Origin of the sequence: Methanolobus sp. ZRKC4, from assembly GCF_045291305.1 — an archaeon.
GTDB lineage: Archaea > Halobacteriota > Methanosarcinia > Methanosarcinales > Methanosarcinaceae > Methanolobus.
Genome location: NZ_CP146983.1, coordinates 2,304,218 through 2,534,903, shown reverse-complemented (window position 1 = coordinate 2,534,903; position 230,686 = coordinate 2,304,218). Strand labels below are relative to the sequence as shown.

Annotated in this window: 208 protein-coding genes, 5 tRNA genes and 7 pseudogenes (1 of these 220 only partly in view); 117 read left to right on the top strand and 103 right to left on the bottom strand. The window is 40.5% G+C overall.

Translation table 11 applies throughout. From position 1 onward, the window contains the following. The 13 genes from V7O67_RS12430 to V7O67_RS12370 form a co-directional block, all read left to right on the top strand. Positions 1-148 carry the end of a DNA-directed RNA polymerase subunit B'' gene (locus tag V7O67_RS12430; RefSeq protein WP_406671481.1) on the top strand. It extends 1,505 nt beyond the left edge of the window, so 148 of the gene's 1,653 nt are visible here — the last part of the coding sequence; its start codon lies beyond the left edge, outside the window; the stop codon is at positions 146-148. After that, positions 141-1,955: a DNA-directed RNA polymerase subunit B gene (rpoB, locus tag V7O67_RS12425; protein WP_406670119.1), complete on the top strand. Its 1,815-nt coding sequence runs from the start codon at positions 141-143 to the stop codon at positions 1,953-1,955. The genes V7O67_RS12430 and rpoB overlap by 8 nt, the downstream gene beginning before the upstream one ends. 11 nt (positions 1,956-1,966) lie before the next feature. Continuing rightward, positions 1,967-4,609 carry a DNA-directed RNA polymerase subunit A' gene (locus V7O67_RS12420; protein WP_406658012.1) on the top strand — a complete coding sequence of 881 codons (2,643 nt, stop codon included), beginning with the start codon at positions 1,967-1,969 and terminating at the stop codon, positions 4,607-4,609. A 1-nt stretch (position 4,610) separates the two neighbouring features. Then, positions 4,611-5,753, top strand: a complete 1,143-nt coding sequence (rpoA2, locus tag V7O67_RS12415; RefSeq protein WP_406670118.1) for a DNA-directed RNA polymerase subunit A'' — start codon at positions 4,611-4,613, stop codon at positions 5,751-5,753. 99 nt (positions 5,754-5,852) lie between these two features. Continuing rightward, positions 5,853-6,140: a 50S ribosomal protein L30e gene (locus tag V7O67_RS12410; RefSeq protein ID WP_406658013.1), complete on the top strand. Its 288-nt coding sequence runs from the start codon at positions 5,853-5,855 to the stop codon at positions 6,138-6,140. A gap of 14 nt (positions 6,141-6,154) precedes the next feature. Beyond that, positions 6,155-6,580 (top strand): NusA-like transcription termination signal-binding factor, encoded by a 426-nt coding sequence (locus tag V7O67_RS12405; protein WP_406658014.1) that lies wholly within the window; start codon positions 6,155-6,157, stop codon positions 6,578-6,580. A gap of 49 nt (positions 6,581-6,629) precedes the next feature. Next, entirely contained in the window at positions 6,630-7,058 is a 429-nt protein-coding gene (locus V7O67_RS12400) for a 30S ribosomal protein S12 (RefSeq protein WP_406658015.1), read from the top strand. Between the two features lie 5 nt (positions 7,059-7,063). Next, positions 7,064-7,624, top strand: a complete 561-nt coding sequence (locus V7O67_RS12395) for a 30S ribosomal protein S7 (protein ID WP_406658016.1) — start codon at positions 7,064-7,066, stop codon at positions 7,622-7,624. A 50-nt stretch (positions 7,625-7,674) separates the two neighbouring features. Beyond that, positions 7,675-9,876 (top strand): elongation factor EF-2, encoded by a 2,202-nt coding sequence (locus tag V7O67_RS12390; RefSeq protein ID WP_406658017.1) that lies wholly within the window; start codon positions 7,675-7,677, stop codon positions 9,874-9,876. A gap of 118 nt (positions 9,877-9,994) precedes the next feature. Then, entirely contained in the window at positions 9,995-11,263 is a 1,269-nt protein-coding gene (gene tuf, locus V7O67_RS12385; RefSeq protein WP_406658018.1) for a translation elongation factor EF-1 subunit alpha, read from the top strand. A 34-nt stretch (positions 11,264-11,297) separates the two neighbouring features. Further along, a complete protein-coding gene (rpsJ, locus tag V7O67_RS12380; protein ID WP_176964439.1) occupies positions 11,298-11,609 on the top strand; it encodes a 30S ribosomal protein S10 in 312 nt (103 codons plus the stop codon). 243 nt (positions 11,610-11,852) lie between these two features. After that, the gene (locus V7O67_RS12375; RefSeq protein ID WP_406670117.1) at positions 11,853-13,043 is read left to right on the top strand and encodes an NAD(P)/FAD-dependent oxidoreductase; all 1,191 of its coding nucleotides are present in this window, start codon (positions 11,853-11,855) and stop codon (positions 13,041-13,043) included. A gap of 12 nt (positions 13,044-13,055) precedes the next feature. Continuing rightward, complete coding sequence (locus V7O67_RS12370; protein WP_406670116.1) at positions 13,056-13,421, top strand: DUF1641 domain-containing protein; 366 nt, start codon at positions 13,056-13,058, stop codon at positions 13,419-13,421. Between the two features lie 9 nt (positions 13,422-13,430). On the opposite strand, the gene V7O67_RS12365 is transcribed toward V7O67_RS12370, so the two are convergent. The 5 genes from V7O67_RS12365 to V7O67_RS12345 form a co-directional block, all read right to left on the bottom strand. Next, complete coding sequence (locus V7O67_RS12365; RefSeq protein WP_406670115.1) at positions 13,431-14,402, bottom strand: sensor histidine kinase; 972 nt, start codon at positions 14,400-14,402, stop codon at positions 13,431-13,433. A gap of 268 nt (positions 14,403-14,670) precedes the next feature. Then, positions 14,671-15,318, bottom strand: a complete 648-nt coding sequence (locus V7O67_RS12360; protein ID WP_342304554.1) for a DUF1638 domain-containing protein — start codon at positions 15,316-15,318, stop codon at positions 14,671-14,673. Positions 15,319-15,324: 6 nt separating this feature from the next. Then, positions 15,325-16,362 (bottom strand): uroporphyrinogen decarboxylase family protein, encoded by a 1,038-nt coding sequence (locus V7O67_RS12355; RefSeq protein WP_342304555.1) that lies wholly within the window; start codon positions 16,360-16,362, stop codon positions 15,325-15,327. Next, on the bottom strand, positions 16,359-17,000 hold the full coding sequence (locus V7O67_RS12350; RefSeq protein WP_342304556.1) for a cobalamin-dependent protein: 642 nt from the start codon (positions 16,998-17,000) through the stop codon (positions 16,359-16,361). Before V7O67_RS12350 ends, V7O67_RS12355 begins: the two co-directional genes overlap by 4 nt. A 122-nt stretch (positions 17,001-17,122) precedes the next feature. Further along, positions 17,123-17,863 (bottom strand): HesA/MoeB/ThiF family protein, encoded by a 741-nt coding sequence (locus V7O67_RS12345; protein WP_342304557.1) that lies wholly within the window; start codon positions 17,861-17,863, stop codon positions 17,123-17,125. Positions 17,864-18,239: 376 nt separating this feature from the next. Between V7O67_RS12345 and V7O67_RS12340 the strand changes: the two genes are divergently transcribed. Further along, positions 18,240-18,563 carry a helix-turn-helix domain-containing protein gene (locus V7O67_RS12340; RefSeq protein WP_342304558.1) on the top strand — a complete coding sequence of 108 codons (324 nt, stop codon included), beginning with the start codon at positions 18,240-18,242 and terminating at the stop codon, positions 18,561-18,563. A 118-nt stretch (positions 18,564-18,681) separates the two neighbouring features. Here the strand turns inward: V7O67_RS12340 and V7O67_RS12335 are convergent, their stop codons facing one another. Next, a complete protein-coding gene (locus V7O67_RS12335; RefSeq protein ID WP_342304559.1) occupies positions 18,682-18,876 on the bottom strand; it encodes a MoaD/ThiS family protein in 195 nt (64 codons plus the stop codon). Positions 18,877-19,267: 391 nt separating this feature from the next. Between V7O67_RS12335 and tnpC (V7O67_RS12330) the strand changes: the two genes are divergently transcribed. After that, positions 19,268-20,716, top strand: a complete 1,449-nt coding sequence (gene tnpC / locus V7O67_RS12330) for an IS66 family transposase (RefSeq protein WP_406671457.1) — start codon at positions 19,268-19,270, stop codon at positions 20,714-20,716. A gap of 219 nt (positions 20,717-20,935) precedes the next feature. Here the strand turns inward: tnpC (V7O67_RS12330) and V7O67_RS12325 are convergent, their stop codons facing one another. From V7O67_RS12325 to V7O67_RS12315, 3 genes are all read right to left on the bottom strand, one after another. Continuing rightward, the gene (locus V7O67_RS12325) at positions 20,936-22,303 is read right to left on the bottom strand and encodes an MATE family efflux transporter (RefSeq protein WP_406670114.1); all 1,368 of its coding nucleotides are present in this window, start codon (positions 22,301-22,303) and stop codon (positions 20,936-20,938) included. Between the two features lie 216 nt (positions 22,304-22,519). Next, complete coding sequence (locus V7O67_RS12320; RefSeq protein WP_342304561.1) at positions 22,520-23,008, bottom strand: hypothetical protein; 489 nt, start codon at positions 23,006-23,008, stop codon at positions 22,520-22,522. Between the two features lie 53 nt (positions 23,009-23,061). Beyond that, positions 23,062-23,385 (bottom strand): multidrug efflux SMR transporter, encoded by a 324-nt coding sequence (locus V7O67_RS12315; protein WP_342304562.1) that lies wholly within the window; start codon positions 23,383-23,385, stop codon positions 23,062-23,064. A 247-nt stretch (positions 23,386-23,632) separates the two neighbouring features. On the opposite strand from V7O67_RS12315, the gene V7O67_RS12310 reads away from it, so the two are divergent. Then, positions 23,633-23,704 (top strand) — tRNA-Arg (locus tag V7O67_RS12310). Between the two features lie 20 nt (positions 23,705-23,724). Further along, positions 23,725-24,672, top strand: a complete 948-nt coding sequence (locus V7O67_RS12305; RefSeq protein WP_342304563.1) for an acetylxylan esterase — start codon at positions 23,725-23,727, stop codon at positions 24,670-24,672. 75 nt (positions 24,673-24,747) lie between these two features. Here V7O67_RS12305 and V7O67_RS12300 read toward each other — a convergent pair whose 3' ends face one another. Next, entirely contained in the window at positions 24,748-25,917 is a 1,170-nt protein-coding gene (locus V7O67_RS12300; RefSeq protein WP_342304564.1) for a hypothetical protein, read from the bottom strand. Positions 25,918-26,108: 191 nt separating this feature from the next. Between V7O67_RS12300 and V7O67_RS12295 the strand changes: the two genes are divergently transcribed. Continuing rightward, entirely contained in the window at positions 26,109-26,978 is an 870-nt protein-coding gene (locus V7O67_RS12295; RefSeq protein ID WP_342304565.1) for a winged helix-turn-helix domain-containing protein, read from the top strand. 64 nt (positions 26,979-27,042) lie between these two features. Here V7O67_RS12295 and V7O67_RS12290 read toward each other — a convergent pair whose 3' ends face one another. Then, complete coding sequence (locus tag V7O67_RS12290; protein WP_342304566.1) at positions 27,043-27,186, bottom strand: hypothetical protein; 144 nt, start codon at positions 27,184-27,186, stop codon at positions 27,043-27,045. Positions 27,187-27,337: 151 nt separating this feature from the next. Between V7O67_RS12290 and V7O67_RS12285 the strand changes: the two genes are divergently transcribed. Next, positions 27,338-28,051: an HAD family hydrolase gene (locus V7O67_RS12285; RefSeq protein ID WP_342304567.1), complete on the top strand. Its 714-nt coding sequence runs from the start codon at positions 27,338-27,340 to the stop codon at positions 28,049-28,051. A 1-nt stretch (position 28,052) separates the two neighbouring features. Further along, the gene (locus V7O67_RS12280; protein WP_406670112.1) at positions 28,053-29,261 is read left to right on the top strand and encodes an NAD(P)/FAD-dependent oxidoreductase; all 1,209 of its coding nucleotides are present in this window, start codon (positions 28,053-28,055) and stop codon (positions 29,259-29,261) included. A gap of 16 nt (positions 29,262-29,277) precedes the next feature. Here the strand turns inward: V7O67_RS12280 and V7O67_RS12275 are convergent, their stop codons facing one another. Beyond that, positions 29,278-29,781: an amino acid-binding protein gene (locus V7O67_RS12275; protein ID WP_406671479.1), complete on the bottom strand. Its 504-nt coding sequence runs from the start codon at positions 29,779-29,781 to the stop codon at positions 29,278-29,280. Between the two features lie 263 nt (positions 29,782-30,044). Between V7O67_RS12275 and V7O67_RS12270 the strand changes: the two genes are divergently transcribed. Further along, positions 30,045-31,400: an isopropylmalate synthase gene (locus V7O67_RS12270; RefSeq protein WP_406670111.1), complete on the top strand. Its 1,356-nt coding sequence runs from the start codon at positions 30,045-30,047 to the stop codon at positions 31,398-31,400. Between the two features lie 93 nt (positions 31,401-31,493). On the opposite strand, the gene V7O67_RS12265 is transcribed toward V7O67_RS12270, so the two are convergent. After that, positions 31,494-31,688: a YegP family protein gene (locus V7O67_RS12265; RefSeq protein ID WP_342304570.1), complete on the bottom strand. Its 195-nt coding sequence runs from the start codon at positions 31,686-31,688 to the stop codon at positions 31,494-31,496. A 429-nt stretch (positions 31,689-32,117) separates the two neighbouring features. On the opposite strand from V7O67_RS12265, the gene V7O67_RS12260 reads away from it, so the two are divergent. Together V7O67_RS12260 and V7O67_RS12255 are read left to right on the top strand one after the other, a co-directional pair. Continuing rightward, positions 32,118-32,717, top strand: a complete 600-nt coding sequence (locus tag V7O67_RS12260) for an FmdE family protein (protein WP_342304571.1) — start codon at positions 32,118-32,120, stop codon at positions 32,715-32,717. A 153-nt stretch (positions 32,718-32,870) separates the two neighbouring features. Then, positions 32,871-33,629: a sulfite exporter TauE/SafE family protein gene (locus V7O67_RS12255; protein ID WP_342304572.1), complete on the top strand. Its 759-nt coding sequence runs from the start codon at positions 32,871-32,873 to the stop codon at positions 33,627-33,629. 157 nt (positions 33,630-33,786) lie between these two features. Here the strand turns inward: V7O67_RS12255 and V7O67_RS12250 are convergent. Together V7O67_RS12250 and V7O67_RS12245 are read right to left on the bottom strand one after the other, a co-directional pair. Then, a pseudogene (locus tag V7O67_RS12250) lies at positions 33,787-34,041 on the bottom strand (isocitrate/isopropylmalate family dehydrogenase); the annotation flags it as partial. 208 nt (positions 34,042-34,249) lie between these two features. Next, the gene (locus V7O67_RS12245) at positions 34,250-36,475 is read right to left on the bottom strand and encodes an NADP-dependent isocitrate dehydrogenase (protein ID WP_406658034.1); all 2,226 of its coding nucleotides are present in this window, start codon (positions 36,473-36,475) and stop codon (positions 34,250-34,252) included. 830 nt (positions 36,476-37,305) lie between these two features. On the opposite strand from V7O67_RS12245, the gene V7O67_RS12240 reads away from it, so the two are divergent. Continuing rightward, entirely contained in the window at positions 37,306-38,148 is an 843-nt protein-coding gene (locus tag V7O67_RS12240) for a TatD family hydrolase (RefSeq protein ID WP_342304574.1), read from the top strand. Here the strand turns inward: V7O67_RS12240 and V7O67_RS12235 are convergent. The 4 genes from V7O67_RS12235 to V7O67_RS12220 all read right to left on the bottom strand — a co-directional run bounded on the left by V7O67_RS12235 (position 38,145) and on the right by V7O67_RS12220 (position 40,856). Continuing rightward, a complete protein-coding gene (locus tag V7O67_RS12235) occupies positions 38,145-39,470 on the bottom strand; it encodes a glycerate kinase (protein ID WP_342304575.1) in 1,326 nt (441 codons plus the stop codon). The genes V7O67_RS12240 and V7O67_RS12235 overlap by 4 nt on opposite strands. Positions 39,471-39,513: 43 nt before the next feature. Beyond that, positions 39,514-40,179: a YbhB/YbcL family Raf kinase inhibitor-like protein gene (locus tag V7O67_RS12230; protein WP_342304576.1), complete on the bottom strand. Its 666-nt coding sequence runs from the start codon at positions 40,177-40,179 to the stop codon at positions 39,514-39,516. 118 nt (positions 40,180-40,297) lie between these two features. After that, on the bottom strand, positions 40,298-40,480 hold the full coding sequence (locus V7O67_RS12225) for a PspC domain-containing protein (RefSeq protein ID WP_342304577.1): 183 nt from the start codon (positions 40,478-40,480) through the stop codon (positions 40,298-40,300). A gap of 19 nt (positions 40,481-40,499) precedes the next feature. After that, complete coding sequence (locus V7O67_RS12220) at positions 40,500-40,856, bottom strand: winged helix-turn-helix transcriptional regulator (RefSeq protein WP_406670110.1); 357 nt, start codon at positions 40,854-40,856, stop codon at positions 40,500-40,502. A 91-nt stretch (positions 40,857-40,947) separates the two neighbouring features. On the opposite strand from V7O67_RS12220, the gene V7O67_RS12215 reads away from it, so the two are divergent. The 4 genes from V7O67_RS12215 (at position 40,948) to V7O67_RS12200 (ending at position 43,401) form a co-directional block, all read left to right on the top strand. Then, the gene (locus V7O67_RS12215) at positions 40,948-41,607 is read left to right on the top strand and encodes an NAD(P)/FAD-dependent oxidoreductase (protein WP_406658045.1); all 660 of its coding nucleotides are present in this window, start codon (positions 40,948-40,950) and stop codon (positions 41,605-41,607) included. Between the two features lie 77 nt (positions 41,608-41,684). Beyond that, entirely contained in the window at positions 41,685-42,029 is a 345-nt protein-coding gene (locus tag V7O67_RS12210; protein ID WP_406671477.1) for a CGGC domain-containing protein, read from the top strand. Positions 42,030-42,047: 18 nt separating this feature from the next. Further along, positions 42,048-42,416, top strand: a complete 369-nt coding sequence (locus V7O67_RS12205; RefSeq protein WP_406670109.1) for an ATP-binding protein — start codon at positions 42,048-42,050, stop codon at positions 42,414-42,416. Positions 42,417-42,420: 4 nt separating this feature from the next. After that, entirely contained in the window at positions 42,421-43,401 is a 981-nt protein-coding gene (locus tag V7O67_RS12200) for a formylmethanofuran dehydrogenase (RefSeq protein ID WP_342304581.1), read from the top strand. A 2-nt stretch (positions 43,402-43,403) separates the two neighbouring features. Here V7O67_RS12200 and V7O67_RS12195 read toward each other — a convergent pair whose 3' ends face one another. Beyond that, positions 43,404-45,089 (bottom strand): sensor histidine kinase, encoded by a 1,686-nt coding sequence (locus V7O67_RS12195; RefSeq protein ID WP_342304582.1) that lies wholly within the window; start codon positions 45,087-45,089, stop codon positions 43,404-43,406. A 128-nt stretch (positions 45,090-45,217) separates the two neighbouring features. Next, positions 45,218-46,657 (bottom strand): pyruvate kinase, encoded by a 1,440-nt coding sequence (gene pyk, locus V7O67_RS12190; RefSeq protein ID WP_406670108.1) that lies wholly within the window; start codon positions 46,655-46,657, stop codon positions 45,218-45,220. 161 nt (positions 46,658-46,818) lie between these two features. Between pyk and V7O67_RS12185 the strand changes: the two genes are divergently transcribed. The 3 genes from V7O67_RS12185 to V7O67_RS12175 all read left to right on the top strand — a co-directional run bounded on the left by V7O67_RS12185 (position 46,819) and on the right by V7O67_RS12175 (position 51,858). After that, entirely contained in the window at positions 46,819-49,866 is a 3,048-nt protein-coding gene (locus tag V7O67_RS12185; protein ID WP_406670107.1) for an FAD-binding and (Fe-S)-binding domain-containing protein, read from the top strand. Positions 49,867-50,341: 475 nt separating this feature from the next. Continuing rightward, positions 50,342-50,872, top strand: coding sequence for a DUF134 domain-containing protein (locus tag V7O67_RS12180; protein ID WP_342304585.1), 531 nt, complete (start codon positions 50,342-50,344; stop codon positions 50,870-50,872). A gap of 5 nt (positions 50,873-50,877) precedes the next feature. Next, positions 50,878-51,858 (top strand): radical SAM protein, encoded by a 981-nt coding sequence (locus V7O67_RS12175; protein WP_342304586.1) that lies wholly within the window; start codon positions 50,878-50,880, stop codon positions 51,856-51,858. A 1,068-nt stretch (positions 51,859-52,926) separates the two neighbouring features. Here V7O67_RS12175 and V7O67_RS12170 read toward each other — a convergent pair. The 5 genes from V7O67_RS12170 to V7O67_RS12150 all read right to left on the bottom strand — a co-directional run bounded on the left by V7O67_RS12170 (position 52,927) and on the right by V7O67_RS12150 (position 56,607). Further along, positions 52,927-53,055: a hypothetical protein gene (locus V7O67_RS12170; RefSeq protein WP_342304587.1), complete on the bottom strand. Its 129-nt coding sequence runs from the start codon at positions 53,053-53,055 to the stop codon at positions 52,927-52,929. Between the two features lie 581 nt (positions 53,056-53,636). Further along, a complete protein-coding gene (gene tnpC, locus V7O67_RS12165; RefSeq protein ID WP_406671409.1) occupies positions 53,637-55,085 on the bottom strand; it encodes an IS66 family transposase in 1,449 nt (482 codons plus the stop codon). A gap of 53 nt (positions 55,086-55,138) precedes the next feature. Next, positions 55,139-55,486: a type II toxin-antitoxin system RelE/ParE family toxin gene (locus V7O67_RS12160; protein ID WP_342304588.1), complete on the bottom strand. Its 348-nt coding sequence runs from the start codon at positions 55,484-55,486 to the stop codon at positions 55,139-55,141. Continuing rightward, positions 55,483-55,662: a hypothetical protein gene (locus V7O67_RS12155; RefSeq protein WP_342304589.1), complete on the bottom strand. Its 180-nt coding sequence runs from the start codon at positions 55,660-55,662 to the stop codon at positions 55,483-55,485. Before V7O67_RS12155 ends, V7O67_RS12160 begins: the two co-directional genes overlap by 4 nt. 192 nt (positions 55,663-55,854) lie before the next feature. Next, positions 55,855-56,607: a class I SAM-dependent methyltransferase gene (locus V7O67_RS12150; RefSeq protein WP_406670106.1), complete on the bottom strand. Its 753-nt coding sequence runs from the start codon at positions 56,605-56,607 to the stop codon at positions 55,855-55,857. A 161-nt stretch (positions 56,608-56,768) separates the two neighbouring features. Between V7O67_RS12150 and V7O67_RS12145 the strand changes: the two genes are divergently transcribed. Next, positions 56,769-57,506 carry a phospholipase D family protein gene (locus V7O67_RS12145; protein WP_342304591.1) on the top strand — a complete coding sequence of 246 codons (738 nt, stop codon included), beginning with the start codon at positions 56,769-56,771 and terminating at the stop codon, positions 57,504-57,506. A gap of 102 nt (positions 57,507-57,608) precedes the next feature. Here the strand turns inward: V7O67_RS12145 and V7O67_RS12140 are convergent, their stop codons facing one another. Both V7O67_RS12140 and V7O67_RS12135 read right to left on the bottom strand, forming a co-directional pair. Continuing rightward, positions 57,609-57,803 (bottom strand): hypothetical protein, encoded by a 195-nt coding sequence (locus tag V7O67_RS12140; RefSeq protein ID WP_406658054.1) that lies wholly within the window; start codon positions 57,801-57,803, stop codon positions 57,609-57,611. A 40-nt stretch (positions 57,804-57,843) separates the two neighbouring features. Continuing rightward, complete coding sequence (locus tag V7O67_RS12135) at positions 57,844-58,338, bottom strand: flavodoxin family protein (protein WP_406658055.1); 495 nt, start codon at positions 58,336-58,338, stop codon at positions 57,844-57,846. Positions 58,339-58,733: 395 nt separating this feature from the next. Here V7O67_RS12135 and V7O67_RS12130 point away from each other — a divergent pair, with 395 nt between their 5' ends. The 4 genes from V7O67_RS12130 (at position 58,734) to V7O67_RS12115 (ending at position 62,504) form a co-directional block, all read left to right on the top strand. Next, positions 58,734-59,183 (top strand): hypothetical protein, encoded by a 450-nt coding sequence (locus tag V7O67_RS12130; RefSeq protein WP_342304594.1) that lies wholly within the window; start codon positions 58,734-58,736, stop codon positions 59,181-59,183. Positions 59,184-59,269: 86 nt separating this feature from the next. Next, positions 59,270-60,214 (top strand): IS5 family transposase, encoded by a 945-nt coding sequence (locus tag V7O67_RS12125; RefSeq protein WP_342303665.1) that lies wholly within the window; start codon positions 59,270-59,272, stop codon positions 60,212-60,214. Positions 60,215-60,387: 173 nt separating this feature from the next. After that, positions 60,388-61,836, top strand: a complete 1,449-nt coding sequence (tnpC, locus tag V7O67_RS12120; protein ID WP_406671457.1) for an IS66 family transposase — start codon at positions 60,388-60,390, stop codon at positions 61,834-61,836. A gap of 218 nt (positions 61,837-62,054) precedes the next feature. After that, on the top strand, positions 62,055-62,504 hold the full coding sequence (locus tag V7O67_RS12115; RefSeq protein WP_342304595.1) for a hypothetical protein: 450 nt from the start codon (positions 62,055-62,057) through the stop codon (positions 62,502-62,504). A gap of 240 nt (positions 62,505-62,744) precedes the next feature. Here V7O67_RS12115 and V7O67_RS12110 read toward each other — a convergent pair whose 3' ends face one another. Beyond that, positions 62,745-63,593, bottom strand: coding sequence for a cohesin domain-containing protein (locus V7O67_RS12110; RefSeq protein ID WP_406671476.1), 849 nt, complete (start codon positions 63,591-63,593; stop codon positions 62,745-62,747). Between the two features lie 647 nt (positions 63,594-64,240). On the opposite strand from V7O67_RS12110, the gene V7O67_RS12105 reads away from it, so the two are divergent. Continuing rightward, the gene (locus V7O67_RS12105) at positions 64,241-64,729 is read left to right on the top strand and encodes a GyrI-like domain-containing protein (RefSeq protein ID WP_342304596.1); all 489 of its coding nucleotides are present in this window, start codon (positions 64,241-64,243) and stop codon (positions 64,727-64,729) included. 105 nt (positions 64,730-64,834) lie between these two features. Here the strand turns inward: V7O67_RS12105 and V7O67_RS12100 are convergent, their stop codons facing one another. Next, positions 64,835-65,032, bottom strand: coding sequence for a hypothetical protein (locus V7O67_RS12100; protein WP_342304597.1), 198 nt, complete (start codon positions 65,030-65,032; stop codon positions 64,835-64,837). 544 nt (positions 65,033-65,576) lie between these two features. On the opposite strand from V7O67_RS12100, the gene uvrA reads away from it, so the two are divergent. Both uvrA and V7O67_RS12090 read left to right on the top strand, forming a co-directional pair. Further along, positions 65,577-68,402, top strand: a complete 2,826-nt coding sequence (uvrA, locus tag V7O67_RS12095; protein ID WP_406670103.1) for an excinuclease ABC subunit UvrA — start codon at positions 65,577-65,579, stop codon at positions 68,400-68,402. A 209-nt stretch (positions 68,403-68,611) separates the two neighbouring features. Further along, positions 68,612-70,429, top strand: coding sequence for a histidine kinase N-terminal 7TM domain-containing protein (locus V7O67_RS12090; RefSeq protein ID WP_342306482.1), 1,818 nt, complete (start codon positions 68,612-68,614; stop codon positions 70,427-70,429). 198 nt (positions 70,430-70,627) lie between these two features. Here the strand turns inward: V7O67_RS12090 and purB are convergent, their stop codons facing one another. Further along, on the bottom strand, positions 70,628-71,965 hold the full coding sequence (purB, locus tag V7O67_RS12085) for an adenylosuccinate lyase (RefSeq protein WP_406670102.1): 1,338 nt from the start codon (positions 71,963-71,965) through the stop codon (positions 70,628-70,630). A 188-nt stretch (positions 71,966-72,153) separates the two neighbouring features. Next, positions 72,154-72,357, bottom strand: coding sequence for a CDGSH iron-sulfur domain-containing protein (locus tag V7O67_RS12080; protein ID WP_342304600.1), 204 nt, complete (start codon positions 72,355-72,357; stop codon positions 72,154-72,156). 212 nt (positions 72,358-72,569) lie between these two features. Between V7O67_RS12080 and V7O67_RS12075 the strand changes: the two genes are divergently transcribed. Both V7O67_RS12075 and V7O67_RS12070 read left to right on the top strand, forming a co-directional pair. Beyond that, positions 72,570-73,766, top strand: a complete 1,197-nt coding sequence (locus V7O67_RS12075) for an ammonium transporter (protein ID WP_406658066.1) — start codon at positions 72,570-72,572, stop codon at positions 73,764-73,766. Between the two features lie 9 nt (positions 73,767-73,775). Then, positions 73,776-74,111, top strand: coding sequence for a P-II family nitrogen regulator (locus V7O67_RS12070; RefSeq protein WP_406670101.1), 336 nt, complete (start codon positions 73,776-73,778; stop codon positions 74,109-74,111). A 122-nt stretch (positions 74,112-74,233) separates the two neighbouring features. Here V7O67_RS12070 and V7O67_RS12065 read toward each other — a convergent pair whose 3' ends face one another. Next, positions 74,234-74,656, bottom strand: coding sequence for a hypothetical protein (locus V7O67_RS12065; RefSeq protein WP_406670100.1), 423 nt, complete (start codon positions 74,654-74,656; stop codon positions 74,234-74,236). A gap of 99 nt (positions 74,657-74,755) precedes the next feature. After that, positions 74,756-75,466: a type 1 glutamine amidotransferase gene (locus V7O67_RS12060; RefSeq protein WP_342304604.1), complete on the bottom strand. Its 711-nt coding sequence runs from the start codon at positions 75,464-75,466 to the stop codon at positions 74,756-74,758. A gap of 213 nt (positions 75,467-75,679) precedes the next feature. On the opposite strand from V7O67_RS12060, the gene V7O67_RS12055 reads away from it, so the two are divergent. Further along, positions 75,680-77,725 (top strand): methyl-accepting chemotaxis protein, encoded by a 2,046-nt coding sequence (locus V7O67_RS12055; RefSeq protein ID WP_406670099.1) that lies wholly within the window; start codon positions 75,680-75,682, stop codon positions 77,723-77,725. Between the two features lie 36 nt (positions 77,726-77,761). Here V7O67_RS12055 and V7O67_RS12050 read toward each other — a convergent pair whose 3' ends face one another. Then, positions 77,762-78,166: a phosphate-starvation-inducible PsiE family protein gene (locus tag V7O67_RS12050; RefSeq protein WP_342304606.1), complete on the bottom strand. Its 405-nt coding sequence runs from the start codon at positions 78,164-78,166 to the stop codon at positions 77,762-77,764. A 246-nt stretch (positions 78,167-78,412) separates the two neighbouring features. Here V7O67_RS12050 and V7O67_RS12045 point away from each other — a divergent pair, with 246 nt between their 5' ends. Beyond that, a complete protein-coding gene (locus V7O67_RS12045) occupies positions 78,413-78,865 on the top strand; it encodes a hypothetical protein (protein WP_342304607.1) in 453 nt (150 codons plus the stop codon). A gap of 3 nt (positions 78,866-78,868) precedes the next feature. On the opposite strand, the gene V7O67_RS12040 is transcribed toward V7O67_RS12045, so the two are convergent. The 6 genes and pseudogenes from V7O67_RS12040 to tnpC (V7O67_RS12015) all read right to left on the bottom strand — a co-directional run bounded on the left by V7O67_RS12040 (position 78,869) and on the right by tnpC (V7O67_RS12015) (position 85,394). Then, entirely contained in the window at positions 78,869-79,852 is a 984-nt protein-coding gene (locus V7O67_RS12040) for a DMT family transporter (RefSeq protein ID WP_342304608.1), read from the bottom strand. Between the two features lie 348 nt (positions 79,853-80,200). Further along, complete coding sequence (locus V7O67_RS12035; RefSeq protein WP_342304609.1) at positions 80,201-81,055, bottom strand: GNAT family N-acetyltransferase; 855 nt, start codon at positions 81,053-81,055, stop codon at positions 80,201-80,203. A gap of 687 nt (positions 81,056-81,742) precedes the next feature. Next, complete coding sequence (locus V7O67_RS12030) at positions 81,743-81,931, bottom strand: DUF2769 domain-containing protein (protein ID WP_406671475.1); 189 nt, start codon at positions 81,929-81,931, stop codon at positions 81,743-81,745. Positions 81,932-82,044: 113 nt separating this feature from the next. Then, a complete protein-coding gene (gene thrC, locus V7O67_RS12025; RefSeq protein WP_406670098.1) occupies positions 82,045-83,388 on the bottom strand; it encodes a threonine synthase in 1,344 nt (447 codons plus the stop codon). Between the two features lie 124 nt (positions 83,389-83,512). Then, a complete protein-coding gene (locus tag V7O67_RS12020; RefSeq protein ID WP_342304611.1) occupies positions 83,513-83,746 on the bottom strand; it encodes a hypothetical protein in 234 nt (77 codons plus the stop codon). Positions 83,747-83,944: 198 nt separating this feature from the next. Continuing rightward, positions 83,945-85,394: pseudogene (gene tnpC, locus V7O67_RS12015) on the bottom strand (IS66 family transposase). Positions 85,395-85,689: 295 nt separating this feature from the next. Here tnpC (V7O67_RS12015) and V7O67_RS12010 point away from each other — a divergent pair. Next, on the top strand, positions 85,690-86,505 hold the full coding sequence (locus V7O67_RS12010) for a UDP-2,3-diacylglucosamine diphosphatase (RefSeq protein ID WP_342304612.1): 816 nt from the start codon (positions 85,690-85,692) through the stop codon (positions 86,503-86,505). A gap of 274 nt (positions 86,506-86,779) precedes the next feature. Here the strand turns inward: V7O67_RS12010 and V7O67_RS12005 are convergent. From V7O67_RS12005 to V7O67_RS11995, 3 genes are all read right to left on the bottom strand, one after another. After that, a protein-coding gene (locus tag V7O67_RS12005; RefSeq protein ID WP_342303728.1) for an IS1 family transposase occupies positions 86,780-87,462 on the bottom strand; the annotation gives its coding sequence in 2 pieces (ribosomal slippage) (positions 86,780-87,133 and positions 87,136-87,462; 681 coding nt in all). Between the two features lie 35 nt (positions 87,463-87,497). Then, entirely contained in the window at positions 87,498-88,217 is a 720-nt protein-coding gene (locus tag V7O67_RS12000; RefSeq protein WP_342304613.1) for an FAD-dependent oxidoreductase, read from the bottom strand. A gap of 153 nt (positions 88,218-88,370) precedes the next feature. Beyond that, positions 88,371-88,568, bottom strand: a complete 198-nt coding sequence (locus V7O67_RS11995) for an MM0924 family protein (RefSeq protein WP_342304614.1) — start codon at positions 88,566-88,568, stop codon at positions 88,371-88,373. 166 nt (positions 88,569-88,734) lie between these two features. Here V7O67_RS11995 and hsp20 point away from each other — a divergent pair, with 166 nt between their 5' ends. The 5 genes from hsp20 to V7O67_RS11970 all read left to right on the top strand — a co-directional run bounded on the left by hsp20 (position 88,735) and on the right by V7O67_RS11970 (position 94,578). Further along, a complete protein-coding gene (gene hsp20, locus V7O67_RS11990) occupies positions 88,735-89,274 on the top strand; it encodes an archaeal heat shock protein Hsp20 (RefSeq protein ID WP_342304615.1) in 540 nt (179 codons plus the stop codon). Positions 89,275-89,395: 121 nt separating this feature from the next. Continuing rightward, positions 89,396-91,765: a PAS domain S-box protein gene (locus V7O67_RS11985; protein WP_342304616.1), complete on the top strand. Its 2,370-nt coding sequence runs from the start codon at positions 89,396-89,398 to the stop codon at positions 91,763-91,765. A 170-nt stretch (positions 91,766-91,935) separates the two neighbouring features. Next, positions 91,936-93,438, top strand: coding sequence for a homocysteine biosynthesis protein (locus V7O67_RS11980; protein WP_406670096.1), 1,503 nt, complete (start codon positions 91,936-91,938; stop codon positions 93,436-93,438). Between the two features lie 2 nt (positions 93,439-93,440). After that, positions 93,441-93,833: a 4Fe-4S binding protein gene (locus V7O67_RS11975; RefSeq protein ID WP_406670095.1), complete on the top strand. Its 393-nt coding sequence runs from the start codon at positions 93,441-93,443 to the stop codon at positions 93,831-93,833. Between the two features lie 31 nt (positions 93,834-93,864). Next, positions 93,865-94,578 (top strand): UPF0280 family protein, encoded by a 714-nt coding sequence (locus V7O67_RS11970; protein WP_406670094.1) that lies wholly within the window; start codon positions 93,865-93,867, stop codon positions 94,576-94,578. Positions 94,579-94,594: 16 nt separating this feature from the next. Here V7O67_RS11970 and V7O67_RS11965 read toward each other — a convergent pair whose 3' ends face one another. Next, entirely contained in the window at positions 94,595-95,290 is a 696-nt protein-coding gene (locus tag V7O67_RS11965; RefSeq protein ID WP_406671474.1) for an AIM24 family protein, read from the bottom strand. Between the two features lie 170 nt (positions 95,291-95,460). Between V7O67_RS11965 and V7O67_RS11960 the strand changes: the two genes are divergently transcribed. Genes V7O67_RS11960 through V7O67_RS11950 form a run of 3 tightly spaced genes read left to right on the top strand, consistent with a single transcriptional unit; the run spans position 95,461 to position 97,085 of the window. Then, entirely contained in the window at positions 95,461-95,709 is a 249-nt protein-coding gene (locus V7O67_RS11960) for a glutaredoxin family protein (RefSeq protein WP_406670093.1), read from the top strand. Positions 95,710-95,714: 5 nt separating this feature from the next. Next, entirely contained in the window at positions 95,715-96,632 is a 918-nt protein-coding gene (gene trxB / locus V7O67_RS11955; RefSeq protein ID WP_342304621.1) for a thioredoxin-disulfide reductase, read from the top strand. A gap of 36 nt (positions 96,633-96,668) precedes the next feature. Next, positions 96,669-97,085: a DUF2111 domain-containing protein gene (locus tag V7O67_RS11950; RefSeq protein WP_342304622.1), complete on the top strand. Its 417-nt coding sequence runs from the start codon at positions 96,669-96,671 to the stop codon at positions 97,083-97,085. 12 nt (positions 97,086-97,097) lie between these two features. Here V7O67_RS11950 and V7O67_RS11945 read toward each other — a convergent pair whose 3' ends face one another. Beyond that, on the bottom strand, positions 97,098-97,307 hold the full coding sequence (locus V7O67_RS11945; protein ID WP_342304623.1) for a hypothetical protein: 210 nt from the start codon (positions 97,305-97,307) through the stop codon (positions 97,098-97,100). A 181-nt stretch (positions 97,308-97,488) separates the two neighbouring features. Here V7O67_RS11945 and V7O67_RS11940 point away from each other — a divergent pair, with 181 nt between their 5' ends. The 9 genes from V7O67_RS11940 (at position 97,489) to V7O67_RS11900 (ending at position 106,636) form a co-directional block, all read left to right on the top strand. Then, positions 97,489-98,064: a TetR/AcrR family transcriptional regulator gene (locus V7O67_RS11940; RefSeq protein ID WP_342304624.1), complete on the top strand. Its 576-nt coding sequence runs from the start codon at positions 97,489-97,491 to the stop codon at positions 98,062-98,064. A 129-nt stretch (positions 98,065-98,193) separates the two neighbouring features. After that, on the top strand, positions 98,194-99,393 hold the full coding sequence (locus tag V7O67_RS11935) for an aldo/keto reductase (RefSeq protein ID WP_406670091.1): 1,200 nt from the start codon (positions 98,194-98,196) through the stop codon (positions 99,391-99,393). Between the two features lie 137 nt (positions 99,394-99,530). Beyond that, positions 99,531-100,316 carry a nickel pincer cofactor biosynthesis protein LarB gene (gene larB / locus V7O67_RS11930; RefSeq protein WP_406670090.1) on the top strand — a complete coding sequence of 262 codons (786 nt, stop codon included), beginning with the start codon at positions 99,531-99,533 and terminating at the stop codon, positions 100,314-100,316. 57 nt (positions 100,317-100,373) lie between these two features. Further along, a complete protein-coding gene (gene larC / locus V7O67_RS11925; RefSeq protein WP_406670089.1) occupies positions 100,374-101,558 on the top strand; it encodes a nickel pincer cofactor biosynthesis protein LarC in 1,185 nt (394 codons plus the stop codon). A gap of 93 nt (positions 101,559-101,651) precedes the next feature. Continuing rightward, positions 101,652-102,548, top strand: a complete 897-nt coding sequence (locus V7O67_RS11920; RefSeq protein ID WP_406670088.1) for a serine/threonine-protein kinase RIO2 — start codon at positions 101,652-101,654, stop codon at positions 102,546-102,548. Between the two features lie 32 nt (positions 102,549-102,580). Then, positions 102,581-104,560 carry a DUF460 domain-containing protein gene (locus tag V7O67_RS11915; protein WP_342304629.1) on the top strand — a complete coding sequence of 660 codons (1,980 nt, stop codon included), beginning with the start codon at positions 102,581-102,583 and terminating at the stop codon, positions 104,558-104,560. Between the two features lie 40 nt (positions 104,561-104,600). Beyond that, entirely contained in the window at positions 104,601-105,242 is a 642-nt protein-coding gene (locus tag V7O67_RS11910) for a molybdenum cofactor guanylyltransferase (protein ID WP_342304630.1), read from the top strand. Between the two features lie 14 nt (positions 105,243-105,256). Continuing rightward, a complete protein-coding gene (locus V7O67_RS11905; RefSeq protein ID WP_342304631.1) occupies positions 105,257-105,799 on the top strand; it encodes a hypothetical protein in 543 nt (180 codons plus the stop codon). A gap of 195 nt (positions 105,800-105,994) precedes the next feature. After that, positions 105,995-106,636, top strand: coding sequence for a tetratricopeptide repeat protein (locus V7O67_RS11900; protein ID WP_406670085.1), 642 nt, complete (start codon positions 105,995-105,997; stop codon positions 106,634-106,636). A 15-nt stretch (positions 106,637-106,651) separates the two neighbouring features. Here V7O67_RS11900 and V7O67_RS11895 read toward each other — a convergent pair whose 3' ends face one another. Both V7O67_RS11895 and V7O67_RS11890 read right to left on the bottom strand, forming a co-directional pair. Continuing rightward, positions 106,652-107,890, bottom strand: a complete 1,239-nt coding sequence (locus V7O67_RS11895) for an MBL fold metallo-hydrolase (RefSeq protein ID WP_406670083.1) — start codon at positions 107,888-107,890, stop codon at positions 106,652-106,654. A gap of 16 nt (positions 107,891-107,906) precedes the next feature. After that, positions 107,907-110,141 carry a DNA topoisomerase I gene (locus V7O67_RS11890; RefSeq protein ID WP_406670081.1) on the bottom strand — a complete coding sequence of 745 codons (2,235 nt, stop codon included), beginning with the start codon at positions 110,139-110,141 and terminating at the stop codon, positions 107,907-107,909. A 417-nt stretch (positions 110,142-110,558) separates the two neighbouring features. On the opposite strand from V7O67_RS11890, the gene tnpC (V7O67_RS11885) reads away from it, so the two are divergent. Continuing rightward, positions 110,559-112,007, top strand: a complete 1,449-nt coding sequence (gene tnpC, locus V7O67_RS11885) for an IS66 family transposase (protein ID WP_406671410.1) — start codon at positions 110,559-110,561, stop codon at positions 112,005-112,007. A gap of 251 nt (positions 112,008-112,258) precedes the next feature. On the opposite strand, the gene V7O67_RS11880 is transcribed toward tnpC (V7O67_RS11885), so the two are convergent. From V7O67_RS11880 to V7O67_RS11870, 3 genes are read right to left on the bottom strand one after another with little or no spacing between them, the layout of a single operon-like run. Further along, complete coding sequence (locus tag V7O67_RS11880; RefSeq protein WP_406670079.1) at positions 112,259-112,762, bottom strand: ferritin-like domain-containing protein; 504 nt, start codon at positions 112,760-112,762, stop codon at positions 112,259-112,261. A gap of 35 nt (positions 112,763-112,797) precedes the next feature. Further along, positions 112,798-113,451: a peroxiredoxin gene (locus V7O67_RS11875; protein ID WP_406671473.1), complete on the bottom strand. Its 654-nt coding sequence runs from the start codon at positions 113,449-113,451 to the stop codon at positions 112,798-112,800. Between the two features lie 20 nt (positions 113,452-113,471). Continuing rightward, entirely contained in the window at positions 113,472-113,864 is a 393-nt protein-coding gene (locus V7O67_RS11870; RefSeq protein ID WP_406670077.1) for a Fur family transcriptional regulator, read from the bottom strand. A gap of 239 nt (positions 113,865-114,103) precedes the next feature. Here V7O67_RS11870 and xth point away from each other — a divergent pair, with 239 nt between their 5' ends. After that, positions 114,104-114,877 carry an exodeoxyribonuclease III gene (xth, locus tag V7O67_RS11865; protein WP_406670075.1) on the top strand — a complete coding sequence of 258 codons (774 nt, stop codon included), beginning with the start codon at positions 114,104-114,106 and terminating at the stop codon, positions 114,875-114,877. A gap of 46 nt (positions 114,878-114,923) precedes the next feature. On the opposite strand, the gene V7O67_RS11860 is transcribed toward xth, so the two are convergent. Continuing rightward, positions 114,924-115,373: a TIGR00725 family protein gene (locus V7O67_RS11860; RefSeq protein ID WP_406670073.1), complete on the bottom strand. Its 450-nt coding sequence runs from the start codon at positions 115,371-115,373 to the stop codon at positions 114,924-114,926. Between the two features lie 35 nt (positions 115,374-115,408). Next, a complete protein-coding gene (locus V7O67_RS11855) occupies positions 115,409-115,930 on the bottom strand; it encodes a DUF367 family protein (RefSeq protein ID WP_342304640.1) in 522 nt (173 codons plus the stop codon). Between the two features lie 185 nt (positions 115,931-116,115). Here V7O67_RS11855 and minD point away from each other — a divergent pair, with 185 nt between their 5' ends. The 4 genes from minD (at position 116,116) to V7O67_RS11835 (ending at position 121,001) form a co-directional block, all read left to right on the top strand. Further along, positions 116,116-116,910: a cell division ATPase MinD gene (minD, locus tag V7O67_RS11850; protein ID WP_342304641.1), complete on the top strand. Its 795-nt coding sequence runs from the start codon at positions 116,116-116,118 to the stop codon at positions 116,908-116,910. An 87-nt stretch (positions 116,911-116,997) separates the two neighbouring features. Then, positions 116,998-119,094 carry a type II/IV secretion system ATPase subunit gene (locus V7O67_RS11845; RefSeq protein ID WP_406670071.1) on the top strand — a complete coding sequence of 699 codons (2,097 nt, stop codon included), beginning with the start codon at positions 116,998-117,000 and terminating at the stop codon, positions 119,092-119,094. Beyond that, positions 119,087-120,010 (top strand): type II secretion system F family protein, encoded by a 924-nt coding sequence (locus V7O67_RS11840; protein WP_406670070.1) that lies wholly within the window; start codon positions 119,087-119,089, stop codon positions 120,008-120,010. Before V7O67_RS11845 ends, V7O67_RS11840 begins: the two co-directional genes overlap by 8 nt. A 1-nt stretch (position 120,011) precedes the next feature. Further along, positions 120,012-121,001, top strand: coding sequence for a type II secretion system F family protein (locus V7O67_RS11835; RefSeq protein ID WP_406670068.1), 990 nt, complete (start codon positions 120,012-120,014; stop codon positions 120,999-121,001). Between the two features lie 18 nt (positions 121,002-121,019). Here V7O67_RS11835 and V7O67_RS11830 read toward each other — a convergent pair whose 3' ends face one another. The 4 genes from V7O67_RS11830 to V7O67_RS11815 all read right to left on the bottom strand — a co-directional run bounded on the left by V7O67_RS11830 (position 121,020) and on the right by V7O67_RS11815 (position 123,758). Further along, the gene (locus tag V7O67_RS11830; RefSeq protein WP_406670066.1) at positions 121,020-121,595 is read right to left on the bottom strand and encodes a FumA C-terminus/TtdB family hydratase beta subunit; all 576 of its coding nucleotides are present in this window, start codon (positions 121,593-121,595) and stop codon (positions 121,020-121,022) included. Further along, entirely contained in the window at positions 121,595-122,434 is an 840-nt protein-coding gene (locus V7O67_RS11825; RefSeq protein ID WP_406670065.1) for a fumarate hydratase, read from the bottom strand. Before V7O67_RS11825 ends, V7O67_RS11830 begins: the two co-directional genes overlap by 1 nt. Positions 122,435-122,744: 310 nt before the next feature. Continuing rightward, positions 122,745-123,218 carry a hypothetical protein gene (locus V7O67_RS11820; RefSeq protein WP_342304647.1) on the bottom strand — a complete coding sequence of 158 codons (474 nt, stop codon included), beginning with the start codon at positions 123,216-123,218 and terminating at the stop codon, positions 122,745-122,747. 454 nt (positions 123,219-123,672) lie between these two features. Next, positions 123,673-123,758: transfer RNA gene (locus V7O67_RS11815), tRNA-Leu, on the bottom strand. A gap of 313 nt (positions 123,759-124,071) precedes the next feature. On the opposite strand from V7O67_RS11815, the gene V7O67_RS11810 reads away from it, so the two are divergent. Next, on the top strand, positions 124,072-124,305 hold the full coding sequence (locus tag V7O67_RS11810) for a winged helix-turn-helix domain-containing protein (RefSeq protein ID WP_406671472.1): 234 nt from the start codon (positions 124,072-124,074) through the stop codon (positions 124,303-124,305). A gap of 36 nt (positions 124,306-124,341) precedes the next feature. Here the strand turns inward: V7O67_RS11810 and V7O67_RS11805 are convergent, their stop codons facing one another. Continuing rightward, a complete protein-coding gene (locus V7O67_RS11805; protein WP_406670064.1) occupies positions 124,342-124,659 on the bottom strand; it encodes a hypothetical protein in 318 nt (105 codons plus the stop codon). A 288-nt stretch (positions 124,660-124,947) separates the two neighbouring features. Here V7O67_RS11805 and V7O67_RS11800 point away from each other — a divergent pair, with 288 nt between their 5' ends. Next, the gene (locus V7O67_RS11800) at positions 124,948-128,373 is read left to right on the top strand and encodes a DNA polymerase II large subunit (protein WP_406670063.1); all 3,426 of its coding nucleotides are present in this window, start codon (positions 124,948-124,950) and stop codon (positions 128,371-128,373) included. Positions 128,374-128,416: 43 nt separating this feature from the next. On the opposite strand, the gene mmp10 is transcribed toward V7O67_RS11800, so the two are convergent. Further along, positions 128,417-129,652: a methyl coenzyme M reductase-arginine methyltransferase Mmp10 gene (mmp10, locus tag V7O67_RS11795; protein ID WP_406670062.1), complete on the bottom strand. Its 1,236-nt coding sequence runs from the start codon at positions 129,650-129,652 to the stop codon at positions 128,417-128,419. A gap of 371 nt (positions 129,653-130,023) precedes the next feature. Here mmp10 and mcrB point away from each other — a divergent pair, with 371 nt between their 5' ends. From mcrB to V7O67_RS11750, 9 genes and pseudogenes are all read left to right on the top strand, one after another. Beyond that, a complete protein-coding gene (gene mcrB, locus V7O67_RS11790; RefSeq protein WP_406657836.1) occupies positions 130,024-131,328 on the top strand; it encodes a coenzyme-B sulfoethylthiotransferase subunit beta in 1,305 nt (434 codons plus the stop codon). 39 nt (positions 131,329-131,367) lie between these two features. Next, positions 131,368-131,862: a methyl-coenzyme M reductase operon protein D gene (gene mcrD, locus V7O67_RS11785; RefSeq protein WP_406657835.1), complete on the top strand. Its 495-nt coding sequence runs from the start codon at positions 131,368-131,370 to the stop codon at positions 131,860-131,862. Then, positions 131,862-132,473 carry a methyl-coenzyme M reductase I operon protein C gene (gene mcrC / locus V7O67_RS11780; RefSeq protein WP_406658336.1) on the top strand — a complete coding sequence of 204 codons (612 nt, stop codon included), beginning with the start codon at positions 131,862-131,864 and terminating at the stop codon, positions 132,471-132,473. Before mcrD ends, mcrC begins: the two co-directional genes overlap by 1 nt. 6 nt (positions 132,474-132,479) lie before the next feature. Then, entirely contained in the window at positions 132,480-133,229 is a 750-nt protein-coding gene (gene mcrG / locus V7O67_RS11775; RefSeq protein WP_406657834.1) for a coenzyme-B sulfoethylthiotransferase subunit gamma, read from the top strand. Between the two features lie 10 nt (positions 133,230-133,239). Next, positions 133,240-134,958 (top strand): coenzyme-B sulfoethylthiotransferase subunit alpha, encoded by a 1,719-nt coding sequence (gene mcrA, locus V7O67_RS11770; RefSeq protein WP_406657833.1) that lies wholly within the window; start codon positions 133,240-133,242, stop codon positions 134,956-134,958. Between the two features lie 249 nt (positions 134,959-135,207). Next, on the top strand, positions 135,208-135,405 hold the full coding sequence (locus V7O67_RS11765; RefSeq protein ID WP_342304659.1) for a hypothetical protein: 198 nt from the start codon (positions 135,208-135,210) through the stop codon (positions 135,403-135,405). Between the two features lie 37 nt (positions 135,406-135,442). After that, positions 135,443-136,585: a TIGR04083 family peptide-modifying radical SAM enzyme gene (locus V7O67_RS11760; protein ID WP_406670061.1), complete on the top strand. Its 1,143-nt coding sequence runs from the start codon at positions 135,443-135,445 to the stop codon at positions 136,583-136,585. A gap of 8 nt (positions 136,586-136,593) precedes the next feature. After that, a pseudogene (locus tag V7O67_RS11755) lies at positions 136,594-137,081 on the top strand (methyl-coenzyme M reductase subunit alpha); the annotation flags it as partial. Between the two features lie 186 nt (positions 137,082-137,267). Next, a complete protein-coding gene (locus V7O67_RS11750) occupies positions 137,268-139,319 on the top strand; it encodes a hydantoinase/oxoprolinase N-terminal domain-containing protein (RefSeq protein ID WP_406670059.1) in 2,052 nt (683 codons plus the stop codon). A 33-nt stretch (positions 139,320-139,352) separates the two neighbouring features. Here the strand turns inward: V7O67_RS11750 and aroA are convergent, their stop codons facing one another. Beyond that, positions 139,353-140,630: a 3-phosphoshikimate 1-carboxyvinyltransferase gene (aroA, locus tag V7O67_RS11745; protein ID WP_406670058.1), complete on the bottom strand. Its 1,278-nt coding sequence runs from the start codon at positions 140,628-140,630 to the stop codon at positions 139,353-139,355. Between the two features lie 313 nt (positions 140,631-140,943). Here aroA and V7O67_RS11740 point away from each other — a divergent pair, with 313 nt between their 5' ends. Next, positions 140,944-141,384 carry a DUF488 family protein gene (locus tag V7O67_RS11740; RefSeq protein WP_406670057.1) on the top strand — a complete coding sequence of 147 codons (441 nt, stop codon included), beginning with the start codon at positions 140,944-140,946 and terminating at the stop codon, positions 141,382-141,384. Between the two features lie 2 nt (positions 141,385-141,386). On the opposite strand, the gene htpX is transcribed toward V7O67_RS11740, so the two are convergent. Continuing rightward, complete coding sequence (gene htpX, locus V7O67_RS11735) at positions 141,387-142,241, bottom strand: zinc metalloprotease HtpX (RefSeq protein WP_406657828.1); 855 nt, start codon at positions 142,239-142,241, stop codon at positions 141,387-141,389. Between the two features lie 391 nt (positions 142,242-142,632). On the opposite strand from htpX, the gene V7O67_RS11730 reads away from it, so the two are divergent. Beyond that, on the top strand, positions 142,633-144,669 hold the full coding sequence (locus V7O67_RS11730) for a hydantoinase/oxoprolinase family protein (protein WP_342304664.1): 2,037 nt from the start codon (positions 142,633-142,635) through the stop codon (positions 144,667-144,669). Between the two features lie 211 nt (positions 144,670-144,880). On the opposite strand, the gene V7O67_RS11725 is transcribed toward V7O67_RS11730, so the two are convergent. The 3 genes from V7O67_RS11725 to V7O67_RS11715 all read right to left on the bottom strand — a co-directional run bounded on the left by V7O67_RS11725 (position 144,881) and on the right by V7O67_RS11715 (position 147,089). Next, positions 144,881-145,147: a hypothetical protein gene (locus V7O67_RS11725; RefSeq protein WP_342304665.1), complete on the bottom strand. Its 267-nt coding sequence runs from the start codon at positions 145,145-145,147 to the stop codon at positions 144,881-144,883. Positions 145,148-145,188: 41 nt separating this feature from the next. Next, positions 145,189-146,646, bottom strand: coding sequence for a hypothetical protein (locus V7O67_RS11720; protein ID WP_342304666.1), 1,458 nt, complete (start codon positions 146,644-146,646; stop codon positions 145,189-145,191). A 122-nt stretch (positions 146,647-146,768) separates the two neighbouring features. Beyond that, positions 146,769-147,089 carry a hypothetical protein gene (locus V7O67_RS11715; protein ID WP_342304667.1) on the bottom strand — a complete coding sequence of 107 codons (321 nt, stop codon included), beginning with the start codon at positions 147,087-147,089 and terminating at the stop codon, positions 146,769-146,771. 337 nt (positions 147,090-147,426) lie between these two features. Here V7O67_RS11715 and V7O67_RS11710 point away from each other — a divergent pair, with 337 nt between their 5' ends. From V7O67_RS11710 to V7O67_RS11685, 6 genes are all read left to right on the top strand, one after another. Then, a complete protein-coding gene (locus tag V7O67_RS11710; RefSeq protein ID WP_406670056.1) occupies positions 147,427-148,188 on the top strand; it encodes a helix-turn-helix transcriptional regulator in 762 nt (253 codons plus the stop codon). A gap of 65 nt (positions 148,189-148,253) precedes the next feature. Beyond that, positions 148,254-148,766 (top strand): amino acid-binding protein, encoded by a 513-nt coding sequence (locus V7O67_RS11705; RefSeq protein WP_406670055.1) that lies wholly within the window; start codon positions 148,254-148,256, stop codon positions 148,764-148,766. Then, positions 148,766-149,761 (top strand): homoserine dehydrogenase, encoded by a 996-nt coding sequence (locus V7O67_RS11700; RefSeq protein ID WP_342304670.1) that lies wholly within the window; start codon positions 148,766-148,768, stop codon positions 149,759-149,761. The genes V7O67_RS11705 and V7O67_RS11700 overlap by 1 nt, the downstream gene beginning before the upstream one ends. A 31-nt stretch (positions 149,762-149,792) precedes the next feature. Further along, positions 149,793-151,484: an ATP-dependent DNA ligase gene (locus V7O67_RS11695; RefSeq protein WP_342304671.1), complete on the top strand. Its 1,692-nt coding sequence runs from the start codon at positions 149,793-149,795 to the stop codon at positions 151,482-151,484. A gap of 46 nt (positions 151,485-151,530) precedes the next feature. Then, complete coding sequence (locus tag V7O67_RS11690; protein WP_342304672.1) at positions 151,531-151,896, top strand: hypothetical protein; 366 nt, start codon at positions 151,531-151,533, stop codon at positions 151,894-151,896. 176 nt (positions 151,897-152,072) lie between these two features. Continuing rightward, on the top strand, positions 152,073-153,275 hold the full coding sequence (locus V7O67_RS11685) for an MFS transporter (RefSeq protein ID WP_406670054.1): 1,203 nt from the start codon (positions 152,073-152,075) through the stop codon (positions 153,273-153,275). 19 nt (positions 153,276-153,294) lie between these two features. Here the strand turns inward: V7O67_RS11685 and V7O67_RS11680 are convergent, their stop codons facing one another. The 5 genes from V7O67_RS11680 to lonB all read right to left on the bottom strand — a co-directional run bounded on the left by V7O67_RS11680 (position 153,295) and on the right by lonB (position 161,018). After that, positions 153,295-154,101 carry a response regulator gene (locus V7O67_RS11680; RefSeq protein ID WP_342304674.1) on the bottom strand — a complete coding sequence of 269 codons (807 nt, stop codon included), beginning with the start codon at positions 154,099-154,101 and terminating at the stop codon, positions 153,295-153,297. Then, positions 154,101-156,143, bottom strand: a complete 2,043-nt coding sequence (locus V7O67_RS11675; RefSeq protein WP_342304675.1) for a CHASE4 domain-containing protein — start codon at positions 156,141-156,143, stop codon at positions 154,101-154,103. The genes V7O67_RS11680 and V7O67_RS11675 overlap by 1 nt, the downstream gene beginning before the upstream one ends. A 257-nt stretch (positions 156,144-156,400) precedes the next feature. Further along, positions 156,401-157,711, bottom strand: coding sequence for a TldD/PmbA family protein (locus V7O67_RS11670; RefSeq protein ID WP_342304676.1), 1,311 nt, complete (start codon positions 157,709-157,711; stop codon positions 156,401-156,403). A 1-nt stretch (position 157,712) separates the two neighbouring features. After that, the gene (locus V7O67_RS11665; protein ID WP_406671470.1) at positions 157,713-159,044 is read right to left on the bottom strand and encodes a TldD/PmbA family protein; all 1,332 of its coding nucleotides are present in this window, start codon (positions 159,042-159,044) and stop codon (positions 157,713-157,715) included. Between the two features lie 69 nt (positions 159,045-159,113). Continuing rightward, on the bottom strand, positions 159,114-161,018 hold the full coding sequence (lonB, locus tag V7O67_RS11660) for an ATP-dependent protease LonB (protein WP_406670052.1): 1,905 nt from the start codon (positions 161,016-161,018) through the stop codon (positions 159,114-159,116). Positions 161,019-161,195: 177 nt separating this feature from the next. Here lonB and V7O67_RS11655 point away from each other — a divergent pair, with 177 nt between their 5' ends. The 4 genes from V7O67_RS11655 (at position 161,196) to V7O67_RS11640 (ending at position 162,423) form a co-directional block, all read left to right on the top strand. Continuing rightward, complete coding sequence (locus V7O67_RS11655) at positions 161,196-161,642, top strand: hypothetical protein (RefSeq protein ID WP_342304678.1); 447 nt, start codon at positions 161,196-161,198, stop codon at positions 161,640-161,642. 481 nt (positions 161,643-162,123) lie between these two features. Next, positions 162,124-162,200: transfer RNA gene (locus V7O67_RS11650), tRNA-Val, on the top strand. Positions 162,201-162,268: 68 nt separating this feature from the next. Next, a tRNA-Phe gene (locus V7O67_RS11645) sits at positions 162,269-162,341 on the top strand. A gap of 10 nt (positions 162,342-162,351) precedes the next feature. Beyond that, positions 162,352-162,423: transfer RNA gene (locus V7O67_RS11640), tRNA-Gly, on the top strand. A gap of 274 nt (positions 162,424-162,697) precedes the next feature. Here the strand turns inward: V7O67_RS11640 and V7O67_RS11635 are convergent. Next, a complete protein-coding gene (locus V7O67_RS11635; RefSeq protein ID WP_342304679.1) occupies positions 162,698-162,904 on the bottom strand; it encodes an MTH865 family protein in 207 nt (68 codons plus the stop codon). A gap of 190 nt (positions 162,905-163,094) precedes the next feature. On the opposite strand from V7O67_RS11635, the gene V7O67_RS11630 reads away from it, so the two are divergent. After that, positions 163,095-163,847, top strand: coding sequence for a winged helix-turn-helix domain-containing protein (locus V7O67_RS11630; RefSeq protein WP_406670050.1), 753 nt, complete (start codon positions 163,095-163,097; stop codon positions 163,845-163,847). A 162-nt stretch (positions 163,848-164,009) separates the two neighbouring features. Here V7O67_RS11630 and V7O67_RS11625 read toward each other — a convergent pair whose 3' ends face one another. Both V7O67_RS11625 and V7O67_RS11620 read right to left on the bottom strand, forming a co-directional pair. After that, positions 164,010-164,354: an ArsR family transcriptional regulator gene (locus tag V7O67_RS11625; RefSeq protein WP_342304681.1), complete on the bottom strand. Its 345-nt coding sequence runs from the start codon at positions 164,352-164,354 to the stop codon at positions 164,010-164,012. 80 nt (positions 164,355-164,434) lie between these two features. Further along, entirely contained in the window at positions 164,435-164,899 is a 465-nt protein-coding gene (locus V7O67_RS11620) for a flavodoxin family protein (protein WP_406670048.1), read from the bottom strand. Between the two features lie 192 nt (positions 164,900-165,091). Here V7O67_RS11620 and V7O67_RS11615 point away from each other — a divergent pair, with 192 nt between their 5' ends. The 3 genes from V7O67_RS11615 (at position 165,092) to V7O67_RS11605 (ending at position 168,736) form a co-directional block, all read left to right on the top strand. Next, positions 165,092-165,316 carry a DUF2892 domain-containing protein gene (locus V7O67_RS11615; protein ID WP_342304683.1) on the top strand — a complete coding sequence of 75 codons (225 nt, stop codon included), beginning with the start codon at positions 165,092-165,094 and terminating at the stop codon, positions 165,314-165,316. Positions 165,317-165,410: 94 nt separating this feature from the next. Next, complete coding sequence (locus tag V7O67_RS11610; RefSeq protein WP_342304685.1) at positions 165,411-166,826, top strand: sodium/glutamate symporter; 1,416 nt, start codon at positions 165,411-165,413, stop codon at positions 166,824-166,826. A gap of 161 nt (positions 166,827-166,987) precedes the next feature. Beyond that, positions 166,988-168,736: an alpha-amylase family glycosyl hydrolase gene (locus V7O67_RS11605; RefSeq protein ID WP_342304686.1), complete on the top strand. Its 1,749-nt coding sequence runs from the start codon at positions 166,988-166,990 to the stop codon at positions 168,734-168,736. 29 nt (positions 168,737-168,765) lie between these two features. On the opposite strand, the gene V7O67_RS11600 is transcribed toward V7O67_RS11605, so the two are convergent. The 16 genes and pseudogenes from V7O67_RS11600 to V7O67_RS11525 form a co-directional block, all read right to left on the bottom strand. Continuing rightward, complete coding sequence (locus tag V7O67_RS11600; protein ID WP_342303665.1) at positions 168,766-169,710, bottom strand: IS5 family transposase; 945 nt, start codon at positions 169,708-169,710, stop codon at positions 168,766-168,768. A gap of 194 nt (positions 169,711-169,904) precedes the next feature. Then, positions 169,905-170,012 (bottom strand): annotated as a pseudogene (locus V7O67_RS11595) (DUF2149 domain-containing protein); the annotation flags it as partial. A 204-nt stretch (positions 170,013-170,216) separates the two neighbouring features. Continuing rightward, on the bottom strand, positions 170,217-172,823 hold the full coding sequence (locus tag V7O67_RS11590) for an S-layer protein domain-containing protein (protein ID WP_342304687.1): 2,607 nt from the start codon (positions 172,821-172,823) through the stop codon (positions 170,217-170,219). A 186-nt stretch (positions 172,824-173,009) separates the two neighbouring features. Next, positions 173,010-173,213, bottom strand: a complete 204-nt coding sequence (locus tag V7O67_RS11585) for a winged helix-turn-helix domain-containing protein (RefSeq protein ID WP_406671469.1) — start codon at positions 173,211-173,213, stop codon at positions 173,010-173,012. 27 nt (positions 173,214-173,240) lie between these two features. Further along, positions 173,241-173,420 (bottom strand): hypothetical protein, encoded by a 180-nt coding sequence (locus V7O67_RS11580; protein WP_342304689.1) that lies wholly within the window; start codon positions 173,418-173,420, stop codon positions 173,241-173,243. A 66-nt stretch (positions 173,421-173,486) separates the two neighbouring features. Beyond that, a complete protein-coding gene (locus V7O67_RS11575; RefSeq protein WP_342304690.1) occupies positions 173,487-175,439 on the bottom strand; it encodes an amylo-alpha-1,6-glucosidase in 1,953 nt (650 codons plus the stop codon). A gap of 26 nt (positions 175,440-175,465) precedes the next feature. Then, positions 175,466-177,436, bottom strand: coding sequence for a glycoside hydrolase family 15 protein (locus V7O67_RS11570; RefSeq protein WP_406670046.1), 1,971 nt, complete (start codon positions 177,434-177,436; stop codon positions 175,466-175,468). Continuing rightward, positions 177,433-178,242, bottom strand: coding sequence for a V4R domain-containing protein (locus tag V7O67_RS11565; protein ID WP_406670044.1), 810 nt, complete (start codon positions 178,240-178,242; stop codon positions 177,433-177,435). Before V7O67_RS11565 ends, V7O67_RS11570 begins: the two co-directional genes overlap by 4 nt. Positions 178,243-178,289: 47 nt before the next feature. Beyond that, entirely contained in the window at positions 178,290-179,486 is a 1,197-nt protein-coding gene (locus V7O67_RS11560) for a glycoside hydrolase family 57 protein (RefSeq protein ID WP_406670042.1), read from the bottom strand. After that, a complete protein-coding gene (locus V7O67_RS11555) occupies positions 179,483-180,613 on the bottom strand; it encodes an alpha-amylase (protein ID WP_342304695.1) in 1,131 nt (376 codons plus the stop codon). The genes V7O67_RS11560 and V7O67_RS11555 overlap by 4 nt, the downstream gene beginning before the upstream one ends. Next, positions 180,610-181,497: a mechanosensitive ion channel family protein gene (locus tag V7O67_RS11550; protein WP_406670041.1), complete on the bottom strand. Its 888-nt coding sequence runs from the start codon at positions 181,495-181,497 to the stop codon at positions 180,610-180,612. Before V7O67_RS11550 ends, V7O67_RS11555 begins: the two co-directional genes overlap by 4 nt. Next, positions 181,494-182,207 (bottom strand): DUF432 domain-containing protein, encoded by a 714-nt coding sequence (locus tag V7O67_RS11545; protein WP_342304697.1) that lies wholly within the window; start codon positions 182,205-182,207, stop codon positions 181,494-181,496. Before V7O67_RS11545 ends, V7O67_RS11550 begins: the two co-directional genes overlap by 4 nt. A gap of 24 nt (positions 182,208-182,231) precedes the next feature. Then, a complete protein-coding gene (gene corA, locus V7O67_RS11540) occupies positions 182,232-183,296 on the bottom strand; it encodes a magnesium/cobalt transporter CorA (protein ID WP_342304698.1) in 1,065 nt (354 codons plus the stop codon). 65 nt (positions 183,297-183,361) lie between these two features. After that, positions 183,362-184,528, bottom strand: a complete 1,167-nt coding sequence (locus V7O67_RS11535) for a glycosyltransferase family 4 protein (protein WP_342304699.1) — start codon at positions 184,526-184,528, stop codon at positions 183,362-183,364. Between the two features lie 26 nt (positions 184,529-184,554). Next, on the bottom strand, positions 184,555-185,532 hold the full coding sequence (locus V7O67_RS11530) for a DUF4921 family protein (protein WP_406670040.1): 978 nt from the start codon (positions 185,530-185,532) through the stop codon (positions 184,555-184,557). Between the two features lies 1 nt (position 185,533). After that, complete coding sequence (locus V7O67_RS11525) at positions 185,534-187,333, bottom strand: glycosyltransferase (RefSeq protein ID WP_406670038.1); 1,800 nt, start codon at positions 187,331-187,333, stop codon at positions 185,534-185,536. 232 nt (positions 187,334-187,565) lie between these two features. On the opposite strand from V7O67_RS11525, the gene V7O67_RS11520 reads away from it, so the two are divergent. Then, positions 187,566-188,591: a CNNM domain-containing protein gene (locus V7O67_RS11520; RefSeq protein WP_342304701.1), complete on the top strand. Its 1,026-nt coding sequence runs from the start codon at positions 187,566-187,568 to the stop codon at positions 188,589-188,591. 213 nt (positions 188,592-188,804) lie between these two features. Here V7O67_RS11520 and V7O67_RS11515 read toward each other — a convergent pair whose 3' ends face one another. The 3 genes from V7O67_RS11515 to V7O67_RS11505 form a co-directional block, all read right to left on the bottom strand. After that, on the bottom strand, positions 188,805-189,419 hold the full coding sequence (locus V7O67_RS11515) for a MarC family protein (RefSeq protein ID WP_342304702.1): 615 nt from the start codon (positions 189,417-189,419) through the stop codon (positions 188,805-188,807). Between the two features lie 530 nt (positions 189,420-189,949). Continuing rightward, complete coding sequence (locus V7O67_RS11510) at positions 189,950-191,455, bottom strand: PAS domain S-box protein (RefSeq protein WP_342304703.1); 1,506 nt, start codon at positions 191,453-191,455, stop codon at positions 189,950-189,952. A gap of 60 nt (positions 191,456-191,515) precedes the next feature. After that, positions 191,516-193,462, bottom strand: a complete 1,947-nt coding sequence (locus tag V7O67_RS11505; protein WP_342306489.1) for a PAS domain S-box protein — start codon at positions 193,460-193,462, stop codon at positions 191,516-191,518. Between the two features lie 478 nt (positions 193,463-193,940). Here V7O67_RS11505 and V7O67_RS11500 point away from each other — a divergent pair, with 478 nt between their 5' ends. Then, positions 193,941-194,591, top strand: coding sequence for a peroxiredoxin (locus tag V7O67_RS11500; RefSeq protein ID WP_342306490.1), 651 nt, complete (start codon positions 193,941-193,943; stop codon positions 194,589-194,591). Positions 194,592-194,627: 36 nt separating this feature from the next. On the opposite strand, the gene V7O67_RS11495 is transcribed toward V7O67_RS11500, so the two are convergent. Beyond that, a complete protein-coding gene (locus V7O67_RS11495) occupies positions 194,628-195,464 on the bottom strand; it encodes an MBL fold metallo-hydrolase (protein ID WP_342304704.1) in 837 nt (278 codons plus the stop codon). 66 nt (positions 195,465-195,530) lie between these two features. Beyond that, positions 195,531-196,814, bottom strand: coding sequence for a phosphomethylpyrimidine synthase ThiC (gene thiC, locus V7O67_RS11490; protein ID WP_406670036.1), 1,284 nt, complete (start codon positions 196,812-196,814; stop codon positions 195,531-195,533). 161 nt (positions 196,815-196,975) lie between these two features. Here thiC and V7O67_RS11485 point away from each other — a divergent pair. Next, positions 196,976-199,314: pseudogene (locus V7O67_RS11485) on the top strand (DNA topoisomerase). A 213-nt stretch (positions 199,315-199,527) separates the two neighbouring features. On the opposite strand, the gene V7O67_RS11480 reads toward V7O67_RS11485, so the two are convergent. Next, a complete protein-coding gene (locus V7O67_RS11480) occupies positions 199,528-200,043 on the bottom strand; it encodes a nitroreductase family protein (protein ID WP_406670035.1) in 516 nt (171 codons plus the stop codon). A gap of 168 nt (positions 200,044-200,211) precedes the next feature. On the opposite strand from V7O67_RS11480, the gene V7O67_RS11475 reads away from it, so the two are divergent. The 3 genes from V7O67_RS11475 to V7O67_RS11465 all read left to right on the top strand — a co-directional run bounded on the left by V7O67_RS11475 (position 200,212) and on the right by V7O67_RS11465 (position 203,048). Further along, positions 200,212-201,468, top strand: a complete 1,257-nt coding sequence (locus V7O67_RS11475) for a hypothetical protein (protein ID WP_342304708.1) — start codon at positions 200,212-200,214, stop codon at positions 201,466-201,468. Between the two features lie 118 nt (positions 201,469-201,586). After that, positions 201,587-202,705 carry an IS200/IS605 family element RNA-guided endonuclease TnpB gene (tnpB, locus tag V7O67_RS11470; protein ID WP_342306492.1) on the top strand — a complete coding sequence of 373 codons (1,119 nt, stop codon included), beginning with the start codon at positions 201,587-201,589 and terminating at the stop codon, positions 202,703-202,705. Between the two features lie 34 nt (positions 202,706-202,739). Beyond that, positions 202,740-203,048 (top strand): hypothetical protein, encoded by a 309-nt coding sequence (locus V7O67_RS11465; protein WP_342304709.1) that lies wholly within the window; start codon positions 202,740-202,742, stop codon positions 203,046-203,048. Between the two features lie 73 nt (positions 203,049-203,121). On the opposite strand, the gene ilvC is transcribed toward V7O67_RS11465, so the two are convergent. From ilvC to V7O67_RS11425, 8 genes are all read right to left on the bottom strand, one after another. After that, positions 203,122-204,129, bottom strand: a complete 1,008-nt coding sequence (ilvC, locus tag V7O67_RS11460; protein ID WP_406657781.1) for a ketol-acid reductoisomerase — start codon at positions 204,127-204,129, stop codon at positions 203,122-203,124. 44 nt (positions 204,130-204,173) lie between these two features. Further along, positions 204,174-204,659: an acetolactate synthase small subunit gene (gene ilvN, locus V7O67_RS11455; RefSeq protein WP_406670033.1), complete on the bottom strand. Its 486-nt coding sequence runs from the start codon at positions 204,657-204,659 to the stop codon at positions 204,174-204,176. Continuing rightward, positions 204,656-206,353 carry an acetolactate synthase large subunit gene (locus V7O67_RS11450; RefSeq protein ID WP_406657779.1) on the bottom strand — a complete coding sequence of 566 codons (1,698 nt, stop codon included), beginning with the start codon at positions 206,351-206,353 and terminating at the stop codon, positions 204,656-204,658. Before V7O67_RS11450 ends, ilvN begins: the two co-directional genes overlap by 4 nt. An 84-nt stretch (positions 206,354-206,437) precedes the next feature. Then, a complete protein-coding gene (locus V7O67_RS11445; RefSeq protein ID WP_406658332.1) occupies positions 206,438-207,916 on the bottom strand; it encodes a (R)-citramalate synthase in 1,479 nt (492 codons plus the stop codon). A 533-nt stretch (positions 207,917-208,449) separates the two neighbouring features. Beyond that, positions 208,450-209,496, bottom strand: coding sequence for a M42 family metallopeptidase (locus V7O67_RS11440; protein WP_406670032.1), 1,047 nt, complete (start codon positions 209,494-209,496; stop codon positions 208,450-208,452). 123 nt (positions 209,497-209,619) lie between these two features. Further along, the gene (locus tag V7O67_RS11435; protein WP_406670030.1) at positions 209,620-210,132 is read right to left on the bottom strand and encodes a PEF-CTERM sorting domain-containing protein; all 513 of its coding nucleotides are present in this window, start codon (positions 210,130-210,132) and stop codon (positions 209,620-209,622) included. 168 nt (positions 210,133-210,300) lie between these two features. Further along, the gene (locus tag V7O67_RS11430) at positions 210,301-210,813 is read right to left on the bottom strand and encodes a PEF-CTERM sorting domain-containing protein (RefSeq protein WP_342304715.1); all 513 of its coding nucleotides are present in this window, start codon (positions 210,811-210,813) and stop codon (positions 210,301-210,303) included. Between the two features lie 125 nt (positions 210,814-210,938). Next, complete coding sequence (locus V7O67_RS11425) at positions 210,939-213,659, bottom strand: DUF1616 domain-containing protein (RefSeq protein ID WP_342304717.1); 2,721 nt, start codon at positions 213,657-213,659, stop codon at positions 210,939-210,941. A 246-nt stretch (positions 213,660-213,905) separates the two neighbouring features. Here V7O67_RS11425 and V7O67_RS11420 point away from each other — a divergent pair, with 246 nt between their 5' ends. Together V7O67_RS11420 and V7O67_RS11415 are read left to right on the top strand one after the other, a co-directional pair. After that, positions 213,906-214,682, top strand: coding sequence for a M48 family metalloprotease (locus V7O67_RS11420; protein WP_342304718.1), 777 nt, complete (start codon positions 213,906-213,908; stop codon positions 214,680-214,682). 9 nt (positions 214,683-214,691) lie between these two features. Continuing rightward, positions 214,692-214,928, top strand: a complete 237-nt coding sequence (locus V7O67_RS11415) for a hypothetical protein (protein WP_342304719.1) — start codon at positions 214,692-214,694, stop codon at positions 214,926-214,928. An 18-nt stretch (positions 214,929-214,946) separates the two neighbouring features. Here V7O67_RS11415 and artC read toward each other — a convergent pair whose 3' ends face one another. After that, positions 214,947-215,774, bottom strand: coding sequence for an archaeosortase C (gene artC, locus V7O67_RS11410; RefSeq protein ID WP_342304720.1), 828 nt, complete (start codon positions 215,772-215,774; stop codon positions 214,947-214,949). A 696-nt stretch (positions 215,775-216,470) separates the two neighbouring features. On the opposite strand from artC, the pseudogene V7O67_RS11405 reads away from it, so the two are divergent. The 15 genes and pseudogenes from V7O67_RS11405 to V7O67_RS11335 form a co-directional block, all read left to right on the top strand. Next, positions 216,471-217,292, top strand: a pseudogene (locus V7O67_RS11405) (IS5 family transposase); the annotation flags it as partial. A gap of 180 nt (positions 217,293-217,472) precedes the next feature. Beyond that, complete coding sequence (locus tag V7O67_RS11400) at positions 217,473-217,616, top strand: hypothetical protein (RefSeq protein WP_406669888.1); 144 nt, start codon at positions 217,473-217,475, stop codon at positions 217,614-217,616. A gap of 211 nt (positions 217,617-217,827) precedes the next feature. Continuing rightward, on the top strand, positions 217,828-219,360 hold the full coding sequence (gene ltrA / locus V7O67_RS11395; protein WP_342304721.1) for a group II intron reverse transcriptase/maturase: 1,533 nt from the start codon (positions 217,828-217,830) through the stop codon (positions 219,358-219,360). A 99-nt stretch (positions 219,361-219,459) separates the two neighbouring features. After that, positions 219,460-219,564, top strand: a pseudogene (locus V7O67_RS11390) (IS5/IS1182 family transposase); the annotation flags it as partial. After that, the gene (locus V7O67_RS11385; protein ID WP_406671467.1) at positions 219,541-220,473 is read left to right on the top strand and encodes an ISH3 family transposase; all 933 of its coding nucleotides are present in this window, start codon (positions 219,541-219,543) and stop codon (positions 220,471-220,473) included. The pseudogene V7O67_RS11390 and the gene V7O67_RS11385, both read left to right, overlap by 24 nt. A gap of 154 nt (positions 220,474-220,627) precedes the next feature. Further along, complete coding sequence (locus V7O67_RS11380; protein ID WP_342304722.1) at positions 220,628-222,079, top strand: lipopolysaccharide biosynthesis protein; 1,452 nt, start codon at positions 220,628-220,630, stop codon at positions 222,077-222,079. 67 nt (positions 222,080-222,146) lie between these two features. After that, positions 222,147-222,947: a hypothetical protein gene (locus V7O67_RS11375; protein WP_342304723.1), complete on the top strand. Its 801-nt coding sequence runs from the start codon at positions 222,147-222,149 to the stop codon at positions 222,945-222,947. Between the two features lie 21 nt (positions 222,948-222,968). Continuing rightward, positions 222,969-223,673: a PHP domain-containing protein gene (locus V7O67_RS11370; protein WP_342304724.1), complete on the top strand. Its 705-nt coding sequence runs from the start codon at positions 222,969-222,971 to the stop codon at positions 223,671-223,673. Between the two features lie 14 nt (positions 223,674-223,687). After that, entirely contained in the window at positions 223,688-224,836 is a 1,149-nt protein-coding gene (locus V7O67_RS11365) for an ATP-grasp domain-containing protein (protein ID WP_342304725.1), read from the top strand. A gap of 22 nt (positions 224,837-224,858) precedes the next feature. After that, positions 224,859-226,049, top strand: coding sequence for a glycosyltransferase family 4 protein (locus V7O67_RS11360; RefSeq protein WP_342304726.1), 1,191 nt, complete (start codon positions 224,859-224,861; stop codon positions 226,047-226,049). 44 nt (positions 226,050-226,093) lie between these two features. Continuing rightward, the gene (locus V7O67_RS11355) at positions 226,094-227,152 is read left to right on the top strand and encodes a DUF354 domain-containing protein (RefSeq protein ID WP_406670029.1); all 1,059 of its coding nucleotides are present in this window, start codon (positions 226,094-226,096) and stop codon (positions 227,150-227,152) included. A gap of 23 nt (positions 227,153-227,175) precedes the next feature. After that, entirely contained in the window at positions 227,176-227,841 is a 666-nt protein-coding gene (locus V7O67_RS11350) for a WbqC family protein (RefSeq protein ID WP_342304729.1), read from the top strand. Positions 227,842-227,854: 13 nt separating this feature from the next. After that, positions 227,855-228,505: a PIG-L family deacetylase gene (locus V7O67_RS11345; protein ID WP_342304730.1), complete on the top strand. Its 651-nt coding sequence runs from the start codon at positions 227,855-227,857 to the stop codon at positions 228,503-228,505. 42 nt (positions 228,506-228,547) lie between these two features. After that, on the top strand, positions 228,548-229,672 hold the full coding sequence (locus V7O67_RS11340; RefSeq protein WP_342304731.1) for a glycosyltransferase family 4 protein: 1,125 nt from the start codon (positions 228,548-228,550) through the stop codon (positions 229,670-229,672). A 124-nt stretch (positions 229,673-229,796) separates the two neighbouring features. After that, entirely contained in the window at positions 229,797-230,684 is an 888-nt protein-coding gene (locus V7O67_RS11335) for a glycosyltransferase family 2 protein (protein WP_342304732.1), read from the top strand. Positions 230,685-230,686: the final 2 nt, after the last annotated feature.

The window sequence follows — 230,686 nt, the reverse complement described above, 5'->3', positions numbered from 1 at the left end:
CCCGGAATATGATGAAGAACTCGATGATTACCTGGAGGAGCTGGAAGTAAAACCCGTAGTGGAAGAGGAGGCAAAGCCAGAACCTATCGGGTATTCAAACTATTCTGATACACTGGATGACAGCGTAGGAGGTAATATCGATGAATGAGGCAAAAGTTTTCTTGAATGGAGAGCTGATAGGAACACATACAGATCCTGTTGACCTTGTCGAAAATATCAGGAAACAGCGTCGGGAAGGATTAATTTCCAGCCAGATCAATGTGACCCTGTATGAAGACATTCATGAAGTAATTATCAACTCGGACATGGGTCGTGCAAGAAGGCCACTCATTGTTGTGAAAAATGGTGAAGCCCTTGTGACAGAAGAAGAAGAAGGACTTCTGGCAGAAGGCAAGATGTCCTACGACGAAATGAAAAAGGCTGGAAAAATAGAATTCCTTGATTCTGAAGAAGAAGAGAATGCTTTCATTGCACTTTATGGTGAGGACATCACCGAAAATCACACCCACCAGGAAATCAATCCTGGCCTTATGCTTGGAATATGTACTGGAATGGTACCTTATCCAGAGCACAATGCATCACCTCGTAACACCATGGGTGCGGCGATGGTTAAACAGTGTATAGGAGTATCCACATCAAACACAAAACTCAGGCCAGACACACGTGCACATCTTTTGCACTATCCACAGAAGGCAATGGTAAGAACCCAGACCTGTGAAGCTATTCACTTCGATGAAAGGCCTGCAGGGCAAAACTTCGTGGTAGCTGTCATGTCCTACGAAGGACACAATATTGAAGATGCACTGGTCTTCAACAAGGGCTCCATCGAGAGAGGCCTTGGAAGAAGCCACTTCCTCAGGACATTCGAAGGCGAGGAAAGAAGATATCCGGGAGGACAGGAAGATAAGTTTGAGATCCCGGATTCAGAGTACAGAGGTGCCCGTAGTCCCGAAGCATATGCAAACCTGGACGTCGACGGTCTTGTGAACCCGGAAACCATCGTCGGACCAAATGACGTACTTATCGGGAAAACCAGTCCTCCACGTTTCCTTGAAGAACAATCTGATTTCGGAATAACCGTAGAACAACGCAGGGAAAGTGCAATCACCATGCGTTCCAACGAGAAAGGTATAGTTGATACGGTGCTGCTTACAGAATCCATCAATGGTACCAGGCTTGCAAAGGTGAAGATAAGAGACCAGAGGATTCCCGAGATTGGTGACAAATTCGCATCCAGACACGGACAGAAAGGTGTTATCGGACTCATCGTACCATACAACGACATGCCATTTACAGAAAAGGGAATGGTTCCTGACCTTGTGATCAACCCACATGCAATCCCTTCACGTATGACAGTCGGTCACGTGCTTGAAATGATCGGAGGAAAAGTAGGCTCCATGGAAGGAAGACGTATCAACGCTACTGCATTCTCAGGAGAATACGAAGATGACCTGCGTGCAGGACTTAAGGAGCAGGGATTTGCACATACAGGCAAGGAAGTATTCTTTGACGGAGTTACCGGAAAGAAAATCCAGGCAGATGTGTTTGTCGGAGTTATCCTTTACCAGAAGCTGCACCACATGGTTGCTTCAAAGATGCATGCAAGATCCCGCGGTCCTGTACAGGTGCTTACCCGCCAGCCAACCGAAGGACGTGCCCGTGAAGGAGGTCTGCGTTTCGGAGAAATGGAGCGTGATGTGCTTATTGGCCACGGCGCTGCAATGACATTGAAGGAAAGATTACTGGATGAATCAGACAAGGTAGTGGAACTTGTTTGCGGTCACTGCGGAATGATCGCCACTTTCGACAGGAAGAGAAATATCAGGTACTGTGCGAACTGTGGTGCCGAGACTGATATCCATCCGGTGGAAATGAGCTATGCATTCAAATTATTGCTTGATGAGATCAAGTCCCTTGGTGTGGCTCCTAGGCTGCAGCTCGAGGATGCTGTGTGAGGTGATATAATATGAAAGATCTGCCATCAATTCCTAAAAGGATCGGTGCTATCAAATTCGGTTTGTTATCACCACGCGAAGTAAGGAAAATGAGTGTGACCTCAATCATCACTGCAGACACATATGATGATGATGGTTACCCGATTGACATGGGACTTATGGACCTGAGGCTCGGTGTGATAGACCCCGGTCTTAAATGTAAGACATGTGGAAGCCGTGCAGGCGAATGTCCCGGACATTTCGGACATATCGAGCTCGTAGCTCCTGTAATCCATGTAGGATTCAACAAGACCATACGTAAAACCCTTCGTTCAATATGCCACAACTGTAGCAGGTTGCTTCTGGAGGCAGGGAAGAAGGATGAATTCCTTGCACAGCTTACCAGCTCCAAGGAAATGGGACACTTGCCTGATGACATCGTCAACGAAGTCTTCAAGGAAGCCCGCAAGACAAAGGTTTGTCCCTATTGTTCTGCCGAACAGAAGGAGATAAAATTCGAGAAACCTACGGATTATATTGAGGACGGACACAAGCTGACTCCAACCGAGATAAGGGATCGCTTTGAAAGCGTACCCGATGAAGACGTTAAAGTTCTTGGAATGGATCCTGCAAGTGCAAGACCCGAATGGATGGTACTCACCGTACTTCCTGTACCACCGGTAACTGTCAGGCCTTCCATTACCCTTGAATCCGGTCAGCGCAGTGAGGACGACCTCACCCACAAGCTTGTAGATATTATACGTATTAATCAGAGATTCCAGGAGAACCGTGATGCTGGTGCTCCACAGCTAATCATTGAAGATTTATGGGAACTCCTTCAGTACCATGTGACAACTTTCTTTGACAATGAAGTTTCCGGCGTACCACCTGCAAGACACAGGTCAGGAAGGCCCCTGAAAACCCTTACCCAGCGTCTTAAAGGTAAGGAAGGAAGGTTTAGAGGAAGTTTGTCAGGTAAACGTGTGAACTTCTCTGCACGTACTGTTGTATCTCCCGAACCAAACCTGAGCATCAATGAGGTCGGCGTGCCCTTTGAAATCGCAAGACAGATGACAATACCCGAGAGGGTAACCTCCAGGAACCTTGAGCTGCTTCGTGTGTATGTGGAGCGTGGAAGTGAGGTCCATCCCGGTGCTAATTATGTAATCCGTGATGATGGCAGGCGCATCAGGGTATCAGAGATCAATAAGGAAGAACTCGCCGAGAAACTGGAAGTAGGCTGGACAGTTGAAAGACAGCTTATGGACGGAGATATTGTCCTGTTTAACAGGCAGCCATCATTGCACAAGATGAGTATCATGTCACACAGGGTAAAAGTACTACCATTTAAGACATTCAGGCTGAACCCTGCAGTATGTCCACCATATAATGCTGACTTTGACGGTGATGAGATGAACATGCATGTTCTTCAGACCGAAGAGTCAAGGGCTGAGGCCAGCATTCTCATGCAGGTGCAGGAAAACATCCTCTCCCCACGTTTCGGAGGACCCATCATTGGTGGTATACATGACCACATATCAGGACTGTTCTTGCTAACCAGGAATGAGAACAAGATCACAAAGAATGCAGCTCTGGAGCTTCTCAGAAAATCCGATGTTAGAGACCTTCCCGAGCCTGCAAGTTACTCCGAAGACGGAGAGCCTCTCTGGAACGGTAAGCAGATATTCAGCCAGATATTGCCAAAGGGATTGTACCTTGAATTCCCTGCCCAGGTATGTTACAAATGTGACATCTGCAAGAAGAAAGACTGCGAGTACAATGCTTATGTAGTGATTGAGGATGGAGAGATGATCCTGGGAACCATCGATGAACAGTCAATCGGTGCTTTCAAAGGCAAGATCCTTGATAAGATGGTAAAGGAATATGGTTCCGAGGCAGGAGCAAAGTTCGTGGATGATTTCACAAGACTTGCAATACGTGGTGTTATGAAGACCGGACTCAGTTTCGGAATAAGTGATGAAGACATACCACTTACTGCCAAGACCCAGATAGCCAACCTGCTTAATGAAGCTGAAGATAATGTCAAGCGTCTTATCGAAGCCTATGAGGCAAAAGAGCTGGAACCATTGCCAGGACGTACTCTTGAGGAAACCATTGAAATGAAGATCATGCAGGAGCTTGGTAAAGCCAGGGACCAGACCGGTAATATTGCAGGAAGGCAGCTAGGTCTTGAAAATTCAGCTGTGATAATGGCTAAATCCGGTGCAAGAGGTTCAATGCTTAACCTTACCCAGATGGCTGCCTGTGTTGGTCAGCAGGCTGTTCGTGGTGAAAGGATAAGGAGAGGTTACTCAGGAAGGACACTCCCGCACTTTGACAAGGGTGACCTTGGAGCAGATGCGCACGGTTTTGTAAAAGCCAGCTACAAGAGTGGCCTTAATCCGACCGAATATTTCTTCCACGCAATCGGTGGCCGTGAAGGTCTTGTGGACACTGCGGTCCGTACATCACAATCAGGTTACCTCCAGAGGAGACTTGTGAACGCATTGCAGGATCTGGAAGTACAATATGACGGTTCTGTTCGTGAGACTCGTGGCGTCGTAGTACAATTCAAATATGGTGAGGATGGAATCGATTCTACCAAGAGTGATTATAGTAAGCCGGAAGCTGTACACCGAATAGTCAGGATGGTTACCGGGAAAGAGGTGAACTGAAATGAGCATCAGTGAAACTACCATAGATGCGATGATCGAGAATCTCGATCTTCCTTTGAATATAAAGAAGACCCTGAGAGACGATGCGATCAAAGTAGGTGTAACAAAGAAGGAGCTTGAAGAAATCATCGAACGTCTCATGGAAAGTTATGATTATGCCTGTGTGGAGCCCTGTGAAGCTGTAGGTGTTGTATCAGCACAGTCCATAGGAGAACCAGGTACACAGATGACAATGCGTACATTCCACTATGCAGGTGTGGCCGAAATTAACGTTACCCTCGGACTGCCCCGTCTTATTGAGATCGTGGATGCAAGAAAGCAACCAAGCACACCGATGATGACTATCGCACTTGAGGAAGGATATGCAACCGACAGGGACAAGGCCCGTATACTTGCCTGGGAGATAGAGGCAACACATATCGAACACCTTGCAGACATCACAACTGACTTGGCAAACATGCAGCTCATCATCGACCTGCACGAGAAAACATTGATACACAGAGCACTAAATGCAACTGATATTGCAGAAGGTCTTCATGAAGAACTTGGTGTCATGGTCAATGTATCAGACAGTATTGCAAATCAGGTAATAGTAACTCCAAACGCACCTTCGTACAGGGAACTCTTGCAACTTGCCAAGAATATCCATGGCATTACCCTCAAGGGTATTGAAGGTATCAAAAGGGTTGTAATCAGGAAGGATGGCGAAGAATATACCCTTTATACCGAAGGCTCACAGCTTAAAGAAGTTCTGCAAATAGAAGGCGTGGATGTTACAAGGACCTATACCAATAACATCGGAGAAATCTACGATGTATTCGGCATCGAGGCTGCCAGAAATGCAATTATTACTGAAGCAACCAATACTCTTTCCGAGCAGGGTCTTACTGTGGACATCAGGCATATCATGCTTGTATCGGACATCATGTGTTCGGACGGTGAAGTGAAGCAGATCGGAAGACATGGAATCTCCGGTGAGAAAGCCAGTGTCTTTGCACGTGCTGCTTTCGAGGTCACAGTCAACCACCTGCTTGATGCGGGAATGCGTGGTGACAGGGACGAACTCAATGGTGTAACTGAGAACATCATTGTTGGCCAGCCAATTAAGCTTGGTACAGGCGACGTACACCTAGTTTCCAGATAAACAATATGATGTTGCTTAGGAAGAACAACCAGAAACTACATATAAGGAATCATTTATTAGAATACAAATCTCAAATTGATTACAAATGAGTTGATCTAAATGGATATTAACATTGATAAAGCACTTATCAAGGTCATCAGAACCGGGAAAGTCATTATCGGCTCAAACCGGACTATTGATGCTGCTGTAAAGAATGAAGCGAAAATGGTGGTACTCGCTGCAAACTGCCCTCCAGAAATCAGAGAGAAAGTAGAGAGCACAGACGTACCTGTACTTAATTACCCAGGCCCTGGCACCGAACTTGGACCTGCATGCGGTAAGCCTTTCATCATTGCAGCAATGGCTATCCTTGACAGCGGCGAATCTGATATTTTAGCTGCATCTTAAAGGGAGTGCCTTACTTGAGTGAGATCAAGCTGTCTACAGAAGGGATCAGATATATTGCATTATTTGAAAAACTGACGGGAGCAACGGTCAAGGATTGTATAATCGATGACGGACGCATAATATATGTGATCAAGGAAGGCGACATGGGCGCTGCTATAGGAAAGAATGGAGATCACATAAACCGGATGAAAAAAACTGTAGATAAGCATATAGATCTTGTAGAATACTCAGAGGAACCTGTTGCTTTTATCAAGAATGCATTCGGCCCGGTAACTGTCAAATCGGTGAACATCGTTAGCCGAAACAACAAGCGATTAGCTTATGTAGAAGTATCTAATAAGGACAAGGGACTTGCCATAGGACGTAATGGGAAAAATATAGAGAAAGTCAAGCTTGTTGCTAAAAGGCATCATGATATAGATGACGTTATCTTGCAATGATAATTACAAAGTCAACAACTCACAATAATACATAATCGGAGACATAATAATGCCAAATGGAAAATATGCAGCTCACACGGTTCAACGCATGCGAAAGGATGCAAGATGGAAGGACTCTCGCTATAACAGGCGTGAACTTGGTCTTAACGTAAAGGCAGATCCACTCAGTGGCGCACCTCAGGGAAGAGGTATCGTACTTGAAAAGGTGGGCGTTGAAGCAAAACAGCCGAACTCGGCTATCAGGAAATGTGTAAGAATACAACTGATCAAGAATGGTCGTCAGGTATCAGCTTTCTGCCCTGGTGACGGTGCAATCAACTTCATTGATGAGCACGACGAGGTTACAGTAGAAAGAATAGGTGGCCGTATGGGTGGTGCAATGGGTGATATCCCAGGTGTACGTTTCAAGGTCATCGCAGTGAACAATGTATCTCTTAATGAGATGGTCATCGGCCGCAAGGAAAAACCAAGGAGATAATTTACATGATAAAATTATTTGGAAAATGGGATTTCGGAGAGGTAGAGGTCGCTGATCTTGGAATCAAGAGCTATGTGAACCTGGACCCTGTAATAATTCCACACAGTAATGGAAAACATGCAAGGCAGCAGTTCAACAAGTCCGACATATCCATCGTCGAGCGTCTTGTGAACAATGTCATGCGCAACGAGCAGAATACCGGCAAGAAGCAGTCTGCACTCAGGATCGTTGAGGAAGCCTTTGACATAATCAGCACAAAGACACAGAAGAACCCTATGCAGGTACTTGTCGAGGCTATTGCACATGCAGGACCAAGAGAAGAAGTCGTAAGGCTCAAATACGGAGGAATATCCGTACCAAAGGCTGTTGATACATCTTCACAGAGGCGTGTGGACACTGCATTAAGATATATTACAATGGGTGCCAACCAGGCAGCTTTCAAATCAAAGAAAAGTGCAGCCTCCTGCCTTGCATCCGAGATAATCGCTGCGGCAAACCGCGATGCTAAATGCTTCTCCATTAACAGAAAGGATGCAAAGGAAAGGGTTGCGAAGGCAGCACGTTAACGCCATACATATTATAATAATTAGAAAATTCCAGGAAACAGGTAGTAAATATGGCTAAAAGCGACAAAATGGTTGACCGTGTTGCGGGGCTTATGAAGGAGCCAAAGATGATACGCAACATTGGTATCGTTGCGCACATCGATCACGGAAAAACAACATTATCAGACAACCTTCTTGCAGGTGCAGGCATGCTCTCAAAAGAGCTTGCTGGTAACGCATGCTGGACAGATTCTGATGAAGAAGAACAGGAAAGAGGTATTACAATTGATTCCGCAAACGTTTCAATGGTCCACGAGTATGAGGACGAAGAATATCTCATTAACCTTATTGATACCCCGGGTCACGTAGACTTTGGTGGTGACGTAACTCGTGCAATGCGCGCTGTGGACGGTGCAGTTGTGGTTATTGATGCTGTAGAAGGTACAATGCCACAGACTGAGACTGTTCTCAGGCAGGCATTGAAGGAACATGTCAAGCCGGTACTGTTCATTAACAAGGTTGACCGTCTCATCAACGAACTGCAGGTCGACGGACAGGAAATGCAGATCAGACTCGGTAAGCTTATTGATCACGTAAACAAGCTCATCAAAGGTATGAACGAAGAGCGTTACAAAGCAGGTTGGAGAGTCGATGCTGCTAACGGAACAGTAGCATTCGGTTCAGCACTTTACAACTGGGCTATCAGCGTACCGATGATGCAGAAGACCGGAATCAGTTTCCAGCAGATCTATGATTACAACAAAGCTGATGATGAAGATAGCATAAAGGAACTTGCAGAAAAGTGTCCACTTCATGAAGTCCTGAACGATATGGTTATCAGGTATCTCCCCTCCCCTCTTGAAGCACAGGAAGGAAGGATCAATGCAATCTGGCACGGTGACAAGGAATCTGAGATTGCCAAGTCAATGATCAATGCAGATCCGGAAGGAGATCTTGCTTTCATGGTAACAGACATTACAATGGACCCACATGCAGGTGAAGTCGCAACTGGAAGACTGTTCAGTGGTTCACTTTCCCGTGGAATGGAAGTATATGTATCAGGAGCTGCAAAGAAGAACAGAATTCAGCAGGTCGGTGTTTTCATGGGTCCGAAGAGACTGGAAGTGGAGAACATTCCTGCAGGTAACATTGCAGCTGTAACAGGACTAAAAGATGCTATTGTCGGTTCAACTGTAACTACCCTTGATGGCATGGAACCTTTCGAAAGCATTACTCATGCAAGTGAACCTGTAGTTACTGTTGCTGTTGAAGCAAAGCACATGAAGGATCTTCCAAAACTTGTTGATGTACTGAGACAGGTAGCAAAGGAAGACCCAACCCTTAAGATCACACTTGACGAAGAAACCGGCGAGCACTTGATGGCCGGTATGGGTGAACTTCACCTGGAAGTCATTGCTCACAGGATCGAGCGTGACAAGGGTGTAGAGATTACAACAACACCACCTATTGTTGTGTACCGTGAAACAATTCGCGGTAGTGCCGGCCCTGTTGAAGGAAAATCACCAAACAGGCACAACAGATTCTACGTTGAAGTCGAGCCTCTTGAGGAAGAAGTCAGAGACCTTATCAAAGCGGGTGAGATATCAATGCGCATGCCTGAAGTGGAGCGCAGAGAGAAACTCATGGCAGCAGGAATGAGCAAGGATGAGGCAAAAGGTATTGCAAATATCTTTGAAAGCAATGTTTACATCGATGTAACAAAGGGTATCCAGCACCTTAACGAAACTATGGAACTTATCCTTGAAGGATTCCAGGAAGTAATGAAGGCAGGACCTCTTTCAAAAGAACCATGTATGGGTGTAAAGGTCAAACTCGTTGATGCAAAGCTTCATGAGGATGCTGTCCACAGAGGACCTGCACAGGTAATTCCTGCATCAAGACAGGGTATCCAGGCAGCAATGCTCATGGCAGATGACACACTTCTTGAACCATACCAGAAGGTATTCATCCAGGTTCCACAGGACCAGATGGGCGGTGCAACCAAGGAGATTCAGGGACGTCGCGGAGTTATTGCTGACATGGTGGCAGAAGGTGACATGACCATTATCGAGTCAAAAGCACCCGTATCCGAACTCTTTGGATTTGCAGGAGACATAAGGTCCGCAACTGAAGGACGTGCAATGTGGAGTACTGAGTTTGCAGGATTCGACACACTGCCAACAAACCTGAGCAGTGAGATCGTGTGCTCCATCAGAGAAAGAAAGGGGCTGAAGAAGGACCTACCACAGGCATCTGATTTCTTGAGCCAGTGAGAACAGAGGACTGCAGCATTGGCTGCAAATCCCTTTTCTTCAGAAAGGTTTAAACGTGAAAACAACTATTAGGTCAAATCAAATTGATAATTTATAATTAAAAGTAGGAGATATGAAAATGGCAGCTGAGAAACCACACATGAACTTAGCAGTTATCGGTCATGTTGACCACGGCAAATCAACTTTTGTCGGAAGATTGATGTTCGAAACAGGTGCAGTACCTGCTCACCTTATCGAGAAATACAAGGCAGAAGCAAAAGAGAAAGGAAAAGAATCCTTCGCTTTCGCATGGGTAATGGACTCCCTCAAGGAAGAGCGTGAGAGAGGAGTAACCATCGATATCTCCCACAAGAGATTCGATACCGACAAATACTACTTTACAGTAGTAGACTGCCCAGGTCACCGTGACTTCGTAAAGAACATGATCACCGGTGCTTCCCAGGCAGATGCAGCTGTTCTTGTCGTAGCAGCACCTGATGGTGTAATGGCTCAGACAAGAGAGCACGTGTTCCTTTCAAGGACACTCGGTATCAACCAGCTCATCATTGCTGTTAACAAGATGGATGCAGCTGACTACAGCGAAGAAAGATACAACGAAGTCAAGAAAGATGTAAGCCAGCTTCTCGGTATGGTCGGATTCAAGGCAGACGAAATTCCATTTGTCCCAACATCCGCATTCGAAGGTGACAACATCACAAAGTCAAGCGAGAATACACCATGGTACAAAGGCCCATCACTTCTTGAATGCCTTAACGACCTCAAGGAACCAGAAAAGCCAGACAAGCTTCCACTCCGTATCCCAGTACAGGACGCATACACCATTTCAGGTATCGGAACCGTACCAGTAGGTAGGGTAGAGACTGGTATCATGAAGAAAGGTGAAGATGTGACCTTTAATCCAAGTGGCGTTACCGGAGAAGTAAAGTCAATCGAGATGCACCACGAAGAAGTTCCTGAAGCAGTACCTGGTGACAACATCGGTTGGAACGTACGTGGTGTCGGAAAGAACGATGTCAGAAGAGGTGACGTCTGTGGCCCGGCTGCGAACCCACCATCAGTTGCTGATGAGTTCACCGCCCAGATCGTAGTGCTCCAGCACCCATCCGCGATCACAGCAGGATACACACCTGTATTCCACTGCCACACAACCCAGACCGCATGTACAGTTATGGCACTCAACAAGAAGCTTGATCCAAAGTCAGGTCAGGTCAAGGAAGAGAACCCAACCTTCATCAAGGCAGGAGATGCAGCAATCATTACCGTAAAGCCAACAAGGCCAATGGTAATCGAGCCAGTAAAGGAAATCCCACAACTTGGAAGATTCGCTATCCGTGATATGGGTATGACCATTGCAGCTGGCATGTGCATGAGTGTCACACAGAAATAAGACACTCAACTTTTCCTTTTTTTAGGAGACAAACATGTCACAGAAAGCAAGAATAAGATTATCAGGGATCAGTCCGGTAAACCTGGATGGAGTCTGCGAACAGGTGAAAGCCATTGCAGACAGAACAGGTGTAAGTATCTCAGGACCAGTTCCCCTACCAACTAAAAAGATGGTAGTACCTGTCCGTAAGAGTCCAAGTGGTGACGGAACCGCAACATGGGATCACTGGGAAATGCGTGTACACAAGAGGCTCATCGATATTGCAGCCGACGAACGTGCACTCAGGCAGCTCATGCGTATTCAAGTCCCAAAGGACATAAACATTGAGATCGTATTACAGAACTAAAAACGCTATAGTTATTGTTCACAATAACTATACTCCTTAAACGTTACAGAACATTCTGTAACCTTCTACTTCTTATCTTTCAGCGGCACTGAAGAGTGCCTGCTATGAAAGATATTTGGAAAGAACTGCTATATAATATTTTTTTTAGAGGTTCTTCCATTTGGTTAAATACTGCCCAGAGAAATCATCAGTACCGCAAAATATATCTAAACCAGCAACTCATAAAAAATATGGGGTTAAGTTATGAAAGAAAAGGTACTGATATTAGGAGCAGGCTATGCCGGTTCGGTTGTAGCAAATATCCTAGCCAGGGAATTCAGGAATAGAATTGCAAGAGAAGAACTGAAGATAACAATTCTCGACAAAAGTGATACGAGTATTAATCAGGGCGGTTTTACCTTCATCCCTTTTGATCTTTATACACCTGAAGATATCACAAGATCACGGAAGAAACTCATAAGTCCCAGAGTGAAAGCCTTCTATGGAAAGAATGGCGAGGTTACCTCAGTAGATCTCCAAAATAAAGAAGTAACTGTCAGGAGTGGTAAAAAGTACAGTTATGAACACCTCGTCGTTGCAATGGGTTGCAGAGCCGATGTCGATGCTGTTCCGGGGCTTACAGATGACCTTAATACGTTTTATACATCTTTGGAGGATGCTTTCAAGGTACGGGATATCATAAGAAAAATCAATGGAGGAAGAGTTGCAATATCAGTTGCCTCCATGCCTGTTCCCTGCCCCGGTGCACCTATAAAATTCACTTTCATGCTCGATAGTTATCTTCGTAATGTAAAAAAGAACAGGGATGATGTGCAATTGACCCTGTTCTGGCCCATGGAACCCATAGGACCTCCTGAGTTCAATAAAATGGTAAGTGAACAATTTAAAGAAAAGAATGTAGAAGTCATCAGAAACTTCCAGCTGGCTGAAGTTGATGCAACCCGAAAAGAATTAACATCAAAAACTGGAGAAAAGGTAAATTATGATCTGTTGATCACTGTGCCTCCGCACAAAGCGCCAGAGGTACTAATAGATTCCGGTCTTACAGATGAAAAGGGATGGCTGTCAGCAAACGAAACCACACTTCAGTACAGAGGGCCTGCGGGTAACTTTGATAATGTATATGTCCTGGGAGATCTTGGACCGGCCCAAATTCTCAAAACAGGAATCGGAGCACATTACCAGGCACTGGCGGTGAGTCAGAACCTGATCAACGATGTTTATGGAAACGGTATGAAGACACACTATGAAGGTGAAACAGGTTGTCCGATAGTAACTGATATGGAAACCCAAACCACACCAGGGAAAGGCTATATTGCCACATGGAAATACGGAGTACCTCCTGCACCTTTCAAGACCACCGAAATAGGCTGGTATCTGTATCGTATGTATTATCATATACACTGGGATGCCAGTGTTAAAGGATTATTCTGAGGAGGGAGAGGCATGACAGAAGATATTACCACCAGTCAGATATCGGGAATCGAAATTACACCTTCAGATGTTGAAGCTTTACTGGACCTGATAAGAACATCACGAATGCTACAGGACTACATGAACGATCAGACTGCACACGGTATAGCTGAAATTGCATCGGTCTATTTCAAAATGATTAACGCAATGATCAGTACTGATCTTGTCGATGTCATGGAGAGAGGATTGCAGGACCCCCAGCTTGATAAAGCTCTTCTGGACCCACCAAAGATAGGAGTCGGCGGTTTGGTCAGGGAAATACAGGATGAAGATTTCCAGAAAGGTATGGGAGTAATGTTAACGCTGGTTAAAGCTATAGGAAGAGCAACAGAAGATTAAAGTAACTTACTATTCATCTTCTTTTTTATAATCTGACGCAGCATCTAATTCAATTACAAATTTTGCACCTGACAGTTTGTTGTCCTCAACACGTATAGAGCCACCGTACCGTTCAACTGTTTTTTTAGCTATATACAATCCAAATCCGGTATTCCCGGTTTTTCCATACTTGTATCCCTCATCAAAAACTCTGGATTTTACTGCATCAGGAATTCCAATACCATTATCAGCAATTAAAATTTCACAGATGCCATTTTGATTCAATATTTCAATATCGACCTTGCTGGCATTTCCATGAACCAGAGCATTACTGACAATATTATCGAAAACTGAAGCCAGAGCATTATCAGCCATAACCAGACAGTTTCCAGTTACATTGAATTTTGCTGCATGTGCACTTATAGCATTATCCACCAGATTTTTGACATTCAAAAGTTTAAGCTGTTCATCAACAACTGAGACCTGATCAATTTCCTTTACATCTTTTATAAGAGAAGCACTTTTTTGTGAAGCTTTTCTTATCATAGAAATAAATTTTTCATCCCCCTTCTCCTCAAGCAAGTCTAAAGCTCCCATGATGACCTGAAGATCATTAGCAATGTCATGCCTTAGAATACGATTTGTATTACGAAGCATTTCGGTAAGTTTCACCTGCTCTTCCTTTGATCTGAATACTTCATGATAGCGCCTTATATTGGATATCGCAAGTCCTGACGCCTTTGCAAGATCAAAAGCAACACTTAGATACTCATCCAGATTTTCCGGAAAAGCAATGCCATGCACCTCGATAATACCAAAGAGAGTATCTGCCATCAAAACTTTTATCGCGAAACCATCTTCCGTATCAAACACAACATAGCTTTCATCAGAATCTCTCAATTTCATTATGACACCATGTTTGGTTTCAAAGGATTTGCAGTACTGAACTTCTACCTCATCTTCATAAAAAGAATGGTAAACAACATTCTTCGGAGCGAACATTGTACTGAACAATTTACAAATCGATTTGATTTCAACAGATTCATCTGTAATATCAGCAATTGTTTTGATAAAATCAATGTAACTATTCAGCCTGATAAAAACACTATCAATAGCAATCTTGACAAAAAGTTGAGACCTACATTTTATTAGGATCATTAATTTTGATTGTTGTCATTGATTGCTTTTTTGATTCTTAGGTTGTTAGTGAGCAAACATCTCCGTTTTGATTAAATCAGTATCAATAGGCTAATTGTGGTAGGCTGAATAGTTACAAATCAATAGACATAGCATATGAAGCCGCTTTTCTCTGGCATAATTTCAACTGTTTTTGCTTCTTTTCAATACTCCATCGAAGTATAAGGTTATCAAAGACCACACTGAAGTATCCCATCCCAACATTTAATATTTTGAATGGGACATCTACAAATTTGGAAAATTCTTCTGCCTTGAAAACAAAATCGGAATGAATGCCTATGTCCAGAATCAAAATAGATGAATATAATTCAGAAAATGAGGACGCTGAATTATCGTCATACATACCAATAGACCTCAGATTATTCTGCCAGTCTTCCAGCCATCCGGGAGCTACAATAAAAGAACCTGCATCTTCATACTCCTGCAAAGCCTGACTCTCAGTAAACAAGTCATAAATATTTTCAGTCTTATGAATTTTAACAGAGCCAGAATACTCTTCCGGAATGCAAACTTCGGGACATGATGTATCACACAGAAGCAGTATATCATTGTCGCATTTTTGCTCCCTGATGATACCAAGGATTATTTCAGACTTTGGAGTATCCTGAGAAGACTTAAAAAAGGCGCATTTTATCCCTTCATATTGACTTTCAGAATTAAGGATATATTCGATTTCCTGCCGGATATTTACGGGTGCAACAATGTAATGATCATAAAACATAATATTCTACTCCGGGTACTGACCCCATTTTTTTACGGAATCAGAAATATTCATGATAACTTCTGAAGGAACAAGATAAAGTATTTCCCCGTGGTTATCAGAGAGAATATAACCACCGCCATTCGCAGTCTTTTGAATTGCTTCCTTTACATGATATTCAGTATCCTGACGAGTCCAGTGCCGCATCTCAACTCCATTCAGGTTACCCATTACTGACACTTTTCCATTACATTCATTTTTTATTTCTCCAAGGTCTTCCAGTACACTTGTACAAATAATAGAAGTTCCCGTTTCTATAATATCATTTATTATGGGAAGACATCTTCCTGAAGCCATATGAGTTGCAACAGGTGCGTTAATTCTGGGAATTGCACTTTTGGCAACCTTAAATCCTGTTTTCCTGTAAAGTTCAGGCGGAATGATAGTTGAGGACGATACAGGATCAAAGTAACAGATTGCAGTTGCGCCTGACTCTATCTGGGCATTGGCCCACTTGATACAGAATTCTTCATTGATGCGCATAAGTTCTTCAAACTTGTCAGGTTCCTCGTATATCAAATCAAAAAAACGATTAAATCCCATCTGCATAACCGGCAATGCAAAGGGAGACATAACTACTCCAATTATGGGGATATCTTCACCTGCATGTTTCTTGATCAGTTCTGTGGTCTTCAGAACTTTCTGTAATTGTTGCGATTCAAAAACATCAGGCGCTTCCAGCGACCCTATGTTCTCATAATCAGATATTATTGGCTTGCCAGCATTCGGAGGGGCATCAGAGTAGAAAATAGAATTTCTTCCCCATGCTTCAAGCTCAAGTGATGCATAGTAAAAAGAATAGTAGCAATCATGACCATATTTCTGTTGCATTTTTATCTGGCCCTGTGCAACCATTTCAGGCTTTGAGAAATATTTCTCGATAGAAATATTGAATTCTTTTGATCCCTGTGTTGTAAGCAGGTGGAAGAATGGAACTCTATCCGCTTCTTCATAATTAAGGGCTGTCAGGACTCTTTCCATGGGAGTCATTGCTTCACTTTTCATTGCGATAACCCCAGAACATTATATATCTTACTGACAGACTCTGTAGCATCAACTGCCATAGCATCAGCACCAACTTCTTTCCACAGCTGACGGTCAAACAAAAACGGTGCACCCCCCACTATTATTTTTGCTTTGATACCTTCGCGGTCAAAGATATATCTGAGATTTTTGATATTAAGGGCAAGATTAAGCATTAGTGTCGAAACCATCAGAACCTCGATACCATCTTCTTTGACCTTTCTGGCAACTTTTTCAGGCCCCATATCACCATAATCATGCATATTGAATCCATTGGCCTTAAGGAATGAAGAAACGATACGTTTTCCAAGCATATGTTCATCCCCAAGGGTTGTAATACCTATTATTGGCATGTCCTTCCTGTCAGGACTCTCGGCAGGCAGTATAGATTCCATTATTTCCTCACATATCTTGCTTGCCATATACTCCTGCGATAATGCAATTTCGCCACTTGCCCACATAGCTCCGATTTTTTCAAGAGTAGGAGCAATAAGCTCTTGGATAAGCTCAAAAGCATTATCCCCGGTAAATTCTTTTTTTACGATGTTACCTGCTGCAACTCTGTTCAGGGAAAGAAGGGCATTTTCTAGCTCAAAAACGTTATCTCTGTCGACACGCACACCGCCTGGTTCTTTTGTAAAGAATATGCGATTTAATTATATAAAGGTGTTATTAAAAATATGTGAAATTTCGCTGAATTTTGTATCCTGTATAATAGAACATGTATATTTGAATCATGTGATTACGCCTGTGATTTGACGGTTTTACCACATACCTTGCAATCATGTCTTCTGGATACCTTGAGAGTTTCCATCTCCGAATAAAGCCCATTCCAGATGAGAAGCCTGTTTGTCAGAAGTCTACCAGTACCTACCAGATACTTGATAACTTCATTGACCTGTATCATAGCAATTATACCAGGAGTAACACCAACAACTGGAAAGACTTCTGTTGGCGGAGCTGAAGGGAAAACACAGTTGAAACATGCACTTTCCCCGGGAATTATGGTCATAGCCTGCCCGTCAAAACCACTTATAGCTCCATGAATCAGTGGAATACTTTTTTCATAGGCAACTTGATTTAGGAGATAACGGATAGAGTAATTGTCCATGGCATCAACTATGAGATCTGCATCCCCTACAAGCTTCCTGACGTTTGATTCATCTATTGTAAGGTGAAATGTTTCTATATCTATGTGAGGATTTACGGCCTGGAGCTTATCTCCGACAGACGATACCTTTGCTCTGCCGATATCAGCCTCCCAGTGCAGCACCTGTCGGTTAAGATTGCTTAGTTCCACGCAATCGCGATCTGCAATTCTCAGTTGCCCCACACCGGCAACTGCAAGATAAAGTGCAACCGGACATCCAAGTCCTCCTGCACCTGCAATGAAAACCTTTGCATTCTTTAATGCCTTTTGGCCATCTTCACCTAAAAGCATTATTTGCCTGTTGTAACGTTCAAGCTCTTCCTTGCTTAACATGATACACATCCCTCAAATCTGTTAATAATATTCTCTGAAGTAATTCTACATGATAGTTGACCTTTTCCCATGAAAGACTATAGATTACAGGGACTTAGCTTCCGATGGTGTCAACCTTTGAAAGTTCATGTTTTCTGGAGTTCTCAAATAATACTGTACTTCCTTCTATTTCAAGCAACTTATCGATGAGGAAATTAGATATCTTTTCTTCTCATCCAAGTTCTGTGTACATTCCTTCACCGAAGGGAAAAAAGCTATCCTTGCCATTAGGGTTGAGCCTATGAGAGAGAAAAGACTTTAAGACTTAGACGTTATTCACAATTGTGAGTAAGATTCATAAAATATAATCTATTAAAATCAAGAGGAAATCAATATCATGAAATTACCCTGTCAGACAATTGTCTGGGATGTTTTACCTGCCATCAGAGCAGCAATCGCAGAAGAACTTGTTAACTGCGGACTTTCGCAGCAGGAAGTTGCCAAAGAACTGGACATGGCACCTTCAGCTGTTTCACAATACCTCTCCAAGAAAAGAGGTTATCGAATAGTATTTGGAGAAGATATCAAAAAATCCATACGAGTTCTTGCAGAAGATATGAAAGAAAATCGAGTAGATGATCTTGCTGAGAGAATTTGCAGTATTTGCCGGCAATTGCGTGAAGATGGACAGCAGTGCGTCAATGACGAAAACAAAAAATAATATGGTATTCCATATTACATGAAACTCTTCCTGATGAAAAAATATGCTGAAAAAGAAGATTTATCCATCCTTTCAGCTATAACCTATATAGACAGTGCTTCAACCAGTCTTTTCCCGGTCAGCCACCGAAAACAACCTGCATTATACGAATATCATCACCGTTATTGAGTACAGCATCCACAGGAATGATATGACCATCCCTTGACACAAGCACTTCCCCCTGGCTGATCTTCAGCTCACGCAGCAACTCTTCAACAGTAATTGGTCCTAAATTCATTTCTTCGGTTTTACCGGATGGTAATTTTACTTTCATGGTCCTGCCTGAATAGGTGATAGTAAATAAAATTAGGGGTTTTAGACTTTCAGGTTAATACGTTTTTTAGCAGGAGTTATGATAACTCCTGCAACAAAGGTCGAAAAGACCACAATCCAATGCCCGGATTCAAACTGTGATGAATGAGTCCGAAACCTTGGAAAACGTTTTTCTTCACAATTGTGAATACACATAATAGACACCTGTGGTATTTAACACTTTTGTTCGCATGCCGGCAAACAAATATTTTGAGCATATTTTAAAAAAAGGTAACTATTCAGCCTGACTGTTTTAATGATGCAAAAAACAATATACTATGGCTTCATTCTATGTGTTAAAAAATATTCAGTAAAATATCATAAAAAACGTCTATCAATCTGAGGGGATTTGTATAGACCGCGAAGAAATACTTGCAGTTTATGAAGCTGGTCCAGAAGCAGTAGTAGAACTTGTAACTCGATTACTTGGGATAATTGAACATCAATCTCTCCAAATTGCACAACTTGAAGAGCGTGTCAGGCATTTGGAAGAAATGCTTGAAAAGAATAGTCGCAACAGTAGCAAACCACCTTCTACTGATTCTTATGCACGGAATAAACCAACCGTTAAAAGTCAAAGAAAAAAGACCAATAAGCATGTAGGTGGTCAAAACGGTCATCCTGGTACTACATTAAGAATAAATGATGATCCGGATGAAGTTATTGTTCATCCTGTTAATCAATGCGTCAATTGTGGGAGATCGTTAGCTTCTGTTCCCTCTGACTATGAAAGAAGACAGGTCTTTGACATTCCTCCTATAACTATCAATTGCATTGAACATCGTTGCGAGATTAAAACATGTCCCAAATGTTCTCATGTAAACAAAGCTCTTTTTCCAGATGGTGTAACTCAGCCGACTCAATACGGTCATCGAGTTAAGTCATTTGCAGTTTATTTGCACACTTACCAATTACTTCCTTATCAGCGTGTTACCAAGTTGTTCTCTGATATTTTGGGATGCAAGATAAGTCCTGCTACTTTGGTGAACACGGAACGTAGTTGTTTTGAGAAGCTTGGAGCTTTTGAAAATACAGTGAAACATCTCCTGAAAGAATCTCCTGTCATCAATCTGGATGAAACAGGAATGAGAATAAATGCAGTTCGTAATTGGCTTCATGTGGCAGGTACAGACAAACTGACCTATTATTTTGCACATCGCAAAAGGGGCTCAGAAGCAATGGATGCTATGGGCATATTACCAGGTTACACTGGTGTTGCAACACATGATTTTTGGAAACCGTACAACAAATATGAATGTCAACATTCATTATGTAATGCACATTTATTACGAGAGTTAACTGGAGCTTCCGAAAACAGGGATCAACAGTGGCCAAAGATAATGAGTGATCTCTTGATATGCATTAAACATCATGTTGATAATGATCTTTTAGATACTGAGCTAATTCAAAGGTTCAGTGAGGATTATGATCACATAACTTGTTTAGGAGTGAATGAAAATCCTCCTGATCCGGAATCAAATGTGCGGTCTAAAAAACGAGGACGTAAGAAGCAGACCACGGTAAAGAATTTGCTGGATAGGTTTATTGGCCATAAAGAGGATATCTTGCGATTTATGTACGACCAAAACGTTCCGTTTGATAACAATCAGGCTGAAAGAGAGATCAGAATGACGAAAGTACAGCAGAAGATATCAGGTACTTTCCGCAGTGAACAGGGTGCAAAAAATTTCTGCCGTATAAGAGGATACGTGTCTACTGTTAATAAGAATTCTGAATCTGTTATCGATGCAATTAGTGCAATATTTTATGGCAATTCATTTGTTCCAAAGTTGCAGAATTGATCGTGGATGAAGAAATCAGCTTGGTGGAAGTGAGCTAGGCTGAATAGTTACAAAAAAAGAAACTAGACCAAAGTCACAAAACTCATCAACCTGCAATATGGTCTTGTTTGCACGGACACAAATACTACTTCCCACATCACAATTATTACATAGTCTTACAAAAAAAACGTCATCATAAATTGCTTATACACACATTTGAAATGAGACACGCTTTATGCATCAATTGCCTTTATTTTTTGATATACCAAGTTTCCTGACTTCCCTTTTCATCAGGACCACCGCCACGACAAATCCGAGAAAATCGGATATCGGGAATGATAACCATATGCCTGTCAGGTCCATGAATAACGGCAGTATGAATATAAGGGGTGGCAGGAAGAATACCTGTCTTGAAAGTGTGATCGCCAGTGATTCTTTTGATTTTCCCAGAGACTGGAGCAGGGCCATGGCCACTACCTGGGTTCCTATAAATGGCATCATAAGGAAGCTTATCTTTATGGCAGGAACTCCCATTTCTATCAGCTCAGCATCATTGCTGAAAATCCTGAATATCTGCTCCGGGACCAGGAAGACAACTATGACGCTCAGAATGCACATGCCAAGTACGATATAATTCGAAAGGGAGACCGTTTCCCTGACTCGCTCGAAGTTGTTGGCACCGTAGTTGAAGCCGAATATGGGTTGTATCCCATGCTTAATCCCTATTATAGGCATCAAAGTGAGCATGAACACCTTGATAATAATGCCAAATACAGCAATTGCCATGTCTCCTCCGTATGCCAGAAGACTCTGGTTCAGGAGAATAAAGACCAGGCTTTCAACTGAGTTGAAAATAAATTCAGACATTCCGATGCCTGTTATTTCCTGTGAAAGAGCAAGATCGGGCATCATATATCCTAACCTGAATGAGACCATGCTTATGCTGCTTGAATAATAGTAGATGACCATTACAGAGCCGATCACTTGGGATATGACAGTCGCAACTGCAGCTCCCATGATTCCCATGTTGAACTCGAAGATGAAGATCGGATCGAGTATTATGTTCACAACGCTTGAGAACAGCATGATGGCCATTGCGAACTTTGCATGTCCCTCTGCTCTAATGGCATTGCTCAGTGCTGCAGAGAAAGCAAAGAATATGGTCCCCATGAGGATATACTTCGTGTATTCCCTCGCAAAAGGAAGGACGCTCTCGGAAGCCCCGAATATCTTCAGCATGGGATCAATGAATATCAACCCGAGAACTGTAAAGATCACACTCGATACAATGACCAATGTGACCATATTGCCCAGTGTCTTCTCTGCCTTGTCGGGATTATCCTCTCCCAGTGTCCTCGAGATTATGGATGATCCACCGATACCTATTCCAAGAGCAATTGCCATCATGAGCATCTGTATGGGAAATGCCACGGAAATTCCCGCAATTCCAAGCGAACTATCGGCTCCCAGTCCCCTGCCCACAAATATGGTATCCACAAGATTATAGAATGCCTGCACGAGCAATCCCACGATTGCAGGAGTTGACAGCTTGAAGATGAGCTTTTTTATGTTCTCGTTTGCAAGCATATCATATCTTTCGTGCTTCATTCAATAGACCTCCGTATGATTATGGGGTACTAAGAGCAACTTGAATGAGTTTGCCGTATTTAATCATTTGCAAACAATCAGATCATGTCAGTAATTGAATGAAAAACAACGTGTTACGGACATTATAGATGTAATTATTCTTCAATGAACAAAATCACCTGCATATATTGCCTTCTTAAATCTAAAAAGACTGTTTGATAAGAACTCAACAGCAGCTTAAACTTTATTCTCTTTCAAATCAGAGATCTGAGCGTATATGTATTGGATCAATTCTTCAAAGCGGTTTATCTCTGCAAGGTAATTTTCGTATGTATCCAGTTTGGTTTCCTGTTCCTGAGTCGTGGCATTACATCTGTATTCTTCTATAAGAGGAGGTATTTTCGTTTTTGCAATTTCTAATTCAGTTGCAAAACCATTTTTAATCTGGATAGCAAAAGCATCTAACAGATCCTTTTCCATGAGAAGGTATGTCTTACGAGACCCGGGTTTTTGTATTCTTTTTATACCCCAGAAATGTTCAATATTTTTAATCTTAAGACTGATGGAGGCAAGACTATACCCGGTTCTCTTTGCCAGCTCCTCCATACTTACCTCTTCTGACTCAAAGTTAAGTATTGATAGAATCTGTGCAGTGGGATTGTCAACCCCGTAGCCTTTGAAGATCTCATGACCAATGTCAATTATCTTGTTCTCAATGTCACTCATTTTTCTCCTCTATGAATCTGAATGTTCCCTTTTAAATATTGGGTAATGCACGATCATGCAGACACCAATTTTAAGCCACCAATGCCAACAGCTATCAGTCCTATGAAAAATAATCGGGATAAATTAATGGATTCATTGAATAGGACTATTCCCAGTACTGTCGTCCCAATAATCCCAATACCTGTCCATACTGCATAGGCAGTCCCAACCGGTAATGTCCTCAGAGCTTTTTCCAATAGATACATGCTTAAAATCAGAGTCACGATTGTAAACACCACCGGATAAAACCTGGTTAAACCATCACTATATTTCAGTCCAACTGCCCACCCGGTTTCAAATACTCCTGCAATTAATAAGTAAATCCATTCCATTTTCATACCTTTTAGTATTTTTAATAAATATTAAAAGCTAATAAAACAGATTTTGTATTTATAACTATTGGCAAAAAATTCTGCAGAAAAAACATTTCACATTTAACAAGAATAACATTGCAAACATTAAGCAAACACAGGCCATTCCACCTGATACCCTAACCAATATTAGAATTAACCTTTAAATCAACATTCCGTCCAACACTATATTTATCTTCAATGAGAAACATGCAAATCGTTATACTCAAATAATGGACCTGTAGTGTAGTGGATATCACTTTAGCCTCCGGAGCTTAGAACCCGGGTTCGATTCCCGGCAGGTTCGTAAATATTATCGGCGATCATATGAGTCAAAAGCATACTACCAAAGGAAAAAGAAAGACACCTGAAAAGCAGAAAATGAACATCAAAATGCTGCCACTTGTTCTGGGAGTTTTGCTTATGATAGCAGGTGTTATCGGAATAATGGCCAGTTCCGATGATCAGGCTAAGTGGTCTGTTTCGGACGAAGGTATTCTTTCTTACTCGCAAATTGAAGATATGCAATACAGTGTAGGCAATGTCACAACGACAGATAACAATGACTCTGTTAAAGAGGTCACATTCAAAAGCAGGAACTCTGATATTGAAGGACTGATACGGACACCTGAGTCCGGCACAAGTGTACCAGGTATTGTGGTTCTTCCCGGTGCTGGTGTATCCAAAGAACAACAAACCGCTGTTCCTGAATTGCTCTCTGAATTAGGATATGCCTCCATCACTATTGACCAGAGGAATCTTGGTGGAATAGACCCACAGGCAGACTTTGGACTGTTCATAGATGGTGAAGAACCTGTGGAATATATGATGGTACATGATGCATTAATGGCTGCAGATGTCATTGGCGACCAGACGGAAGTCAATGGCGAAAATATTGCAATGTTTGGACTTAGTAATGGTGGAAGGTTTGCCATAATTGCAACTGCAATCAGCCCTGAAATTAAGGGTGTTGTGGCTATCAGCACAAGCGGATATGACACAGACGTTATTGTTGTTGATGAGAACACAGACAAGGACGCATATCTTTTCTACAGGTCTATAGACCCTGACAACTATCTGGATAAAATTGTACAACGCAGGTTTGTCATGTTCCACTCCCTCAACGACAGCATTATACCTTATGAACTGGCACAACGCAGTTTTAGCAAAGCACAGGAACCAAAGGCACTCCATAGCATTAATGGCAGTACCCACGGATACAGCACACTGATGGATCAGGGGATTGAAGCGGAACTTGAACTCATATTCCTATAACTTCAACAAAATTCGAAAATAAAAATGGGAAATTATTTCCCATCTGTCTATTTATTTATTTATTTATTTATTTATTTATTTTACAACTATGATACCTTTTATTGCAGCATTGTTTGCCACACTGAATGTGTAAATACCAGGCTCTTCAAAGGTGTAAGTGAATATCTTACCGTAGTAGATAGTCTGGTCTTCCCACAAACCATCATCACTTACAAGCACGACAGGAAGCTTAGGTCTCTGTAGATTTCTCCAGGTAACAGTTTCTCCTGCATCAACCTCCACGGAGCCGGGAGTTGCTATGCGAATTATAAGAAACTCAGTGCTATGATCCACTATTTGTTCCCTGACCTGCTCACGCTCCTGTTCCATTGAACGAACAGGTTCACCGACCTCTTCTCCCATCATAGCTTCTGGACCTGGTGCCATCATACCACCATTGACAGGAGTATCAACTACCGATGTCATTCCCTTTTCTATAACCACGACAGTTCCTGTTATTGCTGGCTTATCCTGAGCATGGAATGTGTATGTGCCGCTCTCTTCAAAAGTGTAGGAGAATGTCTTACCGTAGTAGATGGTCTGGTCATCCCACAGTCCTTCTTCACTTACAAGCACAATAGGAAACTTAGGTCTCTGCAAATTTTTCCATGTGACGGTCTCTCCTACATAGGCCTCCAACGCCGTTGGTGTTGCTACACGAACAATAAGGAAGTCATTGCCATGAGACATTGCCTGTTCCCTATCCAGTCTCATCGGACTGACTGCCCCGGTCCGGTCCCCCATTACAGCTTCCGGACCAGGTACCATCATACGCTCATCGGCAGAAGTATCGACCACAGATGACATTCTTTTTTCGTTGACCACAACTGTTCCGCTTATTGCAGGATTGTCCATTGCGCTGAATGTGTAAGTACCAGGCTCTTCAAAAGCATAGGAGAATATCTTACCGTAGTAGATGGTCTGGTCATCCCAAAGTCCTTCGTCACTTATAAGCACAATCGGAAATTTGGGTCTCTGCAGATTCCTCCAGGTTACCGTATCGCCCACTGATATCTCGATAGATTGCGGAGTGGCAACTTTGATCATCAAAACCTCATGTTTTTGTGAACTTGTTTCCACAGATTTAACAGATAGGTCCTTGACACTCATATAAGGACCATCAGCAGCCGATGACACTGCTATTAACAAAGTAGATGCTGTTATGAATACAGCTACAACTAATGCCATTGTTCTAATGTATTTCATAAGAAGATTCCTCCCTGAGTTCCCCTCCTTATATATATTTTGTACTCGATTCCATATAGCCAAAACCATAGGGATATGGCAACAGATGAATGGATATTCTAATGCTCTTGGAAAAGTAGAAAGCTACAAGAATACTAAACATATTTCCAATGATTATATATGTGTTTAAAGGCAAAGTAAAATGGGGTTTTATGCAATCTTCTTTACTTGACACGTTGTTCCTTTCTGAAAAAAGAAAGGAATTGTTGCTGTTCCTGAAAGATGGTACGAAGAATTCGGAGGACATAAAGGCAGCTTTTGATTTCCCATGGAAGTCCATGATACCACAGATAAAGAGACTTGTTGAATGGGACCTGATAATCTACAATAAAGGTAGTTGTACCCTTACTACTATGGGAGAGATCGTTGTCGAGAATATGGAACACTTCATGAGGACCCTGAAAATCCATGAAGAGCACAGGAACTATTGGCTGGAACATGACCTTAGTCCTATACCAAAAGAGTTACTCTATAGGATAGGTGAACTTGGGCAGTGTGAAATTAGTGAGCCAACCCTTCCAAATATATTTGAACAACAGGAAGAGATGCTAAAAAGAATGGATGGTTCGCACAGGATCATGGCTTTTGTTTCTGTATATCATCCAGCACAACTAATTATATTTTCTGAATTCATGGAAAGTGGAAAAAAACTTGATCTGATAATGACTGAAGAAGTCTACAAAACCATCAAGGGAGAGATACAACCAAATATCAGCATTCTTCAGAACGGGAATTCAATTTTTATCTCGTTGAAAGAGGAATATGAGAAAGAGATAGAGAATCTTTTCAAAGACCAAAGGTCGAAAATATTTATTTATAAAGGAAGTATGAAACCTCCGACCATCATTGTAACTGACAAGTTCTTATCACTGGCACTTCTTGACAATGAAGGAAGATACGATAATTCAAGTATCATAAGTTCCGAGCTTTCAGCAGTCTTATGGGGTGAGAGGCTTTTCAGCCATTACAGAGACAGGTCAGATAGACTGATAGAACAGGAAGGAGTTTCAATTAAAATTTAAAAATGGATGAACTGGCTGCAGTCATCCAAAAGAACTGGACATGTAATCTTTTAATGTTACTGCTTTACCGTATACGTATGAAAGCCTGCCCACATGATGAATAAAATCCATCCTCTTCTTTTTGAAGAGAGGATGACTCATCAATTATTGACATCTGCAAGTGTATATCAGTATCATCTTTCTGCATCGTTCGTAGTTCTGTAACCATTATTTACCCTCATTGCTCAAAATACCATTAATTAAATAGATAGTATAGTATACTAATAAATAATATATAAACTTTTTTTTAATCAGAGCTCTGGCTAAACGAATATGTGATATATGAATGTTGCATTATTTTAGATAGATAGAGTACCACAATGTTTCAAAGACAGGATGAAGGCATGAAAGACAAAAAGATAAAAGGTGTCATTTTTGATATGGATAATACACTTTTTGATTTTGTGAAAGCTAAAGTAGCTGCCTGTACGGCCATTATAGAGTACATTGGAACAGGCGACCCTCATGAACTATTATCTTATTTTCGAAGAGAAAAACATGGCTTCGAAGACATTGAGAACATCAGCGATTATCTTGTAGAATACAAAGTATACTCTCTGGAGAGGTTTCATGAATGCTGCACTATATACGAGAGAGAGAAGATCAGCAGCATTGAACTTTATCCGGATGTGAAAAAGACAATGATCGACCTGAAAAGCATGGAGCTGAATATAGGTATACTCACAGATGCCGACAACAGAAATGCAAGTAAGAGACTTAAAAAAGTTGGCTTATGCGGATGTTTTGATTCACTTTTTACCTTTGATATGACAGGATGGAAGAAACCGTCACATAAACCTTTCATGTATGCATTAGATTCAATGGGACTTGAGGCTCACGAGACACTTTTTGTAGGAGACAGCCTCATGCGGGACATTGGGCCTTCAAAACAGCTTGGAATGCTGGCAGTCCACGCAATATATGGCGACTGTAATCCTTCAGTCGATAGCCAGCTTGTAGAAGAAATACCAGACCATGTGATCAATAAGTTCAGGGACCTGCCCACTATAATTCAAAATTGGAACAAGTATTAATATGACAGAATATGACGTTGTTGTCGTCGGAGCCGGACCCATTGGCTCTACGGCTGCAAGATATGCCGCAATGAATGGTGCACGAACTCTGATGGTTGAAGACCACCCATTTATAGGAAGCCCCGTTGGATGTACAGGACTCCTAAGTACAAGGGCAGTCAGTGAATGTGACATAAAACCATCGGAGGATTTTGTATTTAATTCCGTAAGAGGTGCCTTTGTGCATCCAATGAACGGATCATGCCTCCCCATAGATGGTAAAAAGACGAAGGCATACGTTGTTTCCAGAAAGATATTCGACCGCCGCTTAGCTGCAATGGCACTTGAAGAAGATGTTGACCTCTGGCTGAACTCAAGGGTCAATGCTGTCGAAAAAGCAGACGGAGAACAAAGGGTGTCAATAGTCAGAAATGGGCAGCTTGAAACCATTAAAACAAAAGTGGTCATCGGCGCAGACGGTGTTCGCAGCAAGGTTGCAAAGATGGCTGGACTTGGAAATGTTACTAAAGTATTGTCAGGGATACAGACAGAAGTGCCTTACTGTTCAGATGATACTGATTTTGTAGAATTATTCGTGGGCTCACAGGCACCTGGTTTCTTTGCATGGGCGGTTCCTGTGGACGAGAATATATCACGCATAGGAATGGCAATTGACCCCAGACACAAAAATGCTACGGTGGCAAAGCAGCTACTAGATAACCTGTTGACAAATAACTCTCACATTGCCTCAAGATATGGCAGAGGGAAACTTGACCTTGTAATCGGAGGAATCCCTCTCGGCCCTCTGGAAAAAACCTATTCAGAAGGTACGCTGATTGTAGGAGATGCTGCAGGACAAGTTAAGCCAACGTCAGGTGGAGGTATATATACCGGTGCTGCATGTGCTAAGATAGCAGGCGAGGTTGCTGCCAGGGCTGCGCTTGAAGAGGACAATTCAGCGCAACGACTTTCCGAGTATGACCGCAGGTGGAGAGCAAAAATTGGAAAGGAACTCACCATGGGTATGAAGATTCATAGCTTTATGGGAGGACTGGGAGATAGCGAGATGGATGAACTCATTGCTTCAATGAACAAGCCACCCATACTTGACACTATTACTACCTATGGAGACATGGACCATCCCTCAATCGTCATAAAGAAAATGCTGCACCCTTCAAGATCGGTGCATATGTTTAAGGTATTCCGTGCATTTGCAAAAGCTGTTCTTTGAATGAAAAGCACTCAGCTTAGTAAATGCTCACACCTCTGACAGATTCAAGTTCAAGGAGTTCTTCAACAATGCTGCCTGGGACTTTTGTGTCAGTGACTATTGTCAGGCGGGGTTCCGTTATAAAGAAGGGATCATCTGAAACTGCCTGCCTGATGCTGATATTATGACATGCTATAACAGCAGATACTTCGGAAATAATCCCTTTATGGACAGCATCATCAGGCGTAATTATGATTACACCGAGACCAAGCAACGGAGCAACATCACGCAAGAAAGGAACTGACTTTACATTCTGGAATATCTTCCTTAACAACTCATCGGAAAGTATCGCCTCTGTTGTTGAATCTACAACCCGTCGGTCAACACCCGCTTCCTTTGCAAGCTGGGTATGAGCAATTTCAATTGCACCTGATATAACCTTTCCTTCATCATTCACCTGGAAACCACGTTCAAAAAGGATCTTTAATACCTTTTGCTGGGCGGGGTATTTTTCGAACTTACTGAGTAATGTGCTCCACATATTAACCATGTAATCATTTAAATTATAAAGATTTACGGTTAAGTTTATGCGGTGCAGACTAATTAAACATACAAAAATTCCTAAAGAAAAGACATTTTAAGTATGAGGTCGTTTATGATAGTCTGCAATTCATCTTTCAATAGAGATAATAATCCGGAGTAAAATCACTTTTTGATGTGATTTTAGAATATTGATATTAGCTCATTTCTACAATTTATCATAAACTCCGGGATCTTTACGATTTACACCAAAGGAGGCATTTAATGAAAACATACAGGGACTACGATGACCTTCCGAAAATCAGATTGCCATATGGGCAGGAAGTGTCTATCAGTGACAGTACTATACGTGATGGCTCTCAAATGCCAGGAATCGTTGTGAGAACCCATCACAAAGTGAAGATATATGAATATCTGCACAGAATAGGCATTGAAAAACTGGAATCATTTGTCTACAATGAAAGGGACAGAAAAGCCATTAAGACCATGCAGGACATGGGATATGAGTTCCCGGAGATCACAGGCTGGGCTCGTGCAAATCCTGCAGATATAGATATGGTTCTGGACATCGACGGAATTGAAGAGACAGGAGTTCTGATGTCCGTATCCGATCCACACATCTTTGATAAGATGGGACTTCCAAGCCGGGAGGCAGCGGAAGAGAAATATCTCAATGCACTACAATATGCTGTAGACCACGGCCTGAGGACAAGAGCACATATCGAGGACATGACCCGTGCTGACAACTATAATTTTGTCTTCCCGCTCATCAAGAAAATAATTGACATCGATCCCGACTGTACAATACGCATATGTGACACTATAGGTTACGGAGTACCTTTCACACGTGTAGATGAGCCATATGGAATACCGACTATTGTAAGGCATCTGAAAGAAGAGCTGAATGTGAAGCACATCGAAACTCATTGCCACGACGATTTTGGTCTTGCGGTTCCCAATTCCCTTGCAGGGTACTGGCATGGAGCCGACTGGTCAAACGTAACTTTCCTGGGGATCGGAGAGAGATCAGGCAACGCGGAGATGGAAAAATTGCTTCTGTTCCTGAAAAGGCGTGTTGAAGGATTCGACAAATATAATCTTGATTGCATTGCGGAGTTCTCCAGATTTATGGAAAAGGAGATCGGCATCAGAATACCAAGGAATAAGTCTGTTGTGGGTAACAATGTATTTGCCCATGAGTCAGGAATCCACACTGCAGGCGTTATCAAGAACCCCTTTACCTATGAGCCCTACCCACCTGAGACAGTAGGTGGAAAAAGGAACTTCCTGGTTGGAGATTCATCCGGTATCGAGGTTTTAAGATTCAAAGTGCAGGAGACTCTCAATGAGCTGATGGACGTAAACATAGAAGTGGAAAAGAATGACAAGCGTCTTCGTTCCATCCAATCCGATATCCAGAAGCTCTACAACGAAGACAAAAGGGTTTCATGCATCTCCGATGAAGAAATACTCGGCTATGTCAAAAAATACTTCATGTTCAATCCAATGGTCAGAAAGGACATGCACCGCAACGATGAGGATGATGAGAACGGTGACAATGAGCCTGAAACGGACACCCTCGGTAATACGAAAGCTCGTATGCATGATATTGTAGACTAAAAAGAAATCATACAAGCACAAGCAATTGTGTTTGTAACTTATAGATATGGTGGAGATTTCCACCATACAATTATTTTACTATCAAAAAAGAGTTTACTCGGTTCCTTCCGGATCCTTGATCTCAATTATATCCACCACAGGGGCATTCTTTTTTACTGATTCTATCCCATGCATACAACTGGCTTTGTTTGAATATGCCTGGCCCACTGCGATTACTTCTCCGTTTGGAGCTTTTAGTCTGAACCTGTATTTTCCAATCTTGTCTGTGAACACTTCGAATTTTGGCATTTTATCACTTTCTCCTTTAGTACAAAATCGGGAAAATATACACTAACAATATTCTCCCCCAATAAACATTAGAGGTATCTATAAAAAAAGTTTGTGACTTTATGCGCTTTGTCCGAAAAATCGATTTGACGTGCTTGTAAAAAGTTTATTTTTTACGAAAGCACATATTGAGCATCATTGTATTTCAAATATTATTGAAACCGTTACCTTTAAATATAGACTCATCAATTATATATTATTGGTTTTGTAGGCATAATCCAATACCGTGCAAATGAGTTTCTGGAGATATTAAATATGGTAAAGATGAAATGTTCGAACTTGAATTCGAATCCCACGGATACCGTTGTCCAGGATCGTCATTTGGATTGAGACTTGCTTGGACAGCTATGGAAAAACTTGGTGAATCAAAAGCAAAAAGAGGATATTAAAATGATTAATGTAAATGACTATCTTGAAACAGGATTTAATTTTCACGGCCACAGGTGTCCTGCTATGCCGCTTGGAATGAGAGCCGGAGCTGCTGCTATGAACGTACTTGGCGTTGACAGATCAAAGGATAAAGAGCTTTTCATGATCGCAGAGACAGGAAATGATCATGCAGCTGGGTGTTTTGTTGATGGCCTTATGACTATCACTAGTTGTACTTATGGGAAAAGCAATATTGAGAAGACTTACCATGGTAAAATGGCTTTTACACTCATCGATACCATTAATCAAAAGGCAGTCAGAGCATATATAAAGCCTGAATTCTTTGGAAACATGCTAAAATCTCCGTTTGTTGAACAGAGAAAAATAGGTGTACCGCCACAGAACATTGATGCTGAGATTGCTGAGCCATTGATTAACAAAATACTAACCATACCTGAAGAAAACTTCTTAGTTATTGGCCCTGTTTTTGATTATCAGTTTGAAAAGAAAAAAGGGGTTTTTGATACAGCATTGTGTGAGGAATGTGGTGAACGTACATTTACTCATAAATTGCAGGATGTTAATGGCAAAACACTTTGTAAACCCTGTGCTGACAAATAAAAAATACAAATAAATGGCAATCGCAAAATATTTACGTATGTTCGACGGCAAAATAGTCTGATAGCCATGTTTGGAAAAAGTGTATAAGCTGTAGGTGCAATTGCACCTACCATTTTAACATAATATACTGATGTAAAGTCTGGAATTGATCATATGGATATTATTGTAATTGCCGTTATTGTCTTTTTTTTAGCTGTTATATTTTCAATGCTTGGCCTAGGTGGTTCCTTGGTATATGTGCCCCTATTTTACTGGCTTGGTATTGATATGCTTATAGCAATACCTACAGCATTGCTTCTCAATGGTATAACTGCCAGTTCAGCAGCAATCACGTATTACAGGAAAAAAATGATAGACTTGCAAATGGCAGCTCCTTTTATATTAGCTTCTACTATAGGAGCACCAATTGGCGCTTATTTTACTAAGTTTATCACCATTGAAACATTATTGTGGATACTCAGTACTGTGTTGATTTTTGCCGGAGCACGCATGTTATTCTCTGGAAAAAAAAATGCAGATGCTCAATTATCAGCCACTTCTATCAATAAAAGAAAAAGCTTCGCCATTGGTATTTCATTTGGTTTTGCAATTGGTGTTACTGCAGGACTTCTTGGAGTAGGTGGAGGTATATTCATTGTCCCCATTTTAATAGCAATTGGTTATGAAACAAAACGTGCTTCTGCCACATCAGCTTTCATTGTATTGTTCTCCTCTTTCTCAGGGTTCTTTGGTCATCTGACCACAGGACATCTGGACATGAATCTCATGATATATACAGCTATAGCTGCATTTCTAGGAGGACAGGTCGGTTCTTATTTAATGCACAGCAAAATGAAATCAGAAACAATCAAACAGATGTTTGGTGTGGTTTTGTGGATAATGGCCATCAAAATCGTTTATGGATTGATATGATTTTGTGTGGGTAGCATAGGATTTTCGTGTATTATTCACCTATGGATGATACAAAATTCATAAACTATAGCACAAATGAAAAACTAAAAAGACCAACTATCCAATAATCAAAAAAGTGAATATTCCTAGGTGAAATAAAAAAAATAGCTGAGATGAATCACTTCATCTCAGCTTCGACGTACTTTGCAATTGCATCGGTCATTTCGCTCAGTTTTGCGTTACCGCCGATGTCATAGGTTACATACTTGCCTTCGGAGATGACCTTCTCGGTTGCTGCGAAGATTGCTTTTGACTGCTCTTTCTCACCAAGATAATCAAGCATCCATGCGCCTGCAAGGATTGTTGCAACAGGGTTGACCTTGTCCTGACCTGCATATTTTGGTGCTGAACCGTGTGCTGGTTCGAACATTGCATTTATGGACAGAGAACTCCTGCAGTTATACGGAAACGTTCTTTGACGGAATCCACATCACGAAAACTGACGATTTCATGATAGAAGACGCATCTGTCTTTCCAACCTAAGCAGAAGCGAAAGCCTTAGCTCCCTAATCACATTGATTATTTAGATACTAAAAAACCCCGGCCGAAACCGGGGCTTTCTTTTTGTTTCCACAATAAAATTAAATTGAATCGATAATCCCATTCAAAGTCGCACTAGGTCTCATGGCATGGGATTTCAACTCCTCATCTGGAGCATAGTATCCTTTGATATCCATAGCTTTGCCCTGAGCTTCTAACAACTCATTGGCAATCTTCTCTTCATTTTCCATCAGAGCTTTAGCTACAGGTTCAAAAATCGCTTTTAATTCACTATCTTTCTCCTGATCAGCCAGAGCCAGAGCCCAATACATTGCCAGATAAAAATGAGATCCCCTGGTATCAATCTCATTCACTTTTCGGGAAGGTGATTTTCTGTTTTCCAGGACCAGCTCTGTCGCTTCATCCAATGTTTCTGCTAAAACCAGAGCTTTAGGATTGTCAAAACTGTTGCCCAGATGCTCCAGAGAAACAGCTAAGGCCAGGAATTCTCCCAGGGAATCCCAACGCAGGTGACCTTCCGATTCAAATTGCTGTACGTGTTTGGGTGCCGAACCGCCGGCACCTGTCTCGAAAAGCCCACCACCATTCATTAGAGGAACGATTGATAGCATTTTCGCACTGGTTCCTACTTCCAAAATAGGAAAGAGGTCTGTCAGATAATCTCTCAAAACATTTCCAGTCACAGAGATTGTATCTTTGCCTTCTTTAATTCTCTCCAATGAAAACCTGGTCGCTTCAACGGGAGCTTTGATCAATAGTTCCAGGCCATCAGTATCATGATCTTTCAAGTATTTGTTCACTTTTTTAATGAGCTGTGAATCGTGAGCTCTTTTCTCATCGAGCCAGAAGACTGCAGGATTGCCTGTCGCTTTGGCTCTTCTCACGGCCAGTTTGATCCAGTCCTGAACGGGTGCGTCTTTCACCTGACACATGCGGAAGATATCTCCTTCCTCTACCGGCTGTTCAATGAGTACATTATTGTTGTCATCGATAACCTGGACTTTTCCTGTACCAGTCATCTCAAAGGTCTTGTCATGTGAGCCATATTCTTCAGCTTTTTGCGCCATAAGCCCCACATTGGAAACGCTTCCCATTTTTGATGGATCAAAGGCACCGTGTTTTTGACAGAACTCAATAGTTTCCTGATACACTCCCGAATAAGAGCGGTCTGGAATTATGGCTTTCATATCTTTCAGTTTCCCGTCTGGTCCCCACATGCCACCTGATGAGCGGATTGCTGCAGGCATGGAAGCGTCGATGATAACATCGCTGGGAACATGGAGATTGGTAATTCCCTTATCGGAGTTAACCATAGCCAATGCCGGTCTCTTAGCATACACAGCTTCTATATCTGCTTTGATTTCAGCCTGTTTGTCTTCAGGCAGATTCTGGATTTTTGTATAGAGATCTCCAAGCCCCTGGTTGGGATCTACACCAAATTCTGAAAGCAGATCACCATATTTATCAAATATCTCTTTAAAGAAGACCTTAACAACATGACCGAAAATAATAGGGTCAGAAACTTTCATCATTGTCGCTTTCAAATGAACGGAGAATAAGACATCTTGAGCCTTGGCATCTTCTATCTGTTCAGCCAGAAATGCCTGAAGCGCTTTTTTGCTCATAACAGCTGCATCAATGATTTCTCCAGTCTGAAGAGAGGCTTTGTCTTTTAATAGTGTTTTATTACCAGCATCATCTGTAAAGATAATTCTGAAATTGGTAGCCTCTTCAATTTCAACAGATTTCTCACTGCCATAAAAATCTCCGCCGGTCATGCTGGCTACATGGGATTTGGAATCGGACTTCCATTCTCCCATGTAATGGGGATGTTTTTTCGCATAATTTTTTACAGCTTTAGGAACTCTGCGGTCAGAATTCCCTTCTCTCAATACAGGGTTAACAGCACTGCCCTTGGCAATATCGAATTTCGCTTTGATCGCCTTTTCTTCATCATTAGAAGGATCTTCGGGATAATCGGGCAGATCATATCCCTGAGCCTGGAGTTCTGCGACTGTCGCTTTGATCTGGGGAACTGAAGCGCTGATATTGGGTAGTTTGATAATGTTGGCTTCCGGAGTTAAGACCATCTTTCCCAATTCGGAAAGGGCATCGGAAATCTTCTGGTCCTCTGTCAGTCTTTCGGGAAACTGGGCAATGATTCTTCCAGCCAGGGAGATATCCCTCGTTTCCATAGTGATTCCGGCGTTTTTCACATAAGCCTGTACAATAGGCAGGAACGAACTGGTTGCCAAAGCCGGAGCTTCATCGGTTTTCGTATAAATGATTGTCGATTTCTGTGCCATGTCAATCCTTTTCTCTGTAAATTAATATTGCTCAAAATCAATACGTTTTTTAACGAAATGTAATTTGACAGAAAACAAATAATTTTTTAAGAGTTCCTTTTTTCAGTATTAACTATATCCCCGAAGTATTGTGCGAGGGGACAAAATTTGGACTTCTTCAAAATTAAGCGTACACTTTTTTCACGTTATATATATCCCTGAAGTTTGCTACTTTGAGCATTGCCTCTACAAGATCCGGGGCAACTCCGTAGCCTTTAATAACTGCTGCTGCTTTACTCATATTCTCACTTTCCAATAAATTGTATAATCATGAAGGGCAAATTGCTTTATTAACGACTACATCATATATATGTCATACCCAGCAGGGAAACAAAAATAGAAATTTCCTGAACATTAGGCAAGAACATATTGAATGACATTGTCAAAGAAATGATAATATTTAGCAGTTTGACTGGAAAAATGCAAAAGCAAATATAAGAAAATAGAGTTGTACGCGATTCATTTCGAATTGATATATCCTGTGCTCTTTGCTAAATTTAATAACCTTAAAATAGTGACGGAAAAGATAAAGGTAAAACCAAGCAAAACAACTACAAGAACAATAGCCCTTTCTAAAGACACATCTGTATAGAACAGCATAACAGAAGCAATGGATATAATGATAATCTGCCCAAGCAACGAAAGCAAACTGAGCCAGACATACCTGTACTTTAAGAACATTCCTAGATTCATCAGGTAATATTGATATCGAAGCCATTTATAGATAATTACCCTATAATTTTGAAGTGCGATACAGTATCATTTTACATAATGGTAACATATATCTATATATGACACAAAATTTTCCTATCACCGACGAGCACATGCACATAGACCTGCGGGCTAAGGGACTAAAAGCGGTCAAAGAGTTCCAGAATAATGGTGGAACACACATTTTTCTTGTAATGAAACCAAGCTGGACCCTTGGTATTAAGGTTACAAAACCTGAAGACCAGATCGCTGTCTTTGATGAAACTGTTGATATTTCCCGCCAGATCAATGAAACGGGCGTTACCTCATTCCCTGTGCTTGGAGTTCATCCGGCTGAGATCACAAAGCTAATCGAATATATGGATCTCGCAAAAGCTGTTGAGACCATGAAAGGCGGACTGGAAATTGCAGCCGGCTATGTGGATAAAGGACTTGCTGTGGGACTCAAGAGTGGCCGACCGCATTACCCGGTGAGTCCGGAAGTGTGGGGTGCTTCAAACGAAGTCATGGAATATGCATTCACGCTTGCAGCTGATCATGACTGTGCTGTTCAGCTTCATACTGAAACTGTGGAAGAACCGGAACTGATTGACATAACGCAGCGTGCTAAAAAAACTGGCATCAAACTTCACAAGGTAGTAAAACACTACGCACCACCACTTGTTGATGTTTGTGAAAGACTTGGAATATTTCCCGGAGTGCTAGCAGGCAAAGGTGCCATTGAAGAAGCACTGCAGCAGGGTACCCGGTTCATGATGGAAACTGACTATATCGATGACCCCGAAAGACCAGGAGCAGTACTCGGACCTAAAACAATACCACGAAGAACATTGAAACTTGCAGAACAGTTCGGAGAAGAACCTTTCTGGAAGATCCATAAGGAGAATCCGGAACTGGTCTACGATGTTGATATTGAGCTTTAGAAACTATCAACAAGGATCATATAGATATCCATTACATTGGTGCCTGTGGGACCTGTTGCAATCAGGTCACCTGTTTCCTTAAAATAAACATAGGAATTGTTATCATAGAGCTCACGTCTTGCATCCATCTGTAGATTCTTACCCCGCTGAACAGTATCACCATCAGCAAACGCACCAGCCTGGTCTGTAGTACCATCATTGCCATCCGTACCAGCAGCAAGGAAAAGAAGTCCTTCAAGATCTGCGACCTCTATGCCAAATGAAAGAGCCATTTCCTGACATCTTCCACCTGCTCCTTTTCCCTTCATGGTAACTGTGGTTTCACCACCTGCAAGAATACATGCCGGAAGTGGCAAAGGGGTACCATGTAACCTTTCCTCTCTGGCAATAGCAGCGAATACTTTAGCTACCTCCTTTGCCTCACCAATGATCGATGAAGTAAGGATAATGGTATTATATCCAAGTTCAGATGCCTTCTTTTCTGCTTCCTGAAGGGCAAGGAAATTATTGCCGACCAGATAATGAGAGGCTCTTTCAAAAACAGGACCTCCTGACTTTGGAGTTTCCTCTATGACACCTTCAAGGCCATCCTCAAGTAAGCCACCCGCAGCAGGAGACAATTTGAGATCGTACCTTTCCACTATCTCATTGAACTCGTCAAAAGTGGACGTGTCAGGAACAGTGGGACCTGATGCAATAACATCCAGTGGATCCCCCACAACGTCAGAAAGAATCAGACTCACAGACTGCGAAGGATAAGCCATTTTGGCAAGTCCACCACCTTTTATGGAACAGAGATGCTTTCTGATTGTGTTAAGCTCATCAATTGTAGCACCTGCACGCATGAGACCATCAGTAAGTTTTACAATATCAGTGATTGACACTCCTTTGCGTGGAAGAGTAATAAGAGCAGAACCACCACCTGAAATAAGGAAAAATATAAGGTCCTTCTCACCAGTCTGCTCAAGAAAGTCATGAACTGTTTTACCGGCAGCAACACTATTAGCATCAGGCATCGGATGACTTGCTTCATAAACTTTCATCTTTGCAAGGGAACCGCCAAAACCGTGTTTGGTGACAGCAATACCACCTGTCAGGGAATCTCCAAGAATGTCTTCAATAGCCTTTGACATGGAGATTGCAGCTTTCCCGAAGGCTATGGCATATATGTTATCGTAAAGTGAAAGGTCATATGAACTGTCATTAATGATGACGGTCTCACTTTCTTTGTTCATAGCCCTGTAGACACAGGCAGATGGATCTACTGCAGAAATTGCGTCTGATAATATAGAGTAAGCATCGTTTCTCATTTTTTCAGCCATATGACATCATCCATGTTTAAAACACAATCATTAAATGACTAATTCAGGAACGACTGTATAATCCAATTAGTTCCCCATAGGCAACAACGTGACCGTCCATGGCATCCTCCACAAGAGTTCTACCAGAACCACTTTCAATATCCAGCTCCGAATCAAGTGCGTAGAATTTGAAGAAATACCTGTGGGTGCCTGAAGGAGGACATGGACCGATGTATGACACCATGTTTGCATCATTTACCCCTTCTATGCCAGGAATACTATCTTCAGCAATTATCGTTTGATATATATCCCAGACAACCCAGTGTGTAAAATTCCCAGAGGGTGCATCAGGGTCATCCATGATCAACAAAAGAGATCCAGCATCCTCTGAAAGACCAGCAATATCCAGTGGAGGATTGATATTTTCCCCGTCGCATGTATATTTTTCAGGAATAAAAGTTCCATTTTCAAAAGCAGAACTGGATATGATCAATTCGCCCACAGGGACGTGGTTCGAACCAATTTCCTGTGGCACTGAAGAATCGTTCTCTGATCTGTTAACATCATACAGGTCAGGGAGCTCATCCGGCTCTTCATCTGCAGACTCAACACAACCTGAAAATGCTAAAACTGAGAATAATAGTAATACAATTGCAGATGTTGTTATTAAATGACGATAACATATGATATTATCACGAAAATATTGATATGACTTGTTGACCCCTAACATATTTCCCACAAGTGATACACTAATTGCAGCCTATTTATTGTTTGTGGACTAAAAAAAGTGTTAGAAAAATAGTTAATTCGAGACGCACGAACCACGGCTCCAAGGGTTACATAAAGATTTATTCCTCAGGAATTATGATCCATGCAAGTATATAGAGAAAAAGACCTGAACCATACATGAATATAGCAACAGCCCAAAGGAGTCTTATTATCACTGGATCGATGCCAAGATGATTTCCAAGACCACCGCAGACACCTGCAATCATTCTATCTCTTCTGGAGCGTGTTAATCTATTGTTCATATTATCCTCATAATTGTTCTTACAGTCCACAAACCTTACAATTTGTTCCGCCACATTCAGGATTATCAAACTGCCATTTGAGACCCCATTTTTTAATACTTTGTATTATAGATAAAAATTCCTCACCACTTTCTGTAAGTGAGTATTCAGACTTGATAGGGAACACTGAATCATCGATCTTCTTAACAATAAAGCCCTGTTCTTCCAGTTCTCTCAACCTTATAGAGAGAGTTTTGGGAGTAACATCCTGCAATTTATTTTTCAGTTCATTAAAACGCTTTTGCTTTTTCTCACCCTTATAGAGCTCAAGCAGGATGCACAGGGACCACTTCTTGCCGATGATATCCACCGTCTTATAGATCGTACAGTCTTTCATGATATCTAATTGGAAACCATACAATATATAAGGCACTATCCATAATATATCAGGGTCCAGAGATTTATAATGGAATAAAGGAGTGACATAAATGGCAAAAGATTTACTTGAAAAGGGAGCGATCCTGCAGAGAGACAAGGAAACATATGCAATAGCACCACACCTTCCAGGAGGGATTGTTTCAGCAGAACACCTGAGGAAGATTGCAGACGTTGCGGAAAAATATGATGCTGCAACATTAAAAGTTACTTCATCCCAGAGGGTAGCCATTGTAGGTTTGAAAGAAGAAGACATTGATAATGCCTGGGACGACCTTGGGATTAAACCAGGTGCAGCTATCGGAATTTGCGTAAGGAGTATCAAAATCTGTCCAGGTACAACATTTTGTAAGCGTGGACAGCAAGATTCCGTAGGTCTCGGACTGAAACTGGACGAAATATACCATGGAATGCCACTTCCGTCCAAGTTTAAGATGGCTGTCTCGGGTTGTGCAAACTCATGCTCAGAACCTGCTATAAAAGACATAGGCATCATGGGTACACCAAAAGGATACACCGTCATGGTTGGAGGAAATGCAGCTCTTAAGCCAAGACTTGCTGACGTCATCGCAGACGAACTGAACGAAGATGAAGTTATGGGATTGGTGGACAAAATCATCAGTTTCACTAAAACCAATGGTTCCAAACACCGTCTTGGAAGAGTTATTGACGAAATGGGCCTTGACAAGTTCAAGGAAGAAATCGGATTGTAATCATAAGTATTTTTTAAAGGGGATTTATCCCCTGATTTTCTTTATTTTAAAATTATTTCTTTAAAAACGGAGTTGTTATTATCGAAGATGTTAAACCTGTCACAAAAGTTGCTGTTATCAGATGCGACATCGTTTCCGAGGCATGTCCGGGAGTCGGATGTTTTATGGCATTTAACAAACGGAACATGCACTTCAAGGAATATGATGATAAAGCTGAAATGGTAGCCTTCTTCACGTGTGGAGGATGTTCCGGGCGCAGAGTATACCGCCTGATAAAGTCTCTCAAGAAGCGTGGAGTTGATGTAATCCACCTCAGTTCATGCATGCAGATGGACAATTATCCCAGATGTCCTCATATAGAGGAGATAAAAAAGACTATCACCGATGCAGGAATAAAAATCGTTGAAGGAACACATCACTAATATCCAGGTGAGAAAGTAATGAAAACCAGAACAATAGTCAAAATAGATGAAGAGAAATGTAACGGATGCGGGCAATGTATCGCCCCCTGTGCTGAGGGAGCAATAGAGCTTGTCAATGGCAAGGCAAAGGTAGTCTCGGATGAACTCTGTGATGGGATGGGATTCTGTATAGGAGTATGCCCGGTAGGTGCAATATCTGTTGAGCAGAGACAAGCTCTTGAATTCAATCCTGAAAAAGCCGAAGCACAGCCAAAGAAGACAGATGTATCTATACAGTGCTTCAAATGTGGCTGCGGAGAAGAAGAATCCTACCTCCTTCCTGCAAGGCACAATATGGAAAGCATCTGGGTATGTACAAGATGTCTTCCTAAACTTATCCACGGATGAAAGAATGGTAGTTGAGATTGGGCTTAGCAAGGATGCGGACTATCTCTGCGACTATACTTTTAATTTTTACTGGCACAACAAAAGTCTTGAGCCCGACTCACTGATACCACATCAAAATGGCACTAAACTGACTTACAGAGACCTTGTCAACGAACTTAAGTCAGGTGGTGAAGTTCATATCAAAGGTAATGTGGCAAAGAACTTTGCCTACAGCCTGGGTGCGGACCTGAAACACTTCGGAGGAAGCGGGAAAGCTGAAAATACCGGCAGGATATTCATTCAGGGAGATGTCGGCCCTGAAGCTGGTATGGGTATGGTTGCCGGAGCCCTGTATATCAAAGGTAACATTGAATACCCAATTGGGAACATAGTGGAACTTGAATCCGACATTCAGGATTATCGAAAATTCCGCTCGATCACAGATATTCTCTGTAACGGTATTAAAGAAGACAGACTCATAGATAACGACTATAGTGAAAATGGAAGAATACTGACCCTTAAAGATGGAATTCCCAGAGGCACTGTTGCTGCAAGATGTTCGTGTGAGTCAAAGGTGATAATCGAAGGTGATGCCTACAACGGAACAGGTATGCTGACGACAAAAGCTACTGTGATCGTGAATGGTAATGCAGGCATGAACACAGGTTCACATCTTAACGGAGGAACTGTTGTGGTCCATGGAGACGTTGGAGAGTTTGCCGGTGCTTATATGAAAGATGGGAAACTCGTGTTCCAGAGTGCTAAAGGTTTCATTGGTGCTGCAATGGAAGGTGGCTCTATCTATTCAAAAAGTAAGGCAAATACAAGTCCTCCTGCTGCAAAGTCCAGAATGAAAGGAGAGGACAGCGCACTCATAAGAGAGCTAATGGATGCCGGAAGAGTTGAGTCAATGCTCTATAACAAGTACGAGCCAGAGAAGGAAAAAGAGAAATATGTGGAAGTCCACATGCGTGACGGATCAATAGTTATGCGTAAGATCAAATGACCTTATGCCTTATCCAGCATTACCCAGAAAACAGAACCCTTGCCACGTGGATTATCTTCTACACCAACAGTACCCTTGTGAATATCAACTATCCTTTTTACAATAGCAAGACCAAGACCTGTTCCTTTTATTCCTTTTTTGTCAGCTCTTTTGAATCTCTCAAAAATATATGGCTTGAATTCATCTGGAATTCCATCTCCTTCATCGATTACCATTATTTTCCAGCTATTGTTAATATCAACAATTTCTAATTTGACCGTACTGCCTGATGGACCATATTTGAGAGCATTGGATATCAGATTGGAAAAGACATCCTCCATTACATCGTTAATTCTGGAAGGATACGTACCTTTGGTATCAAAGTCAAGCGTAACATCTTTATTTGCAAATTCAGAGGAAAAACTGTCTGCAACCTGCAATAATAAGAAACCGATATCCTTTGTTTCAAATTCCATCTCTTCATATGATTCAAGTTTGGCAAGTTTGGCAGCAGAACCTATCATCAAGATCAAATGATCGGTGTGTTCGTTGATCAATTTGAGTGTTTCTTTTTTCTCAGTATCTGTCTCGTTAGTGTACAAAACATCGGTAAAACCTTTGATAATACTCGCCGGACTTAACAGATCATGCCTCATGATATCGGTGAAGAGATCCTTTAGTTTATTTGAAGTCTCAAGCTTCGATTTTTTTACCTTTTCCACCGTTAAACGTGAATGTACCTCTATAATAATGAATAACATCAAAATAAGAACCAAGCCATACCAGTGTTGCACCAGTACATCCATAAGAGAGACCACACCATAATCAACGTAAGGGCCCATCCTGAGCTCCCGCATCAGTTCATCTATAGAACTATAATCAGCTGGAACTGACCAGCCATTTGAAGCAAGAGCAATAGCAGGTGTACTATTAGGAGCAATCTTCAAAAGAGCAATGGAAACTTCTTTTGAAATATTGTCAGGTGTAGAGCTTGTCTTTGCAAATGCCCAGTCGGGATAAATATCTGTACTTACCAGGAAAGGATAATCATCATATTCCTTTTGATCCAGGACTTTGACATCTTCAACATTGATCTTGCCTTCAAGCACCATTTTTTCAAGAGTACCCGCCCTTACCGTACCGGCATCCACATCACCATTGACAATTGCAAAGACAACATTATCATGCGTATGGCCATATTTTAATTCGCCAAGGTCTTTTCTGTAATCAATTTCATTGCGCTGCAATTCTCCCATTGCAGCCAGAAATCCTCCAAAAGACCATTCACTTACTGCCATGAAGGATCTTCCTTTCAGATCCCGTACATAATTAATATCATCTCTGTTAGCATTGGCAATAATCAGGCTTCCCACATCTGAATATGAAGAGTTGTTCCATACAGGATGGAAAGTTGCTATCCTGCTGGCCCCATAACTGCGCTCCATTTCCACATAAAGCATGGGATTTGCATAGAAAAAATCAACATCATCATTGCTTACAGTAAGGATAAAATCATCATAATCCAAAGGTACAATTTCAAAACTTGAATTCGGAATGTTGAGTGAGAGATAATTCGCAGTTGGAGTCCATAACTCCATTGAATTTTCCTTGTCTCCATAAACAGAAAGCACACCAATCCTGTAAGAGTTGGGTTCACAATTTATCACAGGAACAAGAATTGTATTGATAATAAGTAAAAGCAATATCATCCTGACAAATGAACCTGATAATTCCTTATTAATTAAGACCCCCCCCGGGAAGATTCAAAAGCGTCTATGGCCGCGAACATATTTATGGATATTGGAATGTTCTTTTGGTTTCAATAAAATAATGTCAATTATTTTACCTCAATGAACTTCAAAAGATTTGTGCCACCTGGCTTTCCATGACCTGACACTTGTCCCTGGGTGAGAATTACCATATCTCCCGAATCCACAATACTTGCTTTATTCAGAGCATCCATGACTGTTTCCTCCCAATCATCAACTTTCTGACGGGTAAGCACCGGATATACCGCATATTGCATTGCAAGTTGCTCACATGTCAGAGGATAGCGACTAAACCCAAGTATCCAGATATCAGGCCTGAATCTTGAGATATGCCGGGGAGTCTTTCCAGAAACCGTGGGAGTAATAACATAACGTACAGGCAGACTGCGAAGTGCATCATTCACCTGTATTGATATCATATCCTCTACACTCGGATTCATCCTCTGGATGGCCTTTTTCATCATTTCAAGGCCTATTGTCGTATGATCTCTCCATTTTTCTGTGGATTTGGCAATCCTAGCCATCATCCTTACAGTTTCTACCGGATATTTTCCTACGGCAGTCTCTGCAGAAAGCATGATTGCATCTGTCCCATCTATTATCGCATTTGCCACATCTGTGGCTTCAGCCCTTGTAGGTCGGATATTGCCTGTCATTGATTCGAGCATCTGCGTCGCAGTTATTACAGGAGTGCTCATGAGGTTAGCCTTATGAATAATGTTCTTTTGCACGATAGGAACATCCTGTATTGGAATCTCAACGCCAAGGTCACCACGGGCTATCATTATGGCGTTGCTCTCTTTGATAATTGAGTCTATATTCTCTACAGCCCTTTCCCTTTCAATCTTTGAAACTATGAACACGTCTTTGCCCTTGCTTTTCGCATAGTTTCGAACCTCAAGGACATCCTCTTTTGATTCTATGAAAGAAAGACAGAATATACTCAAGCCTTCCTCAAATCCAAAATCAACTATCTCCAGATCTCTTCCGGTTATCGGGTTGATAAATAACCGGGAACCTGGTAAATTGATGCCTTTTTTAGAGAAAAGAGGACCACCAATAACAACATCACAATAGATATCCTCTCCTTCGATGCGTGTACAATCAAGCTGTATGAAGCCATCGTTCAAATAAATAGGACTGCCTGGGGTCACACTGTCTGTAATCTGTTTGTACTGAACAGGGATCAATGAATCCTTACCGAGAACTTCACGTGAAGTAAGAACAACCTGTTGTCCTTTTTCCAGCATCATTGGCTCATTCTGGATGACGCCTACCCTTATCTTTGGACCAGGAAGGTCTGCCATTATAGCCACTACTCTGTTGAGTTCTTTGGCAATGGCACGTATTCTTTTGATAATAGTACGATGGTTATCCATATCACCATGAGAAAAATTCAAGCGGGCTACATTCATTCCCTGAATGATAAGTTCCCGGAGTACTTCCTCTGAGGAAGAGGCAGGGCCAATCGTACACACGATCTTTGTTTTGTTCTCAGGCAAATCCATACTTGTTCCCACCTTTGAAGATTAGCAGCAATTTATTCTGTATTCCTTTATGGAACTGATTGAATTAAGGCTTATTCAGAAGTATTCAAGTCACTATATATATGATACATCGTTAAAAAATGTTAAGAATAAGATAATCCAATGTATAAATGGGGTTTATTATGACAAATTCGATGTATGAACTAACTGAGCAGCAAAAAAAAGAACTCACCGAGATATTCGGAAAAGGGGTTAATTTCAAGGAAACGGAAAGGCACTACTACACTCACGATGTAGGTGCATTGCCGTCACTTGTAAGAAAAATGCTTGGCAAGACAAAACCTGCTGCAATCGTGAAGGTCAAGGATGAAAAAAAGGCTATTGAACTTGTTAATTTTGCACGAAAATACAAGATCCCGATCGTACCAAGAGCAGGAGCTTCATCAGGATATGGTGGCATCATTCCCACGAAGGGAGGAATTATTGCCGACGTAACCCCAATGAGGGAAATTATCGATATTGACAAAGAGAATCTCAAGGTGACCGTGGGTGCCGGAGCTGTATGGTACGACCTTGAGTCAAAACTCAATGAGGAAGGACTTGCCGTGCAGGCTGTACCCTCCAGTGCACTTTCGGCAACCGTGGGAGGATGGCTTGCCCAGAACGGAGTCGGTTATGGAAGTTATGAGTACGGATGGTCACAGGATACTATGGAGTCTGCCAGGGTTGTGCTTCCAAACGGCAAGGTCGAAGAGTTTTCCGGAGAAGAACTTGATAAGATCACCGGAACAATGGGAACTACAGGTATCATCATAGAGGTCACACTGAAAATCAGGGACTACGAGAAGACAAACGCCATGTCAGCAGAGTTTCCCGATGCTAAAGGCATGAAGGAAGCTATCAGAAAAGTAGGGGAGAAAAATATCCCTGTCTGGGCCATCTCATTCATTAACCCACAGTGGGCCGATATGAAAAATCGTGCGCCTTACAAAACACACTACGGAGAGACAGTCGAAAAACACAGGCCAGAGCTTCCTGAATCCTATATATGTAACTTTGCGTATCCAGAATCAAGGAATGTCAGCGGGCTTAAAGAGATAATTGAACAGGCAGGAGGAAAGGTACTGCCTGAAAAGATTGCAGAGCATGAGACCCAGGAATGGTTCAGGTCAATGAAGGTTAAGAGACTTGGACCATCATTCATTCCTGCCGAAGTGGTTGTCCCGGTAGATAAGATTGACACAATGTTCAGGGAGATTTACGATAAGATTGGCCTTCCTGTGCTTGTTGAAGGAATGGTCACAAAGGGTGACGAAGCTGTCATGCTCTGTTTTATGCCGCACTCTGAAACGTCTTTCAAGTATAACCTTGCATTTCCGCTTGCTTTGAGCATAGTCAAAATTGCCGAAGAGAATGGTGGAAGAATATACTCCTCTGGACTGTATTTCTCAAAACAGGCAGAGAATGTTTTTGGCAAGAGACTCCCTTCCATTGAAGAATTCAAAAAACAGGTTGATCCTGATGACATAATGAATCCTGAGACCCTTACAGGCAAGTCGATGCTGAAGACAGGACTTTCCTTTGCAAAAGCCTTTGAGCCCATCACCCGTGCAGTGGGAAATATGTCAGGGGTAGGAAAACAGGAGTTCAGGGAAACAAAAGGAATTCCCGGGGATGTTGTTTCTCATGCATATACCTGTGCACAGTGCGGATACTGCGTGAATGAATGCGACCAGTACTATGGCAGAGGATGGGAATCCCAGTCACCAAGAGGAAAATGGTTCTTCCTCAAGGAATATTTTGCAGGCAGGATGGAACTTAACCAGGAGCAGGTTGATACTTTCCTTGCATGTACTACCTGTGAGATGTGTGATTACTATTGTCAGCTTGACCTTCCGATCGAGCGTTCATGGATGACACTAAGGGAGAATTTTGTCCAGAAGAGAGGCATGATGACTATCCCTCCCTTTGAGATCATGGCACAGAGCCTTGATAATCAGAGGAACATATGGGCCAGTTACAGGACTGACAGGGACAAATGGATGCCTGATGATATTCGTGAAAAGGTGAAAGATAAAGCAGAAATTGCCTATTTCGCAGGATGCACTGCATCCTTTGTGGAAAAGGATGTTGCAGTGGGAACCGTAAGATTGCTTGACGATGCAGGAATCGACTTCACATATCTTGGAGATAAGGAAGCCTGCTGTGGTATACCGATGCTTGTGGCAGGAAAATGGGATGTCTTTGAGAGAATCCTCAAAATGAATATCGCCAACATGCAGAAGAAGGAGGTTAAGACCGTTGTCACTTCATGTCCTGCATGTCTGCTCATGTGGAGGACAATCTACCCTCAGTGGGCTGAGAAACTTGGTATGGACTTTGACATCGAAGCAAAGCACTACTCTGAAGTTCTCATGGACAAGATGGATATCCTGAAGCCTAAATTCAAGGTACCTCTGAACAAGACCATTGCATGGCACGATTCATGCCATATTGGCAGGGCCGGTGCCGGAGTCTACGATGCCCCACGCGAACTGCTCAAGGCAATTCCTGGTGTTAAGTTCAGGGAAATGGAGCACAACCGTGAAAAAGCTCTCTGCTGTGGTTCTGTGGTGACGCTTATTGATGAGCCGGATGTTGCCGGTAAAATCGGTAATGTACGCTTGCAGGAGGCTGCAGACCAGGATGCAGACATTATGGCTGCACTATGCCCGTGCTGCCTTGTCCAGTTCAGGATAGCTGCGAAGGAGAACAATGTGAACATGGAAATTCAGGACCTTGGTGCGCTTGCCGCCCGCAGTCTCGGTTATGATATCCCGGATTCTACAAATGATGCACTTGTTGCCTGGGCAACTTTCGACAAGATGATAGAACTCATGGTACCTGAAAACATGACGGAAATGATGGTTGAACTGCTACCTGATATGATAGATGCTATGCCTTCATACATGCAGGCCATGATGAAGACAGTAAAGTATGTGCCAGGTATGGACGCTCTCATGACACCAATGATGCCAAGGATGATGCCGCTGCTAATGCCATCCCTTATGCCCAAGGTGATGCCAAAGATGCTGAAGGCTGTTGAGAAAAGAGTGCCAATGCCGGATCATATGAAGGAGCAGATGCCTGACCTCATGCCTGCGGCCATGGGGAATCTGATGCCCAACATGCTTCCGCAGATTGCACCGCTTCTGACCCCGAAGATGATCCAGTACATCAAGGATAACTGAAGGAATAGGAAAGGAGAAATAAGAAGCATTTCCGGCTTCTTATTCTCTGTGCTTTTTTGCGTTATAGAAAATACCCGATGTCCTTGTTTTCCGATTTGTTCAAATTTCAAATTGGACGTGGAATGAACATAAACAACATCTTAATCTCTCAGTTGAAATGCGACACTTACGTTGTTGCCAACTTCAATATCCTTTTTTTTTCTCACTTTTGAGGAAATAGCTCAACTTTCCCCTCAATTTCAAAGATAGCCATAATAACAAATTATCGTTGAGATATTTAAGTTGAACAGAACTTCATTCTGTGGAAAACGTGCATAAACTGACCTAGAACAAATATCAAAATTAAATAACAGATATACCGCAATCGATTTTTATTTGTTTTTTTTTACTTTTCATATTGTTTTATGTTCTATTGTTTCATTTCGCTTTTCCAGTAAACGTAAAGTCTAAGTAGTTATGCATTATAATGCATAACATGGTACGTCCGAGAAAAAGGAGAATGGTAAACTTCGAGCATGATATCAGACACTTTAAGCCATCAGATTCCCGCATTGAAAGTATGGACGAGATTAACATAACTATTGATGAACTGGAATCATTACGATTAAGTTATCTTGAAAAAATGAAACAGGATGATGCGGCTCAGAAGATGGAAGTACATCAGTCAACTTTTCAAAGAACGCTACGCAGAACACTGGAGAAAATATCAGACGCTCTGGTTAATGGAAAATCAATACGAGTAGAAGGAGGAAATTATACAATGCCAGGAAAGGATGGAACAGGACCAAGAGGGCAAGGATCGGTCGGTGGACAAGGAAGAGGTCAAAGAGGACAGGGACAACAGCGCGGACAAAGAGGAAATCGCAACGGCAATGTACCAGTATCTGTCACACCAGCAGGACAATGCAAATGTCCTGGCTGTGGTTATGAACAAGCCCATCAGCCAGGAACCCCCTGTGCCCAGAACAATTGCCCTGAATGTGGAAAAGCCATGATCAGGAAATGATCTAAATGAAAACAAGGATCGTCTACGGACCAATTCTTTCAAGGCGACTTGGAAGGTCACTTGGAATAGATATTATCAGAAAAGGTGAGTTCAAGAAGAACTGTAATTTCGACTGTGCCTACTGTCAGCTTGGACATGTGGATCATAAAATATCAGACCCTTTGGAAGTTACAGGTCTTGTGAGAACTGAAGAAGTGATCGATGCCATAACTAATTATCACAAAAAAGTAGATGACCTTGATTACATTACATTTTCAGGGACATGCGAACCTACATTGAACCTAAAAATAGGTGATATGATCGAGGAGATAAGGAAGATCAGTGATGTTCCCATTTGCGTTATCACGAACTCATCACTTGTGACCAGAGAAGATGTCAGAAACAATCTGTCAAAAGCAGATATTGTGGTTGCTACACTGGTATCAGGAAATGAAGATACTTTCCAGTCCATCAACAGACCTGCAAAGGGAATTGAAGTTAAGGATATCATCGAAGGGCTCAAAGAATTACAGAAAATGAAAGGTGCAAAACTCGCCATCGAAGTTATGCTCCTTAACTCAAATAATGGTTACCTTACAAATTCAAGCGATCAAGAGGTCAATAAGCTTATCGAAGTTCTCAAATCCATCGATCCGGATGAGATCGAACTACTGACCACAAGCCGACCTCCTGCTGAAGATTTTATCATTCCTGTAACGGAAAAAAGACTCAAGGAAATCGCACAGAAGTTTGATGAAGAACTGGGCAGGGAAAGGATCAAGCTCGTACTTAAAGGCCTGAAAAGAAAAAGATCCAGCATCAAACATGAAAACCTTACAAATGAAGTCTATGACCTCATACTCCGAAGACCATGTACATTTGATCAAACAATCCAATCTCTTGATATTGATAAAAATGACCTCCTGCCGATAATTAAAAATCTGCTCAATGAGAAGAAGATAATAGAAATTGGCTCTGGAAAAGACTGTTATTATAGAGCAACATGAGTGTATTTTCTGGAAAAGTATGACACTGCTTTAAAGTAGTGTTATATCTATTTTCATCTCAACATATTCCCCCTAAAATGTGATAACAATATTTTTAAATGTCTATTGCCTTGAAGCAAGACATGAATTTACAAAACTTCTTTAAACTGACAAGAGAAAAAACATACAGTTTTGCTATTTTACTAGTTGGTTTAAGTCTACCAAAAGTCGCTAATTTCTTTCTTACGATTTTTGTCGCAGGAACTTTTGGAACAGAAAAATATGTCGAATATTTAACGTTTAGAACTACCAATGTCCCATTTATCCTAACTACGATTGTAGTTTATTGTGTATGGATTTATTTGCTGGTTGCCATTATTGTAAATATTTGTGAAAAAAGTACTTGTGAGAATTCCACTAAATGAATAGAGATTGTACAACTTTCATAAAAATGTTATTTTTGAATTTACTGAATGTGTGATAACATAATAGTCAGTTTTTGCCTTTCAAAATTTCCGATTAGTCAGCATAATAGGAAAAAATCTTCCTTCACTTTGCAGGCTTGCAGTTAAACCAAGATTACTTAAAAAGAAAATGGCTTTTTTCAAAATACCATTGGAAGTTTTCCTTTATTTGACAGAAAAAGAAATGTTCATAAACATTTAAACTATAATCTAAAGTTATGGGAATAAGTGAAATTATTATTTCTTCATTGCTTTTGCCGATATCAGGTTTTCTAATTTACTGGTTTGGAATCATTAATTGTATGGATACACCCAATAGAACAGGTCAAAAATATCCATACGTCACTGGTATTTGCTTTTTAGCATTGTATGCATTTATTCCTCTGATTATTCATCTGCTAATAATTAACATAATGTCGTATTTTTCATTATCTATCTATCATTTAATGTCTACTTACAAAATCATCATATATTCATCTGCATACATATTTTCGTATTTATTAATAGGAGTTGCACCTATAGTCGGGTTATTTCTATACGACCCCGATAACGACCGTATCTTTGATGCGTCCTTTGTTGTCTTTTGTCTGTATATGGTCGCTTGTTACATTATAATGTCTATTATTTATACAGAAGCAATGCAAACAATATCAAGCGAAACATTGTCAATATCATTTATGATGGTGCTGCTTTTTTCATTTATTTCATTATCTTTAGTAGATATATCAAGGAACATGACTACAGATGTGGACAAAGTTATAATCACCACTAATAGCGACAAAACATTTAGCGGCCTTCTTCTTTCCCATAATGATGAATATATCCAAATTTCATCCGATGACCATAAAAAGATACGCATCAACAATGATTGTGTTTGTTATATAGAATATATGCCTAAAAACGAGGCTCTAACAAATAGAATTTGCTTGCTCATAGACAAAATTGAGGATACTATTGAGCAGATGAAGACATAATTCTATTTTCAAAACATCATTTCCTTCATTATGGGAAACAGGAAGTCAAAAAACTCCACATACATCAATCGCACATTTTGCAACTCCTAATTATCCATCCAATAACAGAGTTCGAGATAAAGAAAAATATCAGAACCATACAGAAAAAAATAGAGGATAAAAGGCTCATTTGCCTTTTATTTACACATTACTTTTTAGGAATAGGCTTGTCAGGTGTGACACCGTAGTATTCTGTTCTTGCCTTGCCCCATGGAAAACCTTTTTCACCAAAGCCAGAATTACAAATAAAATCAACATCTATTGAATCTTTGTAACTATTCAGCCTAGCTCACTTCCACCAAGCTGATTTCTTCATCCACGATTAATTCTGCAACTTTGGAACAAATGAATTGCCATAAAATATTGCACTAATTGCATCGATAACAGATTCAGAATTCTTATTAACAGTAGACACGTATCCTCTTATACGGCAGAAATTTTTTGCACCCTGTTTACTGCGGAAAGTACCTGATATCTTCTGCTGTACTTTCGTCATTCTGATATCTCTTTCAGCCTGATTGTTATCAAACGGAACGTTTTGGTCGTACATAAATCGCAAGATATCCTCTTTATGGCCAATAAACCTATCCAGCAAATTCTTTACCGTGGTCTGCTTCTTACGTCCTCGTTTTTTAGACCGCACATTTGATTCCGGATCAGGAGGATTTTCATTCACTCCTAAACAAGTTATGTGATCATAATCCTCACTGAACCTTTGAATTAGCTCAGTATCTAAAAGATCATTATCAACATGATGTTTAATGCATATCAAGAGATCACTCATTATCTTTGGCCACTGTTGATCCCTGTTTTCGGAAGCTCCAGTTAACTCTCGTAATAAATGTGCATTACATAATGAATGTTGACATTCATATTTGTTGTACGGTTTCCAAAAATCATGTGTTGCAACACCAGTGTAACCTGGTAATATGCCCATAGCATCCATTGCTTCTGAGCCCCTTTTGCGATGTGCAAAATAATAGGTCAGTTTGTCTGTACCTGCCACATGAAGCCAATTACGAACTGCATTTATTCTCATTCCTGTTTCATCCAGATTGATGACAGGAGATTCTTTCAGGAGATGTTTCACTGTATTTTCAAAAGCTCCAAGCTTCTCAAAACAACTACGTTCCGTGTTCACCAAAGTAGCAGGACTTATCTTGCATCCCAAAATATCAGAGAACAACTTGGTAACACGCTGATAAGGAAGTAATTGGTAAGTGTGCAAATAAACTGCAAATGACTTAACTCGATGACCGTATTGAGTCGGCTGAGTTACACCATCTGGAAAAAGAGCTTTGTTTACATGAGAACATTTGGGACATGTTTTAATCTCGCAACGATGTTCAATGCAATTGATAGTTATAGGAGGAATGTCAAAGACCTGTCTTCTTTCATAGTCAGAGGGAACAGAAGCTAACGATCTCCCACAATTGACGCATTGATTAACAGGATGAACAATAACTTCATCCGGATCATCATTTATTCTTAATGTAGTACCAGGATGACCGTTTTGACCACCTACATGCTTATTGGTCTTTTTTCTTTGACTTTTAACGGTTGGTTTATTCCGTGCATAAGAATCAGTAGAAGGTGGTTTGCTACTGTTGCGACTATTCTTTTCAAGCATTTCTTCCAAATGCCTGACACGCTCTTCAAGTTGTGCAATTTGGAGAGATTGATGTTCAATTATCCCAAGTAATCGAGTTACAAGTTCTACTACTGCTTCTGGACCAGCTTCATAAACTGCAAGTATTTCTTCGCGGTCTATACAAATCCCCTCAGATTGATAGACGTTTTTTATGATATTTTACTGAATATTTTTTAACACATAGAATGAAGCCATAGTATATTGTTTTTTGCATCATTAAAACAGTTAGGCTGAATAGTTACGAATCTTTTACGTAACTTCTCATATATTGACCCTCTGTGGTCAATAGCCAGAAAAACAATAGTGTTTGTTTCCCTGAGATCAAATACAATTCTGTATTTTCCAATTCTGTATCTGTAATATTTGAAGCATTCCAACTGTTTAGTATCAGCAGAAAAAGGATCATTCAAAAGGATAGTGTCAATAGACTCAAGTATAGTTTTTACATCTTTAGGGTGCTTTTTACTAATAGCTTTTAAATCTTTATCAAATGCATTAGTAAAAATACTATTAAATTTCATTCTAATCCGTACTTAGTTTTAATCTCTTTCAGAGTCAAAACATTGCCTTCCAGAAGATCATTTTCAGCTTCTTCTATGCGCTTTATAGTACGTGAACTCAAAGGAGTGGAATCTACATCAACAATAGAATGACTACACTTTTTAGTTGTTTTATGCGGATGTGTGTTTGGAGTCATTAATGAGAAATACTCAATTTATCCATAAAGATTTGTTGGTGATGTAGAAGAGAAAAATCAAAAACATCATTTACGGTTAGGAATGATTTTAAATGATTTGTATTCGGATGTGACCTGCTTTTTATGAGCAAGTCACTCCACATATACGCTATTAGAGTTTGTTCTTCATTGATTTCTTTTTAAGTTTCAAGGTCATTTATTTGTGTTCTTTTGAAAAATGTAGAACGCATAACCATATTCATCTGGGCGTTCTCTGAAGAGTTTTATCTCTCTTCTATTAAACTCAAGTATCATTTCTGCCTCAGTGTTTCCTTTATAGTCATCACTGATGTCATCAACTCTTTTTTCCAGATTGTCATAAAACTCGTACCAGACAGAAGCTGGCAGTTCAAAGTGATCAATGACATCATATCCTACTGCCGTGATAACTTTTTCAGTGTCAGTTATGTTCATTATTCCAGGATATATTTCCTGCCAGAATTCAACAACTTCCGGAGAAGGTTCGTCTGTGAACCATGTGTTCTCTGTCACTGCCATATAGCCACCATCTTTCAGGAACTGTTTCCAGTAGCTAATTCCTTTTTCAAAGCCAAGGATAAAGATAGAACCTTCTGCCCAGATGACATCGAATTCTCCTGCTTCAAAGGGCAGGTCATCCATGGAAGCACAAACCGTGGTAATCTTGTCATCAATTCCTTCTTTAGCTGCATTTTCCATCAGCTTATCCAGAAAAGGCTGGTAAATGTCAGTTGCAGTGATGTGACAGTCGTTGCAAATCTTCGCAAGATGTATTGTCTGCATACCCACACCGCAACCAATGTCAAGGATCTTACTGCCTGCAGGAAGGGAAGAAAGCAAATTAAAGGCCTTTTCAGTACATTCATTGCTGCCAGGACCCTGTCTGGGTAAGCCGTCAAATATTTCAAAAATCGGTGATTCTGCCATGAAATTATTGAAGAGATGATTGCCTAAATATTTTATGGTATCACGATATTAATTGCATTTTTTAAAATGACTTTTATCGCAAAATTATGTTGGAACTAAATTAAGTTTCTAATATGGTAAATCACGTAACTTTTAAATAAGTATATTTATATTGTGTAAATATGGCAGATTTTTTAGATACAAGTGGCATTACATATCATTTAGAGAAGCTTATTAAAAATGCAGATGAAAAAGTAGTTCTCATTAGTCCATACTTGAAAATTAATGATAGAATTAAAGAACTAATTGAAGACAAAAATCGAATGAAAATTCATATTGATGTTGTTTATGGGAAAAATGAATTACAACCTGATGAAAATAACTGGTTAAAGTCATTAGATTTTGTTAGAACTGGTTTTTGTAAAAATTTGCATGCTAAATGTTACTTGAGTGAAAAAGAAGCTTTAGTTACTTCTATGAATTTATATGAGTTTTCCCAACAGAATAACAATGAAATGGGGATATATGTCTCAAGAGAAGAAGATCCTAAATTATACGACGATATAAATAAGGAATCAATGAGACTATTCCGTATCAGTGAGGAATTAAAAGTAACTGTCGAAAAGATTGCTCGAAAAGAGAATACAACTAATAATAAATCTAAAGCTGTGCCTAAAAACACACCTAAAACTGCAGTAAATCAGGGTGGGTTTTGTATTCGATGCAATAAGGAAATTAAAATAGACCCAATGAGCCCATATTGCAAAAAATGTTTCACTTCATGGAACAAATATAAGAATGAAGAGTATGAAGAAAAATATTGCCATATATGTGGTCAATTAACTAAATCATCAAAAATTAAACCAACATGCTATAATTGCTATAAGAAGAATAAAAATAAACTAGATTTTCCTCTTTGAACACATTGTGACACTTCAAAGAAGAGAGTAAAAATCATAACTACAATTAGAAGCATGAGAAAAATAAAGAGGTAAAAGACAAATTTGCCTTTTATATATACATCATTTCGGAATTGGCTTGTCAGGAGTGACACCGTAGTATTCAGTTCTTGCCTTGCCCCAGATACAGCCATTCTTTCCGACAATCTTAAGTTCAAGATTCTGCAATGCCTTGCACAGGCTGTTCCCGGCACGTGCTCCCTTACAGATAAGGCAGTAGTTCTCGCAGAAAACCGGAGCCTTTTTCTTTTCTGCCATTATGATCCCCTTCTCTTCCAGACCTGATCAGATAATAAATTCAGACCTTAGACTGCACTTCCCTGGCAAATTTCTTTGCTTTCTGCACGCGTGAATCGTCAGGCTGTCCCTTTGTGGAAGGACCCATCTCTCCGAATGCCTTCATCTGCGGATCATCTGCCTTTAAGAGCATATCAATCACATGCTGGGCAAGTTCCCCCTGGCAGTCAAACGATCCAAGCACGTTAGCTCCGGTAGCTGCCTGAGAAGCGGAACCGGTCCATGAATGAATAGCTTCGAATCCTTCAGGAACAGCATGGGTCATGAATATGGCGATATTTTTTCCTGATGTCTTCTCAGACATGAACTTCTTTACGTTTGGAGGAACATCGAACTGTAACACCGGAAAACCTATGAATGCAAGGTCATATCCTTCAAGGTCCGATACCTCAGACAGGGGTTTGATCTCTTTTTCTCCTTCAAGTTCACCATAAATGGATTCTGCGATTTTCTTTGTGTTACCGGTCTGTGTCATGTACGTTACTAATGTCTTCATATCCATACCTCATTTTTTTATTAAACAAAGTATCAAACTATAGATTAATATAGGTAAGCGTCAGGAAAATGTAGTTTAGAAATATTGATACAAAAAAATGACCTTCTTGAGAGAAGTTTGATTGAATGGTGTTTCGGGTGGATAGCTTCTTCTAAATTTCCAATTATGCAAACTAATAAGAAATTATTTTCCACAAATTGAATAGATAACAAAAAAACAGATGTAGTATATAATAAAAAAGACGTTTTTTAAAATGCTGTTGGAAGCATTTCCTTTACTTGGAGAATTGGGATAAATAAGATATCTGAATACTTTCACCTAATCTACAACAAAAATATAAACGGGTAACACAATTTTCATTTAGAAGTGATTAAGACAATAAAGGAAGGGGTTAATTGGATCACCGTAAATTTGTATTTAACAAGGAACCATACTGTATTTGGGATTTGGATTTAGCACAAAAAAACCTTGATTTCATTGAATCAATGAGGCCTGAATATTTCAATTATGTAGCATATAACAACTTTAAACAGCTTGAGGGGAAGGAAAAGAATCTTGCAGCTCTTTCGATTCGATTGGCTTACTTTCATGGGATGGAAACATTCTTCGCACTTATTTGTGCAACTTTGCAAGCTCCAGAATGTGTTGTAGGATGGCTACAAAAATATCAAATTAGCAGTTTGAGGGAAATGGTTGACGATATCGACAATGGACTGAACATAAAGAGAAAAAAAGAGCCGTATCATTTCTCTTGGGAGTATTTATCTAAAACATTTGTAACTATTCAGCCTGACTGTTTTAATGATGCAAAAAACAATATACTATGGCTTCATTCTATGTGTTAAAAAATATTCAGAGGATTTCGATAAACTACCATCAATACCCATACAATTTAATAAAATTTAAATAATAGCAAAGCAAATTTACTATTATGGATTCTTTTACTGATTTTGCCTTAAATGAAGAATATAAGCGTCTCCAATCTGTCGGAGATAAGCTTGCTGAAATTGAATATTTAGTAGATTGGAAGCCTTTTCGCCCTATTCTGGAGTCAATGTACATAAACAGAACAGCTTCAGGCGGACGGCCTGAAGCTGATGTTATTGTAATGTTCAAGATGCTTGTTCTGCAACAATGGCATGGTCTTTCTGATGCTGAGCTTGAAAAGCAGTGTATTGACAGGATATCCTTTAGGAAATTCCTGGGATTTCCTGAATATGTACCAGACAGTACAACTGTCTGGTCATTCAGGAAGAGAATTATCGACAATGGTAAAGAAAAAGCGGTGTGGGATGAAATGCAGAATCAGCTTGATGCTCTTGGTTTGAAGATTAAAAAAGGAATGATCCAGGATGCAACTTTTATTCACTCAGATCCAGGACATGCAAAAGCAGATGTACTCAGAGGAAAAGATGCGAAAACAAGAAGAAGCAAAGATGGAACCTGGACTAAGAAAAATGGTAAATCTCACTTTGGATACAAACTTCATACAATTATTGATAAGGATTATGAACTAATCAGAAGATTTGAGACAACAACTGCATCACTTCACGATTCACAGGTTGATCTGTCTGAAAAGGGTGAAGTGGTGTATAGAGATAAAGGATATTTTGGAGCAATAGCAAAAGGTTTTGCAGCAACAATGCAACGAGCTGTAAGAGGACATCCTTTAGGAATAATGGATATCCTCAGAAATGAAAGAATAAGTGTGAAAAGAGTCCCTTGCGAAAGAGTGTATGCAGTGACAAAAGAAATATTTAAAACCAGAAAGGTTCTTGTTACAACTGTAGAAAGAGTGAATGCAAAAATGTTGATGACAGCTTTTTGTTTTAATCTGCATCAATTGAGGACACTAAAAACCAAAGGAGTAATTTAGGATAGCGGGAGCTATACTAAAAATAAGGATTAATGAAGAGAAATTAAACAAAATGATAAAAAATGAGAGGATATAATTGAGTTTGAATACTTTAATGATCTAAAATGAGGGAATATCGAAATCCTCTTCAGTAAAATATCATAAAAAACGTCTATCAATCTGAGGGGATTTGTATAGACCGCGAAGAAATACTTGCAGTTTATGAAGCTGGTCCAGAAGCAGTAGTAGAACTTGTAACTCGATTACTTGGGATAATTGAACATCAATCTCTCCAAATTGCACAACTTGAAGAGCGTGTCAGGCATTTGGAAGAAATGCTTGAAAAGAATAGTCGCAACAGTAGCAAACCACCTTCTACTGATTCTTATGCACGGAATAAACCAACCGTTAAAAGTCAAAGAAAAAAGACCAATAAGCATGTAGGTGGTCAAAACGGTCATCCTGGTACTACATTAAGAATAAATGATGATCCGGATGAAGTTATTGTTCATCCTGTTAATCAATGCGTCAATTGTGGGAGATCGTTAGCTTCTGTTCCCTCTGACTATGAAAGAAGACAGGTCTTTGACATTCCTCCTATAACTATCAATTGCATTGAACATCGTTGCGAGATTAAAACATGTCCCAAATGTTCTCATGTAAACAAAGCTCTTTTTCCAGATGGTGTAACTCAGCCGACTCAATACGGTCATCGAGTTAAGTCATTTGCAGTTTATTTGCACACTTACCAATTACTTCCTTATCAGCGTGTTACCAAGTTGTTCTCTGATATTTTGGGATGCAAGATAAGTCCTGCTACTTTGGTGAACACGGAACGTAGTTGTTTTGAGAAGCTTGGAGCTTTTGAAAATACAGTGAAACATCTCCTGAAAGAATCTCCTGTCATCAATCTGGATGAAACAGGAATGAGAATAAATGCAGTTCGTAATTGGCTTCATGTGGCAGGTACAGACAAACTGACCTATTATTTTGCACATCGCAAAAGGGGCTCAGAAGCAATGGATGCTATGGGCATATTACCAGGTTACACTGGTGTTGCAACACATGATTTTTGGAAACCGTACAACAAATATGAATGTCAACATTCATTATGTAATGCACATTTATTACGAGAGTTAACTGGAGCTTCCGAAAACAGGGATCAACAGTGGCCAAAGATAATGAGTGATCTCTTGATATGCATTAAACATCATGTTGATAATGATCTTTTAGATACTGAGCTAATTCAAAGGTTCAGTGAGGATTATGATCACATAACTTGTTTAGGAGTGAATGAAAATCCTCCTGATCCGGAATCAAATGTGCGGTCTAAAAAACGAGGACGTAAGAAGCAGACCACGGTAAAGAATTTGCTGGATAGGTTTATTGGCCATAAAGAGGATATCTTGCGATTTATGTACGACCAAAACGTTCCGTTTGATAACAATCAGGCTGAAAGAGAGATCAGAATGACGAAAGTACAGCAGAAGATATCAGGTACTTTCCGCAGTGAACAGGGTGCAAAAAATTTCTGCCGTATAAGAGGATACGTGTCTACTGTTAATAAGAATTCTGAATCTGTTATCGATGCAATTAGTGCAATATTTTATGGCAATTCATTTGTTCCAAAGTTGCAGAATTGATCGTGGATGAAGAAATCAGCTTGGTGGAAGTGAGCTAGGCTGAATAGTTACAAACATTTAATTGTTTTCAACTTGAAGATAAGGAAAAAGAACAGGAAATTAAGGTTGGATATGGCAAATTCTGGAAAAGTTTAGCTACAGAATTCCTAAATGAAAAACGGCGTTCCGAATATAACAACTTAAAGCACGGATTAAGAATCGAACCAGTGGGATTCGAAATGTTCATAGCAGAAGAAAAAGAATGTGTGATGTCACCACCTTTTAATGAAGCTATTTCGATGGGTGGAAGCGAATTTGGTTCTTCGTTTTTGATACGAAATCAAATTTGTGAAAAAGAAAAAAAGAATGGAAAATGCCATTTTCAGGTTGAACAACATAATGTTAACTGGGAACCCATCACCATCACAACCCGACTTATATTATTAAGTCACTCAATTAAAAATATTCTCTCGTATCTGAAAATAGAAAACGGAGTCAAACAAGAAACTGTAACATTCTCTTTGCCATCAGATTTAAGTGTATTTAATAAGGCGTGCAAACCACTAGATGGGGTTTTGAGTATGAACTCTGATTCAATTATTAACCAAGAGGATATTGAGATATTTACTAAAGAGGAAATACTAGCAGTATACAATCAAACGGAAGAGAATGAAGTACATGAAGGTTAACATCAACTGTTTGAAAAAACCCAGCCCATCTTCCTGTAAAACAAGAGAAGTGAGTAAGCATGTTAATCTTCCTTTACTATGGAATTTAGGAAACATGCACCCATGAAAAAAATAAACCGACAATCGTAATATGAGATGTCGGATAGTTTCTCAAAAAAGAATTAGACTCAAGTCGCAAAAAGGGGTTTTGTGTCCAGACCGGACACTATTCAATTTCATCTTAATTCAACGGCATATTGCTTATGTTGCTACTACCCTGACCATATCAACAAATGCATCTTCCCGTGAATTGGACATCTTTCCTCGGAATCGAAGCTTGAGGTTGTTTATGTCATTCAATTCAACGCTCGCGTAGTGCCATCGATTTTCCGTATCCATATATCCTCTTAAAGTTGCTTTTTCAGTCCAGGTAGCTCCTCCATCTGTGGATACATCAAATGCAAGGTATTCTCCTCTGTCAAGACCACTTTCAATGTACCAGGAGAAGGTAATTGTAGCGCTGGTTTTGCCATCCAGATCTATATCTTTAGAGGTTAATGGTGCATCTATAGCCCAGCCATCAATTTCAGCAGAATATCTGCCGTCTATTGCCCGCTGAACTGAATTGGTCCAGTAGCTTTGTCTGCCTTCAGTCCATAGCTCATTCCAGTCCCCCTGCTCAAAGCTATCATAGAATACCTCCTGGGGTCCACTGGATGCTTCTTTAATAGTCAGGGTCGTACTTTTAATCAAGGTGTCTATGGAATTTCCTGATGGGTCACTTATGATCACGTTTTTCAGAGAAATTGTTGATGTGCTTGTAGCCTGCTCTTTTACACTCATTGTGATCCTTGCAAATGACTCAGGTTCTAAGATGCTTGAAGGACCCAATACCACACCATAAATATCAGAAAGTATCCCTGCATTGTTGTCTATGTTTCCGTAGTTGACGAATGTCGCAGCACCTTTCGAACCTAAGAATTTGCCTTTAGATACATCATCTACCTGTATCTTTGAACTGTCAAACTCGAGATCGAACTGTAATCCGGCAATTGCAATATCCGGCGTTACAAAAACATCTACTGTGAAATCTTCACCGGGTGTGACGATTTGAGTTGATGGTTTAAGTGTTACTTCTGCTGCAGTTGAATTAAAACAACCGAAAACAAGAATAAGTAAAAATATAGTAATTATCGTAATGTTTTTGATGAGGTATACCCTCCTTATTTTAGGGTTTGTAGATTTATAGCCATATATAATTATTTGATTTTTTTGATAATAATATATTATTTGTGTTAAACAATACTATTTTGGTACATCTCAAATAGAGAGTTCATAAGAAAGTTGAAAGAATCTACTTTCGGTTCTGTAGAAAAACTATCAGTGTAAGCTTTCAGTTTGTACCCGAGTTTAGTAAGAAAATTCATAGTTTCACACTTCCTTTTCTATGGGTAATATTCCCCACCAGTTCTACTTTTACACCTCTGCTTCCATAAGTACAGAGCTACCAAATTGAGCCGGGATTTTCGCCACTTTTTAAAACTCTTGTATTCCTTTTACCACACCATATCCCATAAATGTCGACTTTTTGACCATATCCTTCCTTTCCTATGAGAATTCAGCCACCATCACACCACAAACACCGGATTTGTTCTTTTTTGCCAACAAGAAATAATTATTACTTTCACCCGACTTACCATGAGTTTTTATTGCACAGGTCACATAAAATAATGTGAAGTTAAAAGTGGGTGATAAGTTTGGAAATTATAAACGAAGCAAAGATAACAGAATTAGAAGAAAGAACCGTAGCATACGTTTCATTTGTTGGCAACTACATGGGAAATGTCGAGGTATTTGAAAAATTATTCACTAAACTTTGTGGCTGGGCTGGACCGAAGCAATTGATGGGACCGGAGACTCTTTTTTTGTCAGCATATTATGATGATCCTGGAGTTACACCCCCAGAGGAACTTAAACTGGATGTGTGCATGACCATTAGCGATGATGTTGAAGTTGAGGGAGAGGTAAAAAAGCAAAAACTTCCCGGGGGAAAGTACGTAGTTATGCGTGCAGAACTGGCAGGAACTGAAGAATACGGCCCTGCATGGGAAAAGATCGTTGATTGGCTGATACAAAATAACCTTGAAATTGACATATCCCGGGCAAGTTACGAGATATATTTGAATTCACCTGAAGAGCATCCGGAAAATCATCATATTCTTGATATATGCATGTCAGTCAAGTAAATCTGATCCAAGGAGTGTTTTGAAAGATTAAAGTATCTCTGTTTTGGCTTGAGCTGTGCTTGGGTTAAATTCAGTTTATTGTGAATTGGGTGTTATTTATTTCCTTTATTTTAAGGAAACCCGGAAATCCCAATTTAATTTATTTTTATTTACAGGTAAGAAACCACATCTGACCATCGCTTCTTTAAACTGCTTATTTGTGATAAAGAAACCATCTGGTGATTCTTCAAAAAGAAGTTTAAGCGCATAACTGGTATAAGGTTTATTTGGTTTTTTTTGCGGAGTATGTTCAAAGTTATCCAATTATCCATGGCTTTTTTTTGAATTTCAGGTAATTCGTAATCACTCATTTTATTCACTCCGGTTTTTCGTAATTTATCAGTAAGGTACCACTAAGCTGTATCTTGATTTCCTTTACTTGAGGGTTCAGGTTATTAATATAAATCGCGATAACTTATATTGTTCCATTTATTTAAGCAACGATGCACAAAAAGAAGGGGCTGTTCAGGTTGTTCTACTAATATATGTACTATTATTCTTTATTTGCACTTATTTTGCTGTGAAGTATGTACTAAATGGATAAGTCACTTATTTTATTATGGGAAAACTAAACCAAAAATACACCCTTAAATACTTTCACCCCACTCACATCAGCCATATATAATCAAACTTCCAATTAACAATCCAATGACAGAGTTTGAGAGAAAAGTAAAGATCATAACCCTGATCCGCAGCATGCAAAAAAGGGATTCATCACGCCGGAATGAAGCAAAACGGCAAACTGTTTTTTAAGCTTGCTCAGTTCACCGTAAACTTTACCTGTTAATCACCTTATGAGAACACAGCCATGTCTTTGAGCAATATCATAATAAAAGGCGCAAAGGAACATAACCTGAAAAATCTGGATCTGACTCTTCCACGTGATAAACTCATAGTTATCACAGGACTCAGCGGTTCCGGGAAGTCATCTCTTGCTTTTGATACCATCTATGCCGAAGGACAAAGGAGATACGTGGAATCTCTCTCCGCATATGCCCGGCAGTTTCTGGGACTTATGGAAAAACCTGATGTAGAGTACATCGAAGGTCTTTCACCTGCTATATCCATAGAGCAGAAAACCACTAGCAAGAATCCAAGATCCACAGTTGGTACAGTCACAGAGATCTATGACTACCTCAGGCTGCTATATGCAAGAATAGGCATAAGGCACTGCCCGGAGTGCGGAAGGATAATCGAGACCCAGAGTGTTGACCAGATACTCGACAGCATAATGAAGCTTTCTGAAGGCACAAAAATACATGTGCTTGCACCTGTAGTCAGGGAGAGGAAGGGAGAGTACAAAAAACTGCTTGCAGAACTGCTTGCCGAAGGTTTTACACGCGCACGTATCGATGGCGAAGTATACTCACTGGAAGATGCACAGGATATTGAACTGGAACGTTATGTCAAGCATAATATAGAGATAATCGTCGACAGGTTGGTCATCAAGGAAGGAGTAGAGGAGCGACTTGCAGACTCCGTTGAAGCAGCGCTTGAGAAGAGTGGAGGCACCCTTACTGTCCAGGTATTGGATGGTGAAGAGCTGACATTCAGTGAAAAACTTGCTTGTACGGAATGTGGCATCGGTTTTGAGGAGATGGAGCCTGCGGCATTCTCATTCAACAGTCCCCAGGGTGCATGTCCCGAGTGTCACGGACTGGGCACCTCTATGGAGTTCGACCCCGACCTGATAGTTCCTGACAGGACTCTTACTCTGCGTGAAGGAGCAATCGAACCCTGGAGCAAGACCAAAGACGGCTATTACATGCAATCAGTGGAATCACTTGCAAACCATCTGGGATTCTCCATGGATGTACCCTTTGAAGAACTAAAACCTGAAGTAAAGGATATTATCTTCAACGGCAGTGAGGAACTGATTCCCTTTGTGCATGTAGGAAAGAATGGTGGAATGTGGAAGCATAAAGGACGCTTCAAGGGAGTTATTGCAAATCTTTCCAAAATTTTCGAGAAAACCGAATCAGAGAGCAGCAAGGATAGAATGCAGCGGTACATCAGCACAAAACCATGTCCCGTATGCGGAGGTGACAGGCTCAAACCAGCCAGCCTTGCTGTAAAAATAGATGGAAATAACATCATTGACATCACAGGCATGTCCGTTGAGGAAAGCCTGCATTTCTTCCAGCATCTTGAAGAAAAGCTCAATGAGCGTGAATACACTATCGCACGCCTCATACTAAAAGAAATCAAGGCCAGACTAGGCTTCCTTGTAGACGTCGGCCTCGACTACCTTAACCTGGGCAGGTCTGCAGCAACACTTTCCGGAGGAGAAGCACAGCGCATCAGGCTTGCAACCCAGATCGGTTCAAGTCTCATGGGGGTGCTCTATATCCTTGACGAGCCAAGCATCGGCCTGCACCAGAGAGATAACCTTAGGCTCATTAATACTCTTAAACACCTGAGAGATATCGGAAATACCGTGCTCGTTGTCGAACACGACGAAGAGACAATCTGCAGCTCGGATCACGTAGTGGATATGGGGCCCGGAGCAGGCATCCACGGAGGGGGAATCGTTGCCGAAGGCAGCCCCGAAGAGATTATGAAGAACAAGAGCTCCACAACCGGAAAATACCTGAGTGGAAAAGTGAAAATAGAGGTCCCGGAAGATAGAAGAGAGCCCACCGGAACCCTAGTCCTTCGGGGTGCAAGCCAGAACAATCTCAAATCCATAGATGTGGAATTCCCGCTGGGGATACTTGTATGTGTTACAGGGGTGTCGGGTTCCGGCAAAAGTACGCTTATCAATGAGACATTGAACAAGGTTCTGGCCAAGAAACTCAATCGGGCAAGGGAAATTCCCGGTAAGTTCAAGGACATCGGCGGACTGGAACATGTGGACAAGGTCATAACAATCGATCAGTCACCCATAGGAAGAACACCGAGATCAAACCCTGCGACCTATACCAACCTTTTCACACCCATCAGGGATCTCTTTGCACAGACAAAGACCGCACGTACCCGCGGGTACAAGCCCGGCCGTTTCAGTTTCAATGTCCGCGGTGGCAGGTGTGAGGCATGTACCGGTGACGGTATAATCACAATAGAGATGCATTTCCTGCCGGATGTTTACGTTCCCTGCGAGGTTTGCCACGGTAAGCGTTATAACAGAGAGACCCTGGAGGTCACCTACAAGGATAAGAACATCGCTGAAGTCCTTGACATGACTGTAGAGGAAGCACTTGAGTTCTTCGAAAACATACCATCCATCAACCGGAAACTGCAGACTCTGTACGATGTGGGTCTGGGATATATCAAACTGGGCCAGTCATCCACAACCCTTTCCGGCGGCGAAGCACAGAGAGTAAAACTGGCAACCGAACTGAGCAAGCGCTCTACAGGCAAAACAGTCTACATCCTGGACGAACCCACCACCGGCCTGCACTTCGATGATGTGAAAAAGCTCCTGGAAGTACTCCAGAGGCTGGTAGAAGGAGGAAACACAGTGATAGTCATTGAGCACAACCTCGATGTCATCAAGACCGCCGACTGGCTCATCGACCTGGGACCGGAAGGTGGTGACAGGGGTGGAAAGGTTATAGCACAGGGAACTCCGGAAAAGGTTGCAAAGAGTAAGGTATCCTATACCGGGAAATTTTTGAAGAAAATGTTGGATTAAGAAATAATCTAATACAACTTATTTATATTTTATATATGGTCCCTGTAATTTTCATATAGCTAGTATAATTTTTGTGCATAAAGTATTAAGCAGATAATATTCATTTGATAAAAGTTCCGGCAACATATATTTATTTACAGATATTGTAGTAATATAAAAAAACGAGTCGTATACTAAATCAATAAGTATTGACAGACAAAAACGTAAACATGTATCTCAATTATTTTGCACTGCCACTATTTGCACTGGTGTTTATTCTGTGTGCACTGATATTCTATATTCAAAAGCATAGAGATAAAGACGGTACTACCTATTTCTCATTACTTTTATGTTCCATTATTGTTTATACATTTTTTTATGTATTCGAAATATCTTCAGCAACATTGAATTCTACTTTAACCTATTACAAACTTGAATATATTGGAATTCCTTTTATTCCAGCTTTATTGCTGATCTTTACAATAAAATACACAGGGAAAAAACAATGGTCAACCACAGCGACAACTTTTGCAATCGTTGCCATTCCATTAGTAACTATGCTCCTTGTGTTCACTACTGAGAAACATACTCTATATCACAAGGAAATATTCCTTAGTCCTGAAGCAATCTTTCCTATACTGGCATTTGAACCTGGTACATGGTATTGGATTCAGCAATTTTATACCATCCTCTGTATTAGTTTCAGCATTGTCCTTCTGCTAAACATGCGAACAGAGGTCATGCCAGCTTTTCGAAAACAGGTATCTGTAGTAATGCTTGGAACATTAATACCCTTTTTAGTATTCTTACTCTATATTGCTGGAATATTTCCGCCTGGCCTTGATCCAATTCCTTTTTCTCTTGCATTTTGTGGTATAATAATTTATTTTGGCCTGACACATTACAAATTATTAGATCTAGCTCCTCTTGCACGTAGTCTGCTTTTTGAAAAAATGCCTGACGGGGTAATTGTTCTTGATGAAATGCAAAGAATAGTTGATTGTAACCATTCTGCGACAAAATACCTGGAACTTACATCGGATTATATTGGAAAAATAGTATCTGAAACACTGGTTTCCTGGCCAGAACTTATTACTAACAGACAGAATGCAGTTGAAAGAAATAGCCTTGAAGTGAAAAAGAGCGTTGGTGGAGAAAACATCTGGCTTAATGTTGATTTTTTGCCACTTTCCAGTGAAAATAAAAATGCACTGGGACAAATGATAATACTTCGAAATATTACAGAAAGTAAAAAAGCGCAGGAAACATTGCTTGAAACTAATCGGAATCTTGAAAAAGCCACGATCCGTGCAAAACACATGACTGAACAGGCAGAAATGGCAAACCGTGCAAAAAGTGAATTCATTGCCAACATGAGCCATGAAATTCGGACGCCTCTTAATGGAGTGATGGGTTTTTCTGATCTGCTGATGCAAACAGAACTTACAGAATCACAATTATATTACATTCAAACAGTGCATACATCAGCAAATACATTGCTTGATCTGGTCAATGATGTATTAGATTTTTCAAAAATAGAAGCTGGAAAACTGGAACTTAATCCAGAAAGAACACAACTCATGGAGTTGCTTAAGCAAATTACAGATATTGTTAATTATAAAGTCCATGAGAAAGAGCTTGAAATTAAACTGAACATAGAATCAAACATACCAGAATATATCATTGTTGATGATCTGAGATTGAGGCAGATATTAATTAATCTCTTAAGTAATGCTATAAAGTTCACTGAAACAGGTGAAATTGAACTGAAAGTGGAACCCTCTATTCTTCATTACAAAACGCATGAAATCGGACTAACATTTTCAGTGAAAGATACAGGAATTGGAATCGCAAAAGAGAACAGAAGCAGGATATTTGATTCTTTTTCGCAGGGAGATGGTTCCATAAGTCGCAGGTACGGAGGAACAGGTCTTGGACTGACGATATCAAACAGGCTTCTTGATATGATGGGATCTAAACTTGAACTTGAAAGTGAAGTTGGAAAAGGAAGCACTTTTTATTTTACTGTCGTTTTGCCTGTCGATTAAGGACAAATAGTTATCGCAAACATCTCCACTAATAGCTTTCACGAGTGGATTTAATGACAATGAAAACTAAGACAACGTTGTTATTTAATTGGTCTGTTTAGACAGAGAACAATTCGTTATGAAATTGTTCCCGATGTCCCGGAAAAAGTAAAATATAAAATAGAATTATCAAAATAGAATTGCGAAAAAAAGAGGAAATTAGTTCTTCTTCAGTTTCTCAACAAGCATCTCGACCTGCTCCACAGCAGTTCCGATGTACTTGTCAGGGTCCACGAGATTTATGATGTCATCTTCGCTCAGGTAGTTTGCAACATCCGGATTTGCCATAAGGACTTCCTTGAAATGCATACCACTCTCATGGGCTTCCATGGCACTGGAACGAACAAGTTCGTGGGCTTCCTGGCGACCTACACCACGTTTTGCAAGTTCGATCATCACTGCTTCACCCATATTCAGGCCCTTTAGAAGGTCCAGGTTACGGCGGATGTTTTCGGGATAGAACCTGAGATTCTCAATAACACCGATAGCCAGTTTGATGATATGATCGGTCAGCACACATGACTCGGGGAAGACTATCCTTTCACATGAAGAGTTGGTCAGGTCACGCTCGTCCCAGAGAGTATTGTTAAGCAGCTCCGGCTCTACCATTGAACGCACGATCCTTGCAAGCCCGCATATCTGCTCTGACTTGATTGGGTTTCTCTTGTGTGGCATGGTTGATGATCCTACCTGCTTTTTCCTGAAGCTTTCCTCGACCTCTGCGATCTCGCTTCTCTGCAGGGAGCGTATTTCAACAGCAATCTTATCGATTGTTGTCACGGTATTGGCCATCCACATTACAAATTCTGCATGGCGGTCCCTCTGTATGATCTGATTGGACACATCCACCGAACCGATCTCCAGATACTCCATTACACGCTTTTGAACCTCAATCCCATCTTTTCCGAATGCCGCCTGTGTTCCCACAGCTCCGGTCATCTGTCCGACAAGCAGACGGGGCTTAAGCTGCTCCAGACGTTCGATATGGCGTGCTATCTCGGAAGCCCATATGCCAAAGCGTAAGCCATAGGTTGTTGGGACACCGATCTGGCCGTGCGTCCTTCCGGCGCATACCAGATGTTTGTGTTCATCGGCCTGCAATAATAATATATCAAGCAAGCTCTGCATCTTATCTTCAAGAATCTGCACTGCTTCCTTGAGCTGCAAACCGGTTGCTGTATCCAGCATGTCGTTAGAAGTTGCACCGAAATGCACCCATTTTCCGGCATCTTCTTCACATTTCTCGGAGACTGCAATCACAACAGCCATCATATCGTGGTGGATCTCATTCTCGATCTCATTAACCCTTTCAAGTTCGACTTTGCCGATGCTTGCTTCAATGATGTCTGCCGCTTCCTTTGGAATCAGGCCGATATCAGCCTCTGCCTTTGCAAGTGCAGCTTCGACTGTCATTACCTTCTCAAGCCTGTTGGCCTCACTCCAGACAAATTTCATCTCCTCTGTTCCATAACGATATTCAATTGGATGGATTGCCATGTATCAGATCTCCATGATATTGATATATATCTTTCAATTAACGATATGATTCTGGTATAGTAAATCTACCAATAAATAGGCTTTGTATGGTTAAAAGAAGAAAAATGATAGCAATGCCGTAACATGCAATAGACTTACTCTTTTATGAAATCAGCCGTTTTTGAAGAAATGAATAAAAACGAAAATACTCAATTCTTTTCATCCTTGAAACCAATTTCAATGTGAGAGCCATCACAAAATGGCTTGTTCTTTGATGAACCACATCTGCAAAGTGCCATAGCAGGTTGTGTATCCAAATTCTCTCCTTTTGAGTTAACGAATGTGTTCACATTTTTGACGATATACGGCCCATCTTTGCTGACTTCAATAGATGTTTCTTCTTTTGTACTCATATTTAAACCCCAGTAAACATCGTATTTTCTGGATAAATACTTACCTAATAGATGAAAAAAGAATATTGTCCATAAGGTCAAAACAAAATATTTAAATAATATTACATAGGAAAAGGGAAGAATATTGCAGACATCCGTATTACGATATATAAATATAGGTGGAACTATGGAACAAACAATTGATCATAATTCAAAAAATCAGGTGATCTGAAATGGTGCTCGATACTGGAGATACCGCATTTATAATCATTTGTACTGCTCTGGTCATGCTTATGACACCTGGAGTCGGACTCTTTTACGGTGGAATGGTGCGCAACAAGAACCTTATTTCCATGATTGCAATGTCTTTTGTCGCCTTTGCCATTGTGAGCATCCAGTGGGTACTATTCGGATATTCACTTTCCTTCGGGTCCGATATCGCAGGATTCATAGGAGGACTGGATTTCGTAGGCCTCAGGGGCGTAGGACTTGATGGAGAAGGCATACCGGATATGCTTTTCATGGTATTCCAGCTTGTATTCGCAGGAGTCACACTTGCTATTCTCACATCGGGAGTCGCTGGACGCATTAAGCTGAGTTCCTTTATGGTGTTTGGGGTACTTTGGACAACGCTGGTATATGATCCCCTGGCCCATTGGGCATGGGGCGGCGGCTGGGCCGGGGAACTCGGTGCTCTTGACTTTGCCGGAGGAACCGTAGTTCATATCAGCTCGGGATTCGGTGCACTTGCCCTTGCACTGGTAATAGGTAACCGTGCAGGTTTTGGGAAATACAGTATGGAAGCTGAAAACATCACTACTACTCTTCTTGGGGGAGCACTGCTCTGGTTCGGATGGTTCGGGTTCAATGCAGGAAGTGCACTGGCAGCAGACGGACTTGCTGTTAACGCTCTTGTAGTTACAAATATTTCAGCTGCATCCGGGGCAATCACCTGGATGATAGCATCATGGATAAGAGGTAAGCCAAGTTCACTGGGAATGATCAGTGGAGCGATTGCAGGTCTTGTAGCAATAACTCCCGCATCCGGGTTTGTAGGCCCGATGTCTGCGATCTTAATCGGCGGCTTCGCCGGGCTGCTTTGTTACGGTACTTTGCTTTTCCGTGTGCGCAGAGGACTTGATGAAAGTCTTGATGCGTGGGCAGTTCATGGGATGGGGGGATTCTGGGGGGCTATTGCAACAGGAATCTTTGCAAGTGCAGCTATCGGAGGGGTAGACGGACTTATTTACGGAAACGTTAACCAGTTCCTCATTCAGGTACTTGATGCATCCGTTGCCATGATATATGCATTCACAGTGACATTCATACTGGCAAAGCTGGTAGACAAGGTAATGGGACTGCGTGTGACCGAAGAGGAAGAATATGTGGGACTGGATATATCCCAGCACGGGGAATCCACAACAGCATGAGGTGATGGTGTGAAGAGAGTAATAGCTGTTATCAGGCCCGAGGTGTTTGAAAATGTTAAATCCTCACTGGAGGAGAAAGGCTACTTCTCAATGACAGTGCATGAAGTGAAAGGGCGTGGTGCACAAAAAGGAATCTGTCTCCAGTACAGAGGAAAACAAATTAAAGTAGACATGATTCCAAAGATAGAAATCGAGATGATAGTAGGCGACGAGGATGTCCGTCCTATCATTGACATCATCCGGAAAACTGCACGTACCGGCAAATTCGGTGACGGGAAGATTTTTGTATCCCCGATTGAGCTGGTAGCTGCAATTAGAAATGATGACGAGATAGTATCCGAATAATATGAGGGTAATTCCTCATATCTTCTTTTTTTCGCATTCTTTTTTTGTACAATATATTGAAGAATAATACTATATATTACATTGATGAACTGAACTCTTTATGAGAAAACTGGTATAGGGCTCTATTTGACATACCATTCCAACGGGACAACTATTTCGTCATCTTTTTTCTTTGCACCAAAAAGAGGAATCTCAAACTTTGTATCTTCAAGAAGAATGACTGAAAGACCACAGCCTCTACCTCTTGGAATGCATTGAATTACTTTTGCGCGAAAAGTGAGTTCTTCGCCCTCATTACCCCAAGAAGGAACTTTGATAGTAATAATATTGCCAATATTAGCAGGTAAACTATCTTCAAATTGAGAGATTTTCCTGTAGTCCAGTTCAAAGCCGGTCCCTTTAAGGTTGTTCTCAACATCCCGGCGGTTCAGGTCAAGTGCATCTGAAATATCCTCCAGAGAATATCCAGATTCATAGAGGAATTTAGTAGAACCTTTTTTCAAATAATCGAGGTCCGAGTATTTTAATGGACGAGTCTTGCACAATTGTCGCATAGATTCTAATTTATTCTTACCATTGCCCTCTTTGTCCAGAAAAAAACCTCCTTAAATGAACTTATTCTGACGATAGATATAAAAGTACTTTTAGTTTGCTTTACTCCCTATATTACTTTCAAACCAGTCAAGTATTGCAAACATCAGATCAGAAGATGACTTTATCAGATCATCCCTCCCACGTATCTCATGCTCTGATTGTATATACTTACCTTCCACGAAGTCAGAACTACAGTTTTCTATCAGGCTGTCTACACACTCTTCATTAACCTCTGGATGGAACTGCACTGCAAGCACATTGTCTCCGTAAATGAACCCTTGCTCCGGGCATGCTTCACTTTCAAACAGACGTTTTGCACCCTTTGGAAGACTGAAGGTATCACCATGCCACTGGAAAACAATAATTCCCTCAGAAATATGAAACAGAATATCATCTGCCTGAAATGCTTCAAGTGAACGAACTTTATGCCAGCCAATTTCCTTAAGTGGACTTTGTGACACTTTACCCTCCAATAATTCTGCTATCATCTGGGCTCCAAAACATATGCCATAAACGGCTTTGCCTGATTTGAGAACAGTTTTAACAAATTTCTTTTCCTCCTTTAACCATGGATATTCTTCTTCCTGATAGACACTCATCAAACCACCCATTATTATGAGCAGATCGAATTCATGTAACTGTGGGAAAACAGAATTTACGTATGGAGCAGTCACGGATATAGAATGACCTTTATTAAAGGCCCATTCTTTGATGTTACCAAGGGATTCGAATTCCAGATGTATCAGGCAACTAATTTTCATAATTATTCTATCTCAAATGGATTTTTTAAATTCTGTTGGTGTGTAGTGTAAATAATATGTGAATTTATGAATAAACAAGAACAGATTAGTACTTTACTGTTAAAAAATTAATATGGTGCGTAAATGAACAGAAAATATATAGAATTATTTATATAATATAGATAATAGATTGACGTATATTATATTAATTTTTTATCATTGTGGAAGGATAACATGAGATACAGAGACATCCCAATTGGACGTAAATTACTAATATTCACACTAATAGCTGCTATAGTACCCGTTCTTCTTGTAGGCACATATGCCTATGAACAAGCAGGCAACAGTATTTCACATGAGATACAAAATAAACTTGAAGAGCAGGTGCAAATAGAGAATGATTACATTGGCTCAACATTTTCCCTTGCACAAGACAAAGTAAACAGTGACCTGGGAGTTGCAAGGACCGTTTTTTACTCAAAAGGTAATCCTGAAATCATTTATGGACAAATGGTATTGGGAGAAGATTATGTTGTCAACAATAATTTTGAGATCGTTGATGATGTCAAGAATATGGTAGGAGGGACTGCGACTGTATTCCAGGTAGTGGATGGAGAGGCTGTAAGGATCTCTACTAACGTCATCACCAATGAGGGAGAAAGAGCAGTCGGTACCATAGTGTCACAACCAGTGTATGAGACAGTTGTCAATAAAGGTGGAGTGTTCTATGGAAGAGCATGGGTAGTCAATGCCTGGTATCTGACCGCATACGAACCTATTGAAGATAATTCAGGAAATATAATAGGTATCCTTTATGTTGGTGTTTTGGAAGAGCCCTTCATCAATCATATAAAAGAGCATATAGGAGAACTTGTTGTCGGGAAAACAGGTTATCTATACATAATGGATACAGAAGGCAATCTGATACTGCATCCAAATAAAGAGGGCGAGAGCATCTATGAATATGATTTTGCGAAAGAAATGGTCGAAACCAAAGAAGGCTACCTCTCATACCAATGGGAAGGAAGAGAAAAGGTTGTAGCATATTCATATTACGAACCAAGAGAATGGATAGTAGCCTCAGGAAGCTACCTTGATGAATTCACAGAAGGAGTTCAATCCATAAGGAACACAATGATCGCAGCGATATTTATACTCATCATTGTAGGATTCTTTGCCGCCAGAAAATTCTCAAAATCAATTACAGATTCACTTGAAAAAATGATCACTGCCACCAATTCTATTGCAGAAGGAGACCTGACGGTTAACATCGAAAGTGATTCAGAGGACGAGATGGGACAATTATCATCTGCAATCGATCAGATGGCAAAAAACCTTAAAGATCTGGTTATAGAAATAGAACATAGTGCTAATAAAGTAACTGGAACTTCAAATATTATGTACACATCATCAATTGAAATGGAATCTGTAAGCAACCACATATCCCAGACAATTGGTGAAATAGCCAGTGGTGCTCAAGGACAATCCGTGAAAACAGAAAAAACATCACATGCAATGGCAGACATGACATATAATGTCCAGGAAATTGCTTCAAGTGCCCAGGTTGCTGCAGAAACTGCAACAAAGGCAAGTGAACTCATACAAGAAGTTGGAATCCAATCAGAGACACTTCTTAACCAGATGGATGAAATACAAAATTCTGCCGGACAATCTGCAAATGTGATAAGGGAACTGGATGTTAAGTCCAGAGAAATTGGTGAAATAGTCGAACTCATCACAAATGTTGCAGACCAGACCAACCTGCTAGCACTCAATGCTGCAATAGAAGCAGCCAGGGCAGGAGAACATGGCAGAGGATTCGCAGTTGTTGCCGATGAAGTAAGGAAACTTGCTGAGAACTCGGGAAACGCCGCACAACAGATATCAAAGCTAATCCTTGAGATTCAACAAAGGACAGAAGAAGCTGTCATAACCGTAGAGAAAGGAACTGGAACCATTGCAGGTGGTGCAAAAGCACTTCAGGATACCGTCGATGCTGTTAAGAAAATTGTAGAAGGTGGTGGGAAGGTTGCAGGTATGGCACAGGATATTGCAGCTGCTGCACAAGAGCAATCTGCATCGATTCAGGAAGTTACTGCATCCATGGAAGAAATGTCATCAATATCAGAGGCATCAGCTGCCGGAACAGAGGAAGTTTCTGCTGCTATTGAAGAACAAACATCATCCATGACAGAATTCACAGAATCTTCAAGGGAACTGTCTGAACTTGCAGATGGACTGAAAGCAAAGCTGGATAAATTCAAATTTGAAAGTGAATAAGAGCGTTCAATGAGCCTTCACTTTCCTCTTCTTTTTTTATTCTTTTTCATAATCAAGTGTGCACTTGAATTCTTTTTCAGAGCTTGTTATCAGATAATATGTTGCTGCAAGTGCAAGAATAAGCACACCCATACCTGCAAGGAACAGGGGTTCTGTACTTTTAATATCAATTATCATCACTTTTCTTACGATTGCAGTGACCCCTACAAGGATGATAACATCCACATTCATTAAAGATTCCGTGATTATCATTTTTACAGTTTCCAGTAACTCTATACCAATTATAACAAGGAAGAACAGACCAAATACATCCAGTATCTGATCCACACCGATTAAGAAAACAGGAGGGGTAATCAAATCCTTAAACACTATCCATCCAATTTCCAATGTAGCACTAAGGATAACAAGTGCCATCATCACGATAACTGTCTTTATGATCAATTTCTGAAACCTGTTAATATAATTGATTATCACATTATTCACCGATAAAAGCACTTAATTCATGATTAAGCGCTTGCATATAATCTATGGGATTATTGGTAATTTAGTAACAGCTTAATAAAGTACTTTTTCTTTTATTTTGAATACTTTTTGTATACACATACAGAAAAACATATATTTCGCAGCAAACATATGTGTAAATGGCAGGCAAATCTGACCAGTCTATATATGTGGGGGGAACAAAGATTGGTAGTTAGCATAAAATTATATGTATTCATTATTTTTATTCTTGTTCTGACATTATTATTTCCAAATATTATACCACAAGAACAGACATTTCATGAAGCTTTTGAAAATATAACAAGTATAAATAATGAAGCTATAGAACCTACTCCTGAACAGGAACCTCTTATGTCAATAATAGATGACACATCTACTGATGATGAAGAATCCGGTTGGTGGAAACATGACGGACACAGTATTGTAAGTTATGCATCGTCAGAAGGTGTGCAAAATATAATTAATGTAAATGAGTCTAACGAAAGATCAGACAACGATGAAGACTCGAACGAGGTATCTGAAGATGAAGAAGAGACAGATGAGGATAATGGGGATACAAATCAGGAAATACCAAAATTCCCAACCATATTGCTTCCATTCATGATTGCACTTTGCATAGCAATGTTCTTCAGGAAATAGATATTATTTCCTTAGTAGCCGTGAAGAATATATTGCAGGGATTTTTAATAATTTATTTCTGCCAATGATAGATATATAGGTCTTTGAACCTGCCACATGTGCAAGATTAAGATTTCCCGGCTCAAAAAGAAGGATGAATGCACCCAGGATTATAAGGAAGCACCCCTGAAGAGTATGCATAAATATAGGTTCGTGAAGGAACAGGAACCCGAAAAGAATACCACTTACAGGTTCAAGTAATGCAAGCACACTTACTGTTTGTGCCCGAATTTTTGCAACACTGTTGAGATAGAGCACCGAAGCAAAAGCTGTTGTTACCACCCCGAATAGAATAAGAGTTCGCAGATTCATAAAAAGTACGTCTGCCGGTACTTTGCTACCAAAAGGTAACAGAATCAGCAAGCTGATAAAAGTTGACCAGAACAACTGAGTGATACCTGAATATTCATCTTTGAGATAACTAACAGTCATGATCGTTCCACTGTAAGAAATACCAGACAGGACACCAAAAATTATACCCAGCAAAATATGAGCATCATATCCGGATGCTTTGCTTCCTGGTAGTATAACGATTAGAATCCCGGTTATTGAGATCAATAGGGAAAACATGCCACGTTTTGTAATCTTCTCTTTTAAAAAGAGAGGAGACAATAATGTAACGTACACTGGTGCTGTGTAAAGCAACAGGACGGCAATCGAAATACCTGCATACTTTATAGAACTGAAGTAAGTATAAAGGGTAAGAACATTAAAAATTGCAATTAAAAGGATATAAAGTTTCTTTTTGTCCAAATAAAGGATATTACACTTTTTAGTCAGTATACAGTAAGCTAATAGCATTATGAATCCAAAAATAAGCCTGTAAAAGATAATAGAACTTGTTTGCATACCACTAACATGTTTTATAAAGATTCCACTAGCTCCGAATATAGTACATGAGATTATAAGCTCTAAATAAGAGTATTTACTGCTTTTAATAGATATCATAAGGGCTATGCTGAAACAGCCCTATAATATATAAGCAAATCTGAAATAAAAAATCATTAACAAATCATATTGTAAAATATATTATAAGGATTTGGATAATACACAATTATTGAAAAAAGTAAGTAATTGAAAAAAAAAACGTAACTATTCAGCCTGGCACGATTTGCCTATTGGTACTGATTTCATCGAAATAGAGATGTCTGCTCACTAACAATCTAACAATCAAAAAAGCAATCAATAGCAACAATCAAAATAAATGATCCTAATGAAATTTACGTTTCAACTTTTTGTCAAGATTGTTATTGATAGCGTTTTTATCAGGCTGAATAGTTACAAAAAAACAATGAATCATCCTAATTCAAAACTGGTTACACCGAAAATATTGTTAATTGGAAGCATAGGAACATTTTTTGTATACATCCTTCCAGTTTCAAAAACTCTGGACATGCCATGGGATTGTACGATAGCCAGAGCATGAGTGTTAGGTTCAGGAACATCGAAGAACACAGGTGTTTCGCCAACTGTGGCCAGAAGACTGTTGAATATATTTCCTGCAATCTTAGGAGTTGAGGCAAATAACGGACCTATTTTCGATCCAGTGAAACATGGCCTTATAACACCGTATCCCATAATTGCACCAGAATCATCAAGTTTTGCAAATGCACTGCACCCTTTCTGGGAAATCCATGAACGCAGGAAATTCTCACGACGCGATGGAAAATGAAGGCTATCATAATCCACCAGAGCATCAAATGAGACGTGTGAAACCGGAATCATCCCCTCGGGTTCTGTACCTCCTCCAATGCCTTCGAACCTTATGTTACGATAGGCAAAAGTGAAACCAGACCTCTGCTGATATTTTTCCTGCATTTCTACTACCCCGTCACCACCAATGTTCCTATTGCCTGCATAGGACATTGCTTCATTAAAAAGTCTGCTTCCATAACCGTGGTTTCTGTATTCCGGTATCACAATATAAAAACCTGCAAATGCAAATCTGTCATCATAAACAACATTTGACATACAGCAGATTGGTTCTCCATCAAGTTCCCCTATAAAGAAACCGGAAGGATCAGTGGCATAAAAACACTCTGCATCATTCAACCCAGGATTCCAGCCTTCTTCTTCTGCCCATCTGATAGCCATATCAATATCCGAACGCCTCATTGTGCGGATCTGAAAATCCTCTGTTTTATCCACCATATAACACCTAATAATCATTATAAAAATATAATCATAGATAAAACTTAGCAGGAATTTTGTACATATTGATGAACTTCGAACTATGGTCCTTAAAAAAACTACTAAAAAAGAATCATATTCATGATTTGAATAGGCACTTGGATGCCGAAGAGCTCTATAGAATAAAATATATCGAAATTAAAAAAGTGACGATGCAGTATAATTATAAACTGAAATAGTTTTCCTGCAAAAGCAGGAAAACATATTATTGACAATAACCCCATTGGCAATAATGTTGACAATAACCCCGAGCCCTTCCGAGAATTTCGGAACGACTTACCCTAATCCGCTCATACTCCACTTCCCACTAAAGTCCCACTTTAAACTCGCTCATACTCCTTTGCTTCATCCTTCCAATTTTTGGAAAGGTGGGTATTTTTCGTTTTTCAGATACCGAGAGGGAAGGTATCGTACCCACAATTCCATGCAATCCAATTCCGTTTTTCCAGAGGAAATTTGGATGAAATCCATATCGTACCACCGTATGGGGCATTTCATTTGAGGCATTTTCTGTCTGGCAGATCTTGCCACAATTAATACTACATTATACTACTATATTAATATATCTACACTTGGATATATAATGATTATGATAATGATGAGGTGATTATTAAATAAAAAATCAAAAGCAACAAGCAGAATAAATAATTATTCCAGGCAAAAGTACTCACCTTTTAGAGCAAATTTGTGATATATATAGCACTCAGAACACATACACCCTTTTTTCTGCGTGCCAGGATATACACCTTTAGAACAAAACATGAAGACACCATATCCAGGATATGATGGACATCTTGGACAATTACAACCTTTGGAATGATGATAGGAGGTACATATACCGAAATATTTACCATGACTTTTTGATGAACATGAGTCTTCCCCTGTCGTAATAACACCCCACTAATAGATGAAAATTAAAAATCAATATAAGGAAACTAAAGAAGAAAAGCTCAGATGAGCTTTTCCTGAAGATACTTCTTAAAACCGGAATAATCCGTACTAAGATAATCCATATACTCCTCCTTCCCTTCTACCTCTTTCAGGCTTTGTGGAAGTTCGGGCTCAACTCCCGTTTCGTTCTTTACATGTTCAGGGAACTTAGCCGGGTGGGCGGTTTCCAGAGTCACTGCAAGAGTATTATCACCTGTTTGGGATCTGAATTCGAGCAGGCCTTTTACACCGACTGCACCATGAGGCTCGATAAGTATGCCATATTGTTCATATATTTCTTTTATTGTAGCTTTGGTCTCGCTGTCCGTGACAGAACCAGAGTAGATATCATTCCTAAGACTTTCCATGTCAGGCTCTTTGCTGATATTCCCAATCTCGTCCATCTCGCCGCCATATATAGCAATCAGTCTTGACAGGTTACTTGGATGACCCACATTCATGGCATTGGAGAGACAGTTCTTAGATGGAACTATCTTGGCATACTTCCCGCAATCAAGGAAGGTCGGGACCTCGTCATTCTCATTTACAGAAGCAAGAATTTTTTTAATAGGCACGCCCATGGTCTTTGCAAGCACACATCCCATCATGTTTCCGAAATTGCCGGAGGGGATGGAAACTATCAGCTCTTCGGGGTAATCTCTCAATTTAAGGTAAGCGTAGAAATAATAAATTGACTGGGGCACCAGACGACCAATGTTTATAGAATTCGCCGATGAAAGGTTAAGGTGACTGAGTTCCTCATCTGCAAATGCCTGTTTAACCATAGCCTGGCAATCATCGAATTTTCCGTCGATGGACAAAGCGGTGATGTTCTCGCCCAGAGTAGTCATCTGCTTACGCTGACGATCTGAAACCTCATCCTGGGGGAATAGCACAATGACCCTGATATTGTCAAGACCATAGAATGCATGGGCCACCGCACTTCCGGTATCACCGGAGGTTGCCGTAAGTATGGTGAGTTGACGTTCCTCTTTCTTGAGGTAATACTGCATAAGCCTTGCCATCATACGGGCTGCAAAATCCTTAAAAGAAGCTGTAGGACCCCGATCAAGCCTCATAATATAGGTAATGTCATCAACTTTCTCCAACGGGACATCATAATTGTACGCATCATAGATGATGGCTTTCAGTGATTTGTCATCTACCTCACCTTCAAGAACCTTGTTCAGTACCCTGTATGCAATTTCAGGATACGACACATCCTTGAAGGAGTCAATCTCTTCTTTTGAGAAGGTCGGAAGGCTTTTTGGCATGTAAAGCCCTCTGTCCGGTGCAAGCCCGGTTATAAGGGCCTCCTGAAAGCTTACTTCCGGTGCCTTAAGATTTGTGCTATAGAGTTTCATTGTAATCAGGAATTCAGTTGATGTGTATTAGTATTAGTATAAAGTAAATGATGACCTTTAAAGGATAAATAAGTATGAATAACTTGCCATCCATCCGCGATCAGATATTCAAACCAGATTATTTTTAATGAGAGAGTCTGCCCATTGGTTCAAAAGGTGCAGCCTCATTATGCTCAGCAAATAATAGTTCCTGATCCACGGACTTGAGACGCAACATGATACCATCTCCGTGGACACCTGCAAACATATTACCTTTAACGAAGTGGACAGTGGTTCTAAACATTTTTCTAAATTCCACATCAAAGTCTGCAAGTACATCTGCAAGCAAGATTGTCAGCTCTTCAGACGGTTTTTCCATGTCATAAATTTTCGTCACCAATCAATTCAAAATGTTGTTTAAGGACTAATTAGCCCCATTTTCAATCGATATTAATTGTATTTAATGCTAATGTCAGGGCAATGTCAAACATATAAGAAAATCCCATACTCTATCCATACATGAATCGTAACTATTCAGCCTAGCCCACTTCCACCAAGCTGATTTCTTCATCCACGATCAATTCTGCAACTTTGGAACAAATGAATTGCCATAAAATATTGCACTAATTGCATCGATAACAGATTCAGAATTCTTATTAACAGTAGACACGTATCCTCTTATACGGCAGAAATTTTTTGCACCCTGTTCACTGCGGAAAGTACCTGATATCTTCTGCTGTACTTTCGTCATTCTGATATCTCTTTCAGCCTGATTGTTATCAAACGGAACGTTTTGGTCGTACATAAATCGCAAGATATCCTCTTTATGGCCAATAAACCTATCCAGCAAATTCTTTACCGTGGTCTGCTTCTTACGTCCTCGTTTTTTAGACCGCACATTTGATTCCGGATCAGGAGGATTTTCATTCACTCCTAAACAAGTTATGTGATCATAATCCTCACTGAACCTTTGAATTAGCTCAGTATCTAAAAGATCATTATCAACATGATGTTTAATGCATATCAAGAGATCACTCATTATCTTTGGCCACTGTTGATCCCTGTTTTCGGAAGCTCCAGTTAACTCTCGTAATAAATGTGCATTACATAATGAATGTTGACATTCATATTTGTTGTACGGTTTCCAAAAATCATGTGTTGCAACACCAGTGTAACCTGGTAATATGCCCATAGCATCCATTGCTTCTGAGCCCCCTTTTGCGATGTGCAAAATAATAGGTCAGTTTGTCTGTACCTGCCACATGAAGCCAATTACGAACTGCATTTATTCTCATTCCTGTTTCATCCAGATTGATGACAGGAGATTCTTTCAGGAGATGTTTCACTGTATTTTCAAAAGCTCCAAGCTTCTCAAAACAACTACGTTCCGTGTTCACCAAAGTAGCAGGACTTATCTTGCATCCCAAAATATCAGAGAACAACTTGGTAACACGCTGATAAGGAAGTAATTGGTAAGTGTGCAAATAAACTGCAAATGACTTAACTCGATGACCGTATTGAGTCGGCTGAGTTACACCATCTGGAAAAAGAGCTTTGTTTACATGAGAACATTTGGGACATGTTTTAATCTCGCAACGATGTTCAATGCAATTGATAGTTATAGGAGGAATGTCAAAGACCTGTCTTCTTTCATAGTCAGAGGGAACAGAAGCTAACGATCTCCCACAATTGACGCATTGATTAACAGGATGAACAATAACTTCATCCGGATCATCATTTATTCTTAATGTAGTACCAGGATGACCGTTTTGACCACCTACATGCTTATTGGTCTTTTTTCTTTGACTTTTAACGGTTGGTTTATTCCGTGCATAAGAATCAGTAGAAGGTGGTTTGCTACTGTTGCGACTATTCTTTTCAAGCATTTCTTCCAAATGCCTGACACGCTCTTCAAGTTGTGCAATTTGGAGAGATTGATGTTCAATTATCCCAAGTAATCGAGTTACAAGTTCTACTACTGCTTCTGGACCAGCTTCATAAACTGCAAGTATTTCTTCGCGGTCTATACAAATCCCCTCAGATTGATAGACGTTTTTTATGATATTTTACTGAATATTTTTTAACACATAGAATGAAGCCATAGTATATTGTTTTTTGCATCATTAAAACAGTCAGGCTGAATAGTTACCATGAATCAAAACATAATTAAAACAAGTAACAATGTTTCGAAATAATGTTCCCAATGTTATTTGCGTTATTATACACTAATATTATAATTAGTAGCATTATTGCAATTAATTACCAGAATTTTAATAAATGAAATCAAGTTGCTTAGTAAGGAAATCAAAAGGCGGGGGTTTAATGTCAATCGTAGTCGTTTCAGATGTACATCTTGGTATGAAAGAAGCTAATACAGATAAATTTGTAGAGTTCCTGAATTTTTTAAAAACCAAAAATGTTGAGCATTTGGTTCTTCTGGGAGATATAATAGACATATGGAGAAGGGACTTCACAAAGGCAGTCATTGAGTGTTCGGAATCATTGACACTTTTAAATGATATGAAAGGTAAAACCGAAGTTCATTACATTGTTGGCAATCATGACTATTATTTGCTACGTCTTAGCGAACTTTTAGGTGAAAACTTCCCATTCGAAATTAAAAAATCGACTGTAATTAAAAGTAAAGATCAAGACTTCTTCTTTTTTCATGGATATCAGCTGGAAGTACTGTGCAATCCATACTATAAATCGATGAAAACATACGAAACCTTTAGCGAACACATGTGTCTGGCAGGAGATGATGCAGGCAATGCTGCCGATAAACTATGGAAAAGCATACAGACACATAGCTCTCTGTGGGATAGTTTGAAGAAATTCCCCGAGAATCCCCATGCTGCTCTTAAATCAATGATGGAGCCACCCGAAACAAGAATCAGAAACTTCCATAAACATAATGTTATTAAGCCAATCGAAGAACTTGCGGAAGCAAAAACCAGGCATTTTCTGTTAAGTATACGTCCTGAACAGTATTTGATATACGGCCATACTCACCATCCATATGTTGAAGAGGAAAATAAAGTGGCGAATACAGGAAGTTGGGGGTTTGGTGAGAAAAAGAAGTTAGATTATATCGAGATTACCGATGATGTGGTGATTTTAAAGGAATTTACCGGGTAAGATCTCTAATTTTTTACTAACTAACCACTGTTCCTTATTTTTCTTTTTTCCCGGCTTAATAAGCAAATTCCCCATTATTCTGAATAGAACTTTTTCAGTAACCATGCAATGTTTAAAGCAAAATTTTGCCTTTGCAGTAAAAAAATCAGATTTTCTCATCTAAAAAATGATATAGTATAAATAGATTCACACCTATACATTCTTCAGACCCATACTATGCAAATATTTAGCTTTTTTATGAGATGCGCAGAACATGAAAAAAACGTTGGCATTGTTAATTAAACATAGCTAGTTCTTTATTCCTATATTTCATCAAGAGCAAAACGGAGATTTTTAGCATTTCAAGACTTTTAGTATAACACTTTGACTTTCTCCTTAGTCTTGCCAGGAAATGCCTAAATATGCTGTTGTATCCTTCAACAGTATATGTTTCTGCTTTTGATCGAGTATGGATGTTTCTGGGGACTAACTTGGCATATGCCCTCCAATAATCCGTCATTACTTCCCCAACCTCTTTTGTCTTTAACTTTTTCCAGAGTTTTTGTCCTGTTTTTGTTCCTCTGCTGCCAAAAGAGCAATCGATGAATTTCTTCCCATATCTATCAACAGCAATCCATATCCAGCAGTAGTTTTTTTATTCCCAATATAAGTATGCATCTCGTCCAATTCCACAACAGAAATCTCATTTTCACTTTTTAGATCCTCTAATTCACTACCAAATTTTCGAATCCATTTTTGAACAGAAACATGACTAACGCCCAAAAAACGTCCAATTGAACGAAATCCCAACCCCTCCAGATAGAGTTGTAAAGCCTGTCGCTTAACAGATACGGGGCTAGCGGTGGATTTTATATCTACTGAATAGTTGTATCCACAATCATGGCATTTGTAGCGTTGTCGACCATCAATCCTACCGTTCTTCTTATGACTGGAACTCTTACACTTTGGACAATTCATATATAAAAAGAGGCCATCATATTATATAACGATGTTTAATTACCAAAGCCCTTTTTTTCTATTTTTATAAGTTTCTGACTTGTAATGATTCTGATTCCTGCTTTTTCTGATGCTTTTATCAGCATGTTCACAAGGTCAGTGTCAAATGTCTTGAGGATATTCTCTCCTCTGTGGATTATCGTAACGTCTGCACCTGCTCTTGCAGCTATGTGTGCAAATTCAAATGAAATATAGCCGGCACCTACAAAGATCATCTTCTTAGGGAATTCTTTCATATCAAGGAACTCATCACTGGTTGTGATAAGTTCTGCTCCGGGTATATCAATGGGCTTTGATCTTGCTCCGACAGTTACAAGGATGTACTTCGAAGATATGAGTTTGTCTCCGATAGCCAGTGTGTTCCTGTCATGAAAACTCACTTTACCGTGATAGGTATCTATCCCTGCATCACTGAATGCTTTTTCTTTAGGACTTGTTAAGGAGTGAACCAGTTCATCCTTAAAATCTATCAACTCAGGCCATTGAAGATAATTATTACACTTTATACCTTTATTTTCCATCCTCTTACCGGAAGCCACTATATCGGCAGCACCACTAAGTATCTTCTTTGGAATGCATCCATGAAATGCACAGATTCCTCCGTACTTATCCTTGTCTGCAATGGCAACTTTCATTCCTGCATTGTTGAGTTTGTATGCAAGTGAAGAACCTGCAACTCCGGTACCTATTACAAAAGCATCATATTCTATATCCATTGATATATTCCCCAGTAGCTGGTTTTTTCGTTATTGAATTGCATCATATTATAAATATTATAGAAGTATAGTCTGCTCATCTTTGAACATCTGATGAAAATATCGTAAATTTGCAACTAAGGTTGCAGCTTGAAAAAGTGGGTCAATAATACTTCAGACATCATCGGGATTTTGGTCCGGCTGGACAGTAATTATCTTGCTAATGGAAATGTGTGAATAGCGTCGGTCTGTTATCTCAAGAGTAAGGACTCCATCGTTGCAAGCTTTTACATTCCCTCTGAATGTAAGTATTCCCCCACAATAGACGGAAACATCTTTTCCCATAAAATTCTCAAGAATAAATGATTGCATTTCCATCACTATCAACTATTGATAATATATTGATTATTTTTCATATAAGTATTGATTGATATTGTTGTCTAATCCTGATTTTAAATTCCGTTTCCCAAAAGGATGAAATAGTTGCCAAAAGATAAATAGTGCCAATCCCATCTAGCTACCAAAGCGGTGATTACCAATGGCTGACAAAAGAAGAAAACGAGGTTTTTTTGATGATATCTTTGATGAAGGTAACTTTGGTGATATAGAGGATATCATAGAACACATGATGGACAAGTTCGGTATCAACCTCGATGATTTTGAAACACAACCCTTCTTCTACGGATTTTCTGTGTCCAGACATCCCGGTGAAGAACCAGAGATCAGGGAATTTGGGAACGTCTTTCCCGATGGTGATGAAAATGATGAATTGGAGTCTGTAAAACAACAGTTCAGGGTAAATGAAAGAAAGCCTTTGATAGATGTTTTTGAAATAGATGGGAAAATCCATGTTATGGCAGAGCTTCCTGACGTGGAAAAGGAAGACATTAATCTGGATGTTACTGAAACATTGCTTAAACTGGATGCGCAGACTGAATTAATATCTTATTCAGAAAGTATCGAACTTCCTTCAAGTGTGGATCCTGATACTGCAAAGGCAACATATCTTAATGGTGTCCTCGAAGTTGTTATGGATATGAAAGAGTTAGGATTAGCTCGCTCAGTTCACATTGATTAATTACTCTTCTTCTACTTTTTTAATCATTTATATTTACTTATTTGTTTTATACCAACATGTATATATGTATTACATATAACTATTATTTAGTTTTGCAGAGTATGTAGTTGTGGGGGTAAAAATGTCTGCTAATTCAAGGGAGATGGATAGCAATAACTTTGTTCTACCAGAAATGTTGCAGTATGTTCATTCAGATGTATTTTCTAAGCTTGATATAGGAATTCTTTGTCTGGATAAAAATGACAAGGTTCTTTATTCTAATGAAGTCTTTCAGTTCCTTACAGGAACTAACGATGCAGATGTCATAGGAAATAATCTGAACCATCTGTCTTCAACAATTATGAAAAATTACTCATCTTTGTTCGATTGTATACTTTCGGCAAAAAAGCTGGAAGATTTCAATAAAAAAGATCCTGTAAAAATAGTAACCCATGATGGTTGCCTGAAGTATTTTACCTGTGATATCATTCCATCTTTTGAGAATGAGGGTCGTTTTAATGGCATGATGTGTCTTCTCAAAGATGAAACGGTTAAAACAGTTTGTTCAAATAAATCTTTTTTTGGACGTGATGGACTGGATGTCTCACATCTTCCGTTCGTATCATTTCTATGGAAAGGAGATGATTCATGGTCTGTAGAATATGTATCGGATAATGTAGTTCAATTTGGTTATGGCCCTGATGATTTCAAATCCGGAAAACTCTCGTATGTAGACATTGTACATCCAGATTATCTGGGAAGTGTCAGAAGTGCAATTGATCAATGTGCCGGGAATAATTTTTCTAAAGAGTACATGCTTTTAACCGCAAACGGAGAATCTCGGTGGGTTCTTGAAAAGTCATATGCTATTCGTGATAAATATAAGAACATAACTCATTTCCACGGTATTATTCTTGATATTGATGAAAGGAAAAGATTTGAACAGGAACTTAAGAGTACTAACCTTCAACAAAGTTCTCTCTCAGAACTTGGGGAAAAAGCTCTTTCCTGCAGTGATATAAATGATCTGATGAACTATACTGTGGAGCTTATAGCAAATACTCTCGATGTGAAGTATGGAACTATAATGGAAAAGCTTTCAGACGGACGTTTTCTCCTGAGGTATGGATACGGGTGGAGTGATTGGGGTATTGGTTCTGTTGTCGTAGACAAAAACGAAGGTTCACAGGCAGGTTACACAGTATTTACCGGCAAACCAGTTATCATTGACGATTTGAGTAGTGAAATACGCTTTAAAGTACCACGTTTTCTCCATGAACAAGAGGTTGTTAGTGGAGCCAGTGTTATAATCGGAAGCAAGAACGAACCTTTCGGAATATTATGTGTCCATACAGATATAAAGAAAAAATTTTCAGAACATGAAATTAATTTCCTTCAGTCTGTTTCATCCATACTCGCCGATACTATTAGATTGCGGGAGTCATTCAGCTCTTTGGAATTATATAAGAAACTGATGAACCAGTCTACTGATTATATCATGGTTCTTGATGCGGTATCCAAGAAGTTTATCTATCTAAGTGACCGAATATTTCAGAGTCTTGGTTACTCTGAATCTGAAATAATGGCTCAGAATATCTTTGAGCCGGATTGTTTCATAAAAGGACTCAATATGCATGATGTTACCAGTAAAGTAGTTGATAAAGGTTCATTATTGCTAGAGTCTGAGTTTATGCGAAAAAATGGAACATCCTTTCCTGTGGATATAAGTTTTGCATTTGTGGAGAATGAAGATAGTACATATATGGTGTTGATAGGGCGAGATATAAGTGAAAGGCGAGCATTTGAAAAAGCCATTAAGGAGCACTCAAATCAATTGGAATACTCCAATGAGCTCAAAGACATGTTTGCTGATGTTACAAGCCACGATCTTACAAGTTCAGTTTCCATAATAGAAGGATTTGTTGAATATCTGTCTGAAATTGAAGATGATGATGGAAAAAAGCATCTTCTTGGTAATATTAATAAAGCTACTGAAAAATTAAAGAAGACAATAGAATATGCTTCCGTTTTCGCAAAAATGAATTGTTCAACAGATATGGTTACCCAGAAGTTGGATCTTCGGTGGTTTTTTAGTAATTCTATGGCAAGACTTCACGATAAAGTTATGGCTAGTAATATTGAAGTTGTACTGAACTCTCCTGAGTCCTGTCCTGCCCGTGTAAATCCAATTTTGGATGAGGTATTTTTCAATCTGATGTCAAATGCCATAAAATACTCACCAGAGGGTAGTGAGGTAATTGTGGATATAACTGAGGCAGGTAACAAATGGAAGGTCAGTGTATCTGATGTTGGTCAGGGTATCTCTGATGAAGATAAACTAAGTATATTTGGCAGATTCAAAAGGGCAGGATCTTCCTCTATTCAAGGAAAAGGTCTTGGACTTTCAATCGCTAAAATGGCATTGAAGTGTCATGGGGAAGAACTTCATGTTATTGATAATAAGGTAGGTAAAGGCAGTACTTTTTGGTTTACTGTAAAGGTGTATGATTAGTTTGAAAAAGTAGCATGATAAATTTAGAATGACAACTTTTATTAAGAACTGCAATTATATTCAATGTCTGTTATTTCTGTGTATTCCTGAATATGTTCTTTCAAAGTCAAATTACCACAAGTAATATATAGTTGCCAAAAAATTACTTTCTGGTATTAGAGGAATAGTGCATGGTAAAAAAGACAATTCATGAAATTAACTCTAAAATAAAAGATGGCAGTGTCAATGTTGTCACCGCAGAGGAAATGGTGGGTATTGTTGCAGAGCTTGGTCCTGAAGGTGCTGCTAGGGAAGTCGACGTGGTGACTACAGGTACCTTCGGCGCGATGTGTTCATCCGGTGTATGGTTTAATTTCGGTCATTCCGAACCACCTATTAAAATGCAGAAAGTGTGGATGAACGATGTTGAAGCCTATACTGGAGTAGCTGCAGTGGATGCGTTCATGGGAGCAACCCAGCTTTCCGAATCCCTGGGTATGGAATACGGTGGAGCACATGTCATAGAAGATCTTATACGCGGGAAGTCGGTAGACCTGCATGCTGTCTCCCATGGGACCGATTGCTATCCGCGCAAGCTGCTTGATACTTCAATTACTCTTGAGGACATGAACCAGGCAATTATGGTTAATCCAAGAAATGCATATCAGAAATACAATGCAGCAACCAATGGTACTAAGCAGACCATACATACATATATGGGTTCATTGCTCCCGAATTTCGGGAACGTGACATATTCCGGTGCAGGTGTACTATCTCCTCTGTCAAATGATCCTGATTACCGGACAATTGGAACCGGAAGTCGTATTTTCCTGGGCGGTACGCAGGGCTATATTGTGGGGCCGGGCACACAGCACGCATCTGCCGGAATGTTCGGGACTCTTATGGTTCAAGGTGACGTGAAGAAAATGAGCTCCGATTACATCAGGGCTGCAAATTTTGAAGGTTATGGTACTTCCCTATATATCGGAATGGGCATCCCTATTCCCGTACTGGATGAAAATGTTGCTCAGGCTGCCGCTGTGACAGATGTGGATATCACTACCAACATACTTGATTATGGCGTTCCCAGCAGGGACAGGTCTGCAGTGCGCGATGTAACTTATGAAGAACTGCGCAGTGGACATGTTGAGATAAACGGACGTGATGTTCCTACATCTTCTCTGTCAAGTTTCAAGAAATCAAGAATAATTGCATCTGAACTCAAGGAATGGATCTCCAAAGGTGACTTCTTTGTGTCAATGCCTGTTGAAAGGCTTCCAAAGGATATATCTGCAAAACCGATGAAACAAACTGAAGGTATAGCACTTGTTTCTGATATCATGGCAGTTAGTGTTGTAACAATTACTAAGGATGCGAGCGTCTATGAGGCTGCAAAGATCATAATGGATACGGCTTTTAATCATCTTCCTGTGGTAAGCAAAGACAATTCACTGGTGGGTATCGTGACAGCCTGGGACATCTCAAAGGCTGTTTCCCAGGACAAGTTTGACCTTGTAGAGGATATAATGACTAAGAAGGTCATAGTGGCAAGTGCTGATGAAAGGGTCGCGGTTGTTGCAAGGAGGATGGATCAGGATTCAGTTTCCGCAATGCCAGTGATAAATAAGGACAAACACATCGTTGGTATCATAACTAGTGATGACATCAGCAAGTTGTTCGCCAGGAGGTCATAAATGTGAAGATCAAGATCAATATTTCAAGTGATATAATCACAAAGCCCATTATGGCAGAGTCGATACTTGAGACAGGAGTCCTGCTGAACATCTCCCAGGCACATTTTGACCGTTCTTGCGGTGAGGTCGTCGCTGATGTGGATGAAGACAAATTTGACCAAATGTGCAAATCATTGACCAGCAAAGGGGCTAAGGTCACAAAATTGAATGTTCCTATTGAATGGGATGAGGATGAATGCGTTGAATGTAGTGCATGTATATCTGTGTGCCCTACAAAGGTTTTCTCACTGGATGAGGAATACAGTCTTCTTGTAGACAAGAGCAAATGCATACAGTGTGGCACATGTGTTGAAATGTGTCCTCACAATGCACTGTCACTTGGAAACAACAGGTGATACATCTTTTTTCTTTTTTTAATATTTTACCATGAAAGAATATTTCAGGTTGAAAGAAACCATTGTAACGATTCAGGCCGACACTTCCTCTCACATAGAGGTAGCTCGTGAAGCCATAAGGGTGCATCGCAGGGAGTTGGAATCGTATATTTCTTCAGACCAGTTCTTCCAGAGTACTCTGGAAGCATATGACCTGGATGATGATTTTCCCGAGATTGTCAGGAGGATGGTAAAAGCCGGAAATGCAATGAACATCGGTCCCATGAGCGCTGTTGCCGGTACGATATCTTCCCTTGCCGTTGAAGCGATGGTTGAGTCTGGTGCTTCTTTTGCTTTTGTGGACAATGGAGGTGATATTGCTATCATCAATGACAGGCCTGTTGTCATAGGTATTTATGCAGGTGAATCTCCTTTGAAGAATCTTGGGTTTACACTGGAATCCCGGGAGACTATTACCGGAATATGCACATCCTCTGGTACTGTGGGACCTTCTATTAGTTTCGGTATGGCAGATGCAGCGGTTATTTTTTCTGACAATGTCTCATTGGCAGATTCTGCAGCAACAGCCCTTGGGAATGCAACAGGTGCCGGAAAAGCTTCAGTTGAAGATGCTTTTGATACTGTGAGAAATGTCGATGGCATAAAAGGAGCTATTGTGATACAGGGTGAGTTCATAGGTTTCTGGGGTGATATCCCGGAACTTGTAAAGGCTGACGTCAGGTATGACTGTATCACAAAAGGTTAAAAAATAAAAAGAATGATTATGCCACCGGAGCGACATAAGGTACTTCTTCATAGGGTTGGACAACAACAAAACCCTCGCCTTTGAAGGCCATCTGTATACTCTCACCACTTGACCTACCCACAAATGTCTTAAATGAAACATCAGTCTTGACATCTGGCTGTAGGTTTCCTGACCATGCAACAGTTGCATTCGGGTCAGTGAAAACCGGCGTGTTGTTTGAAACTCTCAAGGTGAGGGGGTCATAGTGGGTTGTAATAGCTACCATTCCGGTTCCTTCGAGTCTCACATTGAAGAGACCACCTGACATGATGCCTGCCACTCTTTTCATTAGTTTTATGTCCCAGTTTATCCCTTCTTCAAAGGCAAGAAGGTCGTTCCCGTTAACATATATCGAATCGTTTTCAAGATTTATAATTGATATTTTTTTCCCGCTGTCTGCAAGGTACACTTTACCCGCGCCTTCTGCTTTCGTAAGGGATATTCCTTCACCCGTAAATGACTTCTTTACGAACTTGCCAAGTCCGTGTTCAAGTAATCCTTCACGTGTGAATTTGACATTTCCAAGATGTGCAACCATGGTGCCTCTCTTGGTCCAGACCCTGCCGTTAAGATTGACTTCAAGCATCCTGTCACGTTCAAGCTCGAATTTCCCTTCTCCAAGGTCCTTCTGGCCTGTGCTTCTTACAAATTCATCAATAGAATATCTTGAAATATCAATTCCTCCTTCATTATAAATATTGTTTATTAGTCATATACTTTTTCAAAAGCACATTCGCTTATATAAACCTGGTTAACAGTGTAAATTAACTTTTTACAGTCATTAATTTGATATACTCTACTAACTAATAGAATAATGACCAATAAAAAGGAGTGTGGAATAATATGGTAAAAGTAACTCTGGTCCATTCGGAATGGTGTCATTTCTGTCCTGCTGCAAAAAATCTCTGGAGGGAACTCAAAGAAAAATATGATTTCGAGTATGAGGAAGTAGATCTTGATACCCCCGAAGGAAAAGAACTTGCCAGCAAATTCAATATCCGGTCAATACCTACAACGATCATTGATGACAAGGTTGCCTTTGTGGGAGTTCCTGACAAAGAAAAGACCAGCAATGTTTGTGATGATAGTTGATCAGCATGCACGATCTTATTATCATAGGAGGGGGTCCTGCAGGACTAACTGCAGCTATATATGCTGTCCGGTATGGTCTTGATACAATTGTACTTGAAAAGAACGTAGTTCCAGGCCAGATATCCACAGCTGACAGGGTAGAGAACTATCCGGGTTTTTCCTCGATATCAGGGATGGAACTGATGCAGAAATTCAAGGAACATGCAGAAAACACAGGAGTGAATGTAGAGGTCACTGGTGTGAAGACAGTCAGGGATGAAGTTGACCGGAAAGTTGTCGTAACAGATGATGGCGAACTTGAAGCTCTTGCAGTGATAGTTGCAACCGGTGCAAATCCAAGACATCTTGGAGTTCCCGGTGAGGACGAATTTCTGACAAAAGGAGTTTCATATTGTGCTACATGCGATGGTCCATTCTACGGAGGTCTGGAAGTGATTGTAGTCGGTGGCGGTGAATCTGCTGTTACAGATGCTCTCATTCTTTCGGATATTGCAAGTAAAGTTTATGTGGTCCACAGGCGCGATGAGCTAAGGGCATGTTCCATACTTCAGAAAAGGGTATTTGACAAAGAGAATATAACTTTCATATGGGACACTGTAGTAGAGGAAATAAAAGGCAAGGAACTCGTTGAAAAGGTTATCCTGAAAAATGTAAAGACGGATGAAACGACTGAAATGAACATTGATGGTATTTTCATTTATGTGGGTATCGATCCCAATACATCAATGGTGGATGTTAAGAAGATAGATGCAGGTTTTATTGAGACTGATGAGCGGATGGAGAGTTCTGTTAGTGGGATATTTGCTGCAGGTGATTGCCGGCGAACTTCAATGTGGCAGGTTGTCACAGCTGTTTCAGATGGTGCTGTAGCAGCCATATCTGCTCACGAATATATTACATCTGCAAAATTTGATAGATCATAATATTATCAATTCAATTAACGAGGTGAGCTTAAAATTATGTGCGATGAAGAATCTAACAGTGTCATTTGCCTGAAAATATGCCCTGATTCCACGGCTGACGACCTGGAACCGATAGCAATTGCAGTGCATACTCTTCTAGGGATTCCAATAACTATTCGCAGTCTCAATTTCAGGGGAATTCGAATGGAGCGGGGCTTGATAATTGACCGGGAATACACAGGTCCGATTCTGGAAGAGGTTATCCGGACGAACAGCATGATCAGGACTGTGCCCAAAGACGGTGTATACAGGGGAAAGTCAGTTGTAGTTACTCCTATAAGGACTATTCAGGGAGAAGCCATTGGCGCAATAGGTGTTGTGGACCTTGTAGCAGCTCTTGACATACTTTCTATGTTCAGAGAATACCCTGGGATAGTTGATGAAGTGGAAGAATCAAGAAGAAAAATGAAGTGATTTGCTCATTTCTTAAAATTCTTTCATTTTCTGTATCTTGATTGCTTTAGTTACTATAAAGGCTACAATTGATATTGCTACTGCAAGAAGTATTACCATCAGCACGTTTCCGTTTTCCGCTGCCTTCATAAGGCTGTAGAAAAGAAAAGCACTCAAAACCATGCCTATTACCAGCAATACTGCTGTTGGCATGCTGTATATTTTCCCAAGTGGTCCTTCCATAGAATTCAACAACACCTGATTCATATTATAGTTTTCTATTCATTCTCTGTTCTATTCAGAGGTCATAGATTTTTCCTTAATATTTAATATTTATGATAGTTGGAAGGTGGGCCATAAAGTATTTATATAAAACTCTACTCTAATACACAAATGACTATTCAGTCAATGATAGAGATAATTCATGAAAGAAAAGATTGAAGACAAAAAAACAGCACTTCTGCAAGCGGCCCTGAGACTCTTTACTGAAAGAGGTTTCCAAGGTACATCCACTGCCCTGATTTCAAAAGAAGCAGGCGTAGCCACTGGCACGTTATTCAATTACTTCCCTACTAAAGAGGATCTCATCAATGGTTTGTATTTTGATGTGAAGGGTAAATTAAGCCGCAGTATGGGGGAAGAACTCCAGACACAGAGTACCTTTCATGATAAATTCAAGAAGATCTGGTATAATATGATCGAATGGGGAATCAACAATCAGGATGATTTTCTTTTTGTAGGCCAGTTCTGTTCATCTCCTTACATAACAAACTACACGCGTGAAGTAGTCATGAAAGAATATGTCTTCCTTCACGATCTTGTGAAAGAAGGAATAGCAAATGGTGATATCAGGGATTATTCTGCAGAACTGGTCATTGCAATGTTCTATCAGTCCAGCAGGACGGTAGTGAACTTTATCCTTGATTCTGAAGTTCAAGACAAAGAGAAGGTTATAGAAAATGGATTCCAAATCGTCTGGGATGGGCTGGCCAAAAAATAATATTTTTTCGCCACATAAGTGATTGATTAGTCAATCAAAGCAATTATATACTAACAAGCATATCTATAAATGACTACTCAGTCATTTGCAAGGTCACCTTTAACAATTCAATAATTCAGGAGAACTAAAATGTTATACAGAACAATACCAAAGAACGGGGACGAATTATCAATATTGGGATTCGGAGCCATGCGTCTTCCTATGAAAGAGGACGGAAACATCGATGAGGAAAGAGCTACAAATCAGGTCCGCTACGCAATAGATCAGGGTGTGAACTATGTAGACACTGCCTGGCCGTATCACATGGGCCAAAGTGAGCCATTCCTCGGCCGCGCACTTAGTGACGGTTACAGGGAAAAAGTCAAACTTGCAACAAAACTTCCTACCTGGATGATTGATAGCCGGGAGGATATGGATAAGTTCCTCAATGCCCAGCTTGAAAAACTCAACACCGATCATATCGACTACTATCTCATTCACAGTCTTGCGGGAGAATTATGGGAGAAGGTGAAGCCTCTCGGAATCCTTGATTTCCTGGACAAAGCAAAAGCTGACGGTCGCATAATTAATGCCGGTTTTTCCTTCCACGGTTCGCCGGATGAATTCAGGCCAATAATTGATGCCTACAACTGGGACTTCTGCCAGATACAGTACAACTTCCTGGATGAAAAAATGCAGGCAGGAACCGAAGGACTGGAATATGCAGCCTCAAAGGGTCTTGGGGTTATCATCATGGAACCTTTGCGTGGAGGAAGCCTTGCAGGAAAGGCCCCACCTGCTGTAGAAGAGATATGGAATGAAGCTCCTGTAAAGCGAACGGCTGCAGAATGGGGTCTGCGGTGGGTCTGGAATCATCCTGAAGTCACAGTTGTGCTTTCAGGTATGAACGAGGAAGCCCATGTAGAAGAGAACCTGAATATCGCAGGAGAAGCTCTCCCGGATTCCCTTACAGAAACCGAACTGGAACTTGTTAAGAGATCCGAGAAGAAGTACCGTGAGATCATGAAAGCCGGCTGTACAGGTTGCAGTTACTGTATGCCCTGTCCGGTAGGCGTGAATATTCCGCTCTGTTTTGAGCATTATAACAATCTGGCCCTGGTTGACAATCTTGAAGGGGAACGGTTTATGTATGCTGCAAGGTTGGGCGGGGCTGTTGGTCTAGGTAAACCTGAGTTTGCATCTCTCTGTGTGCAATGTGGCGAATGTCTTGATAAATGTCCTCAGCACCTTGAGATTCCAACTGTCCTTGGTTCCGTTGTCGAAGAACTGGAAGGGTCTGACATAGAACAGAGAGCTGCCATGGCAAGGAAGATGTTCAAGCAGGTATAACTGCTGGAACAATTCAAAGTGCTAAAACGGCAAAATAAAGATATTGTTTGGTTTGACCATATTGAATGATCAAACAATATCTCTGCTATTCTCAAATTCAGTTATATATTAATAATCCAAAGTAGAAGGGAGTATAAATGGATATCAAAAGCGTACTATACAAGCTGAAAAATAATGAGCTGGATCTCGAAACTGCAGAATCCGACATCCGTTCTATGGGTTATGTACCTGTCTCCGATATTGCGAAAGTAGACATCTTCCGCAAACATCGTACTGGTATTATGGAAGCTGTGCTTGCGGAGGGGAAGGATCCGAAGGATGTTGTGGAAATTGCAAAAGCCCAGGTTGCTGCAACAGGAAGAGTGCTTATTACAAGGCTCAGTGATAGTCACAGGGAAGTGCTTAGATCCAGTTTCAAGCCTGAAGAACTTGAATGGAACTTGCATTCAACTGCTGCAGTGGTCCACGACGGCACGCCAGCTCCCAGTACAGGAGGCATTGTTGCTATTATCACGGCCGGGACCGCAGACATAGACGTTGCCGAGGAGGCACGGATGGTAGCCAATGAGATGGGATGCGAGACAATTGCTATCTATGATGTAGGTGTTGCCGGTTTCCACAGGCTTGTGGGAGAGATGCTGAAACTCCAGGAAAAGAAACCCGATTCCATTGTTGTCGCGGCAGGCAGGGAAGGCACCCTTCCAACGGTAGTTTCCAGCCTGGTGGATGTGCCTGTCATAGGGCTTCCCGTGTCAACAGGCTATGGGGCAGGTGCTAAAGGTGAGGCTGCGCTGCTTTCCATGTTGCAGTCATGTTCTGTTCTCTCGGTCGTTAACATTGATGCAGGTTTTGTAGCCGGTTCTTTTGCCGCAAGGATAGCAAATACTGTTGCTGAAGCAAGAAACAGCACCGTTGAAAAATAAAAGTCAATTTTAAGTTCATGTCTGAAATGATGAACATTCAGTTAGGATAAGATAAAAATGAGGTCTCTTATATTCGAACCTTTCTCAGGTGCAGCCGGCGATATGATACTTGGAAGCCTGATAGGTCTTGGTGTTGATGGTGAAAAGGTATGCAAGGTGATAGAATCCGTTGTTGACGTATCAGTATCCGTGGACCGGGCCAATAAGAAGGGTATAGATGCAGTTAATGTGCACATAAATGTGCCACATGAGGAGCACTCCCGGCATTATCATGAGCTAGTGGATATCATCAAGGCTGCCGGACTTTCCCCACCGGTTGAAAAGAGCGCACTTGGTGTGTTTTCCATTCTGGCAGAAGCAGAGTCAAAGGTACATGGTCTGCCTCTTGAAGAACTACATTTCCATGAGGTTGGTCAGAAGGATGCGCTTGCGGATGTTATTGGTTCCTGTTTTGCGATTCATGAGGTAGCTGCTGATTCAGTTTTCTGCACGCCTGCCAATGTTGGTGGTGGAATGGTAAGAGCCGCTCATGGTGTGATGGCAGTCCCGGCGCCTGCAACCCTGGAGATTCTAAGGGCAGGCAATCTTTTGTCATACGGCTCTGGAAACCGTGAACTACTCACACCTACAGGCGCTGCGTTGTTGTCCTATTTTGCAAAACCACTGGAAAATCTTCCAAGGGGTAAGGTCAGATCAGTTGGTTACGGTGCCGGGGATGCGGATACAGAGGACCCGAATGTGCTGCGCTCGATGATCATGGATGTGCAGGATACACTTTCCAGGGATACTATTGAAATACTGGAAACCAATGTGGACGACGTAACAGGTGAGATTCTCGGCAGCCTTTTTGAAAAATTGCTGTCTGTGGGTGCAAGGGATGTAACAATCACGCCGGCAACCATGAAAAAAGGCAGGTCCGGTCATATTATCAAGGTAATTACGAAGCCTGAGAACAGTGACCGTGTTGCAAGGGAGCTCATGAAGGAAACAGGTACACTTGGAATACGTGTTATTCCCACCAGGCATCGCTACGTTGCAGACCGCAGGATGGACAGGGTCAATATCAGTGTAGGTTCTAGGGAGTTTAAGGTTGCTGTCAAGATTGCACAGGACAAAAGCGGCGAAATATTGCACATGTCTGCGGAGTACGAAGATTGTCGCAGGGTTGCTGATAAGATTGGTCTGCCACTGAAAGAAGTTATCAGACGGGTTGAGGAAGAAGCCTGGGGGAAGTTTGAGTAGGATTCCTTCAATTTTTCTTTTTTAGTTTTTCCTTTATGTCATTTTAAACTTATACCACAAACCATCTAAATAATCCCGGTAATTACAAAGCAGATGATAACCGACGTCATTAAGATATTCAGGGAACTCGACAGTAAGGATCTTCGCATACTTCAGGGTATTGAGGTCGGGATGAAGCATTATGAATGGGTGCCTGTGGAAGAGTTGATGAAGATCACTCGCTTGCCGTATTCTTCTCTTGTGTATAAGATGAAAGCTCTTATAAGGAACAATATGGTTATCGGGACCAACCAGCCTTATGAAGGCTACCAGATATATTTTGATGCATATGATGCACTTGCCTTAAACACATTTGTCAAGAGAGGCACCATCAGCGCCATCGGTGATGAGATTGGAGTTGGCAAAGAGTCGGTAGTGCTTGAGGCTGTGAAAGAGCCTGAACTCGGTTTTGGTGAACCGCAGGGTGTCATCATAAAGTTTCACAGGGAAGGGAGAACCAGTTTCAAAAGGGTGAAGCGTGTACGTTGCCATCTAGAGGACAAGGAACACTTTTCATGGATATACGCAGCCAGGCTTGCTGCTAAAAGGGAAGCTGAGATAATGCGCAAACTCTATCCGGATATATCCGTACCCCGGCTTATAGATAACAACCGGCATGCACTTGTGATGGAAGTTGCGGAAGGCAGTCTCCTGTGCAAGACAAGACTTGAAGAACCGCAATGGTTCCTTGACGAGATCATCAGGCAGGTAGGCATAGTTTATGAAAAAGGTTACATTCATTCTGACCTTAGCGAGTACAACATCTTCGTTATCGAGGGTGGAGTGCAATTCATCGACTGGCCTCAGTGCGTGGAAATAAGCCATCTTCATGCGGATGAGTTGCTTGAAAGGGATGTATCCAACGTGCTCAAACACTTCAAGCGCAAATACAACATCAAAATGGATTTGAGCGAGGTTATATCGCATATAAAAGATGGTCAGGAGTCATAAATATATCATAGTAATGACATAAAATAAACTGTATGCAAAACGGTGTCATATACGGCATTGACATAGCAAAGGGCTCTTCCAGGGCACAGGAGGTTCCCAGATATGCCGTTGCCGTTCTTCGGGATGGCGAGATAAACCATTACACAATGGTCCGGTTACACAGGATACTCCGTATGCTGAACAAGGACCGGCCTGATTATATTGCAGTTGATAATATTTTTGAGCTCGCAGCAAATAAACGGGAGCTAATACGTTTTCTTGAAAAACTCCCAGGTAATACAAAACTGGTGCAGGTCACCGGAGGTATTCATCAGAAATCTCTGCTTCGTCTGGCAAAGGAGCATGGTCTCTCTTTCAACCAATTGGATCCTAATCAGGAAGCTGAAGCCTGTGCAATTCTTGCAAGTCTTGGAGTAGGTGCTGAGGTCTCTCTTTTTGAAGATATCACCCGCATAAAAGTAAGTCGTGCCCGTTCACTTGGCAGAGGTGGCTGGAGCCAGAACCGCTATCGAAGAAAAGTCCATGGGGCTGTCAGGGAAAAGAGCAGGGAGGTCGAGAGCACCCTGCGTAAGTTCTCCAGAGAAACGGGTTTTACTTATTCCGAACATATTACTGAGGGCTTTGGTGGATATGTCCGGGCTGAATTTACTGTAAATGCAAGACGTGAGCTTGTGCCGGTCAAACCCTCTGCTAATGCTGATGCCCAGGTTACTGTCAAAAATGTTGAAAGGGACAAGATACAGTATATACCTATCAAAAAAACAGGACGCAAATACACGATTGTCGGAATAGACCCCGGCACAACCGTAGGAATTGCTATTATTTCTCTTGACGGAGAATTGCTTCTTTCTGATAGCACACGCGGTATCTCACATGATGAGGTTGTTAGGTTGGTAGCTGAATATGGTAAACCAATACTTGTAGCCACGGATGTCTATCCTGTTCCATCAGCAGTTGAAAAGATACGCCGCAGTTTCAATGCAGTTATCTGGACTCCGGGTGGTGAGATACGGGCAGAGGAAAAGATAGCAATTGCCAGACAATTCGGATATTCCAATGACCATGAGCGTGATTCACTCACTGCAGCATTATCCGCGTACAAAGCGTACAAAAATGTATTTTCGAAGGTTGGGAAGAGAGCTCCTAAATATCTTGATATCGACAGTATAAAGTTCCATGTGATAAACGGTGAGTCCATAGATGAGGCCATCGAAAAGGTTGCATCCGAGTCAAGGATAAAGATCAGAATGAAGCCGGAGGCAGAAACGCAAAAAGAAGAACCTGCCGATGTGGATGAACAAATAAAGAAACTGCGTGAGGAGCTCAGGCATAGGAATTCCCAGATAAAGCAGCTCAAAGATTATGTTTCTGAACTCAAATACGAGGCTGGACAAAAGGAAAGATTTGTTGAGCAACTGGAAATGCGCATCAAAAAGGTCAAAACGTCAATTTACCGACAGGTGAGGCGGGAAAAAGAGATTCATATAAGGGACAATGAAATAGAGCGTCTCAACAAAGAGCTTGGCAAAATGAAAAAATCCCTGCGTAACCAGCGCAAACAAAACAAACGCCTCAAGCAGATACGCAAAAAAGAAGTAAGGGGAGAGGGACTTCCGGTAAAGGTCATCTCATCGTTCACGCGGGAAGCGATACAGCACACTATTGAGCTTTACGGCATCAGGGAAAATGATGTAATTTACCTGAGAGATCCAAGTGGTGGAGGTCCTGTAACGGCTTCATTGCTGGTTGAAGCAAAGATCAAGGCAGTTATCATACGTGAAGACATGCCACACGGGGCACTTGAATATTTTTATGAAGGCAATGTTCCTGTGTTAAAAGATGTACAGATTCATCTCATTGGTGACCTCGCTTCTGTAGAACCCGGAATCCTTGAGGGTGCGATAGAAGAATGGCAAAAAGGAGCCGATGAGCGGCGCAAGGAAAAAGAACATAAACAAGTCCAGTCCATTCTGGAAGAGTATAAGAGTGAACGCAGGAGAGGGCTTGCATAGATGAAGTTGTCTGAATCTGGAAAATAAGAGGTTAATGATTATGAAAAGGTCATCACTACTGCTGGCAGGTGGTTTAGGAGCCCGTCTTAATGGCAGGGAAAAAGCGTTGATGATGTATCAGGACAACACATTGCTGGAACGCACACTTGCTGTTTTGGATGAAGTTTCTGATGAGGTTATCGTGTCTCTGAGGGATAGTGAGCAGGTGCGGCAATTCTCTGAATATCTCGTAGACAGAAAAGTTGTAACAGATAAGATAAAAAATGCAGGTCCACTTGCAGGAATGCTTGCAGGTTTTGAGGAAGCCTGTGGTGACTATGTTTTTACGGTAGCATGTGACATGCCGTTTCTTAATGGGCAGTTAATTGATATGATGTTTAATATGGTGGAAGAACACGATGCATTGATACCCATTAGTGAGTATGGGACAAAGGAGCCACTGCATTCTGTGTATCACAAGGATAAGATGCTGGTGGCAATTGAACATACTATGGGGGAAGGACACAGGAGCATACTTGCTCCGGTATCTTCTCTGGACGATGTTCTGTACCTGGATGCCGATGTGATGAAAAAAATAGACAAAGGCCTTAAGAGTTTTGTCAACATAAATATCCCCTCAGATATGACAAAACTGGATAATGTTAATCATGAAAACCTTGATGATAATGATAGTTCCGCTTGAAGGGATGTGTTAAAATGATAGACAATGATATCGTTATAAAAAAAGCTATCATAAGAATTGCTAATGAGTATGATCTTGACACCGAGGTCGTGGAAAGTGCAATAAAGGGTTCTGAAGACCCATTGGACCTTGACGTAATGGTCAGTGAAGGTATCTTCTGCTTCCGTGGGCCGAATGACGATGTTAAACATGACAATGCTTCTATTTGCCTTTCACATAAGATACTGGCAAATATCGGTGTGGCAAAAATTTTGATTCCTCTTATGTGTGAAAGAATTCGGAAATGGGATCATGAAGATATAAATGTCCTGTTGTCACTGCTAAAGAAAGTGGTTACAATAATGGAACTTAATCCTGATGAATATCCGGGTCTTCAGGCATGCAGTATTAACCCTGCCGAACTACCATCTGAGAAAATACCTGAAGATATAGGTGACAGACATTACGTTTGGGCAATGGACAAGAAAGGCATGTGTCTGGTAGGTGTCGATGCTAACAGGCTTATTCACATAGATGATCTACGCAAGGGTCAGGAAGATGTAAAATTGGTTTGTTGATTGTTTTCAGTAAATCACAAAATTCATTTTCATATCCTTTTTTCTTTAATTGTTGGCATTTTTACCTTTATTATCCGAATAATTTCGATAGCTTAATTAATATGTTATGTACATTGAGAAAAAATAAAAGTTATAATGCACTGCTTTATGGCGGTATATAGAATCATGTTATTTGTTTTGGAGTTGGTTAACTGAATGGATCCTGATATGCCGGAAGAGTGGTTCAAACTGGCTTTTGAAGCCGAAGATCCGGAAGAAAAAATAGAATATTTTTCGCTCATATTGGAGTGTGAGCATCTGGATCCTGAACTATGGAGTAATGAGGCTATAGCACTCGTTTGGAACAACAAGGGTATAGCACTTTCTTTTCTTGGTAGGGATGAAGAGGCGTTGGAATGCTTCAGAAACTCTGTTTTTCTCAACAAGAATGATGCTGATGTTTGGTACAATATGGGAGTCGCTCTTTTTCACCTGGGGAGATTTGAAGAGGCAATCAAGTGCTACAACAGGATTCTCTCAATTGATCCCAGAAATGATAATGCATGGATAAACATGGGTGATGTTCTTGAGTACATGGGAAACCACAGTGAGGCAATAAACTGTTACAGCAAGGTCCACAAAGAAATAGAACTTGACAATAAGTTCGCTATTGTCTGGAATAAAAAAGGACTTGCTTACTTTGGTCTTGGACAATATGAAAACGCAGCAGAATGTTTTTCCAGGGTTCTCCTGATCGATCCTGAACATAGCGAGGCAATAGAAAATCTTAAGCTTGCAATGATAAATACTAAAAAGATGAACGATGATATGAAATATCAAAGTTCTTCTTGTTTGTGAATTGATATTTTTGGTTTATAGTGTAAAGCGCTCGCCTATTTCCGGTGCGAATGCCTCAACGCCTATTTCTTCTTTAACCCAGTCTGCAAATCCTTCACAGTCGTCTCCATGCATGGTAAAGACATTTTCGGTGCCCCTGTCACAGAAATCGGATACTATTTCTTTCAGTTCCTTGTCTCCGCAATGAGCCGAGAAATCATATTGTTCTACCTTTATCCCGAGCTGCTGGATTATGCCATCGTTATCTATGATTCCGTTATCGACAGCTAATCTTCCATTTGTTCCCTCGACCTGGTAACCTGTGATCAGTATCTTGGATTTAGGGTCTTTGAAGACCTTTTTAAGGTAATACATTACAGGTCCCCCGTTCAACATCCCGGCTGTCGTAACTATTACTGAGGAATCCAGGGCAATTCTGTTTCTTTTACGACCAGTCACCATGGTGGCATTGGAAAATGCTTTTTTAAGATGGGTGGGGTTGCGTATGTATTCAGGATGTTTTGACATGATCTTGTATGCCTGTACACCCATTCCGTCAACATATGCCCTGATGCCGTGTGCATCGAGAAGCATGAGTATCTCCTGAGTTCTTCCGATTGCAAAGGCAGGGATGATCACATTGCCGCCGATGTCAAGTGTGTCCTGTACGGAATCGATGAATTCCTTCTCAATTTCTTTTCGTGGGGAATGGTCATCTCCAAAATATGTGCTTTCAGTTATGAGTATGTCTGAATCAGGGAAGTCAATTGCACCGGAAACCAGTCTGGTGTCCAGGGTGTTTATATCGCCTGTATAGAACAGGCTTTTACCCTCTTTATCCCGGACATGGATCGCTGATGCACCGGGAATATGCCCTGCATTCAGGAACTCAACATCGTATCCATGTGTGTGAAATTCAACTCCCGTATCCACTTGTTTTGTTTTATGGACAAACTTTGAGAGGTCAATAGAATCATATGCTGGTATTTCTCCTTTCCTTTCCGCAATTCTCAATGTATCATTTGCCAGCATATGTGTGAGGTCAAAAGTAGGTGGTGTCATGTAGATATCAGGTTCAAGGTCCATTAGGTTTGGAACCGCACCAGAGTGGTCTATGTGTGCATGGGATACAAGCACAGCCTCAGGACGTGACCCATTCACTGGGTACTTTATATGCTCTCCCGGAGACACTCCGTAATCCATCATAAGTTTATCATCAACGAGGACTGCCGATCTTCCAACTTCCCTGCATGCACCTTTGAATTCCAGTTCCATGTATACCTCACTCCTTTCAATCTATTTCAGACTGCCATTTCTTTAATTTCTTAACAGGTATACTTGTAACTTTTGCAAGTTCTATAGCATCAGCAGTGCACAGATCATCCACGCTACAAATTCCAGCATCAGTAAGTTTTTCCGCGGTAACCTTCCCAATTCCGGATATATCGTTAATTGTCTTTGGGCGTTCCTTGTCCTTGTCAGTGCCTTGCTTTTGTTTCTCTTCTTCCTGGGTTTTTTGCCATTCCTCGAAATTGCATTGGGGACATCCTAGTTTCCACGGCCTCTTTCCCGAATTGATAATGGTGATATGGTAAAGGTCATGATCCTCGCATATTTTATCCGTAACAATGACTTTACCTCCTCTTGGTAGGGGTAATGCGAAATTACAGTCAGGGTATCCTTCGCACCCGATGAATCTGGAACCTTTCCTGGACCGCATTACCATCAGGTTGGACTTACACTTAGAACAAACACCAATGATCTTATCCTCTCGAAGACCAGCACGCAATGATTCAGTGATATCTTCCTTGTTTCCTTCAAGGTCATTGAACATCAGCTCCAGCATTTCCCTGGACTCACTCAGGACTTCTTCCTCCGGGATCTCACCTTCGGCTATCCTGTCCATATCGACTTCCAGCTTGCTGGTCATGTCATGCTTTGAGATCGTGGGAGCAAATTTCTCCAGTGCCTCAACAACCGCATAGGCAGTCTTTGTAGGCTGGAGGGGATTTCCGTGGATATATGCCCTGGAATATAATTTGCTTATTATCTCGTGTCGGGTCGCTTTTGTACCAAGTCCGAGCTCTTCCATGATGCGTATGAGTCTGCCCTGTCCGTATCTTCCTGGAGGTTGTGTTTCTTTGGCCTGAACTTCTTTATTTAGGACTTTGAGTTCATCTCCTTCCTGAAGTTCTGGAAGCAACCTGTCTTCAGGTGCATTGTAATGATAGTACCATCTCCATCCCGGAACTACAAGTCGTGCACCGTTGGCCTTGAATTCTTCAGAGTCGATATCAAACCTTGCCTTTATTGTCTGCCACTGTGCAGGTTCGGCAAAGGTAGCAAAGAAACGTCTGACAACTAGTTCATAGACTTTCCATTCCTGCTCGTTTAGTTCTGACTTCTTCGCCAGGGATGCAGGGTAAATAGGCGGGTGATCTGTTGTTTCTTTTTTACCCCGTGTTGGTTTGAGTTCTTTTTGCTCAAGTAGTTTCTTAGCATATTCCTTAAAAGGCCCCTTGCTGAATACCTCAATCTGTGTCCTCATATCAATGCTTTCGGGATACACCGTATTGTCGGTCCTGGGGTAGGAGATAAAACCATTCATATAAAGTGATTCAGCGATCCGCATTGCATTTGCGGCCGTAAATCCGATAGAACTTGCCGCACTGATAAATTCAGTGGTATTGAATGGAGTGGGTGGCTTGTCTGTTTTTGTAGATGTGGTAATACTCGAAACGGTAGCCAGGTCTCCTAACTTCTGAAGTATCTCGTCTACTTCTTCCTTATTCCAGAAACGACTGGTTTTGTGCTCGACCTGGAATGTTTCTCCTTTTGCAGTTTCCAGGTTTGCAGAAAGTTCCCAGTAAGGTTTAGGCACAAACGCCTCTCTTTCTTTTTCCCGTTCAACTATAAGGGCAAGTGTGGGTGATTGTACTCTTCCCACGGAAAGGAACATGTTCCCAAGACGTCCGGCAGCAAGAGAAATATAGCGCGTCAGTGAAGCACCCCATACAAGATCGATAACCTGTCTAGAGTGACCTGCATCAGCCAGATTGAAATCTATTTTTGTCGAGTTTGAGAATGCTTCCTCTATCTCCTTAGGAGTGATGGCACTGTAATGTACACGGTCAAACTTGAGTTCGGAATTGACATTTTTTAATATCTCAAGAGCCTCGACTCCTATAAGTTCTCCTTCCCTGTCGTAGTCAGTAGCTATGGTTACTTGCGTAGCCTGTTTTCCAAGCTTCTTGAGAGCTGATACGATCTTAACCTGTGTGGATGCAGTAATGATCTCAGCATCTATGAGCTCTTTAGACTCCACTTTCTGCCAGTTGTTATAGGCTTTCGGAAAGTCGAGTTTCACAATGTGTCCGCTAAGTCCGATGAATATCTTTTTATCTTCTTCCGAGCCAAACTCGTAAGTGTCAACCCCGCTAACACGTACCTGTTTCAGCTTCTTAGGAGCAAGGATATTTGCTATCCTTTTTGCTGCAATGTGTTTTTCTGCTATGATGAGATGCATGTTATCTCCGTGATCGATCAAATAAATGGATTATATGATAAACATAGTATTGATTATAAGGATATGCATAAAAAAGTTTACTTTTACACAAACCCCATGCTTTAGTCTAACAAACATTCTTCTAAATATATCTATCGCAAACAATATTTTTGTGAGCAGAGTAGTACAGCCTTAGATACATGTCATGCATAAGGCTGGAAATTCGTGTATGATCTTCTGTATTTCACAAAGAACAGTATTGATCATTCTCATTAATGTTACTCAATTTAATCAAATTTACAATTTTTGTTTAAAAGTAACTATTCAGCCTGACTGTTTTAATGATGCAAAAAACAATATACTATGGCTTCATTCTATGTGTTAAAAAATATTCAGTAAAATATCATAAAAAACGTCTATCAATCTGAGGGGATTTGTATAGACCGCGAAGAAATACTTGCAGTTTATGAAGCTGGTCCAGAAGCAGTAGTAGAACTTGTAACTCGATTACTTGGGATAATTGAACATCAATCTCTCCAAATTGCACAACTTGAAGAGCGTGTCAGGCATTTGGAAGAAATGCTTGAAAAGAATAGTCGCAACAGTAGCAAACCACCTTCTACTGATTCTTATGCACGGAATAAACCAACCGTTAAAAGTCAAAGAAAAAAGACCAATAAGCATGTAGGTGGTCAAAACGGTCATCCTGGTACTACATTAAGAATAAATGATGATCCGGATGAAGTTATTGTTCATCCTGTTAATCAATGCGTCAATTGTGGGAGATCGTTAGCTTCTGTTCCCTCTGACTATGAAAGAAGACAGGTCTTTGACATTCCTCCTATAACTATCAATTGCATTGAACATCGTTGCGAGATTAAAACATGTCCCAAATGTTCTCATGTAAACAAAGCTCTTTTTCCAGATGGTGTAACTCAGCCGACTCAATACGGTCATCGAGTTAAGTCATTTGCAGTTTATTTGCACACTTACCAATTACTTCCTTATCAGCGTGTTACCAAGTTGTTCTCTGATATTTTGGGATGCAAGATAAGTCCTGCTACTTTGGTGAACACGGAACGTAGTTGTTTTGAGAAGCTTGGAGCTTTTGAAAATACAGTGAAACATCTCCTGAAAGAATCTCCTGTCATCAATCTGGATGAAACAGGAATGAGAATAAATGCAGTTCGTAATTGGCTTCATGTGGCAGGTACAGACAAACTGACCTATTATTTTGCACATCGCAAAAGGGGCTCAGAAGCAATGGATGCTATGGGCATATTACCAGGTTACACTGGTGTTGCAACACATGATTTTTGGAAACCGTACAACAAATATGAATGTCAACATTCATTATGTAATGCACATTTATTACGAGAGTTAACTGGAGCTTCCGAAAACAGGGATCAACAGTGGCCAAAGATAATGAGTGATCTCTTGATATGCATTAAACATCATGTTGATAATGATCTTTTAGATACTGAGCTAATTCAAAGGTTCAGTGAGGATTATGATCACATAACTTGTTTAGGAGTGAATGAAAATCCTCCTGATCCGGAATCAAATGTGCGGTCTAAAAAACGAGGACGTAAGAAGCAGACCACGGTAAAGAATTTGCTGGATAGGTTTATTGGCCATAAAGAGGATATCTTGCGATTTATGTACGACCAAAACGTTCCGTTTGATAACAATCAGGCTGAAAGAGATATCAGAATGACGAAAGTACAGCAGAAGATATCAGGTACTTTCCGCAGTGAACAGGGTGCAAAAAATTTCTGCCGTATAAGAGGATACGTGTCTACTGTTAATAAGAATTCTGAATCTGTTATCGATGCAATTAGTGCAATATTTTATGGCAATTCATTTGTTCCAAAGTTGCAGAATTGATCGTGGATGAAGAAATCAGCTTGGTGGAAGTGAGCTAGGCTGAATAGTTACGTTTAAAATTAAGATAGAATTTTGAGCAAATCAAAGTATGGGTTCTTTGCATTTGTCGCTAGAAGTATGTACTCTTGCAGGCTAATGTTTATTTAAAAAATCACGCTGCAATTTGATTATAAATGAAGCAAAAAAAATTGTTACATCCTTCCTGTTATTTAGTACATGTCAGGAGGATGTAAATTGTAATTCATTAAAGCTTATTTTTTTTGGATGAGCTCGATGTCTTCAAGAACTGCCTGAAGATCATCTTCATGCTCTATTTCGTCGGTAAGGATCTGGAGTACTATATTGTAGGTTATAGGATCCTTATCTTTTACTTTTGCAAGTATGGAATTATAGACCTGAATTGCACATTGTTCACCTTTTATGTTCTGTTCCAGAATTCTCTTTACAAATGGATCTTCAGGTGATTCGTATCCGCAGTTACCTTTTTTCATCCATTCTTCAGGTGAGAGTACAGGTGTTCCGCCAAGCTGTAAGATCCTTGTCGCAAGCATGTCGGCATGTCTCAGTTCATCTGTTGCATGCTGAATGAGTTCAGCAGCAGCCTCTTCTTTCATAGGTCCTTTAATTACCTTTGCGCCTACCCAGTATTGGTAGTAAGCAAGCCACTCATCAGCAAGTGCCTTATTTAAGGATTCGATCAGGTCTGCTATGTCCAGTCCCAAATTCTCTAAAATTTCCACGCCTTTTGTTCCCATAATGGTCACCTTTTTCTATTAGTTAACTAATCTAATTATGACTGTTTCCTGAAGCACATAAACCAGTCAAGGCAGTATTTTCCCTCTTCCTCTGACTCCACTCTTTCCTTTGCGGTTCCACATGAGCCAGGTGGTGGGATTATGACATCCTCTCCGGGTTGCCAGCTGGCAGGAGTTGCAATGTTTTCAGCATCTGATTTTTGCATGGCCTGCAGCAGTCTCTTGATTTCATCCATATTCCTTCCATTGGAAAGTGGATAGTACAGGATTGCCCTGACCTTGGCTTTCGGGTCCATCATGAAAACTGCCCTTACAGCCTGTGTGTCTGAGGCATTGGGCTGAACCATGCCGAATTTCTTTGCTACATCCATTTTGAGATCAGCTATGACAGGGAAAGTTATCTCTACTCCTTTCATTCCCTTGTACTCTATCTTCTCTTTTATTGTTCTCAACCAGGCTATGTGGGCATATATGCTGTCAATGGACAGTCCGATCAGCTCACAGTTCATTTCTTTGAATTCATCCTGCATACTTGCAAATGTCATGAACTCGGTGGTACACACCGGAGTGAAATCTGCAGGATGGCTGAACAGGATTACCCATTTGCCTTTATAGTCTGCCGGGAAATTGATCTCCCCGTTGGTTGTCTGTGCTTTGAATGATGGCGCATCATCGCCGATAAGTGGCATTGTTACAATGTCTTCCATATCTAATCCTCCGTACATTTTTTACATATTCCATAGAAATTCGTATCTGTTGTCTCCACTTCGAAATCCTCTATTTCCCCTGCTATTTTCAGGGAATATTCCGTTAGTTTCTCCGATTCGTAATCGGATATCTTTCCGCACCCAATGCAAATGATATGATGATGCGGTATGAGGTTTGCCTCAAATCTTGAAACCCCCTTAATATTCACCTCCTTGACAAGACCCTTTTCTGCCAGGAACCTGAGGTTCTTATAAACAGTGGCTTTACTTATTCTTGTCAGTTTTTTCCGTACTCCTTCATAGACATCATCTACAGTCGGATGACCGTCGAATTTCTTAAGGAAATCCAGGATCTCAATCCTCTGGTTTGTGTACTTGATGTCTGCCTTTTTCATTTTGGTCCCACTTTTTTGTTTTTCCTGCTCTCACATAATCCATGTAAGAACATATCCTAAATAATAATTATTATTATTTAAACATTATTCTTGTTTAGTATTGATACCTATTTAGAACTATATATTGTTTGTTCTGATTTTAAAATGAAAATCACGGGGATAAGAAAAAAGCAATCTATTAAGCAAGATACTTAATAGATAAGTTATCAAATAATCAGCAAGAATTCCGGAGACACAAAATGACCAATACCAGGATAATCTCTTGGAATGTCAATGGCATCCGTGCAGTTCAAAAGAAAGGTTTTCTGGAGTGGCTAAAGAAAGAGCAGCCCGATATTCTGTGCATTCAGGAGACAAAGGCCCAGAGGGAACAGCTGAACAGTGAACTGCTGGAGGTTGAAGGCTATAACAGTTATTTTGCATCCGCAGAGAAAAAAGGTTACAGTGGTGTTGCAATTTATAGTAAACTGGAACCTGAGAATATCAAGTGTGGATTTGGTATTGAGAAGTTTGATCGTGAGGGAAGAACTCAAATCGTCGATTACGGAGATTTTGTATTGTTCAACATTTACTTCCCCAATGGTAAGGCATCGAAGGAAAGGCTGGAGTACAAGATGGAGTTTTATGATGCCTTCCTGGAATATGCTGATACCCTGAAGGGAAGGGGCAAAAAACTGGTTATTTGCGGGGATGTTAACACTGCACACAAAGAAATAGATCTTGCACGTCCGAAAGAGAATGAAAAGATTTCAGGTTTCCTTCCTTCAGAGCGTGCCTGGATCGATAAACTCATGGACAAGGGTTATGTGGACACTCTGAGGATGTATAATACTGAGCCAGATAATTATACCTGGTGGAGCATGCGCACGCGGGCTCGGGAAAGGAATGTTGGCTGGAGGATCGATTATTTCTACGCAAGTGAGAATATCAAAGATCAGATAAAAGACGCATTCATTTTGCCTGATGTTATGGGTTCTGATCATTGTCCCATAGGTATTGACCTTGAGTTATAATATAAGACTATAATTTGATTTATTCCGGATCGAATAAAAAAATTCCTTATTTGATGCTGTTAATTGCCATCATGACGGCATCTTTCGGACTTTTTGCTTTAATCGTACCCTCGATTTCCCATTTTGATTCGAGGGTTACGACTGTTTTACCCATTTTTAGGGAGAAGGCTATTTCTGAGAGGGTTCCGTATTCTCCTCCGACAGCTATCAATACGTCCGCAGATCGTGCTATTATTACATTTCTGGCATGCCCCATATCAGTCACGATCGCAATGTCAATGTAAGCATTTGCACTTATACGACTCTCTCCGGGGAGAATGCCAATTGTAGTCCCACCTTCTCTTTTAGCACCAGATGCTGATGCTTCCATTACTCCGCCATGCCCGCCACAAAGCAGTATTGCATTGCTTTTTGCGATTTCAGCCCCTACTTCTTCTGCTGTAATTCTCAGAGCATCATCACATGAGCCGGCACCAATGACTCCTATTTGTATCATTTTTCGCTACATCCTTTATTAAAACACTCACGAATTTACATATATTCACTTTGTATCCTTAAGATATCCCTGCTATCCTTAGCTTCTGAGTATTCTTCCAGAGGTTCGTGGTTCAGCTCGAGAAAAGTGTGGCCCCAGTTGAACTTGGACATGACTTTCTCTGCCTGCTGTTTATTTCCAAGTATGTATAGTGCAGCGGCAAATGCTTCTACGGATGTGAGTTTGAAAGGTCTTCCAAAATTCACGGGATTTGCAGCCACAAGGTATGGGAGTGCACGGTGTTCGAGTTTCATCCTTAGGAGTTGTGGGAATACCCTTTCAACTTCTTCCCATGAACAGTCAAGAACAGTTATACCTTTTTTAGTACTATCTCCGGGTGAAAGAGCTTTTTCAGCCATAGGGTCAAGTAATATGGATCTTGAAGGTATCCTTTCTATTTTCTCAGAAAGGGTCACAAGCCCAAATTTTGCCATTTTCTTGCCGGTGCATTTTTTTGGGTCACATTGTTTTGCATGATATAGAAATAGTTTAATGTCTTTTTCGTCATCAGGTGCCATATGAGTATGATGATGTCTGATCATATATCAATAATTCGTTTATGCATGTCGAAATTTCAAATAATATAGATATGTATTTATATTTATGAGTTGTATTAAGTCTTGAATATACTTATGTGGTACTAATTACTGGATCTTCAAATGAAAAGGGAATAACTCATTGTAATCATCTATCGAGGTATTTTATGACGGCAACAATTTTTACTATTGTTTCAGGGAAGGGTGGTGTTGGCACAACTACAGCTGCTATAAATCTCAGTGCTGCACTTGCAGGATTCGCAAAAAATACTCTATTAATAGACACTGACATTGGAATGCCCACGATTGGGCTGATGTTGGGAATCGAAGCTTCAAAAGCAAGTCTTCATGATGTTCTTGCAGGGACTGCGGAGTTAAAAGACGCAATATATGACGGGCCTAATAATCTACGTGTCTTACCAGGAAGCATTTCTCTTCATAGTTTTTTAAATTCAAATACTGATGTTATCAGTGAGATCGTAGATGATGTAAAAGAAAAGTATGATTACATTATCATTGATTCTCCAACCGGTATCAACAAAAATTCAATTTTGTCCATATCACTTGCAGATGAAATCATTCAGGTAGTAAACCCTGACATCATCTCTCTTGCAGGCGCAATGAAAATAAAAACAATTTCTGACAACATGGGAAAACAGTTCCGTGGAGTCATCATTAACAGGTCAGGCGTTACTCAAAATGAGTTAAGCAATGAAAGGATAGAAACGACCCTTGGCCTCAGGATACTGGAAACCATAGTTGAAGAGAATAGCGTAAAGAATTCTCTGGCTTTTAAAACACCAGTTGTTATGAAATACCCTGGTTCACCAGTGGCTGTCGGCTTCAATCGGCAGGCAGCTGAGATCGCAGGTATAAAATCTTCGGTCGAGGATATTTCAACAGAAGTTAAGGAAAAGAAAAAGAAGGGCAAGAGATTCTCATTGTCAAAAAACAAGAAATGAGTTTTCGATTAAATTGAAGACAAAAATGCCTTAAAAAAATCAATTTGGAAGATAATAAAATGACCAGTAGTATTGGGGTTGGTAATATTGAGTAATATTTCAGGTGACCAAACTGAAGACAAGGATGATACAAGCGGTCTTCCAATTGAGGCGATGAGGGTTGAATACTCTGAATCTGCTTCTGAGAGAAAAGAAGCCTCTTCATTAAACTCTGAAGTCTCAGTTGAAGGCGCAGTTGAGGATATGGATCACGTATTTCCTGCGAAGCACCTCATTGAAGAAAATGATGTGTCTATTGCAGAGGATGAAATAGAACATCAGGATATTGAAGACACAGATGATGAAGATGATCTTTTAGTGACTTTGATGTCTGCGGATGAGGATGACGTTATCGATGAACTTGCAGAACTGATTTTGCCGGATTCAGAGCCTGTGAGTATAGAGAGTTTAAAAAGCAAGCTTGAAGATTTTTATATTCCTTCTTATGAAGATGATGTTCCATATGACAAGGATTCATTCTGGGAGAATATCATTTCAGAGATCTATAAAGAAGAACCTATAAATGATGAATTATTTTTGGACGAGGAAGAAACCGGTTCACTGCTGGATCGTGCCAGTAAACTATTTTCTCGTAACACTCTTGTAATGGAGCCTTATAATATCGTAGAACATGGTCCGATTGTTGATTTTACTATCCCTGCAGATAGTCCGTATAAGGAAGTAGAATTGTACGAGGTGAATCCTCCTTATGCATATGTAAGGATTGCCTATAATCCGGACTCTCACGAATTCCAGTACCAGGCACTTGAGCCCATACTTACGGAGAAAGAAGAGGAACTCCTTGATGCCATCAAACTGAAGTTCGTAGAAACCCTCGATATAAACCTTAAGGAAATATCCAGGGAGAATGCTGAGGCATTTCTTAAAGAAAATGTTGTAAAATATTTGCAGGAATATCGTATAAATATCTCACCACGAAAAAGAGAGCGAATAATGTATCATATTGTTCGTGATTTTGTTGGATATGGTGAAATTGATCTTCTGATGAGGGATGATAATCTTGAGGATATTTCCTGTGATGGTCCGAATACCCCTATTTACATTTATCATAAGGAATACAATTCTATTCCTAGCAGTATAGAGTTTACAAGTGATGATGAACTGGATTCTTTTGCCATAAGGATTGCACAAATATGTGGCAGGCATGTCTCTATAGCAAATCCACTTCTGGATGCTACAATGCCTGACGGCTCACGTATCCAGCTAACTTTGGGCAGGGAAATTACCACACGTGGAAGTACTTTTACTATCAGAAGATTCAAAGATAATCCGATAACCCCTACTAATCTCATTGACTTCCATACATTCTCCACCGCAATGATGGCTTATCTCTGGCTTGCAGTTGAATCCAACAAGAGTCTTATTTTTGCAGGTGGTACGGCGTCAGGAAAGACAACTGCAATGAATGCTGTTTCACTTTTCATTCAGCCAGAAATGAAAATAGTGTCCATAGAGGACACAAGAGAACTTAATCTTTCTCACCCCAACTGGATTCCCGGTGTTACAAGACAGTCTTTTGCAGGTGGTGGAAAAGGTTCTATCGAAATGTATGAGCTGCTGAGGGCATCCCTGAGGCAGAGGCCAGAGTATATTCTTGTGGGTGAGGTTCGAGGAGCTGAGGCTTATGTGTTATTCCAGGCAATGTCTACAGGACACACTACATTCTCTACAATGCATGCAGATTCTGTACAGTCGGTTGTTCACAGGCTGGAAAACCCCCCGATCAATGTTCCAAGGATTATGATCCAGGCACTTGACCTTGTATCTATTCAGGTCCAGGTGAAGGTTGGCGAGGAGCGTGTCAGAAGATGTAAGACGCTGACAGAGATAGTGGGTGTTGACCCACGAACCGGTGAATTGCTTACCAATGATGTATTCTCATGGGATGCTTCAAGGGATATGTTCCAGTATTCGGGAAGGTCCTATGTGGTAGAAAGTGTTATGGAGAGCAGGGGCTGGACTGAGGAAAGAGTGCGTGAAGAGTTGAAACGCCGTCAGGATATTCTGGAGTGGGCCCGTGATAAAAAGATCGTTCACTTCAAGGAATTTGCAAAGATCGTGGTCACATACAACCGTGAACCTGAAAAAATAATGAAAATTATAAGGCAGGAATTGGATGGTTAATTTATATTCGGTTTTAGCTTACAATCTTTTCGGCAAATACTACGAAAAGAAAAGACTTGATTTCTTTGGCCTTCGCCATAGTCTCCTGCGAAACAGAATGGATATGGCTTATGATGTCTACATGTCCTGTGCATTATTGAGTTCTATAATTAGTGCATTCATATCTCTTATTGGTGTTTCTTTACTTTTGCTGGTATTTGGAGTTCCTGAAATAAAGGCTACAAGAATTATGTTTCCCGCATGGGTTGCACCATTTCTGCAATACAAGTCCATCGTACTTGGACTGGTATTTGGAGTTATTTTCACTGCTGTGGTGTTTATAATTGTTTACAAATTGTTCCAGATATATCCTTCTTTAATGGCAGGTGACCGCAAAAGAAGGATTGACATCATGCTTCCTTATGCTGTAAACTACATGTCTGCAATGTCAGGTGCAGGTGTGCAGCCTGTTGAACTTTTCAGGTCTCTTGCAAATAACCCTATTTATGGTGAAGTGTCAACAGAATATCGTTATCTGGTACGTGACCTTGAAGTGCTTGGTACTGATCTTGTAACAGCTATGAAAAACCTTTCACTGACAACTCCTTCTACAATGTTACAGGATTTTCTTCAGGGAGCGATAACCGTTGTAACTTCCGGGGGAGAGCTTGAAACCTATTTCCAGATAAAAACTGAGCAGTACCTTATGGAAAACAGGCAGCGTCAGAAAGAGTTTCTGGAAACTCTGGGACTCCTGGGTGAAACTTATGTAACTGCTTTTGTGGCAGGCCCTCTTTTCCTGATAGTCGTTATATCCATTATGTCAATCATGGGAAATGCAGAAATGATCTACCTTTATATCATAATTTACGCATTGATACCAATTGGCAGCATAATGTACGTTGTAGTTATCAGTATGCTTACTCCGGAGGCATAAAATGAAAATACTTGATATTTTCCAACGGAAATTGGGTTCTAAAGAATTGCTTACAGAGGAAGAACTATCCATAATTGAAGATGATCTGATAGACTTAAAGATGGAGGAAGCAACGAAAAATGTGCTTGTAAAAGACTTCTTCAAGGATCCTCTCAAAACACTTAGCATAAATCCTGAATATACGTTTGTCCTGAGTATCCCTCTGGCATTGGCATTTTTTGCAATTGGGATGGCCGCTACCTGGGGTACGCCAATAATAGATGACGTTATCATTTTCACAGTTCTCATAGCAATAACACCTCCTTCCATTGCTTTTCATAAAAAATACAAAAGGACCAGTACAATTGAGGAGTACCTGCCGACTTTTCTGAGGGACATCTCTGAAATGAGCCGGGCAGGATTAACTCTTCCAAATGCTGTCAATACTATTGCCAAGGGCGAATATGGTGCTCTGACCAAAGAAGTTCAGGGTATGGATTCTGCAATGTCCTGGGGTGTATCTTTCGAAGATTCACTGAGAAGTTTTGCAGTGAGGATATCAACTCCTATTATTGTAAGGTCTGTTTCCCTGATTACGCAGGCAAGCAGGGCTGGAGGGCGTGTTTCATCTGTACTGGAAGCTGCAGCCCGTGATGCAAGGGAAGTGAAGCTGCTTGAACAGGAAAGGCGTGGAAACATGATGGTCTATGTGGTCATCATCTATATGTCATTCTTTGTCTTCCTCTTTGTGATAGCAATGCTGACATCAGCATTCGTACCAACCATGGCAGAAGCCGGTAAAGCCGCTTCAGCAGCAGGAGCAGGCAATCAGTTCATCGGCTCATTTGATCCTGCTCATTACACAAGGCTTATGTTGCATACTGCAGTAATCCAGGGTTTCATGAGTGGGCTTGTTGCAGGTCAGATGGGAGAAGGTTCAGTGTCACTTGGTTTAAAACACTCTATTATATTGACACTGATTGCATGGTTTGTGTTTACTTTCCTGATCTGAAAATAAGAACAGTATGGCTTATTCGATTTTAGAATAAGCCGCCTTTGCTTTTTTACTAATTTCCAGGAACATGTCATTGTTGTGTGAGTCTATCCCAACAACGAGCGGTCCGAAATTATCTACATGTAGTTCCCACACAGCTTCCGGCATCCCTAAGTCCAGCCAATGGACCTTGATTACTTTTTCGATGCTAATGGCGGCCAATGCCGCACAGCCTCCGGTGAATGCAAGGTAGACACACCTGTTTTTCAGTGCTTCTGTGACATTTGCCATGCCACCTTTTCCTATCAATGCAAGTACTTTATGTTTTTCCAGAAGTTGCGGTGTCATCTTTGACATGCGTGCGCTGGTGGTGGGACCTGCTGCTACAACTTCCCATTTTTCTTCTTTATTCTGCATGAGGGGTCCGCAATGGTAAATAACCGCACCTTCTAGATCAAAGGGAACTTCTTTCTTTTCCTCTGCCATTTCCAGGACTCTGGCATGGGCTTCATCTCTGGCTGTGAATATGGTCCCGCTCAGATAAACTACATCACCGGCATTGAGCTTGCTGATATCTTCTTTTTTCAATGGTGTGGTAAGTTTGTACTCCATTATTCATCACTTCCCAGTGTAACAGATGCATGGCGGTTGGCCCAGCACTGGATATTCACCGCCACGGGAAGGGAAGCTGTGTGACAGAATGCTTTCTTCACATGCACTGCAAGGGCGGTGGTATCTCCTCCAAGTCCCATCGGCCCGATTCCAAGGGAATTAATGTCATCAAGCAATTCGCTTTCAAATTTATCCATGTTATCCATATTTTCCAGCAGGGCGGATTTTGCAAGTCTTGCTGCTTTGTCAAATGAACCCCCGATGCCTACACCGACAACGATTGGCGGGCATGGCTTTCCTCCTGCATTCAAGACAGTTTCAAGGATGAATCGCTTAATATCTCCTGTCTCTGTGGGGTTAAGCATTTTTAGAGAACTCATGTTCTCAGAGCCAGCTCCTTTTGGTGCCACAGTGATCCTGATGCTGCTTCCTTCAACCAGTTCGTATTTTATATCAGGGATGCCCATTCCGCTGTTATCTCCGCTATTTCCACGAGTTATCGGGTCTACAGCGTTCGGGCGCAGTGGGATAGATTCAGTTGCTTTCTTCGCACCTTCGAGTATGGCGTCTTCCAGACTGAAATCCAACAAGGCTTTGCGCCCAAGTTCTACAAAGAATATGAGTATGCCTGTGTCCTGACACATGGGAACTCCTCTGGTACTCGCTATCTCTATGTTCTTAAGGATAGCTTCAAGTTGCTCCTTTGCAACAGGGGATGTTTCTTCTGATGCAGCCTTCTGAAGCGAATCTACAACGTCCTGTGGCAGCACGGTCTCTGCCTCTCTTAAAATATCAACAATGGCTGATACAACGGTATCACGTTCTATTGGATTTGACAAAAAAGATCACCTTTGGTGTTGTGCGGGAGAAGGGATTCTAACTCCTGCATGAGTATGTTTAAAGTATTCTATGATTTCGCGGTAATAGACCCTTTTATTATTTATTTTATTCCGATTGCTATTATGAATGAGATTGGGAGAAATAAGCATTTGGATTTTGTGAGCAAAAAATGTATGTAGGTATATGGGTCTCATTTCACCAAGAGGACAACAGGCTTTGATAGGGAGTTTTCGGGGAAGTAGGTGTTGTTACGAATTTCACTTTTTTCTTCAGAGGAATATTACCGAATCATCCAATTTTTCAAAAAGTCTATATTTTATCTCCGAGCTTTGAAATCACATTTTCAAGTTCAGCATATCTATTTTCGACTACTTCAACTAATTCTGTTTTTGCTTTTTGATAAGATTCATCACTCATTCCATCATCTGTGGATTCTAAATAATTATCTAGTGCTGAACGTAATTCAGTTGGCCCTAGATACTTATATCGCTCAATATTCTCCCAAAAAGTTGAATAATCTTTATACCCTTCACGCCCACGGTTTTGACTGTGTAGCTGCAATTTTACAAAAATATATGTATCGTCTTTTTTAGAATATAATGGAGCAACAAGTTTCTCCATTTCTTTATGAAATTGATTAATTTTATTATTTTTTCCAGATTGGATGTCTCTCCGCAAAGGTAAAATAATCGCAACGATAACACCAATAGCAGTTAAGATAACACCAATGGCATTCAAATTTAATTGTCCATTATTGTTTAAGAAGACATCTGCAATATTCATATTTTAACCTCATACCTCGAAGTCAATATGCACCTGGCTTAATTCCAAAACCTACAAATAATCCACCAACCTCTCGATTTCCAATTTTGCCTGGCAATACGTTTCTCCACACATACCACCCATTAAGTTATTGGAATTATACTCCTTAACACTCCTCAATTCCAACCTCTTATAATCTTTTCTATTTCTGTCTAAAGTCTGAAACACTGCAATCCTAAGATTCTCTAAAGGATGGGTGGTAGTCACAAAAAAATCATGGAGATTTTGCAATCGCTCTGCAAAAACTCTGTGTTGGCGGCAATGATGCTGCTTTTGCTAAAACTGTGTTTATTATTATTTGCATATTGATAGCAATCTAACTCATGTGAAAATAATCCAACTTGCAAAATGATGTCAGATTACGACAAAAACATGATCCTAGCAGAGTAAATCAGAAAAGGCTACATATTGAAAATGGTGCGAGAGGGGGGAATCGAACCCACGAATTCCTGCGAAAATGGATCTTGAGTCCATCGCCGTTGACCGCTTGGCTACTCTCGCACAGTGTATTTTGTGTGTTTATCTCTAAGTTTTAGCGGGATATATTGAGCCTACTGCCGTTGACCACTTGTTTACTCCGCATTTGAGATATTAACGATACACCTATTGCTCTATTAATTATAAATCTAACTGTTGTTGGTAGTTTTTATTTGTTCTTCTTAGTATCTAATTAGTAACATATTTACTGAGAACAATTACATATCGATGATGTTAAATATGTTCTTGACAATGAGTTGAGTAATTAATAGAGTATTGCCAATACACCTTTGTGTCATTGGTTTAAGTGGTACTATTTGAATAGAATGCTGGGGGCATTACTATTAGAAGGAGTAGGCTGGATATAACAATTGCTATCTTAAAGTTAGCTGCAGATGGGGCAAAAAAGACCCAAATAGTTTATGGAGCGAACCTGAATTCCACAATTGCAAATAAATATCTTATAAGACTGGAAGAAAAGGAACTCATCGAACAAAAAGGAAATATGTTCATTACAACCGACAAGGGTCGGTCGTATAGGGAAATGGCCAGCGAATTGGATATTCGCTGACCTTAGTTACTTAACATCACTTTGTTATTTGACTGATTATGTCAGTCCAAGCAGTTGTGAATATTTTAGTAACACATTTGCTACGGCAAATGTGACATTGTTCACAAGGCCCACTGGCTCAATCACGATTTCATCATTTTCTTTTGCATCAAGAAATGTTCCCAGTGGATCATTGAAAGTAAGTACATTTTGAACTATCTTTTCGTTCGTTCCTATGATTATTGCTTCACCAATTTCCTCGTTATTATCAATTTCTCCAAAGATGGTAACGCATGCATCTTCAGTAACTGCTTTGATGCATACCTCTTCACCATCGTTTGTCATTATTAGAAGTTTGATAATTTCATTGCCCAAAAGACTTTTAAGAAAAGATGATACCTAGTCTGTATTCTCATTGTATTCATTGACCTTGAGGTTATGGTCACTGACTACATTTGTACTGGCTACTGGTATGAGCACAGTAAGCACTAAACATCAATATGATTATTTGTTTTTATCCACATCCTTCCTAAAGCTTATAATCTAGTTTAATTAATAGTAATTTGTACTTTAATATATTAATTTATGAAGCGCACACTTAATGCAGGAAAACAATTTTTAATGACAAACGCATAAGTGCAAACTCATCGAGGGCTGTTATGAATGGGTGAAATAGTAGTTAGCGATTCTATGAGGGATTATTTTGAGGAGCTTGAATCAAAGCTTCATAGTGAGATCGAAATAGCAAACCGGGCACGTTCAAAAGGCAAGGACCCAAAACCCTCAATAGAAATCCCTCTTGCCAAGGACCTTGCTGACAGGGTGGAAAATCTCATTGGCGTTAAAGGTGTAGCCGAGCAAATACGTAAGTTCGAAGAAACCATGTCTCGTGAGGAGGGAGCCCTCGCAATCGGCAAAGCAGTTGCAGAAGGTGTCGTGGGTGAATTTCCTTCCAAAGCTGCTGCTATTGAGGCTGCTATCCGTGTTTCAGTTGCCATGCTCACAGAAGGTGTGGTTGCTGCTCCCATTGAAGGCATCGACCGAGTGGACCTCGATAAGAATGACGACGGTACCGAATTCATAAGAATTTATTATTCAGGTCCTATACGCAGTGCAGGAGGTACGGCCCAGGCTTTATCCGTGCTAGTGGGTGATTATGTACGGCGTGCTGTGGGTATTGACAGGTATAAGCCCCGCAAAGAGGAAGTTGAAAGATACGTTGAGGAGATTCTCCTCTATAGGCGTGTGGCCACCTTGCAGTACACGCCTACTGAGGCGGAGATCAGACTCATAGTCGAGAATTGTCCCATATGCATTGACGGAGAGCCCACCGAGGCAGAAGAAGTGGAAGGCCACCGTAATCTTGAAAGGGTACCGACCAACAGGATACGTGGAGGGATGGCCCTTGTGCTCGCAGAAGGTCTTGCCCTGAAGGCTCCGAAGGTACAGAAGCATGTGAAGAAACTGGAGATGGATGGCTGGGACTGGCTGAACACACTTATAGCTGGAGCAAAGAGTGGCGATGATGACGATGATGACGGGTTTGTCGGCGTAAAACCAAAAGACAAATACCTGCGTGATCTTATTGCAGGAAGGCCGGTCTTCTCCCACCCCATGCGTCCCGGAGGTTTCAGGCTCAGGTACGGGCGCTCGCGGAACACGTCTTTTGCTGCAGCCGGTATAAGTCCTGCAAGCATGTTCCTTCTGGACAGCTTTATAGTGGCAGGTACCCAGCTAAAAGTAGAGCGTCCCGGAAAAGCGGCAGGTATGGCTCCTGTGGATTCTCTGGAAGGGCCAACGGTGCGGCTGAATTCAGGGGATGTTATAAGGGTAGATGATGAGGAACTTGCTCTTGAAATCTATTCTGAAATAGAGCACATTATAGATATAGGTGAGATTCTCATCAACTATGGAGATTTCCTCGAGAATAACCATCCCTTGGTACCTTCTTCCTACTGTCCCGAATGGTGGGTGCAGGAGTATGAAAAACAAGTTCCGACTGCATCATATTCCCGAAGTGAGCTTGAATTGCCTTCTCAGGAATTTTCACTGGAACTATGTGACAAATATGGTGTTCCTCTACATCCAGCATATACATATCTCTGGCATGATATCACAATTGATGAGTTCGCTACACTTGTCTCGTTCATATCAGAGAACGGTGTCCTTTCTGGTGACGGGACAAGTCTTGAACTTCCATTTGAAAAAAGTACTGAAAATGGCATAAAAATCCTTCTTGAGCATTTGCTTGTCCTGCACAGAATTCATGAGGGAAGGATCATCATTGATGAGCCTCTACCTTTTGTCAGATGTCTGGGTCTTGACAGAGGCCTGAATAAGAAATGGAGTACTGTTGAATCCACAGACACCATAGGATCAGTTAATGAAGTGAGTGGCCTGATCGTACGTGCTCGTGCACCTGTGAGGATTGGTGCAAGGATGGGGCGTCCGGAAAAATCAAATAAGAGAAAGATGACTCCTGCTCCTCATGTATTGTTCCCGATAGGGGATTCTGCCGGAAATACCCGGAAAATGGAAGCGGCTGCAGGTTACATGTCTTCTATGAATGGGAAGGTCGGGCAGATTCGGGTTGAGATCGGTAATCGTGCATGTCCTGCATGTGGAAAGGATACGTTCTGGTATCGGTGTGATTGTGGCGAGTTCACAGTTCCTAAATTATCGTGTCCGCGTTGTGGCATATCGGTGCAAAAAGAGAAATGTCCAAAATGTGGTTCAAAGACCACATGCGTGAAGATGCAGAATATCGATTTCAAAGAGGTCTACCAGAATGCTTTTGAAAACATTGGTGAGAGGGATACTAATATCGAAGTAAAAGGTGTCAAGCGCATGATGTCCGGGACAATGACTCCGGAACCTCTCGAAAAAGGAATCCTGCGGGCGAAACATGACCTTTTTACTTTCAAGGATGGGACTGTCAGGTATGATATGTCCGACATTCCGCTTACACATATCCGTGCCGATGAACTTAGTATCACAGTTGAGAAACTGAAGAAACTTGGGTACAGAGAGGACATATATGGAAATCCTCTGGAAACGGATGATCAGGTAGTCTGCCTTAAAGTACAGGATCTTGTAGTTTCATACGATTGTGGTGAATACCTCCTGCGTACTACCCATTACATAGATGACCTGCTTGTGAAATACTATCATGAGGAGCCTTATTACAAGGCAGAGACAATTGATGATCTTGTAGGTGTAATGCTCATGGGCCTTGCACCGCATACATCAGCAGGTGTCCTTGGAAGACTTGTAGGTTTTACCAAGGCATCAGTGGGTTACGCACATCCTTTCTTCCATGCGGCAAAAAGAAGAAACTGTGATGGTGATGAGGATTGTGTTATGTTGTTGATGGATGGTCTTATCAATTTCTCAAGAGATTACCTGCCTGAAAAAAGAGGTGGGAAAATGGATGCACCACTTGTTCTTACAACACGTATAGATCCAAGTGAGGTTGACAAGGAAGCTCATAATATCGATGTTTGTGATCATTATCCTCTTGAGTTCTACGAGGCAAGCCTAAATTATACAAATCCCAAGGAACTGGAGGGACAAATAGACCTTATAAGCCGCAGGCTTGGAACTCCTGAGCAATATGATCATTTTATGTTCACTCATCATACCAATGATATCGCATCAGGTCCTCTTCACAGTGCCTACAAGACCCTTGGGAGCATGGTGGAGAAGATGGATGCCCAGCTTGCATTGGCAGATAAGATACGTGCGGTGGATGCTTCTGATGTGGCTGAGAGGGTGCTTATATCCCACTTTCTGCCAGACATGTTCGGAAATCTCAGGGCATTCTCCCGTCAGAGTACAAGGTGCCTTAAATGTGCTGCAAAATTCCGCAGGCCGCCTCTTACAGGTGTTTGTCCAAAATGTGGTGGGAGTGTAATACTGACGGTTCATGAAGGGTCTGTAAAAAAATACCTAAAAGTCTCAAAGAAAGTAGCCCATGATTACAATGTTTCGAGCTATACAAAACAAAGAATCGAGATAATTGGGTTGGATATGAAATCCCTTTTTGAGAATGATCGCTCGAAGCAGACAGGGCTAATGGAGTTCATGTAGCCCGTCTACTATTTTCTATTATCTTATTGTGCTTTTCCAATGTTTATTCTTTCATAGGCATTCCAATGGCATTTATCCCATGGATTAGCTCTGTGATTTGCTCTATTTCAAATTCGAGAACCTCTTCTTTTGAATGGCCTATTGACATTTCACCGTCATATGTAAGCATTTCAGGTCCCCTGCGGACAAATCGTGAGATTCCGTCCCTGGAAAGCGCAGTTGTTGCTTCCGAATCATATACGAATGCTCTCCCTGGTATTATGACAGTTTCCTTGACATTTTTCAGGTCTAGTTTATTCAGGTCTTCAATGGTGATGAGGCAACCAATGTCTTTATCGACTGCAACAACATTGACGTCACTCCCAAGTTTTGTGAAGATTTCCTGAAGTCTTTGCTCAGAAGCCCTGCTGGAGAGTATCGTAGCGTCTTTTCTTAGCTCGGGAAGTTTGACAAGGGCTTCCTTTTCATTGCGTATGGCGTATGGGGAGCCGATGAGTGGGTCTTCGAGTGGTGTTCCTGTGATGCGTAGATTATGTTTTGAAGCAGCATCGCGGACGATTTGTGTGAATTCATCTATGCCGTGTGTTTCAATACCTTCCATGACCGGGGCATTGTTAAGTATGAGCCCTTCTTCAGTCTTGTTGGCAAAACGCATTAGTATGGCGCCTTTTGCACCCATTTCTTCCAGATCGTCAAGTGTCTTTTTGAGTTCTTTTCCGTCATTTATTCCCGGTATTAACACAATGGCAGCATAGACGTCACAGCTTGCGCAGAAATCCCTGAGTACTTTAAGTGATGCCTCGGGTTCGGAGTCATTCATGTATTTTCCCCTTATTTCCGGGTTGGTTGAAAAAACAGTAAATGAGACTTCAGTTACACCGTAGCCTATATAGAACTCTGCTTCGTTCCCTTCGCTAAAACCTTTACCGCTGGTGTATCCAAGATGAATAGGATAACCGAACTGGGATAGATTGGCAACCAATGGCATGAGTTCAGGGTAACAGCTGACATCTCCTCCTCCACTGATGGTTATCTTGTCAATGTCTCCTGAACTGAAGTTAATCTTCTGGTAAGTTTCCTGAAACACGAACTGTGCAGGTTTGAAACCTGAATAAGCTTCTCTTACGCCTCTAGTGCAGTAGTCGCAACCTTTCTTGAAAGGAAAACAGTACTTACAACCGAAAGGTGGAACTTCCCTTACCTTTTTGAAATAACAATAGGTACAGAATCCTTTACAGTCAATACCAGGGTTTCCGCCCACATCTGCCGTGATTTCCATAGAACGGATTACTTATTATATAGGTACTTAAAGGTTTGTGGATGACCATTGTATGACTTCTTCCAGATATCATTTTGGTATTTGGTCTGAAATTATATCTTATCTTAAATATAATCTCCTTACATTTTTATTGGATACATACTCAATTATTTTCATTTACTCTTTTTACTTGCGTTTGATGATTGCGAAATTGTTCCAAAATGATGCAAAAGGTTTAAACGTCATCGCTACTTAATACTCCCGAGAATTCCCGCTGGAAAGTTTTACGCACGGAAAATTCGATGTGGTACAGAAATATTACTTATCGTTGACTAAGATGTGCGTATCCAGAATGGGTTATTTCTGTATAGAAACATAGGAGGAAAATATACGTGTCTGATAAAATAGACATTTACGACGACAGAGGTAAACTGTTGGAGAGCGGCGTCGATCTTATGGATATTGCGCCAACAAGAAACGCAGCAATACAAAATATCATTAAAGATACCAAGAGAACCGTTGCTGTCAACCTTGCAGGAATTGAGAAAGCACTCAAGACCGGAGCAATGGGCGGAAAGAAGAAGCAGATCCTTGGTAGAGAACTCGACTATGATATTGTCGGAAACGCAGGCGCAATTCAGGACGCAGTTGCAAAACTTGTAAGTGTAAACGAAGGCGATGACACCAACGTAAAGGAGCTTGGTGGCGGAAAGCAGATGATAGTCCAGGTACCAAGCGTAAGGGCACAGGTAGGTGCTGACTACGTATCCGCAAGTACCGTAACCGGTGCAGCAGTTGTCCAGACAATCATTGACATGTTCAACACCGACATGTTCGATGCACCAATCGTCAAGTCCGCTGTATGGGGAAGCTACCCACAGACAATGGACATGTCCGGTGCAAACATTGCATCCATCCTCAGTATCCCACAGAACAACGAAGGTCTTGGTTACTCCCTGAGGAACATCACCACAAACCACATTGCAGCCATCACCGGCAAGAAAGCAATGAATGCAGCAGCACTTTCATCCATCTTCGAACAGGTAGGTATGTACGAGATGGGTAACGCTGTAGGTCCTTTCGAGAGACACCAGTTACTTGGCCTTGCATACCAGGGTCTTAACGCAGGCAACTTCGTCTACGACATCGTAAAGGAGAACGGTAAGGACGGTACAGTCGGTACTGTTATCCAGTCAACAGTAGACAGAGCTCTTGAAGCAGGCATTATCTCAGTTGACAAGACCGCACCATCCGGATACAACTTCTACAAGGCAAACGATGTTTCAATGTGGAATGCATGCGCAGCAGTAGGTCAGCTTGCAGCAACACTCGTAAACTGTGGTGCAGGCAGGGCAGCTCAGAACGTATCATCAACCATCCTCTACTTCAACGACATGCTTGAGAAGGAAACAGGTCTTCCAGGCTGTGACATGGGTAGGGCACAGGGAACTGCAGTAGGATTCTCATTCTTCAGTCACTCAATCTATGGTGGCGGTGGACCAGGTATCTTCAACGGTAACCACGTTGTAACCAGGCACTCCAGAGGTTTCGCAATCCCTTGTGTATGTGCAGCAGTCTCACTTGACGCAGGCACACAGATGTTCTCAATCGAGAAGACATCAGCACTCGTTGGTAACGTATTTGGATCAATCCCAGAGTTCAAGGAGCCAATCAAAGCAGTGGCAGGAGCTCTCTAAGACACAAAACCCTCCTAAAATATCACAAGGTAATTACAAATGGTCAATTCTTCAGACACAAACTTTGTGCAGCTTGAAATTTATCCTTCAAGATTGCTAAGACCGGAAACAGCCCAGACATTATTGAATGAGATCGCTGAGATCGAAGGTGTAGTCAGGTTGTTTATTCATGGTCCAAGGCTTCCTCAGACTGTTCCATACGGGCCTGCAAAAGGTGAAATCGTGCAGCACCCCGCGAACAAAGTGATCGAGGTTGCAGGTCAGGCCATGGAACTTGCTGTTTGCGTGGGTGGCATCCGCATGGAAGTTATCAACGCTGATGTTAAGGAACAAGTCCGGGAAGTTTGTGAAAAAATCCTTCCTGTTTCATTTGAGTTCAGGGAAGGTCATTTCATTCCGACAAAACAGACAGTGACGGATTACGCAAAACGCGGGCCCGGTGCGGACCCTGTGATGATTGGAATGACTGATCCGAAAGGAAAACTGAAAAATTATCCTGTATGTATCCTGAAATCTGAATCCGAGGATGAATGATCATGTTTGACCGGGAGACACAGGTTGTAGATTGCAGACACGGTATGGGTCTTGGCAGAGGAGGAGGACTTGCACAGCGAGGCACTCTTTCAGAGACTGGAAGATCCGATGTGATTGCAGTTGCCATGAGTCCCGGAAGAAGACATATCACAAAACCCGTCTGTGAACTCACATACGGAATGCGTAGAGAAGAGATTCAGGTCAGTGTGCTTGTGCTTAGCACCGGTTCAGGTGTTCCGGATACCAATATGGGTTCCGGATCTTTTGGCATAAGTCCCGAGGAGATTGCACAGATAAACAGGCACAAGGTTGCTGTTATCCACACAGGGAACATCAGGGAACATGTAGTAAGGAAAGTAAAGGCGATACTTGAAAAAGCCAGTACTCCTGCAGTAGTTGTTTGCCAGACCCCCGTTGATTTCGAGGATTTTGCAATGGCAGGAGTTAAGACAAGGCTTGTAAAGCCACAGGATAGTGATATTTTAACCAAAGGAAGGGTGATGGAAATTGTGAGCGGAATTACACGAGGAGAGTCATGTTCAAGGGAAAAGCTGAACGAACTCGTGAAAGCCGTGAAAACCACAATGAGATCATTAGAGAATCAGGAGTGAATAATTATGGCATATGAACCACAATTTTATCCAGGAGCAACATCCGTTGCAGAAAACAGAAGGAAACACATGTCAGGAAAGGTCGAAAAGCTCAGAGACATTTCCGATGAAGACCTGACATTGGTACTTGGTCACCGTGCACCAGGTAGCGACTACCCAAGCACCCACCCACCACTCGCAGAAATGGGTGAACCAGAATGTTCCATCAGGGAAATCGTAGAAGCAACACCAGGCGCAAAGGCTGGTGACAGGGTAAGGTATGTACAGTTCGTTGACTCAATGTACAACGGCCCATCAACACCATACTTCAGATCCTACGCAGCAGCAATCAACTTCAGAGGTGTCGACCCAGGTACACTCTCCGGTCGTCAGGTAGTTGAAGCTCGTGAGAGAGACATGGAAGAGCTCGCAAAGTTCCAGATTGAGACCGAAATGACCTGTCCAGCACTCGCTGGCCTCAGGGGTGCAACAGTACACGGTCACTCACTCAGGCTTCCTGAAGACGGTGTAATGTTCGACATGCTCGAAAGGGTAAGAAAAGAAGGCGACGTAATCATAATGCACAAGGACCAGGTAGGCAGACCTATCGACAAGAAGGTCAACCTCGGAAAGCCAATGTCCGAAGAAGAAGCAGCAAAGAGGACAACAATTTACCGTGTTGACAATGTCGCATTCAGGGACGATGCTGAAGTCATTGAATGGGTTCAGAGAGTATTCGACCAGAGGACCATCTACGGCTTCAAGCCGGAGAACTGAGGTGATGATAATGGCAGATGACAGACAGAGGAAATTTGCAAAACAGATGGAGATCAAGTTCACTAAAGAACATGGTACCAACAAGATGGAAGGTGGCGAGATCACAGACAAGACTGTAACATACTACAGGCTTGGTGTCGATCAGAACCCCAGAAAATTAGAAATGAAGAAAGCAGGTGCAGAGCTTGCAAAGAAGAGAGGGCTTGTAGGTTACAACCCAATGATGCACTGTGGTGGTATACCACTCGGTCAGAGAGCACTTACACCATCATTCCTTTCAGGAACTGACATGATGGTAGAGATCGATGACCTTCACTACGTCAACAACGCTGCAATGCAGCAGATGTGGGATGACATCAGAAGAACAGTAGTTGTCGGTATTGACATGGCACACGAGACCCTTGAGAAGAGGCTCGGTATCGAAGTCACACCAGAAACAATCAACCACTACCTCGAGACACTCAACCACGCACTTCCTGGTGGAGCAGTCGTTCAGGAGCACATGGTCGAAACCCATCCTGCACTTGTAGATGACTGTTACGTAAAGATCTTCACCGGTGACGACAACCTTGCAGATGAGATCGACAAGCAGTTCCTCATCGACATCAACAAGGAGTTCCCAGAAGAACAGGCAGAGCAGCTCAAAGCATCTATCGGAAAGACAACCTGGCAAGCAGCTCACATCCCAACCATTGTCAGTAGGACCACAGACGGTGCTCAGACAAGCAGGTGGATGGCTATGCAGGTCGGTATGTCATTCATTTCAGCATACAGCATGTGTGCTGGTGAAGCAGCAGTAGCTGACCTTTCATATGCAGCAAAGCACGCTGGTGTTATCTCAATGGGTGAAATGCTCCCAGCAAGGCGTGCACGTGGTCCAAACGAGCCTGGAGGAATTCCATTCGGTCACATGGCTGATATCGTCCAGACAAGCCGCAAGACCCCAGAAAACCCAGCAAACGTTGCTCTTGAAGTAGTCGGTGCAGGATGTATGCTCTACGACCAGATCTGGCTCGGTTCATACATGTCCGGTGGTGTAGGTTTCACACAGTACGCAACAGCAGCATACTGTAACAACATCCTCGATGACAACCTCTACTACAACGTTGACTACATCAACGACAAGTACGATGGTGCAGCAAACACAGGTGTAGACAACAAGGTCAAGGCAAGCCTCGATGTCGTAAAGGACATTGCAACAGAGTCTACGATCTACGGTCTTGAGAACTACGAGAAGTACCCAACAACCCTCGAAGACCACTTCGGTGGATCCCAGAGAGCAACAAGCCTTTCAGCAGCAGCTGGTTCCGCTGTATCCCTGGCAACAGGAAACGGAAACGCTGGTCTGTCCGGCTGGTACCTCTGTATGTACCTCCACAAGGAAGCACACGGACGTCTCGGTTTCTTCGGATACGACCTGCAGGACCAGTGTGGTGCTACAAACGTACTCTCATACCAGTCCGACGAAGGTCTGGCTGTCGAACTGCGTGGACCAAACTATCCAAACTACGCAATGAATGTAGGTCACCAGGGTGGTTACTCCGCAATCACTTCCGCTGCACACGCAGGACGTGGAGATGCATTCGCAGTCAACCCACTCATCAAGGTCTGTTTCGCAGACGACCTCCTGCCATTTGACTTCTCCCAGCCAAGGAAGGAGTTCGGCAGAGGTGCTCTCAAAGAGTTCGAGCCTGCTGGTGAGAGATCACTCATCATCCCAGCAAAATAATTTTAAAACAAGTGTAGGCTTTATGCCTACTACTTACTCTTTTTTGATTTTCTTTCTTCTGACTTTGCTTTCATCTCTGTTTTACTGACTATTTTATTTGGCAATGCTTAAATATTGCAAAGCCATTCGTTTTTACATTATCAATTATTATCTTTGATCTCTGTTTTCCAATAAATACGAGATACACACTGCTATTTATCACGCAAACTCAAAAGATAAAGCACTTGTTCTTTTGGAATCAGCTCTGGTATGGACTCAAACGAACTGGCAAACCTTACATTAGAGGCATTCAAAGAAGATTATGACCCTGAATCCGAAATCAAAATGTTCGATATGAGGGGAAAAAAGGTCTTGAAAAAGAAAGTTGCAAATAAAAATCCATTCGAAGACCTATCCGATCACTGGTTTATGGGGAGGATGACTTTTAGAAAACTACTAATAATTTGAAGAACCTTAAAGGGACTTAAAAAAAGGTGCTATAAAAATGTCTTTTCACGTGATGTTGATTCCCACCCTTGGCTGTCCAGGAAACTGTAGTTATTGCTGGAGTTCCGAGGAAAAATCCCCTATAATGAGCATCGAGACCATAAAAGAAGTAGTTGAATGGCTCAAAAACTTCAGAGATGATTCGGTTACCTTTACTTTCCATGGAGGGGAACCACTCCTGGCAGGCGCGGATTTCTACAAGGAGGCTTTACCAATCCTTGTTGAAGGAGTAAAGCCGAAGAAAGTGGCTTTTGCCATACAGACCAACCTCTGGAAGATGACAGACGAAATAGCTGAAATTTTTGCGGAATATAACATTCCTATCGGTTCAAGTCTCGACGGCCCGAAAAAACTTAATGATTTCCAGAGAGGGGAAGGATATTTCGAAAAAACCATGCGTGGCTACAGGATAGCAAAAGAACACGGACTTTCCGTGAGGTTCATCACCACTTTCACCTCCTATTCTGAAAAATATAGGGATGATATTTTCAATTTTTACTTGGAAAACGGCTGGATTCTCAAGTTCCACCCTGCTCTACCCTCTTTACGCGGTGACGAACCAGAAAAATGGGCTCTTGACCCGGAAGAATACGGCAGACTCCTAATTTACCTCTTGGACAAATACTTGGAAAACATGGACCGGATTGAAGTCATGAACATCGACCACCTTTGTAAGGGCGTATTTGGAGGCAGAGGTGCTGTCTGTACCTTCGTGGACTGTATGGGAGATGTCTTAGCCGTAGGCCCTGATGGAGGCATATATCCCTGCTATCGCTTTGTAGGCATGCCAGAATACGTAATGGGTAATGTCCACGACCATCCAAGCATTGAAGAACTTGCAAAGTCTGATGCCTGGAAGCTCATGTTCGCTTACAAAGAGTACGTGGACCAGCACTGTAAGGACTGTGCCCATATAAAATACTGCAGAGGTGGCTGCCCTTACAATGCCATAACCCCCACAGAAGGGGAAATAAAGGGAGTCGACCCCCATTGTATCTCCTATAAGATGATATTGGACGAAATAACCGAGAGGGTCAATAACGAGATGTTTGGGGGCTCAGGCATGGAAATGGACTTCTTCCAGAACCCGATGAAACCTTCAAAGCCAGGAATAATGTCCCTGATGCTTAAGAAAACATGAGTGGTATCGAGAAGTACCCAACAATCCTCGAAGATTACTTTGGTGGATCTCAGAGAGCAACAAGTCTTTCCGCAGCAGCAGGTTCCGCTGTTTCAATCGCAACAGGAAACGGAAACGCTGGTCTTTCCGGATGGTATCTCTTAATGTACCTGCACAAGGAAGACTCGTTTTCTTCGGATTCGATCTGCAGGATCAGTGTGGTGCAACCAACGTTCTCTCATACCAGTCCGACGAAGGTATGGCTCTTGAACTGCGTGGACCAAACTATCCAAACTACGCAATGAATGTAGGTCACCAGGGTGGTTACTCCGCAATCACTTCCGCTGCACACGCAGGACGTGGAGATGCATTCGCAGTCAACCCACTCATCAAGGTCTGTTTCGCAGACGACCTCCTGCCATTTGACTTCTCCCAGCCAAGGAAGGAGTTCGGCAGAGGTGCTCTCAAAGAGTTCGAGCCTGCTGGTGAGAGATCACTCATCATCCCAGCAAAATAATTTTAAAACAAGTGTAGGCTTTATGCCTACTACTTTTTTTTTATTCAGTACATAATTTCGTTCTCATTTCTGTTTTAACTCCATTTATTGCCTGACCTAGCGGATAATGCTTAAATATTGCAAAGCCATTCGTTTTTACATTATCAATTATTATCTTTGATCTCTGTTTTTAAGGAGTGAACCGATATGCAATATAGTCTGGGAATCGATGCTGGTGGAACGTTTACAGATGCGGTTATAGTCCAGGATTCGGATGGTACAATCGTAGAGTCTACAAAGGTGCTTACCACCTATCCCGACCCAATCGGTGGTATCAAGAAGGCCATCGATGAGCTGGATCCTGAATGTGTCAAAGACGTAAAACTGGTCTCTGTATCAACAACACTTTCAACAAATACAATACTGGAAGATACGGGTTTTCCTGTTGGTGTTGTATTGGTGGGTGACTACGTCATTCCCGAAGAAGGGTTTCCGGCAAAGTACTACGTCCGTCTGAATGGTGGTCACACGAGTAATGGGGAGGAAGCTGCTCCTCTTGATGAGGAGGGTGTAAGAAGATTTGCCCGGGAAACTAGGGACCAAGTCGCAGCATTTGCAGTCTCCTCTTTTTTCAGCAACAGGAATTCCGAACATGAACTCCGCGTAAAGCAGATTATAAAAGAACTTACCGGGTTGCCTGTTGTTTGCGGTCATGAGCTTTCGCAGGAGGTAGGTGCATATGATCGTTCTATCACTGCTTACCTGAATGCCCAGCTCTTGCCTATCACGCACAGGTTCATCAAGTCCATTATGCAGGATATCAATTCCCGCGGAATAGGTGCCAATCTTCTAATGCTCAAATGTGACGGTTCAGTAGTAGGAATACAGGAAGCTCTCAGAAAACCAATTGAATCCATATTCTCAGGACCTGCAGGAAGCCTTGTAGGAGCTTCATTCCTTGCAGAAAAAGGAACTTGTGCCGTTATAGATGTGGGAGGAACCAGCACGGATGTCTCAGTAATCTACAATGGTGTTCCCGAAATGAGTGATGCGGGAGCCGTCGTAGGTGGCTGGCAGACCAGAGTCAAGGCCATTAGAATGGAAACATCTGCAATGGGAGGAGACAGCCATATATGGGTCAAAGCTAAAAAAATCAGCATCGGACCCAGAAGAGTCATACCACTTTGCCGTGCTGCTGTCTTGTACGCCGGTTTCCTCGACAGGCTCAAGGAATCTAAATCACCTTCCAGAAAACTTCTTTGCGAAAACATACAGGCAACAAAGTTCTTTGTGCGCACGGGCCTTAAACCTCTTGAACTCACAAGGACTGAGGAAGAGATATATGATACTATTCAGGGAAACCCTCTTTCTTATGTAGATCTATTCCAACGACTGAAAAAACAGCCAAGTGTCAGAGCACTGGATAATCTGATACAGAAGCGCCTTGTCCAGGCTATAGGTTTTACACCCACAGATGCATTGCATGTGCTTGGTGACTTCCGTAGATGGGATGTCGAAGCTTCTATAATAGGGGCTGAACGACTTGCCAAGCAGTTAAGGACCAGCAAGGAAGAATTTTCAATAATGGTAAAACGGCAGGTTGCAAGGAACATGGCAAAAGACCTTGTTTCATATCTGGTCACAGGTATACAGGACTCGGTTATTAACCAGATGCTATCCGGTGAGAATTTCACTCGCTTTAAGGTGGAAACTCCTGTTGTGCTTCTGGGTGGTCCTGTTGTTGCTTTCAAGGAAGAAATGGAAAAACTAATTGATGCTAATATAATGCTTCCCGAACATTCAAGTGTCGGTAATGCCGTAGGGGCACTTGTGGGCAAGGGTATCAAGCGTACTGAAATATTGATAAAAAGAGATTTTGCGCCGATAACTGGTGAAAATGCTACCGATGAGGAGCTCAAAAACGCAAAAGAGGTTGTCAGATACTTTGTTTTTTCACCAGGGGGAAGGGCCATATTCCCGCAGTATATGGATGCTTATGAATTTGCCCGTAACAGCGGTAAGAAAATAATAATGGATTATATGAAGGCAGCAGGTTACTCAAAAGATGAGGTAAACATTGAGGTGACTAAAAAGGACCTTATGACCAGAGAAGGCGAAGAACCGGTTGAAAGTAAGGTAATTGTAGTTGGAATTGGCACATCCCGGTTGGTTGTGGAAAAAGACGTTATTCCTGATTATATGAGAAAGAAGGCAACCAGCTCCAGGAGAGCTGCAGAACATTCATATTCAGGAAAATAAAAGGGAAGTTATCTTCCCAATTTTTTATTTTTATTAGAAAGGAGTTATCTGTGCTCCAAGAGCCATCATTTCTTCAAAGAAGTTCGGATAGGATATTTCCACCGATTCGATGGTATCTATGGTAGTGTTTCCTGCTACCATACCTGCTATGGTGAGCGCCATTACTATCCTGTGGTCGTGCCATCCATGCAGGTCTGCGCCTCTTAGTGTTCCGCCGATAATTGTGAGCTGGTCAGGATATTCTTTGACTTCGATTCCCATCTTGGTAAGTTCGAGTGCCATTGCATGTAGCCTGTCTGTCTCCTTATAGCGTACATGCTCCGCATTTTCTATCACAGTTACGCCTTTTGCACATGCTGCCAGGACGGCGATTGTAGGTACAAGATCGGGGGTTGCACCGGCATCAAATGTAGTTCCCGTAAGGCCGTTACCTGTAACTCTTATGACTCCTTTTACTTTGTCCCACGATATATCCGCACCCATGCGCTTGAGTACTTCGATAATCTCTATATCTCCCTGCTTTGAAGGGAACATGTTTTTAACAAGAACAGTAGAACCTGTGATTGCAGCAGCAGCCAGAACATAGGAAGCTGAAGAGAAGTCGCCCGGAACCGTATACTCTTTCAGGTCATATTTCTGGTTTGCAGGAATAATGAACTTTATATTATTCGTTTCCTCGATAAGTATCTCACAGCCTGCTTTTTCAAGCAATTCTGTTGTAACATCTACATAGGGTCTTGATTTCATTTCCCCTTTGATAGATAGTGTAGTGCTTTTTGTTGTAAGAGGGCATGCGATAAGCAGTGCAGAGATAAATTGGGAACTGATAGACCCGTCTATCATTGTTATGGCTCCCTTTAATCCACCACGCACAACAAGAGGGGCGCATCCATTGCCACGAGTTGAATATGCTTCGACACTAAGTTTGTTCAATACGTCAAGCAGCGGTTGATTTGGCCTGTTTCTTATTGAGCTGTCACCTGTAAGCACCGTCACTCCATTGGTAAGTGCTGAAACTGCTGTCATGAACCTCAAAGTAGTTCCTGAGTTTGCGACATCTATGACATCATTGGGGACAAAGGGCTTACTATTAACTCCGGTTACATGGAGTTTATCTTCTGTTTTTTCAATAGTTGCTCCTAATGCCTCACATGCACGTATTGTTGCAAGGGTATCAGCTGAGAGAAGGGGCCGATGAATCACACATTCATCCGACAGGGCGGCAATCGTGATTGCCCGGTGTGTATAACTTTTAGACGGTGGTGCAAATACTTCACCATTGATCTTTGAAGTGCTGACAGATACTTTCATTTTATCCTCTTAGTCTACAAATTTGAATAAGTATGATGGTTTGATATTTTCAGATGCCATTCCAAATATGCATCAAAAAGGAATATCACATTTTAGTTTCAACAAAACCAATATAAATATTTTCCTTATATTAAAATGCATGGACAAAATAGCCTTTCTTAGTGATATTCTTATCGATGAGCAGGAACAATTTTCATGTTTTGTGGAGTGTGCAAGTTCGTAAGGTTCATATCTGGCATAAGTCATAAATCCCGTATCAACATTTAAATAAAAAAATAACACTTCACCTATTACATAAATGATGGTGCAAAGAATGAAGTGCTATACGGTAGGATATGGAAATCGTCAGGTCAATGATTTTATTGGCATACTTATTGAGAATAAGGTTACTTATCTTGTGGATATACGAAGATACCCACAGTCTACGTTTAAGGACTACGACAAGGAATCACTGGAGTCGATTCTCCCAAAGAATGGAATCATGTATTCTCATTTTGAAGGTGTTGGGGGAATGCGTGATTCCACTTATGCTGAATATATGGAAACAGACTCTTTTAAAAGCAGCTTTGAAAAGCTCATGAACCTTATCAGGAAAGTAAATGAAGAGGGCGGCAGGGTGATATTAATGTGCGCTGAAAAAAACCCGAAAGGATGTCACAGGCATTATCTCTCGAATAAACTTGAAGAAAATAATGTAGAGGTTATCCACTTGGTCGAACCAGGGCAGATGAGCCTCTTTAACTTTTACGATTGATCTTACATTGCACGAAGGCGCTTAATGCGTTCCTCTGTAGCAGGATGAGTTCTGAACAGACTCATCAGTGTGCTTCCTTTCAAAGGATTCACAATGAACATGTGTGCAGTGTTTTCGGATGCCTGTACATCTCCTCTTCTTTCCCTGTAGTTTGAGGAGCCATATTCAAGCTTTTCAAGTGCACTTGCAAGAGCCCATGGTTTTTGAGATATACGTGCTCCTTCTGCATCAGCTGAAAACTCTCTGGACCTTGAGATTGCAAGCTGAATAATGGTGGCTGCAAGAGGTGCCAGTACTGCGAGTGCAATAAAGCCAACGATATTGTTGCCTTCACCATCCCTTCCGCCGATGCCTCCGAAGATAGCTGCCCATCGGGCCCATGCGGCAAGCATCGTGATGACACCTGCTATAGTTGCGGCAATTGCACTGATAAGTGTGTCACGATTCTTAACGTGTGCAAGCTCATGTGCAAGCACGCCTTCCAGCTCTTCTGCTGTCAGCAGGTTAAGTATCCCGGTTGTTGCAGCAACGGCTGCGTGTTGTGGGTCCCTGCCGGTTGCAAATGCATTTGGCATGGATGTGTTAACGATGTATACTTTTGGCATGGGAAGATTTGCACGCATTGCAAGCTTCTGCACGGTGTCATACAACTGAGGATGTTCGGCAGATGTTACTTCCTGGGCACGGTACATCTTGAGTACTATCTTATCACTGTACCAGTAGCTACCAAAGTTCATGATAATTGCAAACAAAAAGGCAATTATCATACCTAGCTTTCCTCCAACAGAGCCTCCTACCAAAACAAGTAGACCTGTAAGAGATGCCAGTAATATTGTGGTTTTTAACATATTCCCCATTATTTACCTCGTAGATATGATATCATTTCTAAGTGCAAACAGGTTGTTTGTTCTTCTATAAAAGTGTATCTGTAAATTAGTTTTCCAGTTATATAAACGACAAAACCTATAGCCTGCAAATCCAATTCAATTGCATTACTATTATAATTATTGCTCTTATGTATGTGTATGGGGTTCGAATTGGCTTATATGGTTGGTGTTTGTAGAGAATCAAACAGTTCGTACGTGATGAGCTTATTTTTGCTAGATATTATGCCAGACTTAGTGTTGGTCATACGATTAACGGCGAAGATTTTCAGATTAAATTGGTAATGCTTAAATAGTGCAAAACCGTTTTTTATCTGCACTTTATATATTAAAATTGATTATTTTTCCAAGGAGTGAACTAAAAATGCAATACAGTCTTGGCATTGATGCCGGAGGAACCTTTACAGACGGGGTTATTATCCGTGATTCGGATGGTGTGATACTGGATGCTGCTAAAATGCTTACTACCTATCCGGACCCTATAGGTGGAATTAAAAAAGTAATTGATTCTCTAAATCAGGATTATGTTGAAAATGTAAAACTGGTCTCAGTTTCAACCACTCTTTCTACCAATACCATACTGGAAGATACTGGTTTTCCAGTAGGTGTGATTCTGGTTGGTGATTATGTGATTCCTGATGAGGGTTTTCCTGCTAAATATTATGTTAGACTTAGTGGTGGTCATACAAGTAATGGTGAAGAAGCTGCTCCTCTTGACGAAGAGGGAGTTAAGCGATTTGCCCTTGAGGTAAAGGATCAGGTTGCAGCATTTTCTACGTCTGCATTTTTCAGCAACCGTAATTCGGAACATGAACTCCGCGTCAAACAGATAATTCGCGAGACTACAGGGCTGCCTGTTGTATGCGGACATGAGCTTTCCCAGGAAGTTGGAGCCTATGACAGGGCTATTACCGCGTACCTTAATGCTCAGTTATTGCCAATCACACATAAGTTCATCCAATCCATTATGAAGGACATCAAGTCAAGGAATATTGATGCCAATCTTCTCATGCTCAAATGTGATGGTTCTGTAGTAGGTATGGAGGAAGCACTGGAGCGTCCCATCGAATCAATATTTTCCGGACCAGCGGCAAGTCTTGTAGGTGCTGGTTTCCTTACAAAATTCCCCACATGTGCAATGGTGGATGTGGGTGGAACCAGTACGGACGTTGCTCTCATCAGGGGTGGTGTCCCGGAAATTAGTGACCAAGGAGCTATTGTAGGTGGATGGAAGACCATGGTAAAGGCTATTAAAATGGAAACCTCTGCTACAGGTGGTGACAGCCATGTATGGGCCCAGGATCAAAAGTTCCACGTAGGACCTAGAAGGGTGATTCCCCTTTGTCGTGCTGCAGTTGAGTATCCTGGTTTTCTTGAAAAACTTCAGACAACTAAATCTCCTTCCAGAACGCTTCTTTGCGAAAATATTCAGCCAACTAAATTCTTTGTACGCACAGATGTCCGTTCTATTGAACTTACAAAGATGGAAGAAGAGGTATATGATGTTATTCAGGGAATTCCTCTTTCTTATGTAGATATTTTCCAGCGCCTGAAGAAACAGCCAAATGTCCGTGCTATTGATGGCCTTATAAAGAAACGTTTGATACAATCTATAGGTTTCACTCCAACTGATGCTCTGCATGTACTTGGAGATTTCAGGCAATGGGAAACGGAAGCATCCATAATAGGCGCTGAGAAACTTGGCAAACTGACAAGGACTAAGAAGGAAGAACTCTGCAGCATGGTAAAAAGACAAGTTGCAAAGAACATGGCATATGATCTTATTTCTTACCTTATAAAAGGCATTCCGGAATCAGTTGTTGAGGATATACTCTCCGGGGAGAATTTCACTCGTTTTAAGGTAGAGACTCCTGTTGTACTGCTTGGTGGTCCTGTTGTTGCGTATAAAGAGGAAATGGAACAACTGATAGATGCTGATATAGTTGTTCCGGAGCATGCTAATGTAGGTAATGCAGTAGGTTCTCTTGTGGGCAAAGGTATCAAGCGTGTTGAAATACTTATCAAGAGGGATTTTAATCCTGTAGTAGGGATAAACGTTGAAGATGTAGAAATGAAGGGTCCCAAAGAGGATATCCTCAATTACTTCGTGTTCTCACCAGAAGGCAGGTCCATATTCTACCAGTATATGGATGCTTATGAGTTTGCCAGGAACACCGGTGAAAAAATCATAATGAATTACATGAGGGCAGCAGGTTACTTAGAAGGAGAAGTAGATATAGAAGTAACTAAAAAGGATATTGTAGTCAGGGAAGGTGAGAAACCGGTTGAGTCTAAGATTATCGTGGTTGGGGTCGGTACATCCAATTTGGTCGTGGAAAAAAACATAATTCCTGATTATATGGGTAAAAAGGCTCTTAAACAGGGTATAAAAAGGTCTTAAGGACAGGCTTTGTAGAAGTCCTGCTTTGAACAATAAATATAACCTTGGCATTATCTGTCAAGGTTATAATATAATTAAATATTTGTGCATCACTAAAATAAGAATTAGGTGTTCTACAGAGTCTAAAAACGAAACTACCCATTCAGGGATACGTGAAATTTGAGCAGAATGTAAAAAAAGTCAAAACAAAAAAAACATGAATGCCAGGCATTCATATTTCTTCGAGAACAATATCTTCTTCAAGATCGATTTCGTCAATAAGTGCTTCAAGCTCTGCCAGTTCAGCTTCAAGAGCCTGTATCTCGGTGTCTGTGATACCCACCATTTCTTCACTGAGTAGCTCGTCTGCAACACTTATTTCGGGTTCAGTATCATTAGTTACTGTCTCTTCTTCAGTAATACTTTTATCAGCACACCCTGACATTACAACACCGCAGAGAAGGACAGCGATGATGACGATATTTCTTAGTTTTACCATTTTCATTCAACTCCTATATCGTTTCTCATTCATTCCTACTCTCAGACAGTGTTTTCATTTTCATCCGATGAATCATCTTCATTGTCATCATCTGAAGAATCATCATCCTGTTCGTCATCTGGGGAATCATCATCTTCTTCGTTGTCTGATGAATCGTCATCGACTTCGTTGTCTGAAGAATCATCATCCTGTTCGTCATCTGAGTCATCGTCTACGTAGCGGCTTGCCCAGTCGCCGGATTCTCTTTCAACTTCATAGGTACCATCGCCTGCAAGTACTGCAGTACCTGTTCCTTCGGCAGTAAGTTCAATGTTGTCTCCACGAATCATTACTGTAAGACGGCTTCCTTCAATGAACACATCGCCTGTGACATTATGGTAGACAAATGCACGGTTGTTGTCTGTACTGTTGCCATTATCAATGTTGGATGACTCATATTCATCTTCATCAATATCGATTGTTGCATTCCCTGCCATATCTTTTATGACAAGTGTTGCATTGGTCGATATGGTGCTAATAGAAAGATTGCCAGAAAGGACTGTAGTTCCATCACCTTCTGCAGTGAGCTCGCCACTTCCACTGAGTACTACTACTCCTTCTCTCTGCTCTTTAAGCTCTTTGAGCATGTTCCGGAGTAGGCCATTTGCGTCCTTGATATCTTTTCCTGCCTGCACAATATACCTGTTAGCCTCACGGACATTCTCACCGTTGCTGCCGTTTCCATTTCTATATGTATTTCTTGCATGCTCCTGGTTTTCCTTCGCATCATCCATGAGCTCCTGGTACTTGGCGAGCATTTCTTCAAGTTCTTCTGCATCCTCTCCATTTTCTTTCATGGTAGTGATCTCATTCTCAAGACGTAGTATAAGAGCATCAGATGCTTTTACAACTTCACTGATCTTGTTGTCGATGACCTTTCCTGAAGTAACTATGCGGTTCTTGCGGGAATCATTCCATATATTCCTGATGTTCTTTGCAGAATCTGCAAGTTCAGCTCTGGTGGTTGCAGCTTCTACATTGTCTCTTTCTTCTTCCAGTTCCTCGATGTATTCTTCGTTAACAAGGAATGAAAGCATATAATCGATAGAACTGGTCAGATATGTCTTGGTAGCTTCAATAGCTTCTTCAGAATTCAGGTTTGGATTCTTAGATTTTATACTGGCAAAATTGTTTTTTGCTTCAAGGTATCCATCTCTTGTGTCCTTAACTTCCTGAACTCTGTTTATTACTTTATTTGCGGCCATTTTTCTTGTCGCATCAGGGGCATTTACCATATCATGATCTCTGTCATGGTCCTGAACACCCGAAGGTTCATTATCATCTTCTGTTTCATCAGATTGTTCATCAGAACTATCGTTGTCCTGAACTTTTTTCTCTGACATTCCATTATCGCTGCTCTGTCCATTATCAGACGCTGCAAGTGCTCCTGCCGAAAAGATGCTTAGCAGCATGAGTACTACAGTTAGGTATGCAAATATTCTCAATCCTTGTTTTTTCATTCGATAACCCTCCACTCCTCTTGTTGAATTTTTATGTATTTTAGATGGTATTTTAAATGTTTATATATAATAAAAAGTTCCGGCTATATTAGCCGGAATTTCATAATTTATTCATTTACGGTTTAGATCTGGCATGAACCATCTCTCTTTGGTCCATCTCCGTCACAGTCTCTGTCATTCTGGGAACCGCTACCATCACATTCTCTATCATAATTGCCTTCACAGTTGCTGCCATCGCAATATCCGTTACTGACACCGGCTTCTCCAGTTGCAACATCGCCAGCATTGAAACCTGTTCTTGTCTGCGTTCTTAGTGCTTCATCAGGTACACCAGTACAGTCCTGGTCTCTGTCCCTTTGCTGATCTGCTGCCATGGCAGTCACTGTAAATAAACTTACCAGCATAATTGCTACAGCAACTAATGTAAATGTTCTTATTTTCATAATCAATATTCTCCCGTTTTTTTTCTTTTATTTTGTAAGTGAAAGCCAAGCACAAATTTGGTGGTTGATATGCCCGGAAGCAATAACTTGGTGGTGTGCTTTAACTTACACTTGTAATTCTTAGATTCGCAGAGCCGGATATAATCATACTTTACTTTACGGGAACTTTACGTATGCTTCATTGTGTAAAAAAGCCTTAAAACAGTTTATTTTACTTGATAAAACTTTATCTTTCTTCAGATTCCTGCTCGAAGTAACTATTATATGTGTGTACTTGCTAAATATACATCCTGTGATTTACAAAAAAATGATTCTGCTTTGCCTAATCGCAACCGTGATGCTTGCGGGTGTCCAGTTTTCAACTGCTGCAGAGATGGCAACCATTCATGGTGCGGTATATGAGTGGAACTCATTTGATCCTCTGGAAGATGTCATTGTCGAGGTGAACTCAACTCCTCCCCAATCAATGCTTGCAAAATATGGGATATATTCCTTTAATCTGGAACCTGGGGATTACCTTATATCAGCCAGTTTTTATGGTGGAAACAATCTGGTGGCATATACTGAAGAGGAAATAACCATCACCGGTGATGGGGACTACGTGATGGATCTGCTCCTGCTTCCTGTATATTATGATGCACCATTTAATGGGACTGAGTTTTCTGAGCTTGATGAAATTGCTAATTTATCAGATGCTAATGATAGAGAAACCAATCCATTTTCCCTGAGTATTATACTTATTCTTATTTTCATTGCTGTGTTATCTGTTGGGGGATATTATTTTGTAAAACAACGCAGTGTAACCTCTATATCTGAGGATGACAGTCATCATATTTCTCATGATAATTTTGGTTCAATAATTCCCGACGATAAATGGCAGGAGTTACCTGATGATCTAAGAGAGGTTATAGACCTCATTGCAAAGAATGAAGGTCGAATTACCCAGAAGGAATTGCGTACAAAGGTAAAACACTCCGAGGCAAAGGTGAGCCTCATGGTATCGGATCTTGAGAACCGTGGTATTGTTCAGAAATTTAAAAAAGGCCGTGGAAACGTTATAATTCTTGTTGGATCGGAACAACCAAACCAAAATGTATAACTGTATCTAATGAGTATGGGTAGGAAAGTTACTGAATTTAGTTAAATCTATACACGAGGGTATACATGCGAGTTTCAATGGATCTTGAGTTAAAAGATATCCCCGGCCAATTACTTCTTGCACTAAAACCAATTTCCGATTTTAAGGGTAATCTGATCTCCGTGGTACATCACCACGAAAAGAAAACCCCTCGCGGTACAATTCCCGTGCAGGTAGTGTTTGAGGTAAAGTCCGACCACCTTGAGAAGCTGATAGCAGACCTTGAGGAGAGAGGTGTCCGTGTTGTTAGCATGGACGAGAAGCGCTATCTTGAACATGGTGCTGTCATACTGATAGGTCATATCGTTCACACGGATATACAGGATACTATCGATCAAATCGATAGCACAGGATATGCCGAGGTAGTTGACCTTAACCTGTCGATGCCAAAAATCAACATGGCTTCGTCAGCTTCCCTGAAAATAGATGCAGTAAGCAAAGAGCATCTTGCATCCGCTATTGAGCTTCTGAAGGAAATTGCAAAAAAGAAAGATCTTCTGGTCATTGAACCTATTAATAGTGAATTGGGGGCAATTTAATGAAAACAATTCGTGTTTCTATTATAGGCTTTGGTGCAGTGGGTCAGGGTGTTGCAAAGGTCATTCTTGATAAACAAGAGTATCTTGAAAGTATTGGAATTGATTTTAAAGTTGTTGCGATCGCAGACTCAAGAGCAGCTGCTATTGATACAGATGGGGTAGACCTTGCTGCCGTTATCTCCAGAAAGAACACAGAAAGTACAGTTGGTGCTGAAAAGCTTACCGGACTTGAGATTATAGAGAGTATTGACCACGAGCTTGTTGTGGAAACAACTCCCACCAATATAGTAACTGGTGGTGTCGGTCTTGAGAACATGCTTATGGCGTTCAAACACAGAAGGAATCTGGTCACCTCAAACAAAGGTCCCCTTGCGATGCAATACGGCAAGCTTATGGAAGCTGCCAATGCCGTTGGTTCCAAATTCCTGTTCGAAGCGACTGTAGGTGGTGCAATGCCTGTATTGAATCTTGCAAGAGATGTGCTGGCAGGTAATAGGATCACCAATGTTGAAGGTATATTCAACGGTACCTGTAATTACATCCTCACCCGTATGATGGAGGAGCATGCTCCGTATGAGCAGATGCTTGCAGAGGCGCAGGAGCTTGGGTATGCTGAAACCGATCCGACATATGATGTGGAGGGTATTGATACTGTCTGCAAAATGGTCATACTTGCAAATTGCATATTCGGAATGAATGCAACTCATGAGGATGTCACAGTCACAGGCATAACGAAGATTACACCTGAAGCACTGTTGCTGGCTCATAATGATGGTTATGTTATCAAACTAATAGGAGAGGTCAACGACAGCAGGATAAATGTGGCTCCTAAACTGGTGCCAATAGATCACCCACTGGCAGTTGGTGGTTCTCTTAATGTTGCATCCGTGCAAACTGACCTTTCCGGCCCCATCACTGTAACAGGGCGTGGAGCAGGTTCCATTGAAACAGCGAGTGCGATTCTGAGTGACATGATATCCATTTACAGGGACTGAAATTCGATATTTCCGGGACGAGGATCATATAATGACAAGTTTTAGAGAATTCTCTCAGATCTGCAAGGTCATCGAGAGCACTTCCGGTTCCCTAGATATGGCATCTCTGGTTGCTGAATTGCTTGAACAGGTCACTCCTGAGGAACTTCCGGTTGTCACTCATTTTGTGATGGGTGAGATCTTTCCTGCATGGAGCAGCGAAGAGATTGGTGTTGGTGCCGGTATTCTTTACAATGCTCTTGCAAAATCAGCAGGACTTGCGGTTTCTGATATAAAGGAACTTGTAAGGGAAACAGGTGATATCGGTAAAACTGCTTCAAGAGCTCTAAAAAAGGTATCCAGTGGCCAGGCTACCTTCTCTTCATTCATGGAGGAGTCCAATGATCTCTCTATTCTTGATGTATTTGAAAGATTCAAGGCTATTTCTAAAGCATCAGGAAAAGGTTCCCAGACATCTAAAATAAAAAATCTTCAGTATCTTTTTAATTCAACTTCACCGGAAGAGGTGAGCTATATTGCACGCCTTGCAGTGGAAGAACTAAGGATAGGAGTTGGCGAAGGCATAGTAAGGGATGCCATTTCCAAAGCCTTCGATGTTCCTGCAGAGGAAATTGAAAGGGCTTTCATGCTTAGCAATGACCTCGGACTTGTCGCGAGCACCGCCAGAGAAGGTGGAAGAGATGCAGTACTATCTCTTGGCCTTGAGCTCAATCGGCCCATACGCATGATGCTGGCTCAGATAACTCCAAGTCTTGATGCAGCTCTTTCAGATATAGGAACTGCTGCAGTAGAGTGGAAATTTGACGGGGCAAGGGTGCAGATACACAAAGAAGGTGATAATATCACTCTTTTCTCCCGCCGCCTTGAGAATATAACAGATTCTCTTCCTGATATCGTAGAAGCAGTAAGGGAGAATGTAAGTGCTGAGTCTGCAATACTTGACGGTGAAGCCGTGGCCATCGATGAAAATGGAAGACCAAAGGCATTCCAGGAAATACTGAAACGTTTCAGAAGAAAACATGATGTTCAGGCTACAGCACGTGAGATTCCTCTCATACTCAATCTTTTTGATATTATGTATCTAAATGGTGAGGGTCTGCTTGACCTTCCGCTCGTACAGAGAAGGGAGAATCTTAAGGGTTGTGTCAAAAATGGGGCTAAGATCAACGTCGATACCCAGTATCTGACCGATGATTCTGAAAAAATTGTGGAAATATACAATGCTGCTCTTAAAGCAGGTCATGAAGGCGTGATGATAAAGAACCCGGAGTCACCTTATTCTCCGGGAAAACGCGGTAAGAACTGGCTCAAGAAAAAGCCTGTCATGGAGACTCTGGATCTTGTTGTAATAGGCGCAGAATGGGGATACGGTCGGCGTACCAGTTTCCTTGGGTCCTACGCACTTGCATGTCATGATCCTGACACAGGACGTTTCCTGCCTGTTGGGCGTGTTGCGACTGGTTTTTCAGATGAACAACTTGCCGAACTCACGGAAATATTCTCTGAACTTATTATAGTGGAGTCTGGAACAGAGGTCGAAATTAAGCCTGAGATAATCTTTGAGGTTGCATTTGAAGAGATCCAGAAAAGTGTCAATTATGAATCTGGTTATGCACTTCGTTTCCCGAGACTGGTAAATGTAAGGTCTGACAAATCTGTTGAAGATGTTGAGACCATTGGTCGTCTTGAAGAAATGTACCTAATGCAGCGTGAAAGGAATTAATTTACCATCAAAAGTGTTATTAGGAAATAGTAATTCTTCTAAGAATATGAGAGCAAGAAGTCTAATTTTCCTGATAATGCTAATATCTGTATTATCATTATCCTTTTCAGGTTGTGTTGATGAGCAATCTTCAGAGTCACAATCTGTTGAGGCAGATGCGATTATATATATCAATGAATATGAATTCCATCCTTACTCAAGCATGATCTCACCAGGCGATACTGTCAGGTGGATAAATAATGATTCAGTGGCCTTTATCATAAAAGGAAATCTTGTAGGGGGGGACAGTTTCCAGTCTCCGACACTCAGGAAAAATGATACTTTCACCTACACGTTTGAAGATGTGGGCACTTATAAATATGAACTTGTTACCCATCCATGGACAAAAGGCGGACTCATTGTCGTTGAATGAATCTTTTAAAGCAGGACATATTTAGGTCCTGCATTTAATCATTCTGATGATTTTTTTCTGTCCAAGGACATCATTTCTCTGTCAATATCAGGATGTTTGCGAAATATTCTATATGTATGATTCCTGATTCTATGCTTTTATAGTTTGAGACATAATCACCATACACAGGTCGTATGATGAATTCAGATGCTCCGGTACTTCAAAAAGATGAACAGAAATTAGATCCTGCACTTTATGTGCTCTCTCTTTCCAAGTTATTCAAGGATCTGGGTACCGGGATGCTTGCATTCCTGCTTCCTTTGTACATAGTTGGCCTGGATAGTAATATTTTCTCTGACACACCGATAGTTGTCAGGGCAGGCATCATTGCTACTGTTTTTGGACTGTCAAATGCTATTTCACAGCCATTTCTTGGCCGCTTGTCAGATTCTCTTAACAGAAGAAAGCCTTTTGTTGTTCTTGGAATGGCAGGATTTACTCTGATATCTTTCATTTATGCCAACACCAATAGTTTTGATCAGCTGGTGCTGCTTCGCATTGTACAGGGAATCACTGTAGGTGCAACAGTCCCTGCAATTGTTGCAATGGTCACTCACATGTCAACAAGCAGCACAAGAGGCGTTGCAATCGGTATATATTCCACTGTCAGGGGTTTTGGTTTTGGCACCGGCTCCATCATAGGTGGTATACTTGCCAGTTATTACGGTTTTGTCACAGCATTCTATGTGTGTGCGTTACTGGGTCTTGTAAGCTTGATATTAATATCATTTTTTGTATCGGAGACTCATGATGTTACAGCTCAAAAGAAAAATATATCGGAGCCGAAGCAAGGATTTCAGTTTGCAATCCTTTCAATTACCATGTTCATGATGATGGTAGGAATAATGATTATATTTGCTTTTCTTCCGGAATACAGGACAAGGCTGAATGCAAGCGCGCTATCTCTTAGTATTGCAGTCTCTTCCTATGTATTTTCAAGGGTGCTTTTCCAGACTCCGATGGGATTTATATCAGATCGTATAGGAAGAAAACGGATAATTGCACTGGGTCTGCTACTCAATATTCCAATCGTAATTGGTCTTGGTCATGTTGACAACGTCACCCAGCTAATAGTACTACGTGCATTCCAGGGCATAGCAATGGCAGCAGTGGAAACTCCTGTAATGGCTTTAGCAGTCGAGCTTACTGGTGGTTCGGGAGTAAGTTCTAAGGTCAGCACCATTACAGCCTCACAGGCCGCCGGAATGGCTCTGGGACCTTTACTTGGGGGACTGCTTGCAGGTTATATTTCATTTGAACTGCCTTTTTATATCTGTGCAGCTATGTTGCTGTTTTCATTGCTGCTTGTACTTGTGGCGTTAAAGAACCAGTATACGTAAAAAAGAATTACAGAATCGATCATACATAAGCAACTTCAAAACTTCGGAACGATCTTTCTATTTTTTTCCTGTCAGTTATGTCGTAAAAAATAATGACAGTACCGATGACCTCGTTTCTCTTATTTGTAATTGGGGAGCCTATTATGTCAAGTGGTATGTGGGTGTTATCTTTTGATATCAGTATTGTGTTGTCATCAAGACCAAAGAATGCACCCTCTCGAATAACTTTTTTTGTTGGATCCTCTGCACACTTATTATCTTCACAAACGACCTTGAGTATTTTACTTATTTTCTGTCCTAGGGCTTCTTCTTGCTTATATCCGGTGAGTGCTTGTGCCAGAGGGTTCATGTATTTAATTGTTCCATTGTTATCAGTGGATATGAGCGCATCACCGAAATTATTGTGCAGTGAAGTAATCCATTTTTCATGATCGAAAAGTTTTTCCTTCTCTTTTTCATTTTTATATAATGCAATTTCAATATTGGTTCGAAGCTCCCTTTCGTCAAAGGGTTTTAAAATGTGGCCGAAAGGTTCTGTGAGTTTTGCTCTTTGCAGTGTTCTCTCGTCCGAATAGGCGGTAAGATAGATAACCGGTATATCTGAATTTTTACGTATGGCCTTTGCAGCATCTATACCATCTATCTTTCCTTTAAGGACTATATCCATCAATATCAGATCAGGATTGAATCTGTTAACGAATTCAATGGCATCTTCACCACTGGCCGCCATACATGGGACAGAGTATCCAAAATGTTCCAAACTACATTTGATATCAAGGGCTACTACTTTCTCGTCTTCGACTATCATTATCTTTTCATTAGTCATTAGTAGTCCCTTCTTTTATAGGATAGTTCTTTGAATGTGATTCTAAATTCTGTGCCGTGCCCTCTAATGAGTTCTATGGTTCCTTCAATTTGTTCAACCAATGAAACAACAAGTTGCATCCCCAATGATTCCGTTTTCATGAAATCTATGTCTTCCGGGAATCCGATTCCGTCATCCCTGATAACGAGCATGTAAAGGCCATCTTGCTCAGGGATCATTTCTATTAGAATTTTCCCCCTTTGACCCGTAAATGCGTGTTTCAAGGCATTTGAAATGATCTCATTTATGATAAGGCCCAGTGGAATGGCTGTATCAATTCCTTGTGTTATGTTTTTAATCTTTATATCAATTTTGATATCTGCAGGATCACAGCCATATGAACTTAGCAAGTATTTAGTGAGGGTGTCGACATAAGTTTCGAATTCTATATTCTCAATGTTATGCGACTGGTACAATTTTTCGTGGGCAATTGCCATTGATTTGGCACGTATTTGACTTTTTCTGAAAGCCTCTATGGTATTTTTGTCAGTGAATTTTCTTGATTGGAGTCTTAGCAGACTTGATATGATCTGGAGGTTGTTCTTTACCCGGTGATGTATCTCTTTTAAGAGCAGATCTTTTTTGCGCATCTCCTCTGCCTGCTTGATCTCAGTTATGTCCTTAACAACAGCCATAACCTCGTCTTCACCACTGGCTACCACTCTTACTTCGAAATCCCGCATATCGCCCTTAACAGGCATTGCGTATTGCATTGTCTGAATCTTGTTTGTAAGAAGGGCTTGTTCTATGACCTTAAGTTCCATTTCTGCAATGTGGGCGGGAAAAACATCATCAATTTTGATATTGAGCTCAGTTTCAGGAGATTCGTAAATACAGTTATCCGTGGAGAGTTTGTAATTGCAAATGGTTCCATCTTTTTTGATCTGGAACATCATGTCAGGCATTGCCTGCAAAATAGCATTAATAGTAGTATCTCTTTTTATAATTAAATTCTGTGAGCTTTCAAGTGATTCAAGCATCCTGTTTATTGATTTTCCAAGGTCGGAAATTTCATCAGTTCCTTCATGGCATACTCTCTTAGAGAAATCTCCCAGATTGCTGATGTCTCTCACTTCATTCTGAAGCTTCTTGAGGCGTGATATGTGTGATCTTTTAAGCAGGGTTGTTACGGAAACACCAAAAATGATGCCGGTAAGGAGCAAAACCACGAGGGAGTAGTTCATAGTATTGACGCCTTGGTTATGTATATCCCGGGGAATTCTTATTTCCAGGGAAAACGCATCGTTTCCGTAGATGTCATTGAAAGGTGCATATGAAGAAATGTAGCCATTATCAGTGAGAAGGCTGATATTTGCATTTTCATCCTTCGTACCTTTTGCAGAGTTTATATCATTGTTATTATCTGTGGAATCCTGGATGTTTTTGATATACAGTTCCAGATTCATTATTTCATTTAATCTTTTGATCTCAGCATTATCAAGGACTGTTCCCATGATCACAGTTCCTGAGATGGGACCACTTTTATCGCTTCTAATAACTGGCTGAGAAGTTATTATTACCGGCTTGCCTTCAAAGACCAGATATCCTGTCTTCCTGATGTTTTTATTCTCATGCTCCAGAAGATAGCTTTTCTGTTCAAGATGCTCTTCAAGCTTTCTTATGGTCTGGTCATTGTTTTCTTTTAATGAAAGTACTTTTTTATAGGTCATAATCCCGGAATCATTATAGAAGAACATAAAATCCAGTCTCTGATTCAGAAAAGTATCGTTCATCAGGTAGTTTCCAATATACTCACTGTTATTGTCTTGAACGAATTGGTACGTCTCATTCCACACGGACCAATAAGCAGCTTTATTTTCAAGCTCCAGACTTTCAAATAATAATGTGTTTTTCAGATAAATGGTATTTTCTCTGGCATCTTGTTCTTCCAATTTATCAAAGCTATCTATGATTATAAAATGTGAGCTAAGGTATATGATCAAAATCATCCCAATTAGGGTTGCACCAATGATGCCCAATGTCTTTTCGTGCAATGTTGCCATTTATTCGCCTTACAATAAATATGATATGTATGATTATTTTAATTTATTATGACTCCCTTATAATTTATATGCATATATTTGTTTCTAAATGATGTGCACATTTGAGAAACAGTGTACTTTCAATCAGATACAGTGGTCTTAAAAAAAGAAAAATCTTCAGGTGAGTGCACACTTTTACAAAATGCAATGTGTATAATGTGACATAAAAAAGAAAATAATTTATGAGAACAATATTGTTCTCATACAATTTTTTATGATCAGCCAATGACACTCATATCCGAAACCCTTATTGAAGGAGTAATAGTGCCACCCACTTTCCTTACATCGTTGCCAGCACCATTGATGTTCTTAAGCATATCAAATATGTTGCCTGATATCATTAGTGATTTGATAGGCTTGTCCAGCTTTCCATCTTTAATTGTAAAAGCATTCCTTGCTTCCACAGAGAAATCCCCGGATATTCCGTTTGCTGTATGCGCTCCGATTACTGTATTTACGTAAACACCAGTGTCAGTGTCAGCTATAATATCGCATTTGGGGAAATCAATGATGAAATTTCTGGTTCCTACGGAAGGCGTTGAAAGATATGAATTCCTGGATGCATTACCGGTACTTTCCACGTCATCTTTGCCTGCTGTGTAAGTGTCATAAAGATATGACATGAATGTCCCGTTTTCAATAACAGTGTTCTTTTGTGATGCAACTCCCTCATCGTCTGCGATCCCAGTTTCTATGCCGCCTTCAAGCAAACCGTCATCATATATTGAAAGTTTCTCATTTGCTATTATATCGCCTTTCTTTCCAATGAGGTTTGAACGTCCTTTCTGTACATTATCTGCATCAATTGATGGCATGAATGTATTTTCAATAAGGTCTGAGAATGCAAAAGGATGAATCACGACTTCTGTCTTGTGGGGCTCGATGGATATTGTATTCTGTGACATCTTTGCAAGTTCAGCTGCATTTTTCCCAATGGAAGTAAAATCAATATCATTCTTTCGGGATATTGCAAAATCATAGGCTGTGGATGTTTCTCCTGAATTTGTGATAACATCGACGAATCCGGAAACTCCGGTTCCTTCCTCTGATATTTCTACCCCATTTGTGTTCAGTATAAGATTTTTTCCATGACTGCGACCAAAACTGCCTGAAGTAACTATAATTCCAGGTGTGTTCTTTGCACTTTCTATCATTTCCATAGTGTGAACAATGCATTCGTCAAGTTCCATTTTTTGGAGTTGCTTGTCCATTGTTCCAGAGACAGTTGGGTATTTCTGATTCGATGGTAATGATTTCCAGTCCGGGTCGCTGTCCTGTATATTTGCAGAACTGACTGCATTCTTTGCCGTTTTATCAATAAGGCTCATTATGTTGGTGCTTGAAAATCCGATGGCACCATCTATAACTGCGCGTATACCGATTCCAGTTGTGATACTTTCTTTTGCGCCCTCGATTAGATCCTTCTGTATGTTCACAGAAGTTTTCTGACTTTCCATAATATATACTTCAGCTTCTTTTGCACCATATTTTATTGCTGCCTTAAGGGCCTTTTCAGCAAGTTCGTACATATCATGCACCTCCAACCATTGCCTTGGATATCATGAGATGCGGGGATCCGTCGGTTACAGGTACTAGTTGCCCGCCTTTTCCGCATCTTCCGGAGTTCATCTCCAAATCGTTACCTACCATCTTCACATTATTGAGTATTTCAAGTGTCTTGCCTGATAGTGATACATCCCTGAGCAAGGTTGTAAGCTCCCCGTTCTCAATGAGATAGCCTTTTTCAGCATTGAACTGGAATACTCCTTCACCGGTGTTTACCTGTCCTCCTCTTGATCCTATAAGGTACACGCCATTGCCAATCTCTTCAAGCATTTCCTCAAAATTTGATTTTCCGCTATCAATATAGGTGTTGCTCATTCTCACTATAGGTCTTGAATGACCCTGGGCCCTGCTGTGTCCAGGTTTGCCACCAAGCTTTGCGGCTGTTTCCCTTGAGTGGAGGTAGGAATTGAGTACTCCATCTTTAATCACAACAGTCTTTTTAGCCTGGGAGCCTTCGTCATCAAAGGGGAAATAACCGTATTCGTGTAGTGTGGGGTCATCGATGACATTGATGAGTGGTGACGCAATCTCCTGACCTATCTTGTTTTCCAAAATAGAGCTTCCTTCCAGCACAAGGTCTGCCTCGGAAGCATGTCCAACGGCTTCATGTGCGAATACCCCTGCAAGTTCAGGATCGAGTATCACAGGCAACGTTCCGCCACTTGCTGGTTTTGCGTCGAGTAGTTCTAAGGCTGTTTTTGCAGCAGACTCTGCAAGTCCGAAGGAATCATGTTTATCGAATAACTCGTATCCTGCAACCCCAAATCTGCTTTCACGCCCTGCCTGGTAAACACCTTCTCTTGATGCCACGGCACTAATAGCAAAACCTGTTCTTGTTATGTCATATTCTCCCTCAATCCCGGTTGAGTCTGAATACATTATTTTGTAAGTAGACTCGCTGTAGACGGCACTGGTGCTGCTAATACCATCCATTTTTGCATGCTTGCCGAATTCCGTCAGGTTTTGTACCTTTTCTTCAAGGGAAACGTCAAGTGGATTCTTTTTTACTTTAGGGAGGTTGGTAACAACGGGGTTTGCTATTTCCTTGATATGAACTTTTTCTTTAGATGATTTCTCATCCATGCTCGCAGCAAGTTCAGACGCTGAACGTATTGCTTTTTCAATATCGAAATCCCCATCAGCGGATGTGAATCCCCAGGAACCTCCTTTCAAGGCACGTACTGCCGCACCTTTTGTAAAATTGACAGATATCTGTTCTATCTTATCGTTATCAAGCACAATGGAAGTGGTTGTCCCTTCTATGATCCTGGTATCAAAAAAGTCTACGCTATGCATCATTTTACTCCTCCTTGTATAAATAAAATACAAGTTTAATAAATAAATTAATAAATAAAAGGTCCCTGTTTATGCAGGGACTATATCTGGCATTTCTGCGCTGGTTTTGAGGCTGCTAAGGCTCTTTAGCTTCTCAACGATCTTGTCTTTATCAGGCCCGTCAACAAGACTATGTTCAATAACTTCAATAATATTAGTTACCGGAACTATTTTTATCTTATCCTTGTAGGCGTCTTCTATCAGGACGTCATCCTCATTAGACTTTGGAATGATGACTTTCTTGATTCCCGCCTGGGCGGCTGCTTCTATCTTGTAGGTCACACCACCGATGGGCAATACGTCACCACGTACTGACAGTGACCCTGTCATCGCAACCGACTGGTCGATAGGTATGCCTTCAAGAGCAGATATGACTGCTGTAGCAATTGAGATAGACGCACTGTCACCCTCTACCCCCTCATAAGTTCCTATGAACTGGATGTGGATGTCGTGGTTTATCACGTTCTTCCCGGTGACGTTCTTGATTACCGCAGATACGTTCTGCACTGCTTCCTTTGCAATGTCCTTGAGCATGCCTGTTGCAATAACACGTCCTTCTGAACTGGACTGGGCAGGTGTGACTTCCGCCATGATTGGCAGGACTATTCCTGAATCTCCGCCCATGACCGCAAGTCCGTTTACTCTTCCTACAGCTCCTCCCATCTTCTTGAAAAGCTGGTAATCTTTCTTGCGTTCAAGATAGTTGTCAGCAAGCTGCTGTTCAATGGACCTTGCCATTTTCTTGGCTGCGAGCACATGCTTGTCTGTTACAATGGTAGCTCCTTCGGAGTGTGCTATGTCTCCGGCTACCCTCACAAGACCTCCAAGATCACGCAATTTTAGTGTAAGGTGGCCTTTTCTTCCAGCCCTTCTCTGTGCTTCACGTATGACCTCGTCCACAGCACTCTTATCAAATGGAGGTATGTGTCCGTCCCTCATGACTTCCTGCGCTACAAATCTAACAAGGGTCTTGCGGTTATCTGGAGTATCTTCCATTGATTCCCGCATGAAAAGCTCATAACCGTACCCCTTGATACGGGACCTGAGTGCAGGATGCATCTTCTCCATTGCGTCCAGGTTTCCGGCCGCTACCATGATAAAGTCACATGAAACTGGTTCTGTCTTGACAAGTGCTCCGGAACTTCTCTCTGACTGGCCTGTAATTGGATACTCTTTTTCCTGAAGAGCTGTTAGGAGACTCTGCTGGGACTCAAGGCTCAAGGTGTTAATCTCATCGATAAAGAGTACACCTTTGTTTGATTTGTGGATGTCTCCACTTTCTACCCTGTCATGTGCAGGAGTCTCAAGTCCTCCTGACTGGAACGGGTCGTGCCTGACATCTCCAAGAAGCGCACCTGCATGTGTTCCTGTGGCATCGATGAATGCAGCATGTTCTTTTTGGTAATTGGAAACTATCAATTTAGGTATCATCAGTTCTTCCTTGGGCATGAACTGACGTGTCAGCAGGAGTATCATGATTGCCGCAATGATTCCCCATAGAAGCTGGCCGACATAGAATGAATAAATTATGATACCGAATACCAGTATCATCATGAGCATATTTCGTGACTGGACTTTTTTCTGCGCTTCCATTTTGTGGGCCATCACGATCTCCCTGCCCTTGCCGGCAGGAACTGACCTTATCTTAGGATTGTTATTGTCTTCGGGATTGGGATAAGCAAGTATGTCCTGCAATTCTTCCTTTGGCAAAAGCTCTGCCATTGCCTTAGCCAATAGTGATTTCCCTGTACCGGGACTTCCTATCATCATTACATGTCTTCTCTGGCTGGCTGCCTTTTTAACAACCTCTACCGCATGCTCCTGTCCTATGATCTGATCGATCAAAAGTTGAGGAACATCTATGGAATCAGTTGTATCAAAAGTATCGCCATAGAGTTCAATCTCTTCACCAGAAGTAGTTATCTCGTTCTCCATAGTCTACTCACAAAGTTTATGATTCGTTCACTGAGGTACGTACAAAATATATACTTGACGGTTTTTAGTAATTTGTAACTCAAATTTATTATATTTAACTTGTGAGTAAAGTTAATATGATTAAAGTGACATCAGAATATAAGAAACTATGCATTTCTTAATCGTGGATATGGTAAAATGAAGCTGACTGTCTTTCTGGTCTTTGCGCTGATCATTTCTGTTTTGTCATTCTCAGCCAGCAATAATATAATTTCAAATGGTGAGGAGTACATAAGGTTCAATCAGGTCTCCATGGAATTTCAAGGAACAGATTCGGTTATTTCGATCTCTTATAGTCTTGATATGTTTTCCAGCACGTATATTTTCCTGCTGGGGGCACACAACCTTGGGCCTGCTATTGATGATCTTTTCTTTGATTTTGGGGACATGGAAGTGCTTGAGATCGGTAAGGACAAAGCTGTCATCTTAGCAACTAACGTATCCAGAAAAAATGATGAATTCTACTTGCATGACTCGCATGAATTGGGTAGAATTGTGGGTGTCCTGACAATTATTTATCCTGATGGTTCAACACGAACTATTTCTGATGCCAGTGCTACGCCTGACACTTTTTACAACGAGTGAAATATTCGTGGGATATATCAAGATCCATAAAGAATTGTGTATTGCGATAGGTCTTTCGGATGATTAATCTCATAGCTTAAATGATTATTTCATGTATTACTGCAAGAACTTGCGCAAGGAATTTGTTGCCGTTATTAGTCTGGACCGTTAGTCCATCAGTCAACTACTTGTTGATGGGGAGACATTGGGCAGACGTGTGCTGTATTTTTATGTGCGGCTTGTGGCATTAGATTATAGTAAAAAGTAAGCCATCTATTTTGTCCTTTCTTTGCAGATGAGTCTGCAATTAGGGAGTGAATAGTCTCTGAGAATTATTGGAATCTCTGTTCTTTATATGGAAATGACCATGTTGCATCTGTTTACCCAAAAGGTTTATTAGCTATTATGCATTATGAGAGGTGCTGACAAGCGCCAAGGCATGCGGTAATAGCACTAAGTGTTGTTAAGCTGTAAGGCGTTTACAGATATTCGCAAATCAAATGGGCTCGTGGTCTAGCTGGTTATGACGTCGCCTTGACATGGCGGAGGTCCGGAGTTCGACTCTCCGCGGGCCCACCACAAATCCTTTCTATAGGATTCGACAAGTTTAAATGTAAAAGCAGCATTAAGGTGCTTCGGGTCATTAAGCCCAGGTAGCTCAGTTGGGAGAGCGCTGCCCTGAAGAGGCAGTTGTCCCCGGTTCAAGTCCGGGTCTGGGCACCTAAGATGCACACCAGTAGTGTAGCGGTTATCACCGGGCGTTGCCAACGCTCGAACCCGGGTTCGAATCCCGGCTGGTGTACTTATCTTTTTACAAGTACATTTTTAAGAAGTATTATTTTGTTATTTAGCTATTGTTTTCTTATTTTAGCCGTGATAAAAGCATTCTATCAGAGTGTTTGTGATTTTGAATTGATGTTGTCAGTAGTCCGTCTGAGGCTCCATCATTATTCCAATATCCTGAAAAAAAGTCTTATTGCCAATACAGAGATTGGTTTTTCAAAAAACATGATCTAGAAATGTGACGACATTGAGCAATGAAAGCCTGCTTTCACAGATGTCCACAATAATGTCCGCTACCTGCTTTGCATTTCTATTGGGAAGTCTTCTGCCGTAAGAAGTTTTCCTGCCTCACCTACAGTTACTTCAACATCTCCTGATTTACATGTGGTATCTGCACCAGCAGGGAATGCTGCAAGCAGATCTTCAGGTGTGTTTATAGGGAATGTTGCATTTGCGAGTACGCCAACGATCTGGGAATGGATTTCTTCTTTTACACTCATATTTTTAAACTCCTTTATGTCGTTTTTATGGTTGAATGTCCTTTGAAGACATTGAACCACATAGAACAATGGTTAGTTATTGATGTATACTGAATAGGCACTGCACTATACTCACTACGCTTGAGTAACTCCCATGACCATTAAAGTCTTATTAGAAACCATTATAAAGCATGCACATAAATTCTCTGTCATGAGTGAAAAATCCGATTCTGAGATTGACGATGTCAAAGTAAAGCTCGATGAAATTCACAGGGATATCAGGACATTTATCGAAGATTCCAATAGGCAGCACCTTGAATCTATTCTGGCCTTTGTCAGAAGTGATTATTCCAATGTCCTGGAAAAACACCTTATTGCCGATACAGAGATTGGGCTTTCAAAGAACATGGTCAAAAAATGTGACCGCCTTGATCAATGCAGGCCTGTTTTCACAAATCTGCTAAAGAAAAATGCCTCACTCATCAAGGAGCCTTCGGTAGATAGTGATCTTATTGATAACAAACGCATTGAACTCAAAACTTTAAGGGAAGGTATGCCTTACAAAAAATGTGATGTCTGTTTCTCAGAAGTATCAGACCTTTTTGAAAAACAAGCAAATCTTATGCAATCCTTGAGGATATATGATACAAAGAATGACAGTAAACAGGACATATCCCAGATTCCCTCACAATCAGTGATCTACGATGTGCTTGACCCTCTCTGCCACCCCAAGAGGTTTGAAATATTAAAAGCAGTCTCTGCTCAGTCAATGAGCTTTTCTTTCCTTTCCAAGCTTACAGGTCTTCGTGGAGGAAACCTTTTGTTCCACCTGCAGAAGCTCTCAGATACCGGAATGATAATCCAGCAACACGAGAGGGGCGATTATATGATAACAGGCAAAGGTTTCAAAGTAATGGAAAGTATCAGTGAGATGTATTCTTTACTTATTCCAGAAGTGAATTGAGCTAATGCAAACCAAATGGTATATACTATTATAATTTATAACCATAAATAAAATATGTTTGAAAATTAAGTAGTTATGATCGAGAAATGGATTTTCAGCATTTTATTGCACTCACTTGCTGATTGAAAATCCAGAATTTTGATCAACAGTTTTTTTACTTGTTTATTTTCCACCAGTTCTAACATTCTCTAAGAATGCCTCCCCTCTGATCGTTAGCTCATAGATGATCTTATCAGGTGAATCGGTCTTAGCAATGTAGAATGAATCTTCCAGCATATCGAGATTAAATCTTGCCTGCATATCATTTAGATGATATGTGTCTTTTATTTGCTCAAGACTTTTTTGACCATCCTTCATAAATTCGATTATTTTCCTGCGTGTAGGGTTTTGAAGGGTTTTCAAAGCAACTGCATGGTCTTCCGAAGGGTTTCGTTTTTTGCCTGCTTCATTCATTTGTTTGATAAGTTTCTGTTTTTTTATGGCGTGTTCATCTAGATTCATACTCATAATTCCTCATGAACATTTATATACTATTTCTTTTGTCACTTACTTTTTACATAAAAATATATGCTGAAGCCGTTTCTAATTTATTCTTTTGAGTTCAGTTTTTCTGCAATCTTCCCACCCAGTTCTTTTGCTGCTTTGACAGCTTCAGGCTGATCCTCAAATCTGCTTATTCCAACGGACTCTTTAGTTGCATCGGGACCGAACATCATCTTAATGCCAGTCATGTCGCAGTCATCTCCATATTTACATTTCACACAGGGAACATTTCCAAGGGTCTTGACAGAACCCATTATTTCCATTCCCTCCTCCATCATGTAGTATGTGATTGCATTGATACCGTTCTCAAGTGCAGGAGGAAGCATGTCACATTTTTCGGGGATTGCGGATGTGATTATTATTCCACCGGGCTTTCCCTGCATAAATCCGTATCTGTGCCGAAGAGGGTAAAGCCTTTCAATGAATGCCTTTGTACGTGAATCAAGAGAGGAATATGGTGTAAAGCCTGCAACAATAAGGGCATCTGCTTCCTTAGCTTTTTCTGCCAAGGCAATGCCATCGTCTTTAATTACACAGACATTTGTACTTACGCATCCCAGGCAGGCTTTGCAGGGAGCAACGGTATAGGAACTATACAATTCATCAGATTCCTTTATCTGTAAGTTCTTTCATATTTTTCAGTGTCTACTAAACACAAACTTGCAATTATTTCTGTTCTGATCAATAACGGGAGTGAAAATATGGATATAAAAGAACTATTCCTTCAGGAGAACGTTGGGGGCTTGGACCTCATGTTCAGAGCACTTTTCGGGTCGATAGCAATAACTGTTCTGGCACTGGATCTTGTAGGTCCGGGCATCTGGAGCTGGGTGCTTGCTATTATTGCTTTTGCAGGATTGTATACTTCTATTATGCGTCACTGCACGCCATATTATTTTATAGGTTTCAGCACTGCTAAGAAATGATTGGCATTAAAGCAAAAGCGTATATATCGTTCCAGACAAAAATAAGTCGTTGCCTTTTATTCAGATCTTGAAAAGGTAAGTGGAGTTTATCTAAATGTCGGCTGCAATGATTGGAATGAGCTTTCTTGTACTTGGTGTCATCCTGCTTCTTGGGAAATGGATAAGGGTTATGTCACATCCCATCCAAAAGCTCTTCATACCCAGTTCTCTTATCGGGGGATTCCTGGCTTTATTTCTTGGACCTGAGGTCCTGGGTTATTTGATTTCATGGATCGGAGATAGCGGTACATTCCTCTCAGGAGGGATATTTCCAGAAGAGATGCTTGATGCGTGGACCACTTTGCCCGGGATTTTCATAAATATCATATTTGCAACGCTTTTTCTTGGAAAAAAACTACCTGCTATCAAAGATATATGGCTCTTGGCAGGACCACAAATTGCCCACGGACAGACCATAGCATGGGGTCAGTATGTGTTTGGCATATTGGCTGCGATGCTGATACTGAGTCCTTTTTTTGGAATGGACCCGATGGCAGGTGCCCTTATAGAAATATCATTTGAAGGCGGACATGGCACAGCAGCCGGGATGGCCGCAACTTTTGAAGAACTTGGATTTTCAGATGCAACAGACCTTGCACTTGGCCTTGCAACTATGGGCATCCTCTTTGGTGTCATTCTTGGAATCGTACTTTTGAACTATGGTGTAAGGTCAGGAAAAACAAGTGTGTTGAAAGACCAATCCCATATATCCCTTAATGAAACCTATCAGAAAGGTATCATCGATTTTGACTCAAGGGAATCTGCAGGGAAGATAACCACAAGACCAGAATCTATTGAACCTCTTTCACTTCATTTTGCCTATGTGGGCGTTGCTATTGGAATCGGGTATTTGATTCTTCAGGCACTAATATGGATAGAGGCCATCACATGGGGCCAGGCAACGGGAATATATTTGCTTGCCCATGTACCTCTTTTTCCTCTGGCGATGATAGGGGGCATCGTACTGCAGATTTTCCTTGATAAGTTTGACTCGTACCATACTCTGGACAGAGATCTTATGATGAGAATACAGGGATTATCTCTTGACATTCTGATAACCAGTGCAATAGCCACACTGTCACTGACGGTTATTGGAAATAATCTGATACCTTTCCTCATACTTGCCACAGTTGGAATTGGATGGAACTTGATAGCGTTCTTATACCTTGGACCAAAAATGATGCCTTCATACTGGTTCGAAAGGAGTATAGGTAATTTCGGTCAGTCCATGGGAATGACAGCCAGCGGCCTGTTGCTCATGAGAATCGCTGATCCTGCATCAAGTTCTCCTGCCCTTGAGGGATTTGGTTATAAACAACTGTTATTTGAACCCATCGTGGGCGGCGGGATATTTACAGCTGCCTCTGTACCTCTGATATTCTATTTTGGCCCGATGCCGATGCTTATTCTGACCTCGTTTCTCATGTTATTCTGGGCAGGGATAGGGGTCTTCTACTTTGGCCGAAAATAGGATCGGGAAATAACCAAGTATTCAAAATTCAACTAAAAAGGTGAATTTATCATTTAGGTATGTGAAGGCAGAAATGGGTGAGTATAAAGCAAACATTCTGACTTTAAATTCGTGGTGAAAACTCTTATATGGCTCATAAGCGAATAATTCATGGGGATATAATGGGGAATAATGCAATTCGATCAGCTAACGATATAGAGTTTACACCAGATGATAATGTTTTTCCATCTCCTGTTGACTGGAGGGACGTTTTCATTTATTTTTTACTTGTAGACCGATTTGACAATAATGAGGATGGTAATGAGCTATATGATTCATCTATAAAGTCCCAGGAACTTGATATTACTCAAGGCAAGGTATTCCGGGGAGGCAACATAAAAGGTATTAGCAGACGATTGGATTACATCAAAGGTCTGGGTGCCAATGCTATATGGCTCAGTCCTATATTCCGAAACCGGCAGGAAATGGATGATAGTTACCATGGTTATGGTATACAGGATTTTCTCAGGGTTGACGAGAGATTTGGAAGCATGGCAGATCTTCAGGAGCTTGTAAAAGAGGCCCATTGTCGCGATATGTATGTAATTCTGGATATCATAATAAATCACACAGGCGATAACTGGGCGTATCCTGAAGATCATCCGTATTATTACTGGCAAGATGCTCCAGATCCCTTCAAGTTCGGGTACTGGAGATATTCCGGACAAAAAGCAGATACAAAGTCTTTTTTGGGTGAGAATGATGCTGTATGGCCGCGGGAATTACAGGACCCGGAATGCTACAAAAGAAGAGGTCAGATACAGGATTGGAACAATCATGATCAGGCTATAAATGGTGATTTCTTCACGCTGAAAGAACTTGATGTTCGTAAGCCTGAGGTTCTTGATACTCTTATAAAGGTCTATAAATACTGGATAAAAAAGACAGATGTTGACGGATTCAGAATTGATACGGTGAAACATCTGGAATCCAGTTCAACAGCTATTTTCTGTAATTCAATAAAAGAATATGCCAAATCCATCGGCAAACATAATTTCTTCATCTTCGGTGAGATAGTGGGGGATGATTCCACAATACAGAATTACATAGGACGAAACAGTCGTATACCCGGGACTAACGAGCGTTTTCCTTCCCTGGATGCAGCACTGGATTTTCCTCTTTATTTCGTGCTTGAAGAAGTTATTAAAGGCTTTAGTGATCCGGGTATTCTTCGGAACAGGTATGAGGCTTTCAAAAACCTCTATACGGACCATGGTGAAGCAGGCAGATATTTTGTGACATTTGTAGATAATCATGACCAGATGAGTAGGCCCTATAGGCGCTTTATGCATGGAAATAATTTCCATCGACAGGCAGTTCTTGCAATGTCTTATCTCCTCACTAGCCAGGGCATTCCATGCATTTATTATGGAACCGAACAGGGTTTTAGTGGTGGTGGTGACGACGATGCTTGTGTAAGGGAGTGCATGTTTGGAGGTAAATGGGGAGCATTTGGCACAACAGGATATCATTTCTTTGATAACTGGCATCCTATCTATGCTGGCATCTCGGAAGTTGCCAAGACCAGAAAAGCGGAGTCTGCACTGCGCTACGGCAGGCAGTATTTCAGAGAAACATCGGGTAATGGAACTACTTTTACTCTTCCATGTAGTGGTAAATGCACTCTTGCATATTCACGAATACTTGATACAACTGAGATACTAGTAGCTCTAAACCTGGACTCTGAACCACGGGAAGATTACATTGTCGTAGATGGAAACATCAACAATGTTGGTCAGAGAATGATCGATCTTCTTGACCTGGAAAAAGAGTTGAGGATTTCGATATTCCCTCATTTTAGATCATTAAAGTATTCAAACTCAATTATATCCTCTCATTTTTTATCATTTTGTTTAATTTCTCTTCATTAATCCTTATTTTTAGTATAGCTCCCGCTATCCTAAATTACTCCTTTGGTTTTTAGTGTCCTCAATTGATGCAGATTAAAACAAAAAGCTGTCATCAACATTTTTGCATTCACTCTTTCTACAGTTGTAACAAGAACCTTTCTGGTTTTAAATATTTCTTTTGTCACTGCATACACTCTTTCGCAAGGGACTCTTTTCACACTTATTCTTTCATTTCTGAGGATATCCATTATTCCTAAAGGATGTCCTCTTACAGCTCGTTGCATTGTTGCTGCAAAACCTTTTGCTATTGCTCCAAAATATCCTTTATCTCTATACACCACTTCACCCTTTTCAGACAGATCAACCTGTGAATCGTGAAGTGATGCAGTTGTTGTCTCAAATCTTCTGATTAGTTCATAATCCTTATCAATAATTGTATGAAGTTTGTATCCAAAGTGAGATTTACCATTTTTCTTAGTCCAGGTTCCATCTTTGCTTCTTCTTGTTTTCGCATCTTTTCCTCTGAGTACATCTGCTTTTGCATGTCCTGGATCTGAGTGAATAAAAGTTGCATCCTGGATCATTCCTTTTTTAATCTTCAAACCAAGAGCATCAAGCTGATTCTGCATTTCATCCCACACCGCTTTTTCTTTACCATTGTCGATAATTCTCTTCCTGAATGACCAGACAGTTGTACTGTCTGGTACATATTCAGGAAATCCCAGGAATTTCCTAAAGGATATCCTGTCAATACACTGCTTTTCAAGCTCAGCATCAGAAAGACCATGCCATTGTTGCAGAACAAGCATCTTGAACATTACAATAACATCAGCTTCAGGCCGTCCGCCTGAAGCTGTTCTGTTTATGTACATTGACTCCAGAATAGGGCGAAAAGGCTTCCAATCTACTAAATATTCAATTTCAGCAAGCTTATCTCCGACAGATTGGAGACGCTTATATTCTTCATTTAAGGCAAAATCAGTAAAAGAATCCATAATAGTAAATTTGCTTTGCTATTATTTAAATTTTATTGAATTGTATGAGTATTGATGGTAGTTTATCGAAATCCTCAGTTGTTTGTAGAACATTCAGGCTCAAAAAAGATCGTAAAAGTTCCACTTGATGCCCACGGAATCTCTATTCTAAAAAAGGAATGATAAGAGTCCTGTTCATTTCTTTTACTTCGTTTTCAGGCATCTGTTGAATTTCCATCATTTGGGACATACACTATTCTGCCATCAGCCAGTCTATAAGCTGTGCCCAGTGCTTCTCCCGTTCCGCCACCAATCTTCTGTGTGTCGAGAATAATCGATTAGCGTTTTTTCCTTGCAAATTCTGAGGCTAACTCTCCAATAAGTATCATGGAGTAAACTGCTAGTAGTATCAATGTGATAACTATCGGGTACAATAGTCTATATCAAAAAGTAAATGAAATCAATAATTGATAAAAAAGAATATGTACCTGCAGAAAAAGCAGGTACTTTTTGATTCAAGTTTATTTTCAGTTCTTTCTTTCATTCCTGCGTATCAGCAGAGCAACACCCAGCATTGCCATTACTGATGCGATGATACCTGGTGCCGGAATGGAGCTCTTTTCAACTTCCAGGATTGTTGTAGAGCTGCCAACCTGTATTTCATAGGTACCTGCTTCTTCCTGTGAAACACTGAAAGTAACACTGGTCTCTTCTCCTTTATCCAATGATATACTCTTCGAGTCTGCAACGGTTCCGTTAATGAGCAGATTCACATCAGTATCACCTGCTGTGGTGCCTGTGTTCATAACATCAACTGTAACTGTGGCCTCTTCTCCGGTCTTCACCAGAAGAGGTGTGACCTGCAAATTGGAGTATGAGAACTTTGCTGTCAATTCAAGAACCTCAAGGTTTAGTTCAGCCTCAAGGTACTCATCTGATGAAGAGGTCAGCTTATGCATTCCTGTTTCCTTTACAGTGTATGTAAGCATGCCATCAGAATCTGTGCTGCCTATGAGCTTATTGTCGTAGTAGATCTGTACATCTTCAACAGGGTCACCGCCTATAGCCGTGATCACTGAGATAGTTACTGTATTTTGCTCAACGACTGTTTCTGGAGGTACTTCTATAACCAGTTTCCTGCTTGCATCCTCAGGTGATATTACTTCGACTTTTTTACTTGCAGACACAAATCCTTCCTTTTCAGCAGCAACGGTGAAGAAGCCTACAGTTTCCGGGGAGTAGGATATCATTCCGCCAGTCGATGTCTGTCCGATTTCCTCATTACCGAACATTACAACGGCGTTATTAACGGCTGCGCCCCTTGAAGTAACTTCAATCTCTATTTCTGTATCCTGCTCAATTACAGCAGGCAATTCTATGGAAAGTGATTCGGATGGTAGTGTGGATACTTCTACAAATGGATAGTAACGGACATCACCGGAATCTGCAACATTAAATGCGATATTTCCCATGATCTCGATAACATTTCCTCTTGTAAGTGATATCGAGTCTTCATTTTCTAGGACTATCTCATCTGATGAGAAGCTGGTAACTTCCATCTCTCCGAACTTTTCGTTGTCTGCTATTTCAACCATGTCCTCTGATATCTGGAAAATACCTTCAACAAATATGGCATTTGTTTCGGTTCCTCTGAATATCTCATCAAAATGAACAACTATAACTGGTACATCATCGGTTGTTCCAATATCTTTCTCGTAGACGTAATCGTCATCAGAGGAAACAATTCCCGTGTCAATATCATCTCCATTTTGTGCAAGATTTACCATTACACTGCTGCCGTCAAGATCGACTTCAACTATGTATAGCTCATACCCGTCTTCCAGTATCAGTGATGAACCTGAGTAAAGGGACGTCTTACTGTCATCGTCAATAAGCACCTTTGAGAGTTTACCGTCGGAAAGCAGGCTTACATCATCTGTAAATTCATTGTCCGGGTATCCGGCAAAGTATTTCTCTGCAAGGAAACCGACAACCTGGAACTCTCCCCAGTCATCATATTCAAAGCTGACATCCAATGGTACACTTCTGTAAACAAGGTCTCCATCATCGATGCTTCTGCCGCCAAGATCCTTTATCTCAAGGGATTCGGTTCCCACACCTTCATCAATATTGTAATAGAATCCTTCGAAGTTCAGCGGTGTCCATTCGAACTCTTCATTTTCCGCAACTGTACCCCTGAGTTCATATGTGCCTGGTTCTGACATGTCCACCATCGGTCCGAACCTCAGTGTGTTGTCATCCGCAACCAGGAACTTCAATTTACCCATAATACTGATCGTGTCGCCTCTTCCAAGACTGATGGAATCTGTATTTTCCATTGTGATCATATCTGAGCCAAGAGCCTGGATCTCCATCTTTCCGAACTCATCACCGGATTCAACATCTACGTAGTCCTCTGATATCTGGAATGTTCCTTCAACAAACACTGCATTTGTTTCGGTTCCCTGGAAGATATTGTTGAAATGGACTGCTATTATTGGTACATCGTCGTCAGTTCCAAGGTCAGTCTCATATACATAATCATCATCCGAAGACACAATATCCGTGTCCAGCTCCTCACCGTCTTTTTCCAGGGTTACAAGGACACTGTTCCCATTCATATCAACTTCTACTATATTCAATTCATATCCTTCTTCAAGTATCAGTGAAGACCCTGAAAAAAGAGAGATTTCTTCGTCATCATCAAGCAGGACTTTTGTGAGTTTTCCGTCAGATATCAGACTTACCCTATCTTTCGCAAATTCTGTGTCATCGGTGTAACCGGCAAAATATCTCTCTGCCATAAATCCAATCACCTGATAGGAACCCCAGTCACCCTGCTCAAAATCAGTATCTATGGGGGTTGTTATGTATTCTAGGTCTCCATCACCTACACTTCTGTCATTGTTACTGTCCAGTTTTATGGTGAGTGTTTCAGATCCTTCTCCAGAATCAAGGTCAAAATAGAATCCTGAATAACTCATTGCTGTCCAAGTATATTCAAGAGAGAGGTTTTCATCTGCATCCCATATACGATTTCCAGTGCTGTTGTTTGCAGCCATGGCTGTGCTTGAAAGTATAATCATAAATATTATTGATATAACAGATAAATTCAAAATTTTTCGATTCTTCATATTTATCATCCCCATAGTTCTGTTTCTTTTGCATTTTTACAAAGCATTTGAATGTTAAAATTGCACTATATATTAATTTACTCTTAAAAAATTAAACAATTGCATCTATTGCTGACCTTTCATATTGTACATCAGCATCAGTGGTAGGTACTAATATATGTATGCCCGGAAAAAAGATTGCCAGTTTCACTTTAAACTTAAAGACCAGGAATTTCCGTTCTTGGTCATGCAGATCTTGTCTTCTCTTGCTAGCCATCCTATGGCCATAAAAGCTACCTGCGAATCAAAACCATTTTCTTTGAGATGATTCTTCAAGTTTGCCATATTCGATTCCCCACTATCGAGCAACCTGTAAATACAACCTGCCGCTTCACCAATGTTTAAACACATTTCTTCCATTTTATCACTTCATGTAATTCAATTGTAAACATGAACCGTGTTTCTGGCAATGTTGTCCCAGCTATATTCTATTTTAACCAGATTATCTGATAACTCGGTTACATGAGGAGCCAGCCCGCCGATTTTTGCAGAATGAAGACTCTCCCATGAGAACATTGCAATTCTCAATGATTCTGTTTTTCCACTTACTTCTATCAATAAATAAACCCAAAAACCCGATAATAAAAACGAATTGAACTTTCATAAAGATTGCGAATGAATATCTTAATGTCTCTGCAAAATATTTTCGGCATAGCAACGTATTATTTCCGCCACACTCCATGCCTGTGATACACACCCACCGGGTTCGTGTGGCATATCACCGTCAAATACCTCTGATATCGTATCGACACATGCTTCATCCATGTGTTTTTCTATCGAATGCAAAAATCCCACAAGCTTGTCTTTCAGATCAGGCATATTCTTGTACACTTTTGCATAAGCCGTTACATAAGGACCAAGTAGCCAGGGCCATACAGTACCGTTGTGATAGACAGCATCCCTGTCTTCAGGATTCCCTCTGTAAAGGCCTGAATACCTGATATCATGTGGTGACAGTGTCCTTAGTCCATAAGGTGTCAGCAATTCTTCCGTGGTCACGTCAACAATACCTTTTTCCATTTCATGTGAAAGCATCGTATGAGGGAGAGATACTGCTAGTATCTGGTTTGGCCTAACGGAGGCATCCTTTTCTGTGATGTTCCCTAAATCTGAAATGCAGTCATAAAGGCAATTATTTTCATCGTTCCAGAATTTTTCTCTAAAACTTTTTTTTGTGAGTGCTGCAATTTCATTATAAGCAGAAACGTCGATTCCAAGTCGTTTTCCTATTTTTATTGCATACATCAGTGCATTGTACCAGAGAGCATTAATCTCACACGCTTTTCCATTTCTTGGTGTAACTTCCCAGTTTCCTATCTTTGCATCCATCCAGGTAAGCTGTCCTGCATGTTCTATCAGGCCGTCATCATCCATTTTGATATCATAGGCAGTTCCAGATTGATAGTGATTCAGTATACTTTCGATGGTAGGCCACATTCTTTCCGCAAAGTCAATATCATCAATATAATCCAGGTATCTCCCAACGGCATGGACAAACCACAGGGATGCGTCCACAGTGTTGTATACAGGTGATTCAGATGCATTTTCCGGGAACAGATTGGGTATAAGCCCATCTTTACAGTGAGCTGCAAAAGTAGAAAGTATGGATCTTGCGTCACTAAATCTTCCAGTTGCAAGCGTAAGGCCCGAAAGTGATATCATTGTATCCCTTCCCCAGTCTGCGAACCAGTGATAACCGGCAATAATTGATCTTGATCCTGTTGATCTTCGTTCAACTACGAAAGAGTCACCTGCAATAGTGAGTTTTCGTAAGAAAACATCCTCTTTTATGGTTTTCTTTACAAGCTCTTCTTTTCGTTTTTCTTCATTCTTGAAAAGTTCCAGTACTTTTTCCATATCCCAGTCTTTATCCATCTTAGTCGATGCCAGGATGAAACAGGAAATATCAGTGTCATTTATTTCCAGGTCGAAGTATCCCGGATTAAAGTTATCTTCAATGTGAGGATATCCTCTTGAAAGTTCCACTTCGTATTCAAAATTGTAGTACCAATGTTCATCAGCTTCGTAAGGCAGGTCAGAGCATATCTGGAATGAAGAATCTCCGCAGGTAAGTATAGTTCCTCCTGAGAATGTTTCTTGTCTGAAGGAAAGTCCTTTTGCATTGGTCATATGGTGAATAGACCTGTTATTTACAAGTGGCAGTATCCTGAAAATTCCATGTTCGCCTGAAGGATTGTTAATTTCATACTTTACGACAGTGGTGTTTTCACCATGTATCATCATAATTTGTTTTTTAATCTTCATCCCGGCTACACTATACAGAAAAGCAGGGTGAGGGTTCGAAATGAAGTTTTCAAGATATTCGTTGCCGTGGGGATAAACAACGTCCTGATATTTATGGACTGCAAGTTTATGGATATTATCTCCAATGATCAATTCCTCATCAAGGGATGAAAGCAGTAGTTTCCTATCAACAGGAGGGTTCATTGAGGCTACCAGCAGACCGTGGTATTTACGTGTGTTCGCCCCGATAATTGTGGAGGAAGCATATCCTCCAAGGCCATTGCTAATAATCCATTCCTTGCCTGTTCCTGTTATATAGTCTGCGTAGTTCATAGTGGCGTCACTTGCAGCAGGTAGTTTCAGATACTCTTATTAGACAGTTTCTTCTGGAGTTTGTCAAGCAGGAGAATGTTGTCAAGCATCAATGCACAACTCCAGCTAAGAGGTATTGCCCATGCAGGTCTACCTGTATATTTGTTGACCTGTTCTGGAAGCATTCCTGCTCCCGTAGCACCTTTCAGTGACCATTTGATATACTTTAAGGCATCATTGGTCAATGTTTTTAGTTCTTCTTTTTCATTGTCCTTATCATCAATGACAATTGCCATCTCAAGTAATGCCTTTGACAGCCACAGGGTTGTGACTATCCAGGGATTGCCATCGATATACTTATCGTCCACATATCTCTTGATCCCAAAATGATCATTTACAGGCACCCTGAGCTGTTTCTCAATATTCTTTATTATGGACTCTATCATCTCTTTTTCTTTTTCGTCGCTTGCTGATAGCATATTAAAAGGAACGAAGGTGCCGATTATACTTGCATCAATAGCTGTGTCGACTTTTCCGTGGAGTATTCCGCGGGCAAAATAACCTTCATCAAGCCACAATTTGTCGATGGTGGTACTCTTGATAAACTCAGCTCTTTCAAGCCAGCGGTCAGCAAGTCCTTTTTCATTATAATCCCTTGCCATGCGTGCAGCACCCACCAGGCCGCCATAAATGGCAGCATTGGTGTAGGTAAAAACACCCTGGTAAGTTTCCCAGAGGCATATGCAGGGCTCATGCATCCCGTCAGGTGTCCTTCTCATAAGGTATTCGGCAGCTGAGAGTACAGTTGCCCAGATGTTGTCAAGGAACTCCCGTTTAAGTATGGGCTCAAGACTCTCATAGTACTTTTCCATTGCAAAGAGCGTGGAACCGGTCTCATCGATCTGGGTTGAGAAACTGAAGTTACCCCATGAGGAACCTACGTTGCCATCAAGCCAGTAGCGCTGAAACCAGGAGCCATCAGGAAGCTGGGTATTCTTGCACCATTTGAAGAAACGCTCGCAATACTCAGGATATCCTGCATTGAGAAGTGAAATAACAATCTCCGAGCTATCCCTGTTCCAGCAATATCCATAACCTCCACTTTTCTCAAAATCGTGATCAAACTCAGGTGATGCTACAAAGGAACCTTTGCTGGAGTCATTGAGTATACTTAATGCAAGCAATGAGCGGTTAAAAGCTTTGAACAGGTCCTGCCTGAATGTTTCAAAACCAGGATATTCAGGTATTTCAAGAAGTTTTTTCTTTGATAGCCATTTGATCGATTTCTCCTGTGTCTCATTGTACATGTTCTCAACAGTTTCATTCTGCACTTCTCGCATCCGCTTGTAAAGTGCCGGTCTCCTTGAAGCTGCACCAATGAATACTGTGAACTCAGCAGGCTTTGAATCATCGATATCAAGTCTCCATCCTATAGCATTGTTTATGTTACCGATGTCCTCACGGTTTTTCTGTAGTTCTCCGTCTTCCATGTCATACTTGGCATTAGTCCACCATATGGTATCCATTGCCTTTCCGATCTGCCATTCTTCAAACATAGGGCTGGAAGTTATCCCAACATAGTAATTCTTCCAGTACTGCCCCAGCAGACCGGAATCATAATCGCAGAATGCTGAGTTCTTTTTGTTCATTTCTCCAACCTGGAGGTTTGAGTAATAGAAGAACTTCCCGCTGAATTTTTTCTTAGAACTGATCTTGTATTTACGCACAAGCACCGGTAGGGTAGGATGAACAAAATCTGTGATGTGCATTACAAGGCCCGATTGATGGACAAGCTCAGTGCTTACTATATTTGTATTCTCTATGTATTTCTGCTCTGCTACCCATTCACGGGCATTTGACCATATGAGATCCTTTCCATTATGTAGGCAGGCCTGTGACTCTTCGACATGTTGAGCGAAATCCCTCCCTGGAAAATAATATCCGAATATCTCGCCTTTTTTCCCGACAGTTACAAGTAACCTGTCATTGCCGAGAATTGCATTGGGTTGTCGAATCAATACGATTCTCCCCTGAGTAAATGTTCTATCTTAACGTCTTTTGGGGCAGGTGATACCTGATGTTCACAGAAACCACTGCCCATGCTTTTACATATTGTTTCGCGAACCTGAACTGTTGTATTTAATGATTCAGAAATGTACCCGGCAAGAAAACCGCTGATATATCCGCATGTAGGAACGTCACTTTCTTTGTAGTCATCAGCAATGAACGAGTCACTGATCCTTAAAGTTCCTTTCTTATCCACGGTATTCATTTCGTAGTCAAGAGTACCCCATCCTGCGGCCATAAGGAGTTCATTTAACAGGTCGAGGAAGTTGCTGTCGTTCACATCGATCATATCTCTGAGATATTTAACAACGCCTGCTCCGCTCTTGAGTCCTATTATAGTTAGTAGTCCTTCTGACTGTGGCACGTTTTCATTGATAATATTGAGGATATTCACAAAGGTCTTTGCCCTGATTATAATAGCTCTTTCTCCCAGTAGATGCAGGGGGAATTCCACCGTTTGAACGGCTCTGTTCTTTGAAAATCCCCAGTCCAGGTTAAGTACGACATCCATTTTTCCAAGTTCATCTGCAATACTTTTGATATCCATGCCCTTTTCAACTTCTGTGAAGATCACATACTTGCCTCTTGAAGGATCTTCAAGGCTGTCCAGATATGCAAATCTCATATCAAGTTCTTTCTCCGCAAAAAGGGAAGTTATGTCCGCTTCCGAATGAACGGTGTTCTCATAGGATATCTTGAACCAGACAACTTCTGCTTCTTTATCAATCTTAGAGAACATGTAAAGATCTCTTACCATGCACAACACTCCCGATAAATAATATGGCCTCATGCAATATATTATTATTATTCTGTTTCTGTCAGTATTCTGAACACATGCGACTTGAAATCCATCATCACTGCCATAAAATTCACCGCAGCATCATAGGGTGAGTTATGAATGCTGAAATAAGAATGTACATCCCCGTCGCCCAGCCACTTTGTGCTCATGTAATAGTAATGGTCCGATGTCAACAGATGTTTCCATGTCCTGATGAGTTCTTTGTCACCTGTTGCTTTCACATAGGGTCCGAGCAGTTTTGCTTCTTCAAAACAACGTCTCTGCATATCATTACCGAGCCAGGCGCTGGTGTCTCTTTCAACATCTGCCCAGGAGATTGTTGAGAAATCTCCTACATCTATCTCTCCAACAGGTGTGTAGTTTTTGATAGTCTGGGAAGGGGTAAGGAACCTGACTCCCCGGTCGAGAACCTCGCTGGGCAGCATCTTCAGGAATTCGAATATTCCGGTATCTTCCCATTGGTGCTCTCCGAATGTCTCATAATCCATGAAAATATTGCCTGTTTCCCCGAAACTCCGGGATACCCAGTCTGCCCATTTGTCTGCGGTCAGGGGATATTCTTCCCACCACCTGGATGAGAAACGATATCCTATGTCATCACTCAATTTATAATTACGAAGCAGAACCGATATGTCAGCACCTTTTGCTTTGTATACATGGTCAGGAGACCTGCCATCCATAATACGTTCAATACCCTCTGTTAATATTGCATGGTAACCCATTTCCTTCGCAAAATGGGCCACACTGTTATTGTACAGCATTTCGGTATTCCTGAATATGCGTGGGGTGACACCAAGCAATTCAGACATGAGGTCACGGTGCTCTTTCACTTCTTCTATGAATTCCTCCCATGACTCAAAAAGTGATGCAATGGAATGATAATAGGTCTCATCAAGAAACTCCACACAGCCGGTGTCTGCAAGGTCGCGAAAAGTATCCAGCACGTCTTCACCCCAGCGCTCACACTGGTTCAGCAGAGTGCCGGTGACCGACATACTCACCCTGAAATAACCGTCAGTCTCATCCACAAGTTCAAGCAAGGTCTTGTTTGCAGGAAGATAACATTTACCTGCAACCTTATGGAATATCTCCTTGTTCACAGCTTTATCAAAATACCTGTCAAAACCCTGTTTACTATCAGGCCAGAACCATCTGAGCCTGTATGGTTGGTGAACTTGAAAGAAAGGGCAAATAGAATTCATTCTCCTGCCTCCAGTACTGCACGTTCGATATCCGAAAGTATCGATAGATCGTTCACTGCTCTTTCATACCCAAGGCGTCTTTCTTCCGAGTTCATCTCCAGGAATATCTCGCTTTGTTGAAGATAGCGGTATATCCTGAGCAGCTCCTTTTTCTTTTCCAGATCCTTCACAGTTTTGAGCTGTTCTCCTATGTCTACAAGCTCATGCATGAAGAGGTGTTGCGCATGGTTTCCCAGAAGGTTATGCATGCCATAGCGTGCTGTTGTTTTTGAATCGAGGGATGGCAACTCGGTCATTTTGAACATATCCACAGCTTCTTCAGGCAAAAGCATTTTTATCCCATGTTTTTTAAGACACAAGGGGATATCCTTCAGGAACTTAAGTATTTCATTATTTTTCTTCAGGTGAGTGTTGATGGCATCATATTTTATGTACAGGGTTATCACATCACCATCCATGTTTGCTATCCATGATGCGAACTTGTCGGCTATCAGTGGATATCCGGGCCATGACATATCAGAGAATTTGATTTCCAGATCTTCACTCAGGTTTATGTGCCGAAGGAGTGTGGGTACATGATTGCTGTAAACATGTGTGGGGTCGTAGCCGTTCATGATGTTGTGGGAACCTTCTGATATGAAGCAGTTGAATCCCAGCTCTTTGAGGATTTTTGTTGCCCTTCGTTCAAAAAGAAGTTCGGTGTTCACGAATGTCTTTGTTTCCCTGCCAAAAAGCTCCTTTATCGTTTTTATGTCCATTTCGACCTGTTCCCTGAATTCTTTCATATCAGGGAACATTGAACTTACTGAGTGATAATACGGTGAAGCGGCAAAAGATACTTTTTCCGGGTTCAGTTTCCTGAAACCATCAATTATTTCAGGTGCCCATTTGCATTGTTCAAGGAAAACACCGGACACGTCAAGGGTATATTTTCCTCCATTTTCTATGGATTCTGACAGAGTGTCGTTAAGTGTTTCCACATTATCTGCAAGCTTTGTGAAATTATGGAATGCCTTTTCCATGTCAAAGTATTTTTCAATATGGGCTTCACTATACCCTTCCCGTGGCCAGTACCAGCGAAGGGGCAAGGGCAGATGTACCTCAAAACAAACGCATACGGCTTTCATGTTTCATCCATTCCCGGGTTGATATCGGTACCCATTCCATTTTCCACGTAGTTCGTGCGGATATTCCTTGTATTAAGATCGCTGGCAAACCAGACAGTCCTTTGCGGGAAGGCTATTTCAATACCATTCTCTTCCAGTGTTTTCTTTATGATCCAGAGCAACCTTGTCTTCAGGTCATACCACTCACTTACAGGTGCCCATATCCTCACCAGGATGTTGACTGAATTGTCTCCAAGGTTATCAACAAATATTTCGGGGGAAGGATGTTTGAGTGCAAATGGTTCATTGTCGAGTATTTCCCGAATAATCCCGATTGCTTCATCAGCATCATCTTCGTAACGTATTCCTACAACGTAGTCGAATCTCCTGACTACATTTGCAACATAGTTGGTTATGCTGTTTGTGAAAACAGTTTCATTCGGTATTCTCATGTAAAGGCCATTGTAGGTCCTTATAATAGTAGAGATCATGTTTATGTCTTCTACAAACCCGGAATTGTCATCAATGTTAATCTGGTCACCTATCTTGATTGGCCTCTCGGTCATCAAAAAGATGCCGGAAATAAAGTTGCCTACAATACTCTGGCTTGCAAAACCAATCACAATACCTACCACACCTCCAGCTACCAGAAGGCCGGCAGGTTCGATTTCCAGTATAGGGAAGATGAAGACCAGTATGGCAAATGAAATTATTCCATAGTAGGCAACCTTTAGCAGGATATTGAGGTGCTCCTTGTCCATCTTGTCTTTAAGTGTCCTTTGCAGGTATATTGTTATACCCTTCCCTATCACAATGGCAAAAAAAAGTATGGCTATGACTGTGATAACCTGCAGGAAAGGATCATACGGCACGGAGATGTGCTGCGAAATAGTGCTGTTGCTCATAGCCCGAACTCCATAATTCCTTTGGTTCCGCTGATCATGAGCTTGCGTGAGGTATAAAGCTCCATTGACCTTTTGAATCTTGAGGTCGTTGGATTTGTACTGAAATCAGTTTCAGCCAGGAGTTTATTTATGATTCTCATGGAAGCATTCATAACAATTCTCTTTTTGCCATAGTAGATTTTCATTCCATAGGCATTGAAAACCGCTTTTGTTACCTCCATCAGATGGTTGGAATCATTGATTATCTCAAGTTCTATGTAGCCTTCATGAAGTACATTTGTTTCCGGCATCTTGGTGAATACATCACTTTCCCAGTGCCGGCAGATGAGTCCAGCATTGTGGCTTCCATAAAGTGTGAATTTGACCCTGGAAAATGTAAAAATATCAATAACTTCATAGTTTCCCGCCTTATCTGAAACGAATACTCCGATCTCCACGGGGAAAGTCAGGTATATTTTTTTCCTGTCACCTGGACGTATCAGGGCGGGACGTTTAAAATCTATAAGCAGGGACGATGTGAGTTTGTTTGGCAGATTAACAGGTTCAATAGGATTTATGAGGATGTCACCGTCATTATTAAGCAACACGAGTTCTGTTTCCTCTTCTCCCTCGAACATACGTCTATAGATCAGGTTGTTTCCTTGTTTTTCAACTGTAATTACAGTATCTTCAACTTCCACAGTGAATGGTGGATGGTATGTATCGAACATTTTATATCTGCATCCTTTTTCTGATTATAACCAGTTCTTTTTACGGAAGTACATGTACATAGCTAAGAATATCAATATATTGATGGTCCATACGGCAGGATATCCCCATTTCCATCCAAGCTCAGGCATATTGGTAAAATTCATTCCGTACATACCGGCGACGAAGGTAAGCGGTATAAAGATAGTTGCTATAATAGTAAGTGTCTTCATTACTTCATTCATCTTATTGCTTACACTTGAAAGGTATACGTCCAGTATTCCCGAGAGTACATCCCGATATGTTTCAATCGCATCTGCCACCTGTATCGTGTGGTCGTAAACATCTCTAAGGAACGCGAAGGTCGAATTCTGAAACAGGGATGATTCCGTTCTTTCAAGACCGCTGATCACTTCACGAAGTGGCCATACGGACTTGCGAAGGTATATCATCTCTTTCTTGAGGTCATGAATACGTTGGAGGATTTCAGGGGATGGGTTCTCTATCAGTTCCTCTTCCAGTTCCTCAATTACTTCTCCAAATCTTTCAATTATTATGAAGTAATTGTCAACTATGGAATCAAGAATTGTGTAGGCCAAGTAGTCAGAACCCATGGTGCGTATTCTGCCTTTGGTATTTCGAAGTCGTTCTCTTACGAACTTAAAAGTATCGCCCTCGACCTCCTGGAAGGACATAACATAATTCTGACCAAGTATAATGCTTACCTGCTCGGTCTTCACATCTGTATCACCATCTGCAAACCAGAGCATTTTAAGGACGACATATATGTAGGAATCGTAATCTTCCATCCTTGGTCTCTGGCTTGTATGGACGATATCCTCCATAACAAGTGGATGCAGGCCAAAGTGAGTGCCCAGCTTTTCAATGATATCCACCTGATGGATGCCATCAACGTTTATCCACGAAACAGTTGGATGATCCTTAAAAGGAAAACATTCCTCTACACTTTCAACTACTTTTTCCTGATAAGTATCCTTGTCGTAATCTATTATGGTTATCTTTGGTTTCTCAGTTCTTTCTTCACCAATGTGAACCAAGGAGCCTGGTGCCAATCCAATTTTCTTTGAAACCCTGTTTACCAACTTTCCCATTCATGCCACTCTCTTTTGTTCTTTTTATTCCAAAAAAGGCTGGAAATTGATTTTTGAAAGTACACTTACATGATCATGTTGCTGTATACTTTCACAGTCATTTCAGCTATATTGTTCCAGTTATATTTGGTACCAATCAGCTTCTTGCCTTCTTTTCCAAGCTGGTCATCAGTATAATTGTCAAACACATGCTTGATTCCCCACGCAATGGATTCAGGTTTCTGGTAGACTATGACTCCATCCTTGAAGTTATCTATAAGCGATATCGCATTTGTTGCAACGATATTCTTACTTACATCCCATGCTTCAAGCAGGATTATACCAAATGGTTCATTGCGGCTTGGAACACAGATGAGGTTGCAGGCATTCATCCATTTTTTCTTAACGGATTCATCAACATAACCTAAAAAGTGGCAACTGTCATGAATGTTCAGTTCAGATGCTATCCCTTCACACTCTGGTCTCATCTCTCCTTCACCTATAATGACAAACTTTGCATCCCATCTGCTTGCAAGTACCTCAGGGATGGCCTGTATTAAAAGGTCAGGTCCTTTCTGGTAATTCATCCTTCCCACGAAAAGGATAACAGGGGCGTATGGGTGTATTCCATATTCTGATTTGACCTTGCCAGGGTCCACATCCATTTGCATCTTATTTTCGTGTATTCCGTTAGGTACAATTGATATCTTTTCATCAGGTATTTGATAAAGGTGCTGTATCTCATTTTTGAAAATAGTGGATGTGGCTATTACAAGGGATGATTCATATCCACCTTGCCATTCGCGGTGACTGATCTCCATGGCTTCCCACCAGTTGACATGTTGATTCCCGTTTCTTCCCCATTCTGTGCTGTGATAGGTGATCACAAAAGGAATATTATATTCCTCTTTCAATCTGCATACCAAGTTCACAGGATGCCAGTCATGCACGTGTGTCAGGTCAAAATCGCCAAAAGTTTCAGAGGCATCAACAAAAGCTGTATACATGGCATCACACATGCTGTTCATCTGTTGTATTATGCCACCTTCAAGAGCGTGGTACACACGGTGATAATGCACATCATTGATTATCTCATAGGGGAGCATGTCTTTGTTTCGGGTGAATATATGGATGTCATGTCCCATCAATGCCAGAGCTTCTGATAACTCGGTCACATGAGGGGCCAGTCCTCCAACTTTCACGGCATTAAGGCTTTCCCATGAGAACATAGCTATTCGCATTTTTTCTTTCATTGGATCACTTCTTCTGACATGTGTTCCTATGCTTTCTCCAGCAGGTATTCAACAGCTATTTCCGGAGGCATTGAATTGATGTATATTTCCGTGTTCTTCTCAAAACCAGCTTCAATTGACGTTACCGGTGCTATACGGATGTTGAAATGGTAACTCAGGTCATGTTCTATCTGGAAGAACATGTAATTGTATGCCAGTTCAGGTATTGTCCTGTCCAGAAATGAAACTGCTGTCCTGATGCAGTCTCCAAGGCTCAGGAGCATTTCATCACTAAAGGCTGATATATGATTCACATGCTTTTTTGGAAGTATCCACGTCTCATAAGGCACTCTGGAAAAATATGGCGCTATCAGGATGAAATCAGCATTTTCATATACCTTTCTTTCTTTTCCAGTTTCCTTTTCCACGATCTTACAGTAAGGGCAGTTTTCCAGTTCTTCCATTGCCTTTCTTTCTTTCGTGATGGTGGGGGGTATTATGGGGACGGCTATTAGTTGTGTATGTGTATGTTCAAGAGATGCACCGGCCTTTTTTCCCCAGTTCTTGAACAGGGAGACATATCTTATGTCTTCCTTTGACTGGTAATACATTACCCTGTCCCGATATACCTGCATGAGGAGAAGCAATTCATTATCGGTAAAAAGATTCATCCTGCTTTTGTGAAGGGGGCTTTCCACTATTACTTCATGGAATCCGTACCCAGTTTTGACTTCAAATGAAGCATTATCGAATTCAGGAGCATCAGGGGATAGTGCAGGGTAGAGGTTAGGAATACATCTTACGTCCCAGTCTGTAATGCGTCGTTCATCCGTATCTTTGAGTACCTCGGCATTTTTGTATACTGCTGTTGCAGGAGGTGTCTGGTCTTCATTGCCATGGCAAAAAACACAGCTTGAAGAAATCTTTCCTTCATCACAAGCCTTTGGTGCAGAAGGCCTCTTTCCCCTGTTGGAGGCTATTATGCAATGTTCTTCAAGGAAATAGTGTTTGCGAATCTCTGACATCTTATTTCATCCTTGTACCTGTCAGGAGTTCGTAATATTGCTTTGTCGGTTCTTCCCAGTTCATGTCTCCTGCCAGGAGGTTTGCTTCCTGGCAGAGCAGATTGTACTTGATCTTATCATCGATATAAGTATCAATGAAATAGTCCATTGCAAGGGCATAATCGCTTATTGATTCAAGATATGGAATGTTGATATTGTCTACGACTATCACCCCTCCCATCCCCATGACAAGCCTTTTCAGGGTGCCCAGTGCATCGCTGAAACCACAGATTTTGCTGACAATACTCGGAGTAGCTTCTTTTCCTGCCTCCAGGCCCGTAAGGAGGAAAGGTTCATACCTTGATGGAAAGATACCTGCGATACATCCTGCCATGAATTCCTCGGTTTTCATGTTGAGTCCCCCATCGTTTTCAGAGAGCCATTGGGGATAAAGAACCGCAGTTACATGCCGGTTGCCGTCAGGTATGCGTGAGCATTCCAGCCTTCGCTCTCTTATCATTTGCTGGAGCCTTATTTCTTCACCTATGAGCAGCTCTTCAGGTAAATATATAGGAAAATTATCAGGTGTTTTAGTTTTTGGGCCGTGTGCTGCTACGATGAAACAAATAACCCTGTAGTTCTCGTCAAGATGACCCGCTTCGATCTGTGTCTTTATTCTCCTGTCAAGTATGACCAGCGAATCCAGAAGATCAGGGTATCCTTTGTTCTCTATTTCGATGCGTGATATGGAAAAGATGGGGATTATCCTGTTGGGAGGGATGACTTTGCTGTCATGCACATTATATATCTTCTCAGAGAGGAATTCCTGTATCTTTTCACGGTGCTCTTTCTTCTTTTCCCAGTCGATGTCAATTTGATGGAGGTCTATACCATTGCGCACTACTATGGAATCTATGCCGTAGAACAGTTTTATTTCCTTAAGAGTCGAATCTCCTACCGCAGTGACCACGTCAGCATAAGATGACAGGGATTCAAGTTTTGCAAAATTGACAGGTACGCCACTATCCCATGAGCTGTCTTTTTCCCTGACCTTGCAAATAGAACGATGTCCGGAAGATCTTCCGGGTATTGTTGCATGGTATGTTGCAACAGTCTGGACGTTTATACCTATCTTTTCAAGCCGGGCAGCGGCATAGAATACGCCGAATTCATGGCAGTGAAGTGAAACATGGACAGCTGGCATGAGGGATGCTGCAAATTCAGATATTGCTTTGTCCTCATACTCTTCTGCGCTTTTTTCACGGAGTGTTACAAGTGTTTTTACAAATTCGGAAATAGCATATGAAAGATTAAGGTAATGTGTATACTCTATGCCGTTGTTCATGTTCTCATATGCCATGGAATCCAGGTTAATAAAGTCATATGCTTCTGATTTGATGAAATTGGCAAGGCACATTTCCTGTCCTTTGTATTCTGTGCTGACCCTGCAAAAATCATTTGTCCTGAACATAAGGTGAATTATTTTCACACCATTTACCTGTTCAGTTCCGGCAAAAACATCGATACCTTTCTTTTTTATCTCTTCAATGGTTTCGAAGATCTCACCTTCATCTTCCATTTCTTCAAGACCGCTCATATCAGTTATACGGTTAAGTCCTTTGTTCCAGTCAGCACCGCTGTGGCCATAGAAAGGGCCTGCAACAATAATCGTAGGTGGATTATTTTCACCAATGTCACCGTTGCTCACCAGGCGTGCAAGGTTTGTTGCCTCGGCATCGATGACGTTCCATATCCCACCCATTTTGTTAGATCTTGGCCCTGCTTCTTCACCTGCTATTACGATGAAATTCCTTTCCAGCATTTTCCCTCTCCCTTAAATATCTCCATCTTAAATAGAGCCTCGATTATATATGAAAATATCTGAGAAGAGTTCCCGAATAAAATATTATGTGCCATTTGAAACTGAATTTCACAGGTCATAGAACATTGCACTTAACAATAAAGGCAAAACAGTATTTTTTTCAGAAAGGTTTTACTACTCTTATATTCATATCAAGACCTGAGGGTTAAAATAACACCTTAGCGGAATAATAATGAATGACATAATAATATGGTTTTTAATAGTTCTTTGCCTGATTCAATCTGGCATATTTTCCGGTCTGACAATAGGTCTGTTCGGTCTGAGTCGACTTCGTCTTGAGATAGAGACAGAAGCTAAGAATGAGGATGCAAAAAAAGTACTGGAACTAAGGCGTAATTCTCACCTGCTGCTCTCTACTTTATTATGGGGTAATGTCGGCATCAATGTTCTTCTGACATTGCTGACGGATTCGGTAATGGCTGGCACCTCAGCTTTTATTTTATCTACAGTTCTCATCACAATTTTTGGTGAGATAGCTCCACAGGCTTATTTCACAAGAAATTCCTTAAGACTTGGGTCTACATTATCCCCACTTATCAAATTTTATGTACTGTTGTTGTACCCTGTTTCAAAGCCATCCTCTATGGTTCTGGATAAGTGGCTTGGAAAAGAAAAAATGGAGTTCTTCAAAGAGCGTTCACTCAGGATAATGCTCAGGAAACATATTATTTCAGAAAGTAGTGACATCGATCGCCTTGAAGGGCTTGGAGCTTTGAATTTCTTATCCATAGATGATCTTAAAATCAAGCAGGAAGGTTCTGTAGTGGATCCTTCCAGTATAATTTCCCTGCCTACTTTTAATGGTCTTGTCATATTTCCATCATCTGATGGACCAGAGTTCGAAGAATTGCTGAAAAAAATCGCGTCGAGTTCAAAGAAATGGGTTATAGTTTTGGATGAAACCGATAGGCCTGTGATGGCGATTGACTCCGGTTCTTTTCTGAGGGACGCGATATACAGAAAACCGGAGTTCAATCCGTACCGATACTGCCACCACCCTATAATTGTAAGTGATTCCAATGAACAAATTGGTGATGTACTCCATAAGTTAAAAGTATATCCGGAAGATTCAGAGGATGACGTTATAGATAACGATCTGATACTTTACTGGAACAGGGAAGACCCTGAAAAGATGATCATAACAGGTTCAGATATACTAGGTCGCCTCCTCAGGGGGATAGTCGTAAGGGTTGAATGAGGAAGTCTACCAAAAAAAAGAAAACGCAAAGAAATGTTGCAATTGTGGAGATGACCTTGATGAAATTGTTAGGTTCCTTCCTAAATAAAGTGTTTACAGAAGATGCTTATTGAGTCAGAGCTACCAGTTTATTATCCACACTCTATTAGATTTATGAATCAATTGGATAAAATCATTGTTATTGTTAGACTTTCACAGAGCTAAAAACAGATATCACTGAAATGATGTATAAATATTCCAGATTCCAAGGGCGATGAAATTCACAGCCATTGCTGCCAGTAAAAGTCCCATCAGCCTGGTGAAAACCAGCATTCCGGTATATCCGAGGAATTTATAAACTCTTCTGGAAAAACGGAACAATACTAATGTAATTGCAAAGGTTAGCAATATTGCAATCGTAACTGCAATGTTTTGCAATAATGAAGCTGCACTTCCCATGAGGACAATAACGGTTGTGATAGTGCCCGGGCCTGTTAAAAGTGGAAGGGCGATAGGGAATATCCATATATCACTGCGGTCCATCGATTTGTCAATTTCTGTATCTGTTATGCTTTCACGGGAAACCTTTGCAAGTATCATATCAAAAGCCACAGTGAAAAGTAGTATTCCACCAGCTACTCTTAGTGCGTCAATACTTATTCCGAAGAAATCCAGTATCATTTCTCCGGATATTGCAAAAAATAAAGCAATTGCACATGCAAGAATTACGGATTTTGTGCCAAGTGCATTCTTTTCTTCCAGTGTCATATCAGTTGTCAGTGAAACGAATGTGATAACTACACCAACCGGACTGACTACTGCAAAAAGGGAACTGAATGCGTATATCAAAAATGCGATGTTATCCGTCTTTGTTCCTCCTTCTTGCTCAATCCTCGTATGCTCTTTTCTGTAGATACATAAGATTTGTGGTTATTGGTATCATATAATAAGTTTGAAGGGTGTGCGCGAGTTTGTTTGTGTTATGAATTGTTTGCAGAAATTCTAATATGTTTACTTTTATTTATATACTGGTTTACAATCCTTTTATCTATTTTGTTGCACAATTCCAAATAATGCCTACAGTATTTATATTTTCACGATACTTATAAATACTACTAATCATAAAACGATAATTTGTCAGAGTAATATTACTCTGAAGCATTCGCGGATGTGGGTCAATTCGAATATCCATCAACTACCTCCTTCAAACTCCACCACGTCCCACTTCCAGAGTTACCCTGGCTTTGCCAGGGTCACTTCCCTTTGGTAAAAATATTTTTAACTTTGCTTCTAATTCAGTTTGCAGCATGTATGCTATTGAACAACACTTATTTAAGCTGTAAAAAGGTCAATATTTATTCTGACAGGACAATTGATGTCTATTCCTGCTTTTTATTGTCTATTGGTAATTCAAATGTGAAATTACTTCCTTTTCCTAATTCACTCTGAACCCATATTTTTCCACCATGTAATTCAATCAGTTCCTTGACTAATGCAAGTCCAAGTCCGGTTCCTTGATAACTTCTCGAAGTAGATGAATCTATCTGGCTAAAAGGTTTGAACAGTTTTTTCAGATCATCTGGGGAAATTCCGAGTCCGTTATCGATAATAGAAATCAGCAGTTTAGAATCTTTAACATTTGCGAGTATGGATATATGACCTTCATCACTGGTGAACTTTATTGCATTTCCTAGCAGGTTATACATTATCTGTTTAAACTTTGACCTGTCTGCCCGTACATTCGGGACATTTTCGCATATATCCACACTAACTTTAATCTTCTTCTTGAATGTAAGAGATTGCGTTATAATAATAATTTCATTCATTGCGGTTGGTACATCGATCATCTCAAAATGTAGCTCCATTTTTCCTGCTTCTACTTTTGAAATGTCAAGGATATCATTTATAAGATTTAGCAAATGATGTCCGCTGTCGGAAATATGTTGCATATATTGTTCCTGCTTTGGAATCAGCTCTCCTGCAATACCATTGATCATAACATCTGAGAAGCCAATAATGGAGTTCAATGGTGTGCGTATTTCATGACTCATGTTTGCAAGGAATTCGCTCTTTGCACGACTTGCTGTCTCTGCTTCTATTTTTGCATTGATGGCATCGGCTTCTGTTAGTACTCTGTCTGTTATGTCCCTTCCTACTGTCTGGATTGTATCTTGTTGCGTTTTGAGTAATGAAGCACTAACATCTACATATATCAAACTTCCATCTGAGCGAAGCATTTTGTTTTCCCTACGGCAGTAACCTTCTGTTTTGATTTTCCGAAATCTTGATTTAATGTCTTCTCTGTCTTCTGGGAATGTCAGGTCCATCATCGATCTTTGTTTTAATTCTTCCTCATTATAACCGAACATTTCACAGGCTCTGTCATTAGCTTCCAGTATTTTTCCGTTAAGGTCGTGAATCATTATGGCATCGTTAGATTTTTCAAAAAGGCTCCTGTATTTTGTCTCACTTCTAATTATTTTCTCTTCTATTTTTTTCTGCTCACTGATATCCTTTACAATAGCCAGCCCCAAATCAGAATATCCTTCAAGAACCTTGGCATTGACCTCTGCATCAAAGGTTTCACCGTTTGCTTTTATGTACAATGGGTACATATGCACAAAGCCCTGATCTCTGAATTGCTGCATTCCTAAACTTGCTGATTCAATCTGTTCTGGAGCCAAAAGCTCTACAACATTCATGTTCTGAAGATTTTCCCGTGTGTATCCAAACATTTCACAGGCTTTCTTATTTATGTCTACTATTTGTCCATCAAGTTTATTCAGGAATATGGCATCGTTTGACTGTTCAAAAAGAGCATGGTATTTTATCTCATTGCGTTCCAGTTCTATTTCGGCTTCTTTAAGTTCTGTTATGTCTTGCAATGTACCAATCAATTTCTCAACTTTACCATCTTCTATTACCGGACGGCCAATTGCCCTGACTCATTTATGGTTACCTTTTACTGAGATAAACTCCAGTTCATAATCATATGGTTCGCATTTTTCAACAGCATCATTTACTGCTTTTTCAAGGATCTCTCTTGAACCCTGAGGGAAATGACCCAATCCTCCCTGAAGATTATAAACTTTATCTGTTTCATGGATCCTTGCAACTTCAGGTGTCAATGTAGTCGTACCTGATGCTACATTTAACTCCCAGCCTCCGATTTTTACAATTCTACCGACTTCATTCAGAAGAGCTTCACTTTCACGCAGCTTATTTTCAGCCATTTTGCGCTCTGTGATATCTCTGACAACGGCCTGCGCAAGATCCGGATAACCTTCAAGGATCTTGGCATTGACCTCTACATCAATGACATATCCACCGCCTGTGATATATTTTGTATTACCTTGTATCTGATCTTCCTTTCTTAAACGTTCAACAACATCTAACCCTTTCACAATAAGTTCCGGGGTAAGGAGGTCGATAACATTCATTTTCAGGAGTTCCTCTCTTGGATAGCTGAGCATCTCACAGGCTTTATCATTTACTTCAACTATTTGTCCATCAAGTCTATTCAGAAATATTGCATCGTTTGATTGTTCTATAAGGAACCTGTATTTTTTTTCGCTTCGGCTTATCTCTTCTTCCGCCATTTTGCGTTCTGTAATATTCACCGAGGTTCCATAAGTCAGAAAAGTGCCATCATCCTGCAGATAGGAGTTACCTGTGGAATTCATCCAGATTATCTTTCCATCACCAGTTAACATCCTGTAATCCTCATTCAAAGAAGTGCCCGGGTTTTTAAATGTCAATTCAAGTTTATCCATCACTCTTTGGAGATCTTCCGGGTGGATATGATCAAAATACTTATCCCAATCAGTAGCTATAGTGCCATCCGGTAGTCCCAGTATTCTGTCCACCGGTTCTGCAATATAGGTTTTCAGGGTGTTTCCTTCTTTATCAAAGACAACTTTCCATATTATTGAATCTATGGAATGGATGATTTCCTCATATTCTTCTTCTTTTTTAAGAAGCATTCCTTCTGTATTTTGACGGTCTAGGATATTTGCTATCATATCCCCGACAATTTTCAGGACATATAGAGCATTGTCATTCCAATCCATTCTCTTATTTTTAGAATATACTCCAATAAAATTTTTAAAAGCACCATAACGCGAAAGAGGTATCATTGCAATGGACTTTATTTCAAGATCTTGTAGTATCTCTCGTATATGTGTATTTTTTTCAGGTATTTTATCAGTGTCCAAGATACTTATTATCTGTAAATTACTTAATTGTTTAAACACAATCTTTTCAGTATCCCATTTCTCATTGAGTGGTATTTTGGATACTACTCCGTCAATGCACCATTCATGTGTTTTAACAATGTAACTTGTATTTTCATCAACACTGAACACAGCTACACAGTCCGCACCAACAAAATATGTCAGGTCCTTAAGGGCCTTGTTGATATCATCATCAATTTCCTTGAAGTTGCTGTTGATAAAGCGACTTGAGATTTTTGATATCAGGTTGTCTTTGCGTTTATTTTGCTCAAACTCGAGGGTTGCTTTTCTTCTATTTGTAAGATCTTCAACAATAGCATAGCATCCACAAATACGTCCATATTCACTCTTTTTTGAAAATGCCTTGAAACTCAGGAAAAGCTCTTTTCCCCACTTTGATCTGTAAGGTGTTTCTATCGAGGAGTTTTTACCAGTTCTAAGTGTTTCTCCAATAACTGAGGAAATTCCAGATTCCAAAAGAGGCGGGAAAGTAAGTATATTGATTTTTTTTGTGGCATCAGCGGAAGGTGACCCCAATATCTTCAAAAGAAAATCATTTACTGCAGTGATGTTTCCTTCCCTGTCACATGAAAGCATGCCAAGGGGTAATTCATCGACGAGGTTCTCAAAACCATCGTTGTTTTTTTTGACATATTGGATGAACCATGCCCGGAAATAGGATCATTATTTGCCATTTTTATTGAGAAGACCTATTCATGATCTGGTATTGCTATATAGTACTGACCAAGTGTTTGTATATTAGCTTATTTATTATTTATTGTCCAGTGTTGTACTTCAAGCACTAACTGTATAACAATTAGCCACACAAGAGTCAAGTTCTTATCTTAAAATGCCTTAATTATTAGTGGAGTATGGGATGTTCACTATTTTTTAGTCCGTTCCTGTAGTTCACACTTCATTAGAATGGTGATTTAAAATGGATGAGAAAAAGGATACTAAAAAGTATCTTGAAGATCAGTTCAAGGATATGAAAGGATACATTTCCAGGAACATAAAGGATCTGGAACTGGAAAAGGAATTTGATAAGCAAGTGAAGGACATCAATGAATACCTTGACAGCAGTATGAAGAAAATAAAGTCCGGAATGAGTGATACATCCTCATCTGAACCTGTATATATGCCTTTGATAGGTGACAGTGCACCATCATTTACTGCTGAGACAACAGCTGGTGCGATAAGTTTTCCAAGGGACTACAAAGGTAAGTGGGTAATTTTTTTTAGCCATCCTGCTGATTTCACGCCAGTATGCACTACGGAGTTCATGACCTTTGCAGGTATGCAGGATGATTTCAAGACGCTAAATGCTGAACTGCTGGGGCTTTCCATTGACAGTATCTATGCTCATATTGCATGGCTTCGGACCATCAAGGAAAAAATAGAATATAAGGGCATGAAAGAAGTGGAAATTACTTTCCCGGTTATTGCTGATCTTAAGATGGATATTGCAAAGAAGTTTGGCATGGTGCAGCCAAATGCTTCAGATACACAGGCTGTAAGGGCCGTGTTTATGATCGATCCAAAAGCAAAGATAAGGGCAATTTTGTATTACCCGCTGTCTAACGGACGTAATATGGATGAGGTCAGGAGATTATTACTTGCAATGCAAAAATCGGATGCTGAAAATGTTGCAACCCCTGCCAACTGGCAACCGGGGGATGATGTGATTATTCCACCACCGGGTTCATGTGGGACTGCTAAGGAAAGAGTGGAATCGAAAGATGAGGATACATACTGTCTTGACTGGTTCATGTGCTTCAAGAAACAATGATATGAGGGGATTATTCCGGTCATTTCTTTTTTCTTTCTAATATTCGAGTCGGAGACCAGAACCTACTTCTTTTAGTTTACAGACTTTAGACAAAGCGATTTTTGACATAAGGTCTGTGCAATGGCATGCATGAACTTTCCGGGCATTGAGTTTGCTGAAATAATCGACTGTTCTGTTGATCTTTGTTTCTGGTGGTTGAAGCAAATGAAAACCCCCTATAACATCGACAACTCTATTTTCACTGCAAACACTTTTAGCATACTCGATTATATTGCAAATTCCTGAATGTGAACAACCGGTGATAATGACAAGACCATTTTCAGTCTTAATAGCAATGGCAGTATCATCAGAAAGTCTGTCTTCTTCTTCTTTTCCATCGATTATGACCTTGCTTTCCAGTGGGTCGAGTTCAAAATCAAAGATTCGGGGAATCTCTCCGAGAAATACGATATTTTCAGTCAGCCACAAAGGCACACGGCTTAGTTTTAGCTTGAATACCCTTGAGAGCTTTTCTGCACCAATGATACTTCCTATCTCTTTTAGACTTGCATAGGTTTTGCTATTGAATACCAATGGATGGGCAACAACAGTGGGTTCTGAATGCACAAGCCCTTCTATTTTTGCTTCAGTAAATATCCTTACCATGGAATCAAGTCCCCATGTGTGATCCAGATGACCGTGGGACAAAACTATATGGTCCAGGTGAAGAAGGTCGATTTTCATTCTGTGTGCATTCTGGAGAAAGGCATCAGAGTATCCTACATCGAAAAGTATTCTTGTTCCGTTGTCTTCTATAAAGTAGGAAACACCTGGTTCACCTAAAAAATAGCGGTCAATGATTGTATTATTATCCAGAAGAACGGTGAGATTCATAAATTAAAATTATCATTCAATGTTTAAAAGAGCTACATTGCATAGAAATAACAGGTGACTATGTTGTCACCTTTTCTTTTCTTCTTCAAGTGCCTTGCTGACTATTTTCATAGCACAGAGATCTCCGCACATGGAACATGCATCGCTGCCTGTCATGCGGCTTTCCCTGACATTTCTTGCACGCTCACCATCGATAGCCAGGCTGTACTGTGTCTCCCAGTCAAGGTTCTTGCGGGCATGTGCCATCCTGTCGTCAATGGCTCTTGCACGCTCTTTTTGTCCTTCCTTGGCAAGGTCTGCTGCATGGGCTGCTATCTTTGTGATAATGGTTCCTTCCCGGATGTCATCGTTTGTCGGGAGTGCAAGGTGTTCGGCTGGTGTGGTCATACACAGGAAATCAGCTCCGCACATTCCGGCAAAAGTCCCTCCGATCGCACCGGTAATATGATCATATCCCGGGGCTATGTCTGTGACAAGCGGGCCCAGGAGATAGAGCGGTGCCTGGTCACACAGGTTCTTCATTCCCTTTACGCTTAGTTCTATCTCATCGATAGGTACGTGTCCCGGTCCTTCTACAAAACACTGGATGTTTGCTTCCTTTGTGCGCTTCACAAGTTCTCCGAGAGTTATGAATTCCATGAATGAAGGGCCGTCAGAGGCATCATGTATGCATCCAGGTCGCATTCCGTCTCCAAGACTTACTGCCATATCGTATTCCTGTGCGATCTCCAGCAGGTAATCATATTCGGAATAGAATGGATTATCTTCGCCATTATGCAGCATCCAGGCAAGGGTGAATGATCCTCCACGGCTGACGATATCCGTTATCCTGTTTCCCTGTTTGATCCTTTTCAGGGAATCCTGGTTCACTCCTGCATGTATGGTAACAAAATCAATACCGTCCTTTGCATGCTTGCGTACTGCATTGAACATATCATCGGAAGTCATATCTACAACAGCTTTCTGTGAAGCTGCCGCCTGGTAGATTGGAACAGAACCTATGGGGAGGTTCACAGCATCCATTATCTTTTTTCTTATAAGGTCCAGGTCCCCGCCGGTGGAGAGGTCCATGAGTGCATCAGCACCAAAAGCTTCTGCTGTTTTTGCCTTCTCTATTTCATCATCAATGTTGATGTGATCACGTGATGTTCCTATGTTGGCGTTTATTTTTGTACTGAGGTATTTGCCTATACCTACGACCCTGCAATCCCTGACAGGATTATTGGGGATACTTATGAGTCCTTTGGCAACACATGAGCAGATGGTCTTAGCTTCAATGCCCTCGTCTCTGGCAACGGCTTCCATCTGGGGCGTGATGATACCCTTTTTTGCATCTTCCATTAATGTCATTGTAGCTCCGGTATGCAGTGTTTTTGTATAGGTGCAGATACATTCTTGCCCCATATATATCTTTCATACCACTTATCGAATATCTATCAATATTTTGGTTCTGTATCACTTTCACCCTGCAAGCTCAATTCTTATTTAATATCAGAACATAGGAGTCCAGCATGTCAATAGTCGTATTCACGGAAAAGAATAAAGCAGCAGCACAGATAGCTGGTATTTTAAGTGGGGGCGGTTTTAATCGTGCATCAATAGACGGTATTCCGGTCTACGACTTTAAGAAAAATGGTAAGGAATGGCGTATCATGGGTTTGTCAGGCCATATAATGGGCTATGACTTTCCACCTGAGTATAACAACTGGAGAGAATGTGACCCTGCAGTTTTACTTGATGTTGATCCTGTAAAAAACGTACTGAAAAAACCATATGCTACTGCTATTTCCATGCTTGCAAAGCAGGCTGAAGAGCTCATTCTTGCATGTGATTTTGACAGGGAAGGGGAGAACATCGGTTTTGAAGCCAGGCATCTGGCTGAAAAGATATCAAAGGCTCCTGTAAAAAGGGCTCGTTTTTCTTCACTGTCTGCCAGTGAGATCAAACAGGCATTCGATAATCTTGTCGAGCCGGATGCCAACCTGGCAATGTCTGCCGAGGCACGCCAGATACTTGATCTGAAGATGGGTGCCGCTTTCACGAGGTTTATGACTCTTGCTGTAAGGGAAAGGGCACGTACTAAGGATGTTATCTCTATTGGTCCCTGCCAGACTCCGACTTGTGGTTTTGTGTACGAACGTGAGAAAATTATCCGGGATTTTGAATCGAAGGATTTCTGGAAGATCGAGGCTGTTTTCAATAAAAATGGTACGGATTTTACAGGTGCTTACAGGGGCGGGCATATTTCTGAAAAAGCAAAGGCTGATGAAATATTTGCCCGGATAAAGAATTGTAAGAAAGGCCTTGTGGACAAAAAAACCGTAAAAAACATTCTCACAAATCCTCCCTATCCGTTGAATACTACTGAGTTCCTCAAACGAGCTTCCAAGTTTCTGGGAATAAGTCCCGAGACTGCCCTTGAGGTTGCAGAGCAGTTGTATCTTGCGGGTTTCACAAGTTATCCGAGAACAGAAACCAACAAATATGCTGATGATTTTGATTTCCGCTCAAAGCTGGTGTCTTTCTCATCCGGTATTTACCAAAAATATGCGCTTTCAATACTCTCTGCCGGTGATATTAACTGTAGGAACGGTACCAAGGATGGACATGACCACCCACCTATCCATCCAATTAAAGCAGCTTCAAGGGATGATGTGGAGCGAAGCGTCAGGATGCCGGATGTATGGAAGGTCTATGACCTTATCGTGAGGCATTTCCTTTCAAATCTAATGAAGCCTGCTGTATTTGAGAAGACAAGGTTTGAGATACTTGTCGGTGGGGAAATATTTGATGTCACTGGCTCGGTGCTAAGGGATTCTGGATGGCTGTGTATCCTTTCGAGACCAAGAATGATAAATTGCTGCCAAATGTGGAGTTAAACGAGGAAGTCGATGTTAAGAAGATAAGCAACATCAAATCCAAGACCACTCCTCCGAAGAGGCTTACTGAGGCTGAGTTACTTACGTTAATGGATAAGAATGGAATAGGTACCAAAGCAACGGCTCCTTCTCACATAGAGACTAACAAAAAACGGGGTTATTTTGAGACCAAGGGAAAAACTATTGCCATTCTTGACACTGGTTTTACTCTCATGGAATCACTGGATTCATCCGTGCCAGTACTAGTGAAACCTGATATCCGTGCCCACATCGAAGCTCTCATACAGGATGTGGAAGACGGGAAAAAGACACTTGATACTGCTCTTGATGAAGGAACCATGCTTATCAAGGAAATGTATTCCCAGCTAAACTCAAGCAAGGATGCAATCGCTACAAGAATGGCAGGCACTATCACTGATGAGCAGGTAACTACTGATAAAAAGAATTTTGTAGGGACCTGTCCTGAGTGTGGGCGGATATTACATATGATCAAGACTGATAAAGGAAGGTTTGTGGGCTGCACTGGTTATCCACAGTGTAAGAAGACATACCCTCTGCCAAAGGCAGGTGCACTTACAGTCCTGCGTTCTCAGGAATGTAGTAAAGGTGGAGTTGCAGTTCTTAAAGTCGGCAACAAATATAACTGGGCCGTGGGAATTGGTCCCTGCTTCACGTGTGATATGGAAAAGAAATGTTTCCCTCCTGAAGTTGTAGGTCCGTGTCCTGTTTGTGATGGCTCGATGTTCGTCATATCTGTGAAAGATTCTCGTTTCCTTGGCTGCACCAATAGGTGTGGACATACACAGTCAGTTCCTAAATCAGGTAGACTTACAGTTCTCAGCACTCTGTGTGAGCATTGTGGATGGCACATACTCCGTGTTAAAGAGCAAAAAAAGGATGCTTTGGAGTTCTGTGCCAATCGGCAGTGTGTCGGGAAGAAAAAGAAATCCAGTGTTGTCAAGCAAAATTGATTTAATGGTAAATCAGTTTTCCTTGATTTATCTCTGAAATTGACAAAAGTATATATACGATAAAATCCATTTTATGAATTAGAGACGAATTGTAGACCTGTTTCCTGATTATACTCCATTATAAATGGGTCATACAAATCTACCACCTTCAATCAATCTACACAACACAAAAGGTTACTTTCAATTCGTCTCAGCCTCTATATTTTGTCAAAATTATTTTCCATACTTTTCACTGTATACTATCTCACTCAGATCTTTTCTGGTGCTATTTTTTCCATGTTCCGCAGGCTTTCCTATTGCGATCACTGCCATAAGTTCCATTGAGTCAGGACAACTAAGAATCAAGTTAACTTTCTCTTTGTTGTTCAGAATCTCTCCCAGCCATACCGCACCAAATCCCAGTTCGCAACATGCAAGAAGCATGTTCTGTATAGATGCACCGATGGCCTGGATATCCTTTGTCCGGTTGTACATGGTATCCTGATCCAGAAATACGGCTATCAGGAGAGGAGCACTTCTAATTATTTTTCCGTAATGGGTACAATCTTCCAGTTTTGCCATTGTCTCTTCTTTCTGTATGACAATGAATTTCCACGGCTGGTTGTTGAGGCCGGATGGTGCCCATCTTCCTGCGTTCAGTATGGTTTTAATATCTTCATCTTTGACCTCTTCTGATGTGAAGTTACGGATGCTTCGCCTTGATAATATAGTCTCAATTGTTCCTTTCATGTTCTAGCGACCTCTGCTACATATTTTGTGATGTGAATACTCAAAATACTAATTTCTGGATACTTATAGGTTAGGTGTATCATAAGACTGAAGTTTATAACTCAGATTACTTGTCTCTTGACCTCAAGTTGAATAAACCTTATCAATCAATAACATTAAGGTCATGGTATGGTCAGAAGACAAAGCCTGAAAAACCGCGAGTTTGGTTATGAGCTCTCTGGTGTGGAGCACAAGCTCATATTTGATAATGATGAGATGGGCTTTGTTCGATTTGATGGCCGAAGCAGGTATCTTTTTTATCTGGATCCTTCTCCTTTTCTCCCAACACCAAAAAGGGAGTATTATATAATCACCGATGAATCTGTCCCGACACCAAACCAGAATGAGCTGATCAAAGTCACCTCCTTTGAAACAGAACGAGTTGTCAGGGGTACATTTGCTAATCTTGTTAACATTGATGTCAGGCATGTGAAAGCGTGGAAAAAGGTCGATCCTAAAAAACTCCTTCACCGAAAGGTAATGGATCAGGAAGAGTATGTTAATTTCTTTAAGCATCCATTTCAGAGTGCAGATGAAAATCTGGATAGTATCTCTCAGTGTCTTGCAATGTGTTCAGTTTCGTCAAATGCAATTGGTATCAATGAAAAAGGCGGTATTGATTCTGGCATAATTGCAAAGAAAAGTGGCTGGAATTCCTTTGTTTCTTTACAGAAATTAATTCCCAGGGAATTCAAAAGTGCAAAGTCTCCTTATTTTTACAGTTCTTCTGAGCTTGAAAAGAACTTGAATCCATTAGGCAGCAGGGAAGTAAATCTTTCAATACTAATGCCGAAAGAAACATTTGTACATGTGCCTATTGTTCTTGATGCAGAGATGCGTCCTAAGTCTGCTTATTCTGCTGATGTATCTTTTGAGATACCATTTGTAAGGGCTCATCTTCTGGATGCTTTAATGTTTCAACCGGAAATCTCACAAAAAGCAGAAAAATGCTTGACTGATCGAATATATGAGATGACAGAAACATTCACACACTCAAGTAATTTTGTTTACAAGCAGGACCTTGGTGCTGCTGCTCCTAAACTAGGTTCGAGTATTGCCCGAATGAATTTTAGCAATGAAGTTTCTGTTTCCAATGTACGTGAAGGATTTGATATATGGATGGACATGTTTGCACACGCTTCTAAATTTAAGAAATCCAATCTGTCCCCTAGCGAAATATTCCGTTTACCCAAAGAAGCGGCTCAATTGTATCTGCAACTAGAGAATACTTTTGGTATTGATGTAACAATTTCAATGGTGGATGTTGAAAAAACATCTCTGCTTACACCGTTTGAGTTATCGAATGCTCTTGCTTCATTGAGGAGTGCAGGTGCGATATATTCACCAAGGATAGATTTTATTAAATTACTAGCATTTAATTTTTGAGCCGAGAAGTCTCCTTCTGTAAGGTGGGAGATGAAAGGCGTACTATCCGAATACAACGTTTATATAATCTCATGATTTTACAAAAACTATATGTGTTGTTAAATCATTGTAAGTAATGATGCTTAAAGCCTATAAATACCGTTTATATCCAAATAAAGAGCAACAAGAGCTTTTTATGAAACATATTGGTGCATGTAGATTTACGTATAATTGGGCTTTAGAAAACAAAATTAAAGCTTATGAAACAGAAAAAAAGCATCTATCTAGGTTTGATTTACAAGAAATGCTGGTTCATGACTTGAAAATGACTAATGAATGGTTGAAGGATGTAAATTCTCAATCATTGTTAAATTCACTTATTAATCTTGAATCTGCATTTACACGGTTTTTTAGAGAAAAAAAAGGATTTCCTAATTTCAAATCTAAAAAGAACCCTCTACAATCATTCCAGATACCACAACATTATACTGTGGATTTTGAAACAAATACTATAAAACTTCCAAAAATAAAACAACCAATAAAAGTAAAGTTACATAGGAAGTTTGAAGGCAAACTTAAAACCGCTACTATATCCAGAACATCGACGGGAAAATTCTACATAAGTATCCTTGTAGATGATGGTAAAGAATTACCTGATAAACAACATTTCGATGATAATTCGACATTAGGTCTAGATGTAGGTATCACTCATTTTGCCATATTGTCAAACAGTGAAAAAATAGATAACCCAAAATATCTAAAAAACAGTATGGAAAGAATGAAAATCTTACAAAGAAGATTATCTAAAAAACAAAAATGTTCAAAAAATAAAGCAAAAGCACGTTTATCAGTCGCTAAACACCATGAGAAAATAAGCAATCAGAGAGCAGATTTTTTGCACAAAACATCTTCTAAAATTATAAGCGAGAACAAAGCAGTTGCAATAGAATCACTCAATATATCGGGTATGCTTAAAAATCATTGTCTAGCTCAATCAATTAGTGATGTTTCGTGGAGTATGTTCTTCAACCAATTGGAATATAAAGCCGAGTGGTACGGAAAAACCTTATTAAAAATAGGTCAATTCGAGCCATCTACTAGAATATGTAATAATTGCGGATTTCATAATAAAGAGTTGACCTTGAAAGATAGAAAATGGCAATGCCCGGACTGTAATACCAATCATGACAGAGACATTAATGCAGCTATCAACATTAAGAAATTCGCATTACAAAATCAAAATCTAATAACCGCTTGACACCTTTGGAACGGGGGGAAGAGCCTGTGGACTTGTGAACGATAGTTCAAAGAATGAAGCAGGAAGCTCCATGCGTAAGCGTGGAGTAATTCACACTGTAAGTTGGGTGTGGGGTACGATGAATGAAGATATTATTGGGCTCGATAAAAAGGCAACTAGACTAGGCTATGAACTTATGGATCTTGAGGATAAATTAGATGTTATCATCGAGGGCGTGGGAAATGCGGTCAATGAAGATGAAAAAGCAGAATTGATGCATCAAAAAACTCTGGTGGAGAGTGAGATCGTAGATATTAAAGATGAAAGGCATAAACTCAATGAAAGATTGATCAATTCATTCTAATAGCAAAATATATGGGTATTACTTAAACCCAAATTGAGAAAAAGAAATAAAAAAGGTGTGTAGACCTTCAGGTCTACTTTTCGTTCAGTTCACTGTTCAGCCAGGGCATATTTGCTCTGATCTGTTTGCCGATAACCTCGAGTGGGTGCTCCCTGTCCTGCCTTTCCATGGCAGTGAGCACAGGCCTGTTTGCCCTGCCCTCAAGTACGAATTCCCTTGCAAATTCACCATTCTGAATCCTGTCGAGTGCTTCGTACATAGCTTCCCTGGAAAGCTCGTTGATTACCTGTGGACCCACGGTCATACCACCATATTCTGCAGTATTGGATACTGAGTACCACATCTTGTCAAGTCCGCCTTCGTGAATGAGGTCTACTATGAGTTTTAGTTCGTGGCAGGTTTCGAAGTATGCCATCTCTGGCTGGTAGCCGGCTTCCACCAGAACTTCGAAGGAAGTCTTAATAAGTGAGGCTACACCACCACAGAGGTCTACCTGTTCTCCGAATAGGTCGGTTTCGGTTTCCTCGCGGAAGGTTGTCTCGTATACTCCTGCACGGGTGCATCCTACACCCTTTGCGTGTGCAAGTGCCATTTTCATTGCGTTTCCGGTTGCGTCCTGGTATACGGCAACAAGGCCAGGTACTCCTGCACCGTCAACATATGTCCTTCTGACGAGGTGTCCGGGGCTCTTTGGAGCTACCATGTAAACGTCAATGTCCTTCTGTGGGACTATCTGGTTGTAGTGGATGTTGAAACCGTGTGAGAATACGATTGCATTTCCTGCTTCAAGTCCGGGCTCAATCTCACTGTAGTATACCTGTGACTGAACTTCATCAGGCAGGAGTATCTGTATAACATCTGCTGCTTTTGCTGCATCGGCGACTGTCATGACCTTAAGTCCGTCGTCCTCTGCCTGCTTCCAGCGTCTGCTGCCTTCTCTCAGACCAATTGTAACATCAAGTCCTGAGTCATGGAGGTTCTGGGCCTGTGCGTGTCCCTGGCTTCCGTAACCCATTACTGCTATCTTCTTACCTTTCAGAATGTTAAGGTCTGCATCGTTATCATAAAACATCTGTGCCATTGTTAGTACCTCTTTAATTGAAATATCTATAAGTCTCTGAATAATTAAGAATTCTTCTGTCCTCTACTGAGAGCAACTTTTCCGGTCCTTACCATTTCCTTAATTCCAAAGGGTTTGAGTAACTGTTCGATGGCAGTTATCTTGCCTTCGTCACCTGTGACCTCAACGGTCATAGATCTTGGAGCAACGTCAATGATCCTGGCGCGGAAAATGTCTGCTATCTGCATAATCTCAGAGCGTGTGGTCACATCCGAATTAACTTTGAAGAGCGCCAGTTCCCTTTCGACAGTTTCTTCGGATTTAAGATCTGTAACCCTGATTACATCAATGAGTTTGTTAAGCTGTTTTGTAACCTGCTCAAGGACTTCGTCATCGCCCTTTACTACTATGGTCATACGGGAGATGGTAGGGTCTTCTGTGACTCCGACAGTCAGGCTGTCAATATTATATCCTCTTCTTGAGAACATGCCTGCGACTCTACTGAGTACCCCGTACTTGTTCTCAACCAGAACTGAAAGTGTATGCCTCATTCTTTTCTCTCCAGGTCAAGTATCTCGTTAATCGCAGCACCTGCAGGAACCATCGGTGAAACGTTCTCCTCACACTCTACTACGAAATCGATAAGTGTGGGTCTGCCTGATGCGATAGCTTTGTCTATTGCAGGACGTACCTCATCGCGTTTAGTAGCCCTCAGTCCAAGAGCACCATAGGCTTCAGCAAGCTTCACGAAATCAACACTGTCCTGTATACATGTTGAAGAGTATCTTTTATCAAAGAACAGTTCCTGCCACTGCCTGACCATTCCAAGGTATCCGTTATTGAAAATTGCAACTATTACCGGAATGTTTTCTTTTACTGCCGTTGCCATTTCCTGGGAGTTCATCTGGAAGGAACCGTCTCCTGAAACATCAAAGACTACCTTGTCAGGTCTGCCCAGCTTGGCTCCGATGGATGCGGGGAAACCGTATCCCATAGTACCGAGTCCGCCGGAGGATATGAAAGTCCTCGGTTCTTTGTAATTGAAGTACTGTGCAGCCCACATCTGATGCTGTCCTACTTCGGTAACAATAATAGCATCTTCGCAAGCTTCCTTTATCTGCTCGATGATGTATTGGGGCTTGATACCGTCTCCGGTTGCGGGTCCTATGTAATGTAGAGGATACTGCTTTTTCCAGTATTCGATTTTCTTAAGCCATTCTTCGGATTGTGACTTTTCAGAATATTCGATTAGACGGGAAAGAATCCACTTCGCATCACCGACAATTGGGATATCCACTCTTATATTCTTGGATATCTCTGCAGGATCAATATCAATGTGGATTATCTTTGCGTTTGTTGCAAAGGATTTTAGTTTACCTGTGACTCTGTCATCGAATCTTACGCCGACGGCAATGATAAGGTCTGATTCCTGTATTGCAAAGTTTGCATACTTGGTACCGTGCATCCCCGGCATTCCCATGAACAATGGATGGTCTCCGGGGAATCCTCCCATACCTGTTAGAGTTGTGGTCACCGGTGCCTGAATTTTTTCTGCCAGTTTAGTTAGTTCTTCTGCAGCACCAGAGCTGATGACACCTCCGCCAGCATATATCACGGGATTCTTTGAGTTTTTGATCTCAGAAGCAGCTCTCTTGATCTGCTGGAGGTTGCCGTGATAAGTTGGATTATATCCACGGAGTTCTACCTTGTCAGGGTAATAGAAGTCTATCTCTTCTGTTGTGATGTCCTTTGGCAAGTCAACCAGTACAGGTCCCGGTCTGCCTGTGGATGCAATGTGGAATGCCTCTTTAACGATTTTGGGTAGCTCCTTTGCATCCTGGACCAGGTAATTATGCTTGGTTATCGGCATTGTGATGCCTGTTATGTTTGCTTCCTGAAATGCGTCGTTACCTATCAGTGAGCTTGGCACCTGGCCGGTGAAAGCAACCATCGGAACTGAGTCCATGTATGCGTTTGCAATACCTGTGACCAGATTTGTCGCACCCGGTCCCGACGTTGCGAGGCATACGCCTGTCTTGCCTGTTGCCCTTGCATACCCTTCAGCTGCATGTGTAGCCGCCTGTTCATGGCGTACAAGTACATGCCTGATTTTCGAGTCATACAATTCATCGTAAATAGGAAGCAGAACCCCTCCGGGGTATCCGAAAATAGTATCAACGCCTTCCCTGTACAGGCACTCAATGAGGGCTCTGGCGCCTGTCATTTTTTCAGTTGATCCTGTCATATAAATCCTCTAAATTTTAAATCAAATAGTTAAGTTAAATCTGCATGTAAACTGATAGTATCTATCTTATAATTTTCTGATATTTCATATCAAACGGTTGATGCCGTTAAGCAGGGCTTCGACCGATGCCATTACTATGTCTGTACGGGCACCTCTTGATGTAACCATCTTTCCGTCTTTCGAGAGTTTCACAAGCACTTCCACGAGGGCATCAGTACCACCACTGATAGCGTCTACATGATACTCTTCCAGTTGCACGTCCCCTATGCTTGCAACTCCCTTTTTAATACTTGCCAGAGTCGCGTCAACAGGCCCGTCACCGATGCCTGCTTCGACAACCTCTCTGCCGTCTACTTTGAGTTTAACTGATGCAGTGGGGGTGACCTTGTTCCCTGAAACTACGGTATATTCTTCCAGAATAACCTTCGCTTCTTTCTGGATACTGAGTACAGTCTCGGCTATCGACTGCAGGTCTGCATCCGTTACTTTTTTCCCGTGATCTCCAAGTTCTTTTACACGATCAAGAATCTCATGTAGCTGGACATCGTCAACATCGAATCCCATCTCTTTTACCGCAAGTGTTACAGAGCTCTTGCCTGCATGCTTTCCAAGTACGATCTTGCGTTCCCTACCGATAACCTCTGGCTTAATGGGTTCGTATGTGGATGTATCTGCCAGCAGGCCATGTACGTGAATGCCTGCTTCATGGGTAAACGCATTCCCACCTACAAGTGATTTGTTCGGAGCAACTGGTATGCCTGTCAGCTTGCTCACAAGCCTTGAGGCCTTGAAGATATCTGTTGTACTAATGCCGGTCTTGCATTTGTATAACCATTCAATGGTCATGACTACTTCTTCTAACGACGTATTACCTGCACGTTCACCAATGCCATTAACGGTTACGTGTGCCTGCTTTGCACCTGCCCTGAGAGCTGCAACGGTATTTGCAGTGGCAAGTCCGAAATCATCATGGCAGTGTATACTTACGGGTGCTTTAACAGCAGATGTGATGTCTCTGAATATCTCATCAGCCTTTTCAGGAACAAGCAATCCGACCGTGTCACAGAAGCATAATCTCTCGGCTCCTGCCTGCACGCCATCAGTGTATAAAGACTTCAGGAATTCCAGATCTGCCCTGGAGGCATCCTCACCACTGAGTTCAACTATTAGACCATGTTCCCTGGCATACTCGGTAGTATCTATGGCCATCTGTCTTACGGATTCTCTGTCTTTGCGTAACTTTACGTTGATATGCAGGTCCGATACGGGTGCTACAAGGTGGATAGAATCAACATCACATGCCAGTGCATGGTCCACATCCTGTTTCATGATCCTGCAGTAACTGCAGATCTCTGCATTCAATCCTTCTGCTACCACTGCTCTTATGGACTCGCGTTCACCTTCTGATGTAATGGCAGATCCTGCTTCGATCACATTAACGCCTAGTTCATCGAGCTTAGTAGCGATTGCCACTTTGTCCTCGCTTGTAAGTGCTACGCCTGGTGTCTGTTCGCCGTCTCTGAGAGTTGTGTCTAAAAACCGGACATTTTCAAATAATATAATCCCTCACATTTTCTTGTCTGTTATCCAGTAACAGCTTACAGGGATATTACGAAGTGATATATATGTATAGCGATTATCATCACGATTCGTCATGAGGATGCCAAATTATTATCCTGAAACTCAGTTCATAGTATAATGTATTTTTTTTGAATAATTGGGGATGAATTTACATAAGGGAAGTGAAAACTGTCAAACCTGGGATGTTAATCAGGCGATCTGATTGTATAAAGTTCACTTTTATATCGGTGAGTATGGTGCTATCAGGCCTTAAGCGCATGAATGCTTCCCTCAGGACCATGCCGCCAAGAACATACTTTTAGGGCTGTAATACGCTTCTATTCAAATAATGTGCTCATCTGCCTCTAATTTTAAGCTTACCAAGAGGTGGTTGAATGGGTTCGTTGTTGAGTTCAGTTTAATGCTACAAAATACATTCTTTCTATAACAGCAGCAATGGACTGCGCCGCCTTCGGCGTGGTGGTTGTACTGTTTTGATAACCCATCAAAAAAAGTAAGGGGAAATCCTTCCCTGCTTAGAAATAATCATTGACACTGAGTACTGCCTTTGCTACAAGGTCAGAGCAGTGTTGCAGGTCAGCAACATCAAGCACTTCTACAGGTGAATGAATGTACCTGGTTGCTACACTCAGCACTCCTGTGGGTATGCCATCTCTGGTAAGATGAATCGCAGTAGCATCGGTGGTACCGCCATCTCCGACATCCATCTGGTAGGGTATCTCGTTCTTGTCTCCGGTTTCCACAATCCATTTAACGACCTGTGGTGCTGCTATTAAGCCTCTGCCTGATGCATCAGCTATAGTGATAGCTCCACCTTTGCCAATGTCCAGTGCAGACTCATTCTTAGTCATGCCAGGGTGGTCTCCCGGGATAGTTGTGTCTATTGCTATGGCAATATCCGGGTTGAGTCCGAAGGCTGAAGTACGTGCACCTTTAAGTCCTACTTCTTCCTGTACTGTACCTACAACATAGAGAGTTGCTTTCAGGTCAGCCTTTGAGAGCTGTTTCATTGTTTCAATTACAATAGCACAGCCTGCCCTGTTGTCAAAGGCCTTCCCTGTTATCTTGCCGTTTGCAAGCTTCTTTACTTCGCGGTCCATTGAAATGGGAGTGCCTACTTCAATTCCCATCTTTTCAGCATCTTTCTTGTCCTTGGCTCCTACATCGATAAACATGTCATCTGCTTTGACAGGTTTCTTTCTGTCCTCAGCTTTCATCACATGTGGGGGCTTGGAACCGATAACTCCTGGAATCGGACCGTTTTTGGTATGTACGATAACCCTCTGGCTATGAAGTGTCTGGTCGAACCAGCCTCCGATGGTTACAAATCTTAAAAATCCTTTGTCATCGATGTACTTTACCATCAGACCAATCTCATCCATGTGAGCAGCGAGCATAATTGATGGACCCTCACCTTTTTTGACAACAACAAGATTTCCCATCTTGTCAGTCATCATTTCATCTGCATAGGGCTTGAGCTCTTCTTCGAGGATGGCCTTTATGTTTCCCTCACTACCTGATATACCATGTGCGTTGGATAATTTCTCAATTAATTCTTCCATGTATCATCACTTTTAACTTTAGACAGAGAAGAATGGAGTTGTAGGGATATAAGGTTTGAGTAGAGAAAAAGAAAGAAGTTTTTAACAAAAAGATAAAGAAAAAAGTTGGAGTAAGTTGTTAACTTACTCTTCCTTGCGGCGCTGGAATAGGAATGCCAGACCGAGGATTGCAGCTACTGGAAGTGCTACGGTTGGGAATTCTGGGATTGCTTCTACATATCTTGATGCTGAATCTATTTCTGTACTGGCAAGTACTGGGCCTGCACCAATGCTTATTCTGTAGATTGTTCCTACTGGTGCACTAGCATTGAGTGACACTGTTATTACGCCTACATCTGTGTATGATGTTGCAAGCGGTACTGTTACATTAGCAGGTGTAGTTATGTTTATATCAGTTGTTGCTCCTGGGCCTGATATAACAGCTACTTGTGTCGCGTATGGGAGTACAAGGCCTTGTTCTACGGAGCTGATGGCTGTCATTCTGTAACTGAGGGTTATACTGTCGCCTGGTTTAAGTGTCAAATCACCTATGGCTGCAGTTCCTGTTGCGTCCCATATGTCTGCGGTATATGGGGTTGCAGATGCTGTTCCTACAAACAGTGCAATCAATGCGATAAGTAATGGTAGTTTCTTCATATTTCCACTCCTAACAACTTTTATTGTTATTGGATGCATTCTTTTTTTTTGCATATATAGTATGAAGTAACTATCTTCTGTAACAAAATGTCTTAACTACTTGTACTCGAGCAGTTAAAAACAAGTTAAAAACAAGAATAAAAAAAGTATTGGAGTAAGTTGATTAACTTACTCTTCCTTGCGGCGCTGCATGAAGAATGCAAGACCAAGGATTGCAGCTACTGGGAGTGCAATTGTTGGGAATTCTGGTATTGATTCTACGTATCTTGATGCTGAATCTATTTCTGTGCTGGCAAGTACTGGGCCTGCACCAATGCTTATTCTGTATATTGTGTGTAGTGGTGCATTAGCATTGAGTGACACTGTTATTACGCCTACATCTGTGTATGATGTTGCAAGCGGAACTACTACATTAGCAGGTGTGGTTATTGTTATGTCACTTGCTGCTCCAGTGCCTGATACGACAGCTACTTGTGTCACATATGGAAGAACAAGGCCTTGTTCTACAGGACTTATATCTGTCATTCTGTAACTAAGGGTTATGCTGTCCCCTGGCTTCAGTGCAAGGTCTCCAACTGGTGCTGTTCCTGCTGCATTAAATATGTCTGCGGTGTAGGGGTTTGCAGCTGCAACACCCATCATGCTTATTGCTACTAGCAATACCAATATAATTTTCTTCATTTTCGTACCACCTTTTTTAATTAGGATTATTACTAATTAAAGTTCCTTATTGTCTCACTCTTATTTATACATTTGTAAAAACGCTGCGATGACATTATGATCCTCATTATGAGGTGCGTGGTCTGTTATGTTGATACATAAAATGTCCATGTTTCCACAGCAGTATTTCCGGCCTGATCGGTGACACTCAGGCGGACATCTACCGCACCATTCTCTAATCCTACAGCATTGTAGGTAATAGAACTGTAATCTATTTCGGCATCATCAGTTACATCAACTCCATTTACCTGAAAAGCTATTTTCGTTTTATCAATGCCTGCACGATCATCTGAGTAAGAAGCCCTGATAGATGGATTGCCTGTATTCACTGTTTCGCCATCATCGGGGCTTAAACTTTTAATGGTCGGGTCGACCCTGTCAATGATGAATGTCTCTTCTTCATACAAGCTTAGGGAATCCACTGTTTTTGCAGTAGTTTTAACCCGTGCTGTGCCATCACGTATACTATAATCCAGATCCTTATCCTCTGTTGTGGCTGTGTATGTATATTCATTATCTGATGAACCTTCAAAGGTCACATCCAGTTTATAGCCATATCTATCTTGTACTATCACAGTTGGTTCTTCCTTAAGGGCCGTAGAGGAAGTAATGGTAATTTCTACATCATCTGATGTTTTTTCAGGATTGATGTCTATTGTTAGTTCTTCCAGTGATTCATCGGTGTATAAGCTTCCAAATGTATAGGCTGTATTATTGGCATAGTCCTTTGCAGTGACTTCTATATTGTAATTATCCTGCAATTTTACAGTGTATTTAGTAGTCCATATTATGTTGTCTGTTGTTGCAAGCTTTAAGGACTCAGAATTGCCAAATGTCCATGGTATTATCTTACATTCCATTTCCATCAAAGGCTTGCTTGATGTCACAGTTAGGTATGTGGTATCACTGGTGGGGTTTGGCGTGATGTCGAGTTCGATTGTTGGTGCAGTGATGTCAACTTTTGTACTTGTGTCGGATACTGCATGTTCCATTTCTTCATTCAGGGCGTTGTCAACTGCTTTTGATCTGAAGTAATATGTTTCACCTTGTTTTCCTTCAAACTCTGCGGAAATTGCTGTAGTTTTACTAATCCACCTATTCCAGTTCGTGCCGTCTGTGCTGTAATCTATGTCATAGTAATAAATACCTGAACCTTCATCGGTTCCGTTCCAACTTACTGTAAATTTATTATTGCCAACACTTGGGACTAAGGTGAGCACTTTGGATATCGGAAGGTCAAATTCTACAGTGTTATCATCTTTGACGTATGGGGATAAAGCTGACAGTGGCATGAAACTTACTTCATCAATAGCAAATTCAATCGTTTTAAGGTCCAAATTACGGTTCTGTGCTAAAACAAATGAGATTGTATTTTTACCTTCCTGTATTGTAACAGGTAGCATCAGATGCTGCCATCCTTCGTCACCGTTTATTCCTTCTGACCATACTATCACATCATTGAGCAATACTCTCTTGTATTGTGACTCTTCTTTATCCGGAGTTCCCTTTGCATAGTTGTCCTTCATGTAAGCGGAAAGCAGTACATCCTGTGTTCTGTTACTGTAGATCTCCTGCTGAAGGTTATACTGGTCATAACCCCATTGTCCCATGTTTCCTTCAAAGGTGCTATTGATCACAAATGCCTTGGATGAATTGATTCCAGACTCGTTCAGGTAATGTCCTGTTACTGATGTCTCGTTGCTTGAAATAAATGTCCATCCTTCATCCGTTTCCATATCTGGGTTACTAAGTTGTATGAAATCGATGGTTGCAGAATTTGTAGTTTCAACGACCTCAGTACTTATCATCTGAGTCACCCAGAGATGTGCTGATCTGTATGCGAAATTTCCAACTTCATCTTTGTACAGGGCAAACTCAAGTTTCTGTCTTTCCTGCTTGAATTTTGTTGGGGTTAGCACAAGTTCCTGTTCCCACTTATCTTCGTGTCTAAGGGTTACTTCAATCTCATCCAGTACGATGCCATCCAGTTTTGCTTGTAGTATGTAGTTCACATCAGCATGTTCGTAGTTTTCTATACCTGCTATTATGTGGAGGGGATTTGATGTGGAAATATTCTCAGGATAGTTCTCAGCTTTTCCATCCGGGCCAAGGATGTAAAGTGCTGTGAATGTTTCTTTTTCCCGGGTTGCCTTTGCATAGGCGAACATGGCGCCTGCAATAATTATGGAAAGCACCATTGCGATCATAAGGGCTTTTGTGATCTCCGGGGCTATTTTTTTTGTATTGAGCTCAGTTGGAGTCGCACGGTTCTTTTTACGCACTGAAGATATCTTTTTTCTATTGCTTGCAGAGAATCTTTTATCAATTTCTGTGTTTTGATGCTTAGTCTCTTCAACTTCTGCATGGATCTCCTCATCTGAATTCAGTGACTGGATAAAGGCACTGTATGAAAAGCTGAATTGTTCATCTTCAGGAAGGCGTTTTCTGGAAAGATATGTCAGAAGTACAAAGATAACTGTAAGAATCACAAGTGATATTGTTATTGAATTTGGTCTGAATTTCCATTCTGTAAGGCTGACGATAAAACCATCGAAGACCATTATCATAATACTGAAACCAACGCTCAGGGTGAATCGCTCTATTTCGGATATCTCTTTGTTACTCGGGAACAGGGCTGACATGAAGGCATATCCTGGTATGAAAAATATGATCAATAAAGCAAAGAGTATCCTTATTAGTGCTATCTCGTTAAATGGGGGGAAGAGGATGAATATGATTGATAGTAACGATGCTACTAATAATAGTTTAAGATCCTGGGTATATGTGTATTTATTGGGGCCGAGCATCTGGTCACGAGTTCCTTGTGGGTGATTAATATATAATGAATTATTTATGAATTTAGTGTAATTATTTGCTAAAATATATAAGTATAGGGTTCTATTATATTACAGCTTCTTAATACAGGTACATTTCAAATAAACTAAAGTAAAATACAAAGAGGGTTCTCTATTAAAAATAAGGTATGGATATATTTTCTGTTTTTCATAGTCTTTCTGCCCATAGTCTCTCTGATATTCTATCTTGGAGGTTCCATGGCTGGGTTAGTAAGCTTGCTTGTTATTTATGTGTTAAGCAGGCAAATCTATCTTTCAGCTTCCAAATTAATCATGAGGTGGTACGGATGTGAATATATGTCTCCCACAGAATATTCAGATTTACACTATATATTGAATGAACTTTCAGAAAAGTTTTCTATAGAATGCCCAAAGAGTCATATATTTGATTCATCGACTCCAATTGTCTTTACAGTAGGTTCCAAAAAAAAATATGACATTGTAATGTCCTATGGACTTCTGGAACTTTTAAATAATGATGAATTGGAGGCTATGCTCGCACGTGAGATGGCACGTATCTCCGAGGGAAATGTGTCCCATAACACTTTTGTGGCCTTTGTTGCAGGTATCATTGCTTCTTTCTCCACGGTCGCCATGTGGATGTCCATGCTTGGAGGTTTCGGGCAGGAGGGAGATCCTGTACCCAAGTTCATACGGTTTGTCGCAATGGGTCTGGTAATGCTCCCTGCTGCTCTGATCGTATACATTGGATCGGTGGATTCAACTTTACATTCAGATATAGTGGCTGTCAGGACACTGGGAAGCAAACAGTATCTTGCTTCAGCCCTGAAAAGGGTGTATAACGACATTAATCTGAATTCTGTTGAATATTTCAATCCCGGTCATGTTCATCTTTTTGCAATGAATCCTGTTAAGGTGAATTCACTTTATGATATCCATCTATCTTTATTTGAGGCAAAACTGGATCTTCGGCAGCGCTTAAAGGCCGTTGACGGAGTAGATATACTGAATTGAGGTACTATCATGTTCTCTGAGATAAATTATCTTTACACAAGTCTTGCGGACTGGCAAAAAGCACTGATGTTCAGCTTTATTTCCTACGCTGTGGTTCTTTTTGGTATCATTGTAGCCATTACATTTATACTGAAGGATTTCAAGTTCCTTCTTGTATTCGGTATCACTTTTGTATATATGGGTGGCCTGACAGTTACTATTTTTGTAACCAGGCGAATATTCAAAAAAAGGTTGATAGAACGCTGATCGTTCTTCATATGTTTTTCATTTCTTCTTGTTCATGATGTACATTATACCGCCTGCGGTCAGGGCGAAGATAATCCATCCTATATGTGTGTGGACAATCATCATCACATCCATACCATAAAGGTACGCTGTAATGTATAGTATTATTACCCTAACAAGATTTGCAAGGTATGCGACCAATACTGCCAGTCCAAGAAGCCTTAAAGATTGACTGATATCCATTCTTTCAATCCTTGAATATCCTGCAACTATGCCTATGAGCAAGAACATAGAGTAAAGGCCTGAGCATGGTCCGCCAATGACAATAGTCATGGGTTCGGCTCCGTATAGGATTACAGTCTCAGTTGATATAATTTCTACAGGGATGCCAAAGTATTTTATGATGGAAACTGTTGGCATAAGCACAAAATAATGGTCGAAGATATGCAGGAAATCAATCTTTAAGAGGCCAAAGGCTGAATAGAATATCAGGTACAAGGCTGTGAAAATAGAAGAAATGTAGAACCCGAATTCTCCAAGCTGCTTTATGTCTTTCTTATTCGTTCCCATTGCAATAAGTGATGCTCCTACAAAGAATACTATTGAGTCGAGAGTGCCTATGTTGCTCTTGTTGATAAAGTTATATACGAGGTCGGCAGCTACGATGAACCCACCTATCAGGAAGTAGTTCCTAGAACTTTTTATGCCTTCAGTTCCTGTTATTTCTATTCTGGATATCAGTAGTGCTGCCAGAACAAAGAGTATGATTCCCATAATTGTGGATCCTTCACTGAGCTCGACTGTAGCTCCTGTGAAGAGTGCAAGTACTATTAGAATAATTATTATGTTTTTGTTTTCATTTTTCATTTTTTACCCTTCATTTATGTAGTTATTTCTCTGGTCCTTAAATAAATATAACTTTACTGATGAGTGTGAATGAAAATATTTTTGTTAGGATAAAGTTGAGATTATTTTTTGGGGTGTATAAAAACTTGTATTTCATATATCTCAATGGTTTAAATAACTATCAGGATGTTAAATCAATAAAACTATTTTATATAATTCTCTCTTCTATATGCATGAAGAAGCTGTGCTTCTCAGTTTTTGATTCTGCAAGAGTCATCATTTAAGTTTTGTTTTACTGATATTACCATATAAGTACAGTAGTTCGCTAATTTTGACTACTTAACCTCACCAATGCTCTGCGATAGTATTAATATGCAGCGAAAACGCCGCTCGATGTCATTTATAGCATTCAATTCAAGGACCAATCCTAGAGTTGAATTGAGACCAAAACAATGTATTGAAACTGTTCTAAACCTCTTACTAATCATATCAACATCAAGATCAATGGTTCACTTGACCGTAAAGACCTGTTTTGCACTGCCATATGCATGGCAGTGGACAATAGTCCAGTTCATTCCACATCAAAATATTACCAAGAGATTCCTTGTGAAACATCTTTAAGACATCATCTTAAAAAAATAAATCTTGGGCTCTGTAGAAAACCTACTTCCAATTTTATTTTGACATCATAATTTAAAAAGGATAAATCCCCTGAGTATTACTTGCGACAGAAACACAAAAGGGGATGATTGTGTTTTGCCTAATAAGTACTTAAAGTTTGTTAATACAGCGCTAGCTGTATCAGGAAAATCACATTTAGAGATTTACAGTTATAAGTATTCTAAAAGAAAATACACTCAACACCAGCTATTGACATTGATTTTGTTGAAAGAATACATCAATGAGGATTATCGGGATATAGTTGAAATTGTAGAATTAATGGATAAAGTCAAAGAGAGAATTAGACTTAAACAGGTAACACATTTCACTACTCTTCATAAATTCATTACAAGATTGAATTCAATCTATTTTAGTGGATTGTTGCAGCAAACACTAAAACTGTTTTATTCTCATGGAGAGATGATAGAAATTACTGCAATTGATTCAAGTTGATTTGCAAGTGCTCATTGTAGATACTATTATTCATGGAGGACAGGAAAGAAGCGTAGATCATTCTTGAAAACTAGTATTTCCATCGATACTGGAAAATTCATCATTACTGGTTTTAAGATACCAGGTAAACCTGTGCATGATGCAAAGCATGCGATGAAATTACTGAAATAATGCCATAAAACTCGCAAATCGAAGTACTACGTGATGGATAAAAGATACGATTCAGAAGACATACATTTGCTAGCAAAAGATAACCTCCAAGCAATAGCTATGATTCTGCTAAGACAGAGAAAAAGAAAGAAAATCAAAGGAAAATACCGTAGAAAAATGGTATGTGAATTTGATGAGGAATTGTATCATAACAGGAATCTGGTAGAAACGATGTTTTCTGTTCTGAAAAGAAAATACGGGAAAGAAATCAGAGCAAAAGTGTGACAAGAAGTTACAATATGAATTGCTTAACAGCTATTCCTTCCATTCGGGATAATCCTACTGTGGGATGCATAGAATGGTAACATCATTGTGTTAAGCTCACAGGACAATGTGGAAAGCAAGGAATTCCAATCCTTGACTATCTGCTAGGATAAGGAAACTATGAAGAGTATAATGCAAATCATCGTAAGGGTCGTTATGATTGATAAGCGAAATGGAATGATACGCTTAGACCAAAAGGTATGGAATCAGGCCATAATGGTTTTTTGCACATTATGGAGAATGGACACAGATTCCCGGCCTATAGATGGCTTCTAAGGTTTCCGTGATTATTCATATTATAGAACTTGGTAAGTCCCATGTGCTCCTGTAAAAAAAAAAAAAAGGTAGTTAATTCGTGAGAATGAACAATAGCACAGGGGATAAAGGAAACGGTAGAAAGCAAATGGCAGTCTGTAATGGAGTGCATAGAGGTTCAAAATTTGCCTTGTCCCGAAAGGGAGCAGACTTACCGTAGGTGTTCTATTACATGAAAGGAGGCAAACTTATGAATGCAAGATACTCGACTACACCATCAGGTGAGAGGCTTGCAGACAATTCAATCCCATTCAAGTGGGAGGACATCGACTGGAAAACAGTCGAAGGGAACGTTAATGAGCTGCAAGCCCGAATTGTAAAAGCGGTTAGACAAAAGAAGTGGCATTTAGTTAAACGACTACAATACCTGCTTACCAATTCTTTTCATGCCAAATTATTGGCAGTAAAGAAAGTAACACAGAACAAAGGTAAAAGAACAGCTGGAATCGATGGAGAAAAATGGACAACATCCAAATCTAAGATGAAAGCCGTTCTAGAACTGTCTGGTAAGAGCTACAAAGCTAAACCATTGAGAAGAATCTATATTGAGAAACAAGGAAAGAAGAAAAAACGACCATTAAGCATTCCTACAATGTACGATAGAGCAATGCAGGCATTATATGCTTTTGCTTTAAGCCCAATAGCAGAAACCACAGCAGACAGAACATCATTTGGATTCCGTAAATATCGAAGTTCAAAAGATGCAGAAGCTCAATTGTTCGCATGTCTGAGTAAAAGAAACTCTGCTCAATGGATTTTGGAAGGCGACATAAAAGGATGCTTTGATCATATAAATCACGAATGGCTCTTGAACAATATTCCTATGGACCGGTCAATACTAAAGCAATTCCTTAAAGCTGGTTTTGTGTATAATAGACATCTGAATCCCACCAAAGCAGGTACTGCTCAAGGTGGAATAATATCTCCAGTACTGGCAAACATCACATTGGACGGTATGAAAAATGCAATAGCATGCAAATATCATACAAACAGGAAGGGAACTATTAACAAAAAAAGTTATAATTCCCATAAAGTCAATTTTGTGAGATACGCAGATGACTTTATCGTCACTGCTGATTCAGAGGAAGTGGCTAAAGATATTGCTGAGGTTATCAGACTATTCTTGAAAGATAGGGGTTTAGAACTATCTCGTGAGAAAACTCTTGTTTCACACATAGACGATGGATTTGACTTCTTGGGATGGAATTTCCGGAAATATAATGGTAAACTTCTAACCAAGCCCTCGAACAAATCTATTGAGAATATCACAAAAAGCATTAGCAACGTGATTAAGAAAGGTAAAGCTCGGTCTCAGAGTTCTCTCATTAAGGAACTCAACCCTATTATCACTGGATGGAGCGAATATCACCGTTCAGTTGTCTCTAAAAATACGTTCAGTAAGCTTGATTCCAGATTATGGGATATGCTATGGACGTGGGCTAAAAGGCGGCATCCAGATAAATCACACCACTGGATAGTAGATAGATATTGGCATAGGGTAGGGTCAAGGAAATGGGTATTCTCCACAGAAGGGCTTAAACTCAAATCTTTTGCACATACAAAGATTGTAAGACATCCACGCATAAAAATGGATAAGAACCCATATGTAGACAAAGAATACTTTAAATGGAGAATAAGCTATCTGAGAAAACAGAAACTAGTGGCGTCGAAGCAAAATATCATGGAAAGTCTAACAACTGCCTGATACTTAAAGGGTTATAGAATGCTTGAGCCGTATGAAGAGAAATTTTCACGTACGGTTCTTAGAAGAGGGAGGGCGAGTAATCGCTCTTTCTTATTCGACAAGTACTGGAATCAAGCAAAAGAGATCAAATTCAAGTTATTAGTGCATAACCTTGACAGGTATGTCAAGGTTGTACTTATTATGCAAATGAGGATTTCTACAGAGCTAAATCTTGAAGAGCTTATCCAGGTAAATAGAAGTATTCTACTTCAAGGTCCAATAAGTGATATGAGACCTGAGAAAAAGTATGAATTCGCTATCGATTTTACCAATGACCCTTATTACGGAATAATAGACTCGTCCAATGAAAACTATGTGATAAGCATTCAGGCTAAAAAGTCAACAAACTCTTTTTATTCGTATGTTTCCCTGTCTATCATAAACAAGAACGAAAGATACACTATCGCTGTCCTTCCTGTTGAGAGGAACAAAACAAAAGTTGATTATCTCACCTATTTCACAGATATAACTAAGTATCTAAACTTCAGCATCAAGGTCCTTTGTTTATATAGGGAGTTCTATTCAGTTAATGTGTTTGAATTCTTACAGAACAAAGAAATTCCTCATATCACACATGTAGTACGAAAGGGAAAAGAGATCAAGCAATTACTTATTGGGAGAAAGGTGAGATATGCTAAATATGAGATGAAGAATGCTCAGAAGAAAGAAGTTCGGTTAGATATTGTTATTGACGTCAAGTATCTGAAAGGTAAAAGGGATAAAAATGGATGTAAGAGCCTTGTTTTTGTAGTTTATGGTATTAAGTGGGATCCCAGAAAGGTTAGCACAGTCTACAGAAAACTGTTTGCTATCGAATCATCGTACAGGATGCGAAATATCGTAAAACCAAAAACGTCAACAAGAAACGTTACTTTCAGGTACTTCTTTACGTTAATATCGTTCCTGCTAAAAAATGCATGGCTCTGCCTCCATAAAAAGCATTTCACAGTAGTAAAACCAGGTCCAATAACTATCGATGAAGACAAATTTAGGTTTGATAGGTTTATCCTGTTTGTTGGGGGATGGCTTAGAAGAAAGTTGAAGATTCAGTTAGTTGTGCAGTGTTTGAGGTAGAATAATTGCGATAAAAGCAAAGGGGAGAGAAAATTAGCGAACTACTGAAGTAGGAATATCTTTAAAAAGATAAATATCTATTACTATACTACTATATGGGATTTTGTTCTCATTGTTTGTGAAAATGTCTTAATAATTATTGATAGCAATTACTATGTCTCTTAGGAAAAAAGCTTATAGTGGTATTTGGTGGGTAATTATATCTACTATATTTTCAAAACTAATAAATTTACTAACAAACATATCTTTAGCAAGGCTTCTTGACCCTTCTCATTTTGGAATCGTTGCATTAGCTCTAGTTTTCATCAATTTTTTTGAAACATTTCGTGATTTGGGCATAGGTTCAGCATTAATTCACAGATCAGATAATAATTCAATTGCACAAAATACTGCATTTTTCATTTTTCCTTTTGCAGCAGTATTTTTCTATATATTATGTTATTTAATTTCTCCATATGTAGCTCTTTTTTTTAAGAGTGATGGATTAGACCTTATTATAAAAGTATTGTCATTATCTCTTATTTTATGGTCTTTTGGAAATTTGCCAACAACTTTACTAGCAAAAGAACTTGAGTTTAAAAAATTGCTTTATCCTCAGATAGTCCCAAAATTGGGATATGCACTTGTATCTATTGTATTGGCAATTCAAGGTTTTGGAGTTTGGAGCCTTGTTATTGGAAGAATTAGCCTGGAAATATTAAGTTTAATAATTGTTTGGCATGTTATTGATTGGAGGCCAAAATTAGAATTTGATAAAAAAACTGCCGTAGAACTTTTAAAGTATGGTAAATATGTACTGGGTACGTCGTTGATTGCTTTTTTATCATCTGTGTTCGATGTTGTAGTAATAGGAAGGGAATTAGGGGCTGAAACATTAGGTTTTTATTCAATAGCACTAACAGTAGCAAGCTTTTTCACAATACAAATATCTCATGTAATTTATCAAGTGGTGTTCCCTGTTTTTTCCAAACTTCAGCATGATATGGATAAAATGAAATCAGTATTTTTAAACTCTCTGAAATATCTCTCATTTTTCATTTTTCCTTCTGCAGCTGGAATAATTGTAGTCTCAAACCAATTTATTAATGTTTTTTATGGTAGTAAATGGCTTCCTGCTGTTCCTCTTATTCAAATATTGTGTATTTATGGTTCGGCTCAATCAATTTCGAAGGTAACATCTTCTGTATATTTGGCAAGTGGTACTCCTCATAAATCTACGATGATAAATATTTTACATTTGTTTTTTATTATGATTTTAATATATCCACTTACTATTGCATACGGTGTTGTTGGGACGAGTTTGGCTGTAACAATTTCTTCAACGATATCTTTATTTTTTAGTTTGAATCAAGTTAAAAAAATACTATTATGTTCATACGCAACTATATTTAAGGTTTTAGTTTACCCTTTTGTGGGATCTATAGCAATGTTCATTTTTGTTATTTTAATACAAGAACTAATTTATTTGTATAGTGATATTTTTATTTTCATTGTGTCTATGATTAGCGGTATATCTTTTTATTTATTGTTTCTATTATGTGTGCAGTTTAAGGAAATTAAAACGATTGCTAATTATGTTTCAAATTATTTAATATTGAAGAGTTAGCAATGTTTAAATATGTAGGATAATATATTATTATTTAATATACTTCATCAGATTGGGGGTAAGAAAAATGACTCGTGACTTTACTTTAGATGCATATTTACAACTGCTAGAATGTATCAAAGAAACTAACTATTCGTGTAAAAATGTCCGTGACTATACTTATAAATCTTCTGGTAAATGTATTATATTGCGTCATGATGTAGATCGTGATATTAAAAGGGCTTTGGATATGGCTGAATTGGAGTATAATTGCGATATTTCATCGACTTATTATTTCAGGCATACTAAGGATGTTTTTGTGCCAGAAGCCATGAAAAAGGTTGAGGATATGGGTCATGAGGTTGGTTTTCATTATGAGGTACTAGATAAATCACACGGTGACTATGGCAAAGGTATCGCTATTTTTGAAAATGAATTAAATGAATTCAGGAAATTTGTTGTTGTGGATACTATTTGTATGCATGGTAATCCCTTTGCTCATTGGTCGAATAAAGATATTTGGAATGAATATGATTTCGAATCCTATGGTCTCATAGCTGAGCCTTATCTATCGCTAGATTACTCAAAAATATTTTACATGACTGATACTGGTAGGAGTTGGGGAAACATTGCAAGCAGGGTCAAAGATGTTGTGGATTCTTCGTTTAATTCTCAAGTATTAAATGAATTCGGACCGGTGAACTCTACAACTGATTTGATAAAGTTGATTAAATCGCAAAAAGTATCTCAAATATGTATATTGTCTCATCCCAATAGGTGGTGTAATGATATTAAAGGGTGGTCAAAAGAGCTAGTTACGCAAAAGATTAAAAATGTTGGTAAAAGATTAATCGTGCAATATCGACAGATAAATACATTTAATCAATAATGACTTCTAATAATGGGTATTATGTTTGAAAACAATTATTTATTTGATTTTCATATACACACAAAATATTCTCCCGATTCATATAGTGATCCTGTTAAAATTATTAAAATGGCTAAAAGGAGAAATTTATCGGGATTTGCAATTACTGATCATAATACTATCAAAGGAGGGCTTATAACCAAAAAAATGTTGGGTAATGATGAAGAACTTACTGTGATAGTTGGGTCTGAAATTCAGACTGACAAAGGTGAAGTGATAGGATTATTTTTATCAGAAGAGATTGGAACATTTAATTTTCATGAAGTGTGTGATTCCATAAGGGATCAGGATGGGGTTATTTTACTTCCCCATCCATACAGAAATAAACTTGCGAATCCAGAAGATCTTATTAATAATGTTGATATAATAGAAAGTGTCAATGCAAGAAATTCCAAAGAGTTAAACTCAAAATCAATCAACTTGGCAAGAATGTTTAATTATCCTGTTGTTGCAGGAAGCGATGCTCATATTCCTTATGAGGTTGGTCAAGTAAAGACATTGTTACCAAAGGATATGTTCATTTTAGAGGAAGATGATATTAAAAGTAAAATAACAAAAAACCAATTGATTATCGATGGCTCTGAGTCATCTTTTGTACCAAAAACGTATAGTAAGGTTCTTGGTAAGTACAAAAAAGGAGGATTTAATTCGTTAATTAAATCATCTGCTAAATATTTAATTAGATAAATGTAGTGAATACCATGAGTGCAATAGTAACAAATGCAGCTAGTTCTAAATGCTTAGTTGTAACTAGAAGTTTGGGCAAAAGAGATATTGATGTAACTACACTAGGCTATAATCGCTTTTGTCCTACTTTTTATTCAAAATATTCTAATAACTATTTGATGGTTCCTTCTCCTAAAAACTTTCCAGCAGAGTACATTAAACAACTTGTGAAGGTAGTTAATAGTGGTAAAATAGATGTCTTGATGCCTGTTAATAGTGTTGATACTTTATTAATTTCAAAGTTTAAGTACAAATTTACACCTTATATCAAAGTACCCTTCAGTGATTATGATCAAATGCTTCAGTTACACGATAAGGTACAATTATCAAAGATCGCCGGTGATTTGGGTCTTCCTGTTCCAATTTCATACGAAATTAGCTCTATGGATGAACTCAAAAATGTCGCTTCATCTGCAGAATATCCACTTGTTATTAAGCTAAGAAACACTACTAGTAGCGTTGGAATAAGCTATGCTCATACGCCTGAAGAATTCGTTTTTAACTTCAAAGAAACAATCGAAAAATTCAATCTGACTCCTAATCAATATCCTTTAGTGCAGGAATATATACCTGGTGATGGTTATGGTGTATCAAGCTTGTACAATCAGGGAGATTTGAGAGCTTTCTTCGTTCACAAAAGACTAAGAGAATATCCTGTTACTGGTGGTCCAAGTACTCTAAGGACAAGTGTAAGACATTCTAAAATGGAAAAAATATCTCGTGAATTACTAGAACACATGGGGTGGCATGGACTTGCAATGGTTGAGTTTAAATTGGATTCTAGAACTAATAAGCCTTATTTGATTGAAGTAAACCCTCGTTTTTGGGGGTCAATAAATCAAGCGGTTTCAAGTGGAGTAGATTTTCCTAATTTGCTATATGATATGGCAGTTGAAGGGGATGTTCAGCCTGTTTTTAAGTACAAAGAGGGTGTCAAAACAAGATCTCTTTTCAATGATCTCCGGTCTTTTCCAGGTTACTTTAGGAAATCAAAGAGTCGTACTGAGCTCATAAAGGATTTTATTAAATTCAAAGAACATGATTTGTATTATGATGTCTTGTCAACTGAAGATGTTTTACCATCTTTGTTTTTCTCTTGCAGAGGTTTATTAAATAGGTTCTAAAAGTACAAGTGGATTGAGAAAAATGAAATCAAAAAATGAAATGAATGTTTTAGTTATATTTAATTCACTTCTAGGAGTAATTGGGGGAGGAAGTCGTCATATTGTGGAGGTAGTTGATTGCTGGATAAATTCCCATAACGTAGATTATCTAATCTCAAATGCGGGTTATGGCGTAGCAAAAGACCATCTTTCACATAATAGTTCTTCTAGGAAAAAAATAGTGACTTATTTTGTACCATTTGATAATTTTCGTTTTTTTTTTATTGCCTACGTTTCAAGGACTATTGTTTCTTCAATACTATCTCTCAAATTAAAAAGAAAATACGATATAGTTATTGCACCAAACTATTTACCTCAAAATATGATTCCTGCAATTTTTTTTAAACGCAAAAATTCTAAACTGGTTGTGTATTTTCATACCACGCCTCCATATTTAAGAAAAAAATATCTTGATAAAATGAGTTATATGCGACGAAAAGTTTCATATTTGAATTGGACCCTTTGTGTATCGTTGGCAAAAAAATATTTTGATTTGATGTATGTATTTAACAATGATACTAAGCAATATATGATTTCTAAAGGAATACCTGAAAATAAAATATGTTTGATGTACAATGCCATTCCTTATAGTTCCATTCTTTCTATAGAAAGCACCAGTAAAGAATATGATGCTGTATTTCTCGGAAGAATCGTTTCAAATAAGGGTATTTTTGATTTAGTCAAGATCTGGTCTTCTGTAATTAAGAAATATCCTACAGCTAGGTTGTGTATTTTAGGCAATGGTCCTGACTTTAATAAGCTTAAATTGGAAATTGATAAAAATAATTTGGGGAATCACATTGTTCTTAAGGGACAGGTTGAAGGGGAGATCAAATATAGATTAATGAAAAAGTCAAGGGTTTTTCTTTACCCTAGTTACTACGAAGCACAGCCAATTGTCATATATGAAGCTCTTGCATGTGGATTACCAATTGTTGCATATAATCTGGATACATATAATGAATTTTATGGTGATTTCATTCAAAAAGTACCGATTTATGATGCTGAATCAATGGCTATGATTGTTATTGATATTCTTTCCAATCCACTAAATTACGCCAATCTTGCAAAGAAAGGAATGGCTTATGTAGCTAAAAATGATTGGACAAAAATTGCTCAATTGCAAGAAAATGAGATGAACAAGTTATTTATGCATGAAAATCAGTTAGAATGAATAACTCTTTCATGATTAGCTAAATTTAAGTAGGGATCTAGAATATGAGGTTGATGATTGGTGTATCTCATCCAAAGCATGTGTTAATATTCAAAAACCTAGTGCAATCTTTAATTGCAGAAGGCAATGATGTTTTGGTAGTTGCGGTTGACAAAGATATAACTCTTTACTTGCTTTCAAAATTCAATATTCCTTATATTGTTATTGGAAAAAATCAAAAAGGACTGCTCAGAAAACTTTTATATATTCCTTGGTGGGTATATCTAACTTTCAAGTCTGCAAAAAGGTTTAAACCTGATATTTTTGTGGGTCGTGCAATTCCACATATCGCTTATGTTAGCTGGCTCTTCAAAAAACCTTTTATTATCTTTGAAGATACTGAGATAGCAACTGCTGTTCATAAAATAACTTTTCCATTTGCTAAAATGATTGTAACACCTTCCTCTTATCAAGACAATCTGGGCGAAAAACATGTTAAATTCAAAGGTTTTTTCGAGCAATGCTATCTTCATACCTCTTACTTTGAACCAGATTCTTCTGTGTTACAGGAGCTCAACATTAAAGAAAATGAATGCATTATTCTTGTAAGGTTTGTTTCATGGAATGCGAGTCATGATATAAATGATTCTGGTTTTTCTAATAAGATTGATCTGATTAATTCATTAATCAATTATGGTAAAGTAATCATTTCGTCTGAAGACAAATTACCCACTGAACTAGAGACTTATTGCTTTAATCTTCCATATGAAAAAATGCATCACTTGATGTTTTATTCTACTTTATTTTTGGGTGAAAGTGCTACTATGGGAGCTGAATGTGCAATGCTTGGTGTTCCCTCTATATTTGTATCTACTTCAAGGAGAGGTTACACTGACATATTGGAATCTCAATATGGTTTGCTATATAATTTTTCTGGAGGTTCTGAATCTCAGAAATTTGCATTAGAAAAGGCAATTTCGATTTTGTCTGATTATCAAAATTCAGTGGAATGGAAAAATAAAATGAAGTATATGGTAGATGATACTATTGATGTCAATAAATTTATGGTTCAATTAATTCAAGATGTTTTTAGGGAAAGTTTTAATGATTGTTCACATAAATAAGATAAATCGATTTAGGAGCCCACATGACTACTGTATCTATTCATCAACCTAATTATTTACCATACCTTGGTTTCTTTGATAAAATGGCTAATTCAGACATTTTTGTTATTCATGATGATGTTCAATTTAATCGTCGTGATTTTCAACATAGGAATAAAATCAGAACATTTGATGGCTGGAAATGGTTAAGTATTCCTGTGAAAAAAAAAACAGGATATATTTTTGACATTGACATAAATAATGATAAACAGAATAATTCGGCCAGTTGGAGTGAAATTCATTACAGAGAAATATATGCAAATTATTCACATTGTCCATTTTTCTCAGAATATGAAGATGAATTATTTTCAATCTATAATACTAAACATGAAAAACTAATTGATTTTAATATGTCGTTAATTAAATTTTTAATTGAGGCATTTGATATTGATGTCGAATTGGTATTTGCAAGTAAATTTGGATTCAAATCATCATCTTCTGAAAAAATAATTGAACTTGTGAGTGCTTTAGGTGGGGATTGCTATATTTCTGGAATAGGAGGTTATAATTACCTTGACACATCTATATTTGGAAATATCGAAGTTGTTTTCCAGAATTTCAATCATCCTATTTATCCTCAGCGTTTTGAAGGCTTTGAATCTAATATGTCTTCAATAGATGCGCTTTTCAATGTAGGTATAATTCCTTAAGGAGAATCAATAAATGAACAAAAAAAGAAATGTATTGGCAGTTGGAGCTCATGCAGATGATGTCGAAATAGGGTGCGGTGGAGCTGTAGCAAAACACATAGAAGCAGGAGATAAGGTGGTTATTTTAATAATGGCTGAATCCTCATATACTTCTTATGATGGAGCAGAATTGAGGTCTTCTTTTGAAGCTGAACAAGAAGCCAAGGATGCAGCTGAAATATTAGGTGCTGACTTGTTAAATCTTGGATTTGAAACAAAGAATGTACCTTATTCTGGTGAATCTGTTGAAGCCATCAATAAAGTAATTGATGATTATTCAATAGATGTAGTATATACTCATTGGTATCACGATACTCACCAAGATCATGTTCGTACAACTCAATCTGTAATATCTGCTGCAAGGTATGTAAAAAATATTTATATGTATGAGCCTGAGTATCCATCCGGTAGATCTTATTTAGGTTTCAGAAATCAATATTATATTGATGTAACTTCTACATTTGATAAAAAAATTCAATCGCTAAAAAAGCATCAAAGTCAGGTAGCTAAGTATGGGGAGGATTCGTTCTTGAATGCTATCCGTGCAAGGGCAGAACATAGGGGATATGAAATACAGACAAAGTATGCAGAATGTTTTGAAATTTTAAGGATGATGGGATTTTAACAAAAGTCACCACATTTAATAAAATATGGAAATAAATGGTTTATGTCTCTTAATAAAAATGACTTGTGGGTTATTGTCACTCCCTATTGGCTACCTGTTCTTGGCGGTGTGACCAGTTGTGTCGTAAATTTAACTCGACAACTGGAATCATTTGATGGTTCCGAAGTTGAAGTTATTTCACTTGAGGGTGAATCAGATTCGAGTAGTATACATATATATGGCAGTAGGAATAAAATCATTTTTTTAATGGATGCTTTTTGGAAAATTAAAAGATTGAAACCACAAATATTACATTCTCATTCTTGGTGGTATACATATTTGCCTTGCCTTGTGTATAAATTTCTGCATCCTTCGGTAGTTTTGATTCATACATTCCATACTGATCCTTTAATTTCCAAAAGATTGTCTTTGTCATCAAAGATAAAGAATTGGTTATTTACATCTGCTTTGAATCAATCCAATGCTATTACATTTGTTTCAAAAGATACATTAGACAAATACAATCTTTTAGGCAAATTTAAGAAGCCTACTAAAGTTATTCGCAACGGTACATCAATTCCACATATCACTTCTCAGGAGATAGAAGCGTTTAAATCTAAGCATTTACAAAACAGTAGTTATCCCGTTGTTTCTTGGGTAGGTCTTTTTGTACACAAATTTAAAGTAGAAGGTTTGATTCTTTTAATTGAAGCCTTTAGAATAGTGTGCAACAAGTATTGTGATGCTAAATTGATTGTTGTAGGCGATGGTCCCTTTAGAGACAATGTTGAAAAGCAAATTCAATTATTTGGATTACAAGACAATGTTATTATGACGGGCATGTTAAAAAATGTTTATCCATGTTTTGTTTTAAGCGATATTTACGCTCATATTTCGTTTCAAGAAGCCTGCCCTCTTACTATTCTTGAGGCAATGTCTGTAGGTACTCCTGTAGTTTCATTGAAAGTAGGTGGCATTCCTGAAATAGTAACTGATGGTGAAAATGGTTCTCTTGTCGATGATAATGCTAATATGATTGCAAATGGGATTATCAGCTTATATGAAAATAAAGATATGGCAAATAATTATAAACTGAAAGCATACGAATCAATTAATAAAGAGTTTAATTGGGAATATGTTGCTAAACAATATAGCGAATTAGTTGATTTATTACGAACTAATACCTAAATGATTATGGAAAACTTTGAGTTGTATATGGTTGATTATATGCATAAATTATGAAGAATTAAATTATACTATAGATTGAAAGCGATGCATTAAATAGGTTAAATCATTTATTATTATGTTAACTATGTTAGAAAAATACATCTTAAATACCGCATGTAAAAATGAAGCAGATAATTTGATACAGCTTATAGATTCAGTATTATCACAAACAATAACGCCACTTATGTGGGTTATTGTTGATGATGGAAGTACTGACGACAGTAGAATAATCATCCAGAAAGCATCTGCTGATCATGAGTGGATTCACTATGTTTTTCTAGATGATGCTTATAAAAGAGACTTAGGTCAACATTTGGCTCAAGTTGTACAAGATGGTATTGATTATGCCATTTCTGATTGTGAAAGCAAAAATGTTACTTATCACTTCATTGGAAATTTAGATGCTGATCTGACATTACCAAAAACATTTTTTGAAAATTTATTGTATGAATTTGAAAAAGATTCTTCTTTAGGTATTGCAAGTGGTGGACTTCAACTTAAAAGAGGGGATAGTTTTGTCTACATTGACCATCTACCAAACGATGAACCTTCTGGTGGACACATGTTGATTAGAAAATCATGCTTTGAAGATTGTAATGGCATACCTATTTCCAAATCGTTTGATAGTGTATTGAAAGCAAAAGCAAGGATTAAAGGATGGAGTACAAAAAGGTTTGAAGATAATATAGCAACTGAAAAACGAGATGTTTTCAATGCTGAAGGGTACTGGAATGGATATGTAAAGTACGGAGAAAGCAGTTATTATTTAAATTTCCATCCAATTCATGTTTTTAGTAAGAGTGTCATATGTACTTTTATTTATCCATATTATATTGGTTTTGCTTTCTTATTAGGCTACCTGAAGAGTTTTATTTTGTTTAAAGAAAAAATAAAGGATGAGGAAATAAAGAAGTATTTTTGGAACAAGTGGAAGTTAGCTTATGCTAGAAGGATAAGAAGGTTAAAAGCATGATA

Excerpts from the sequence above, each read along its gene's own strand:
- V7O67_RS12125 (WP_342303665.1), top strand. The coding sequence starts at position 59,270 with ATGGATTCTTTTACTGATTTTGCCTTAAATGAAGAATATAAGCGTCTC.
- htpX (WP_406657828.1), bottom strand. The coding sequence starts at position 142,241 with ATGGGGAATATGTTAAAAACCACAATATTACTGGCATCTCTTACAGGT.
- thrC (WP_406670098.1), bottom strand. The coding sequence starts at position 83,388 with ATGAAACTCTATAGCACAAATCTTAAGGCACCGGAAGTAAGCTTTCAG.
- V7O67_RS12225 (WP_342304577.1), bottom strand. The coding sequence starts at position 40,480 with ATGAACAATAGATTAACACGCTCCAGAAGAGATAGAATGATTGCAGGT.
- V7O67_RS12060 (WP_342304604.1), bottom strand. The coding sequence starts at position 75,466 with ATGAAAATTAGTTGCCTGATACATCTGGAATTCGAATCCCTTGGTAAC.
- V7O67_RS12180 (WP_342304585.1), top strand. The coding sequence starts at position 50,342 with ATGGTACGTCCGAGAAAAAGGAGAATGGTAAACTTCGAGCATGATATC.
- V7O67_RS12200 (WP_342304581.1), top strand. The coding sequence starts at position 42,421 with ATGGTAGTTGAGATTGGGCTTAGCAAGGATGCGGACTATCTCTGCGAC.
- V7O67_RS12255 (WP_342304572.1), top strand. The coding sequence starts at position 32,871 with ATGGATATTATTGTAATTGCCGTTATTGTCTTTTTTTTAGCTGTTATA.
- V7O67_RS11910 (WP_342304630.1), top strand. The coding sequence starts at position 104,601 with ATGAAAAGGTCATCACTACTGCTGGCAGGTGGTTTAGGAGCCCGTCTT.
- V7O67_RS12275 (WP_406671479.1), bottom strand. The coding sequence starts at position 29,781 with ATGTGGAGCACATTACTCAGTAAGTTCGAAAAATACCCCGCCCAGCAA.
- xth (WP_406670075.1), top strand. The coding sequence starts at position 114,104 with ATGACCAATACCAGGATAATCTCTTGGAATGTCAATGGCATCCGTGCA.
- V7O67_RS11550 (WP_406670041.1), bottom strand. The coding sequence starts at position 181,497 with ATGAGCAACAGCACTATTTCGCAGCACATCTCCGTGCCGTATGATCCT.
- V7O67_RS11800 (WP_406670063.1), top strand. The coding sequence starts at position 124,948 with ATGGGTGAAATAGTAGTTAGCGATTCTATGAGGGATTATTTTGAGGAG.
- hsp20 (WP_342304615.1), top strand. The coding sequence starts at position 88,735 with ATGGCTGACAAAAGAAGAAAACGAGGTTTTTTTGATGATATCTTTGAT.
- pyk (WP_406670108.1), bottom strand. The coding sequence starts at position 46,657 with ATGGATTTGCCTGAGAACAAAACAAAGATCGTGTGTACGATTGGCCCT.
- rpoA2 (WP_406670118.1), top strand. The coding sequence starts at position 4,611 with ATGAGCATCAGTGAAACTACCATAGATGCGATGATCGAGAATCTCGAT.
- V7O67_RS11430 (WP_342304715.1), bottom strand. The coding sequence starts at position 210,813 with ATGAAGAAAATTATATTGGTATTGCTAGTAGCAATAAGCATGATGGGT.
- V7O67_RS11720 (WP_342304666.1), bottom strand. The coding sequence starts at position 146,646 with ATGAAAAAACAAGGATTGAGAATATTTGCATACCTAACTGTAGTACTC.
- V7O67_RS11920 (WP_406670088.1), top strand. The coding sequence starts at position 101,652 with ATGATAACCGACGTCATTAAGATATTCAGGGAACTCGACAGTAAGGAT.
- purB (WP_406670102.1), bottom strand. The coding sequence starts at position 71,965 with ATGGCAATCCATCCAATTGAATATCGTTATGGAACAGAGGAGATGAAA.
- V7O67_RS11345 (WP_342304730.1), top strand. The coding sequence starts at position 227,855 with ATGAACAAAAAAAGAAATGTATTGGCAGTTGGAGCTCATGCAGATGAT.
- larC (WP_406670089.1), top strand. The coding sequence starts at position 100,374 with ATGAGGTCTCTTATATTCGAACCTTTCTCAGGTGCAGCCGGCGATATG.
- V7O67_RS11435 (WP_406670030.1), bottom strand. The coding sequence starts at position 210,132 with ATGAAGAAACTACCATTACTTATCGCATTGATTGCACTGTTTGTAGGA.
- corA (WP_342304698.1), bottom strand. The coding sequence starts at position 183,296 with ATGGGAAAGTTGGTAAACAGGGTTTCAAAGAAAATTGGATTGGCACCA.
- V7O67_RS12305 (WP_342304563.1), top strand. The coding sequence starts at position 23,725 with ATGAGTCAAAAGCATACTACCAAAGGAAAAAGAAAGACACCTGAAAAG.
- V7O67_RS12280 (WP_406670112.1), top strand. The coding sequence starts at position 28,053 with ATGACAGAATATGACGTTGTTGTCGTCGGAGCCGGACCCATTGGCTCT.
- V7O67_RS12010 (WP_342304612.1), top strand. The coding sequence starts at position 85,690 with ATGTCAATCGTAGTCGTTTCAGATGTACATCTTGGTATGAAAGAAGCT.
- tnpB (WP_342306492.1), top strand. The coding sequence starts at position 201,587 with ATGCTTAAAGCCTATAAATACCGTTTATATCCAAATAAAGAGCAACAA.
- aroA (WP_406670058.1), bottom strand. The coding sequence starts at position 140,630 with ATGAAAGTATCTGTCAGCACTTCAAAGATCAATGGTGAAGTATTTGCA.
- V7O67_RS12220 (WP_406670110.1), bottom strand. The coding sequence starts at position 40,856 with ATGAAAGACTGTACGATCTATAAGACGGTGGATATCATCGGCAAGAAG.
- V7O67_RS11355 (WP_406670029.1), top strand. The coding sequence starts at position 226,094 with ATGAGGTTGATGATTGGTGTATCTCATCCAAAGCATGTGTTAATATTC.
- V7O67_RS12075 (WP_406658066.1), top strand. The coding sequence starts at position 72,570 with ATGGTGCTCGATACTGGAGATACCGCATTTATAATCATTTGTACTGCT.
- V7O67_RS11610 (WP_342304685.1), top strand. The coding sequence starts at position 165,411 with ATGTCGGCTGCAATGATTGGAATGAGCTTTCTTGTACTTGGTGTCATC.
- tuf (WP_406658018.1), top strand. The coding sequence starts at position 9,995 with ATGGCAGCTGAGAAACCACACATGAACTTAGCAGTTATCGGTCATGTT.
- V7O67_RS11680 (WP_342304674.1), bottom strand. The coding sequence starts at position 154,101 with ATGACTAATGAAAAGATAATGATAGTCGAAGACGAGAAAGTAGTAGCC.
- V7O67_RS11425 (WP_342304717.1), bottom strand. The coding sequence starts at position 213,659 with ATGCTCGGCCCCAATAAATACACATATACCCAGGATCTTAAACTATTA.
- V7O67_RS11365 (WP_342304725.1), top strand. The coding sequence starts at position 223,688 with ATGAGTGCAATAGTAACAAATGCAGCTAGTTCTAAATGCTTAGTTGTA.
- V7O67_RS11715 (WP_342304667.1), bottom strand. The coding sequence starts at position 147,089 with ATGAAAATAAGAACATTTACATTAGTTGCTGTAGCAATTATGCTGGTA.
- V7O67_RS11630 (WP_406670050.1), top strand. The coding sequence starts at position 163,095 with ATGAGTGAAAAATCCGATTCTGAGATTGACGATGTCAAAGTAAAGCTC.
- V7O67_RS12290 (WP_342304566.1), bottom strand. The coding sequence starts at position 27,186 with ATGGTTACAGAACTACGAACGATGCAGAAAGATGATACTGATATACAC.
- trxB (WP_342304621.1), top strand. The coding sequence starts at position 95,715 with ATGCACGATCTTATTATCATAGGAGGGGGTCCTGCAGGACTAACTGCA.
- V7O67_RS12140 (WP_406658054.1), bottom strand. The coding sequence starts at position 57,803 with ATGGCAGAAAAGAAAAAGGCTCCGGTTTTCTGCGAGAACTACTGCCTT.
- V7O67_RS12135 (WP_406658055.1), bottom strand. The coding sequence starts at position 58,338 with ATGAAGACATTAGTAACGTACATGACACAGACCGGTAACACAAAGAAA.
- V7O67_RS12230 (WP_342304576.1), bottom strand. The coding sequence starts at position 40,179 with ATGTTAGGGGTCAACAAGTCATATCAATATTTTCGTGATAATATCATA.
- V7O67_RS11985 (WP_342304616.1), top strand. The coding sequence starts at position 89,396 with ATGTCTGCTAATTCAAGGGAGATGGATAGCAATAACTTTGTTCTACCA.
- mcrD (WP_406657835.1), top strand. The coding sequence starts at position 131,368 with ATGGTCAATTCTTCAGACACAAACTTTGTGCAGCTTGAAATTTATCCT.
- V7O67_RS11710 (WP_406670056.1), top strand. The coding sequence starts at position 147,427 with ATGCTTGCGGGTGTCCAGTTTTCAACTGCTGCAGAGATGGCAACCATT.
- mmp10 (WP_406670062.1), bottom strand. The coding sequence starts at position 129,652 with ATGGAAATCACGGCAGATGTGGGCGGAAACCCTGGTATTGACTGTAAA.
- V7O67_RS12360 (WP_342304554.1), bottom strand. The coding sequence starts at position 15,318 with ATGTTTTATGATCATTACATTGTTGCACCCGTAAATATCCGGCAGGAA.
- V7O67_RS11820 (WP_342304647.1), bottom strand. The coding sequence starts at position 123,218 with ATGAATATTGCAGATGTCTTCTTAAACAATAATGGACAATTAAATTTG.
- V7O67_RS12205 (WP_406670109.1), top strand. The coding sequence starts at position 42,048 with ATGAAAACCAGAACAATAGTCAAAATAGATGAAGAGAAATGTAACGGA.
- V7O67_RS11995 (WP_342304614.1), bottom strand. The coding sequence starts at position 88,568 with ATGCAATCATTTATTCTTGAGAATTTTATGGGAAAAGATGTTTCCGTC.
- ilvN (WP_406670033.1), bottom strand. The coding sequence starts at position 204,659 with ATGAGGCATACACTTTCAGTTCTGGTTGAGAACAAGTACGGGGTACTC.
- V7O67_RS12195 (WP_342304582.1), bottom strand. The coding sequence starts at position 45,089 with ATGATATTGCTTTTACTTATTATCAATACAATTCTTGTTCCTGTGATA.
- V7O67_RS11695 (WP_342304671.1), top strand. The coding sequence starts at position 149,793 with ATGACAAGTTTTAGAGAATTCTCTCAGATCTGCAAGGTCATCGAGAGC.
- V7O67_RS11520 (WP_342304701.1), top strand. The coding sequence starts at position 187,566 with ATGAATGACATAATAATATGGTTTTTAATAGTTCTTTGCCTGATTCAA.
- V7O67_RS11420 (WP_342304718.1), top strand. The coding sequence starts at position 213,906 with ATGGCTGGGTTAGTAAGCTTGCTTGTTATTTATGTGTTAAGCAGGCAA.
- V7O67_RS11855 (WP_342304640.1), bottom strand. The coding sequence starts at position 115,930 with ATGGCACCTGATGACGAAAAAGACATTAAACTATTTCTATATCATGCA.
- V7O67_RS11970 (WP_406670094.1), top strand. The coding sequence starts at position 93,865 with ATGAAAGAATATTTCAGGTTGAAAGAAACCATTGTAACGATTCAGGCC.
- V7O67_RS12420 (WP_406658012.1), top strand. The coding sequence starts at position 1,967 with ATGAAAGATCTGCCATCAATTCCTAAAAGGATCGGTGCTATCAAATTC.
- V7O67_RS12175 (WP_342304586.1), top strand. The coding sequence starts at position 50,878 with ATGAAAACAAGGATCGTCTACGGACCAATTCTTTCAAGGCGACTTGGA.
- V7O67_RS11600 (WP_342303665.1), bottom strand. The coding sequence starts at position 169,710 with ATGGATTCTTTTACTGATTTTGCCTTAAATGAAGAATATAAGCGTCTC.
- V7O67_RS12235 (WP_342304575.1), bottom strand. The coding sequence starts at position 39,470 with ATGGCTGAAAAAATGAGAAACGATGCTTACTCTATATTATCAGACGCA.
- V7O67_RS12340 (WP_342304558.1), top strand. The coding sequence starts at position 18,240 with ATGAAATTACCCTGTCAGACAATTGTCTGGGATGTTTTACCTGCCATC.
- V7O67_RS12090 (WP_342306482.1), top strand. The coding sequence starts at position 68,612 with ATGTATCTCAATTATTTTGCACTGCCACTATTTGCACTGGTGTTTATT.
- V7O67_RS12345 (WP_342304557.1), bottom strand. The coding sequence starts at position 17,863 with ATGTTAAGCAAGGAAGAGCTTGAACGTTACAACAGGCAAATAATGCTT.
- V7O67_RS12400 (WP_406658015.1), top strand. The coding sequence starts at position 6,630 with ATGCCAAATGGAAAATATGCAGCTCACACGGTTCAACGCATGCGAAAG.
- V7O67_RS12320 (WP_342304561.1), bottom strand. The coding sequence starts at position 23,008 with ATGAGTGACATTGAGAACAAGATAATTGACATTGGTCATGAGATCTTC.
- V7O67_RS11535 (WP_342304699.1), bottom strand. The coding sequence starts at position 184,528 with ATGAAAGAAAAAATGCGAATAGCTATGTTCTCATGGGAAAGCCTTAAT.
- V7O67_RS11655 (WP_342304678.1), top strand. The coding sequence starts at position 161,196 with ATGAAGCTGACTGTCTTTCTGGTCTTTGCGCTGATCATTTCTGTTTTG.
- V7O67_RS11700 (WP_342304670.1), top strand. The coding sequence starts at position 148,766 with ATGAAAACAATTCGTGTTTCTATTATAGGCTTTGGTGCAGTGGGTCAG.
- ltrA (WP_342304721.1), top strand. The coding sequence starts at position 217,828 with ATGAAAGGAGGCAAACTTATGAATGCAAGATACTCGACTACACCATCA.
- V7O67_RS11415 (WP_342304719.1), top strand. The coding sequence starts at position 214,692 with ATGTTCTCTGAGATAAATTATCTTTACACAAGTCTTGCGGACTGGCAA.
- V7O67_RS11480 (WP_406670035.1), bottom strand. The coding sequence starts at position 200,043 with ATGAAAGGAACAATTGAGACTATATTATCAAGGCGAAGCATCCGTAAC.
- V7O67_RS12410 (WP_406658013.1), top strand. The coding sequence starts at position 5,853 with ATGGATATTAACATTGATAAAGCACTTATCAAGGTCATCAGAACCGGG.
- V7O67_RS12395 (WP_406658016.1), top strand. The coding sequence starts at position 7,064 with ATGATAAAATTATTTGGAAAATGGGATTTCGGAGAGGTAGAGGTCGCT.
- V7O67_RS11560 (WP_406670042.1), bottom strand. The coding sequence starts at position 179,486 with ATGAATTCTATTTGCCCTTTCTTTCAAGTTCACCAACCATACAGGCTC.
- V7O67_RS11875 (WP_406671473.1), bottom strand. The coding sequence starts at position 113,451 with ATGCCACTTATCGGCGATGATGCGCCATCATTCAAAGCACAGACAACC.
- V7O67_RS11500 (WP_342306490.1), top strand. The coding sequence starts at position 193,941 with ATGCCTTTGATAGGTGACAGTGCACCATCATTTACTGCTGAGACAACA.
- V7O67_RS11525 (WP_406670038.1), bottom strand. The coding sequence starts at position 187,333 with ATGCTGGAAAGGAATTTCATCGTAATAGCAGGTGAAGAAGCAGGGCCA.
- V7O67_RS12035 (WP_342304609.1), bottom strand. The coding sequence starts at position 81,055 with ATGGTGGATAAAACAGAGGATTTTCAGATCCGCACAATGAGGCGTTCG.
- V7O67_RS11615 (WP_342304683.1), top strand. The coding sequence starts at position 165,092 with ATGGATATAAAAGAACTATTCCTTCAGGAGAACGTTGGGGGCTTGGAC.
- V7O67_RS11945 (WP_342304623.1), bottom strand. The coding sequence starts at position 97,307 with ATGGAAGGACCACTTGGGAAAATATACAGCATGCCAACAGCAGTATTG.
- V7O67_RS12355 (WP_342304555.1), bottom strand. The coding sequence starts at position 16,362 with ATGAAAAGTGAAGCAATGACTCCCATGGAAAGAGTCCTGACAGCCCTT.
- V7O67_RS11545 (WP_342304697.1), bottom strand. The coding sequence starts at position 182,207 with ATGTTCGATACATACCATCCACCATTCACTGTGGAAGTTGAAGATACT.
- V7O67_RS11375 (WP_342304723.1), top strand. The coding sequence starts at position 222,147 with ATGACTCGTGACTTTACTTTAGATGCATATTTACAACTGCTAGAATGT.
- V7O67_RS11475 (WP_342304708.1), top strand. The coding sequence starts at position 200,212 with ATGGTCAGAAGACAAAGCCTGAAAAACCGCGAGTTTGGTTATGAGCTC.
- V7O67_RS12040 (WP_342304608.1), bottom strand. The coding sequence starts at position 79,852 with ATGATATCTATTAAAAGCAGTAAATACTCTTATTTAGAGCTTATAATC.
- V7O67_RS11335 (WP_342304732.1), top strand. The coding sequence starts at position 229,797 with ATGTTAGAAAAATACATCTTAAATACCGCATGTAAAAATGAAGCAGAT.
- V7O67_RS11765 (WP_342304659.1), top strand. The coding sequence starts at position 135,208 with ATGGACTCAAACGAACTGGCAAACCTTACATTAGAGGCATTCAAAGAA.
- V7O67_RS11495 (WP_342304704.1), bottom strand. The coding sequence starts at position 195,464 with ATGAATCTCACCGTTCTTCTGGATAATAATACAATCATTGACCGCTAT.
- thiC (WP_406670036.1), bottom strand. The coding sequence starts at position 196,814 with ATGACATTAATGGAAGATGCAAAAAAGGGTATCATCACGCCCCAGATG.
- V7O67_RS11635 (WP_342304679.1), bottom strand. The coding sequence starts at position 162,904 with ATGAGTGTAAAAGAAGAAATCCATTCCCAGATCGTTGGCGTACTCGCA.
- rpsJ (WP_176964439.1), top strand. The coding sequence starts at position 11,298 with ATGTCACAGAAAGCAAGAATAAGATTATCAGGGATCAGTCCGGTAAAC.
- V7O67_RS11625 (WP_342304681.1), bottom strand. The coding sequence starts at position 164,354 with ATGAGTATGAATCTAGATGAACACGCCATAAAAAAACAGAAACTTATC.
- V7O67_RS12285 (WP_342304567.1), top strand. The coding sequence starts at position 27,338 with ATGTTTCAAAGACAGGATGAAGGCATGAAAGACAAAAAGATAAAAGGT.
- V7O67_RS11690 (WP_342304672.1), top strand. The coding sequence starts at position 151,531 with ATGAGAGCAAGAAGTCTAATTTTCCTGATAATGCTAATATCTGTATTA.
- V7O67_RS12335 (WP_342304559.1), bottom strand. The coding sequence starts at position 18,876 with ATGAAAGTAAAATTACCATCCGGTAAAACCGAAGAAATGAATTTAGGA.
- V7O67_RS12115 (WP_342304595.1), top strand. The coding sequence starts at position 62,055 with ATGTTCATAGCAGAAGAAAAAGAATGTGTGATGTCACCACCTTTTAAT.
- V7O67_RS11400 (WP_406669888.1), top strand. The coding sequence starts at position 217,473 with ATGCAAATCATCGTAAGGGTCGTTATGATTGATAAGCGAAATGGAATG.
- artC (WP_342304720.1), bottom strand. The coding sequence starts at position 215,774 with ATGAAAAATGAAAACAAAAACATAATAATTATTCTAATAGTACTTGCA.
- V7O67_RS11915 (WP_342304629.1), top strand. The coding sequence starts at position 102,581 with ATGCAAAACGGTGTCATATACGGCATTGACATAGCAAAGGGCTCTTCC.
- V7O67_RS12185 (WP_406670107.1), top strand. The coding sequence starts at position 46,819 with ATGACAAATTCGATGTATGAACTAACTGAGCAGCAAAAAAAAGAACTC.
- V7O67_RS12370 (WP_406670116.1), top strand. The coding sequence starts at position 13,056 with ATGACAGAAGATATTACCACCAGTCAGATATCGGGAATCGAAATTACA.
- V7O67_RS12295 (WP_342304565.1), top strand. The coding sequence starts at position 26,109 with ATGCAATCTTCTTTACTTGACACGTTGTTCCTTTCTGAAAAAAGAAAG.
- V7O67_RS12245 (WP_406658034.1), bottom strand. The coding sequence starts at position 36,475 with ATGGCACAGAAATCGACAATCATTTATACGAAAACCGATGAAGCTCCG.
- V7O67_RS11440 (WP_406670032.1), bottom strand. The coding sequence starts at position 209,496 with ATGGAAGAATTAATTGAGAAATTATCCAACGCACATGGTATATCAGGT.
- V7O67_RS12315 (WP_342304562.1), bottom strand. The coding sequence starts at position 23,385 with ATGAAAATGGAATGGATTTACTTATTAATTGCAGGAGTATTTGAAACC.
- V7O67_RS11840 (WP_406670070.1), top strand. The coding sequence starts at position 119,087 with ATGGTTAATTTATATTCGGTTTTAGCTTACAATCTTTTCGGCAAATAC.
- V7O67_RS11385 (WP_406671467.1), top strand. The coding sequence starts at position 219,541 with ATGCAAATGAGGATTTCTACAGAGCTAAATCTTGAAGAGCTTATCCAG.
- minD (WP_342304641.1), top strand. The coding sequence starts at position 116,116 with ATGACGGCAACAATTTTTACTATTGTTTCAGGGAAGGGTGGTGTTGGC.
- V7O67_RS11360 (WP_342304726.1), top strand. The coding sequence starts at position 224,859 with ATGAAATCAAAAAATGAAATGAATGTTTTAGTTATATTTAATTCACTT.
- mcrG (WP_406657834.1), top strand. The coding sequence starts at position 132,480 with ATGGCATATGAACCACAATTTTATCCAGGAGCAACATCCGTTGCAGAA.
- V7O67_RS11575 (WP_342304690.1), bottom strand. The coding sequence starts at position 175,439 with ATGAACTACGCAGACTATATAACAGGAACAGGCAAGGAATGGATTATT.
- V7O67_RS11740 (WP_406670057.1), top strand. The coding sequence starts at position 140,944 with ATGAAGTGCTATACGGTAGGATATGGAAATCGTCAGGTCAATGATTTT.
- V7O67_RS11705 (WP_406670055.1), top strand. The coding sequence starts at position 148,254 with ATGCGAGTTTCAATGGATCTTGAGTTAAAAGATATCCCCGGCCAATTA.
- mcrA (WP_406657833.1), top strand. The coding sequence starts at position 133,240 with ATGGCAGATGACAGACAGAGGAAATTTGCAAAACAGATGGAGATCAAG.
- V7O67_RS11350 (WP_342304729.1), top strand. The coding sequence starts at position 227,176 with ATGACTACTGTATCTATTCATCAACCTAATTATTTACCATACCTTGGT.
- V7O67_RS12365 (WP_406670115.1), bottom strand. The coding sequence starts at position 14,402 with ATGTTCGCTCCGAAGAATGTTGTTTACCATTCTTTTTATGAAGATGAG.
- V7O67_RS12080 (WP_342304600.1), bottom strand. The coding sequence starts at position 72,357 with ATGAGTACAAAAGAAGAAACATCTATTGAAGTCAGCAAAGATGGGCCG.
- V7O67_RS11450 (WP_406657779.1), bottom strand. The coding sequence starts at position 206,353 with ATGACAGGATCAACTGAAAAAATGACAGGCGCCAGAGCCCTCATTGAG.
- V7O67_RS12020 (WP_342304611.1), bottom strand. The coding sequence starts at position 83,746 with ATGGAAAAACCGTCTGAAGAGCTGACAATCTTGCTTGCAGATGTACTT.
- V7O67_RS11950 (WP_342304622.1), top strand. The coding sequence starts at position 96,669 with ATGTGCGATGAAGAATCTAACAGTGTCATTTGCCTGAAAATATGCCCT.
- V7O67_RS11895 (WP_406670083.1), bottom strand. The coding sequence starts at position 107,890 with ATGGAACTGGAATTCAAAGGTGCATGCAGGGAAGTTGGAAGATCGGCA.
- V7O67_RS11900 (WP_406670085.1), top strand. The coding sequence starts at position 105,995 with ATGGATCCTGATATGCCGGAAGAGTGGTTCAAACTGGCTTTTGAAGCC.
- V7O67_RS12240 (WP_342304574.1), top strand. The coding sequence starts at position 37,306 with ATGACACAAAATTTTCCTATCACCGACGAGCACATGCACATAGACCTG.
- V7O67_RS12160 (WP_342304588.1), bottom strand. The coding sequence starts at position 55,486 with ATGAAATTTAATAGTATTTTTACTAATGCATTTGATAAAGATTTAAAA.
- V7O67_RS11835 (WP_406670068.1), top strand. The coding sequence starts at position 120,012 with ATGAAAATACTTGATATTTTCCAACGGAAATTGGGTTCTAAAGAATTG.
- V7O67_RS11530 (WP_406670040.1), bottom strand. The coding sequence starts at position 185,532 with ATGTCAGAGATTCGCAAACACTATTTCCTTGAAGAACATTGCATAATA.
- V7O67_RS11565 (WP_406670044.1), bottom strand. The coding sequence starts at position 178,242 with ATGGTAAGAGATCTTTACATGTTCTCTAAGATTGATAAAGAAGCAGAA.
- V7O67_RS11605 (WP_342304686.1), top strand. The coding sequence starts at position 166,988 with ATGGGGAATAATGCAATTCGATCAGCTAACGATATAGAGTTTACACCA.
- V7O67_RS11340 (WP_342304731.1), top strand. The coding sequence starts at position 228,548 with ATGTCTCTTAATAAAAATGACTTGTGGGTTATTGTCACTCCCTATTGG.
- V7O67_RS11380 (WP_342304722.1), top strand. The coding sequence starts at position 220,628 with ATGTCTCTTAGGAAAAAAGCTTATAGTGGTATTTGGTGGGTAATTATA.
- V7O67_RS12325 (WP_406670114.1), bottom strand. The coding sequence starts at position 22,303 with ATGAAGCACGAAAGATATGATATGCTTGCAAACGAGAACATAAAAAAG.
- V7O67_RS12155 (WP_342304589.1), bottom strand. The coding sequence starts at position 55,662 with ATGACTCCAAACACACATCCGCATAAAACAACTAAAAAGTGTAGTCAT.
- V7O67_RS11880 (WP_406670079.1), bottom strand. The coding sequence starts at position 112,762 with ATGGGAACAAAAGGCGTGGAAATTTTAGAGAATTTGGGACTGGACATA.
- V7O67_RS12270 (WP_406670111.1), top strand. The coding sequence starts at position 30,045 with ATGAAAACATACAGGGACTACGATGACCTTCCGAAAATCAGATTGCCA.
- V7O67_RS12055 (WP_406670099.1), top strand. The coding sequence starts at position 75,680 with ATGAGATACAGAGACATCCCAATTGGACGTAAATTACTAATATTCACA.
- V7O67_RS11730 (WP_342304664.1), top strand. The coding sequence starts at position 142,633 with ATGCAATACAGTCTTGGCATTGATGCCGGAGGAACCTTTACAGACGGG.
- lonB (WP_406670052.1), bottom strand. The coding sequence starts at position 161,018 with ATGGAGAACGAGATAACTACTTCTGGTGAAGAGATTGAACTCTATGGC.
- V7O67_RS11670 (WP_342304676.1), bottom strand. The coding sequence starts at position 157,711 with ATGTACGAACTTGCTGAAAAGGCCCTTAAGGCAGCAATAAAATATGGT.
- V7O67_RS11555 (WP_342304695.1), bottom strand. The coding sequence starts at position 180,613 with ATGAAAGCCGTATGCGTTTGTTTTGAGGTACATCTGCCCTTGCCCCTT.
- V7O67_RS11870 (WP_406670077.1), bottom strand. The coding sequence starts at position 113,864 with ATGAAAAAGGCAGACATCAAGTACACAAACCAGAGGATTGAGATCCTG.
- V7O67_RS11960 (WP_406670093.1), top strand. The coding sequence starts at position 95,461 with ATGGTAAAAGTAACTCTGGTCCATTCGGAATGGTGTCATTTCTGTCCT.
- rpoB (WP_406670119.1), top strand. The coding sequence starts at position 141 with ATGAATGAGGCAAAAGTTTTCTTGAATGGAGAGCTGATAGGAACACAT.
- V7O67_RS11980 (WP_406670096.1), top strand. The coding sequence starts at position 91,936 with ATGGTAAAAAAGACAATTCATGAAATTAACTCTAAAATAAAAGATGGC.
- uvrA (WP_406670103.1), top strand. The coding sequence starts at position 65,577 with ATGTCTTTGAGCAATATCATAATAAAAGGCGCAAAGGAACATAACCTG.
- V7O67_RS12215 (WP_406658045.1), top strand. The coding sequence starts at position 40,948 with ATGGCAAAAGATTTACTTGAAAAGGGAGCGATCCTGCAGAGAGACAAG.
- V7O67_RS12375 (WP_406670117.1), top strand. The coding sequence starts at position 11,853 with ATGAAAGAAAAGGTACTGATATTAGGAGCAGGCTATGCCGGTTCGGTT.
- V7O67_RS11750 (WP_406670059.1), top strand. The coding sequence starts at position 137,268 with ATGCAATATAGTCTGGGAATCGATGCTGGTGGAACGTTTACAGATGCG.
- larB (WP_406670090.1), top strand. The coding sequence starts at position 99,531 with ATGGATATCAAAAGCGTACTATACAAGCTGAAAAATAATGAGCTGGAT.
- V7O67_RS12390 (WP_406658017.1), top strand. The coding sequence starts at position 7,675 with ATGGCTAAAAGCGACAAAATGGTTGACCGTGTTGCGGGGCTTATGAAG.
- V7O67_RS11725 (WP_342304665.1), bottom strand. The coding sequence starts at position 145,147 with ATGGTAAAACTAAGAAATATCGTCATCATCGCTGTCCTTCTCTGCGGT.
- V7O67_RS11905 (WP_342304631.1), top strand. The coding sequence starts at position 105,257 with ATGATAGACAATGATATCGTTATAAAAAAAGCTATCATAAGAATTGCT.
- V7O67_RS11830 (WP_406670066.1), bottom strand. The coding sequence starts at position 121,595 with ATGGAGTACAAACTTACCACACCATTGAAAAAAGAAGATATCAGCAAG.
- V7O67_RS12260 (WP_342304571.1), top strand. The coding sequence starts at position 32,118 with ATGATTAATGTAAATGACTATCTTGAAACAGGATTTAATTTTCACGGC.
- V7O67_RS11675 (WP_342304675.1), bottom strand. The coding sequence starts at position 156,143 with ATGGCAACATTGCACGAAAAGACATTGGGCATCATTGGTGCAACCCTA.
- V7O67_RS12145 (WP_342304591.1), top strand. The coding sequence starts at position 56,769 with ATGGCAGATTTTTTAGATACAAGTGGCATTACATATCATTTAGAGAAG.
- V7O67_RS11665 (WP_406671470.1), bottom strand. The coding sequence starts at position 159,044 with ATGCATAGCGTAGACTTTTTTGATACCAGGATCATAGAAGGGACAACC.
- ilvC (WP_406657781.1), bottom strand. The coding sequence starts at position 204,129 with ATGGCACAGATGTTTTATGATAACGATGCAGACCTTAACATTCTGAAA.
- V7O67_RS12150 (WP_406670106.1), bottom strand. The coding sequence starts at position 56,607 with ATGGCAGAATCACCGATTTTTGAAATATTTGACGGCTTACCCAGACAG.
- V7O67_RS11585 (WP_406671469.1), bottom strand. The coding sequence starts at position 173,213 with ATGTGTTTAAACATTGGTGAAGCGGCAGGTTGTATTTACAGGTTGCTC.
- V7O67_RS12265 (WP_342304570.1), bottom strand. The coding sequence starts at position 31,688 with ATGCCAAAATTCGAAGTGTTCACAGACAAGATTGGAAAATACAGGTTC.
- V7O67_RS12300 (WP_342304564.1), bottom strand. The coding sequence starts at position 25,917 with ATGAAATACATTAGAACAATGGCATTAGTTGTAGCTGTATTCATAACA.
- V7O67_RS11890 (WP_406670081.1), bottom strand. The coding sequence starts at position 110,141 with ATGCATCTCATCATAGCAGAAAAACACATTGCAGCAAAAAGGATAGCA.
- V7O67_RS11760 (WP_406670061.1), top strand. The coding sequence starts at position 135,443 with ATGTCTTTTCACGTGATGTTGATTCCCACCCTTGGCTGTCCAGGAAAC.
- V7O67_RS11590 (WP_342304687.1), bottom strand. The coding sequence starts at position 172,823 with ATGAAGAATCGAAAAATTTTGAATTTATCTGTTATATCAATAATATTT.
- V7O67_RS11685 (WP_406670054.1), top strand. The coding sequence starts at position 152,073 with ATGAATTCAGATGCTCCGGTACTTCAAAAAGATGAACAGAAATTAGAT.
- V7O67_RS11370 (WP_342304724.1), top strand. The coding sequence starts at position 222,969 with ATGTTTGAAAACAATTATTTATTTGATTTTCATATACACACAAAATAT.
- V7O67_RS12000 (WP_342304613.1), bottom strand. The coding sequence starts at position 88,217 with ATGGATATAGAATATGATGCTTTTGTAATAGGTACCGGAGTTGCAGGT.
- V7O67_RS11935 (WP_406670091.1), top strand. The coding sequence starts at position 98,194 with ATGTTATACAGAACAATACCAAAGAACGGGGACGAATTATCAATATTG.
- V7O67_RS11940 (WP_342304624.1), top strand. The coding sequence starts at position 97,489 with ATGAAAGAAAAGATTGAAGACAAAAAAACAGCACTTCTGCAAGCGGCC.
- V7O67_RS11860 (WP_406670073.1), bottom strand. The coding sequence starts at position 115,373 with ATGATACAAATAGGAGTCATTGGTGCCGGCTCATGTGATGATGCTCTG.